Origin of the sequence: Comamonas terrigena NBRC 13299, from assembly GCF_006740045.1 — a bacterium.
In the GTDB taxonomy this organism is placed as follows: Bacteria; Pseudomonadota; Gammaproteobacteria; order Burkholderiales; family Burkholderiaceae_C; genus Comamonas; species Comamonas terrigena.
Map to the genome: position 1 here is coordinate 913,146 of NZ_AP019749.1, position 223,755 is coordinate 1,136,900.

The following is a 223,755-nucleotide window of genomic DNA, read 5'->3' on the forward strand; positions in this document are numbered from 1 at the left end:
CGTTGAAGGCCGACAGCGTCAGGAACGCCCCGGCCACGGCCATCAGCGCCGAGCCGGCCACGATGGCCGCAGTGCGCACGGCGATCACCGGGATGCCCTGGCCCTCGGCCGCCAGCGGGTTCTCTCCCACCATGCGTACGGCCAGGCCCGAGGGGGTGCGGAACAGCCACCAGGCCAGCACCGGCACCAGCAGCAGGGCCAGCAGGGTCAGCACCGTCTGCTCGCCCAGGATGGGAATCGGCAGCCAGTCCATGGCCTGGAAGGGCTCGATGGTGGGCGGGGTGTTCACCTTGGGAAAGCTCACGCGGTAGCCGTAGTACGACAGCGCCGTGGCCAGCATGGTGATGCCCAGGCCCGACACGTGCTGCGAAAGCGCCAGGCCCACGGTCAGCCAGGCATGCAGCAGACCGCACAGGGCGCCGGTCAGCGCTGCCACCAGCACCCCGGTCCACAGCCCATGGCCGGCATACACGGTGAGCCAGCCGGTGAAGGCGCCGGCCACCATGATGCCTTCGATGCCCAGGTTCAGCACGCCGGCGCGTTCGCACAGCAAAACGCCCAGGGTGCCCAGCAGCAGCGGCGTGGCGGTGCGCAGCACGGCCACCCAGAAGGCGGAGTTCGACAGGATGTCCAGAAATTCGGTCATGCTGCGCACTCCCCGGTGAAATGATCGGAAACGGCGCTGCCTGCGTGCTGGCAGAGCGCCTGGGGGGCCGCAGGGGCCGTCAAGATGAAGTCATGCATGGGCCGGCTCCTCACTTCCAGCGCAAGCGGTACTGCGTCAGCAGACTGGCCACCAGCACAGAGAGCAGCGATGCGGCCACGATCACATCGGCAATCGCATTGGGCACGCCCACCACGCGGCTCATGCTGTCGGCACCCACCTGCATGCCGGCCACAAAAATGGCGGCCGCCACCACACCCAGCGGGTGCAGGCCCGCCAGCATGGCGATCACGATGCCGGCGTAGCCGTAGCCGGGCGACATGTCCAGCGTCAGGTAGCTGGTGCGTCCGGCCACTTCGATGGCGCCGGCCAGCCCGGCCAGCCCGCCGGACAGCAGGGCCACCAGCACCACGGTGCGGGTGACCGGGACACCGGCAAAACTGGCGGCCTTGGCGTTGGCGCCGGCGGCACGGATGTCAAAGCCCGCCGTCGTGCGCTGCAGCAGCAGCCAGGTGAGCACGGCCAGCACCAGGGCCATCAGCAGGCCGGTGTGCAGACGGGTCTGCTCGATCAGGCGCGAGAGTTCCAGGTCCGACTGCAGGGCCACGCTCTGTGGCCAGCCCAGTGCCATTGGGTCTTTCATCGGGCCGTCCAGCAGGTAGGCCACCAGCAGCAGCATCACAAAGTTCAGCAGCAGCGTGGTCACCACCTCGTCCACGCCCAGGCGGGTCTTCATCAGCGCCGGGCCCAGCAGCATGGCGGCGCCGGCCAGGGCGGCGGCCACCAGCATCAGCGGGAACAGCACATAGATGGGCAGCTCCAAGCCGGTGCCGCCATGCATGCCGCCCACGGCAACAGCCGCCACGGCGCCGGCGTACAGCTGGCCTTCGGCGCCGATGTTGAACAGGCGTGCGCGAAAGGCCACGGCCGCCGCCAGACCGGTCAGGATCAGGGGCACGGCACGGGTCATGGTTTCGCTCAATGCAAACAGCGAGCCGAAGGCGCCTTTGAACAGTTCGACATAGGTGGCCCCCACGGGGGCCTTGGCCCACAGCACCAGCAAACCGCTGATGAGCAGGGTGAATACCACGGCACACAGCGGGGCGGCCACCATGGCGGTTTTGGAAGGGGAAGGTCGTTTTTCTAATCGCATGGGAATGTGCTTTCGCCCGGGTTCAATGGGCACCGGCCATGGCCAGGCCAATGGATGCGCGGCTCCAGTCGGCGTGGGGCCGGGCTTCGGTGAGCGTGCCTTCGTGCATCACGGCAATGCGGTCGCCCAGGGCCAGGACTTCGTCCAGGTCGTCCGAGATCAGCAGCACGGCCGCGCCGGCATCGCGGGCGGCCATCAGCTGCTGCTGCACAAAGTGCACGGCACCGATATCCAGCCCCCAGGTGGGCTGGTGGGCCACGATCAGGCGGGGGGCTGCGCCGGGCTGGCCGTCCACGCCGGGGGGCAGCAGGGCGCGGCCCAGAATCAGCTTTTGCATATTGCCGCCGGACAGCGCACGGGCGGGCGCATGCAGGCCGCCGCCGCGCACGTCAAACGTGGTGCTGACATGCTGGGCGTAGTCCTGTGCGGCTTTGCGCCGGACCCAGCCCAGGCGCGAGAACCAGCTGGTGCGCAGGCGCTCGGACACGGCGTTTTCCCACACCGGCAGATCGCCCACCACGCCGGTGCCGTGGCGGTCTTCGGGGATGCGGGCCACGCCCTGGGCCACCAGGGTGACGGGCGACCTGGGCAGGGGCTGGCCCAGGTAGGTCAGCTGTCCGCCGGTGACGGCGCGCACGCCGCACAGCACATCGGCCAGTGCGACCTGGCCGTTGCCGGACACCCCAGCGATGGCGACGATTTCACCGGCCTTCAGCTCCAGCGACACGTTCTTCAGCCGGTCGCGGCTGTCCTTGCCTTTGGCCGGTGCGGAATCCAGCTGGTGCAGGCTGCAGACGCTGTCGCCCACATGCTGGGCCGGGCGGCGTTCGGGCAGCGTGATGGCGTGGCCGACCATCCATTCAGCCAGCTGGGCCTGGGTGCAGCCGGCGGTGGCCGATTCGGCCACCAGCTTGCCATGGCGCAGCACGGCCACGCGGTGCGAGACGCGCAGCACCTCGCCGAGCTTGTGGCTGATGAAGATGATGGACAGGCCTTGCGCCACCATCTGGCCCAGGGTGTCGAACAGGGCCTCGCTCTCGGCGGGAGTGAGCACGGCCGTGGGTTCGTCCAGGATCAGGATGCGGGCGCCGCGGTACAGCGCTTTCAGAATCTCGACGCGCTGGCGCTCGCCCACGGACAAGGTGCCCACGCGGGCGTCCGGGTCCACCTGCAGGCCGAATTGCTGCGCCACGTCCAGCAGCCTGCGGCGGGCTCCGGCGGTGTCCAGGCTCAGCCGGGCCAGCGACGTGCCGCCAGCCATGATGTTGTCGAGCACGGAAAGGTTGTCGGCCAGCGCAAAGTGCTGGTGCACCATGCCGATGCCTGCGGCCAGCGCGGCGCGCGGCTGGCCCGGCGGCAGGGGCTGGCCGAACACCTCGATGTGGCCGGCATCGGCCACATAGTGGCCGAACAGAATCGACATCAGCGTGGATTTGCCAGCGCCGTTCTCGCCCAGCAGCGCGACGATTTCGCCCCGCTGCAAGGTGAGCGAGATGGCGTCGTTGGCCACCAGCGTGCCAAAGCGTTTGGTGATGCCCTGCAACTGCAGGACGGTGGGGGGCGCGGAGCCCGGTGGTGTGGATGCGGTCTCAGTGAGCATGTGTGCGGGTGCCATTGCCTGTGCAGGGGGCGCGGTGGGGGAGGACGCGCGGGGTGGCATCAAGGTACAGGCCCGGGGCAGGCTTGTACAGGGCCGAAGTCCCGGACTCGCGCCCGGAGCCATCAAAACAGCAGCGCCGACGTGCAGCGAGCCGGTGGTACCGGCTCGCTGCAGGGGCGGTGCGCAGGCTTGCGCGGGCCGGGGCTTACTTGGCCGTGGTCTTGGGCTGGCTGTCGTTCACCTTGACGGTGAACTTGCCGGCCAGGATGTCGGCCTCGCGGGCCTTGACCTTGGCCGCCAGGTCCGCCGGCACCTTCTTCTCGAACGTGCCCAGCGGTGCCAGCGACGAACCCTTGTGCTTCATCATCGAATACGGGCCGTAGTCTTCGGCCTTGTACGTGCCGGCCTTCACGGCCTGGATGGCGCGATCCACGCTGGGCTCCATGTGCCACAGGGCCGAGGCCACCACGGTGTCGGGGTACTGGGCCTGGGTGTTGATCACGTTGCCGATGGCCAGCTTGCCTTTTTCCTTGGCCGCATCGCTCACGCCAAAGCGCTCGGCGTACAGCACGTCGGCGCCCTTGTCGATCATGGCGAAGGTGGCTTCCTTGGCCTTGGGTGGGTCAAACCAGCTGTTGATGAAGGAGACCGTGAATTCCACCTTTGGGTTCACTTCCTTGGCGCCTTCCATGAAGGCGTGCATCAGGCGGTTCACTTCGGGGATGGGGAAGCCGCCGACCAGACCGATCTTGTTGGACTTGGTCATGCCGCCGGCGATCATGCCGCTCAGGTAGGCCGGTTCCTGGATGTAGTTGTCGAACACGCTGAAGTTGGGGGCCACAGGCTTGCCCGAGGAGCCCATCACGAAGGCGGTCTTGGGGAAGTCCTTGGCCACCTTGCGGGCGGCGGCTTCCACGCCGAACACTTCACCGAACATCAGCTGTGCGCCGCCGGTGGCGTACTCGCGCATCACGCGCTCGTAGTCGGCGTTGGCCACGTTCTCGCTGGACTTGTATTCGATCTCGCCACGGGATTCGGCGGCCTTGAGCGCCTGGTGGATGCGGCTGACCCATTGCTGCTCATAGGGGACGGTGTAGACCGCAGCCACCTTGATCTTGGCCTGCGCCATGGCAGAAGCAGGCAGCATGCCGGCCAGTACCAGGGGCAGCGCGGCCAGGCCGCCCTTGATGAGGTTGCGCCGTGTGTTCATAGGAAAGACTCCTTGTGTGTATAGCAGGTCTGCCCCACACCGGAGCAGTCCTGATGTCTAGCAAGTTCCGCACCCAACGGGCGGCTATCTTGTGTCGGAACAGGGCAGTCAGGGAGTCCGTGGAATCCCTGGCCGTGCAGCGGGCAAGAAAAAGCCGCGGGGGTGTGCATCCACGCGGCGGGGTCATATGGTAGCGCGATTGGCGGGGTGTGCAGGGCTGGCCTGCGATGGTCACGTGCTGCACTCGGGATGGCGGTGCGCGCCAGGGGCGATGGCACAGCCGCAGTAGGCGGGTGGGGGCTGTGCCGGGCCGGACCAATGGCGCTGGGGCCCGGCACCGGCCGGGCGGTCAGCTGCGCACCAGCACTTCGCCGCGCAGGGTGTAAGTCTTGGCTTCGGTGACGCGCACATCCACCATCTGGCCAATCAGGCGTTCGTTGCCGGGGAAGTTGACCACGCGGTTGCATTCCGTGCGGCCCATCAGTTCGCTACCGTCGCGCTTGCTCAGCCCTTCGACCAGCAGGCGCTGCACCGTGCCCACGCGCTCGTCGCTGATCTCCTTGATGTTCTGGTTGATCACGGCCTGCAGCTCCTGCAGACGGCGCAGCTTCACCTCGTGGGGGGTGTCGTCGTGCAGGTTGGCGGCCGGCGTGCCGGGGCGGGGGCTGAAGATGAAGCTGAAGCTGTTGTCAAAACGGACGTCGTGGATCAGCTTCATCATCTTCTGGAAGTCGTCTTCGGTCTCGCCGGGGAAGCCGACGATGAAGTCGCTGCTCATCGCCAGATCCGGACGGATGGCGCGCAGCTTGCGGATGGTGCTCTTGTACTCCATGGCCGTGTAGCCGCGCTTCATGGCCATCAGGATCTTGTCGCTGCCGTGCTGGACGGGCAGGTGCAGGTGGCTGACCAACTGGGGCAGCTTGGCGTAGGCCTCGATCAGGCGGGGCGTGAATTCGTTCGGGTGGCTGGTGGTGAAGCGGATGCGTTCGATGCCGGGGATCTCGGCCACATACTCCAGCAGCAGCGCAAAGTCGGCAATTTCGGTGGTGTCGCCCATCTTGCCCAGGTAGGCGTTCACGTTCTGGCCCAGCAGCGTGACTTCCTTCACGCCCTGGTCGGCCAGACCGGCGACTTCCACCAGCACGTCTTCGAACGGGCGGCTGACTTCTTCACCGCGCGTGTAGGGCACGACGCAGTAGCTGCAGTATTTGGAGCAGCCTTCCATGATCGACACGAAGGCCGAGGCACCTTCCACGCGGGCAGGCGGCAGGTGGTCGAACTTCTCGATTTCGGGGAAGGAAATGTCCACCTGGGGCTTGGCCTTGGCGGCGCGCGCGTTCAGCAGATCGGGCAGGCGGTGCAGGGTCTGGGGGCCGAACACCACGTCCACATAGGGGGCGCGCTTGATGATTTCTTCGCCTTCCTGGCTGGCCACACAACCGCCCACACCAATCAGCACGCCTTTTTCCTTCAGGTGCTTGAAGCGGCCCAGGTCGGAGAACACCTTTTCCTGTGCCTTTTCCCGCACCGAGCAGGTGTTGAACAGGATCAGGTCGGCCTGCTCCGGGTCGTCCGTGGATTCATAGCCCTGGGCAGCACCCAGCACGTCCGCCATCTTGTCCGAGTCGTACTCGTTCATCTGGCAGCCAAAGGTTTTGATAAAGACTTTTTTCGTGGTCATGGCAGTGGGGCGGCCGCAGAGGTCATGGCCTGTGCGCCTTGAAGAAAACCATCCACCGGCACCATTGCAGGGCGCAGGCGGCAGTCAGAAAGAAAAAAGAAGCGGGTGGGGCTCAGCGCTGGCTGGGCAGCTTGGCCTGGACTTCTTCCGGGGTCAGGATCCAGGCCTGGGACAGCCACTGGGTGCTGGGCTCGATCACATAGTTCACAGCGAACTTCTGGCCTTGCAGCGTGTGGGCAAGGACCAGCTGGTTCCTGGCATTGAACAGGCGAAAGTCCGGCGTGGTGCGGATCTTCTTGCCGTTGAGCGCGACCTCGGGCATGGCCGAGATCAGCAGTTCGCCGCGCTGGGCGGTATCGGGGAAGCTGCGCGCAGCGTCGGGGTAGGTGCGTGCATGGGCCGCAGGCACGGCCATGCCGCCCAGCAGGGCACAGGCCAGGGCGGCAGCAGAAAAAGCAGTGGAACAGCGGGTCATGGTGTACATCCAGGGGCTGAAGCCGCCATTGTACGAAGCCGCCGCTTTCACAGTGCGCTGCCGGGTCAAGTCGCCGGGGAGGCCACTGCCAGCGGTGGCAGGCCGGCGCCTGCGGCATACAGCACGGCCTGGGGCGGGCGGCACAGCCCCCAGAAGCGCAATCCGGTCAGCTCGGCCATGCGCACGCCCATGGCGGTGGGGGCCGAGATGGTGGCCAGTGCGGCGACTCCCAGCTTGGCGCATTTGCGCACCAGTTCGTGGCTGCCCCGGCTGGACAGCACCACGAAACCCGGTTCGCCCAGGTGGCCGCTGCGGGCCAGCCGGCCCAGCAGCTTGTCGAGTGCGTTGTGGCGGCCCACATCCTCCAGCACATCGTGCAACTGCCCGTCCGGCGTGGCCCATCCGGCCGCGTGGATGGCGCCGGCCTGGGTGTTGAGCACCTGCTTGGCCGACAGCGCGTCGATGGCTCGGCATACCGTGGGCAGATCCACCCGGGCCAGCCAGTCGTGTGCCGGCAGCGGGGCAAAGTCCAGGTCCAGGGCGGCAAAGCTTTCCACGCCGCAGACCCCGCAGCCGGTGCGCCCGGTCATGCTGCGGCGGTGGTCTTTGAGGCGGGCAAAGCAGCGGGAGGAGATGTCCAGTTGCACTTCCACCCCGTCCATGCCGGGGGGCAGGCCTGCGGCGGAGGCGGCCACCGGTGTGACGTCGATGCCATAGCAATCGGCGGTGCTGTCCAGAATGCCTTCGCTCAGGGCAAAACCCAGGGCAAAGTCTTCCAGGTCCAGGGGCGTGGCCATCATCACTGCGTGCGAGATACCGTTGAACACCAGGGCAATCGGCACCTCGCTGGCCAGCACGCGCTCTTGCGCGCGCAGGCCGTCCTGCAGATGGTGGCGCTCCACGGGGACGTGGCGGATGGCAGGGAGGACGAGGGGGGCACCGTCTGGTGGAACCAGGGGGCAGGTGCCGGCGGCAGTGTCGGTCATGGCTGCCATTATCGATTCAGCCCTGCAAACTGTCCCGGGCAAGGACGGTCTGCAGGGCTGTGGGGGCGCAGAAGGCACGCAGAAAGCGGACAGCAGGTGGGCCGAGGGTGGAAGGGTGAATCAGGCCAGCGGCGGCAGCATCAGCGGGTTGATGCCGCTGCGCACCAGGTCCTGCGCTTCCATCTCGGCGTCCAGGGCCAGGCTGGCCAGGTCATCGGCCACCAGTTCCAGCTGGTGGTCGGCCTGCAGGTAGAAGGCCTTGAGGTAGCTGTGGCAGTCGCCGCAGCTCTCGGCCTTGATGGCGGCTTTTTCGTCTTCCAGGCACCAGTAGTCCAGCTTGCCGGAGGCATCGCAGCTGGTGCAGGTGGTGCGCACCACATGCCACTGCGTCTCGCACAGGCTGCATTGCAGGTAGCGCAGGCCGGCCTGGGCACCGCCCAGCACCAGGCTGCCGGCGGGGGCGTGGCCGCAGACGGGGCAGTCGTGGCGGTGGGCGCCCAGCTCGGCCATGCCGCTGCCGGGCAGCTGGCTGGCGAGCTGGCGCCAGTACAGCGACAGGGCGCTGTGCAGCAGCTGGGCGACGCCCGCGTCGGGCAATTCGGCGCCATCGGCCGGTTCGTCGCCGCGCAGCATGGCCAGCAAGGCACTGGCCCAGCGGTTGCGCTGGCCGCTGTCGGCCGCGCGCAGCGCTGCCAGGGCCTGCTGGATGGGCGCGCCCTGCATGCTGGCGGGCGACGCCAGCTGGGCCAGCAAGCCGTCCAGCAGCTGCAGCCAATGGGCAGAACGCTGCAGGCTGTGACTGTGCAGCGGGGCATGGGACTGGCGCAGGGCCTCGGCCAGACCGTGCACTTCGGCGGCGCTCAGGGGCGTGGCCTCGGCCGCAGCCTGCTGGGCGCCGACCAGGTCGGCGGCCCACAGCAGGTAGTCGGCCATGGCGTGGCCATCCGCCAGCTGGCGCAGGCGCGCGGCCCGCCGGGCGTAGGGCCGTGTGGCATCGGGCAGGCGCACCGGGGCGATGTATTCCACGCCCGGCGAGCGTTCCGATTCAGGGACGATGCGGATGCTCATCGTGCCGGCCTCGCAGTCTTCTTCTTGCCGGGAGCCTTGGCGCTGATCTGTGCATGCCAGCGGTCATGGTGGGCCTTGGCCCAGGCATGGCTGACATAGCCGGTCACCATGCCGCGGATCGAGCCCTTCACCCAGAAGGCCAGGTAGATGTGGCCAATGATCAGCAGCATCAGGCCCACGCCGGCGACCGCGTGCAGCAGCAGGGCCACGCGCAGCACCGGGATAGGGAACAGGTGGGCGAAATAGGCGCGCCAGATCACCAGCCCGGTGAGCAGCAGCGCGCAGATCAGGCCCATGATCCCCCAGAACATGAGCTTCTGGCCAGCGTTGTACTTGCCGACGCGCAGCGGCTTGCTGTGATCGCCGGCCACCACGGACTTGACGTTTTCCAGCCAGAGGCGGTCTTCCTTTTCAGGCAGGTTGTATTTCACAAACCGGATGAACAGGTAGACCAGGGCCACGAACACCACGATGCCGAAGAAAGGGTGCAGCAGGCGGGCCATCTGCGGCGTGCCGAACACGCCGTTGAGCCAGTTCAGGCTGGGAAACAGCCAGGACAGGCCCGACATGGCCACCAGGAAGAAGCAGGTCACCATGGCCCAGTGGCACAGGCGATCGGGCAGCGGGGTGCGCAAAATCATGCGGTCTTTTTTCATGCCTTCTCTCCCTTCTTGGCGTGGTCATGCTCCTCGTCTTCATCCTCATCGACCTCGTTGGGGCCGGTACTGATGTAGTGGGCGGCAGCGCCGGCCAGTGCCGTGACAAAGCCGATGGCCGCCAGCGGCTTGAACCAGCCCTTCCAGCCTTCCACCACGCCGCTGATGTGGGGGTCCTTGGGCAGCTTGTGGTAGAGCTCCGGCTGGTCGGCATGGTGCAGCACGTACATCACGTGGGTGCCGCCCACGCCGGGCGGGTTGTAGACGCCAGCGTTCTCCACGCCGCGGCTCTTCATTTCCTGCACGCGGCCTTCGGCCTTGTGCAGCATGTCGTCCTTGGCGCCGAAGCTGATCGCCCCGGTGGGGCAGGTCTTGACGCAGGCAGGCTCCTGGCCCACGGCAACGCGATCGGAACACAAGGTGCACTTGTAGGCCTTGTTGTCTTCCTTGCTGATGCGGGGCACGTTGAACGGGCAGCCGGCCACGCAGTAGCCGCAGCCAATGCAGTGCTCGGACTGGAAGTCCACGATGCCGTTGGCGTACTGCACGATGGCGCCGGGCTGGGGGCAGGCCTTGAGGCAGCCGGGGTCTTCACAGTGCATGCAGCCGTCCTTGCGAATCAGCCACTCCAGCTTGCCCTTTTCGTTGACATGCTCGTCAAAGCGCATCAGCGTCCAGCTCTTGGGCGAGAGGTCGCGCGGGTTGTCGTAGACGCCGAAGTTCTCGCCCACGTCGTCACGCAGATCATTCCATTCGCTGCAGGCAACCTGGCAAGCCTTGCAGCCGATGCAGATGCTCACGTCGATCAGCTTGGCGACCTCGTCCTTGTGGTCGCGTGCATGGGCGGCCGGCGTGAGGTCGTTGGTGGCCGAGCGCCGCACGATATCTTGGGATTGCATACTCATGGGCGCGCCTTATGCTTTTTCGATGTTGACCAGAAAGGCCTTGAACTCGGGGGTCTGGGCATTGGCGTCCCCGATGCCGGGGCTCAGCGTGTTGGCCAGATAGCCCTTGCGCGTGGTGCCTTCGTAGCCCCAGTGGCAGGGAATGCCGATCTGCTCGATCTCCTGGCCATCGACCTGCAGCGTCATCACGCGCTTGGTCACCACGGCCTTGCCCTTGATGTGGCCGCGCTTGCTGGAGACGCGGATCATGTCGCCGGCCTTGATGCCTTTCTTGTCGGCCAGCTTTTCCGAGAGTTCGATGAACTGTTCGGGCTGGACGATGGCGTTCAGGCGCGAGTGCTTGGTCCAGTGGCGGAACATCTCGGTGATCGAGTAGGTCGTGGCCACATAGGGGAACTGCTCGCGCGAGCCCATGCGGGCGGCATCGTCGGCAAAGACGCGCGCCACGGGGCTCTTGCTGACCTGGGGGTGCAGCGGGTTGGCGGCCAGCGGGCTTTCGGTGGGTTCGTAGTGCTCAGGGAAGGGACCGTCGTTCATGTCCTTGAGCGAGAACAGGCGGCCCAGACCGTCGGGCTGCATGATGAAGGGGCTGACGCCGCTGTTCGGCGCTGCCGTCAGCGGGTAGTCGGGCACGTCCGCGCCGCCCCATTTCTTGCCGTCCCAGTGCAGGATCTGGCGCTTGGGATCCCAGGGCTTGCCCGAGGGATCGGCCGAGGCGCGGTTGTACAGCACGCGGCGGTTGGCCGGCCAGGCCCAGGCCCAGCCGGGGGTGTTGCCATGTCCGGTGTCGGTGTTGTCGCGGCGCGCCATCTGGTTGCCGGCTTCGGTCCACGAACCGGCAAAGATCCAGCAGTAGCTCGCGGTGGTGCCGTCATCGCGCAGCATGCCGAAATCGGACAGCAGCGATCCCTTCTTGGCGATCAGCTTGCCGCTGTCGTCGTACAGGTCCGCCAGCGCATAGCCGTTGGTTTCCTTGGCCACTTCCTCGGGGTGCGGATCGTAGGGGTTGTGGTATTGCCAGCGCGTGTTCATCAGCGGCGCCGGGTTGGCACCGCCTTCCTTGGCGTACAGCTCGCGCAGCTTCATGAAGATGCCGCCCAGAATGCGGCCGTCATGGCGCGCCTCGAACGGCGGCTCCTGTGCGGCCCAGTGCCACTGCAGCCAGCGGCCGGAGTTGACGATGGTGCCGTTTTCCTCGGCAAAGCACGACGAGGGCAGGCGGAACACCGTGGTCTGGATTTGGGAGGGGTCCACGTCGTTGAATTCGCCGTGGTTCTTCCAGAAGGTGGAGGTCTCGGTCTGCAGCGGGTCGATGATGACCAGGAACTTGAGCTTGGACAGCGCGTCGCGGATCTTGCCGGAGTCGGGCATGGCCGCCACCGGGTTGAAGCCCTGGGCGATGTAGCCGTTGACCTTGCCGCGGTACATCAGATCGAAGTAGGCCAGCATGTCGTAGCTGCGATCCCACTTGGGCAGCCAGTCGTAGCCCCAGCTGTTCTCGCGCGTGGCATGGTCGCCGTACAGGTCCTTCATCAGGCTGACGAAGAACTTGGGCGTGTTCTTCCAGAAGTTGACCTGGCCGGGCAGATCGGCCTGCGGCGTGGACTCCTTCAGGTAGTCGTCGATGGTCTGCTGTTGGTCGGTCGGCAGGTTCAGGTAACCGGGCAGACGCGTGGAGAGCAGGCCCAGGTCGGTATAGCCCTGGATGTTGGAGTGACCGCGCAGCGCATTCACGCCGCCTCCGGCCATGCCGATGTTGCCCAGCAGCAGCTGGATCATGGCCGAGCCGCGGATGATCTGGGCGCCCGCCGTGTGGTGGGTCCAGCCCAGTGCGTACAGGAAGGTCGCGGTGCGGTCGGGCACGCAGGTGCTGGCCAGTTGCTCGCACACATGCAGAAAGTCTTCGACCTGGGTGCCGGTGATGGTGTTCACCATCTCGGGCGTGTAGCGCTCCACATGCTTCTTCAGCAGGTTCAGCACGCAGCGCGGGTGCTGCAGCGTCAGGTCCTGCAGCGCATGACCCTGGGCATCGCGCTCGTAGGTCCAGCTGCTCTTGTCGTAGCTCTTCTTGTCGGCGTTGTAGCCGCTGAACAGGCCTTCTTCGAAGCTGTAGTCCTCGCGCACGATCAGGCTGGCGTTGGTGTAGGCCTTGACGTATTCGTGCTGGATCTTGTCGTGCTGCAGCAGGTAGTTGACGATGCCCATCAAGAAGGCCGCGTCGGAGCCGGCGCGGATCGGGGCGTAGAAATCCGCCACCGACGCGGTGCGGTTGAAGCGCGGATCCACCACCATCAGATGGGCTTTGTTGTGGATCTTGGCTTCGATGGCCCACTTGAAGCCCACGGGGTGGGCTTCCGCCGGGTTGCCGCCCATGACCAGAATCACGTTGGCGTTCTTGATGTCCACCCAGTGGTTGGTCATCGCCCCGCGGCCGAACGAGGGCGCCAGGGCCGACACCGTGGGGCCGTGGCACAGGCGCGCCTGGCAGTCGAAGCCGACCATGCCCAGTGCGCGCGCAAAGCGGAAGTCCAGCACGCCGGTTTCGTTGGATGCGGCCGACGAGGCCAGCATGCCGGTGCTGAGCCAGCGGTTGACCACCTGGCCCTTCTCGTTCTTCTCGATGAAGTTGGCGTCGCGGTCGTCCTTGAGCAGGCGGGCGATGCGCTCGTTGGCTTCGTCCCAGCTGATGCGCTTCCACTCGTTGGTGCCGGCTTCGCGCACCTCGGGGTACTTCAGGCGCTGGTCGGAGTGGATGTAGTCGAGTGCCCCCGCGCCCTTGGGGCACAGCGAGCCGCGGCTGACCGGGTGGTCCGGGTCACCTTCGATGTGGAAGATCTTGGCCTTGGCGTTTTTGGCGCCGTCGCCCAGGCTGTACATCAGCATGCCGCAGCCGACCGAGCAATAGGTGCAGTTGTTGCGGGTTTCCTTGGCGCGCAGCAGCTTGTACTGGCGGGGCAGGGTGGCCATGGCCACCGAGGGGGCAAAGCCCAGGGCTGCAGCCGTCGCACCGGCCGCACCGGCGCCACAGAGCTTGAAGAATCTTCTTCTGCCGTGATTCATCGTGATTCGTTTTTCTTCAACCGCGCTCCCATGACCATGGAGGGCGTTAGGTTTGCAGGCGCGGCATGCATGCGCCTGGTGAGCCGGGGGGATAGCCCGGACTCGAAGCCTCGACCTTGACGATTGCCCACGCATTGCCGGACCTCACGGGCCACGTCGAATGTTGAGGGGTGCCAATGGCAAGCAATTGAACCGGTGCGGCAGGCGCCGGTTCGCAAAGCGAGGAATTGCGTGAAGACCCTCAAGTCTTCATGTCATCCAGTTCCTACAAGGAGACGGGAAGGCACGCGAATCTATTCACCTCACACCTTGATGTCCAGCAAACATGAGCGCAAGCCTCGGGTATGCATTCCCCGCGCGCACGGTCACCGCAATGCATGCACTCAATCCAGCAGGGCCACACCCTTGACCTGGGCCCAGGCGGATTGGCCGGCGCACAGGCCCATCTGCTGCACCGAATGCTGGCTCAGCCGGGCCAGCAGCATGGTGGCGCCAGCCTGCACCTGCAGCATGGCGTAGCCCGGGGCTTCGGGCTGGATGGCGGCTATCTGCACCGGCAGCACATTGAGAATGCTGGAATACGCGGGTGGCACCAGCGCCACACTCACGTCCCGCGCCTGGATGCGCAGGCGCACCGCCGTGCCGGGGGCGCGAGCCTGGGTGCCGACCAGGCGCAGCTGGCCACCGTCGAACTGCGCCGTGGTCAGGTGGTCGCTGGCGTCGTGTTGCGTGACCGTGGCGGGCACCACGGCCGCTGCCGTGTCCCCGTGGGCCAGGGGCAGGTCCAGGCGTGCCAGCAGTTGGGCCGTGTGGCCTTCGGCCACCACCCGGCCGGCGCGCAGCAGCACCAGGTGGCTGGCCAGGCGTGCCACCTCGTCCAGCGAATGGCTGATGTAGAGCACCGGAATGTCCTGGTGGGCCTGCAGACGGTCCAGATAGGGCAGCACCTCGGCCTTGCGTTCGGCATCCAGCGCCGAGAGCGGCTCGTCCATCAGCAGCACGCGCGGGCTGGTGGCCAGGGCCCGGGCGATGGCCACGCGCTGGCGTTCGCCGCCGGACAAGGTGGATGGCTTGCGCGGCAGCAGCGGTGCAATGCCCAGCAGCTCGATCACCTGCTCCAGCGCCACACGCTGGCGGGCAGCCGGGGTGCGGCGCAGGCCGTAGCGGATGTTGTCCTCGGCCGTGAGGTGGGGGAACAGGCTGGCTTCCTGGAACACATAGCCCAGGGCGCGCTGGTGCGTGGGCAGCCAATGCCGGGCCGCGTCGTCCTGCCAGACATCGCCGTTCACGGTGACGCGGCCATGCGCGCGCTCCAGCCCGGCGATGCTGCGCAGCAAGGTGGTCTTGCCGCAGCCGGATGGGCCGAACAGGGCCGTGACGCCCTGACCGGGCAGGTTGAGCTGTACATCCAGTGCAAAGTCGGCGCGCTGCAGTTGCAGGTGGGCCGCAATGCTGCGGTCGTTGGAGTGGGGCGCGGTCATAGTGGAGAGGCGTGGCGGTGTTCGCGCGGCTGCAGCCAGCTCAACAGCACCAGTACCACAAAGGCAAAGGCGACCATGCCGCCGGCCAGCCAGTGGGCCTGGGCGTATTCCATGGCTTCCACATGGTCGTAGATCTGCACCGACACCACGCGGGTCACGCCGGGGATGTTGCCGCCCAGCATCAGCACGATGCCGAATTCACCCACGGTGTGGGCAAAGCTCAGCACGGCGGCGGTGATGAAGCCGGGCCGTGCCAGCGGCAGGGCCACGGTGAAGAAGCGGTCCAGCCGGCTGGCGCCCAGTGTGGCCGCCACTTCCAGAGGGCGGTTGCCGATGGACTCGAAGGCGCGCTGCAGCGGCTGCACGGCAAACGGCAGCGAGTACACGACCGAGCCCACCACAAGCCCGGGGAAGGTGAAAGGCAGGCGCCCCAGGCCCAGGGCCTCGGTCAGCTGGCCGATGGGGCCGTGGGGCCCCATGGTGACCAGCAGATAGAAACCGATCACCGTGGGCGGCAGCACCAGCGGCAGTGCCACCACGGCACCGATGGGCCCACGCCAGCGCGAGCGCGTGTGTGCCAGCCACCAGGCCAGCGGCGTGGTCAGCACCAGCAGCAGCACGGTGGTGACGCTGGCGAGCTCCAGCGTCAGGCGGATGGCGGCCCAGTCTTCCGGGCTGAGGTGGGGTGTGTTCACGGCATGGCGGCAGAAAGCCGCACTATATAAAAACCAGAGGGGCGCTGTTCCGGCGCAGGTGGCCAGGACAGCGGGATCCCCTTATGCGGAAACCCGCGCGGTGCGCGCAGGTGCACTGTGGTGCTTAGAAGGCGTAGCCATAGGACTTGATGATGGCGCGGGCCTTGTCGCCCTTGAGGTAGTCCATCAGCGCCTTGGCGGCGGCATTGTCCTTGGCGCTGTTCAGCACGATGGCGTCCTGGTGGATGGGCTCGTGCATGGAGGCGGGAACGATCCAGGCCGAGCCTTCACGGATCTTGCCGTCTTCCATCACCTGGGACAGCGCCACAAAGCCCAGTTGCGCATTGCCGCTGGCTGCGAACTGGTAGGTCTGGCCGATGTTCTCGCCCAGCACGGTCTTGGGCTGCACCTGGGCGGTGAGGCCCAGCTTGCCCAGGGTTTCCATGGCAGCCAGGCCGTAAGGGGCCAGCTTGGGATTGGCGATGGCAATGTGCTGCCAGTCATTGCGCTGGAGCACGGCACCCTTGTCGTCCACATAGCCTGCCTGCTTGCTCCACAGCACCAGCTGGCCGATGGCATAGGTGAAGCGGCTGGCGTCCACGCCCTTGCCTTCCTTGGCGATCTTTTCGGGCGTGGTGTCATCCGCAGCCAGCAGAATGCCAAACGGTGCACCGTTGCTGATCTGGGCGTAGAACTTGCCGGTGGCCCCAAACGACAGCACGGCCTTGTGGCCCGTGTCCTTCTCGAACTGGGCAGCAATCTTCTGCATCGGGGCGGTGAAGTTGGCGGCCACTGCCACGGACACTTCGTCGGCGTGGGCCGCACCGGCCAGCAGCACCGCACAAGCGAGGGTCAGGTGGCGCAGAGGGAAAGACTGGGACATGGTTCGCTATTCCTTATTTGAATAGCGCGAAGTATAGCCATCCCGTCCGCCTGCAACTTTTTGTGCAGGCATGATGCGGGGCTATGGCTGACCGCACCGCTTCTTCTTCCCCCATGCCCGCGACGGCTTTGCTCGATGCGCTGGGCCACAGCATGTCGGACAAGCGCATCGAGGTGCTGCGACACCTGGTGCACAACGGCTCCATCTCCCAGTCCGCGCGCGACTGCGGCATCAGCTACAAGGCGGCCTGGCAGGCGCTGGACACCTTGACCAATCTGGCGGGGGTGACCCTGGTGGAGCGCAGCGTGGGCGGCGCCGGCGGGGGCGGTGCCACGCTGACCGAGGCCGGTCATGCCCTGCTGCAGGCGGCCGATGCCATGGAGCGTGCCCGCTCCGAGGTGCTGGCCCGCTTGCAGGGCGCCGGCCTGCACCAGCCGGTGCTGGCACGCCTGGCCGTACGCACCAGCATGCGCAACCAGTGGCCTTGCACGGTGCAGTCGCTGCACACCGAAGGCGGCCGTGTGACCGTGCTGCTGCACACCGACAGCCGCCATGCGGCCCCGTTGCGAGCCCAGGTGACGCGCGAAAGTGCCGAACTGATGGGGCTGTTTCCCGGCCAGGCGGTGCTGGCCATGGCCAAGGCCACAGCGGTGCAGGTGCTGTCCGGGGCGGCGGCGGCCGATGGGTTGCAGGCCACGGTCTGGGACGGCGAAGTGACGCGGGCCGATACCGGCGAGGGCGCGGAAGTGGCTGTGCGCCTGCCGGGCGGCGTGCATGTGGTGGGGTTTGCCGTGGGCGCGCCGCTGCAGCCCGGCGCGCAGGTACAGGTGCGCATTCCTGCGGCGGCCGTGGTGCTGGCGCTGGTGGATGGGGCAGGTCTGGCCGGTGCTTGATGCATGTCAATCCCGCCGATGGCCGGTGGTGGGATAGTGGGCCTAATGTGACCCCTGGTACGGCGGATACACGCCAGCCATGGCGGACAGGTATCGGGGATACCTCATTTTTGACACAATACGGACCATACCGCATGACTCTGCCCGGGGAGGCAGCGCACCACATTGAGAGCTATCTGTGAGTATCTTTGATCGCCTGAAATCCAATCTGTCCGGCAGTGATGCCGCTCCTGCCGCTGCGACATCCGCTGACGATGAGGGGAAGGTGGGCGGTGGCCGCTTCATGGGCAAGGACGAATCCCAGGCCATGCGCCGTGCGGAGCGTGCCGCCCCGGAAAAACCGGTGGAAAAAGGGCTGAGCGGACCAGGTGAGGTGTGGGTGTTTGTCTGCCCCAATACCCAGCGCCTGATTCTGGTGCCCCGGCTGGGAGCCGCCCAGGGCGAGGTGCTGACCCAGCACATGCTGTCCGATCTGCAGCGCATCGGCCTGTGCGAAGAGGTGTCCTACCACGCAGGCTACGACCAGTACTGGAAAATGCCGACGCAGGAAGCCATTTTGCGCATGCCCACGCTGCACAGCGTGGAAGTGCTGCCCATGAAGCAGATGAAGCTGACCACCCAGTTGGTCAAGCCGGGCGAGGCGCGCGGCTTCTGGATGCGGGTGCGCCTGCGCGAAGAATCGGAGCTGCCGCAGCCCGATTCGGCACAAGACAGCCGCGTGGGCTGATTCCTCCCAGGCCACCCAGCAGATACCGCCTTCGGGCGGTTTTTTCATGGGCAGGCCGGTGCATTCACTGCACCCCGCCCGTCACCGGCAAGCCCGACAGCAGGTGCCACTGGGTCTGCACCACGAAGTCGGCGTAATCCATGGGGCGCTGGATCTGGGCGTCGGCGCTGTTGGGCAGCACATAGGCCCAGGCACGCTGGCTGCTGGCGTCGTAGACCAGCTTGAACAAGTGGTCGGGAACCCAGACCTGGCTGCTTCCCAGCAAGTGCGGCACACCCTGGTAGAGCGGGCCGCTGAAGACAAACACATCGCCCGCCGCGCGCTGTGCGTATTTGCGCACATCGGCCTCCAGCTTGGCCCAGACCTTGCGGTTGTTGGTCGGGTCCTGGGGCACCATGTTCGTCAGGGCGAACGACTGGGCCATGCCGCTGGCGCTGTACTGGTTGGCGGCAGCGGCCATGTGTCCGCGGTCATAGCCGCTGCCCTGGTAGTCCGCCAGCGTGGCGCGCTGTGCACTGGGTACGCGCGCGTCGGCATAGAAGCGGTCGGTGCGTTCCTGGCCGGCCGCCTGCTGCAGGCGGCCCCGGTTCAGCCGCTCCACCACCACCATCGGCGTCTTGGTGCGGCCGGAATACAGCACGGCAAACCCTTCCGAGCACAGCGCGCGCGCAGCCCATTCGGTGCCGATGCTGCCTGGTTGCAGGACACGGCCGGCCGGAAACTGCTCACGGCAGGCCGCAAAGCCGCTGCTGTCGATGGCGGAGGAGGCTGTGGCGGTTGTTGGCGTGCTGGCCGTGGTCGCCGGCGATGCCGTGGGGCGTGTGGCCTGGGAGGGGGCGGGGGACTGGGCCCAGTTCCCGATGCGTTGCTTGACCAAGCGTGTGGCTTCATCGGCCAGTCCTTCGCCCCAGCCGCGCAGCTGCTGGCGCGCACCGTCCAGGTGGCTGCGCCAGGATTGGCTGAGCAGGCTTTCCGGACTGCGGGTCAGCAGGTCCCAGGGGCTCAAGGCCTGTACCAGCACGGCGTTGCCGAACAGGGCGCCCCAGATGAAGAACGCCAGGCGGCCGGTGAGCCGGTGCCTGAGTCGCTGGAACCAGTGGAGGGGAGCGGGAGAAGACTTGCGCTTGCGGGTGGCCATGGACACACAAAGCCGCTGCCAGCACCGTGGGCGCAGGCGACGCACGGCAGACAGGGCGGGCACGGGGAAAGGAGCGGCCGGGCGGGAACCGGAGGTGGTTGCTATTTTTCACATAGCAACTTATCTATGGAGTGTAAGCCTTACAAGCTTATCTTGTTGCAAATAACTGTAAAAATACCCAGGTGTCTTACGGGTGCCTGTGCCGCGGTTTTTGGCGCTTTGCTGCGAAAAATTCAGCATTTTCCCTGAAGCCCTGTTTTTTCTGCATATAATCATGGCTTCGGCGGCTGTAGCTCAGCTGGATAGAGTACTTGGCTACGAACCAAGGGGTCGTGGGTTCGATTCCTGCCAGCCGCACCAAAACGACAAGCCTCAGAGTGGAAACGCTCTGAGGCTTTTTCGTTTTCGGGGCCGTCTGCGGTCAATGTGCCGCCCGCTTTGGATGTCTGTGCACATCCGCATGTGCAACGCTCAGCTATCTATTGCACCCCCTACCCCATCCGCAGACCCGTGCGCAGTGCTGACGTCTTGGCGAAGCCTGCATGCCCCGCTCCGGGCGTAACGTCGGTGCGGGATCAGCGCTTGGCAAACACCAGGCGGAAGGTGCTGCCCTGGCCGGGCGTGCTGTCCAGCTCCATCACGGCGCCGTGGCGCTGCATCACGGTGTGCACAAAGGCCAGACCCAGGCCCACTCCCTGTATGTGGCTGGCTTCATGCTGGGCCAGGCGGGTAAAGGGCTGGAACAGTGTGGCCTGCTGCTCGGGGCTGATGCCATCGCCCTCATCGCGCAGCACCACCACCCAGTGCGCAGGGCGTTCTGTGATGCTGCAGTGCACGGTGCTGCCGGCGGGGCTGTATTTGACGGCATTGCCCAGCAGATTGCCCAGCACGCGGCGCAACTGACCGGGGTCGCCTGTGACCAGGGCTTCCGCCTCCTGGGGCATCCAGTCGATGTCGATCAGCTTGGCATGGGCGGCGGCCCAGCTGTCGTCCACGGCCTGCTCCAGCAGCAGGCCCAGCTCCACGGCTTCCTGGCGCGGGGGCTGCTGCTGGGCGCGGGCCAGGTGCACAAAGTCATCCGCCAGCGCCAGGGCGCTGCGGGCATAGCGTTCGATGCGCACTTCGGTGTCGCTGGACACCAAGGGGCCGGCACTGTCTGCCGCCCTGTGGCCGAAGGTGCGGTCCATCTCCAGCAGGGTGACGATGGCGCCGATCGGGGCGCGGATGTCGTGCGAGATGAAATGCATGGCCTGGTCGCGCTGGGCCATGGCCTGGCGCATGCGGGTGATGTCCACCAGGGTCAGCAGCCAGCCAGTGGTGGGCGGCGCGGCAAACGGGCGGCCCACCAGCAGCAGGTGGTTGCCCAGGCGGTCGGTTCCCTCATGCTGGAAGGACGCCTGTCCGCCCGCCAGGGTCTGCGGGTCGAACAGCGGTCCCTGGCTCTCGTTTTCCCGGGCCCCGGCCAGTAGCAGTTGCACGTCCTGGCGTTCCTGCAGCGTCTGGCCCAGCGACTGGGCATAGCGGTGGGCCGCGCTGTTGGCCAGCAGGATGCGGCCTTGCGGATCGCACACCAGTGTGGGGGAGGGCAGCTGCAGCAGGCTTTCGCTGACAAAGTGGTGCAGGGCACGCAGCTGGCGCGAGGCCTGCTCCACCGCCTGGATGCGCTGGGCCAGCATGTCCTGGCCCATCAGGCCGGACTGCAGCGGTGCCAGTGCGCCGCTGCGGCCCAGGTCGCGCATTTCATGCTCCAGAAAGCGGGCCGCGGCATTCAGGCGCCGCCAGCTCCACAGCGGGTAGGCCAGAGCCACCAGCAGCAGTGCCGCCGCAGGAGTCAGCACCAGTTGCCACCACAGCGGTGCCAGGGTGGCCGTCAGCAAGGTGGCGGACCACAGCAGCACGCAGGCGGCCAGCGCGGCCGAGGGGCCCAGCAGGGCCAGGGCCAGCAGAGTCAGCAGCACAGGCAGGACATTGAACAGCCGGTTGGCTGTGGCCGATGCCGGCGTCGCATGCGTGTGCTGGAGCGCACCATTGAGGATCTGGGCCACCATCACCACATTGGGGGTGTGCTGCGCCGTCTGGGTGGGGGTGGCGATGGATGCGGACAAGCCGGTGGCCAGGCTGCCGACCACCACATACTTGCCGCGGAAGGCGCTGGCGGGAATGGCGCCGCGCACCACGTCGATATAGGAATAGGTGGTGAATGCCGGGTTGCCGCCGGCAAAGCCGATGTATTGCAGGGCGGGCGGGGCACCGGCAGGCTGCGGCGCACACAGCGCATCCTGCGGCTGGGCCACGCAGCGCATGGCCAGGCCCAGGTGCAAATGGCTCTGACCGGCCAGGCCGGCGCGCGGTGCAAAGCTGCGTACGCCGCCATCGGCATCCACACGCAACTGCACATGGCCCAGGGCGGCGGCGGCCTGGACCAGGGCGGGCAACTGGCCCACGGGGCGGCCTGCCAGGTCTTGCGCCACCGGCAGCACCACGCGACCGCTGTCGGCAATAGCGCTGGCCAGCAGGGCGTCGTCGGCGGGGTAGTCCAGATCTTCTTCACTGAACAGCACATCCAGCCCGATGGCCTTGGGGTTCTGCGCCGAGAGGTGGCGCACCAGCTGGGCGTGGATGGCCCGGCGCCAGGGCCAGCGCCCAATGGCTTCGATGCTGCGCTCGTCGATGGCAATCACCACCACCTCGGGCGATGCCGGGCGCTGCTGCAGCCGGGTCGCCAGATCCTGCACCAGCAGATTGCTGCGCTCCAGCTGCTGCGGGCCGGCCAGCCACCAGCAGGCGGCCAGCAGCAGGGCGCTGAAGATCCACCATTCCCGCCGCAGTCCCAGGTGGCCCTGTGACACGTCAGAGGCGCGCAGCCGATTCAGCCAGCGCCACATGTGCGGGGCATGGCGGCTTGCCATGGTGCGCTAGGGGTGCGGAGGCCCAGCCGCTTTCTTGGCAAGGTCGACGAGGGTCTGGCGTGGCAACCGCGCAGCCGGCCCGCCGGAGGGAAGTGATCCGCCAGGGGCGCAGTGGGGCTCATGGCGAGAGCACATCCAGGCCGCTACCGCTGCGCAGCGGCATGCCGGAGCCATCGCGCACCCAGGGCAGCACGGTGAACTGGCGTGCGGTCGACAGCGGACTGTCCAGGCCGGACGGATCGCGCACCTGCAGGCGCAGGAAGTACTGGCCGGGGCCGAGGTTGGCGGCCTGCCATGCGGGCTGGTTCACACGGGTGTCCAGCACCGGGTGCTCGGCCTCGGGTGTACGGGCCACGACAATGCGCCAGCTCTGGCCGGGCTCGCCCTGCCAGTGCATGGTGGGCACGCCAGCGGCGGTGTTCCACTGCAGCGCGGCCGCATCGGGCACGGCGGGGCGCGGGATGGCACGAAAATCCTGGGGCGCGGAAAACGGACCTTGGTCCGTCTGGCCGTTGTCCAGCGTGCGGATGCTGGCGGTGCGCCAGTGGTAGTTGCCTGCGGCGAGGTCGGTGGTCTGCAGCGCGCAGCCTTCACGCACCACCCGGTCTTGCAGCGGGACGCTGAAATCCTGGCCGGCGGCCGCAATCTGGATGCGGTAGGCGGACACGCCATGCACCGGCGTGCAGCGCAGGTCCACACCATCGGTGGGCAGTTGGGCGGCGGGCTCTGTCTGGTAGAGCGGTGGCACCGGGTGGGCCTTGACCTTCAGCGGCCCCTGGGCGGGCAGACCGGGAATGCCATGGCCGTCCATGGCCTGCACGCGCAGGAAATAGCTGCCATCCGGCACGGCGGCAAAGCGGGCCTTGTCGCCGGTAAAGCGGCCATTGCGCAGCACCTGCTGGCCGGCCGCATCCTGTGTGACTTGCACCACATAGCCTGCACCCTGGGTGGGGGCCGGCAAGGGGAGGTCCAGCCATTGGGCATCTTCGGCCAGGCGGGGCAACTGGCCCTGGGGCAGTGCCGGCAGCAGTGCCGCCTGGTGCAGTTGGCCGTCGGCTGTCACGGCAGCGCCGCGGCCCTTGGGTACCAGGGCACTGGCGTTGGGGGACTGGTGGGATGCCACCTGCACCGCACCCTGCTGCACGGCGGTGGCGGTGCTGCCGTCGGCCGCAAGGTAGACACCGAACTGCGTGCCGCGCACGCTGCTGGTGGCCGTGCCGGTGCGCACGTCCAGCGCCGCAGGCTGGGCCTTGTTGGGCGGAACAGTCGCTTCCACGGCGCCGTTTTGCAGCTCCACCACCGATTGCAGGCTGCCCGTGCGCCCTTTGCGGCGCAGCTGTTGCAGCAGCAGCGTGCTGTCGGCCTGCACCTTCAGCAGCGAGCCGTCGGCCAGGCGCACGCTGACAAAGGCATCGGGCGCCACATGCAGGCGGCTGCCTTCGGGCAGCTGCTGGCCCGGGGTGAGTGCGGATTCGCCGGCCGATCCGGTGTGCGACGGCGGCGGCAGCACGGTCACCCGGCCCTGCAAATAGTCTACCGAGGCCGTGGCCATGCGCAGCAGGTGGTTGGGAATCTCCAGCACCGAGCCCGGCTGCAGGCGGTAGGGACTGCCGACCTGGTTGTGCCGTTGCAACAGCTGCCATTGGCTGGCGTCACCCAGGTAGTGGCGGGCCAGCTGTTCCAGCGTATCGCCGGTGTGGATGCGGTGGCGCGTCACCCCGGTGGCCGAGGAGGCGGCAGTCTGTGCCTGGGCGCTGCAGGCCAGGGTGAGAAGAATGCAGGCGGCGGCGCTGGGCCACAAAGGTGCAGGACGGAGAAAGTGCATAGGCATACAGCATGCAAGCCTGCAGGAAAAAGCCGATAGCCGCAAGTTGCTGGAGGTGGGGCTAGGAGGCCAGGTCCAGATCGGTGGGCGTGGTGCAGCCCAGTGCATCCAGCCGGTAGCCCAGGCCGTAGACGGCCGAGATGGCGTACTCCTGGCCGGGGCGCAGGCGCAGCACCTGGCGCAGGCGCGAGACATGGGTGTCCAGCGTGCGCGACAGCACTTCGGAGTTCTGCCCCCAGACGGCTTCGCGCAGATGGTCGCGCGACATCAGCCGGCCCTGGTTCTGGAACAGCAGCACGGCCAGCGCGAATTCCCGGTGCGTGAGCACCACGGACTGGTCGTGGAACTCGGCCGTGAAGGTGGACTGGGTGAAGCGGTAGGGACCGAACTCCAGCACATCCTCTTGGGCCTGCGGGTAGGCGCGGCGCAGCAGCGCGGCAATGCGTGCCTGCAGCTCGGCCACGCGGATGGGCTTGACGATGAAATCATCGGCCCCGCAGTTCAGGCCTTCGACCAGATCGCGCTCTTCGCTGCGGTGGGTGATGAACACGATGGGCAGGGTGGCCGGCAGGTGCTCGCGCGCCCAGCGCACGACTTCGGGGCCGGAGAGGTCGGGCACTTCCCAGTCCACCAGCAGCAGATCGAAGCTCTCGCGGCGCAGATCCTGCACAAAGCTAGCTCCGCTGTGGTGCAGACGGCACAGGTGGCCCGCCTGGCGCACCACCTGGTCGATCAGCTCCAGTTGCAGTGGGTCGTCGTCAAGAACTGCGATACGCATAGTGGTGGGGCCTCCCTGGTGTTTGCGTGGATTGTCTCAAACCTGGCGTGGCGGGCAGTGCACCCGGGTCATTCCGCCTGGGCGGCAGCGTGGAGCTGCTGCAGGGCGGCGGTGATGTCGGCCTCCTGCACGCCGTCCAGCGGCTGCAGATGGCTGCGCACGGCCTCCAGTGCGGCGGCACCTTCCTGCTGCAGGCGGGCGATGTGCTGGCCGGCCTCGCGGGGCTGGGCAAAGCCGGTGCTCTGCAGCAGCACCTGGCCGCTGGCGGTGGTGAGCTTGAAATAGAACTGGCCGTCTTTCTCGCGGTATTGCTTGAACACCGGCAGTGCGGCCTTGTCGGCCTTGGCCGCCTTCTGGCTGGTCTGTGTCATGCCAGTCAGCGTGCGCAGGCCCACGGCGGCGCGCAGGCGCTGCAGCAGCGGGCGGCTGAGGGCGCGGGCACGTTCGGCACCGGCCTGCAGCACGGCTTCCACCTTTTCGGGGTGGGCCATCAGGTCTTCGTACCGGGCGCGCATGGGGGTGATTTCGCGCTCGATGCACTCGTACAGCTTCTGCTTGGCATCGCCCCAGCTGATGCCGTCGGCGTAGGCCTGGCGCATGGCGGCGGTCTCTTCGGCCGTAGCAAAGGCCTGGTACATCTGGAACAGGGCCGAGCCTTCGACTTCCTTGGGTTCACCCGGTGCACGCGAGTCGGTCACGATGGAGCCGATCAGCTTCTTCAGCTGGGCAGGGGGCGTGAACAGGGGGATGGTGTTGTCGTAGCTCTTGCTCATCTTGCGGCCGTCCAGACCGGCCAGCAGGGCCACGCTGTCTTCCACGGCCGCTTCGGGCAGGGTGAAGTGCTCGCCATACAGGTGGTTGAAGCTGGACGCCATGTCGCGCGCCATTTCGATGTGCTGCACTTGGTCGCGGCCCACGGGGACCTTGTGGGCGTTGAAGGCCAGGATGTCGGCCGCCATCAGCACTGGGTACATGAACAGGCCGGCCGTCACGCCGTCATCTGGCTCGGTGCCGGCGGCGGTGTTCTTGTCCACGGCCGCCTTGTAGGCGTGGGCGCGGTTGAGCAGCCCCTTGCCGGTCACGCAGGTGAGGAACCAGGTCAGCTCGGGGATCTCGGGCACATCGGACTGGCGGTAGAAGGTCACATGGGACGGGTCCAGGCCGGCAGCCAGCCAGCTGGCGGCGATTTCCAGCGTGGAGCGCTGCACGCGGTCCGGATCCTGGCATTTGATCAGTGCGTGGTAGTCGGCCAGGAAGTAGAAGTTCTCCACATTCGGGGCGCGGCTGGCGGCAATGGCGGGGCGCATCATGCCGGCGTAGTTGCCCAGGTGGGGGGTGCCGGACGGGGTGATGCCGGTGAGGAAACGGGTAATGGCTTGTGTCATGGTGCAGACAGTCTCAGGCCGTGGAGCGCCGGTGGGCGCTCCACGCAAAGGAAAAAATGGATCAGGCGAGCCAGCGGGTCAAAGGGGTGAGTATCCAGTCCAGGGCTTCGTAGCCCCAGGCCATCAGCGGACGCAGCCACCAGGTGCCGACAAAGCCGAAGAGGACCAGACCCAGAACAATGAAGAAGCCGAACGGCTCGATGCGCGAAAACTGGTAGGCCAGCCTGGAAGGCAGCAGGCCCGCCAGAATGCGGCCACCGTCCAGCGGCGGCAGCGGGAACAGGTTGAAGGCCCACATCACCAGATTGGTCAGGATGCCGGCGCGGGCCATTTCCAGGAAGAAGCGTTCCTGGATGCCCGACACCACCAGCACGATCAGCAGCACCGCCCACAGGATGGCCTGCAGGAAGTTGGCCGCCGGGCCGGCCAGCGCCACCCAAATCATGTCGCGCTTGGGGTGGCGCAGGCGGCTGAAGTCCACCGGCACCGGTTTGGCATATCCGAACAGAAACGCGCCCGAGGTGGAAAAGTACAGCAGCAGCGGCATCAGGATGGTGCCGATGGGGTCGATGTGCTTGAGGGGGTTGAGCGTCACCCGGCCCAGGATGGTGGCCGTGGGATCACCGAAATGGCGGGCCACGTAGCCATGGGCGGCCTCGTGCACCGTGATGGCGAACAGCACGGGCAGGGCATAGATCAGAACGGTTTGCAGGAGTTCGGTGGCGTCCACAGTGTCAGCGCAGTCGAGGTATGAAAGAAGGCAAGGTGAGGTTATAGCCCCAAAGCCTGGAGGCTGCCCTGTCCCTGGCGCACCAGCTCTGCATCGCCGCCGCTGTACATGGGGGTGAGGTCCAGCACCGTGGTGGGTTCCATGGGGCAGGCGCCGGCATCCACGATGCCGTCCAGCAGCTTGTCAAAGCGCGCACGGATCTCGTCCGGGTCATTCAATGGTTCGGTCTCGCCGGGTGCAATCAGCGTGGTGCCCAGCAGTGGCTCGCCGTGCAGCTCCAGCAGCATCTGCAGGCCTTTGCGGTCGGGCACGCGCAGGCCGATGGTCTTGCGTGACGGGTGGCTCACGCGGCGCGGCACTTCCTTGGTGGCATCCAGGATGAAGGTGTAGGGGCCTGGCGTGGCCAGCTTCATCAGCCGGTACTGGCGGTTGTCCACGCGGGCGTAGTTGGCCAGCTCCGACAGGTCACGACACAGCAGTGTCAGGTGGTGCTTGTCATTGATCTGGCGGATGCGGCGCAGACGGTCCACGGCGTTCTTGTCGTCCAGGTGGCAGACCAGGGCATAGCTGGAATCGGTGGGGACGGCCAGGATGCCGCCGCCGCGCAACAGGTTGGTCGCCTGCTGCAGCAAGCGGGGCTGGGGGTCCACCGGGTGGATTTCGAAGTACTGGGCCATGGGGCTGGTTTCCTGGTAGCGGTGCCGGGCGTCAGTGCGCGCGGTGGGGGGCGGGCTGGATGCGGTCTGCCAGCAGCTCCCAGACGGGATTCAGCCTGCGGGGCAGTGCGGGCAGGGTCCCCAGGGCAATGCGGGATTCTGCCGGGCTGTGGAAGTCGCTGCCGCGCGAGGCGTGCAAGCCCCATTCGCGGGCGCATTCGGCGTAGCGCAGGGCTTCTGCGGCGGAGTGGCCGCCGCAGGTGACTTCGATGCCCTGGCCGCCGCAGGTCTTGAATTCGTCCAGCAGCGCATGCTCCAGCGTGCCGCCCAGAGCGTAGCGGGCCGGGTGGGCCATCACCGCCACGCCGCGGGCGGCGGTGATCCACTGCACGGCTTCGGCCACGCCGGCCCAGCGCTGGGGCACAAAGCCGGGCTTGCCCTCGGTCAGAAAGCGCTGGAACACCTCGGTCACATCGGCGCAGATGCCTGCATCCACCAGAAAGCGGGCGAAATGGGTGCGCGAAATCAGATCGGGGTTGCCCACATAGCGCAACGCGCCTGCGTAGGCATCGGGGATGCCGGCCAGTGCCAGCTGGTGTCCCATTTCCTGAGCCCGTGGGCCCCGGCTGTGGCGCAAGGCGTGCAAACCTTGCTGCAATGGCCCATCTGCGCAGTCAAAGCCCAGGCCCACGATATGGATGGTGTGGCCGGCATAGCTGGCCGAAATCTCCACCCCCGTGAGGTAGTCCAGGCCCTGGGCATGTGCGGCCTGGCAGGCTGCGGTCTGCCCGGCCAGCTCGTCGTGGTCGGTCAGTGACCACAGGTCCACGCCGCCCTGGCGCGCACGGGCCGCCAGTTCGGCAGGCGCCAGCGTGCCATCCGAGAAGGTGGAGTGGCAATGGAGATCGGCATTCAGATAGGGGGTGGGCACGCGGACATTGTAAAAGTCTGGCCGCTCCAGCGCAGTGGCCTGAGAAAAGCAGGGGAGAACCGCGCTGGCTGGCCGGGAGCACCTGCCCTGTGCAATGCGGTTTGGAGTGCATCAAACCCTGTGTTTATTGGCCGCTTAGGGGGGGGGGAGCGGATGGATACTTTGCTGGCGGTTGCTGGGGCGTGGCCCATGCCTGCGCCGTTGCTGGAGGGGCTCAAGCCTGTTTGCACCATGAAAATCCAAAATCTTTCCGTGGCCCAGAAGATCTGGGTGATGCTGACGGTGGTGATTGCCGCGTTGCTGTGCCTGGGCGGCGTGCTGATCTATGCACTGGGCAAGAATGACGAGAACATTCGCCAGCAGGTGATCGACTATGACCAGCGTATCCGCCTGGCGGAAAAATGGAGCGGCATCACCGAGCTGGCCGTCAGCAGCGTGACGGCGGCCGCCCAGTCTTCCGAGCCGGACATGATCAAGATGCTGGTCGAGCGCACGCAGACGGAAGCCAACCGCGCCAGCGAAGTGCAGCGGGAGCTGGAGGCACGGCTGTCGTCGGAAGAAGGCCGCGCACAGCTGGCTCGCATCCAGGACACCCGGACCAAGGTGCTGTCCCTGAACAAACAGCTGGCGGACCTGCGGGGGGCGGGCGACACCGAGCAGGCCAACCGGGTCATGAAGCAGGAATTTCTTCCGGCGGTCGACGTGTACAGACAGACGCAGCAGGACATGGTCAAGCTGCAGGAAACGCTGCGCGACCGCATCGTGACCGACGGAAATACCTTGCGCCAGCAAGCACTGTGGATTGCCGCGGGGGTGACGGCGCTGGTGCTGTTGCTGGCACTGGGCCTGTCGCGCGGCATGATCCGCCAGGTGACGCTGCCGCTGGATCGGGCGGTGGCGCTGACCCGCCGCATTGCCGACGGCGACCTGACGGTGGAAGCGCATGACGAGCGCAAGGACGAACTGGGCCTGCTGCTGCGCAGCCTGTCCGAGATGAGCCACAAGCTGCGCGCGGTGGTGGGCGAGGTGCGCAGCGGGGTGGAGTCGGTGTCGGCAGCGTCCAGCCAGATTGCCACCGGCAACCAGGACCTGTCGGCCCGTACCGAACAGACTGCGGCCAACCTGGAAGAAACTGCTGCCAGCATGGAAGAGCTGACGTCCACCGTGACGCAATCGTCCGAGACCGCCCGCCAGGCCAACCAGCTGGCCGGCATGGCCGCCCAGGCGGCCGAGCGGGGCGGCTCGGTGGTGCAGCAGGTGGTGCATTCCATGCAGCAGATCACCGACAGCAGCCGCCGCATCAGCGACATCATCGGCGTGATCGACGGCATCGCCTTCCAGACCAATATCCTGGCGCTGAACGCGGCGGTGGAAGCGGCCCGTGCCGGTGAGCAGGGCCGGGGCTTTGCCGTGGTGGCCGGGGAAGTGCGTTCCCTGGCCGGCCGCAGCGCCGAAGCCGCCAAGGAAATCAAGGCCCTGATCACCACCAGCGTGAGCAATGTGGAATCGGGCTCGCAGCAGGTGGAACAGGCCGGCCAGAGCATGCAGGAGATCGTGCAGAGCGTGCGCCGTGTCAGTGATCTGATTGGCGAAATCACCGCCGCCTCGCTGGAACAGCGTGACGGTATCGGCCAGGTCAACAGCGCCATTGGCAACCTGGACCAGATGACACAGCAGAACGCGGCGCTGGTGGAAGAGTCCACGGCCGCGGCTACGGCGATGCGCGAACAGGCCCAGCGCCTGGAGCAGGTGGTGGCGGTGTTCAACGTGGGCCAGGAAAGCCTGGGGCGCAGCGCTGCCGCGCCGCGCCTGGCGCCCGCCCCCACGGCGGCACCGCGCAAGGCCCCTGCGCCTGTGGCCAAACCCGTATCCGGCGGTGTGGCGGCGCCGCGCAAAACCCTGGCGCCGGCGTCTTCCCCTGCGGCAGCGGCAGCCAAGCCCGCCGCCGCCTTGCCGTCCAAGCCACAGACGGTGGCCGCCACCACGGCGGATGACGACTGGGAAACCTTTTAATTCGCTCCACGGAACAGGCACGAGCACGGGCATATACCGTGCTGTGCCGGGTCTTCAAACAAAAAGCCCTGTGCAGATGCCTGCACAGGGCTTTTTTCATAGACCGGCGATCAGCAGCATAAGGGCGATGCAGCAGGCCGCCTGAAGGGCAGGGTGCAGACCGTGTTCAGCACTCCGCGCCTTCAATCAGAAACTGCACCTTGCGCTCGCCGCGCCATTCGTTGATGTCCAGGCGGAAGGCCATGTACACCCGCTCGGGCACCGGCTCGGTGCGGCCAAACCAGATGCCATCCACCACATCGCCCTGGTGGCGCAGCTGCAGCTTCAGGTGCTTCTCACCCACCAGGCGCTGGGAGACCACTTCCACTTCCTCGCTGAACGTGGGGTGGGCAAAGCCCTGGCCCCAGACATCGAGGTTCAGGCGTTCCACCATCTCGGCCTGGCGGAATTCGGGGCGCAGCGGGCCATCGGTTTCCACGCAGCGCGTCAGCGTGGCGGCGTCCAGCCATTCCTGGGCCACCCGGGAAAAGGCCTGCTCGAAGGTTTCAAAGCCTTCTTCGGGAATGGTGCAGCCGGCCGCCATGGCATGGCCGCCAAAGCGCAGCAGCAGGCCGGGGTGGCGCTTGCCCACCAGATCCAGCGCATCGCGCAGGTGAAAACCGGGGATGGAGCGGCCGGAGCCCTTGAGTTCGTGCTCCTTGCCGGGCGCCTGGCTGGCGGCAAACACAAACGTGGGTCGGTGCAGGCGGTCCTTGACGCGCGAGGCCACGATGCCGACCACGCCTTCGTGAAAGTCCGGATCGAACACGCTCACGGCCGGTGGCGGAAGGATGCCGTCCTCGAACAGTTCATCGGCCAGGGCAAAGGCCTGCTGGCGCATGCCGCCTTCGATCTCCTGGCGCTCGCGGTTGATGCTGTTGAGCTGGCGTGCCAGTGTCAGCGCGTGCTCGTAGTTGTCGGTGGTCAGGCATTCGATGCCGATGGTCATGTCCGCCAGACGGCCTGCGGCGTTGATGCGCGGGCCCAGTGCAAAGCCGAAGTCGGATGTGGCGGCCTGCTGGAACTCCCGGCCGGCCGCTTCGTACAGTGCGCGGATGCCGGCCTGCATATGGCCTTTGCGGATGCGCTGCAGCCCCTGGGCGACCAGGCGGCGGTTGTTGGCGTCCAGCTTGACCACATCGGCCACCGTGCCCAGGGCCACCAGGGGCAGCAAGGTGTCCAGCTTGGGCTGGTTGCCGGCATCGAAGACGCCGCGCGCGCGCAGCTCGCTGCGCAGGGCCAGCAGCACGTAGAACATCACGCCCACGCCGGCCAAAGCCTTGCTGGCAAAACCGCAGCCGGGCTGGTTGGGGTTGACCATGGCGTGGGGCTGGGGCAGCTGTTCGCCTGGCAGGTGGTGGTCGGTCACCACCACCGTCAGGCCCAGGGCGGTGGCGGCGGCCACGCCGTCGATGCTGCCGATGCCGTTGTCCACGGTCACCAGCACGTCGGCACCTTTGTCCTTGACGCGGCGGGCAATGGGTGCGGACAGGCCATAGCCGTCCACCACACGGTCCGGCACCTCATAGCTGACCTGGCGCGCGCCCAGCATGCGCAGGCCGCGCACGGCCACGGCGCAGGCGGTGGCGCCGTCGCAGTCATAGTCGGCCACGATGCACAGGTGCTGCTGCTGCGCAATGGCATCGGCCAGCACGCGGGCGGCCTGTTCCACGCCCAGCAGGGTGGATGGCGGCAGCAGCTTGCCCAGGGCGGGGTCCAGCTCGTCGGCCGAGCACACGCCGCGTGCGACATACAGGCGCGCCCACAGCGGGTGCACGCCGGCGGCTACCAGCTGTTGCACGCTGGCTTCGGGAATCTCTTTGGCAATGATTTTCATAGCGCTTCACGCACGCTGCTAAAGCGCTGGGGCTTCAAGATGCTCTGGATGCGCTGGCCCAGGCTGCGGGGCCCCGTGGTGAAGCTGCGTGCGCTGCGTTCACCGCACAGGGCCAGGGTGGCGGTGCCTCCGCTGTGCAGATGGTGCAGCAGATCGGCCATGGGGCCGGCGTCGAGGTCCGCCCAGGCTTGCAACCAGCTGTCGTGGCTGCCGGTCAGCGCGGGCACGCGCAACTGCTCCCAGACCTCCGGGTTGGGGCTGGTGACCGGTGCACGCGAAGCGGGCAGGGCGCCGGCGCCATACAGCCAGAAGGCGTTGACGGGCAACTGGCCGCGTTCGGCACGCCGGTCGTTGAAGGCATGGGTGTAGAGCAGCATCTGCACTTCGCTGTGCAGGCGCTGCAGCGTGCGGTTCTGTCCGGCATCGGGCTGCCAGTGGCGTACGTCGCGCAGCAGCACGCGGTCCAGTGCGGCCGATTGCAGCGCCTGCAAGGCCGGGCCATGCACCAGCCAGCGGTCCGGGCGCTCGTAGTGCAGGTGAAAGCCGTCCTCGGCAAGCCAGGGCGACAACAGGGCCAGCAGGGCGCGGGAATCGGCTTCGTCCAGCTGCAGATCGGCCGGGTTGTCCATGCGGATCTGGTCGGCGCCGGCGGTCCAGTGGCAGGGGCTCATGAAGGCCCAGGCCCCGCCGGCCGTGCCGCCTTGGGCGCAGTCGGGCCTGCTGGCGGCGGCCAGTGCGGCCCAGGGCAGGCTGATGTTGCGTGTGGCCGCCAGGTCGGCCCAGCCGCGCCACAGGGCGGCCATGCGCTCGTGCGGGGGGCTGAGGTCGTCCTCGTCGCCCGACAGGGTGTCGGCGGCGGCCAGCCGGGCCAGCACTGCGTCCAGCTGCGGCAGTTTCAGCGGCTGGCCCTGGTATTGCCAGTCCACGCCGGTCATGGCAGCGTAGGGGATCAGCACCTGGCGGTGGCCGGCGGTGGCAGCGGCGACGCCGGTGTGGGGAAACGGGAGCGAGGGGACGGACATGGCCGCTATTGTCGGCCAAGGGCCGGGGACGTGCCGCGCCGGCACCGGCATCTCCCTGGTTCCGGGCGGCCGTGCCCACCGCGGCACGGTGCGGTGCTTCTGGTAGTCAGTGGCCTGGCAAGGGGATGGGTCCCAGGATTTGTGCAGGTCCAGCATCGCCCATTGCGTGCCCTGTCTGTCTCAGGGGTGGCGGCAGCGCAGGGCCGCTGGCAGTAGCATCCAGCTCTCCCTCCATTGCCTTGCGCCGCGCTGCCTGCCATGACCTCTCCCGTGCCCGATACCCCCAGTGCCACGGCGGCGCCGTGCGCACCCGCGTCGCCCGCCGCCATGTTCTGGGCGTTTTCCTTGCTGGCGCTGCAGGGCTTTGGCGGCGTGATGGCGGTGATCCAGCGCGAGATGGTGGAACGCCGCCGCTGGATGACGCAGGAAGAGTTCCTGCAGGACTGGGCCGCAGCCCAGGTGTTTCCGGGGCCGAATGTGGTCAACCTCTGCATCATGTTCGGTGAACGCCACTTTGGCTTGCGCGGCGCACTGGCGGCCATTGCGGGCATGTTGCTGGCGCCCACTGTGCTGGTGTTGGCGCTGGGCAGCCTCTACATCCAATGGGCCGACCACCCGGCGGTGGCGGGGGCGCTGCGTGGCATGGGGGCGGTGGCGGCCGGGCTGGTGCTGGGCACGGGCATCAAGCTGTCGGCCGGGTTGGTGGGCCATCCGCTGGCGCTGTGGTTCGGCTGGCTGCTGGCGGCAGCCGCGTTCGCCATGATGGTGTGGCTGCAATGGCCGTTGTGGTGGGTGCTGCCGGTGGTCGGCGGTGCCGGTTGCTGGCTGACCTGGAGAAAGCTCGCAGCATGACGACAGGACTGACCCCTCTGGTGCTGGATGCGGCCGGCTGGCTGCAGCTGCTGGCCTATTTCCTGTCCTTGTCGCTGCTGTCGGTGGGCGGTGCCATGGCTACGGCGCCCGATATGTACCGCCATGTGGTGGATGGCAAAGGCTGGCTGTCCGGCGACCAGTTCTCCACCTCGATCTCGATCGCCCAGGCGGCGCCGGGCCCCAACATCATGTACGTGGCCCTGCTGGGCTGGAACATCGGCCTGAATGCGGTGGGCGCGGACCGGGGCGCCATCACCTGGCTGGCGGCGCTGGGCGGCTGCCTGGCCTGCATGCTGGGCATGCTGCTGCCCAGTTCCATCCTGGTGTGGACCAGCACGCGCTGGATGCGGCAGAACCGCCATCGCCGCTCGGTGCGGGCCTTCCGCCTGGGCATGGTGCCGCTGGTGGTGGGGCTGGTGCTGGCCACGGGGTGGATCCTGGCGGCACGCGACACCGGCGCCCTGCACCGCTGGGTGCCCTGGCTGATTGCCGCCACCACCACGCTGCTGGTGTGGAAGACGCGTGTGCACCTGTTGTGGATGCTGGGCGCGGGCGCCTTGCTGGGCGCGCTGGGCTGGATCTAGCCGCCGGACGCTGACCGGCCCCGGTGCGCGCGGGCCGTCACAGGTCGTCACAAGCCTGCCAAGACCGGCACGGTTCTGGGCTTGTGCCGGCAATGCCACAATGCGGCCACCATGCAATTTCCCTATGAACTGGCTTTGGGCTGGCGCTACACGCGCGCCGGCCGCGCCACGCGGCGTAACGGTTTTATCTCGTTCATCTCTGGCGTGTCCATGCTGGGCATCGCGCTTGGCGTTGCGGCGCTGATCATTGTGCTGAGCGTGATGAACGGTTTTCAGAAAGAAGTGCGCGACCGCATGCTCAGCGTGGTCTCGCACATCGAGATTTTCGCCCCCGATGGCTCGGCGCTGCCCGATGTGAATCGCACCATGGCCGAGGCCAAGTCCAACCCGGCAGTGGTCGGGGCTGCGCCCTTTGTCGCCGCCCAGGCGCTGCTGGCGCGTGGCGAGGACATGAAGGGCGCCCTGGTGCGCGGCATTGACCCGGCCCACGAAGGCGAGGTCACGGATGTGGCCACGCACAATGCGCCTGCCCTGGCCACGCTGACCTCCGGCAGCTTCCACGTAGTGCTGGGGGTGGAACTGGCCCGGTCGCTGGGCGTGCGCGTGGGCGATGTGGTCACGCTGATCGCGCCGGGCGGCCAGGTCACGCCGGCCGGCGTGGTGCCTCGCCTCAAGCAGATGACGGTGTCGGGCACCTTCGACTCCGGCCACTACGAATACGACTCTTCCATGGCCATGCTGCACTACGAGGATGCGCAGCGCCTGTTCCGCCTGGAAGGGCCCACCGGCATTCGCCTGAAGCTGCAGGATCTGCACGCCGCGCCCGCAGTGGCGCGCGAGCTGGTCAACACGCTGAGCGACCACCTGTTCATCCGGGACTGGACGCAGCAGAACAAGACCTGGTTTGCTGCCGTGCAGGTGGAAAAACGCATGATGTTCATCATCCTGACCCTGATCGTGGCCGTGGCCGCATTCAATCTGGTGTCGACGCTGGTGATGACGGTGACCGATAAGCGCGCTGACATCGCCATCCTGCGCACCTTGGGCGCCTCTCCCTCGTCCATCATGGGCATCTTCATGGTGCAAGGCGCCATGGTGGGGGTGATCGGAACCTTTGGCGGCCTGGCACTGGGCCTGCTGGTGGCGCTGAACATCGACGTCATCGTGCCGGCCATCGAACATTTGCTGGGCGCCAGTTTCCTGCCCAAGGACATCTACCTGATCAGCAAGATGCCCAGCGATCCGCAAAGCAGCGACATCGTGCCCATCGGCATCATCTCCCTGATCCTGGCCTTCGTGGCCACCATCTACCCCAGCTGGCGGGCCAGCCGCGTGAACCCGGCGGAGGCCCTGCGTTATGAATAAGCAAGTCGTGTTGGAAGCCCGCGGACTGGGCAAGCGTTTTACCGAAGGCAAGCTGGATGTGCATGTGCTGCGCGGTGTGGACCTGACGGTGCATGCCGGCGAGACGCTGGCCATCGTCGGCGCCTCAGGCTCGGGCAAGAGCACGCTGCTGCATCTGCTGGGCGGGCTGGATGCCCCCAGCACCGGCAGCGTGCAGCTGATGGGCCAGCCGCTGCACCAGCTCAGCCCGCAAAAGCAGGGCGCACTGCGCAACCGCCATCTGGGCTTCATCTACCAGTTCCACCACCTGCTGCCGGAATTCACCGCACAGGAGAATGTGGGCATGCCGCTGCGCATCCGCCGCATGGACAAGGGCCAGACCATGGAGCAGGCTGCGCAGATGCTGGCGGCCGTGGGGCTGTCGCCCCGGCTGGAGCACCGCCCGGCCGAACTGTCCGGCGGCGAGCGCCAGCGCGTGGCCATTGCCCGGGCCCTGGTCACCCAGCCCGCGTGCGTGCTGGCGGACGAACCCACCGGCAACCTGGACCGTTCCACCGCCGACAGCGTGTTCGCCCTGATGCTGGAGCTGGCGCGCAGCCATGGCACGGCATTTGTGCTGGTCACCCACGATGAAACCCTCGCAGCACGCTGCGACCGCGTGGTGCGCCTGGTGCAAGGCCAGCTGCAGTAAGCGCCGCCCGCACCACCCGCGGTACACCGTTGTTCCGCCGTGCCGTACGCGGTGTACGGCCTGCGGCTTGCGGCCTCGTGCCGCGTCTTGGTCCTCAAGCTGCGGTCAACTGGGGCGTGTCCACGGCTCTGAGCGTGCTGCCTGCCGGCCGGGCCATGGGCCGCGCGGACAGTTGTGCCACAGGGCCTGGGGCGACCTGCCGGTCCTGATGCTCCTGGTTGCTGAGGGCGTCGCTCAGGCTGCGCAACTGGGCAGACTGGGCGATGGCATGGCTGGCCACATTGCCCAGGATGCTGCTGACCTCGCGCGAGGCCTGGACAATGCCTTCCATGGTGTCGCCGGCGCGCTGCACCAGCTCCGCCCCACGTGCCACCTGCGCATTGGAGGTCTGGATCAGCTGCTTGATTTCCTTGGCGGCCGTGGCGCTGCGCCCGGCCAGGGAGCGCACCTCGCTGGCCACCACGGCAAAACCCCGGCCCTGCTCGCCGGCGCGGGCGGCTTCCACGGCGGCGTTCAGCGCCAGGATATTGGTCTGGAAAGTGATGGCATCCATCAGGCCGATGATGTCGGCGATGCGCAGCGCTCCGCTGCGGATCTGCTCCATGGTCTGCACCACGTCGCGCATGGTGCTGCCGCCGGTCTCCGCGATGGCGCTGGCGTTCTGTGCCAGCTGGTTGGCCTGGTGGGTGTGCTCGGCGCTGTGGCCCAGCTCCTGCACCGCGGTGCGCAGTGTCAGGGCAGCGGTGTGGCTGCGGGTGATGTCGGTGGCGTACTTCACCACCTTGAACGGTCGGCCGTTGGCGTCCAGGATGGGGTTGTAGCTGGCCTCGATCCAGATGGGCTTGCCGTTCTTGCCCATGCGCTGGTACTGGCCGGCATCATGCCTGCCCTGCGCCAGGCGCTCCCAGAACGTGCGGTAGGCCGGGCTTTGGGCCTCGCCAGGGGGCATGAAGATGCGGTGGTGCTTGCCGACAATCTCTGACAGCGCGTAGCCCGTGGTGCGCAAGAACAGCTCGTTGGCGTGCAGGATGGTGCCGTCCAGCGCAAACTCGATGATGGCCTGCACCTTGGAGATGGCCGCCAGTTGGCCCTGCGCATCGGCCTCGCGTTCCTGCTGCTGGGTGATGTCGGTGGCGTATTTCACCACCTTGTAGGGTTTGCCGTGGGCGTCGTAGATGGGGCTGTAGCAGGCCTGCAGCCAGACTTCACGCCCGCCCTTGGCCAGCCGGCAGTAGCGGCCGGTTTCGGCTTCGCCCTGGGCCAGGCGGCGCCAGAAGTCGGCATAGGCCGGGCTGGCCGCATAGGCAGGCTCCACAAACATGCGGTGGTGCTGGTGCAGCACTTCGGCCAGGGTGTAACCGGTGCAGCGCAGAAAGTTGTCGTTGGCCTGGAGGATCTGGCCTTGCAGGTTGAATTCGATCACGGCCTGCGACTTGTGGATGGCTTGCAACTGCCCGTCCAGTTCCCGCTGCTGCCGGCGTTTCCAATCAAAAAATGGCATGGCTGCTTCCGGTGGTGCTTGGGCTGTCAATGCTCCAGGCGTACGGATCGGTATGCAAGGGCCTGGGCATGCCCAGTAGCTTTTATGCGGCAAAAAACCGGCCATGCAGGGAATAAAGTGCCCCGGCGGCAACCGTTGGCGGCGGTGCGCCGGATGGGCGGTGGCATCATCCCGGCCATGTCTTGCTGGATCGACACCCATTGCCACCTGGATGCACCGGAGTTCGACGCCGACCGCGATGCCGTGCGCGCTGCCGCCCGCGCGCGGGGCGTGGAGCACATCGTCATGCCCGCTGTGGAGCGCGCCCACTGGAGCGGCGCGATTGCCCTGGCCCAGCGCCATGGCGACAGCTACGCCCTGGGCATCCACCCGCTGTACACGCCACGTGCACAGGAGGCGGACATCGCCGCGCTGCGCGCCGTGCTGGCCGAGCGCCAGGGCGATCCGCAGCTGGTGGCAGTGGGCGAGATCGGGCTGGACTTCTTTGTCCCCGGCCTGGACCACGAGCGCCAGATCTGGTTCTACGAACAGCAAATCCAGCTGGCCCGCACTTTCGGTCTGCCGGTGATCCTGCATGTGCGCAAAAGCAGTGACCGCCTGCTCAAGACCCTGCGTGCCACGCCTGTGGTGGGCGGCATTGCCCATGCCTTCAATGGCAGCGCCCAGCAGGCGCAGGCCTTCATCGATCTGGGCTTCAAACTGGGATTTGGTGGCGCCATCACCTATGACCGTGCGCTCAGGCTGCGCGAGCTGGCGGTCACACTGCCCCTGGAGAGCATCGTGCTGGAAACCGATGCGCCCGATATTCCGCCGCACTGGCTCTACACCACGGCCGAGCAGCGTGCTGCCGGCCAGCCGCAGGGGCGTAACACCAGCGCTGAGTTGCCGCGCATCGCCCAGGAGATCGCCCTGCTGCGGGGGATGCCGCTGCCAGCGCTGCAGACAGCCACCACCGCCAATGCGCGCGCAGCCCTGCGCGGCTTGCCTGCCTGCCCTGCAGACTGAAGCCACTGGCACCGCAGGCGCCATGTCTGGTGGGGGCGCAGGCCGCAGTCCACAGGCGCCCGTGGTCAGGCACCGGCCCATGCCTGTACCTGTGCAATAACCGCGCCCCGGCGTGCGACATGCATTGCCCGCACAATCGCGGCCATGCCGTCTGCCACCGTGCCCGCTTCTTCCACCGCCCAGCGCCTGCAGGGCCTGCCCCCGGTGGCCGATGCACGTACACGGCTGGTGGTGCTGGGCAGTTTTCCGGGCGTGGCCTCGCTGCAGGCCCGGCAGTATTACGGCCACCCGCGCAACCAGTTTTGGCCCATCTTGCAGCGGTTGTGGCCGCAGTATCCGCAGCCGGACCGCGCTGATTACGCCGGCCGCTGCGAATGGCTGCTGGCGCGCGGACTGGGCCTGTGGGATGTGTATGCCAGCTGCGAACGCCAGGGCAGCCTGGACAGCGCCATCCGCCACCCGCAGGTGAATGATTTTGCGGCGCTAAGGCAGCGCTGCCCGCAACTGGTGGCTGTTGCGCACAACGGGGGCGAAAGCGCCAAGCATGCCCGCGCCCTGCATGGCCTGGGCTTGCAGGTGCACCAGCTGCCTTCCACCAGCCCGGCCAATGCCAGCTGGAGCATGGAGCGCAAGCTGCAGGCCTGGCAGCAGGTGATGGCCGCCCATGGATTGTTGGACAAGGATTGAAGAACGTGGCTTCCCGCAAGAAACCGGCCGCAAGTGCCACTGTGAACGAGCTGCCCGAAGTCAGCGTCTCGGACGATGGCGTCTCGCGCTATCTGCACCTGGGAACGCCCTGGGTGCAAGGATCGATGAAGCTCAAGGAGCCGTTCGAGATCGATCTGGAATACGTGCAGCGCATGATGGCCTGGCTGCTGTTTGTGCCGCCCGAAAGCGTGGCCAGCCGCCAGGCGCTGCAGCTGGGCCTGGGTGCGGCGGCGCTGACCAAGTTCCACCACAAGAAACTGCGCATGCCGACCACCGCTATCGAGCTGAACCCCCAGGTGGTGAACATCTGCCGCAGCTGGTTCAAGCTGCCGCCGGACAGCGACAGCCTGCGTGTGGTGCTGGGCGATGCCGCAGTGGAAATCCGCCGTCCCGAATGGCAGGGCAAGGTCGATGCGCTGCAGGTGGATCTGTACGACCACAACGCCGCCGCACCGGTGCTGGACAGTGAGGACTTCTATGCCGATTGCCGCAACAGCCTGACGCCGGAAGGTTGCATGACGGTGAACCTGTTCGGCCGCATGAGCAGCTACCAGGCCAGCCTGGACAAGATCAGTGCCGTGTTCGGGGCGGAGAACGTGTGGGCCTTTCGCCCCACACGCGAAGGCAACACCGTGGTGCTGGCGCAGCGCGTGGCCAGCCGTCCTTCGCGCGAGCAGCTCCAATCCCGGGCCGAGTCGGTGCAGGCGCGCTGGGATCTCCCGGCCACCAAATGGCTCAAGGTGCTCAAGCCGGTACAGGAATCGGTGACCAGCGGCTGAGGCGCAAGCTGGGCAGGCCCTCAAGTTTTCCGGCGACCTGCCGATGACCAGAGCATGAACCTGTCCATCTCTTCCTCCAGCTCCTCGGTGAGCACCTCATCGTCCGCCAACGTGGGGGCCCAGATCCAGCGTTTGCAGCAGCAGATCAAGGATACGCAGCAAAAGCTCAAAGAGTTGGCCACCAGCGACATGGATGCGGAAACCAAGCAGCGCATGTCCGACCTGCTGCAAGTCCAACTCCAGGCGCTGCAAGCTCAGATCGAGGCACTGCAGCGTCAGCAGGCGCAGCAGGCCCAGGACGCGGCGGCACGCAAGCAGGCTGCTGCGCAGGGTGCAGATGCCGCGACAGCACAGAAGCCCGCCAGCCCGGGACGCATCGACGTCTACGTCTGACGGCGCTGGCAGGCCAGGCTTTCTGTAGGGCGTGTGCCGGTGTCTGCGACGCCGCCTTTGAGGGCCCTGTAGCCCGCAATGCTCGACCACACGTGCCCGCATGGCCCGCCTGCGGGCACTTCCGCATGTCGGGTTGGCAGGCGGGGCGCAGGTGTGGACTGGGGGCTGGCGCCCCAGAAACATGGCGCGCCGCCAGGCCTACACAGCGGCAGGAGCCTGTTGCGCGTGGCACGGGAGGAGAGGGGGCAGAGGATGCAGACAGTTCCCCTCCTTGCCGGAAATGGTCACCCCACGCCCCCACGAGACCTAAGCAGTGTGCAGTGTTTGCGGGTTAACCCGTGATTCACACGAAGTACCCAAGGGTTAACGCTGAGATATGGGGTGGTTGCCAGGGAAATCAAGGCCGTTGGTAGGTGGAATCCACATCAAATCACCTACGCTTTGCTTACAGAATCCACCGGTCGTTAATCCCTCGCAGGAGACGTTTTCGTGAAAATCAAGAGTCAAAAAGACTTTTTTGCAGGTCTGATGTATTTGGCAGTCGGTGGCGCTTTTGCCATCGGTGCCACCGAATACAACATCGGCACCGGTGCGCGCATGGGCCCGGGCTACTTTCCGTTGATCCTGGGTGTGATCCTGGCCTTCATTGGCCTGGTCATCGCCTTCAAGGCCACCGTCAAAGGCCCCGATGATGGGGACCCGATTGGCAAGTGGGCCTGGAAACAGGTGTTCTTCATTTTGGCAGCCAACTTTGCCTTCGGCATTCTGCTGGTGGGCGTGCCTGCACTGGGGATCCCCGGTCTGGGTCTGATGGTCGCCATCATTGCCTTGGTGCTGATTGCCAGTATCGCTGGTTACTCCTTCAATCTGAAGGAAGTGATCGGCCTGGCGCTGGTGCTGGCTGTGGGCAGCTATGTGGTGTTCGTGTGGGCGTTGAACCTGCAGTTCCCGGTGTGGCCGACCTTTATTACCGGCTGATCGCGGGAGAGATAGAACATGGAACTCTTTGACAACTTAGCTCTTGGTTTTGGCGTTGCATTTACCGCCCAGAACCTGTTGTACGCGCTGATCGGTTGCGTGCTGGGTACCCTGATCGGTATCTTGCCGGGCCTGGGCCCTGTGGCGACCATCGCCATGCTGCTGCCCGCGACCTACTCGCTGCCTCCCGTGGCTGCGCTGATCATGCTGGCCGGCATCTACTACGGTGCCCAGTACGGTGGTTCGACCACGGCCATTTTGGTGAACTTGCCGGGTGAGTCTTCGTCCGTGGTGACGATGATCGACGGCTACCAGATGGCGCGCAAGGGGCGTGCGGGTCCTGCACTGGCCGCTGCCGGTATCGGTTCGTTCTTCGCAGGCTGCGTGGGCACCATCATCTTGGCTGCCTTTGCGCCTCCGCTGACGGAAATCGCCTTCAAGTTCGGCCCTGCTGAATACTTCTCGCTGATGATCCTGGGCCTGATCGGCGCCGTGGTGCTGGCTTCCGGCTCCCTGTTGAAGGCTGTGGGCATGATCGTGCTGGGTCTGCTGTTCGGCATGATCGGTACCGACGTGAACTCCGGCGTGGCACGTTATAGCTTTGACATCCCCGAGCTGACCGACGGCATCGACTTCGTGGTGATCGCCATGGGCGTGTTCGGTTACGGTGAAATCATCGCCAACCTGTCCAAGCCCGACGACGAGCGCGAAGTGTTCACTGCCAAGGTCAAGGGCCTGATGCCCACCAAGGAAGACTTCAAGCTGATGCTGCCCGCCATGATCCGTGGCACGGTGCTGGGTTCGGCCCTGGGTATCCTGCCTGGCGGCGGCGCCATGCTGTCGGCCTTCGCTTCGTACACCATCGAAAAGAAGACCAAGCTGCGTCCGGGCGAAGTGCCCTTCGGCCAAGGCAATATCCGTGGCGTGACGGCGCCTGAGTCGGCCAACAACGCCGGTTCGCAGACCTCGTTCATTCCGCTGCTGACCCTGGGTATCCCCCCCAACGCCGTGATGGCGCTGATGGCGGGTGCCATGACCATCCACAACATCCAGCCTGGCCCCCAGGTGATGACCAGCAACCCCGAACTGTTCTGGGGCCTGATCGCCTCGATGTGGATCGGTAACGCCATGCTGATCATCTTGAACCTGCCGATGATCGGCATGTGGATCAAGCTGCTGTCCGTGCCTTACCGCTGGCTGTTCCCCGCCATCGTGCTGTTCTGCGCAGTGGGCGTGTACGGCACGAAGAACTCCGAGTTCGACGTCTGGATGGTGGGTATCTTCGGTTTCATCGGCTATGTGTTCTACAAGCTGGGTACCGAACCTGCTCCGCTGCTGCTGGGCTTCATCCTGGGCCCGATGATGGAAGAAAACCTGCGCCGCGCCCTGCTGCTGTCGCGTGGTGACTGGTCGGTCTTCGTGACCCGCCCCATCTCTGCCGTGATGCTGGCTCTGGCTGTGCTGCTGTTGATCATCGTGACGCTGCCCGCAGTGAAGAACAAGCGCGAAGAAGCCTTCGTGGAAGAGTGACGCCCCGGCGACGCGTTTTCTACGTATCTGCAAAAAAAGCACCTTCGGGTGCTTTTTTTGTGTTCATTTGCCGACAAACAGACGGTTTTATACGGGTTTCTTTGGATTGCGAACAAGTGCAACTGAATGTTTTTAGAATCGGATTCCATCGGCACACCCGAGCGAAAGACGGGGTCGCAAAGCCATGGGCCTACGGCAGTTTGTCAGGGTTGCCAGGTTGCTTCTCTTGCATGGGCTGCGGTCCTCCGCTGCGTGGGGGTGTCATCTATCGCACTGTCGCTGGGATGGTGCTTCATATGAGGCAAGAGGGTCTGGATGAGCGTTTTGAATATGCGGGTCTCCCACAAACTGTGGGCCACCATCGTCGCGTTGCTGGTGCTGGTGTTGGGCGTGGGGGGGCTGCTGCAGTACAAGGCCAATGCGCTGATGGGCAGCACCGTCGGCACGGTGCAGCGCTATGAAGCCAACATCTCTGCCGCTCTGCGCTGGCAGGGCGCCATCCTCAAGAGCCTGGAGACGGCCACAGCCGCCATCGCGACCAGCGAACCCCATGTGGAGGACCTGTTCAACCTGCGCCTGAATGACGGCCGCGCCATGATTGCCGATGCGCGCAAGGCGGTGGAGCAGGGCTTGCAGACCGAGGCCGACCGTGAGGGGCTGGCCGCCGTGGTGCGGGAGGCCGACAAGGTGGCTGCGATCATGCAGCAGCTGGACAGCGTGCGGCAGTCGGAGTCCTTCTCGGCCCGCACCGACTTTGCCCGCCAGGATTACCTGCCGGCCGCCGAAAAATACGCGGCCAGCCTGAACGATTTCGTGGTGCTGCAGGAGCGCCAGCGCGATGCAGGTATCGCCCAGGCCCAGGCTGAACAGCAGACCCTGGCCGTCGCCGGTGCGGTTACGGTGGTGGTACTGGCTTTGGTGCTGGTGCTGGTCATGCGCAAGATCATCCACACTATCACCCAACCGCTGGAGCATGCGGTGCAGGTGGCGGAATCCATCGGCAACGGCGACCTGACGGTCCAGGCCAAGGTGGAGCGCAAGGATGAATTCGGCCATCTGCTGAATGCACTGGACCGCATGGCCGTGCGTCTGCGCGCGGTGGTGGGCGAGGTGCGCAGCGGGGTGGAGTCGGTGTCGGCAGCGTCCAGCCAGATTGCCACCGGCAACCAGGACCTGTCGGCCCGTACCGAACAGACTGCGGCCAACCTGGAAGAAACTGCTGCCAGCATGGAAGAGCTGACGTCCACCGTGACGCAATCGTCCGAGACCGCCCGCCAGGCCAACCAGCTGGCCGGCATGGCCGCCCAGGCGGCCGAGCGGGGCGGCTCGGTGGTGCAGCAGGTGGTGCATTCCATGCAGCAGATCACCGACAGCAGCCGCCGCATCAGCGACATCATCGGCGTGATCGACGGCATCGCCTTCCAGACCAATATCCTGGCGCTGAACGCGGCGGTGGAAGCGGCCCGTGCCGGTGAGCAGGGTCGGGGCTTTGCCGTGGTGGCCGGGGAAGTGCGTTCCCTGGCCGGCCGCAGCGCCGAAGCCGCCAAGGAAATCAAGGCCCTGATCACCACCAGCGTGAGCAATGTGGAATCGGGCTCGCAACAGGTGGAGCAGGCCGGCCAGAGCATGCAGGAGATCGTGCAGAGCGTGCGCCGGGTGACGGACCTGATCGGTGAGATCACCGCGGCCTCGACCGAGCAGCGCGACGGCATTGGCCAGGTGAACCAGGCGGTGAGCAACCTGGACCAGATGACACAGCAGAACGCGGCGTTGGTGGAGGAATCCACTGCAGCGGCCACGGCGATGCGCGAACAGGCCCAGCGCCTGGAGCAGGTGGTGGCGGTGTTCAATGTGGGCCAGGACAGCCAGGTGCGCAGCGTTGCGGCATCGCGCCCGGCCGCTGCGGCACCCGTGGCGGTGGCTGCGCCCCGCGCGCAGGCACCTGCGGCGCGCCCTGCCGCCGTGGCAGCCCCTAAGGCCAAGCCCGCCGCTGCGGCGGCAGCGGTACCTGCGTTGGCGCAGTCGCCTGCAGCCAAGTCCGATGGCGGTGCGCTGCGTCGCCCTGGTGTGGCCCACTCCGCGACGGCGGACGATGGGGACTGGGAAAGCTTCTAAGCCAGAGCTCCTCAGCCTGCGCGGCGGGATGGCCGCGCAGCAGCCTCGTCATGCCCAGCCTGGGTGCATGGCGGGGGCCGGCAGCCGCTGGGTGTGGGCTGCCGGGTACAAACCCGCAGAAACTGGGCTGCTGCCTGCACAATAGCGGCAGTTTCTTGAGGTTTGCATGCCTGTTCCGCTCCAGCCCGTACCCCATCCGCAGCGCACGCTGCTGCACAACGAGATCCATGCCCGTCCGGCCGAGCCTATTCATGCGCCGGCGGCCATCACCCATGTGGTCATGCTCACCGACCCCGCCCAGCGCGAGGCCAGCCGTGCGCACCTGGCGGCGCTGATGCGCGACCACCACCAGACCGGACCCGACCGGGAGACCACCCATCTGCGGGTGGACCTGGGGACCTTTCGTCTGCGCTGGGAGCTGCACACCGAATTCGTCACCTGGACTTTCATGGTGCCGCTGGAGCCCGGCGTGCCGCTGGATACGCGCACACCGCCGACGGCCATCGAACAGGTGCCCCAGGCCTGGTTTGCCAAGCTGCCCGGCCTGTGCCTGAGCAGTGTCCACCTGTGGATCGTCAAGGACGCGCAGTGTGCGGGCCAGGGCATTAAGGGCCTGGTGCTGCAGATGCTGAATGAAGACACGCTGGCCGGGTCCGTGGTGCATGTGGGTCACACGGAAGTGTGTACCGACTTTGCCATCCATGCCGACGGGTATTCACGCATGCTGGTCAAGCCGTCCGATCACATCAGCGCACGCCGTCTGGGGCGCCTGGTGCAGCGGCTGCTGGAGATCGAAACCTACCGCATGTCGGCTTTGCTGGGCCTGCCTGTGGCACGCCATGCCGCAGCGGTGCTGGCCACGGCCGAAAAGGAGCTGGCCGATCTGGCCCAGGCCATCCGCGAGGCGGACCGCGAGTCCGAGCCGGTGCTGCTGGACCGGCTGACCCGGCTGGCAGGCCAGGTGGAGAGCGAGTACGCCGCGACCCATTCGCGCTTTTCGGCCAGCCGTGCCTACTTTGAACTGGTGGACAAGCGCATCCATGACCTGAACGAGCAGCGCCTGTCGGGCTTGCTGACCATCCACGAGTTCATGGACCGCCGGCTGTCACCTGCACGCAGCACCTGCGAATGGGCCACGCACCGCCAGAACGCGCTGTCGCAGCGGGTGTCGCGCGTCAGCAACCTGCTGCGCACGCGGGTGGAGATCGAGCAGCAGCAAAGCAACCAGGCCATCCTGGGCACCATGAACGACCGCCAGGGCATGCAGCTCAAGCTGCAGTCCACGGTGGAAGGCCTGTCCGTGGCCGCCATCACCTACTACATCACCGGCCTGATTGCGTACCTGGCCAAGGGGGCGCAGAAGCTGGGCTGGCCGCTGTCGCCTGAAATTTCGGCGGCCGTGGCCATTCCTGTGGTGGCCTTCAGCGTCTGGTGGTCGCTGCGCCGTCTGCACCACAAGCTGTTCAACGGCAAGCACTGACGCACGGTCTGCAGGGCTGCCGCTGTTGCACGGCGGCGCGCCTGTGGTGGCCATAGACGCTGGCGTGCATGGCGTGGGCGGTCTTGTTCACCCACGTCGGCGCGCCTGTGCCGGCAGTGGAAGAATGCACTCGGCAAGGCGCTGCAACCGGCAGCGTCTGTGGCTGAGGAATGTGAGTGAAAAGTGTCTTCTGAGCAGGCTTTATCTGCACCCGCAGTTTCCAAAGGGATAGCGGGCGGGCTGCTGCTGGCCACGCTGGGGGCGGTTGCCTTCAGCGGCAAGGCCATCATTGTCAAACTGGGTTACCGCTACGGGGCCGATGCCGTGCTGCTGCTGATGCTGCGAATGCTGTTCGCGCTGCCGTTGTTTCTGGCCATGGCTTGGTGGGCCGGCCGGGGCAAGCCGCCCCTGTCGCGCCGCGACTGGTGGGGTGTGGTGGGCCTGGGGTTCTGCGGCTATTACCTGTCCAGCTACCTGGATTTTGCCGGGCTGCAGTACATCACCGCCTCGCTGGAGCGGCTGATCCTGTACCTCAACCCCACGCTGGTGGTGGTGTTCGGCTGGGTGGTCTACAAGCGCGCCATCACCTGGGTCCAGCTGGCCGGCATGGGCCTGAGCTACTGTGGCGTGCTGCTGGTCTTCGGCCATGAACTGGGCGCCCAGGGCAGCCACGCGGCCTGGGGGGCCTTCCTGGTGCTGGCCAGTGCCGTCAGCTATGCCGTCTATCTGATCTACAGCGGCGAGATGGTGCGCCGCCTGGGCTCGCTGCGCCTGGTGGGTCTGGCCACCAGCGTGGCCTGCCTGTTCTGCATTGCCCAGTACTTCGTGGTGCGCGATGTGGCCAGCCTGCAGGCCGTGCCGCACGAAGTGCTGTGGCTGTCGCTGCTCAATGCGCTGCTGTGCACGGCCGCCCCGGTGCTGATGGTGATGATGGCCATCGAACGCATCGGCCCGGGCCTGACGGCGCAGACCGGCATGATCGGTCCGCTGTCCACCATCTTGATGGGGGTGTGGCTGCTGGACGAAGACTTCAACCGCTGGATGCTGGCGGGAACGGTGTTGGTGGTGGGCGGCATCTTGCTGTTCACCCGCATGGCCCGCAAGCCGCAAGGCTGAGCATCCGGCCCAACAATGAACTTTTGTAACTGACAACAAGGAGATTTCCCATGGATCTGGGTATTGCAGGCAAATGGGCGCTGGTGTGCGGCGCGAGCAAGGGCTTGGGTTTTGGCAGCGCCAAGGCACTGGTGGAAGATGGTGTGAATGTGGTCATTAACGCCCGCACCGATGCCGCGCTGCAGGAGGCGGCTGCGCAGTTGCGGGCTGTGGCCACGCAATGGTCCGGCACGACAGGCCGCAAGGCGCCTGAGGTGCTGGCGGTGGCCTGCGACATCACCACCGAAGCCGGTCGTGCGGCCGTATTCAGTGTGCCGGGCGGCCCGGGCAAGGACTACGACATCGTGGTGACCAACGCCGGCGGCCCCCCTCCGGGCGATTTCCGCAACTGGGACCGCGACGCCTGGCTCAAGGCCGTGGACGCCAATATGCTGACCCCCATCGAGCTGATCAAGGCCACGGTGGATGGCATGGCCGCGCGCGGCTTTGGCCGCATCGTCAACATCACCTCCAGCGCCGTGAAGGCGCCCATCGACATCCTGGGCCTGTCCAACGGCGCGCGCAGCGGCCTGACCGGCTTTGTGGCGGGCGTGGCGCGTTCCGGCATTGCCGCCAAAGGGGTGACCATCAACAACCTGCTGCCCGGCAAGTTCGACACCGACCGCCTCAAGACCACTTTTGCGGCCAATGCCGGCAAGAGCGGCAAAACCGTGGATGAAGTGCGCAAGGCGCAAGAAGCCATGGTGCCAGCCAAGCGCTTCGGCACGCCCGCTGAATTCGGTGCGATCTGCGCCTTTTTGTGCAGCCAGCATGCCGGCTATATGACCGGTCAGAACATTCTGGCTGACGGTGGCGCCTATCCGGGCACTTTCTGAGATAGTGGCTGCAAGTCGGGCCTGGGAGCCCGGCCTGCAGCTGCCTATCACGGCGACCGGCTCCGCCGGTCGCCAGACATCTCCTGACGGGCAGGGGCATTGACCCAATTGCACTGCGCTTGTCACATGATGTAACCCAAGGCGTGGCGATAGCTTGGGTGGTATGTCTCCAGGGTGCTGCGAAGAAGTGAAGCGGGCTTGTCCCGCAGGTTTCTCCCCTCGAACGGATTGGATGCATGCTGTCCCCTGATCGCCACGGTTTCCCGGTTGCACCTTGCTCCGCCGCATTGCGCGCTGCGGGCGGACGCTGAGCCATGGAAAGAATCCCTCGGCTTCCACGTCATGCCGCGCGGGTGGTGTGGTCCAGTGTGCTGGCCCTGGTGGCCGTGTTGCTGGTGGGGGCGCTCTGGCTGCTGCAAGACATGCACACCAGCACCCGCGAGGAAAGCGAGCAGCGCCTGACGCGCTTTGTGCAAGGCGCGCAGAACGCCCTGAACCGGTCAATGAGTGCCATCGATATGCTGCTGACCGGTGTGGACGACATGCTGCGCCTGAATGAGGCCCCGCTGTCCGAGCAGGATCCCGCCTACCTGCAGCAGGTGCTGCAGCTGGCGGCCAAGCAAAATGCGCTGATCAGTTCCATCGTGGTGGTCAAGTCCGATGGCAAAGTGCTGGCAGCGGCCGACAACCTGGGCAATTACCGTGTGGTGCGCATTCCGCAGAACTGGCTGCAGACGGTGGCGCAAACTCCCGAGCGTGAACGCATGCTGCACATCAGCATGCCGGATGAAAGCTGGGCGCAGGTCCGCACCTTGCACATTGCCCGTTACCTGAACAGCAGCCAGGGAGGCGAGCATTACCTGGTGGTGGCCCAGGTGCCGGTTTCCAGCTGGGTGGGTCTGCTGATGCAGGGCACCGCGCTCAAGAACCTGGAAGTGACGCTGGAGCGTGCCGATGGCACCCTGGTGCTGCGCGTGCCGCTGGAAAGCAGCGCCCGCCTGCAGGCCGATGCCCCGCCCCTGGACCGCTATCTGCACCAGGGCGTGCAGCAGGCCGCCTCGCGCCTGGACGGCGCTCCGAGCCTGCTGGAAGCCGTGCAGCTCAATTACGACCAGCTGCGGCTGACGGCGGCCTTGCCGATGTCGACCGTGCTCGGCCAGTGGTATGGCACGCGCGATGCGGTGCTGGCCGGGGTGGTGGTGTTTTCCCTGCTGCTGCTGGCGGGCGCGGGCATGATGCAGGTGTACATGCGGCATATGCAGCGTGCCCAGCAGCGGGTGATGGAGTCGGAAGCCACGCTGCACCGCGCCATGGATTGCATTGCCGCGGGCTTTTTGCAGCTGGACGATGCGATGCAGGTCGTGCACTGGAACCAGCGGTATGCGGAAATGTTTCCCTGGCAGCTGACCGCACTGGTGCGTGGCTGTCTGTGGCGCGATGTGCTGATCTCGGCGGAAGGCAGTGGCGCAGACGCAGCGCTGCACAGCGAGGTGATCCAGCTGCGCCGCATGCTGGCGGCATGGGAAGACGGGGATGAGAGTGGCAGCGAACTGGCCACCGCCTCGGGACTGACGTTGCAACTGAGCCAGCGGCGCACGCCCGATGGTGGGCGGGTCATTACCTGCGAGGACATCACGGCCATCCGCCTTGCCTCGGCCGAGATCGAGACCCTGGCTTTCTACGATCCGCTGACGGGGTTGCCCAATCGCCGCCTGCTGCTGGACCGTCTGGGCCAGGCCACGCACCTGGCCCAGCGTGCGGGCTGGCTGGGGGCGCTGATTTTTGTGGACCTGAACAAGTTCAAGGTACTCAACGATACCCAGGGCCATGAAATGGGCGACCTGCTGCTGCAGGAGGTGGGGCAGCGTCTGCATGCGTCCATCCGTGCCTCCGATACCGTGGCGCGCCTGGGTGGGGATGAATTCGTGATCATGCTCTGCGACCTGCCGGGCAATATGGACGAAGCCGGCAAGCTGACCAAGAAGATTGCAGAGAAAATGCTGCGCCGTCTGGCCGAACCCTACGTGCTGGGGTCCTATGTGCACCGCTGCTCCGCCAGCCTGGGAGTGACCTTGTTTGGCAATGCGCAGGTGGAGGTGGGCGAGCTGCTGAAGCAGGCCGACATTGCCATGTACCAGATCAAGACCCAGCAGGGTGCGGGGGTCTGCTTCTTCGAACCCCATATGCAGGAGGTCCTCAGCGCGAGGGCACAGCTGGAGGCGGATCTGCGCTACGGCATCGCGCACGACCAGTTTGTGCTGCATTACCAGCCGCAGTTCATGGCCGACGGCAGCATCGACGGCATCGAAGCCTTGGTGCGCTGGGAGCATCCCGAACAGGGCATGGTGCCGCCAGGGCAGTTCATTGCCGTGGCCGAAGACAGCGAGCTGATCGTGCAGATCGGCCAATGGGTGCTGCACACGGCCTGCCAGCAACTGGCGCGGTGGCAGAACCACCCGCGGCTGGTGGCATCCACCTGGCAGTGAATGTGAGTGCGCGCCAGTTCCGTCAGCAGGATTTTGTCTCCCAGGTGCTGCGCGCCATCGCCGAGAGTGCGATCCCCTCCAGCCTGTTGAAGCTGGAGCTGACGGAAACGCTGGTGATTGACGACATGGAAGACTCCATCGCCAAGATGAGCGAGTTGCGCTCGGCCGGTGTCCGGTTCTCGATGGACGATTTCGGCACAGGACAGTCTTCGCTGTCCTATCTGACACGGCTGCCGCTGAGCCAGCTGAAGATCGACCAGTCCTTTGTGCGCCACCTGGGTGAGCGCCATACCGACGATGTGGTGGCCCAGACCATCATCGGCATGGCCCACAACCTGGGCCTGACGGTGATTGCCGAAGGCGTGGAGCTGCAGTCGCAATTCGATAGCCTGGTGCGCTTTGGCTGCCAGCGTTTCCAGGGCTATTTCTTCAGCCGGCCCCTGCCGGTGGCCGACCTGGAGCGCTTTGTGGATGAGATGCCGGCCAGGCAGCCCTCCATGCTGGGCAACGGCGCAGCGCTGGGGCTGGGCCGGCACATGGAAGCTTCAGCGCCGGGAGGAGACGACGATGCCGCCCACGATCAGGTGGAAAGCCACGCCGTGGTAGACATGGGGCAGCTCGGCCAGCACCAGGGTGGAGAGAATGGCGGTGAAGACCGGGATCAGGTTGGCAAAAAAGCCGGCCACGGCCGGACCGGCACGTGAGACTCCCACGCCCCAGAAACGGTACGCCAGAATGGCCGGGCCCAGGGCGATGAAGAGCAAGGCGCCGGCCAGTGGCAGGCTCAGCTGCAGATTCATGTGGCCCAGCGCCAGTTCGCCGCTGGCGAACAGGGCCGACCAGCCCAGGCCGAAGACCAGCTGGGCCATCAGAAAGCCGGCCCAGTCGCCCCGGATGCTGGTGGGCTCCCGGGTATCGGCCAGCATCCAGCTGTAGAGCGACCACAGAATGGTGGCCAGCAGCACGAACAGATCGCCCGGCACCAACTGCAGGCTCAGCAGCTGGCGCAGGTCTCCGCGGCTCAGCACCACCGCCACACCCAGCACCGACAGTGCCGCGCCCAGCATCTGGCGCAGCGAAATGCGCGCACCAAAGCAGAGTCGGCCAATCACCAGCATCCACACCGGCATGCTGGAGCCCACCAGGGTCACATTGATGGGCGAGGAAGTCTGCAATGCCAGGTACAGCAGCGCGTTGTAGCAACCAATCCCCACCAGCCCCAGCAGGGCATAGCGACGCCAGTGCGGCCACAGTGCACTGCCACGCCGCAGCACGGACCAGCTCCAGGGCAGCAACAGGGCAAAGGCCAGCACCCAGCGCAGAAAGTTCAGTGTGAACGGAGAGATCAGGTCGTGGACCATGCGGCCCACAATGGCATTGCCAGCCCAGAGCAACGGCGCTGCCGTCAGCATGGCGGCCGTGCCCAGTGTCAACGGTGAAGTCATAGGGGCCCCATGGTAGCGCCGTTGCGACAGGCCACAGGGCCGGTCGTGGCAGCATGTGGGGCGTGGGGGCATCGCGTTTTGCTGGCAGCGGGCATGCCCGTGGCGGCGGCGAGTGCCCTGCCGAAGCGTTTAGAGTGTGTGCCAATTCCAAGGAGATGCCATGAAATCCCGTGTCGTGCAGATCACCCACAACGGTGGTCCGGAGGTGCTGCAACTGGTGGAGCAGGAGGTGCCGGCACCGGGCGCCGGGGAGGTGCTGCTGCGCCACCATGCGGTGGGCCTGAACTTCATCGATGTCTACCAACGCTCCGGCCTGTATCAGCTGCCGCTGCCGCTGAACCTGGGCATGGAGGCTGCCGGCGTGGTGGAAGCCGTGGGACAGGATGTGAAGCACCTGAAGGTGGGGGACCGCGTGGCCTATGCCAGCCACCCCCCCGGCAGCTACAGCGAGCGCCGTGTGATGCCGGCCACCCATGTATGCCATCTGCCCGATGCCATCAGTTTCGAGACCGGTGCCGCCATGATGCTCAAGGGCATGACGGCCCAATACCTGCTCAAGAAATGCAGGCCGGTGGAAGGCATCCAGCCCGGGGATTTCGTGCTGTTCCATGCGGCGGCCGGTGGCGTGGGACTGATTGCCTGTCAGTGGGCCCGGGCGCTGGGCCTGCAGCTGATTGCCACCGCAGGATCTGATGAGAAATGTGCGCTGGCGCTGGCCAATGGGGCCGTGCACGCTATCAATTACAGAAGCGAGAACTTTGCCGAGCGGGTGATGGAGATCACCGAAGGGCAAGGGGTGAAAGTGGTCTACGACAGCGTGGGCAAGGACACCTGGGAAGGCTCGCTGGCCTGCCTGCGGCGCTTTGGTCTGATGGTCAGCTTCGGCAATGCCTCCGGGCCGGTGGCGCCTTTTGCGCCGGCTGTGTTGGCCGCCAAGTCGCTGTATGTGACGCGCCAGACCCTGTTTGCCCATATGCACAGCCGGGAAGCCACGCAGGCCATAGCGGACGATCTGTTCCATGTGGTGTCCAGCGGGCTGGTGAACATCCACATCGACCAGCGCTACCCCCTGGCCGATGTGCAGCAGGCCCACCGGGACCTGGAAGCGCGCAAGACCACCGGCTCCAGCATCTTGACGCTGTGAGCGGCCTGCACATGCCGGCCGGAGCCGGAACGCAATGGGTGCAGCCGCTGCGCCAGGCCAGTCAGCAGCCGCCGCAGGCTCCGCGATGGCCGCTGTGGTGCAATGGCCAGCGCATCGGCAGTGTGGCCGAAGCGGTGTTCGATGCGGCCCAGGCCACGGTCTGGGCCCGGCAGCAGGGCTTTGTGCTGGAGGCCGCCACGGTGCAGGGCGCACAGGCCTGGCAGTTGCAGGCCGACGATCCCACGGCGGCACTCAATGCGATGGCGCAACTGCTGCGCACACAGGGGCGCTGTGGCCCCTGGCGCAATGAGCAACTGGATGTGCATGGCCAGGACGGTGCGCTGGTGGCCACGGTGGAACGCGGCGCCGTGCGCGTGCTGGGCGTGGCCACGCAGGCGGTGCACCTGCTGGGCTCTGCCCCGGACGGGCGCATGTGGGTGCAGCAGCGCGCACTGAACAAACCCACGCACCCGGGCAAGTGGGACACGCTGATGGGGGGGATGGTCTCTGCCGGTGACAGCCTGCAGACCGCGCTGGCACGCGAAACGCAGGAGGAAGCCGGCCTGGACCTGGCTCCGCTGCAGCAGCTGCGCCGGGGCGGCCAGGTGGACTTTGCCTGTCCCAGTGAAGAAGGTGGCGATGGCACAGGCTATATGCTGGAAAGTATCCAATGGTTCCATGCCGTGGTGCCGCAGGGCGTGCAACCGCAGAACATGGACGGGGAAGTGGCGCAGTTCCAGTGCATCACGCCGCAGCAACTGCAGGCCTGGCTGCTGCAGGACTGCTTCACGCCTGAAGCCAGTCTGATTCTGGCCGACCACCTGGGCTGGTAGCCGCCGGAACGCGGTGCAAAAAAAGGCGCCCGGGGGGCGCCTTTTTTATGTCTGCGGAAGCTCCCGTCGGGGGCTTACTTCGCCACCGGCTCGCGCAGCCGGCTGGGCGCCAGTGCACCGGTGGACTCCAGGATCGGGTAGGCCACGGAGCACAGCAGCGAGTTGATGCGCTTCAGGTCGCTGATCAGGTCGATGTGCAGCGAGCTGGTCTCGATGCTGGGCACGGTGTTGTCGGCCAGGCGGTTCAGGTGGGTGGCCGAGTAGGCCAGCTCCAGGTCGCGGAAGCGTGCTTTCTCTTCCAGCAGCTTCTGTGCCTCGCGCGGGTTGCCGTTCAGGAACACGCTCATGGCCAGGCGCAGATTGCTCAGCAGGTGCTCGTGCAGCTGGCTGATCTCCTGCTTGCCGGCTTCCGAGAAGTGGCGACCCTTCTTGATCTTCTTGTCCTCGATTTCCTGCAGCACGCGCTCGATGATGTCGCCGATCTGCTCCATGTTGATGGTGAAGCTGATGATTTCCGTCCAGCGCTGGCCTTCGCGTTCGTCCAGTTCGGCGCGCGAAATCTTGGTCATGTAGTACTTGATGGCGGAATACAGGTCATCCACCGTGTCTTCCAGCTTGCGCACCTCGTGCGAGAGCTTGGCGTCATCGCTCTCCACCACCTTCTGCAGGCCGATCAGCATGGACTCCACCACATCGGCCTGGTGCAAGGCCTCCCGTGCGGCGCAACTGATGGCCAGCGAGGGGGTGGACAGGGCCGAAGGATCCAGGTGGCGCGGGCGCAGCAGGCTGCCGGCGCTGTGGTCGGCCGGCTTGGGCAGCAGGTTGGACACCCAGCGTGCCACGGTCTGGGTCAGGCCGATGAAGCACAGGCTGTTGAAGATGTTGAACGCCAGGTGAAACAGCACCACATTCTGGCCCGCGCCGGGAATGTGGGGTTGGGCATAAGTGACCCACAGGCCCATGAACGGCGCCACGATGGCCACGCCCATGATCTTGAACAGCATATTGCCCACGGTGACCTGGCGCACCTCGATGGCGGCCTTGGCGGTGGTCAGCACCGCTACCATGCCGCTGCCCAGATTGGCGCCCAATGTCAGGCCCAGGGCCACGTCCAGCGGAATGGCACCGGAGCTGGCCATGGCCGCAATCAGCAGCACGATGGCCAGGCTGGAATAGGCCAGCACCGCCAGCACGGCGCCCAGCATCAGTTCCAGAAAAATGTCGCTGCTGACCGAGGCCAGCAAGGTGCGCACGGTGGCGGATTCCAGCAGCGGTTCGGTGGCTTCCACCACCAGGCGCAGTGCCAGCAGCATCACGCCCAGCCCGATCAGCACCCGGCCAATGCGTCCCGGCGTGGTGTCCTGCCGGGTGATGAACAGCACCACCCCGACAAAGATGAACAGCGGTGACAGCCAGGACAGATCGAAGGAGAACAGCACCGCCATGGCGGCCGTGCCCACATCGGCGCCACGCATGACCGCCAGGGCGGCAGGCAGCGGAATCAGGCCCTGGCCGACAAAGGCCGAAGTCATCAGCGACGTGGCCGTGCTGGACTGCACCAGGGCCGTCACGCCCAGGCCCGACAGGGCCGCCGTGAAGCGGTTGCGCATGCTGTGGGCCAACAGATTGCGCAGGTTGGCGCCGAACACGCGCAGCACACCGGTGCGCACCATATGGGTGCCCCAGACCAGCAGGGCCACAGCAGCCAAAAGATTGAGTAAGTGCTTCATGAACGGTTCGCTAGGAAGCGAACTAATATAACCCTGAGACCCGGTGTCGGACACCGGGTGGCCATCGATAGCGCACCAGGCAGTGCGGTATAGGAATATTTTAGAAAAAAAACGAAACAAAAAGAATGGGTACTAACGGCATCCCATCCACCCGGTGCGCTGCGTCTGCCTGACAAGCATTTCCTGTACCTGAAACGCTAGCACGATCGCCTGTATCTGTGAGCGTTGGCGACCCTCCGATCTGTTGCATGGCGGACACCCGGCGGCCCGGACAAGGCCCTCAAAAAGCCAACCCCTCGCAGCGTGGGGCCGGGAGGGGGTACGAGGTAGGGGGAGGCCGGCGGCGGCGTGTGGCTTACACGCCGCGTTTGGCCCGGCGGCTGCGCAGGATTTCGTCTAGGATCAGGCAGGCGGCCCCCACGCTGATGCCGACGTCGGCCACGTTGAAGGCGGGAAAGTGGCTGCTGCCCCAGTAGAAGTCCAGAAAGTCCACGACATAGCCGTGCTGCAGGCGGTCCACCACATTGCCGATGGCGCCGCCCAGGATGCTGGACAGCGCAAAGCAGAACAGCTTGTCGCCGGGGTGTTTGCGCAGTTGCCAGACGATCAGCAGCGTGGCCACCACGCCGATGCCGACGAACAGCCAGCGCTGCCAGCCGCTGCCGTCGGCCAGGAAGGAAAACGCCGCGCCGGTGTTGTGAGCGCGCACGATGTTGAAGAAGCCGGTGATGGGCGTCCAGTCGCCCAGCTGGTAGACATCCAGAATCCACTGCTTGGTGATCTGGTCCAGCGCAATGATGGCCAGTGCCCAGGCCAGCCAGGGCCAGATGCGGGCGGTGCGCAAAGCAAGGGGTGCGGTCATGGCAATCGGGGATCCTGTGAAACTCAAAAAATCATAGCTGCCGGCACTATCCCCACATGAATTTCAGGTGGATTCGTGCCTGGATCCATTGGTGCAGGGGCCTGAGCAGCTTCTGTCTTTGTACCAAAGCACACCGCCCACGCGGGCGTGGGCGGTGAGGGGGGGCGTGTGTGGCAGTTTAGGCCTTGCTGCGCACTTCGCCGCTGCCGTGCAGATTGCTGTCGCAGCGGCCGCACAGTGTGGGGTGGGCGGGGTTCACGCCCACGTCATCGCGGTAATGCCAGCAGCGCTCGCACTTGGCGGCTTCCGACGGGGTGACGGCCACGGCCAGCGCATCGCCTGCCACTGCCTGGGCGGCCGAGGTGATGAGCACGAACTTCAGGTCGTCGGCCAATGACTGCAGCAGGGCCAGGTCTTCGTGCTGGGCCGAGATGGTGACTTCGGCCTGGAGCGATGCGCCGACCTTGCCTTCCACGCGCACGGCTTCGATGTCCTTGTTGACCACGTCGCGGATCTCGCGGATGCGGGTCCACTTGGCCAGCAGGGCGGCATCGCCTTCGGGCAGTTCGGTGAACTTCTCCAGGTAGATGGTTTCGCTGTGGCCCACGATCTTCCAGGCTTCTTCGGCCGTGAAGGACAGGAACGGTGCCATCCAGCGCAGCAGTGCCTGGGTGATCTGGTGCAGTGCGGTCTGGGCCGAGCGGCGGGCCAGGCTCTTGGGCGCCGTGGTGTAGAGGCGGTCCTTGAGCACGTCCAGGTAGAAGCCGCCCAGGTCTTCCGAGCAGAACAGCTGGATCTTGGCGACCACGGGGTGGAATTCATAGACCTGGTAGTGGCCGATGATTTCCTTTTGCAGCTGCGCCGCGCGGGCCAGGGCGTACTGGTCGATCTCCAGCAGGTCCTGGTAGGGGACGCTGTCGGTGGCTGCGTCGAAGTCACTGGTGTTGGCCAGCAGGAAGCGCAGCGTGTTGCGGATGCGACGGTAGGCATCTACCACGCGGGCCAGGATCTTGTCGTCGATGCCCAGGTCACCCGAGTAATCGGTCGAAGCCACCCACAGGCGGATGATTTCGGCCCCCATCTTGCCGCTCACGTCCTGTGGAGCGACGGTGTTGCCCAGCGACTTGGACATCTTCTTGCCCTGGCCGTCCACGGTGAAGCCGTGGGTCAGCAGCCCCTTGTACGGGGCGCGGCCGAAGATGGCGGAGGCCAGCAGCAGCGAGGAGTGGAACCAGCCGCGGTGCTGGTCATGGCCTTCCAGGTACAGGTCGGCTTCCGGGCCCTGGTCATGGTGCATGTCGGCGTGGGTGCCGCGCATCACATGCCAGAAGGTGGAGCCGGAGTCGAACCAGACTTCCAGGATGTCGGTGCTCTTGGTGTAGTGCTTGGCTTCTTCCGCGCCCAGGATGTCTTCTGCGCTCACGCGGCTCCAGGCCTCGATGCCGCCTTGCTCGACCATGTCGGCCGCCTGGTCGAGGATCTCCATGGTGCGGGGGTGCAGCGCACCCGTGTCCACATGCAGAAAGAAGGGGATGGGCACGCCCCAGGAACGCTGGCGCGAGATGCACCAGTCGGGACGGCCGGCGATCATGGCGCGCAGGCGGTCCTGGCCGTTTTCCGGGTAGAAGCTGGTGCTGTCGATGGCTTCCAACGCGATCTGGCGCAGGGTCTTCTCGGGCTTCTGCGCGGGGTCGGTGAACACGCCTTCGCCTTCATCCATGCGGATGAACCACTGTGCGGCCGCACGGTAGATCACCGGCGTCTTGTGGCGCCAGCAGTGCGGGTAGCTGTGGGTCAGGTGGGTGGTGTCCATCAGACGGCCTGCGACCTTCAGGGCGTCTAGGATGACAGGCACGGCCTTCCAGATGTACTGGCCGCCGAACAGCGGCAGGTCCGCCGCGTACACGCCATTGCCCTGCACGGGGTTGAGGATGTCCTTGTAATCCATGCCGTTGTGCATGCAGGAGTTGAAGTCATCCACGCCGTAGGCCGGCGCCGAGTGCACGATGCCGGTACCGTCGTCGGCCGTGGCGTACTCGGCCAGGTAGACGGGGGAGATGCGGTCAAATCCCTTGTCCACATGGGCCAGCGGGTGCTTGAAGGGCATGTGGTCCAGCGCCTTGCCTTGCGCGGTGGCCACCACCTGGCCGGTGATGTTCCAGCGTGCCAGGCACTTTTCCACCAGGGCCGAGGCCACGATCAGCAGGCCGCGTTCGGTATCGACCAGGCTGTATTCCAGATCGGGGTTGACGTTGAGCGCCTGGTTGGCAGGGATGGTCCAGGCCGTCGTCGTCCAGATGACGATGAAGGCGTCCTTGTCCAGTGCGGGCAGGCCGAAGGCTGCGGCCAGCTTTGCAGTATCTGCAGCGGGGAACATCACGTCCAGGGTCTGCGACTGCTTGTCCTGGTATTCGATCTCGAACTCGGCCAGCGAGGAGGCGCAGTCAAAGCACCAGTACACCGGCTTCAGGCCACGGTAGACAAAACCACGCTCCATCACCTTCTTCAAGGCGCGCAGTTCCAGCGCCTCGTTGGCGTAGTTCATGGTCTTGTAGGGGTGGTCCCAGTCGCCCAGCACGCCCAGACGCTTGAAGTCGACCATTTGCTGCGCGATCTGCTCGGTGGCGAAGGCGCGGCTCTTGGCCTGCATCTCGTCACGGGGCAGGTTGCGGCCGTGCAGCTTCTCGATGGCGTTCTCGATGGGCAGGCCGTGGCAGTCCCAGCCGGGCACATAGCGGGCGTCATAGCCTTCCAGCTGGCGGCTCTTGACGATCATGTCCTTCAGGATCTTGTTGACGGCGTGGCCGATGTGGATCTTGCCGTTGGCGTAGGGCGGGCCGTCGTGCAGGATGAACATGGGCGCGCCGCGGCGGGCCGCGCGCAGCTTCTGGTAGGTGCCCTGGTCTTCCCATTCCTTGGCCCAGCCCGGCTCGCGCTTGGGCAGGTCGCCGCGCATGGGGAAGGGGGTGTCGGGCATGTTCAGCGTTGCGCGGTAGGCGGACGCTTCGGGCTTATTGGACTTCGAATCAGACATGGAAAACCTTGAAAGCAGGGCAAGGCCATGGCCGGCGCGTTGGCGTCGCGGCCAGGACGTGAATGGGATGCAGGTGCCCGAAGCGCTGCCGCGCCCAGGCTGGGACGGCGAGCGTCAAATTCGGTCGCGCGTGGTCTGGCGACGGGTTTCGGTGTAGGAAGACGCGGGAATGGACGCAAAAAACGCGCATGCGTCATCGCAGTCCTTGGCGATACCTGCTGTCAGGGCATCGAGACTGTCGTACTTCAGCTCGTCGTGCAGTTTGTGCAGAAGTTCCACGCGGATGATTTTACCGTAGGCGCCTTCGCCACCCAGATGGGTAGGCCAATCCAGGCAATGTGTCTCCAGCAGCACACGGCCGCCGTTGACGTCGTTCGGGTCCAGCGAGGGACGCACCCCCAGGTTCGCCACGCCGCGCAGCGGCTGTGCATCCAGGCCGTGCACCAGCACCGCAAAGATGCCGCTGGCCGCCGGTTTCCAGTGGTCAAAGCGCAGATTCAGGGTGCGAAAGCCATCGGCCGCCCCGGCCTTGGACTCCGCCAGCTGCCTGCCCAGCTTGCGGCCATGGACCACATGGCCGGAGATGGTGTAGGGGTGGCCCAGCAGCTTGGCCGCCTGCGGCATGTCGCCGGCCGCCAGCGCCGCCCGCACCGTGGTGCTGGAGACACGCTCGCCATGCACCTCGTAGCTGTTCATGCGGGCCACGTCGAAGCCCTGGGCCTGGCCGGCGGCGTCCAGCATGGCGTAGTCGCCGGCCCGTTGGCTGCCAAAGCGGAAATCATCGCCCACCAGGATGTACTGGGCGCCCAGGCCCTGTACCAGCACGTTCTGGATGAAGGCTTGCGGGGATTGGCCGGCCAGCGCATCGTTGAAAGGCAGCACCACCGTCTGGTCCACGCCGCAGATGGCCAGCTGGCTGAGCTTGTCGCGCAGCGTGCCCACGCGGGCGGGGGCCAGATCGGGCTTGTTCAGCTTCTGCGCAAAGTAGTCCCGCGGGTGGGGCTCGAAGGTCAGCACACAGGTGGGCAGGTCGCGTTGCGCGGCTTCGGCACGCAGCAATCCCAGCATGGCCTGGTGGCCACGGTGCACCCCATCAAAGTTACCAATGGTGACCGCGCATGCGGGGGCACGATCGGGGTGCTGAAGGCCTCTGAAAATCTTCATGGGAATGCTTTGTTTTTCATAGCGCGCGGCGCTTTCCAATTCAGCACGGGATGGCTGTCTGACAGTGAAAGCGAGTATATTGCCATCCATAGGGTATGCCTGTCGCATGCCTTATCGGCTTGCCGCGAAACCCGTCCTGGACGTTGACGTTCATTCGAGGAGGTGCATCGTGAAGGTTCTGAAGCTGTCCGCCCACGGACTTCCCCAGTCATGGATCAGCCTGGAGGAGGCCGTGCTGCACTACGCCGCCGATGAGGTCCGCTGGGAATCGGGCGCGCAGATCGCGGTGTTCCGTGGGGGCCATAACGCGCACACCGGCGAGCAGTCGGTGATCCACATCAACAGCATCATCGGCACCAAAGGCATTCCGCGCATCAACCCGCATGCGCTCAAGCCCGGCCTCACCAACAGCAAACTGTTTTCCCGCGACCGCCACCTGTGTGCCTACTGCGGCCGGGTCCACGACGAGCGCGACCTGACGCGCGAACACATCGTGCCGTTTGCCCAGAAAGGCCAGGACCACTGGATGAATGTGGTCACGGCCTGCCGTGCCTGCAACCACCGCAAAGGGCCGCGCACGCCGGAGCAGGCGCGCATGCCGCTGCTGTATGCGCCCTACACCCCCAGCCTGTGGGAGGACTTCATCCTGCGCAATCGCCGCATCCTGGCCGATCAGATGGAGTTTCTGCTGGCCCATGTGCCCAAAAGCTCGCGCTGGGCGTTGTAGCCGCCGTGCCGGGGCCCGCATGCGCGGCGCTATCTCCACGAGGAGGGCAGGGTCTCCAGTCCAAGCGCCCAATGCAGACCTTGCTTCTGCGAGGGAAGCGCCTGCCACGGGCACAGAATTTTCAGCATTTGCAGAAACGCCCGTCTGTCCTGTGGTGCAATAGGTGTTTACCCTCGATCGCCTGCTGCGCATGATCGTCCGCGACCGCCCCACCGGCTTCAACCTTTTCCTCATCCTGCGCGGTTCCGTGCTGCAGCGCATCCGATGGGTGCTGTGCCTGAACATCGTGCTGGCCGTGCTGGTCACCTACGCACATGGCAATCTGTTCGATCTCAAGATCACCGTCACGCCCATCCCGTTCACGCTGATCGGCCTGCCCTTGGCCATTTTTCTGGGCTTCCGCAACACCACGGCCTACAACCGTTTCTGGGAAGGGCGCAAGCTCTGGGGCGAGCTGGTGATCTGCGCCCGCACGCTGTCGCGCCAATGCCAGAACTTCATCCGCGTGCCTGTGGTACTGGACCCCCGCAACCGCGTGGGAGATGTGCGGGTGCGCATGGTGCACCGTGCGATTGCCCATGCGCATGCGCTGCGTTCCCAGCTGCGCGGTCACCAGGACGACGGGGCACTGGAACGCTGGCTGACGGCCGAGGAGTGGTTTGCCATGCGCAACCACCCGCTGAATTTCCGCTCCGATGCGCTGATGCTGGCCAACGGCCATGACCTGAGCGACTGCCTGCGCAAAGGCTGGATAGACCCGGTGCTGGCCGCCCAGATCGACAACACCTTCACCGCGATGACGGCTGCGGCCGCATCCTGTGAACGCATACGCCACACGCCGATTCCGTTTTCGTACATGCTGCTGCTGCACCGCACGGCCTATATGTACTGCTTTCTGCTGCCGTTCGGCCTGGTGGACACCACGGGCTTCATGACGCCGTTTGTGGTGGGCATCGTGGCCTATACCTTCTTTGGTCTGGACGCGCTGGGTGACGAGCTGGAAGAGCCCTTCGGTGTGGAAAGCAACGACCTGCCGCTGGATGCCTTCTGCCGCGGCATCGAGATCAGCCTGTGCCAGTCGCTGGGTGACCCCGAGCCACCGCAGCCGCTGCAGCCGCTGGAGTACCGGCTGACCTGAGGGGCGGCTTCCTTCTTCCCTGCATAAAAAAACGGACCCCAGGGGAGGGGCCCGTGCCAAAAGCGGCCGGTGGGCTGCAGTGCGCAGTGCCGGCCGCGAGGGATGCGGGGTGCGCTGGGCTTATTCCATCACGCCTGCGGTCTCGCGCATGCGGGCCGACACTTCGCCCAGATGGTGCAGGCTGTCGCCGTAGGTCATCTCCAGCTGGGTCAGTTTCTTGAAGTGGTGGCTGATGATGTACTCGTCCGTCACACCGATGCCGCCATGCAGTTGCACGGCCTGCTGGCCGACGTAGCGCATGGACTGGCCCAGTTGCACGCGGGCGCGGGCGATGGAGCGGCGGCGGGTTTCGGCCGGCTGGCCCAGTTGCAGGCTGGCGTAGTAGCTCATGGAACGGCCCAGTTCCAGCTGCATCTTCATATCGGCGGAGCGGTGGCGCAGGGCCTGGAAGCTGGCGATCGCCACACCGAACTGCTTGCGCTGGTTCAGGTAGTCGGCCGTGGTCAGCAGGGCCTGCTCCATCACCCCCACGGCTTCGGCGCAGACGCTGGCGCTGCCAACGTCCACCGCCAGTTCCAGCGCTGACAGGCCGTCGGTGGTGACCAGGGTGGCAGGGCTGCCGTTGCACTGCAGCTCGGCAGCACGGCTGCCGTCCTGGGTGCCGTAGCCCTGGGTGCTCACGCCCTCGGCCGAAGCTTCCACCAGGAACAGCGCCTGCTGGCCGTCCAGCAGAGCGGGCACCAGAAAGGCATCGGCCTTGTCGCCAATGGGCACGATGCTCTTGCGGGCGGTCACTGCATAGCCCGCACCGTTCCTGGTGGCCTGGGCCTCGCAGCGGTCAAGGCGGTAGCGTGCCCTGCGTTCCTGCTGGGCCAGCACCACGATGGACTCGCCGGCCGCAACGCGCGGCAGCCACTGGGCCTGCACGGCTTCGGGGGCAAACTGGCCGAGCACGGCGCCGGTGATGAAGGCCTGGGCCAGTGGCTCCAGCACCATGCCGCGGCCGAGTTCCTCCATCACCACCATGGCGTCAACGGCGCCCAGGCCCAGGCCGCCATGGGCTTCAGGCACGGTCAGGGCCGTCAGGCCCAGGTCGGCCAGTTCGGCCCAGGTATCGCGTGAAAAGCCACCGGCCTTCACCGCCGCACGGCGGTGCTCGAAGGTGTAGGCCTTGTCCACCCAGCGGCGCACGGCATCGCGCAGTTGCTGCTGGTCTTCGGAAAAATTGAAATCCATAAATCTCTCCTGGTGCTGTCATCCCGGGCGGCGCCGCCGCATGGGGTGTCCAGCAAAGCTCTGTCTGGCGCCCTCCCCGAGGGGGGCGTGGGGGAGCCGTCCCGCTGTGCGCAGCGCGGACGGCGGTGGGGCATCAGCCGAGCACCGTCTGCGCGACGATGTTGCGCTGCACTTCGTTGGAGCCCCCGTAGATCGTGGTCTTGCGCATATTGAAGTAGCTGGAAGCCAGCGGGGCCAGGCCCACCGTGCCGCCGGGGAAGTCGCCCTGCCAGCCGGCTTCCATGGCCTCGTAGACCAAGGGCAGGCTGTAGGGGCCGCCGGCCAGCATCAGCAGCTCGGTGTAGCGTTGCTGGATCTCGCTGCCCTTGATCTTCAGCAGACCGGCAATGTCCAGCGGGTTCTTGCCGCTCTTTTCGGCCGACAGCACGCGCAGCACCAGCATCTCCAGTGCCACCACGTCCACTTCCAGCAGGGCGATCTGGTCGCGGAAACGCGGGTCTTCCCACACGCCTTCGGCCCGGGCCACGCGCTTGAGGCGCTCCAGTTCACGCTTGGCGCGGTTCACGTCGGCAATATTGGTGCGTTCGTGTGCCAGCAGGTGCTTGGCGTAGGTCCAGCCCTTGTTCTCTTCACCGATCAGTTGGTCGGCAGGCACCTTCACGTTGTCAAAGAAGACTTCGTTGACTTCGCATTCGCCATCCAGCAGCTTGATGGGGCGCACCGTCACACCGGGCGACTTCATGTCGATCAGCAGGAAGCTGATGCCGGTCTGCGGCTTGCCTTCGTTGCTGGTGCGCACCAGGTTGAACATCCAGTCGCCATGCTGGCCCAGCGTGGTCCAGGTCTTCTGGCCGTTGACGATGTAGAAGTCACCCTGGCGCTCGGCGCGCGTCTTCACACTGGCCAGGTCCGAACCTGAACCCGGCTCGCTGTAGCCCTGGCTCCACCAGACTTCGCCGCTGGCAATGCCGGGCAGAAAGCGCTGCTGCTGCGCCGGCGTGCCAAAGGCCTGGATCACCGGGGCCACCATCACCGGCCCGAAGGGCACGATGCTGGGGGCGCCGGCCTTGGCCAGTTCTTCGGCGAACAGGTGCTTTTGCACCGCAGTCCAGCCGGGGCCGCCAAATTCCTTGGGCCAGCCATAGGCCAGCCAACCCTTTTTGCCCAGGGTCTTGGCCCAGCCCTGGATGTCGTCGCGCGTCAGGCGCAGGCCTTCGCGGACCTTGCGGGCGGCGGCGGGGTCCAGGTGCTCGTGTATCCAGGCGCGGACTTCCTCGCGGAAGGCCTGCTCTTCGGGCGTGAATGCCAAATCCATGCTGCGGTCTCCTTGTAATGCAAGGTTTTTAGCATGGTCGTTCGCTGCCGCCATGTCGGGGCGGCGACAGCCTAGGGTGAGTCCGGAGTCAGATTTCGGCTGGCGGGTTCTGCTCTGCAGAATCCATGCCACTGTGGGGCACCGGCGCTTCCACTCCCAGGGCGCTGCACAGCTGCTGCACGGTGGCGCGCAGCAGTGCCACTTCGGCTTCCAGTGCGGCCAGGCGCTGGGCGGTGGCGCCGTCGGACGGGGCGGCACTACCGGCTTCACTGGCCGCGGCCAGGGCGCTGACATCCACCTCTCCGCACAGCAGGTGCGCCCAGCGTGCTTCCCGGGCGCCGGGGGCGCGCGGCAGCAGCACCACCAGCGGACCGCCTTTTTCCTCGCTGCGGTCGCGCAGCTCTTCCAGGAAGGCCTCGACCGAGCCGATATCGGCAAAGCGGTGCCAGCGCTCGGTGTTGATGCGCAGCTCGCCAGCCGTCTGCGGGCCGCGCAGCATCAGCAGGCCCAGGATGGCGCTGGCCTGGCTGGGCACGCCCACTACCCGCTCGAAATTGTGTTCCCAGCGGGTGGCGCGCTGGCCGCTGGCTTCCATCACCAGGTGGCGCTGGCGCAGCTCGTCCAGGGCGGCCTGGATGTCGCCTTCGCTCAGCTGCATCACCGGCGCGCGGCTGGTCTTCTGGTTGCAGCCCGATTGCAGGCTGTTCACCGTGAGCGGATAGCTGTCCGGTACGGTGCGGGCTTTCTCCATCAGCGTGGCAAGCACACGGGCGGCGTGGGGCGACAAAGGCTGAGCGCGGTGGTCGAATGGCATGGCTGGGATAATTCGCAGGAAATGAAAAACATCGTGATTTTGATCTCTGGCGGCGGCTCCAACATGGCAGCCATCGTACGGGCTGCCCAGCAACAGGAGTGGGCGCGCCGTCTGGACGCCCGCGTGGCCGCCGTCATCAGCAACAAGGCCGATGCCCAAGGCCTGGTTTTTGCCCGTGAGCATGGCATTGCCACGGCAGTGCTGAACCACAAGGATTTCGACAGCCGCGAAGCGTTTGATGCGGCGCTGGCCCAGCAGATCGACAGCCATGAACCGGCGCTGGTGGTGCTGGCCGGCTTCATGCGCATTCTCACGCCCGGATTCGTGAACCATTTTGCCGGGCGGCTGCTGAATATCCACCCTTCGCTGCTGCCGGCATTTCCGGGCTTGCATACGCACCAGCGTGCCATTGAGGCGGGCTGCAAGTTTGCCGGTGCGACCGTGCACCAGGTGACGGCCGAGCTGGATGTGGGGCCCATTCTGGACCAGGCCGTGGTGCCGGTACTGCCGGAGGACACCCCCCAGACCCTGGCCGCACGGGTGCTGACGCAGGAACACATCATCTACCCGCGTGCCGTGGCGCACTTTCTGCGCCATCTGTAACGGCGGTGGTCGGGAGGCTCTCCGGCTGGAGCCCGCTGCCATCGACCACGTTGTGCCCCTAGTCCACCCCCGGAAACGGGGTGACGTTCCTCCACGCCGCTCACCTGCGGCGCAGAGGGAAGCCAGAACTCAGACCGTATAGCTGTAGGTGCTGCGGGCTGCGGCGGGTTCGCCGCTGGCGGCTTGGTAGGCACGGTGGGCGGTGGCCAACAGGGCGTTGCGGGCATTCTGGGTCCAGCTCTCGGCGGATTGCTTGAGCTGATCGACCACGTTGAGGGCCGCATCGGCGGCGTCTTCGGCGGCGCCGGCCAGGCGTTCGGCCAGGGACACGGTGCCGTCTTCATTGGTGTCCAGTTCGTCGTAGACGGTGGTGGTCGAGCCCCCTGCGCCGCCGGCTCCCCCGACACCGCTGGCTGCAGCCGTGCCCGTGCTGTCGCTGTCGGATTCCATGCTGGCACTGGCCTGGGCGGGCGGTGGTGGCGGCATGCCGCCGGCGTTCTGGGGTCGGGCGGCATCGAATTCGGCCTGGCTCAGGCTGCCGTCGTCGTCGCTGTCGAGCTGGCTGAACAGGGCCGCTGCGTCTTCCTCGCTCACGCTCTCCTGGCCGTTCATCTTCTGCAGCAGCGCCGTCAGCTCGTCGCTGCTCACATCGCCGCTGCCGTCGCTGTCCACCTTGCTGAACAGGTCATCGCTCTGGCCCGCGCCGTGCGATTGCGCGAAATCCATGGTGGAGCGGGGTGGCGGCAGCATGCTGGGCAGTGCGGCTTCGAGCTCGTCGGTGCTCAGACTGCCGTCTCCGTTGCTGTCGCTGCTGGACAACAGGTCCTTGGCGCTGCTGCCGCCGGATTGGCCGGTGCGGCTGCCGATGTCATCCATCAGCGACTGCAGCTCGGTCTCATTCAGGCTGCCATCGCCGTCGGCATCAAAGTTGGCCGAGAGTTTTTCTGCGAGCTTGGCGCTTTGCTGGCTGCGCTGGCTCTGTATCGCCGAACTCCACGCATTGCTGCTGCCCAGACTGGAAATGCTGGTCATGGGAGGTCCTTTCAAGAAGATCCAGCCCGCCAGCGGCCTGCATGCCCTCTGCCGCAGACATGGCTGCGAGGTGAACCGCTGCACATGCTGAGGCCGCCGCGTAAACCGTTGTTGTCCTGTTTGTACGGCAGTCGCTACAAAGCGCGTTGTAAGCCCCTGAACTGTCTATGGGGCATCCTTTCTTTCCTCCCATACCAAGCGAAGCACGTCCTTACACTGGCCTCCTGTTGACGCGGAAATGCAAGGAGTGAGCACGCGATGTACCGAATCTTGGTGGTGGATGACGATGAAGAGATTACGACGCTGCTCAGCCAATACATGGAGCGTTTTGGCTTTGAAGTGCATGTGGCCAGCGATGGCGCCAGCATGCACAGCCAGCTCAAGGCCCATGCCATCGATCTGGTGGTGATGGACGTGATGCTGCCCGGTGTCGATGGCCTGACCTTGGCCCGCTTGCTGCGCCAGCAGTCGCAGATGCCCATCATCATGCTGACCGCGCGTGCCGAATCCTATGACTGCGTGGTGGGGCTGGAGCTGGGCGCCGACGATTACATGGGCAAGCCCTTCGAGCCGCGCGAACTGGTGGCCCGCATCCACAGTGTGATGCGCCGCCAGGCCACGGCCCAGGCCGATACCAGCCAGGCCGCGAATGTGCGTTTCGATGCCTGGACCTTGCAGCGCCTGGAGCGCCAGGTGGTGGATCCGCAGGGCACGGTGGTGCCACTGTCGTATGCGGAATACCGTCTGCTGTGCACCTTGCTGGAAGCGCCACGCCGTGTCTTCAGCCGCGAGCAACTGCTGGAGCAGGCCCGGGGGCGCAGCATGGACAGCCTGGACCGCAGCGTGGACCTGCTGATCTCGCGCCTGCGCCACAAGCTGGGTGAGGACGGGCCTTCGCTGATCAAGACCGTGCGGGGGGCTGGCTACATGCTGGACGCCCGCCAGATCCAGGCCTGCGTGGCATGAGTCCGGTGTCTGCACCTGCCGCTGACGGGCAGGGGCCTGCCGCCGCGCCCAGCGTGGCGCCACCGGCACTGGGCTGGGCTGACCGGCTGCGCAGGCTGCTGCAGCGGCTGCGGCGCGGGCCGGATACGCTGTTCGGCCGGCTGGCCTGCCTGCTGGCCGTGGTGGTGGTGGCCAGCCATCTGCTGGCGCTGTCGCTGATGTTCGAGCTGCGCGGGCCTCCGCCGCCCCCGCCTCAGCCGCCGATGCCGCCGCAGCAGGTCCAGGGCGAGACCCTGAGCAACCCCATCACCGTGACCAACGAGAAATCCTATGTGGTGCGCCGTGGACTGCCGCTGCAGTTGCAGCCGGAAGGGCGACCGTTGCCGCCGCAAAAAGAACCCCAGCGTTCGCTGTGGGCCTTTGTGCTGGACGTGGGCTTTCGCCTGTCGGCGCTGCTGATCGCAACCTGGTTCGGCGCGCGTTGGCTGGCCACTCCCATGCTGCGCCTGGCGGCGGCGGCGCGGGAGCTGGGGGGCAATATCAACCGCCCTCCACTGCCCGAGACGGGCACCGTGGAATGCCGCGAGGCCAGCCGTGTGTTCAATCAGATGCAGGACCGCATCCGCCAGCAGCTGCAGGACCGTGACCGACTGGTGGCGGCTGTCTCGCACGATCTGCGCACGCCGCTGACCCGGCTGCGCCTGCGTGCCGAGCTGCTGGACGACCATCACACCAACCTCGAATTCCAGCGCGACATTGCCGAGATGGACGCCATGATCCAGGACACGCTGGACTATCTGCGCGGCCAGGCCCAGGCCACGCCCATGGTGCGCGTGCAGGTGCAGGCCTTGCTGGAAAGCGTGGTGGACGACCATGAATTGACGGGGGTGCACATCCCGCTGCGGGGAACGGCCGGGATCATCCAGGCCCAGATCGGGCCACTGCGCCGCTGTGTGGACAATCTGATTGCCAATGCGCTGCGCTACGGCGGCGGGGCCGAGGTGTTGCTGGAAGAAAGCCCGCTGGGCGTGCGCATCACCGTGCGCGACCATGGCCCCGGCCTGCCCGATGCGGCGCTGCGGCAGGTGATGCAGCCTTTTGTGCGCATGGAAGCATCGCGCCACCGCCACCACGGCGGGGTGGGGCTGGGCCTGTCGATTGCGCGCGATATTGCGCTGCGCCACCATGGCGAACTGCGCCTGCACAACGCCCACGACGGCGGCCTGTGCGCCGTGCTGGAGCTGCCCTACAGCCAGCCGTAGCCGTGATGCGCCCGCTTCTGCAGCTGCTTCTGTCGTAGCTGCGTGCAGGCGGGAATATCCACGGTTGGCGCGCTGTGTATGCCACCGCTTGTGTTTTTCAGGCCGGCAGGCATATTCAGGGGGCATGTGGAAAATAAGCCTTGCTGCATTATCTGGTGGCTAAAAGATGGGTGCCGAAAATCGGCGCCAGTTTTCGTCCGGCTGCCACCGCGTAAATAGCAGAAGTGACATATTGTTTCAGTCTGCCTACAAAAAACGGGCTTTGTAGGTGTCTTGCGGTGCTTGTGTACGTGGTTGCGTACGTAAAGAGTGAAAAAAGTATAAAAAAACTGCTTAAGTTTTCACCGCAAGTGCCGAGGGGTGCCTACACTCGCAGTCAAAACGACCACAATTATTTTGACTCAGCACGGTTTGCCTATGCACCATATTCTGGTGGTGGATGACGACGAGGAAATCACCGCATTACTCACGCAATATCTCACCCGTTTCGGTTATGCCACTTATGCGGCCTGCGACGGAGATTCCATGCGTGCCCAGCTGGCTGCCCAGCCCATCGACCTGGTGGTGCTGGATGTCATGCTGCCGGGCGTGGACGGAATCCGGCTGGCCAAGGAGCTGCGCTCGCACTCCCAGTTGCCCATCATCATGCTGACCGCCCGCTCCAACCCCTTTGACTGTGTGCTGGGGCTGGAGCTGGGGGCCAACGATTACATGGGCAAGCCCTTCGAGCCCCGTGAACTGGTGGCACGCATCCAGAACGTGCTGCGGAACTCGGCCGCCGCGGTGGCTGCGGCGATCAAGCCGGTGACCTTGCCTCCGGATCTGCTCGAGGTGGTGCAGTTCGATGGCTGGCAGCTCTTCACCATGGAGCGCCACCTGGTGTCGCCCGACGGGGTGGTGGTGCCGCTGTCGGGGGCCGAGCTGCGCTTGCTGTGCACTTTTTTGCGCACCCCCCGGCGGGTCTGCAGCCGGGACAAGCTGATGGAGCAAGCCCATGGGCGCACGATGGCGGCGTTCGAGCGCAGCATCGACCTGCTGGTATCGCGCCTGCGCAGCAAGCTCGGCGACGATCCCCGTTCGCCCACGCTGCTCAAGACCGTGCGCGGCGTGGGCTATGTGCTGGAGGTGCAGCACGTCCAGGGCCATCCGGTCTGGCAGCGCTGACCAGGTTGGCGGAGCGTCTTCTTGGTCTCAGCTCAGGCCTAGCAGGGCGGTCTTGAGCTGCGGATCGTCCGCCTGCTCGCCCAGCCAGAAGTTGAGCAAGGTGTTGTAGAAGGCAATGTCCTGCATCGGTTGCACCACGCGGCGGCGGTTGTGCTCCACCACCGTGCCGGTTCCCGGAATCCAGTCCAGGGTCAGCAGGTCGCCGCTGCGCAGCCCGGACGGCAGGTGCGCCAGGGCCTGGCTCAGGCCGTTCATCTGCTCGGCCACGCGGGCATCCATCTGGGCGATGTCCTTGGCCAGCTTGTCCAGCACGGCTTCCTCGAACTCCTTGGCCGAGATGTCGCGCATCAGCCGGATCACCAGGCGGCGCGGACCATCGCTGGAGAGCACGGCTTCGGTGGTGCGCCGCTGGTCACGCAGGTACAGACCCACCGTGTAGACCTTGAAGAGCAGGCGCTTGCTGATGCCTGCGCCGTTGAGCTGCAGCTGCTGTCCCGCCACCTGGGCGGACGCGCCGATCAGGGCAGGCTCCGCTTCGGCGGCGCGCACCAGGCTGGGCAGGCAACTGGCCACACAGGAGGCGATGGCCAGTGCAGTCTTGAATGGAGTGGGCATGGTGATCTCCTTGCAAAGACAGGTGCAGCATCCGGCACTGCTGCGGGTCAAAAAAAGGGGACGCCGGCAGGGAAAAACCGCGTGGCGATTACCAGATGGCCAGGGTGTTGGTGAGTACCCGCTGCAGCCAGGTGCGTTGACCGGCTTCCGAGACATCGCCCCGACCGACCACTTCCATCTTGGCGTTGATGACGTCGGACGAGGCCACGATGTTCTGGGGACGGAAGTCGCGTGGGTCGACGACACCGGAGAAGCGCAGGGTCTTGGCGTCGCCGTTCATGGCGATGCTGCGCTCGCCCGCCACCACCAGGTGGCCATTGGGCAGCACGTTGATGACCGAGGCCGCAATCTGTCCGGTGAAGTTGCTGGAATTGCTGGAGCTGCCGTCACCGCTGAAGGAATCGCTGCCGGAGGCCTGGGCGTCCAGATTCAGGATGGAGCCCAGAAAGCCGGTACCCGAATTGCTGCCTGGGCCCTTGTTGGCCATGGCGTTCTGGCGGCTGGCGTCGGTCTTGGCCTTGCTGGTGGCGCTCATGGACTCGGCGATCTCGATCTTCAGCGAATCCCCGACATTGCGCGGCCGGGCACGGCCGTTGAATGGGCTGGTGAAGGTGTTGTTGTTGAAAAGGCTGCCGGTGTTGACGCGCTCGATATTGGCCATGCGCGGCATGGCGGCCACGGCAACCGGGCTGTTGACGATGGAGGGGTCGCGCGTCACGCAGCCGGTCAGCATGCCTGCGCACAAGGCGGCAGAGGCCAGAAACAATGGGCGGAAAGGCATGGGCATCGGAATCTCCTGCGAAATCGGAAGAAAGGGGAATCAGTCTTGGTAGCCGGTGACCAGGGCGGTCACGACCGGGCTGACCTTGGTGCGGGTGCTGGTCCACTGGCCGCGTGACAGATAGGGGTCCAGCTGGAACTGGCTGCTGGAGATCAGCTCGCCTTCCTTGGAGCGCAGGGCCAGTTGCACCGAGGTCACATAGGGGCGGAAGTCCCCCGTGAAGGGCGGGCGGCCCCAGTCGAAGTAGGCGGTGTACTCCAGCCAGACATTGCACAGGCGTGCCGCGGGGGCGGTGTCATACACCTTGCTGTCGATGCCGTGCTTCTGCAGTTCGGCCTGCAGGGCCGGCACCAGGTCGGGCACCTGCGTCTGGGGGTTGTACTCAATGCACACGCTGTTCAGCGGGGTGCGCAGGTTGTAGAGCGTGTTGGATGCCGAGGGGGGCGACAGCGCCACGGCGCTGTTGGCGACGACGGCGGCGGCCTTGGTCAGTTCCCACAAGGGTTCGACGGTGATGATGGCGCAGCCGGTTTGCAGTGCGCAGGCTGCAATGCCCAGGGTGGTGAGCAGAGGGGTAGGGATTCGCATGATGGGGCGTCCTGCAGTCTGTATTCAGACCAGTTCGTTGAGAAGGGCGCGTACCGCCGAATTGCCCAGGGCCACATAGGAGGCCACGTTGCGCGAGCCGGAGCCCACTACATCCAGCACCGTTTCGGCGCCGTCGGTCACCGCGCCTGCCACGGTGGAAGCCATCTCCACGGTGTCATCCCAGAGATCGGCCACGCCGGACGCCGTCGATTCCACCGACTGGGCCACGCTGGTGGCCGCCGAGCCCAGGGAGTTGGCGACGCTGGACGCGGTGGACTCCACGGTCTGGGCCAGGCTCACGATGGCGTCCAGGCCGTCTTCTGCCAGCCCGGCAATGCCGTCTCCCAGATCGCTCACCCCTTCCACGGTGCTGTCGATGCCCGCTTCCAGCCATTCCAGACCGGTGTGGCCTGCTTCGCTGAGCAGGGCCAGGCTTTCGTTGCTGAAAGAGCAGATGGCGCTGGCAAAGTCGGACTCGCCCGCTTCCTGGGTGTCTGCCGCCACGCGGGGGCGCTTGGTGTTGGTCAGCGCAGCGAGAGAACTGGAGCCGCTGCCTGAAACAGATGTGATGTCGCTCATCGCAATCTCCTTGAAAAGATGAGCGAATATTAGGAGTGTGCTGATTGATTAAATAAGGCGATGAATGGGAGAAAATCAGGTCAAACTACAAATTGCATACAAATAATCAACAGTTTGGATACCAAATGCCAGAGGTAAGTATTATTTCGGCATGCGTTATGTACGTTATTTGAAATTATCAGGTGACGCTGTGCATACAAATTGCGATTGATGCCGTGGTATTGATTGTGGAGTTTTGTATATTTTATGTAGCCAGTTTGTGTGGATTTTGTATGGCGCCATTTATTCTGGAATGTTTGTGATACAAATGCGGTGTAGAAATGAAAAAGAAATGAAGACGACATGAATGCACTTCAGGCCATCCAGACGGTGCGTGGTGCCCTGCAGCTGGGCACTGCCGTGCACCAGAAGCGTTCACTGGGCGATGTGGTGGGGGCCGTGGCGGGAACGGCCTTTGCCGCCCAGACGGGGGGCGTGGGCAGCATTGCCAGCGGGCTGGTCGAAGACGTGACCGCCGCCGTGGTGGATGGCGTGGTGGCGGGGGGGACCGGCGTGGTGGATACCACGACCACCGCCGGCAAGGCCATTGCCGCCTACACCAGTGGCGGGATGAAGACCTTGGGCAAGGTCGTGGACTTTTTCGTCTGAAGCGCGCGCTGCCCAGGCGCAGGGCAGTACATGGTGAATGCCGGAAGGCTGTGACGAGATACCTGGGGTGCCGCGGTCATCGCCGAGTGTCCGCTTCCGTCCGGCGAGCGTATCTCCAACGGGCTGCAGGCATGCAAAGACCTGCGGGGCGCAGGCGGGCTGCCGCCCTGGCTCAGTCCCCGTCGCCCACGTGCGCAAAGCGTGGTTGCTCCACGCCATCGACCACCACGGTCTCGGTGAACATGGCAGCAGGCCGCACCCACAGCGCGCCTTCGCCGTACAGGGGCCGGTACACCACCAGGGCCTCCAGCGTCTCGCTGTGCCGGGCGACGTCCAGCACCTGGTAGAAGTTGCCTTTGTAGTGGCGGTAGCGGCCGGCGGGAATCTGCGGCAGAGGGGGAAGGGGTTCGGGGTGTGCCATGGCCGCCATGCTAGTGCCTGGGCAGCACGTTCACGGAAAGCACGGCGCAAAAAAGCGATGTGGGTGGATCCCGGTAGGCTGATGGGCGTGCTACCACCCACAGGCCGCCAAGCCGCGGCCATACCTGGGAATAGCCCGCAATGGGACAATGCAGGCTATGCACCCCAAAGCCCTTCTGGACGCTTGCGCCGAACTGGTCAAGCTGACCCTGCAATTTCAACACCCGGCCGATGCCGTGGTGTCCCGCTATTTCCGTGACCACCGCAACCTGGGCCCGCGCGAGCGCGGCACGCTGGCCGAAACGGCCTACACCGTGTTGCGCAAGAAAACCCTGTTCGAAGCCCTGGCCCGCAACGGCAGCGGCCCCAAGGAGCGGCGTCTGGCCATCCTGGGCTTTCACGGCCCGCGCGACTTTCTGAAAGCCGCGCTCAGCCCGCAGGAGATCAAGTGGGTCGATGAATGCGATGCGGTGAAGCCCGCAGAGCTGATGCCCCAGCACCGCCACAACCTGCCCCAGTGGATGGCCGACGCGCTGCAAGCCCAGGTGGGCGACCAGTTCGAGGCACTGGCCGCCAGCATGCTGGAGCCTGCTCCGCTGGACTTGCGGGTCAACGCCCTGAACGCCAAGCGCGCCGAGGTGCAAAAGGAGCTGAAGGAAGCCGGCATCAAGGCCGAAGCCACGCCGTACTCCCCCTGGGGGCTGCGCGTGGACAGCAAGCCTGCACTGACCCGGCTGGAAGCCTTTGTGAAGGGCCGCATCGAGGTGCAGGACGAAGGCTCGCAGCTGCTGGCCCTGCTGCTGGACGCCAAGCGCGGCGAAATGGTGGTGGATTTCTGCGCCGGAGCCGGCGGCAAGACCCTGGCCATTGGCGCGCAGATGCGCAACACCGGTCGCCTGTACGCGTTCGATGTGTCCGCCCACCGCTTGGAAGCGCTCAAGCCCCGTCTGGCGCGCAGCGGCCTGTCGAATGTGCACCCTGCCGCCCTGGCCCATGAGCGCGACGAACGCGTCAAGCGCCTGGCCGGCAAGATCGATCGCGTGCTGGTGGATGCGCCTTGCTCCGGCCTGGGCACCCTGCGCCGCAACCCCGATCTGAAGTGGCGCCAGGACCAGAATGCGGTGGCCGAGCTGACCGAAAAGCAGCTGTCCATCCTGACCAGCGCTGCGCGCATGGTGAAGTCCGGCGGCCGCCTGGTCTACGCCACCTGCTCCGTGCTGCCCGAAGAAAACGAGCGCATTGCCGAAGCCTTCCAGCAAGCGCATCCCGACTTCGTGCCGCTGGATGCCGGTCAGACGCTGGAGAAGCTGAAAGTGGAGCACGCTGCGACCCTGTGCGCTGGCGGCGACAGCGGCACGCAGTATGTGCGCCTGTGGCCCCACGCCCACCAGACCGACGGCTTTTTTGCCGCCGTGTGGGAACGCAAGTAAGCGCGGCTTCCGCCCTGTACTCCGGCGGTGTTCACCGCTGGCAAAAAAATCCCCGCAGCTGAAAGGCTGGCGGGGATTTTTTATCGGCGGGTCGGGCGCGCCGGGCGCGCTGACGTTCAGTCTGCTGACGTGGACAGGGCAAAGCCTTCATCCTGCCAGCCGGTGATGCCTCCGGTCATGATTTTGACGGGCCGGCCCAGTCTGGCCAGACGCAGTGCGCCCCGGGCAGCGCCATTGCAATGGGGTCCTGCGCAGTAGGTCACAAACACGGTGTCGGCAGGCCACTGCACGAGTTGGCTGGCGACCAGTTTCCCGTGCGGAAGGTGGATGGCGCCCGGAATGTGGCCCCGGGCAAAAAGGGCGGCTGAGCGCACATCGAGCAAGACGAAATCGGCGCCCTCGGACAGTGCGGCATGCACGTCCCAGCAGTCGGTTTCAAACGCAAACGCGGCCGCAAAATGGGCTTCGGCAAGTGCAGCGGGCGCGGCGGGAGTGGCAGTCACGGCGGTGGGCATATCAGGCTTTCTGGGTGGTGAAGCCGAGATGGTGCTCTGCCACCAAAGCTGCAACAATTGGCAGAAAAGACATTGATCGACAATTTTTCGCCAAACTGTGTGACTCATACCGCACCCGCACCCACCTCTGCATCGCTCCCGCAGCTTCACGGCCCTCTGGTGGTGACCTTGGTGCACGACCAGCTGTGCACGTTCGAGTTTTCCATTGCCGCAGAGATCTTCGGGCTGAGCCGGCCTGAAATGGGACCCGGGTGGTACCGCTTCGCCAGCGCGGGCGTCGAGCCCGGGCTGTTGCGCGCGCAGGGGGGCCTGCTGGTCACCCCGACGGCGGGGATGGAGTTGCTGGAGCAGGCAGATCTGATTGTGGCGGCCGGCTGGAAAGGGGCCGATGTCCCGGTGCCGGGCGAATTGACGGCGGCGCTGCGCCGGGCATGGCAGCGCGGAGCGCGCCTGGCTTCCATCTGCTCGGGGGCATTTGTGCTGGCGGCCACCGGCTTGCTGTCAGGCAGGAAGGCGACCACCCATTGGCGCTACAGCGAAAAGCTGCGCGCGCTGTACCCCGACATTGCCGTGGATGCCGATGTGCTGTACGTGGCGGAGGAGCGCATCTACACCTCGGCAGGCAGTGCCGCCGGCATGGATTTGATGCTGCACATCGTGCGCGAGGATTTCGGCGCGGAAGCCGCCAACCGGGTGGCCCGGCGCCTGGTGATGCCGCCGCACCGCAGCGGCGGCCAGGCACAGTTCATTGAAAGGCCGGTGCCGGCAGACCGCCACCACCGCATGGTGGACGTGCTGGAGCGGGTGCGTGCAGAACTGGACGCCCCATGGACGGTGGAGCGCATGGCGGACGCGGCAGCGATGAGTGTGCGCACTTTTCTGCGGCGCTTCACGGAATCCACCGGGCAGTCCCCCGGCCAGTGGCTGATTGCCGAGCGCATTGCCGAAGCGCAGCGCCTGCTGGAGTCCAGCCATCTGTCCGTCGAACGCATCGCCGCCCTGGTGGGCTTTGGCAGCGTGCAGGCCCTGCGGCACCACTTCCAGGGCAAGCTGGCGGTGCCACCGTCGGAGTACCGCCGCATTTTCAAGCTCCATCCCTGACACGGGGTGGTGACCCTTGCGGCGGCCGTCCACCAAAGCGCCCCACCTGCGTGTGATGGATGCAGGTGGGAGCATGGTGTCCCCACTGGCTGCAGAGCGTGCCAGCGCCGGGTCTATTTCGCCGTTCCGACCTGGGGCCGGCTGACCGTGCTGAACACGTATTTCAGGCTGTCGCCCAGCGTGGTTTCCCAGACCATCCATTCGTGCTTGCCGTTGACGATGCGCAGCTCGGCCGGTTGCTTGGCTTTGCGCAGCTGGCTGTAGAGCTGAGTGGCTTCGGCCTCGATGGCAAATTCATCGTCATCGCCCGAGTTGATGTACATGGGCACCTTGATGCCCTTGGCCAGGAAGGCGTCCATCAGCACCGGATAGTTGTACTGCTGCCAGACCGTCTTGCTGTAGGCGCCGCTGGTGTTGGGCTCGGCAAATACCTTGACGTGGCGGGCGGAGGAGTCGGCTGGCGGCTCGGGGTTGTAGATGGCGGGAGAGAGCAGGGCCGCAGCCTGAAATTTTTCGGGGTACTGCAGCACCATGCGCAGTGCACCGTAGCCGCCCATGGACAGGCCGCCGATCACCCGGCCATTGCGGGCGTTGATGGTGCGGTAGGTCTTCTCCACATGGGGCATCAGGTCCTGGAGAAAGGCGGTTTCCATCTTCTCCTTCAGGTCCACGTACCAGTTGGTGTTGGCGTCGGGCATCACATAGATCGCCGGCGGAATGTCGCCATTGGCCACCAGCGTATCGACGGTTTTTTGCATCTTGCCTTTGACGGCCCAGTCGTTGCGCGCACCGTCATTGCCGTGCAGCAGGTACATCACGGGGTAGCGCACATTGGGGCTTTCGGCATAGCCAGTGGGTAGGTAGACGTTGTAGGTCAGGGCGCGACCCAGGGCGGAGCTTTGCACTTCGGCCGAACGCACTTCGCTGGCGTGTGCAGCCGGGGCGATGGCTGCAATGGCGGCGCAGGCCAGCAAGGCTGCGGAACAGGGGGAGGGGATGCGCATGGTTGTTGTCTCCGGTGGTTGTAATGCGATCCCCATTATTGGGAGCAAGCTCTGCTGCCAGCTGTCGCGCGGGTGGAACGGGACTGCGGCTTTGGGCAAGGCGGTGGGCGCGGGTGGCGAATACGGAGAGGGATGGGGATGCCACGGCGGCCAGGAGGCAGCATGTGGCCATTGGCTTCTGTGCGGGCTGCGATCCGGGATTCTGGGAGTGCCCGTCAAGCTATCATTCCCTCGGTTCTCGTGATGGCGAGGGATGGATGCATAGGGATCTGCATGTCCGCCGCCATGGGCGGATGTCTCCATACGGTACAGGTTGTACAGGCAATGGGCCAGAAACTCCCGCAGGAACACATCGATTTTTACCGGGCAATTGACGATCTGCTCTGGAACGAATGGGACCCCATCGGTATATCGACCATGGACTGGCCCAGGGATGAATACCACGCATACCTGCCTCGCGTCTTCAGCCTTGTCATGGGCACGAATGAGCCCCAGGTGATTGCGGACTACCTTGAATGGGCCGCAGTGGAAAGAATGGCGCTGGACCCGAATAGGGGGCACTCCTTGGAGATTGCCCGCAGGGTGCTGGCGAGGAAGCAGAAATATGGGCTTTGAGCGCCATGCATCACCCCCTATGGCTTGCCGGGCCTGCAGCTGCCCGTGAAGACGAAGACAGACATGTGATGGAAAAACGGGCATGGCACTGCTGATCCAGGAGATTTCTTGCACCGATGCGCCCATGGCGCTGCTGCTGCTGGCAGACCCATCGGAAGACAAGGTGCGGTCCTCTCTGGCTGGGTCCAGATGCTTTGCGGCTTTCCGTGACGGCGTGGTGGTGGGGGCTTGCGTCGTCCAGCCGCGCGGCGCCGGCGTGCACGAGCTGATGAGCATTGCCGTGCTGCCTGAGCATCAGCAATCCGGTTACGGCACGGTACTGCTGCAATCGGTCATCGATTGCTTTCGCGCATCTGGCGCCAGCCAGTTGGAGGTGGGTGCCGGTACGTTCGGCTACCAACTGGCCTTCTACCAGCGCCATGGTTTTCGGGTGGCCAGCATTGACCATGACTTCTTCGTCCGACACTACCCCGAGCCTGTTTTCGAGGACGGCATACAGCACCTGGACATGCTGCGCCTCAGGCTGCGGTATTGACGGTGCTGCTGGGGGGGGGGGCAGCCGATCCGGCGCCGCGTTGCATCACCGCCTGATTCCGGCATGGGATGGCAGGCCGTGGGCATCCCTGCCAATGGACCGAAGCAGTCTGCCGGCGGCTGAGGCAGGGTGCACTGGCAAGGCGCTTGCCGCAAGGTCCGCTGCCATCACCGCTGCCGTTGGCGCCAGCGGATGGATCCGGCAGGTGCTGCCGTGGGGGGCAGCCGGCTGTGCGGCATCAAAAATCCCTGCACCGGCCGGAAGCCGGGCAGGGATGGGTGATGGCTGCAGCGCCTGCACACGGCGTTGCAGCGGTTCAGGGCGGCAGGCTTACGCCGCCACCGCCTGGGTCAGCAGGGCGTCGATGTCGGCGTGGGCGGCAAGGGTCTGGGCGCAGGCATCGGCGGCTTCTTCGCCCTTGTGGACAAAGTGGCAGCGGAAAAAGCCCAGCAGGTCTTCCGTGGGCTGGAAGTTGTGCGGGGTGAGTGCCACCGAAAACACGGGCACGCCGGTGTCCAGTTGCACGCGCATCAGGCCGTCCACCACGGCGGCAGAGACAAATTCATGGTGGTAGATGCCGCCGTTGACGATGACGGCACAGCCGATCACGGCATCAAACTGGCCGGAAGCGGCCAGCTTCTGCGCCATCAGCGGGATTTCAAAGGCACCGGGCACTTCCACCTGGTGCAGGCGTGCCGGGGCGGCGCCCAGCGCCGTCAGGCGGCGCACGGCGGCGTCGCGGGCCTGGTGCACCACATCGCTGTGCCAATTGGCGCTGACGATGGCGATGCGGGCCTGCTGCAGTGCTGCACGGGTGGCCTGGGAGGAAGAAACGTTAGCGATAGTGGTCTGATTCATGGTGTTGGTCTTGCAAAGACATGGAACAAATGAATCAGGGCGCGCGAAGGCAAGGCAGCCCGCAGCAGCCGGCACACCGACGGGCAAAGGATTGCCGCGCCCATGCGCTGCCGCCCCAGGCTGGGGGACAGGTCTTCACGTTGCTCTTTCATCCGGACTGTGACCGTCGGCTCTGGCATCGCACCAGATCTGCTGACCCTGAAAGGCGTGGCCTTCCAGGCGCTCGCGGGCTCACAGCCGAGGCTGCATACCGCCGGTGGGGAGTTTCACCCCGCCCTGAGAACGTCGCCGCTCCAAGGAAGCGGCAGTGCCATTGTAGGGCGGCGCCGATGGCACCAGCGGTCACATAGGCAACCGGGCGACTCGGCCATGGCCTTGTTTCAGCCCGCCGCCGTGCGCCGCCCGCCCACAGAGCGCAGCAATGCCCGCAGGCGCTGCCATGGCGTGGCAGGAGGCGCTGCCGACGCGGGCAAGGGCGCCATGCTGCACTGCAAACGGGCCGTGCCACCCTGGCTGCTGACCTGCAGCCACAGCAGGCAGGGGGCGCGCCAGCGTTGGCCGGTGGACAGCTGCCACTGCAGGCTGGGCGCACCGTCGACCAGGCCCTGCGGGCCGCTGTGCAGCAGCAGGCTGCCATGGCTGCAGAACAGTTCACTGCCTGCGGGAACGACCAAGGCATGGGCCTGGCCGGGGTGGATGCAGAACAGTTGCGGTGTGGGCTGTGCTGCGGTGGAAGATGTGGAGGAGGGGGCGCAAGAGGGCGAGAAGGGGTGCATGCCAGGGCCTGTAGAGCGTGTGAAACAGTGCCTCCAGCGTAAGCAGACGGGCCCTTGTGCAACAGGCACAGCCCCGACCTTTGTGCACCGCAGCAGTGCAGATGGCGGCATGGCTGTTCTGGTGTTGTGTAAACCAATCTGTATCTGTTGCAGAACAGATGCCTGGGGCATGATGGCGCCCTTGCTTGTTCCACCGGCGTTCCTGCGGGAACGAGGCCCATGACCCTGGCCCCTGCTGCTGCCCTCCTTCCCCTGTACCGCCGCCTGGCCGGCGACTATGCCCAGGCCATGGGCCTGGGCACCTTGCGTGTGGGCGAGCGCATGCCATCGGTGCGGGAGCTGATGCGCCGCCACCAGGTCAGCCTGTCCACGGCCCTGCAGCTGCTGCGCCATCTGGAGACCCAGGGCCATCTGGAAGCCCGGCCGCGCGTGGGCTACTTTGTGCGCGATGCCCGGACACCGGCCAGTGGCGCGCTGGACCTGACCAGCGAGCCTGACCTGAGCCAGCCGGTGCAGCCCGGCGCGCAGGCGCACTTTGTGGGCATCAATGAACATATTTCGCTGCTGCTGGAGCGTGGCCGCCAGGCCGAGGTGTTTCTGGATGTGGGCGGGTGCACGCCACCGCCGGCACTGTTTGACCACAAGCACCTGAACCAGCTGGTGGCACGCCTGCTGCGCGAGCACCCGCAGTTGCTGGTGCAGGGGCGCTCGCTGCTGGCCAACCAGGGTAACCACCCGCTCTTCCAGCAAGCCATGGCGCGGCGCGCGCTGGCATCGGGCATCCGCGTGGCGCCGACCGATGTGCTGGCCACCACCGGCAATTCCGAGGCGGTGAGCCTGGCGCTGGCGGCCGTGGCCCGGCCCGGAGACATGGTGGCCGTGGAGTCGCCCACCTACTACGGCCTGCTGCAGGTGGTGGAGTCGCTGCAGCTGCAGACGCTGGAAATCCCCTGCAGTCCGCGCACCGGCCTGTCCATCGAGGCGCTGGAGCTGGCGTTCCAGACCCAGCCACGGCTGAAGGCCGTGGTGGTGGTGCCCGAGTTGCAGATGCCGCTGGGCACGCGCATGCCCGATGCGCACAAGGCGCGGCTGGTGGCGCTGTGCGCCCAGTACGGTGCGGCGCTGATCGAAGACGATTCCTATGGGCTGTTTGTCGAAGGCAGCCAGCCGGTCAAGCCGCTGAAGGCCTGGGACAGCGTGTCCGGCCATGTGGTCTATTGCCAGGCTTTCAACAAAAGCCTGGCGCCCGGACTGCGCCAGGGCTGGATGAATGGCGGCCAATGGCATGGCCGGATACAGATGCTGAAATTTGCCCAGAGCCGCAACACCCAGACCCTGGGTCAGATGGTGGTGGCCGAAGTGCTGGGATCACCCGCACACCAGCGCAGCCTGGAGCGCCTCAAGGCCCAGCTCAAAGCCCAGCGCGAAGCCATGGCCCGGCTGGTGGCACGCCACTTTCCCGTGGGCACGCGCATGAGCTTGCCGGCCGGAGGCCTGTGCCTGTGGCTGGAGCTGCCCGAGGGATTTTCCAGCGCCCAGCTGTTTGGCGATGCGCTGGCGCAGGGCATACGCATTGCGCCGGGCAGCATGTTTTCCAATTCCGGCCGTTATGAGCACTGCATGCGGCTGGCCTGCACCCACCCGGTGGATGCCACGGTGGACAAGGCGATGCAGTTGCTCGGGAGCATGGCCTGTCGCCAGCTGGGCCAGGCGCCGCGTGGTGCATAGGCGCGCAGCGGGACAGGCAATAAAAAAACCGCCAGGGCAGATGCCGGTGGCGGTTTTGGCAGAAAACAGGCTGAATTACTTCAGCTTGGTTTCCTTGTACTCGACGTGCTTGCGAGCTTTGGGGTCGAACTTCATGATCGACATCTTTTCAGGCATCGTCTTCTTGTTCTTGGTGGTGGTGTAGAAGTGACCGGTGCCAGCCGTAGATGCCAGCTTGATCTTGTCGCGTCCGCCTTTAGCAGCCATGGTGTTTCTCCTTCAGGAAATTAAGCTTGGCCACGGGCGCGCATGTCTGCGAGCACGGAGTCGATACCGTTCTTGTCGATCAGGCGCAGAGCAGCGCTGGAAACGCGCAGACGCACCCAACGGTTCTCGGTTTCCACCCAGAAACGACGGTACTGCAGGTTGGGCAGGAAACGACGCTTGGTCTTGTTGTTGGCGTGGGAAACGTTGTTGCCCACCATGGGCTTCTTGCCCGTAACTTCACATACGCGTGCCATTGGGACACTCCGATAGTTGAATCGGCTGCCGGCTCTGAGGTCCTGCAACTGCAGGTTGTGCCGACAACCTCACCTCGCCAGTTTGTAATGGGTGGCGGTAACCCGTTTGCTATCCATGTCCCAGTCTGTAGTTACAGAAGTCCCATATCCAGCAAAGCCAAGGATTATAGCCAGGAAGTGGAAAAGCCCTGGAGTGCGGCCTGGAATCCCCCGGGGAGACGCTGTGCCTGCGCACCGCTGGCCGCGCCGTCGAAGGAGGACTCCAGCGCGGCGGGGGGCGTGCAGAGCCCAAGCCTGGGCGGTGCGGCTTTCGCGCAGGCTGGCGCGGGCTGGATGCGGGGCTGTGAAGGCGACCTGGAACGGGAGGCGCGGACACTGCGCCTCCCAGGGAGGGCTTATTCCTGTTCCAGGAAACGCTGGGCGTCCAGGGCCGCCATGCAGCCGGTGCCGGCGCTGGTGATGGCCTGGCGGTACACATGGTCCTGGCAGTCGCCGGCGGCAAACACGCCGGGCACGCTGGTCTGGGTGGCAAAGCCTTTGAGGCCGCCCTGGGTGACGATGTAGCCGTTTTCCATTTCCAGCTGGCCCTGGAAGATGTCGGTGTTGGGGTGGTGACCGATGGCAATGAAGGCACCTTGCAGGGCGATGTCTTCGGTGTGGCCGTCCGTCGTGCTCTTGATGCGGATGCCGTTCACGCCCGACTGGTCGCCCAGCACTTCATCCAGGGTGAAGTGGGTCTTGAGCTCGATCTTGCCTTCCTTGACCTTGTCCATCAGCTTGTCCACCAGAATGGGCTCGGCCTTGAACTTGTCGCGGCGGTGCACCAGGGTGACCTTGCTGGCAATGTTGGACAGGTACAGCGCTTCTTCCACGGCGGTGTTGCCGCCGCCGATCACGCACACGGGCTGCTCACGGTAGAAGAAACCGTCGCAGGTGGCGCAGGCCGACACGCCGCGGCCCATGAAAGCTTCTTCCGAGGGCAGGCCCAGGTACTTGGCGGAGGCGCCTGTGGCGATGATCAGGCTGTCGCAGGTGTAGGTGCCGCTGTCGCCGGTCAGGGTGAAGGGGCGCTTGCTGAAATCGACCTTGCTGATGTGGTCGAACACGATCTGGGTCTTGAAGCGCTCGGCATGCTCCAGAAAACGCTGCATCAGCTCGGGACCTTGCACACCCATCACGTCGGCAGGCCAGTTGTCCACTTCGGTGGTGGTCATCAGCTGGCCGCCCTGGGCCATGCCGGTCACCAGCAGCGGCTTGAGGTTGGCGCGGGCGGCATAGACGGCGGCCGTGTAGCCGGCGGGGCCGGAACCGAGAATCAGGACTTGGGCGTGTGTCGGAGTGGTCATGTGCGCAATCAATCAGCGGGCCGCGCGCAGGCGCTGCCCCTTGGAACCCGGGTCCACCACTACCAAGGTGCTGGACCGGAACAAGCAAGCATTGTAGAAAGCGCAAGAGCCCTGTGCCGAATCGGGCTGTTGCTGCATGCATTGCCTGATGCAGTGCAAGTTTTGTTGCAACTGTTTGCATTTGCCCGGCGACCGGAACCCTGGGGGAGCCCGGAGCGCTGCGGTAAGCTACCCGCCTTGCGTATGACTTATTCACTGAATGCCTTGAACACCGCGTCTGCAAAAGTCCCGCCGAAAGCGGGCATTGTTCGTTTCGGACACGAGGTGTGCCTGGTGGTGGCGTTGCTGGCGCTGATCTTCTGGCTGCTGGCACTGTGCACCTACTCTCCCCAAGATGCGGCCTGGTCCACCAGCGGCCTGGCCAACGGCGTGGTCGTGCGCAACTGGGCGGGGCGTTTCGGGGCCTGGCTGGCCGATACCTCGTACTTCGGTTTTGGCTATTCGGTCTGGTGGGCGGTGCTGGCGGCGGTGTTCGCCTGGGGCCGTTCGCTGCGCCGCTGGATGCGTGGCGAAACGCTGGAAGGCCATGCCTGGCGCGACAACCTGACGTTCTGGGGCGGGCTGCTGCTGTTGCTGGCGGCCAGCACGGCGCTGGAATGGTCGCGCCTGTACCGGCTGGAAACCCATCTGCCCGGCCATGCCGGTGGCGTGATGGGTTATCTGCTGGGCAAGGCCGGTGTGGGCTGGTTCGGCTTCACCGGCTCCGGGCTGCTGGGCATCATGCTGATGATTCTGGGTCTGGGTCTGGTGTTCCATTTTTCCTGGGGCACGGTGGCAGAGACCCTGGGCGCGCGCATCGACACCCTGGTGCGCATCGGCCAGCAGCACCGCGAAAAGGTCAAGGACGTGGCGGTCGGCCGCAAGGCCGCACAGGAGCGCCGGGACGTGCTGGACGACGTGCACCTCGGCGCCGAAGAGGCCTACCAGCCCAAGCCGGTGCAGATCAATACCCCGGCACCACCGCCGGTGGTGCCCAGCGAGCGGGTCATCAAGGAGCGCCAGAAGCCCTTGTTCGAGGACAAGGAGATGGCCGACAGCGTCTTGCCGCAGGTGGACCTGCTGGACGCCGCGCCGGCCAAGCAGGAAACCGTGTCCGCCGACACGCTGGAGATGACCAGCCGCCTGATCGAGAAGAAGCTCAAGGACTTCGGCGTGGAAGTGCATGTGGTGCAGGCAACGCCCGGCCCGGTGGTCACGCGCTACGAGATCGAACCCGCCACCGGGGTGAAGGGTTCGCAGGTGGTGAATCTGGCTAAGGATCTGGCGCGCTCGCTGTCGCTGGTGTCGGTGCGGGTGATCGAGACCATTCCAGGCAAGAACTACATGGCGCTGGAGCTGCCCAATGCGCGGCGCCAGTCGATCCGGCTGTCGGAAGTGCTGGGCTCGCAGGTCTACCACGACGCCAAGAGCCTGCTGACCATGGGCCTGGGCAAGGATATCGAAGGCAAGCCTGTGGTGGCCGACCTGGCCAAGATGCCCCATGTGCTGGTGGCCGGTACCACCGGCTCGGGCAAATCGGTGGGTATCAACGCCATGATCCTGTCTCTGGTCTACAAGGCCGAGGCCAAGGACGTGCGCCTGTTGATGATCGACCCCAAGATGCTGGAAATGTCGGTCTACGAAGGCATTCCCCACCTGCTGTGCCCGGTGGTGACCGACATGAAGATGGCGGCCAACGGCCTGAACTGGTGCGTGGCCGAGATGGAGCGCCGCTACAAGCTGATGTCCAAGCTGGGGGTGCGCAATCTGGCGGGCTACAACACCAAGATCGATGATGCCAAGAGCAAGGGCGAGATCATTGGCAACCCGTTCAGCCTGACGCCGGAGTCGCCCGAGCCCTTGCAGCGCCTGCCGCACATCGTCATCGTGATCGACGAGCTGGCCGACCTGATGATGGTGGTGGGCAAGAAGATCGAAGAGCTGATCGCCCGCCTGGCGCAAAAGGCGCGTGCCGCTGGTATTCACCTGATTTTGGCCACCCAGCGCCCCAGCGTGGACGTGATCACCGGCCTGATCAAGGCCAATATTCCGACGCGTATCGCTTTCCAGGTCTCCAGCAAGATCGACAGCCGTACCGTGCTGGACCAGATGGGCGCCGAGTCGCTGCTGGGCATGGGCGACATGCTCTACATGGCCAGCGGTACCGGTCTGCCCATCCGCGTGCACGGTGCGTTCGTGTCGGACGATGAAGTGCACCGCGTGGTCTCCTACCTGAAGGAGCAGGGCGAGCCCGACTACATCGACGGTGTGCTGGAGTCTGCGCTGTCCGATGAAGGCGGCGGGGGCGACGGAGAAGGAGGCGGCGATGGCGAGCAGGATCCCATGTACGACCAGGCCGTCGAAATTGTGCTGAAAGACCGCAAGGCCAGCATTTCCTATGTGCAGCGCAAGCTGCGCATCGGCTACAACCGGTCGGCCAACCTGCTGGAGCAGATGGAGCGGGCCGGTCTGGTCAGCTCCCTCACATCCAGCGGCCAGCGTGAAGTGCTGGTGCCGGCTGGCCGTGGGGACGAATGAGGGCGGCTGCCGTTGGCCGCCCCTGAGATTGCGACAAGGAGTTCGCGCATGCGAAAGATGATTTCCGCCCTGGCACTGTCGGTGCTGCCACTGTGGGCCCTGGCCGATGGCATGGGCAGCCTGGAATCCTTCATGAAGGAATCCCAGGCGGGCAAGGCCCAGTTCACCCAGACGGTCACCTCCCCGGGACGGGACGGCCAGCCCGGCCGTACCAAGACCAGCAGTGGCGAGTTCCAGTTCCAGCGCCCGGGCAGGTTCAGCTTCCACTACACCAAGCCGTTCGAGCAGGTCATCGTGGCCGATGGCAAGACGCTGTGGATGCTGGACAAGGACCTGAACCAGGTCACGCAGCGCCCGCAAAGCCAGGCGCTGGCCAGCACGCCGGCGGCCATCCTGGCCTCGGCCACCGACCTGAATGGTCTGCGCAAGGACTTCAACCTGGGCAACGCCCCCGATGCCGACGGCATGGAATGGGTGCAGGCCGAGCCGCGCTCCAGCGACAACCAGCTGCGCCAGGTGCGCGTGGGCTTTGCCGGCGGCAAGCTGGCGGCACTGGACATTGTGGACAGCTTTGGCCAGCGTTCGCTGATCCGCTTCAGCCAGTTGCAGCTGCTGCCTTCGCTGCCGGCATCTACATTCCACTTCACCCCGCCGGCCGGGGCGGACGTGCTCAAGCAGTGACGGTGTTCCAACGCCGGCGTGTGCCGGGGTGGTTCGTGCCGCGCGAACGCCGCGTCTGAAATTTCGGTGTGAGCGCACGCTTTTGATTTGTGGTGCTGCGGACGACGATCATGTCGGATGGCGTGCTGCATGCAAGGTTGCCATGCCGTCCACCGCAGCCATGCAGGCATGGCTGAAAGAGACTCCCAACAAAAAGGGCGCACCCCGCAAGAGGTGCGCCCTTTGGCGTGGTGCGGCGGAAAAGCCGCTCAGGCCTGTGCTGGGTGGCTGCGGGCGGGCAGCAGATGGTCGGCGGTGGCGGCCAGCAGCAGCATGGCCAGCACCGGGGTCAGCCAGGCCATGCCCATGGCGGCGCCGGGCAGGGTGGTGATCCACGCAGGCAGCTCCATCAGGCCCACGGCCTTGGCACCGTCCAGCAGGCCCAGCAGCAGGGCCACGGCCATCACCGGGGCGTAGACGCGGCGGGCATGCTTCCAGCAGCCCGACAGCAGGCTCAGCGCCACCAGGGCGATCGCCACCGGGTAGACGGTCACCAGCACCGGCACGGCCACGGCGATCAGTTGCTCCAGGCCCTGGTTGGCCACCACGGCGCTGAACACGCACAGCGCAATCACCACCGTGCGGTAGGAAAACGGCAGCAACTGGCTGAAATAACTGCCGCAGGCGCTGACCAGGCCCACGCCGGTGGTCAGGCAGGCCAGCAGAATCACCACGGCCAGCAGCACCATGCCCGCGGCGCCAAAGGTGTGCTGCACGTAGGTGGTGAGGATCTGCACGCCGGTGGAGGCGCTTTGCACCAGGCCGCCGCTGGTGGCGCCCAGGTAGATCAGCGACACATAGACCAGGCCCAGGCCGGTGGCGGCGATGACGGCGGCAATGATGGTGTAGCGGGTGTGCAGGCGGGTGTCGGCGATGCCGCTGTCCTTGATGGCGTTGACGATGACGATGCCGAACACCAGTGCGGCCAGTGCGTCCATGGTCTGGTAGCCCTGCACAAAGCCCTGGCCCAGGGCCAGGCTGCTGCTCTGGTAATCGGGCAGGCTGGCCGACAGCGTGCCGGCGGGCAGCAAGAAGGCCGCGCCCCCCAGCACCACCAGGGCGAGGATCAGCACCGGGGTGATCAGCTTGCCGATGGTGTCCACCAGCTTGCCGGGGAACAGGGCCAGCAGCAGGGTCAGGCCAAAGTACAGCACGGTGTAGGCCCCCAGCGCCAGCGGGCTGTTGCCCACGAAGGGCGCCACGCCCAGCTCGAACGACACGGTGGCCGTGCGCGGCGTGGCAAACAGCGGGCCGATGGTCAGGTACACGGCGGCGCCCAGCAGCACGCCGGCCACCTTGCCGATGGGGGCGGTGATGGTCTGCAGGCCGCCGCCCACGCGGGCCAGCGCCACCACGGTGACCAGCGGCAAGCCCACGCCGGTGAGTAGAAAGCCCACGGCGGCGCTCCACAGGTGTTCACCTGCGGCCAGACCGACGATGGGGGGGAAGATGATGTTGCCTGCGCCCAGAAACAGCGCAAACGTCATGAAGCCGAGGGCCATCAGGTCCCGCGTCTTGAGTGTTGTCATACCAAAAGCCCTGCACCCCGCAGCGCAAGCGCGCCCGGGGATGCGTTGAAAACATTACAAACCAAACGAAAGCGGGGATTCGGTAGAGTGCATTGACACTGGCCGGCGGTAGGCCGGTCGCAGGCTGCACGTTGCCAGACACTGGGTGGCAGCAGGCGGCAACCGAATCGGGTAGGGCAGGGGCCGTTAAGCTTGTGGCTGACGGGCCAGAAGGCGCTGCTGTTCCATTCACGTGAGGGGTGGCCTCGCAAATGGAGAGCATGTGTCCGCTGAAACCCTATTTTGCCTGATGTGAACTTCTGATATATGGCTATGCCCCGTAACCCTGCCACAACCACTGATTTGTTTGGCGCCCCTGCGGTCGGTGCCGCCGGTGGCGCAGCGGCCCTGCCCGCCCACCAGCCGCTGGCCGAGCGCCTGCGCCCGCATACGCTGGGCGAGGTGGTGGGGCAGCAGCAGGTGCTGGGCGAAGGCATGCCGCTGCGGCTGGCGTTTGAATCCGGCCGGCCGCACAGCTGCATCCTGTGGGGTCCCCCGGGGGTGGGCAAGACCACCATCGCCCGGCTGATGGCCGATGCGTTCGATGCCCAGTTCATCTTCATCAGCGCGGTGCTGGGCGGGGTCGAGGACATCCGCGAGGCCGTGGAAAAAGCCCAGATGGCGTGGGACAGCCTGCTGCAGCAGCGCACCATCGTGTTCGTGGACGAGGTGCATCGCTTCAATAAAGCTGTCAAGTTATATATAAATCAACGACTTAAAAGAGCTATTGTGCAGATTTTTGGGCTTCCCTTTTTTCAGAGGTGGTGAAGCATGGCTGATCTGTTCGCACAAGAGCCTGTTGCACCACTGGCTGAGGCACTTCGTCCCAAGACCTTGGATGAGGTGATTGGGCAGTCTCACCTGCTGGTTGAAGGTAAGCCGTTGAGACTGGCTTTCCAGTCTGGGAAACCTCACTCCATGATCTTCTGGGGGCCGCCGGGTGTTGGTAAAACCACCTTGGCACGGCTCACAGCTACAGCCTTCAAGTGTGAGTTCATCGCCTTGTCTGCGGTGTTCTCTGGTGTGAAAGACATTCGTGCTGCTATGGAGCAAGCACAACAGAATCTTTCAATGGGCAAACACACAATATTGTTCGTTGATGAGATTCACAGGTTCAATAAGTCCCAACAAGATGCCCTTCTTCCCTATGCAGAAAGTGGCTTGGTGACGTTCATTGGAGCGACTACAGAGAACCCTTCTTTTGAGGTCAACTCGGCGCTGCTATCACGGGCGCAGGTCTATGTTCTCAAGTCGCTCACTGACGAAGAACTGCGGCTGCTCTTGAAGCGTGCTCAAGACATTGCCCTTGGTCATCTGGTGTTTGACGACTTGGCGACGGACACCATCATTGGGTATGCAGACGGCGACGCAAGAAGGTTCTTGAACCTGCTGGAACAGGCCAGCACGGCAGCGAAAGCTTCAGGTATCACGCAGATCACGGCTGACTTCTTGCAGAACGCTTTGACCTTGAACAGTCGGCGTTTTGACAAGGGCGGGGACAACTTCTACGACCAGATTTCTGCCTTGCATAAGTCGGTGCGCGGATCTCATCCAGACGCAGCACTCTACTGGCTCACACGCATGTTGGACGGTGGTGCAGACGCGAGGTATCTGGCACGGCGCATTGTTCGCATGGCGTGGGAAGACATTGGCTTGGCTGATCCAAGGGCCATGCAGATAGCCAACGACGCTGCCTTGACCTATGAGCGTCTGGGAAGCCCTGAAGGGGAGTTGGCCTTGGGCCAGGCTGTGATCTATCTGGCGGTAGCTGCCAAAAGCAATGCTGGGTACAACGCCTATAACCAGGCCAAGGCGTTCGTGAAGCAGGACAAGAGCCGTGAGGTGCCTGTTCACTTGAGAAATGCCCCAACAAAGCTCATGAAGGAACTCGGTTACGGTCATGAATACCGATATGCTCATGACGAACCTAACGCCTATGCTGCTGGTGAGACTTACCTTCCTGAAGGCATAGAAGAACCTGGCTGGTATCAGCCGGTTCCCAGAGGGTTGGAAATCAAGATTGGTGAGAAATTGGCTTTCCTGAAGAAGCTCGATGATGAAGCAGGAAAGAATTGAGAATTAGACAGAAAAGATAAATGCAAAATCTACTTCAAGAACTTACAGGTTTACTCTCTTTGGATGATCGTTTGGTTTCCGAAGGTCGGCTAATGAAAAATAAAGTGGTTGAGCTTGCCTTGAATCTTGACCCCTTGTTAATTCGCCATCTTCTGAAGAGCGAGTCTATGAAGAGCCATTTCTTCTCCGATGTGGATGGAATTTTTGTTTTCGACAAAATAAAGTTTCAAAAATTCGTTAGTAACAAGAAATTTCTACCTGATAGCTTCACCTCCTACAAAAACAAGATTGGCTTGACTAGTGAAAGTGAATATCTGACGGACTCACAAGAGGTTGTTCTATCTTGGCCGTATAAGGACTGCGTTCTTGAAGGTGGCCAGGACAGGGAAGACTCTGTCAGAACGGAAATTTTTTGGAATGAAACACTAGCACCAGATCAAATTGATCGACTTTTATCTCCTAAGGCATTGGCGAATTTTAGGTATCTTGGGAAAAAATATGGTGAATATGTTGAGGAAGTAAGTGCCGAGAGTCACCTTCTCATCAAAGGAAATAATTTACTTTCTTTGCATACTCTTGTTAAAAATTATGAAGGCAAAGTGAGGCTTATTTACATTGATCCTCCTTACAACACCAATAACGATAGTTTTCAATACAACGATAGCTTCTCTCACTCAACTTGGCTGACTTTCATGAGGTCAAGGCTTGAGGTTGCAAAAAAGCTGCTTGCACCTAATGGTGTAATTGCTATGTCTATTGACCAAAATGAAGCCTTCTATTTGAAGGTTCTGGGAGATGAGGTATTCGGTCGAGCAAACTTCATCTCGGCAGTAACGGTTCAGAACAATCCAAAGGGGCGTGTTATGGATCGTCACTTTGCGACTTCACACGAGTATATTTTGTTCTACTCCAAGGCAAGGCTCGCTGAGGAGCTATCGGTTCGTAAAACTGCTGAACAGTTGAAGAAGGACTATACCGAACAGGATGAGGATGGTTCTTTTCGGACACTTGAACTTCGGAATACTCATCGTGAGTTCGGTAAACACAATCGTGAAAATCTTTTCTACCCAATCTATGTAAATCCAGCCGATAGCACGGTATCTTTGGAGAAATCTAAGGAATACCATATTAAGGTTGAACCAATATGGGATGATGGTTTTGAGGGATGTTGGACTTGGGGAACAACTAAAGTTGAGCTAGAAGGTGACTTACTCCTTGGTCGGCAAGTAAAAGGGCAATGGAAAATTTATCGTAAGAGTTATGCAACCAGTGATGATGGGGAGGCTGTTTCAAGGAAGCTTAAAACCATCTGGCTTGCTAAAGAATTTCATACCGAAAAGGGACAAAAGGCTGTAGATCAACTGGTAGGTAAAGGTAGATTTAGAAGCCCTAAACCTGTTGAAATGATTAAAACGATTGTTGACCTTGCGACAAAGCAGGACAGCAATGACATTGTCATGGATTTTTTTGCAGGAAGTGGAACTACCGGGCAGGCCGTTCTTGAGCTAAATGCTGCCGATTCTGGAAACCGAGTCTGCATTTTGTGTGAACAGTTAGATTACATTGAAACTACGACTAGCACGAGACTTCAGAAAGTGGCAGAGCCTTTGGGGCAGAGCATTATTTATTGTGAGCTTGCAGTAGCCAACCAAGCCTTCGTTGATGCCATTGAAGCGGCAGCAACAATTGAAGACCTTGCCAAAATCTGGGCAGATATGCAGGAGAAGGCTTTCTTGTCCTATCGTGTAAATCCCAGGGCTATTGATGAATCCAGGGATGAATTTGCCAACCTGAGCCTAGCTGATCAGAAGAGATTTCTTGTGGAAGTCTTGGACAAGAACATGCTCTATGTTCCTGCCTCTGAGATTGATGATCAGGCATATGCCATCCCGGAAGCGGACAAGGCAGTAAACAAAAAATTCTTCGGTTGAGGACGATATGGCAGAGGTAAAAACTCTCTTCCAAGTTCTCATAGAAGAACTTGGAAAACGAACAATTGAAGGAACGAAGTTGCCAGAGTCCATTACTGGCAACCTGAATCCTCAATTCCCAATGCGTCCTTATCAAGAGCGAGCCTTTAAGTTCTTTTTGAACTACTGGCAAGAAGCTTTTGATGGCAAACCTCGTCAAAATCACCAGCTATTGTTCCACATGGCAACCGGTAGCGGTAAGACTCTGATGATGGCTGGCCTCATCTCGTATCTCTATGAGAGGGGCTATCGTAACTTCCTGTTCTTCGTCAATAACAGCAACATCATTGAGAAGACCAGGGACAACTTCCTTAATGCCACCTCAAAGAAATACTTGTTCTCCGACACTATCAGCTTCGGAGATAAGCGAGTGGCCATCAAAGAAGTGGAAAACTTCCAAGGTGCGAACGGTGACGATATAAACATCGTCTTCTCAACCATTCAGGGCTTGCATATGGCTTTGAATGCGCCACGAGAAAATAGTCTCACCTATGACGATTTTGAGGATCAGAAGATTGTTCTGATTTCAGATGAAGCCCACCATATCAATGCTGATACGAAGAAGGGCAAGGAAGTAGATCAGGAAGAGCTATTTGAGATAGTTTCGTGGGAAGGAACGGTTGAACGGATCTTCCGTGCCAATCCTTCCAATGTGCTGCTTGAATTTACTGCCACAGTGGATTTCAGCGATGAGAACCTGAATGCTAAGTATCAGCCTAAGCTCATCTTTGACTATCCATTGAAGGACTTCCGCAAGGATGGCTACTCCAAGGAGGTCAAGGTTCTTCAAGCGGACTTGTCACCCATTGACAGAGCCCTTCAAGCTATTTTGCTAAGTCAGTATCGTCGTAAGATTTTTGAGAAGAATAGGCAGCACATCAAGCCTGTGATCCTCTTCAAATCAAAGACCATCAAAGATAGCCAAGCCTTCCTGGAAGAGTTCAAGGAAGCGGTGAAGAGGCTCAAAGCTGAATCCCTTGAGGCGATCAAGAATCGTAGCAGTGAGCCGGTGGTTCTCAAAATTTTCGACTATCTTGCAGCTAACAGGATCAGCCTTGAGAATTTGATTGCAGAACTGAAGGAAGACTTCTCAGAGGAAAAGCTTATCTCGGTCAATAGCAAAGAAGACTCTGAGGTAAAGCAGCTTGCGGTGAACTCGTTGGAAACCAACGAGTATCGGGCCGTCTTTGCAGTGGATAAATTGAATGAAGGTTGGGATGTTCTCAACCTCTTTGACATTGTTCGCCTGTATGACACACGAGATAGCAAAGGAGGGAAGATCGGTAAGACCACCATGAGCGAAGCCCAATTGATTGGGCGTGGTGCTCGTTACTGCCCCTTCCAGCTAACCGGCGATCAACCATTGTTTGGTCGTAAGTATGATTCAGATTTGGACAACGAACTTCGCATCTGTGAAGAGTTGTTCTATCACAGTGCCTACAATCCAAAATACATTCAAGAGCTAAATACTGCTCTGCAAGAGATTGGTCTGAAGCCGAAAGAAACGAGAGAGCGGAAGGTTCATCTCAAGAAGTCCTTCAAGGATACCCCCTTGTATAAGGCAGGGCACATCTTCTTGAATGGACGAGATAAATACAACCGAGAAGACATTGATGGTCTGGATAGCAGCATCATCAATCAGACTCACAAGGTTTCTCTTCGCACTGGCTACACCAAGAGCTTCGTAGCCTTTGAGGCTCCAGATAGAGACAAGGGTGCTGACAAGTCCAGCATGGACTATTCCTTGAAGGACTTTGGTGCGGCTATCGTTCGCAAGGCGATTCAGCGGATAGAGTTCTATGAGTTTTCTAACCTGAAGGTGCATTTGCCCAAGCTGACTTCAGTTCAGGAGTTCATTACCTCTGAAAAATACCTTGGCAGGGTCAAGGTAGAAGTCTCTGGGTTGCCTGAGCAAATCAAGAATCTCACCCCTGATGAGAAGCTTGATGCGACAATTCAGGCGCTGACGGCTATTGCTGAAGTGATTGCTTCGGACAAGATTGAATACAAGGGCAGCAAGAAGTTTGTGCCTCGTATGGTGCGGGATGTGTTCAGTGACAAGACCCTGAACTTCATGGTGGATGACGGTGGTGACAAGGAGTTTGGCCGGTCAATGAATGACCCGGCAGAGACTGCTTACCATCTTGATCTCAGCACCAGAGCTTGGTTTGCCTTTGATGATTGCTTTGGGACTTCTGAAGAAAAGCTTCTTATCAAGTATATTGATAAGCGGTATGCGGAACTGTCCAAAGTGTATTCAGAGGCTTATCTGATTCGGAACGAAAAGCACTTCAAGCTCTATGCATTTGAAGATGGAAGACCTCTTGAGCCAGATTTTGTTCTCTATCTGATTGGCAAGGAGAAGACAGATACGATGCACTATCAGGTCTTCATTGAGCCTAAAGGTGGTCATCTGTTGAAGGCAGATGAATGGAAAGAGAAATTCCTTGTGGGTATCAAGGAAAATTTCCAGATCGAGCAACTCTTCTCGAACAAGAAGCACGTAGCATGGGGCCTGCCGTTCTACAACAGCACAGAGAGAATGCCAGAGTTTGAAGCAGCATTTGACAGTCTTGTGTCCTGAATTTTTATGAAAAGGCTCCCATGTGGAGCTTTTTTATTGAGTCACGAAAAATGAAAATATCTGACTACTCTGTTCAAAAGATTGGGGAGTTCATTGCTGGTGATCCAGAGGGCTGGCCCTATCGTCGGGGCGTTGATCTTGTTGATTTTTTCAACAAACAAGGTTTTAGAGATGTTTACGATGAAGGGTTTCCTACTAGGCGAGTTTTTGCCCAAGAGAAGGTTGCAGCTTTAAATGGCAAGCCGAAGCTGAAAGATGTATTCAGAGAAATGCTTGACCCACGTTTGTGGATTGAGATAAACGGGCACACCGTTGAAGCTTGTGCGACTCAAATCAATGAGATCCTGCGGTATGACGGCTATGAAATGGTCAGGGATGGAAACTTCTACAAATTAAGAGAACTTGCTGGTGCGGTCATTGAAGAGCAGATTCAGAAGTGCAAGGAAAAAATAGAAGGTGGTGATTACTCTGGAGCCATCACCAATGCCAGAAGTCTGGTTGAGGCAGTTTGCGTTAAGATTGAAGCTGACCTAGATACAAATGCTCAAGGTAATGATGGTGATTTAGTGAAGCTCTTCAATAGAGTCAGAAAACTGCTAAACCTAGATCCCAGTAGGCAAGACATTTCAGACTCGCTCAAGCAAGTCCTGGCAGGTTTGTCCAACATCATAAATGGGCTTGCAGCAATGAGAAACAAAATGTCTGATGCTCATGGGGTGGCCTACAAACCAAGTAGACATCATGCAAAGCTGGCCGTGAACTCAGCTAAGACTCTGGCTGACTTTTTGTTTGATACGATGAACTATCAGATAGAAAAGGGCGGCTTGAAGAAAAAATAGCACTTTCATGTGGTGCTGCTTAAGACAGTGAAATTCATATGAATTAAACTACTGACAAACCAATCAAACGGTTCGTGTTTGGACTGCACGAAAACGAAACAGGTCTAGAGGTCATTGCTGTAGTCTTCAATGATGAAGCAATGAGAAGATTCCTCTGACTGTTGAGAGTCTTACTTGGGCTGCTGGACTGGTGAGGACTCAAGGTGTGAAGGTCAATAGCCTGAATCGTTTAAACATGGCACATCAGATGATTTGGGATGTGCTTCTTCAATCCAAGGAAAGCCAGCAGTTTCTTGGTAAGTTGGTTTATCAGGCCAAACGAGAAGTTCAGCATAAGAACCAATAAGCACCTACGGGTGTTTTTTCATGGGCCTGCTACCATTGACTTCTACTATCAATTTTGTATGTTGTTCTTAGAAAGAAGAATGACATATGAAGTGGATGGGAAAGATTTTGAGCATATTTAACTGCTGGAGAAAAGTTGTGACCCTTCCAATTAAAGATGGCTGCTTGGACGAAGATAAAATATCTACAATCTATGTTGTGGTAGATGAAAATGACGAACCGCTGTATGTGGTAGCTTTGACATCTAGTGGACCTATCATTGAAGCAGCATCGCCTAAATTTCTTGAGTTGTTAAAGACGTATAGGAAAGAAATTATCTACTACTCGCTTCTTGATTTTGTTCTTTACTTCCACCATGCAACAGCTTTAGAGCATTTGAAGCGTAAAATAAGATACAGCATTTGAGATTCCAAGAAAGCACTTTCGGGTGCTTTTTTTATTGATCGTTGACTTCCTTTTTCGATTTCTTATGATTTGATGAAAAGGGAAGGCATCATGAAAACAAAAATTATTGCAGCACTATTGGCTTTAACTGCTGCTCAAGAAATTGCTGGCACAGCCATAGTGGGAAATAAAGCCTCCGCAACCTTGGCCTCTAGTTGCCAAATTACGGCCCAAAGTGTCAATTTTGGTCAAATCATTCTTACATCTGCTGGGAGTCCAAAAAGTGCCACTTCCAATATGACGATGTATTGCACAAAAGGGGCTCAATATACAGTCATGCTTAATTATGGGTATGTGACTAGCACCATGTTGAATAAGGCTGTAGTGGGTGATTATTATAATTTTGTAAATGGAGTCAATGTCGCTTGGGCCGGTTGGTTAAATCCATCCAATCCACCTTCTGGTTATGTCTATGACCCAACAGGAAAGACTACCAATTTTTACCTTGTTTCTGACTATGGAACTATGCAAGGAGCAACAAAGGGGGATGACATCAGCCACAAGATTACTGTTCCAAACAACGAAAGTTCTTATTGGAGTGGCAATGCTTCTGGCCATACTTATGTAGATTCTGGAACAGGAGCCATCCAGAAGGCGCTGTTGCATAACTCATCCTGAGACAGAGTCCCCCCTTACCCCAGGCGCAGTTATGCCACGCGCACAGTCTCAGGCGTTCCCAGGCGGGTAAACTTGTTGAGGATGGATGCACGAACCTGCAGCTCCGTGACCTGCCGATCGAAGTCTCGTGTCATCACCCGCTCGCCCAGCTGCTTGAAGCAACCCATCTTGGTCTCCACCAGGCTGCGGCGGTGGTAACCGCTCCATTTCTTCCAGATCGTGCGCCCGAGCTTGCGCGTCGTTCTCAGGATCTCGTTGCGTGCCTGTAATCCCGCTCTGGCATCGGTCCACGGCTTCGCATTGCGGCTAGTCGGGATGATCGCTGCGGCTTGCCGCCCGGCGATGGCCTCGTGGCAAGCTTTGGTGTCATAGGCGCCATCTGCACTCACCGAGCACATGGGCTCGTCAGGTGGTATCTGGGCGAGTAATTCCGGCAGCATGGGCGCATAGCCAATGGCGTTGTCCGTGATTTCGATGGCACGGATCTCCAAAGTCTGCGCGTCAATGCCCAGATCAACCTTGCGCCACTGGCGCCGGTAGTCGGCGCCGTGCTTCTTGGTCTTCCACTCACCTTCACCCAGCATCTTCACGCCGGTGCTGTCGATCAGTAGGTGCAGGCCGGCATTGTTTAGTTGTGCGGTGATGGTCACGCTCAAGGTCTTCTGGCGCCGCCACAGGGTGCTGTAGCCGGGCACAGCCCAATCGAGCTTGGCGAGCTGCAGGAGACTTTCTGCCAAACCTGTCGTCTGGCGCAGCCCCAGACCGAACATGCACTTGAGCGTTAGGCAGAACTGGATCGCCGCGTAGCTGAATACCGCCGGCCGCCCGGTCCTGCCACTCGTTGGAGCCTGCCATTGAAGGTCTGCGTCAAGCCACACCATCAGGGAGCCTCGGCGTTTGAGGGCTGCGTTGTACTCGGTCCAGTTTGTCGTGCGGTACTTCGCCCGCGGTGGCTTGCTCATGTATGATGCCTACCAAGTTGCAGGGCCTCGCCTGTATGCCTCGGCCGACTTATGCAACAACGCCCATCAAAAGCGGTGTTTTGTGCAAAAACTTCGCCTTCATCCACGCCAACCTGTTGATCAACGTACTGTACGGGTCTTCAACAAAAGCCAGCAGGATGCCTTCCTGCCGCACGTGGAAAGCGGGCTGTTCACCTTCATCGGCGCCACCACCGAGAACCCTTCGTTCGAGGTGAACTCTGCCCTGCTGTCGCGCGCGGCCGTCTATGTGCTGCAGAGTCTGACGGCCGAGGATTTGCAGCGCATCGTGGCCAAGGCGCAGGCACTGGGCGCCGTGCCGCCGATCGAGGAAGATGCGCTGGAGCGCCTGATTGCCTATGCCGACGGCGATGCGCGGCGCCTGCTGAACACGCTGGAGACGCTGTCCATCACGGCCGAGCAGGCGAAGGTGGAGGTGATCACCGATGTCTGGCTGCTGCAGGTGCTGGGCGAGCGCATGCGCCGCTACGACAAGGGGGGCGAGCAGTTCTACGACACCATCAGTGCGCTGCACAAGTCAGCGCGCGGCTCCGACCCGGATGCGGCCCTGTACTGGCTGGTGCGCATGCTCGACGGCGGCGCAGACCCGCGCTACATGGCGCGGCGGCTGATCCGCATGGCCTGGGAAGACATCGGCCTGGCCGATCCGCGCGCCATGCAGATCACCAACGAGGCGGCACAGACCTATGAGCGGCTGGGCAGCCCCGAAGGTGAGCTGGCGCTGGCCCAGGCTGTGCTCTATCTGGCCGTGGCCCCCAAGAGCAATGCCGGCTACAACGCCTACAACCAGATGCGCGCGTTGGTGAAGAGCGACAGCACCCGCCCGGTGCCCATGCACCTGCGCAATGCCCCGACCCGGATGATGAAGGACATGGACTGGGGCAAGGGCTACCGCTACGCCCATGACGAGGAGGGCGCGTTTGCCGCCGGCGAGCGCTACTTTCCCGATGGCATGGACGAGCAGCGCCTGTACCAGCCCGTGCCGCGCGGCCTGGAAATCAAGATCGGCGACAAGCTGGCCCAGCTGCGCGCGCTGAATGCGGCGGCCCGAGAGGCGGCAGAGCCCGGCGTGGACCCGCAACCGTCTGCGCCAGGCGACACAGGGTCCGTCCCAGGCTGACAGGCGGCTGAAGACTTGGTGCCTGCGGGTTGTCCCTGAGCCCGCGTGTGGTGCGCAGGTGTGCACGCTGCTGGTGCGTCGTTTATTGATGCGTGGCAGGCATTAATTGCTGCGAAGCAACAAACACTTTCATTGCATGCTGTGCATGGATGGGCGGCCTTGCACGCCTGCTGTCCCGGCACGGCGGTGCACCGCAATGGCAAGGGTAACCCCCATTTTGGGGAGCTGACCAAGTCCATAACGTGCTGCCATTGCTTTTTCCGGCAGCCCGCCCGAAATCTTTCTGGCGGGTTTTTTGCTACTGGAAAAAGGCGTGCGCGGGGCTGGGTGGACCAACGGGTGGTTTGTCTGGAAACCTGCCACCTTGAAGGGAAGCGACATATGGATATCTTGCTGCAGCAGATCATCAATGGTCTGGTCCTCGGCAGCATGTACGCCTTGATAGCCCTGGGCTACACCATGGTGTACGGCATCATTCAGCTCATCAACTTTGCCCACGGCGAAGTGCTGATGGTGGGCGCGTTGACGAGTTGGAGTTGTATCGGCCTGATGCAGGAGGCCATGCCCGGCGCACCGGGCTGGGTGATCCTGCTGCTGGCCACGGTCATCGCCTGCGTGGTGGCGGCCTGCCTGAACTTTTGTATCGAAAAGATCGCTTACCGCCCGCTGCGCAACAGCCCGCGTCTGGCGCCACTGATCACCGCCATCGGCGTGTCCATCCTGCTGCAGGCTCTGGCCATGATCATCTGGAAGCCCAATCCCAAGGCCTACCCGGTGTTGCTGTCGCCCGATCCCTATGAGATCGCCGGTGCCGTGATCACGCCCACGCAGATACTGATCCTTGCCGTGACGGCCGTGTCCCTGGCCACGCTGGTCTACCTGGTCAACTACACCCGCCTGGGCCGCGCCATGCGCGCCACGGCCGAGAATCCGCGCGTCGCGGCCCTGATGGGCGTGCGCCCGGACATGGTGATTTCCGCCACCTTCATCATCGGTGCCGTGCTGGCGGCCATCGCCGGCATCATGTGGGCCTCCAACTACGGCACGGTGCAGCACACCATGGGCTTCCTGCCCGGTCTGAAGGCCTTCACGGCGGCGGTGTTCGGCGGCATCGGCAACCTGGCCGGCGCCGTGATCGGCGGCATCCTGCTGGGCCTGATCGAATCCATCGGCTCGGGCTACATCGGCCAGCTCACCGGCGGTGTGCTGGGCAGCCACTACACCGACATTTTTGCGTTCATCGTGCTGATCATCATTCTGACCCTGCGCCCTTCGGGCCTGATGGGTGAGCGTGTGGCGGACCGCGCATAAGAGAGGGAACGCAACATGCAATCCAAGAAAACCGTGCAATGGGCGCTGTGGGGCATTGTGCTGCTGGTGCTGCCCCTGGTGCTGCAGTACTTCGGCAACGCCTGGGTGCGTATCGCCGACCTGGCGCTGCTGTATGTGATGCTGGCCCTGGGGCTGAACATCGTCGTGGGCTATGCCGGCCTGCTGGACCTGGGCTATGTGGCGTTCTACGCCGTGGGCGCCTATATGTTCGGCCTGATGGCGTCGCCCCATCTGTCCGAGACCTTCGGCTGGTTCCAGTCCATGTTCCCGGACGGGCTGCACTCCAGCATCTGGCTGGTGATTCCGCTGGCAGCGCTGCTGGCGGCCTGTACCGGGGTGCTGCTGGGGATTCCGGTGCTGAAGCTGCGCGGCGACTACCTGGCCATCGTGACGCTGGGTTTCGGTGAAATCATCCGCATCTTCATGAACAACCTGGACCATCCGGTGAACATCACCAACGGTCCCAAGGGCCTGAGCCAGATCGACTCGATCCAGGTGTTCGGTGTCGACCTGGCCAAGCGCCAGGAGATTTTCGGTTTCGACATCAGCTCGGTGACCATGTACTACTACCTGTTCCTGGTGCTGGTGCTGATCACGGTGGTGATCTGCTATCGCCTGCAGGATTCGCGCATCGGCCGCGCCTGGATGGCGATCCGCGAAGACGAGATCGCTGCCAAAGCCATGGGCATCAATGTGCGCAACATGAAGCTGCTGGCCTTTGGCATGGGCGCCACCTTCGGCGGCGTCTCGGGCGCCATGTTTGCCGGCTTCCAGGGCTTTGTGTCGCCGGAATCCTTCAGCCTGATGGAGTCCGTGATGATTGTGGCCATGGTGGTGCTGGGTGGTCTGGGCCATATCCCCGGCGTGATCCTGGGCGCCGTGCTGCTGGCTTCGCTGCCGGAGGTGCTGCGCTATGTGGCAGGCCCGCTGCAGGAGTTGACCGGCGGCCGCCTGGACGCCGCCATCCTGCGCCAGTTGCTGATCGCACTGGCCATGATCGTCGTGATGCTGTTGCGTCCGCGCGGCCTGTGGCCGACCCCGGAACACGGCAAGAGCCTGGCGCAAAAGGGATGAGCGCCATGCAAGGAGTTGAAGCAATGACAGCCACCACGGCCCCCGCCGCTGCCGACGCCGATGTGGTGTTGAAGGTCGCGGGCATTTCCAAGCGATTCGGCGGCCTGCAGGCCTTGAGCGATGTCGGCGTGACCATCCGCCGCGGTCAGGTCTACGGACTGATCGGCCCCAACGGGGCCGGCAAGACCACGTTCTTCAATGTGATCACCGGTCTGTACACGCCGGACAGCGGCAGCTTTTCGCTGGCGGGTGACCCGTACGAGCCCACGGCCGTGCACAAGGTGGCCAAGGCCGGCATCGCCCGCACCTTCCAGAACATCCGTCTGTTTGCCGAAATGACGGCCCTGGAGAACGTGATGGTGGGGCGGCATGTGCGCACCCATTCCGGTCTGATCGGCGCCGTGCTGCGCACCCCCGGCTTCAAGGCCGAGGAAGCCGCCATCCGCCAGCGTGCCCAGGAGCTGCTGGAGTACGTGGGCATTGCCAAGTACGCCGACTTCAAGGCGCGCACGCTGTCGTACGGCGACCAGCGGCGCCTGGAAATCGCCCGCGCACTGGCCACCGACCCACAGCTGATTGCACTGGACGAGCCGGCTGCCGGCATGAATGCCACCGAGAAGGTGCAGCTGCGCGAGCTGATCGACCGCATCCGCAAGGACAACCGCACCATCTTGCTGATTGAGCACGATGTGAAGCTGGTGATGGGCCTGTGCGACCGCGTGACGGTGCTGGACTACGGCAAGCAGATTGCCGAAGGCACGCCGGCCGAAGTGCAGAAGAACGACAAAGTGATCGAGGCCTATCTGGGCACCGGAGGGCATTGAGCATGGCAGAGCAAGCAACACAGCGCACCGGGGAGGTGCTGCTGCAGGTCAAGGGCCTGAAGGTGTCCTACGGGGGGATCCAGGCCGTCAAGGGTGTGGACTTCGAGGTGCGGCAGGGCGAGCTGGTCTCGCTGATCGGCTCCAACGGTGCCGGCAAGACCACCACCATGAAGGCCATCACCCGCACGCTGAATGCCAATGGCGGCGAGATCAGCTACCTGGGCAGGAGCGTGCAGGGGCGCGGTGCCTGGGATCTGGTCAAGGAAGGCCTGATCATGGTGCCCGAAGGGCGTGGCGTGTTCGCCCGCATGACCATCACGGAAAACCTGCTGATGGGGGCGTATACCAAGAACGACAAGGCGCAGATCGCGGCCGACATCGAGCGCATGTTCGTGCTGTTCCCGCGCCTGAAGGAACGCCGCGACCAGCTGGCCGGCACCATGTCCGGCGGCGAGCAGCAGATGCTGGCCATGGCGCGCGCGTTGATGGGCCACCCCAAGCTGCTGCTGCTGGACGAGCCATCCATGGGCCTGTCCCCCATCATGGTGGACAAGATCTTCGAGGTGGTGGCCGATGTGCACGCCCAGGGCATGACCATCGTGCTGGTGGAGCAGAACGCCAGCCGTGCGCTGGCACTGGCCAACCGTGGCTATGTGATGGAGTCCGGCAACATCACCATGGAAGGCGAGGGCAAGACCCTGCTGGACGACCCGCGCGTGCGCGCTGCCTACCTGGGCGAGTAAGCACCCAGCCCCTGCTGCCGGCCGGAGTGGCAGCAGCGGGGTGGGGTGGCCCTGGCAAGGGCATGAAACCGGTTGGTAACTGGCACCCTGCAGCCCTCTGTGCGGGGAAATGCACTGCAGTGCTGATGGTGCATAAGACAATTGCTATTAAAAACATAGCTATACATGCATATCCATATTTGTTTTTGATATAAAAACATCGTCATATCCATGTCATAAAAGAATAAATAGCTCCTTTATTAGGAGTGAATGTGGCGGATGGCCGCACGGCGAGGCCTTTGTCGCTGCGGCGCAACATTTTGCGCAGATTTATTTTCTGCCGCCCGCGCTGGCGCCCGCCCCTCTGAAAACACGGCCTGCCAACGGAAGTGAGTCGTCCCTACGCAGGAGGGGGTGATGCCCTACTGCCTGCGAACCCCAGGCGGTTTGGGTAAAAATTGCCGCCTATCGACAGTACCGACATGTGCACGTCACACGAAAAACGTACTGCGATGGCCTGCCGGCGCCCATGGAAAAGGGCACCGCAGGCTGACGGCACAGAAGGCCGGCAGCCAGGCCCGATTACCCGGCGGTTACACTTCGCCGAAATTTCGCGCCAGCTGCCATCCGGGTGACTGGCATCTGTCAGTCATGAGGAGCCATTGATGCTGTTTGGCAAGCTTTTGCCGCGCGAGGGCAATTTTTTCGAAATGTTCAACCAGCATGCGGAGCGCATTGTGGAGGCCGGACGTGCCTTTTCCCAGCTGGTCGCCAACTATGGCGATGAACACCTGCGCGACAAGTACAACCAGGACGTGGACAACGCCGAGCGCGCTGCCGATCGCGTGACGCACGAGGTCAACAAGACCCTGCACCAGACCTTCATCACCCCCATCGATCGCGAGCACATCCACACGCTGATCAACACGATGGACGATGTGGCCGACCTGCTGCAGGACTGTGCCGAATCGATGGCGCTGTACGACGTGCGCCACATGACGGCCGAAATCCACCGCCTGACGGACCTGAGCGTGAAGTGCTGCGAACGCGTGCGCGACGCCGTCAAGCTGCTGGACCGCATCGCCGACCAGAGCACGGCCGAAGCCGCACTCAAGACCTGCGAAGAGATCGACCGCCTGGAAGGCGATGCCGACCGCGTGCTGCGCGCCGCCATGAGCAAGCTGTTCCGTGAAGAGCCCGATGTGCGTGAAGTGATCAAGCTCAAGGCCATCTACGAGTTGCTGGAAACCGTCACCGACAAGTGCGAAGACGTGGCCAACATCATTGAGGGCATCGTCCTCGAGAACTCCTAAGCACGCAGGAGCTCTCCACCATGGAAACCGTACAAGCCGCCCTGTGGGTGGTGATTCTGCTGGTGGCGATGGCGCTGGTGTTCGACTTCATGAACGGGTTTCATGATGCGGCGAACTCGATTGCGACCGTTGTCTCCACCGGCGTGCTCAAACCCACGCAGGCCGTGGTGTTTGCCGCCTTCTTCAACTTTGTCGCCATCTTTGTCTTCCACCTGAGCGTGGCGGCCACGGTGGGCAAGGGTATTGTCCAGCCGGACATTGTCGACACCCATGTGGTGTTCGGTGCGCTGGCCGGGGCCATTGTCTGGAACGTCATCACCTGGTACTACGGCATTCCGTCCAGCTCGTCGCACGCGCTGATCGGCGGCATCGTGGGTGCCGCCATTGCCAAGGCCGGCTCCAGCGTGCTGATCGCCGGCGGCATCCTGAAGATCGTGGCCTTCATCTTCATCTCGCCGCTGCTGGGCTTTCTGTTCGGCTCGCTGATGATGGTGGCGGTCGCCTGGATCTGCCGCCGCACCCGTCCCAACAAGGTGGACAAGTGGTTCCGCCGTCTGCAGCTGGTGTCGGCCGGTGCCTATTCGCTGGGCCACGGCGGCAACGATGCGCAAAAGACCATCGGCATCATCTGGCTGCTGCTGATCGCCACCGGCTACTCCACGGCAGGCGAAGCTTCGCCGCCGCTGTGGACGATCATCAGCTGCTACCTGGCCATCGGCCTGGGCACGATGTTTGGTGGCTGGCGCATTGTGAAGACCATGGGCCAGAAGATCACCAAGCTCAAGCCCGTGGGCGGTTTCTGTGCCGAAACCGGCGGTGCGATGACGCTGTTCTTCGCCACCTTCCTGGGCGTTCCTGTGTCCACCACCCACACCATCACCGGCGCCATCGTCGGCGTGGGCTCCACCCAGCGCATGAGCGCGGTGCGCTGGGGCGTGGCCGGCAACATCGTCTGGGCCTGGATTCTGACCATCCCGGCCAGCGCCTTCGTGGCCGCCATCGCCTACTGGGTCAGCCTGCAGTTGTACTGATAAAGCCGCAGCGGATAGCTGCAGCTGCGTATGAAAAAAAAAGGACTTCCGGGCAGCAATGCCTGGAAGTCCTTTTTTTGTTTCTCTTTTTCTCTTTTCTCTTTTTCTATGCGCAAGGGCCGCTATTTGGGATCGGTGCGGCGTGGTGTCTGGCGGCGCAGCCAGCCGAACCACAAGCCGACCAGCACCGGGATGCCCAGGCACAGTGCGGCCAGGTGGTCACCCCAGCCATCATCGCTGAACAGGGCCGCGACGAGGCCTATCGCGGTCAGCAGCCCCAGAGCGATGGGCCAGGCCCAGAGAAAGACAAAGTGGCGGTACTTGAGAGGTTGCGTCATGCGGCACTTTCTGCGCTGTCCGGGGTCGCGGTGGATGCTGCGGGAGCCGTGTTCCTGGGCGCTGTCTTGCGCTTGCGCAGCCACAGGTACAGGCCACTGCCCAGCACGATGATGGAGGCGATGTCCAGCAGCGCCCACAGAATCTGCATAGGCCGCCCGCCGTAGTCGCCAAAGTGCAGAGGCTGGGACAGCAGCAGGGTCTTCACATACCAGGGCATGGACGGGGCGGCGGTCACCTCGGCGGTGCGGGCATCGACCAGCACCGGCCACAGCAGCTTGGAGGTCAGGGGCTCGTTGCCCTTGAGAAAGAAGGTGTAGTGGTGGGGGCTGGAGTGGCTGGTGCCGGGGAAGGCCACAAAGAACAGCCGGCTGTCCGGCACCTGGCGCTGGGCCGCTTCCAGCGCGGGTTGCAACTGGGCTCGCTGCGCGGCGGGCACCAGGGGCTGGCCCTGGTAGGGCTGCAGGATGCTGGTGAGCTGGTCGTGCTGCCAGTATTTGATGACCAGGTCCGCCCAGGTGTTGATGACGCCGGTGGCGCCCACCACCAGCAGCCACACCAGGGTGACGATGCCCAGCAGGTTGTGCAGGTCCAGCCATTTCACATGCGTCTGGCGCTCGCGGCGCACGCTGCCGAACTGCAGCTTGCGCATGAAGGGGGCGTACAGCACGGTGCCGCTGACGATGGCCACCAGCAGCAGCAAGCCCATGAAGCCCAGGAACAGCTTGCCGGCCAGGCCTGCGAACAGGTCCACATGCAGCTTGAACATGATCCACATGAAGCCCTGGTCAAAGCGGGGCTCGGCCAGCAGCGCGGCGGTGCGGGCATCGACCACCACGCTGCGAAAGTCCGTGGTGGGCTCGGGCGTGGGTGTCATGGTGACAAACCACAGGTTGTAGTCGTCCTCACCGGGGGAGGCGAACTGCACCACCCGGTCGGGGTACTGGGCGCGGGCCACGGCCAGCACGTCGTCCAGGTTGGCGCGTGGGGTATCGGCTGGCATGGCCGGGGCTTCGACCTCGGTACCCAGCAGGTGGCCGATCTCGTGGTGGAAGATCAGGGGCAGGCCGGTCAGGCACAGCAGCAGCATGAAGACGGTGCAGACCAGGCTGCTCCATTTGTGCACCCAGGCCCAGGTCTTGATGGTTGTGTTTTGCATGGCAGCTCAAGAAAAGAAGGAGCGCGAAGGCCCTGCGCGGCCGGTGGGGGCGGCAGCGCAGGGCCAGAGAGAGCCTCTGACGGGTGTCAGAAGTCGATGGCCGCAGACAGCGTGAAGGTGCGCGGCGCGCTGACCATGGCGTAGGAGTAGCTCGAGGACACGGTGGTGGTCAGCCAGTAGCGGCGGTTGGCCAGGTTCTCGATGTTGGCGCGCAGCACCACCGGCTTGCCGGCCACCTGCATGGCGTAGCGGGCGCCGAAGTCCAGGCGCGTCCAGCCGGGCACGCGCAAGGTGTTGGCGTTGTCCAGGTGGACGGACGAGACATACAGCGCGCGCCCGTTCAGGCTCAGGCCCTGCACGCCCGGCACATCCCAGTCTGCGGCCACGCTCACCGTGCGGCGCGCCACATTCGGGGCGTTGTTGCCTTGCACGCTGAGGTCTTCGATGCGGGTGAGCTTGGCCTGGGTGAAGGCCAAGCTGGCCATCAGGCGCATACCACGCTGCAGCTCGCCATAGGTGGACAGCTCCAGGCCGCGGTTGCGTTGCTCGCCCGCGTAGCTGTAGACATTGCTGACCGGGTCGGTATAGCCGCTGGGCTTTTTGATCTGGAACACGGCAGCCTGCGTGACCATATTGCCCCAGTCCACCTTGACGCCGGCCTCCAGCTGCTTGGATTTGAAAGGTGACATGGTCTGGAAGGCATTGCTCACGCCCACCGGTGCTGTGCCCCCATCGGTCAGACCGGCGGTGTAGTTGACGTACAGCGCCAGGTGCTCCACGGGTTTGATGACGATGCCCGCCAGCGGCGAGTTCGCCGAGGTCTGCGTCTGGCTGTAGGGGGTGTGGGTCTTGATGCGCTGGTGGCGCAGACCGAAGGTCAGCAGCAGGCGGTCGTCCAGCATGGCCAGCGAATCGGTCAGTGCCAGGCCCTGCTGGCGCAGGTTGCTGTCCTTGACGGGCTTGCCGTGGCTGCCATCGACGATGGGCAAGGGTTCGTAGATCGTGGAGCTGGTGGAAGGCAGAGTGCCGTCGTAGTAGTAACCGCTGTCACGGTCCAGCCAGTTGGCGACCAGGGCGACACGGTGGTCGACGGCGCCGGTGCGGAAACTGGTCTTCACCCCCAGGTCGGCGGTGGTGGTTTCCCGGGCATCGTCGTAGATGGAGTTGCCCACCAGCATGCGGCCGCTGGAATCCAGAAGGTTGCCCGACGGGAAATTCTGGTTCACGCGAAAGTGGTTGTAGCCCACGCCGGCCATCAGGGTCAGGCGGTCGGTCAGGTCATACTCCAGCCGGCTGGTCACCATCTTGTTGGTGGAGTCGACGGACGTGCCGGGGTAGAAGTTCAGGCGGCCGTCGGGAGGGGCGGGCAGCCGCGTGTCGCTGTAGCCGCCGGGGCCGAAGAGCACCATGGCCTGGGGGCGAAATTCCCGGGTGTCGTCGTGCAGGGCTAGGGCATCCAGCGACCAGCGCAGGCGGCTGGAGCGGTAGTCCAGCCCCAGCGAGCCCATGCCCATCTTCTGGCGGCCACCGTCGATATTGCCTTCGCCGCCGCGCAGCACGCCGTTCACGCGAATGCCCCAGGCCTTGTCCTCGCCATAGCGGCGACCCACGTCCAGGTGGGTGCTCAACTGGGCCTGGCTGGTGTAGGTGGTGGTCAGCCGGGTCAGGGGGGTATCGCCGGCGCGCTTGGTCACCAGGTTGATGCTGCCGCCAATGCTGCCGTCGGGCCCTACGCCGCGTGCCAATGCGCCCGGGCCCTTGAGCAGCTCGACCCGTTCCACCATTTCTACGGGGATGGTGGTGGTGGCGGCCAGGCCGCCGAAGTTGTTCACAAAGGTCTCTCCGTTCGCGACATTGAAGCCGCGGATCTGGAACGAATCCCCAAAGCCCCCCGAGGCCGTGAGCGAGCGCACCGAGGCGTCGTTGACCACCACATCGGCCAGCGTGCGGGCTTGCTGGTTCTCCAGCAGCTCGGATGTGAAGTTGACCACGCTGAAAGGTGTATCCATCACGTCATTCGTGCCCAGCACGCCCAGGCTGCCGCCGCGCGCGATCTGGCCGCCGGCATAGGCTTCGGGCAGTCCGTCCGCACGGCTGCGCACGGTCACATCCTGCAGCGCTGTCTCGCCGGTGGCGGCGGTGATCAGCAGCGTGTTGCCGCTGATGCGGGCGTTCAAGCCACTGCCTTGCAACAGCTGCTGCGCGGCAGCCTGGGGGCTGAGCGTGCCCTGCACACCCGCGGTCTTGCGGCCTTGCAGCAGCGCCGGAGAGGCCATCAGCTGCAATTGGGCGGTGCGGGCCAGCTGGGCCAGGGCACTGTCCAGCGCCTGTGCCGGGATCTGGAAGGCGATAGGTGCCGGGGCGGCGGTAGAGACGGGCGCCGGCTGGGCGTGGACAGGGGCGCTTGCCATGGCCACCAGGGCCGCGGCGGCCAGCAGGCGCAGCCTGGCGGGGGGATGGGGGGCGAAAGAGCGGTCGGGCATAACGGAAAGAGAAATGAGAGTGCTTCGTTTTCCGGTCTTCGTCGGAAATGGCGTGCCGGAATCCTCGATCTGCAACCCGCAGTCCACGGGACGTGCTGCGGCAGATCTCATGCGGTACAACGCACTCGCGCTGCAAATCCCTCAAAGAAAAGCAGCAGCCTCCTGGAAAAAGCCTCAAGACCGGGTGATGACGATCCACGCCTGCCCGCGGGCTTGCTCGGCCCGCAGCTGTACGGGCAGCATGGCGGGCAGCAGCTGCACCCAGTCGGCGGCGTGGCTGATCTGTACGCGCCCAAACACCCGCAACTGCGCCGCAGAAGGCTCCACCCGCACGGGCTGGGCGCAATAGCGGCTGATGCGCTGGATGGCGGCTTCCAGCGGAAGGTTGTCCAGTTCCAGCCAGCCGTTGCGCCAGGTGGCAACCTCGCCGCCGGGTTGGCTGCGCTGGGGGGCGTGGCCCGCCGTCCAGCGCAGGGTTTCGCCGTCGTGCAGCTCCACGGCCTGGCGTTCTGCCGCGCCGTCCCGCTGGGCCACTTGCACATGGCCTTGCTCCACGGTGACGCGCACGGTGTGCGCATCTTCCAGGGCCACCTCGAAGCGGGTGCCCAGCACGGTGATGCGGGCATTGCCCGCATCCACAATGAAGGCCCGCTGTGCATCGCGCTGTACGTTGAAAAAGGCGGTGCCGCGGTGCAGCTGCACGTGGCGCTGGTGGGCGTAGAAGGCCACGTCGGCCAGGCTCTGTGCATCCAGTGTCAGGCTGCTGCCGTCTGGCAGGGCTTGCAGCAGCGGCTGGTGCTGGGCGGCGCTGAGGGTCAGCTGCCAGGACGGTACCCACTGGCGCCATGCCAGCCAGGCGCTGGAGCCGCCCACGCCGATGCCCGCCAGCGACAGCAGGGCTCCCAGCGTCCGCCGCCGGCCCTTGCGTGCGGCCGGAGCGGGGTCGCCGCGCCAGCGGTGCAATGCCTGCTCGATGGCGTCCATGGCGCGCTGCACTTCGCGCTCCACTGTCTTGACGGAGGTGCCGTGCTGCGCGGCAATGTCGGTCTGGGGGGTGCCATCGAGCCGGTCGGCCAGAAAGATGGCACGGCAGCGAGGGGGCAGGTCGGCCAGCGCATGGTCCACGGCCGCAATGGCCTGGCGCAGGCTGTGGGTGTCTTTCACATCGTCGGTCTGCGCGGGCTGCCACAGTGCCACGCCCTGCAGCGCATCCTGCTGGCGCTTGCGGCGGCGGTAATGGTCAATCACCAGGTTTTCCGCCACGGCATACAGGTAGGCGCGCGAGGAGGGGGTGTGCAACTCCTGCGAGAGCGTGGGCTGGCTCTCGGCAGCGCGCACCCAGGCGTCATGCACCAGGTCATGGGCCTCTTGCCGGTCGCTCATCCTGCGGGCGACAAATCTCACCAGGGAGCGGTAGTTGTCGAGGGCACTGTGCAACAGGGGGGAGGAGGACATGGGCGGCAGCGGCGGCGGTCAGGAATTTTTCTATTCTAGAAAATAGTTCTTATTCTTATTTGGGTGTGTGCATCCAGGCCACAGACCCCTGGGGCTTCTGAAAACCGGTCCTGCGGGTGCGCAGTGTCCAAAGCGTTCTGGCTGTTTTCAGTCGTATCGGACGGCCCGGCAAGCCTGGGTTGCTTCGATTTTGGATAGCAACGGGCCGCCGCAGAGAGGCTGCCGGTGGGGCTTTGCGCTATTGGGAGATCTTGCGCGCTTCTTCGATCTGGTACTCGAAGTAGTGCTGGAAGCTGTAGGCCAGGCTGGCCATCAACACGGCGGCCCCCACCATCAGTGCTGCGGCAATGGCAAAAATCGTGGGCCAGCCGGTACGGCCGGGTGCGGCATCGGGTGCGGCCGAGGGGTTGTGGAGCGCATTCCAGCGCTCGGGCGTGGCCAGGCCGTACAGAATGGCCTTCAGCGCGCAGCCGGCGATGGTGAAGCCCAGCAGCGGAATCAGCACCCAGCTGAGCTGGTCGTCCTGGCCCAGCTGCTGCATGCGCTGGATGCCGTACAGGCCCAGCGCGGTGGGGATGGGCAGCAGCCAGCCGGGCAGATCGCCCAGGCCGTGCAGGTAGAAGCGGTGCAGGCCCAGCGGGCCACCCAGAAAGGCCAGCCAGGCGGCGACGGTCTTGTTCTTGCGCATGCAGGGATTATTCGGGTCCCTGGCCGCCGCGACCAGCTAGGGACTACGCCATGGACTGCCGCCGGGCACTGGCCGGGTGGCTGCATGCCGTGGCCTGCAGGGGCGGAATGCGGCCGGACGGCACTGGACCAGCGCCCGTGATTGCGAGGGGTGTAGGCAGCTTGCACAGAAGCCGCTATAATCGCGAACTTTGCTGCGTGTCGCTGGCCGGGTGGCTATGTCGCGTGTCTCAAACGGAGCAAAAAATGTGGCAGCGCAAGCTGCCTATACCACCCGAAGGATTAATCATGGTCGTTATTCGTCTGTCCCGCGGCGGCTCCAAGGCTCGCCCTTTCTACACCATCGTTGCCGCCGACAAGCGCGTGCGTCGCGACGGTTCGTTCATCGAGCGTCTGGGTTTCTACAACCCCAGCGCCCGTGGCGCTGAAGAAGGCCTGCGCGTGGCGCTGGACCGCGTGACTTACTGGAAGAGCGTTGGTGCTCAGGCTTCCGACACCGTGGAACGCCTGATCAAGCAAGCTGCCGCCAAGGCTGCTGCTTAATCAGCACTTTCCTTAAAACGGGTTCCGTCGGCCAGTCTGACGGAGCCCGTTTTTTTGTTTTCTCTGTGTGCAAACCTGTCAGTGACTGCCATGAGCCAGATGCCCGAACTTGAAGTGACCACCCTGCCTGCCGACGCCGTGGAAGTGGGCCGCATTGCCGATGCCTGGGGCATCAAGGGCTGGTTCAAGGTCATCTCCTACAGCAGTGACGCCGAAGTGCTGCTCACGGCCAAGAACTGGTATTTGCTGCCGGCCGAAAAAGGCGCCAAGCATTTCACCGGCACCGTGCTGTTGCCCGTGAAGCAGGCGCGCACGCACTCGGATTCCATCGTGGCCACCGCGGCAGCCGTGGGAGACCGCAATGCGGCCGAGACCCTGCGCGGCGCGCGCATCTTTGTCTCGCGCACGGCCTTTCCGGCGGCCGACGAAGGCGAGTTCTACTGGGTGGACCTGCTGGGACTGTCCGTGGTCAACCGCGAAGGTGTGGCCATGGGTGTGGTCAAGGATCTGCTGGCCACCGGTCCGCAGACCACGCTGGTGCTGGCCTATGACGAAGGCGGCAAGGAGCGTGAGCGCATGATTCCCTTTGTCGACGCCTATGTGGACAAGGTCGACCTGGCTGGCAAGAGCATTCTGGTGGACTGGCAGCTGGACTACTGATCGGCTGCGAACTGGGGCGCTGCTTGCGCCATGGCACCATGCGTTTTGACATCATTACCCTGTTTCCCGAAATGTTCGCCCCGTTCCTGGAGAGTGGGGTCACACGGCGCGCCTACGCTTCGGGGCAGGTGGCGGTGCATCTGTGGAATCCGCGGGACTACGCCCAGGGCAACTACCGCCGTGTGGACGACCGCCCCTTCGGTGGCGGGCCCGGCATGGTGATGCTGGCCGAGCCGCTGCAGCACTGCCTGGACGCCATCCGCGCCGCGCGTGTGGCGGAGCAGGCGCAGGAAGCCACGCAGCCCGCGCCGCTGGTGCTGTTTTCGCCCATCGGCGCCACGCTCAAGCACGCGGCGGTGGCCGACTGGGCCGGGAGCCAAGGTGCCGTGCTGCTGTGCGGCCGCTATGAAGGCATTGACCAGCGTTTTATCGACACCCATGTCACGCACCAGATCAGCCTGGGTGACTTTGTGCTGTCCGGTGGCGAGCTGGCGGCCATGGTGCTGCTCGACAGCATTGCCCGCCTGCAGCCCGGGGTGCTGAATGACGAAGGCAGTTTTCAGCAAGACAGTTTCAACCCGGCGCTGGATGGTCTGCTGGACTGCCCGCACTACACCCGGCCGGAGCAGTGGCATGGGCAGGAGGTGCCGGCCGCGCTGCTGAGCGGACACCATGCCCAGATCGAGCGCTGGCGCCGCGACCAGCGCCTGCGCATCACGGCCGCCCACCGGCCGGAGCTGATTGCCCAGGCACGCAGCAAGGGTCTGTTGAACGCCAAAGACGAAGCCTATTTGGCAAAAATCGCGTCCCCGCTATAATGGCTGGTTCTTCGATCCTCTATCCGGCCGCTGCATCGGTTTGAATGCAGCCTATAGCGCCAATCCCGGCGCTTGCCAATTCTGGCGCGGACACGATCGAGTGGATGCAACCATGAACCTGATCCAGACCCTCGAGCAAGAGGAAATCGCCCGTCTGAACAAGACCATCCCCGCTTTCGCCCCTGGTGACACCGTCATCGTGAGCGTGAACGTGGTCGAAGGCAGCCGCAAGCGCGTGCAGGCCTACGAAGGCGTGGTGATTGCCAAGCGCAATCGCGGCCTGAACAGCGGCTTCACCGTGCGCAAGATCTCCAGCGGCGAAGGCGTGGAACGTACGTTCCAAACCTACTCCCCTCTGATCGCCGGCATCGAAGTCAAGCGCCGCGGTGACGTGCGCCGTGCCAAGCTGTACTACCTGCGTGAACGCAGCGGCAAGTCGGCTCGCATCAAGGAAAAGCTGCCCCAGCGCGTCAACAAGGCTGCCGTCGCAGCCGCGTAAAGCGCGAACGTGTGGGGCTTGGCCGCTGCGGTGGCCAGGTCATCCACGCGACCGGAGCTTGACCGGAAAAGCCGCTACAGTTCGCTGTGGCGGCTTTTTTTATGCCTGCTGCGTACCCCTTGTCTGCGTACTCCGCTTGCCTGCACCGCTCTGCACCGCCCGCCATGTCCACTGCCTCTTCCGCACCCGCGCCGGCCCCCACGGGTGGCACTGCACCGACAGGGACCCCAGGTCGCCTGCCTCCTGCATTCGATCCGCGCCATGCCCCTCTGGTGGGGGTGGATGCCCATCTGCCGGCGGTGCCGCTGGCCTGGCAGACGGAAGCGGCGCTGCGCCAGCGCTTTGCGGCGGCTGTGCAGTGGGAGCCCGAGCTGCGGCGTGAGCCGCGTTTCTCCGACCGTCCTCCCACCCAGGCCGCCGTGCTGCTGCCGCTGGTGCTGCGCGAGGAACTGACGGTGCTGCTGACCGAGCGCACCACGCATCTGTCCACCCATTCGGGCCAGGTGGCTTTTCCTGGAGGCAAACGTGATCCGGAGGATGTGGATGCGGTGGCCACCGCGCTGCGCGAGGCCCATGAGGAAGTGGGGCTGAATGCGGCCTACGTCCAGGTGCTGGGCTGTCTGCCGGTGTATGCCACCGGCACCGGTTTTCAGGTTACGCCGGTGGTGGCGCTGGTGGACCCGGCGGCGCCGCTGCGGCCCAATCCCTATGAGGTGGCGGATATTTTTGAAGTGCCGCTGCGTTTTGTGCTGGACCCCGCCCACCACGAGCGCCACAGCTACGAGTGGAACGGCATGCAGCGTGAATGGTTTGCCATGCCCTACCAGAACGGCGCCCGCCAGCATTACATTTGGGGCGCCACGGCGGGCATGCTGCGCAATTTCTACCGCTTCATGCAGGTGCCGCTGGCATGAAAATCGTCGCCAGGCTGACGGCCTGAGCAGCGCTTTACCTGCAGCCGGTATTATGGGGGGATGAGTTTTTTCGCCATCCTGATTGCCCTGCTGCTGGAGCAGGCGCGCCCGCTCTCCCGCAGCAACCCGGTGCACGCCGGCCTGCGGGCCTGGACGGTGTCAGTGCGACGCAACTTCGATGCGGGCCAGGCACACCATGGCTGGGTCGCCTGGGCGCTGGCGGCCATCGTGCCGGCGGCGCTGGCGGCGGGCATCTACTGGTTGCTGGACTACTTCATCGGCTGGCCTGCAGCCATGGTGTGGAATGTGGCCATCCTCTACACCACGCTGGGCTTCCGCCAGTTCAGCCACCATTTCACCCGCATCCGCGATGCGCTGGAGGCCGGGGACGAACACGCCGCACGCGAAGCGCTGGCCGACTGGCAACAGGTGGACGCCAGCGAGCTGCCGCGCAGCGAAGTCGTGCGCCATGTGGTCGAGTATTCGGTGATCTGCGCCCACCGCCATGTGTTTGGCGTGCTGCTGTGGTTTGTGGTGCTGTCCATGCTGGGTCTGGGCCCGGCCGGTGCGGTGGTCTACCGCACGGCGGAATACCTGTCGCGCTACTGGTCGCGCCGGTCGATTGCCGGGGCGCCTCCGGTCAGCGAGCGCCTGCAGCAGGCTGCGCGCGCCGCCTGGCAGGCCATGGACTGGCTGCCGGCCCGCGTGACGGCCCTGGGCTTTGCCATTGTGGGCAGCTTTGAAGAGGCGATTGACGGCTGGCGCTACTACGCCCAGCGCTTTCCACATGATAACGATGGTGTGATCCTGGCCGCCACTGCCGGCGCCATCAATGTGCAGTTGGGGGGCGAGGCGCTGCGCCAGCGCGAAGAGCTGGCCACCGGCCCCTTGTATGACGATGAGGAGGGGTCCAGTTCCACCCCCGGCCGTGCGGCCGAGGTCAGCCATCTGCGCAGTGTGGTGGGGCTGGTGTGGCGTTCGGTCGTCGTCTGGATGCTGCTGCTCGCCCTGCTGACCCTGGCGCGCCTGCTGGGCTGAGTGGCGCGCATGCAGCCTTGCTGCCGGCGCCTATGCACCATGTATCTGGGGCGCTGAAGCCTGCGTCGCCGGCCTTCTGTGCCTGCATCTGCCCGGAGCCGGGCAGGCTCAACGCCAGGGTGACTGGCTCAGTTCCTCGAACAGCTCGCTGTAGATGCGGTAGCGGTTCGCGTCAATGTGGTGCGGGCTGCCCTCGTTGTCCACTTCGGCCATCACGGCGCAACCGGGTTCGTGCAGGTGGGTGCAGTTGTAGAACTTGCATTCCTGCGCCTTGGCGCCGATGTCGGGCATGCAGCGCGGCAGGTCGGTGGGGGCGATGTGGTACAGACCGAACTCCTGAAAACCGGGCGAGTCGATCAGCGCGGTGCTGCGCGCCTCGTCCATCCAGTACCAGGTGGTGGTGGTGGTGGTGTGCTTGCCGGAGTTCAGGGCCTGCGAGATCTCGTTGGTGGCCACATTGGCACCGGGCACCAGCAGGTTGATCAGCGTGCTCTTGCCGGAGCCGGACGGGCCCAGCACCAGGGTGCTCTTGCCGGCGAACAGGTCCATCAGCGCTTCGCGCTGATCGGGGTCGTCGCTGGTCAGGTTCAGCGGAATCACGGGGTAGTGGTCGCTGCCGTCTTCGTCCTGGATGGCACGGTAGGCGGACAGGCGCATCCAGGCGTCGAAGAAGGGCTCTTCCAGGTCGCTCTTGTTCAGCGCAATGATGGGCTGGATGTGTGCGTCCTCGGCCGCGATCAGCGCACGCGCCAGCTGGCTTTCGGAAAAAACGGGTTCGGCCGCGATCAGGATCAGCACCTGGTCGATGTTGGCGGCAAACATCTTGGTGCGGATTTCGTCGCGGCGGTACAGCAGGTTGCGGCGCTCCAGCACCTTCTCGATCGTGCCTTCTTCGCCCTGGCCGGGCGGCGGGGCCAGCCACAGCACACGGTCGCCCACGACGGCCTGGCTCTTCTTGCCGCGCGGGTGGCAGATGCGGCGGTGGCCGTCGGCCGTTTCGACCACGCAGTGGCGGCCATGGCTGCCAACCACCAGGCCTTCTTGGGGGGCATTGCCCGCGCTGGAGGCGGGAGGGGCGGATCGGCGTTTGCTCACAGGGTGCTTACCAGGGTGTCGGTGCGCTGGGCGCAGTCAAAGTCGGTGTCGGACAGGCCGCCGGCATCGTGCGTGTTCCAGCGCACGGTGCAGCGGCCGTAGTCCACCTGCAGGCTGGGGTGGTGGTCCTGCTGGTGGGCGATCCAGGCCAGGGCATTGACGAAGGCCAGGGTCTGAAAATAGTTCGCAAAGTGGTAGGTCTTGGCCAGGGCGGTGCCTGCACCTTCGCCCTCGATGGCCCAGCCCGGGTGGCGCACCAGGCGCTGGGCGGCATCGGCGGCGGAAATGGCGTGGCGGCGGGGCAGGCGGGACCAATCGACGGGCTGCAGCTGGGAAGGCGTGGTCATGCGGCGGCTCCTGCAGAGTGGGCCGGAGCCGGCATGCGTGCCAGCCGCTCCAGCGCCGGAGGGTGGGAGTAATAGAACTTCGCGTACACCGGGTCGGGCGTGAGCGTGGAGGCATTGTCCTCGTACAGCTTCAGCAGTGCACTGGCCAGGGCCGAGCCGTCGGCCTGGGTCATGGCATAGGCGTCGGCCTGGAATTCATCGCGGCGCGAGCCCATGGCCACCAGGGGCGAGACAAAAAAGGTGAACACCGGCAGGGCCAGCAGAAACAGCAGCAGCGCCACGGCGTTGTCGTTCCCCTGGGGCATGCCCATGGCCAGCTGCACGCTGGGCAGCACGCCCAGACCGCTGTAGAACCAGGCTTGCTGCGACAGCCAGCCCAGCAGCGCAAAACCGGCCAGGCTGAGTGCGAACATCAGCACCATGCGCTTGGCGATGTGCTTGTGCTTGAAGTGGCCCAGTTCGTGGGCCAGCACGGCTTCCACTTCGTCGCCGTCGAGCTGCTTGAGCAGGGTGTCGTAGAACACCACGCGCTTGGACGAGCCAAAGCCGGTGAAGTAGGCGTTGGCATGGGCAGAGCGGCGGCTGCCGTCCATCACGAACAGGCCCTTGGCCGCAAAGCCGCAGCGCTGCATCAGCGCCGTGACCCGGGCCTTGAGCGATTCATCGGCCAGCGGTTCGAATTTGTTGAACAGCGGGGCGATGAAGCTGGGGAAGATCCACATCAGCAGCACGTTGAACCCCGTCCACAGGCACCAGGCCCAGAGCCACCACAGGCTGCCGGTGGCCAGCATCAGCCACAGCACGGCCGCAGCCAGCGGCAGGCCGATCAGGGCGCCGACCAGCGTGGACTTGAGCAGATCCGCCAGCCACAGGCGCGGTGTCATCTGGTTGAAGCCAAAGCGCTGTTCCAGCACAAAGGTCTGGTAGTAGGACAGCGGCAACTCCAGCAGGCCGGAAATCAGGGCGAAACCGGCCAGCACCGCCAGCTGCTGTGCCAAACCGGTTCCCAGCTGGGTCAGCAGCAATTGGTGCAGCGCATCCAGGCCGCCCAGCAAGGTCCAGCCCAGCAGCATCACCGTGGAGAGCGCCAGGTGCAGCAAGCCCAGCCGGGCCTTGGCCAGGGTGTAGTCGGCGGCCTTCTGGTGCGCAGCCAGGGAGATGCGTTGCGCAAACGGCGCGGGCACGGCGCCCCGGTGCATCGCCACATGGCGTACCTGGCGGGTGCTGAGCCAGAGCTTGAGCAGCAGCTGCAGTGCCAGTGCGGCGGCAAAGGCCAGAGTCAGCAGCAGCGAAGAAGGAAAAGAGTCGGTAGACGGCATGTGCGGCGAGTGTAGGCGACAATTTAGAGATGTCTGATGCCGCCTCCCATGAAACCCCAGTGCTGCCCAAGTCCGACCTGAACCTGGTCTGGCTGGACTGCGAAATGACGGGCCTGCAGCCCGAAACCGACCGCCTGATCGAGATTGCCGTGGTCATCACCAGCGCCGATTTGTCGGTACGTGTGGAAGGGCCGGTGTTTGCCATCCACCAAAGCGATGAACTGCTCAACGGCATGGATGCGTGGAACAAGGGCACGCACGGCAAGAGCGGGCTGGTGGACCGGGTCAAGGCCTCGACCATCACCGAAGCCGATGCCGAGAAGCAACTGATCGCCTTCCTGTCCAAATACGTGCCCAAGGGCAAGGTGCCCCTGTGTGGCAACAGCATTGGCCAGGACCGCCGCTTTCTGGTGCGTTACATGCCCAAGCTGGAGGCCTACTTCCACTACCGCAATGTGGACGTCAGCACCCTCAAGGAGCTGGCCCGCCGCTGGAAACCTTCCGTGGTGGACGGTTTCAAGAAAGCCCAGCGCCACACGGCCCTGGCGGATGTGATCGAGTCCATCGACGAGCTGGCCCACTACCGGGCGCACTTTCTGGCGCTGTAAACGCTGGCGGGCCGCAGGGCGGCGGTGGCCGGCTGCCGCGGCTCTTGCCTGGCTTGGTCGGAGAGGGAGTTCCGATCTGCTATAAGGGGTTTACGTGAAAACCCGAACTGTGCGACAATTGCGGTCTTGCCCCATTACCCGCCACTTTTTTTGTATGGCAGGGCAATCGCGCATCTCCCATCACACACCGGGCCCCATTTTGGCGATACAGGACTGTGGTTCACCTCCACAGCCTCCGCCGCGAAGCACGCCCTCCAGGCTCTTGCAGAGCCGAAGCGTTTGACGGTTGATGTTTTTATGACCGTCAAGCAGCCACCGCAACACCGATGTTGTGGCGCTGCTCGCATGAGAAAACCATGAACGACACACTCCTTGAGCAGGGCATTGCTGCGCCTGCTGCATCTCTTTTGCAATCCGAAGAATCCCAACTGGACGCCATGCTGGCTGCCCAGGACACCGACACCGTGGAAACCGAAGTCGAAGCCGAACCCGAAGTGGAAAACGGTTTTGTGCAGCTGGGCCTGGCGCCCGAGCTGGTGCAGGCCGTGGCCGACCTGGGCTACACCCAGCCCACCGCCGTGCAACAAAAAGCCATTCCCCTGGCCATGGGCGAAGGCGCTGATGCCAACGGTTTCATCGACCTGATGGTGTCCAGCCAGACCGGTTCGGGCAAGACGGCCGCTTTCCTGCTGCCCGTGCTCAACACCCTGATCCAGCAACGCGCTGAGGCCGATGCCGAAGCCAAGGCCGAATTCGACCGCCTGTGCGCCGAAGCCACTGCCAAGGGCGAGCCCACTCCCAAGCGTGCCAAGCGCAAGGACCCGACCAACGCCCGCAACTTCAAGGCTGCCGTGCCCGGCGCCCTGGTGCTGTGCCCCACCCGTGAACTGGCCCAGCAGGTCGCACACGACGCCATCGAGCTGGTGAAGCACTGCCGCGGCATCCGCATCGCCAATGTGGTGGGCGGTATTCCTTACCAGCTGCAAATCGCCAAGCTGCAGAACGCCGACCTGGTGGTGGCCACCCCCGGCCGTCTGCTGGACCTGCAGCGCTCGCTGCAGATCAAGCTGGACAAGGTGCAGTTCCTGGTGGTCGACGAAGCCGACCGCATGCTGGACCTGGGCTTCTCGGACGACCTGGCCGAAGTCAACCAGATGACCGCCCAGCGCAAGCAGACCATGATGTTCAGCGCCACGTTCGCACCGCGCGTGCAGCAACTGGCCATGCGCGTGATGCACGACAACGGCGCCGGCGTGAAGAAGGTGACCGTGGACACCCCCCAGGAAAAGCACGCCAACATCAAGCAGGCGCTGTTCTGGGCCGACAACGCCCAGCACAAGCGCAAGCTGCTGGACCACTGGCTGCGTGACACCTCCATCAACCAGGCCATCGTGTTTGCTTCCACCCAGGTGGAATGCGACGGCCTGGCCACCGACCTGCAGCAGGAAGGCTTCTCGGCCGTGGCACTGCACGGCGCCCTGAGCCAGGGTCTGCGCAACCGCCGCCTGATGGCGCTGCGCAACGGCCAGGTGCAGGTGCTGGTGGCCACCGATGTGGCTGCACGCGGCATCGACGTGCCCACCATCACCCACGTGTTCAACTACGGCCTGCCGATGAAGGCGGAAGACTACACCCACCGCATTGGCCGTACCGGTCGCGCTGGTCGTGAAGGCATTGCCGTGACGTTTGCGGAATTCCGCGACCGCCGCCGTGTGTTCGACATCGAAGGCTATACCCGCCAGCAGTTCAAGGCCGAAGTGGTGCCTGGCCTGGAGCCGGTGCAACGCTTCCCTGCCGCTGGTGAGCGCGATGGCCGCCGTGGCGGTGGTGGTGCCGGTGGCCGTGGTGGCTTCGGTGGTCGCCGTGATGGCGACGGCTATGGCCGCAAGCAAGGCTTTGGTGACCGCGGCGGTGACCGTGGTGGCTTCGGCGGCGGACGTGAACGCAGCTTCGGTGGCGACCGTGGCGGTTTTGGTGGCGACCGCGCCCCCCGCTTTGGCGGTGACCGTGAACAACGCGGTTTCGGCGGCCAGGACCGTGGTGGCTTCGGCGACCGTGGCGAGCGCAACTTCGGTGGCGATCGCGGCGGCTTTGGTGGCCAGGACCGTGGTGGCTACGCTCCGCGTGACGAGCGCTCGTTCGGCGGCCGTCGTGACGGCGCTGGCGACGGCTATGCCCGCAAGAGCTTTGGTGACCGTGCTCCCGAGCGCAGCGACCGTGGTGGCTTTGGCCGCTCGGAAGCCCCGCGTGGCGAAGCCCGCAGCTTTGGTGGCGGCGACAGCCGTGGTTTTGGTGGTGGTGAACGCCGCAGCGGTGGTTTTGCCGGCAAGCAGCACACCGGTGCGCCCAAGCCGTACGCACCGCGTGGCGGTGACCGCGAACACGGCGCTGGCCGTGGTGGCAAGGGTTTCTCGCGCAACGATCGCTGATCTGCGCGCAGCGGTGCTGCAGGGGGCGGTTAAGATGCACTCCACGCTTTTGCAAGGAATGCATCCATGAAGTTCGCTTTGATCGCCGCCACCTTGGCTGCCGCTGCACTGGCCGGTTGTGTAAGCAACCCGCCGAAAGACCCGATGGCCAAGGACGCCGCGCCGTATCTGGAAAAGCCGGATTACGACTACGCGCTGGTGTGTGATCTGCGCCACGACGATTTGCGCAAATGCGAGGCCACGCTCAAGCAGCTGTGCGGCGAGCGTGGGTACATCGATCTGCGTGTGCGTCCCTTGCGGGAGCCCGGCGCTGCGGCGGAGAGCTCCACGCACCGCTTGCTGCAGGTCCAGTGCAAGGCGCGCTGAGTCTTCGGCTTCCAGGCTGTCTATCCACCGGGCACCACAGAAACGCTTTGGCGTTTCCTGTAGGTGCCCGTTGTCATTGCAGCCTCATTACAATGCGCCGGTCGTCGGAGGAGGCTTCCGGCATGCATTCACACCAGCAGGGCTGGGTGTACGCAGCAATTTTTCATAGCAGCCATCGTATGCCGCAGGGCATGTGGATGCAGGCATGGCGGACACCGCCACGCGCATTGACCATCAAAGGATTTTCATGAGCCTCAAATGTGGCATCGTGGGCCTGCCCAATGTGGGCAAGTCCACCCTGTTCAACGCCCTGACCAAGGCCGGCATCGCCGCAGAGAACTATCCCTTCTGCACCATCGAGCCCAACACCGGTGTGGTGGAAGTGCCCGATCCGCGTCTGGACCAGCTGTCTGACATCGTCAAGCCCGAGCGCATTGTTCCCGCGATCGTGGAGTTCGTGGACATCGCCGGCCTGGTGGCCGGTGCGTCCAAGGGCGAAGGCCTGGGCAACCAGTTCCTGGCCCACATCCGCGAAACCGACGCCATCGTCAATGTGGTGCGCTGCTTTGAAGATCCCAACGTGATCCACGTGGCCAACAAGGTGGATCCGATTGCCGACATCGAAGTGATCCAGACCGAACTGTGCCTGGCCGACCTGGCCACGGTCGAAAAGGCGATCAACCGCTACAGCAAGGCGGCCAAGTCCGGCAACGACAAGGAAGCCGCCAAGCTGGTGTCGCTGCTCACGCCCATCCAGGCCGTGCTCAACGAAGGCAAGCCTGCCCGCATCGTGCCGGTTTCCAAGGAAGACGCACCGCTGCTCAAGCAGTTCTGCCTGATCACTGCCAAGCCCGCCATGTTCGTGGGCAATGTGTCGGAAGACGGTTTCGAGAACAACCCGTTGCTCGACAGCCTGAAGGCCTATGCCGATGCGCAGGGCGCTCCGGTGGTGGCCATCTGCGCCAAGATCGAAGCCGAGATGTCGGAGATGGACGATGCCGACCGCGACATGTTCCTGGAAGAGCTGGGTCTGGAAGAGCCGGGTCTGAACCGCCTGATCCGGGCCGGCTTCAAGCTGCTGGGCCTGCAGACCTACTTCACCGCCGGTGTGAAGGAAGTGCGCGCCTGGACGGTGCCGATCGGTGCCACCGCTCCGCAGGCCGCAGGTGTCATTCACGGCGACTTCGAGCGCGGCTTCATCCGCGCCCAGACCATTGCCTTTGATGACTACATCCAGTTCAAGGGCGAACAAGGTGCCAAGGATGCCGGCAAGATGCGCGCCGAAGGCAAGGAATACATCGTGAAGGACGGTGACGTGCTGAACTTCCTGTTCAACGTCTGACTGCTCTTGCGGCGCCCATGCGCCGCAATGGAATCGCTACAAAGCCCCGCAGGTGAAAATCTGTGGGGTTTTTTTATTTCTGTCTATTCCATTGATCGGTAATGAGGTCATAAATCCGACGGACGGTTTATTTATGACAGATTGGTTATTGCTGATGGCCAAGTCAATTATTGAAAAAAACTATTTAACCCATGCGGGCGTAAAAATAGTTATTTCTGGGGATGGTGCCCGGGTGCCATCCCTCTTTCAATAGCGCATTCCGGGCAATAGATAGCAGTATCCCTGGGGTGGGTGTTGGTCCCTGTTGGACAGGGGCGCACCGCCACAGATGGACCACATGCCGCAAAGGCTGGCAGTGCTGCACCACGTGATGGCCCGATCAAGCGAGGCATCATGGATCTGGGAATACACCACAGGCATTGGGGCGATGGCGCCATTCGGAACGGCGATGGCAGTCTGGCCCATACGCCGCAGGCAGCAGACACGCATTTACATGGGGTGGTGCTGCTGCATGGCCCCAGGCTGTACCGTTTCATCTACCAAAAAATCGGCCATGTCGCTGATGCCCAGGATCTGGTGCAGCAGACCTTTCTGGAAGCACACCGTGCGCTGTCCAGTTTCAAAGGGGATTCCGAGCTGTCGACTTGGCTGTATGGCATTGCCAAGAATCTGGTGCGCAATTACCTCACCCGCTCGCCCCACAGGCGCTTCGATTTCTGCAGCGATGAGCTGCTGATGGAAGAGCAGGACGGCGGGCCTTCACCGATGGATGTGCTGGACCAGGGGCAGCAATTGCGGGCACTGACGCTGGCCATGTCCGAGATTCCCGAACATATGCGCCAGCTGGTGTGGATGGTGGTGGTCGATGAGCTGTCCTATGAAGAGGCCGCTGCCGCGTTGAATATTCCCAAGGGGACGGTGCGCAGTCGTCTGTCTCGTGCCCGCAGTGCCTTGCGGGCGCGCATGCCCGAGCCTGTGGCCGTGGCCTGAGCTCAGGGCTCTTCGGCGGCGGGGGGCAGCGGCGCGGCGCTCTCGGCGGGTCCGGAAGCTGCGCCCAGCACGGCCGGTCCATGCTGGCGGCGTAGCTCGTCCGAGGCCTGGAGCAGAGCGCGCAGACGCGCAATCATGACCTGGGCCTGGGCGATGATCTCATCGGTGCTGTCGGGATCATTCATCGGCTGTGGGGGAGGAGAATGTGGCAACTCTCTCTGTAACACGGCCGCGGGTGAAGTTCCACTGCTGAATGGGTGTCCATGTGCCGTTCGTCGGGAACGGCCCGCCGGCTGGATGCTCAGCCCGGGATGACGGCCAGGATGGCGCTGGTCATCACCAGGTAGCGCAGGAATTTGCCGATGGCCATGTAGAACAGGCAGGGCCAGAAGGGAAACCGCAGCCAGCCGGCCACGGCGCACAGCGGGTCGCCGACGGCGGGCAGCCAGCTGAGCAGGCAGGCCTTGGGGCCGAGCTTGCGCAGCCAGATGCGGGCACGGCGCTCATGGCGGGACAGTGTGCGGGGCGGCGGGTGGGCGGCGTCGGCCGGATGGCCGGCCTGGCGGCGTGCGCGTGCCAGGGCCCAGGCCTTCTGGGCACCCAGGCCCATCCACCAGCTGATGGCACCGCCCAGCGTGTTGCCCAGGGTGGCCACGCCAATGGCTTGCCAGAACAGCTCGGGGTTGAGCTGCAGCAAGCCGACCACGGCCGGCTCGGAGCCCAGCGGCAGCAAGGTGGCCGATACCAGGGCCACGATGAAGAGTGTGCTCAGACCGAATTGCGGCAGGGACAGCCACTGCAGCAGCTGGTGCATCCAGATTTCCATGGGGTGCAAGTGTAGGTGTTGGCTGGCGTGCGGCCATCCATTGACCCGCTATCCTGCCGCTATGACCCCAATGTGTAACCGAATCGTGCGCAGGTCGCGGCCCGCTTTTCACGCCAGAGCCCGGAGGATGCAGCCCCGCCTGCGCCGCTGGCGTGCGTGGAGTCTGGTCTGGATCTGGCTGGGAGCGGCGCAGCTGGCATGGGCCGGCAATGCGGCCCCGCCGCCGGGCGCTGGCGCGGCGAAACCTGCCGCGCGTGCCGCCGCAGCCCCAGCCCCGTCCTCGGCGCAGCCGGTGGCCGCGCCAATCCCCATCCAGGGGCCGGCCGAGATCGCGGCGCGCCTGGCCGCCGCCGATTGCAAGGGGCTGCGGCTGGAAGCCACATCTTTGACTGCACTGCAGCAAATCCTCCATCCGCTGGGGCTGGCGATTCGCATTCTGGGCTGTCCGCTGGCTCCGGCCCCGCTGAACCAGCGCGTGCTGGCCGTCACGGCCGTGGTGCTGGATGGCGACAAGGCCATGGACACGGTGCGTGGGGCGCTGGGCGATGGCGAGCTGGTGGACATGGGATCGGGCTACCGTCCGTCGCCCTGGCCCAGCCGCCAGCGGCCGGCCGATCTGGAGACGCTGGACGACAGCGAGGTATCGCCGGACGTGCAATTCAACCGCCGCTGGCTGCGCAGCGTGATGGCTTCGCAGGGCTATGCCTCGGTCACCGGCCCCTGGTGGGCCTTCATTCCGGTGCAGCAGCGCCGGCGTTGAGCGCTGCCCGGGGTGCGGGCTGGCGCATCCGACGGACGGGGGCTGGCACAGCCGGGGTACCTGACGTGGGGTTGGTGCTTTTGTGCAGTGCGGCTGTTGCTGAAAAAATGGGCAGGTACAATCTCGCCTCCTTTCGTCCCGCGCTCTCCGTCTCTTTTTCTCCAGCATGTCTGCCCTTCGCATTGGCCAACACACTTTGGCAAATCGCCTGTTTGTCGCTCCCATGGCGGGTGTGACGGACCGGCCGTTCCGCCAGCTGTGCAAGCGACTGGGTGCGGGCTATGCGGTCAGCGAGATGGTCACGTCGCGCAAAGACCTGTGGAACAGCCTCAAGACCAGCCGCCGCGCCAACCACGCCGGTGAGCCCGGTCCGATTGCCGTGCAGATTGCCGGCACCGATGCCCCCATGATGGCCGAAGCAGCCGTCTACAACATCGAACGCGGCGCCCAGATCATCGACATCAACATGGGCTGCCCGGCCAAGAAGGTCTGCAACAAATGGGCGGGTTCTGCCCTGATGCAGAACGAGCCGCTGGCCGTGGAGATTGCCCAGGCCGTGGTCGAGGCCGCACGCCTCTTCGATGTGCCGGTCACGCTGAAGATGCGTACCGGCTGGTGCGATACCCACCGGAATGCCGAGCAGCTGGCCCGGCGTTTCGAGGATGTCGGCATCCAGATGCTGACGGTGCATGGCCGCACCCGCGAACAGGGCTACAAGGGCTTTGCCGAATACGACACGATTGCGGCCGTCAAGCAGGCCGTGAAGCTGCCCGTGGTGGCCAATGGCGACATCACCAGCCCCGAAAAGGCGCGCGATGTGCTGGCCTATACCGGTGCCGATGCCGTGATGGTGGGACGCGCCGCCCAGGGCCGGCCGTGGATCTTCCGCGAGATCGCCCACTTTCTGGACACCGGCACCCACCTGGCGCCGCCCACCGTGGCCGAGGTACGGGAATTGCTTTTGGAGCATCTGCAGGACCACTATGGTCTGTACGGCGAACTGACCGGAGTGCGCAGTGCACGCAAGCACATTGCCTGGTATGTGCGCAGCCTGCCGGGCGGGGACGAACTGAGACGACACATCAACACCATCGACGACTGCCAGGCGCAGTGGCAGGCCGTGGCCAGCTACTTTGACGCACTGGGCAGCCAGATGGAGCGCCTGCCGGAGGGGGGCGTGGAAACCGACATTGAGGAAATGGCCGCATGAGCCAGCAGAACCAAAACATCGAGGAGTGCGTGCGCTCCAGCCTGGAAATCTACTTCCGCGACCTGGGCGGCGAGGCCCCCAACGACATGTACGACATGCTGGTGCGCCTGGTCGAAAAGCCGCTGCTGGAAGTGGTGATGCAGCAGGCCGACCAGAACCAGTCGCGCGCGGCGCAATGGCTGGGCCTGAACCGCAACACCTTGCGCAAGAAGCTGGTGGACCACCAGATGCTGCAAGGCGGCACGACCAATTGACAGCAGCTTGCTCTGATCCCGCAAGCGCCTGAATCTGATTTTTATCCACTTTTCCAAAGCTCCCATGAAAGCTCTGATTTCCGTCTCTGACAAGACCGGCATTGTCGAATTTGCACAAAGCCTGCATGCCCTGGGCGTGCAGCTGCTGTCCACCGGCGGTACCGCCAAGCTGCTGGCCGAAAAAGGCCTGCCCGTGACCGAAGTGGCGGAAGTCACCAAGTTCCCCGAAATGCTGGACGGCCGTGTCAAGACCCTGCACCCCATGGTGCACGGTGGCCTGCTGGCCCGCCGCGAGCTGCCCGAGCACATGGCCGCGCTGAAGGAACACGGCATCGAGACCATCGACCTGCTGGTCGTGAACCTCTACCCGTTTGAAGCCACCGTCGCCAAGGCCGGCTGCACGCTGGCCGACGCTATCGAGAACATCGACATCGGTGGTCCCGCCATGGTGCGTTCCGCTGCCAAGAACTGGAAGGATGTGGGTGTGATCACCGCCGCCGACCAGTACGAGGCCGTGATCGGCGAGCTGAAGGCCGCCGGCAAGCTGAGCGACAAGCTGCGTTTTGCCCTGTCCGTGGCTGCGTTCAACCGCATCGCCCAGTACGACGGCGCCATCAGCGACTACCTGTCGAGCGTGAAGTTCGAAGACGAAAAGCTGTCCGAGACCTATGTGCCCGAGCGCGGCCTGTTCCCCGGCCAGAGCAACGGCCAGTTCATCAAGGTGCAGGACCTGCGCTACGGTGAAAACAGCCACCAGCAGGCCGCGCTGTACCGCGACCTGTACCCCGCACCGGGTTCGCTGGTCACCGGCGAACAGCTGCAGGGCAAGGAACTGTCCTATAACAACATTGCCGATGCCGATGCGGCCTGGGAATGCGTCAAGAACTTTGAAGAATCCGCCTGCGTGATCGTCAAGCACGCCAACCCCTGTGGCGTGGCGATCGGCAAGGATGCGCACGAAGCCTACGCCAAGGCCTTCCAGACCGACCCCACCAGCGCCTTCGGCGGCATCATTGCCTTCAACCGCACCGTGGACAAGGCCGCAGCCGAAGCCGTGGTCAAGCAGTTCGTCGAAGTGCTGATGGCCCCCGACTTCACCGCCGAAGCCCTGGAAATCTTCAAGCCCAAGGTCAATGTGCGCCTGATGAAGATCGCCCTGCCTGCCGGCGGCGACACCGCCTGGAAGCAAGGCCGCAACGCCATGGACGCCAAGCGCGTGGGCTCCGGCCTGCTGCTGCAGACCGCCGACAACCACGAGCTGGCCCTGGCCGACCTGAAGGTGGTCACCGTCAAGCAACCCACACCGGCCGAGCTGCAGGACCTGTTGTTCGCCTGGAAGGTGGCCAAGTACGTCAAGTCCAACGCCATTGTCTTCTGCAAGGACGGCATGACCATGGGCGTGGGCGCTGGCCAGATGTCGCGCCTGGACTCGGCCCGCATCGCCTCGATCAAGGCCGAAGCTGCCAAGCTGAGCCTGAAGAACACCGTGGTGGCGTCGGATGCCTTCTTCCCGTTCCGTGACGGTCTGGATGTGGTGGTCGATGCCGGCGCGAGCTGCGTGGCCCAGCCCGGTGGCTCCATGCGCGACCAGGAAGTGATCGACGCCGCCAACGAACGTGGCGTGGCCATGGTCTTCACCGGCGTGCGCCACTTCCGCCATTGAGAGGCCGTGCGCCTTCCCCGCTGCGGTTGTGCTGCACGGGGAGGGCTTGCGAAATCCCGCAGGCACGCCAGTGCCTGCGACGCATGCGACAAGGCATTTTTGAGTGTCAATGACTGATCACGACGACGAAGACCACTACCCGCCCAAGCCGCGCTGGATCGGCTGGGCGATTGCCATCTTCATGGTAGCTGCCGCCCTGGGCGTGGCCAATATCGGCTGGCGCATCATGATGGTGAGCCCGGCGGAAAAAGCCGCCGAGGCCCTGGTGCAGCAGCACCCGGAACTGGCCGCCGGCAAGAAGCTGGTGGAGACTTCCGATTGCATGCGCTGCCATGGTTGGGACCGCGGCTATGTGGGCCCGGCATTCGTCGCCATTGCCGAGCGCTACCGCGGCCAGCCCGATGCCGAGGCCTACCTGGCCCGCAAGATCCGCGAGGGCAGTGTGGGCGCCTGGGGCAAGGTCATCATGCCGCGCCAGTCGCAGGTGGATGAGGCGCAGTCGCTGCAGATCGCCCGCTGGCTGCTGGCGGCGGAGCCTGTGGCCAAATAAGGGCAGCTTGCTCTGCACACCGGCATGCGGACAGCGTGCCGGTTCACCCAGCCTGCCTTAGGGGCAGGCTTTTTTGTGTCCGGGGTACACCGGAGCCGAAGTGGGCGGGGCAGCGAGGCATGTGCGCAGTGCCCAAGCCCTGCGGTATGCAGGATTGGCGGCGCGGTGGCGTATGGCTTTGCAGTCTGCCTGCGTGATAGGCACGAAAAGCACAGCCTTTGTGAGCGGTGTGGTGGCGCTTAACCGCTTGCGAAGGGACTTGCGGCAAGCAAGCACACAAAACATGCGTCTGATCAGGAAAAGCTGCAGGATTCTGCATAAGGTAAGTAAAAACCCTAGGATTCGCTTTTGAACAATTCAATGGAGTCGCTGTGCCTGGGGCCGGTCCGGCTCCTGGGGGTATGCATGCAGTGGCTGAAAACCAAAACCATTGAACAGGCGCTGGCCGACTCGGATGAGCCGGGCCGCCAGCTCCAGCGCAGTCTGGGTGCGTTCGACCTGATGATCCTCGGCGTGGCCGTGGCCGTCGGGGCGGGCATTTTCTCGGTGGGCGCACGTGCGGCAGGCAGCTTTGCCGGGCCGGCGGTGATCTTCTCCTTCATCCTGGCGGCCGCCACCTGCGCCGTGGCCACCATGTGCTACGCGGAGTTCGCTTCCAGCGTGCCGGTCACCGGCAGTGCCTACACCTACACCTATCTGACCATGGGCGAAGGCCTGGCCTGGATCATCGGCTGGAACCTGCTGCTGGAGATGGTGTCGGCCGGTGCGGTGATCGCCAAGTACTGGGGCATTTACCTCTCCACCATCTTTGCCACCGCGGGTTGGGATGTGCCCAGCACTGTTTACCTGGGCCCGGTGGCCATGGAGTGGGGACCGTTCGTCATCGTCGCCATCTTCACCGCGCTGCTGGTGCGCGGCACCAAGGCGTCGGCGCGGGTGAACAATGTGTTCACGCTGGTCAAGATCGCCATCACGCTGTTCGTGATCGCGGTGGGCTTTTCCTACATGGATGTGAAGAACTTCACCCCCTTTGTGCCGCCGGCACAGCCGCCGGTGATCGGCCATGGCGTGACCGGCGATGTCTGGGGCCAGCCCATGCTGGCCTGGCTGTTTGGCGCCCAGCCCAGCCAGTACGGGTGGCTGGGGGTGATTTCCGGTGCATCGCTGGTGTTTTTCGCCTTCATCGGCTTCGATGTGGTGGCCACCTCGGCCGAAGAGGTCAAAGACCCGCAGAAGACACTGCCGCGCGGCATTTTTGGCGGGCTGGCGCTGGTGACCTTGCTGTACGTGCTGGTGACCCTGGCGCTGACCGGCATGGTGCCTTATACCGAGCTGGCCAAGGCCGAGAACCCGTCGCTGGCCACGGCCTTCGTCAGCGTGGGGGCCAACTGGGCTGCCCAGGTGATTGCCGTGGGCGTGCTGATGGGCCTGACCACCGTGGTAATGGTGCTGCTGATGGGCTCGGCCCGCGTGCTGCTGGCCCTGTGCCGGGACGGCCTGCTGCCGCGCAGCTGGAGTGTGACGTCTTCCACGCACAAGACGCCGGTGCGCCTGCAGCTGCTGGTGGGTGTGGTCATTGCGGGCCTGGCCGGTTTCACCAAGGTGGAGCTGCTGGAGGAGATGATCAACATCGGCACCTTGTCGGCCTTTGTGCTGGTCAGCCTCGGTATTCTGGTGCTGCGCAAGAAGCGCCCCGATCTGAAGACCGGTTACCGCGTGCCGCTGGTGCCCGTGCTGCCCGTGGTGTCGGCGCTGCTGTGCAGCTATCTGATGCTGAACCTGACCACGCTGACCTGGCTGCGCTTCATCGGCTGGATGGCCATCGGTCTGCTGATTTACCTGGCCTACGGCATGCGCCATTCGCGCCTGGCGCGGCCGCAGTAAAGCCTAAAACCCCTTGCAGGGGGCGCAAGCCCCCGCAGGACATGGCGCTTTGCGTACAGTGCAGCCATGTCTCACACTCTTTCTTCTGCCGATGGGCAGGAACGCTGCTTCTGGTGCCAGGGTTCGCCGCTGTACGTGCACTACCACGACCACGAATGGGGTTTTCCGGTCACGGAGGACCGCCGGCTGTTCGAAAAGCTCAGCCTCGAAGGCTTTCAGGCCGGGCTGAGCTGGCTCACCATCCTGAACAAGCGCGAGAACTTCCGCGCCGGCTTTGCCAACTTCGATTTCCACCAGGTGGCGCGCTTCGGTGCGGCCGATGTGGAGCGCCTGCTGCAGGACGCCGGCATCGTGCGCCACCGCGGCAAGATCGAGGCCGTGATCCACAACGCCCAGCGTGCCCTCGAGATGGTGGCGCAAGAAGGCTCGCTGGCCGCCTTCTTCTGGCGCTACCAGCCGGCCACGCCGTCCACCGGGGAGGTGGTGCCGGCACAGACGGCCGAGTCGCTGGCCCTGTCCAAGGAGCTGAAAAAGCGCGGCTGGAAGTTTGTCGGACCCACCACGGTCTACGCCTTCATGCAGGCCATGGGCATGGTCAACGACCATGCGCCGGGCTGCGTCACCCGGGCCGCCGTGGCGCAGGCCCAGCAGCGCCTGCAGCGGCCGGTCTGATGCAGCGGCGCCTTGGTCCGGCCGGTGTCCCCCGCAGGTGGGGAGCCTGGCGCATTCCATCTTGCGGGCTTCAGTCCAGCTGGCGGTCCAGGTCCTGCAGCGTGGCGGCCAGCACCCGGGTGCCGGCCAGCACCTGGGCGGGCGAGGCCCATTCCACGGCGCTGTGGCTGCGGCCGTCCAGGCAGGGAATGAAGATCATGCCCGAGGGGCCGCAGTGGGCCACATACATGGCGTCATGGCCGGCGCCGCTGGGCATGCTCCGGCAGGGCAGCTCCAGGCGCTGGGCCGCCTGGGCCACGGCGGCCGTGACCAAGGTGGCGCAGGGCACGGGGTCCACATGGGTGCGTGGCTCCACCCGCCACTGCACACCCAGGCGGGCAATGGCCGGGTCACAGCGCCGCGCCAGCACCTCCCAGAATTCCTGCAGCACCGGGGCATGGTTGCTGCGCACTTCCAGCGTCAGATCGACCAGGCCGGGCACGGTGTTGCTGGCGTTGGGGGACACCGCCATGCGGCCCACCGTGGCCACCACATAGTGGGGGCGGGTGCGGCTCCACTGGCGTGCCAGGCGCTGGGCCTGGCGAATCACGGTGGCGGCGGCCACCAGGGCATCGCTGCGCTCCTCCATGGGCGTGGTGCCGGCATGGTCGGGCTGGCCTTCAAAGAACAGCTGGGCGCGGCGTATGCCGACGATGTCGGTCACCGCACCGATGGCCAGCCCGGCGCGCTCCAGCATCGGGCCCTGCTCGATGTGCAGCTCCACAAAGGCGGCAAAGCCGTCCGCGCGGCGGTCGGCCTCGGCCAGCGCGTCGGGGCGGGCGCCCAGGCGCTGCAGCGCCTGGCCCAGGGTGTCGCCCTGGCCGTCGCTGGCGGCCAGCATGTCCGCGCTGAGCTGGCCGGCCATGGCGCGGCTGCCCACGCAGGAAATGCCGTAGTCGCTGGGTTCCTCGCAGAGGAAATCGATGACCTCGAACGGGTGCTCCAGCATGGTGTCTGCATCCTGCAGGGCATGGGCCACTTCCAGGCCGGCCAGCACGCCCAGGATGCCGTCAAAGCGCCCGCCGGCATTCACCGTGTCGGTGTGCGAACCCGTGGCCAGGGGCTTCAGATCATTGCGCCGGCCGGGGCGGCGGCCGATCAGGTTGCCGGCAGCATCCAGGCGCACCTGCAGGCCGGCCGCTTCGAAAGCCTGGCGCAGCCAGGCGCGCGCGGCCGTGTATTCGGGGCTGAAGGCGCGGCGGGTCCAGGGCACATCGGGCCGGGTGAAGCCGGACAGTGTCTCGAGGCTGCGCCACAGGCGCTCGCCGTCGATGGGCGGTAAGGCAGAAGGCTGGGTGGCAGGGAGGGAGGAGGGGGCGGAAGCGTCGTGCATATGGCCTAATCTTCGCCTGCGTCAGCTATGAAAGGAATCTTGGGTTGCTTATGCAAGGTATCAGCGAAACTTTGGCCAATGCCCCCAGCCTGGTCCTGCTGCGCAGCTTCTGCCTGGTGGTGCAGGAAGGCAGCTTTTCCCAGGCCGCAGCGTTGCTGCAGCTGTCCCAGCCGGCGGTCAGCCTGCAGCTGCGGCAGCTGGAGCGCCAGCTGGGCACGCGCCTGATCGAGCGTGTGGGCCGGCGCGCCGTGCCCACGGCGGCAGGGCAGGCCCTGCTGGCGCAGCTGCCGGCCGTGGCCCTGGCGCTGGAGGGGCTGGAGCAGGCGCTGGGCTCCCATGCGCGCGGGGTCAGCGGCCAGGTGCGCATCGGCACCGGGCTGACCGTGTGCCTGTACCTGCTGCCTGCCGTGCTGCGCCAGGTGCGGGCACGTTACCCCGGCATCGACATCGTGGTGGTCACCGGCAATACCGAGGAATGTGTGCGCCGCGTGGAGGACAACAGCCTGGACCTGGCCCTGGTGACCTTGCCCGTGAACCGCCGGGCCCTGCTGGCCACGCCGGTGCTGCGCGACGAGCTGGTGGCCGTGGCCCGTGCCGGGCTGCTGGGGGCCGGCGCGAGCGCCACGGCGGCCCAGTTGCGGCCGCTGCCGCTGCTGGCGCTGCAGAAGTCGGCCAGCACCCGGGGCGTGGTGGATGCCTGGCTGCGCCGGGGAGGCGAGCTGCCGCGTCCCCAGATGGAGCTGGACAGCGTGGAGGCGCTCAAGGAAATGGCGGCCATCGGTCTGGGCTACGCCGTGCTGCCGCGGATGGCCATGCAGGGCCGGGGGGCGCGGGACGATCTGGAACTGCGCCCGCTGGCGCCACGGCTGGAGCGCAGTCTGGCCATGGTGCTGCGCAAGGACAAGCCGCTGGGCCGGGCCCTGTCCGTGGTCTGCCAGAGCATCCAGGCCCATGGACAGGCCTGGGAACAGGACCAGGACTTGGACCTGAAGCCCCGCCCGGCACCCTGATCCAGGCAGCAAAACGCCGGGCAAGCCCGGCGTGGTGTGCAGCGGTGTGCGGGACGCTCAGAGCGTCTTGAACACCTGGCGGGCCGCTTCGATGGTGCGGTCGATGTCCTCGTCCGTGTGGGCTGCGCTGACAAAGCCCGCTTCATACAGCGCCGGGGCAAAGTAGTGGCCCTGGTCCAGCATGGCGTGGTAGAACTTGTTGAAGACCTTGCCGTCGGTCTTCATCACTTCGGCGTAGGTCGTGGGCAGTTCGGGCAGGAAGTAGAAGCCGAACAGGCCGCCTTGCCAGTCCACGCTGAAGGGAACGCCTGCGGCGCTGGCTTCGGACTTCAGGCCTTGCATCAGGTGGCCGGTTTTCAGGTGCAGCTCGGCATGGAAACCAGGGCGGCTGATCAGCTCCAGGGTCTTGAGACCGCAGGCCGTGGCGATCGGGTTGCCCGACAGCGTGCCTGCCTGGTAGACCGGGCCCAGGGGCGAGAGCTTTTCCATGATCTCGCGGCGGGCGCCAAAGGCCGCCATGGGCATGCCGCCGCCGATGACCTTGCCCATCACGGTGATGTCGGGGGCAAAACCCGGGATCTGCTGGGCATACAGACTTTGCGCACCGCCCAGGGCCACGCGGAAGCCGGTCATGACCTCGTCGTAGATCAGCAGGGCGCCGTGCTCCTGCGTGAGTTCGCGGATGCGGCGCGTGAACGCCACGCTGGCGCGCACGAAGTTCATGTTGCCGGCGATGGGCTCCATGATCACGCAGGCGATCTCGCTGCCCATCTTGGCAAAAGCCTCTTCGAGCTGGGCCACATCGTTGTACTCGAGCACCACGGTGTCCTTGGCCACATCGGCGGGCACGCCGGCCGAGGAGGAGGCGCCGAAGGTCGCCAGGCCCGAGCCGGCCTTGACCAGCAGCGCATCGGCATGGCCGTGGTAGCAGCCGTTGAACTTGATGATCTTGTTGCGGCCGGTGTAGCCGCGGGCCAGACGCAGCGCGCTCATGCCGGCTTCGGTGCCAGAGCTGACCATGCGCACCATGTCCATGCTGGGCATGAGTGCACGGATCTGTTCAGCCAGCACCACTTCGCGCTCGGTGGGGGCGCCGTAGCTGAAGCCTTCGAGCACGGCGGCCTGCACGGCGGTCACCACTTCGGGGTGGCCGTGGCCCAGGATCATGGGGCCCCAGCTGCCGATGTAGTCGGTGAACTGCTGGTCGTTCTGGTCCCAGAAATAGGCGCCCTGGGCGCGTTGCACAAAGCGGGGGGTACCGCCCACAGCGGCAAAGGCACGCACGGGCGAGTTCACGCCGCCGGGGATCACGGCCTTGGCGCGTTCGAACAGGGCAATATTCAGGTCAGTGTTTGGTGTCATGGGGGGGCATCACAAAGCCCTCGAGGGGCGCAGTGGTTGCAGGGGTTGCCGTGCCACCCGGGGTGGTGGCATCGGTGTCTTCGTCGTCTTCGGGCTGCGCCCAGAACATGCGGTCCGGCAGGAAATGGCCCATGCCGGGGCGAAACCCGTGGTCCAGGCAGCGGTCCAGGTATTCCAGGGCTTCCTCGGACGCGGCGCCCAGGTCGTTGCCGGTGGCCAGCAGGGCGGCCAGTGCGGCCGACAGGGTGTCGCCAGCGCCGATGAAGCTGCCGTCGAACAGCTCGTATTTGCTGCTGCCCAGCACGGTCTCGGGCGAGGACAGCACGTTGTCCACGAACTGCCCCGGCAGGGGAATGCCGGTCACCAGCACGAACGGCACATCCTTTTCCTGGGCCGCCATGGCCAGGTCGCGGGCCGTGGGCGGGCGGCTGTGTTCCCAGTCGGGCAGCAGCCAGCGCCACAGCGTGCCGTGGTTGCCCACCAGCACCGAGGTCTGGGGCAGCAGCAGTTCCTGGAAGGCATCCAGGTACTGCTCCATCTGGTCGCTGTCCCACCAGGACAGGTCGGGCATGTAGCTGATGATGGGGATGTCGGGATAGTCGGTGGAAATCTCGGCGATCACCGTCAGGATTTCCGGCGAGCCGACAAAGCCCACCTTGATGGCGCGCACCGGAAGGTCTTCCAGCACGGCGCGTGCCTGCTCGGACACCCATTCGTCATCCAGGCGGTGGTGGTCAAAGATGCGGTTGGTGTCGCGCACATAGGTCCCCGTCACCACAGCCAGCGGGTGACCGCCCACGCTGGCGATGGTGGTGATGTCGGCGGTCAGGCCCGATGCACCGCAGGGATCGCAGGCGTTGAAGCTCAGCACACACACCGGATCCGTGAGCGCCAGCTCGGCGTCTGCCTCAGATTCGGTGGGTGGAGGGGAAGGAGGGGAAATGGCCATGCGCGAGTCCAGGCGTCGGCTCGATCAAGACGAGCGCCGCTAAGGGCTGGATAAAATGATTCATTCTATGTGAAGGCCTTTTTAGCTGTGGTGGACCCTAAAACTTGGATATGTGTGGTGTGTGGTTGGATGTATGACGAGGCGCAGGGCAGCCCCGAGCATGGCATTGCCGCAGGAACGCGATGGGAAGATGTGCCCGCCGACTGGACCTGCCCGGAGTGCGGTGTGGGCAAGTCCGACTTCGAGATGGTCGAGTTCTGAATTCTGAAGGCTGCGTGACCACCCGCTGCAGCCCCCGGGCGGTGGTGCAAGCCGCCCAGGCCCTGGCGGCAGGGCCTGGGCAGGGGGTGTTGGAGCAGAACAGTCAGTTATTCCGCCATCCGAATGGCGGGAATAACTGCCAAGCAAGCACAGGCAGCTCACATTTTTTCTGCCGCCCTATGACCCCATGCGCCACGGCGGTCCGCGGGCGGCCTGCGACCGGCGGGGGCGAACCCCGCTAAAATCAGGGCCATGCCCGCTGAATCTGCGCCTATCAATCTGACGCACCATTTCCTGATCGCCATGCCCGGTCTGGAAGATGAATCTTTTTCCCGCAGCGTGGTGTACTTGTGTGAACACAGCGAGCGCGGCGCGCTCGGCCTGATCATCAACAAGCCCATGGAGCTGAGCCTGGAAGGCCTGCTGCACAAGATCGACCTGCCCATGGGGCGGGATGATCTGAGTGCCGCCCCCGTCTTCAAGGGCGGCCCCGTGCAGACGGATCGCGGCTTTGTGCTGCATGACCCCATCGTGGTCGAGGGCGCAGCGCCCGATACGGCCATCTATGCCTCCACCCTGACCATTCCCGGCGGGCTGGAGATGACCACCTCCAAAGACGTGCTCGAAGCCCTGTCCACCGGTGCCGGCCCGCGCCGCGTGCTGGTGACGCTGGGCTATGCCTCCTGGGGCGAAGGCCAGCTCGAATCCGAGCTGGGCGAGAACGCCTGGCTGACGGTGGCCGCCGACGCCGACGTGGTGTTCGACACCCCGCCCGATCAGCGCTACGACAAGGCCCTGGGCCTGCTCGGCCTGCAGGCGTGGATGCTCTCGCCTGACGCGGGGCACGCATGACCCATCCCACCCCGGACCACCGGCCCGGCAGCGCTGCTGCCCCGGCCGTGCAATTGGACGCGACCCCATCGGCCGCATCTGCAGCACCTGTCGCCGCCGCACCCGTGCCGGCGGCGCCTGCCGTTCCGGCCCATTTCCAGCAGTTCCTGGCGTTCGACTTCGGCACCAAGCGCACCGGTTGCGCCTCGGGCAACCGGGTGCTGGGCGGTGCCAGCCCGCTGCGCACCATCCAGGCCGAAGGGGCCGATGCGCGCTTTGCCGCCGTGGAAAAGCTGATCCAGGAATGGCAGCCCCAGGCCCTGGTGATCGGCGTGCCCTACCACCCGGATGGCGCGGCGCACGAGAACACGGCCCGGGCCAGGAAGTTCGGCCGCCAGCTGCATGGGCGTTTTCGCCTGCCTGTTTATGAAGTGGATGAGCGCTACAGCACCACCGAGGCCCTGGCCGGTGGCGCCAAGGATGCGGATGCCGCATCCGCCTGCATCATCCTGGAGCAATTTTTGAGGAGTCTTCCATGAGCGTTTCCGTCGCCGGCACTGCCGGTTCCCTGGTGCTGGATGCCGAGGCCCTGTACCGCGAGCTGCTGCGCGGCGTGCGCAGCCTGATGGGCGCCAACACCCAGTTGGCCGGTGTGGCCTCCGGTGGCGCCTGGCTGGTGGAACGCCTGCACAAGGACCTGGGTCTGCCCGGCACCCCCGGCGTGCTGTCCTCGGCCCTGCACCGCGACGACTTCGCACAGCGCGGCATGGCCTCCAGCGCGCAGACGCAGCTGGGCTTCGACGTGAATGGCGCGGACATCCTGGTGCTGGACGATGTGCTCTACACCGGCCGCACCGTGCGCGCCGTGCTCAACGAGTTGTACGACTACGGCCGCCCGGGTTGCGTGCGCCTGGCCGTGCTGGTGGACCGGGGCGGTCGCGAGCTGCCCGTGGCCGCCGAATTTGCCGCCGCCCGCGTGGCCTTGCCTGCCAGCCAGTCGCTGGCGCTGGCGCGCACCGACGGCGGCACCTTCCAATTTGAAGTCAAAGAGGCATGAACGTGCTGTACAAGCGCAACCCCCAGCTGAACAAGAACGGCGAGCTGATCCACCTGCTCACCACCGAAGGGCTGTCCAAGGACATCCTGACCCATATCCTGGACACGGCCAGCAACTTCGTGAACGTCAACGACCGCGAAGTCAAGAAAGTGCCGCTGTTGCGCGGCAAGAGCGTGTTCAATCTGTTCTTCGAGAACAGCACCCGCACCCGCACCACGTTCGAGATCGCGGCCAAGCGCCTGAGCGCCGACGTGTTCAACCTGGACATTGCCCGCAGCTCCACCGCCAAGGGCGAGACGCTGCTGGACACCATCGACAACCTCTCGGCCATGGCGGCCGATATCTTTGTCGTGCGCCACAGCGAATCCGGCGCGCCCTACCTGATTGCCCAGCATGTGGCGCCCCATGTCCACGTGGTCAACGCCGGTGACGGCCGCCACGCCCACCCGACCCAGGGTCTGCTGGACATGTACACCATCCGCCACTACAAGAAGGATTTCTCCAACCTGCGCGTGGCCATCGTCGGGGATGTGCTGCACTCGCGCGTGGCGCGTTCGGACATCCACGCCCTGACCACCCTGGGCGCAGCCGAGGTGCGTGTGGTTGGCCCCCGCACCCTGGTGCCGTCGGACATGGCGCAGATGGGTGTGCGCGTCTTCCACAACCTGGAAGAAGGCATCAAGGACTGCGACGTCATCATCACGCTGCGTCTGCAGAACGAACGCATGAGCGGTGCGCTGCTGCCGTCGAGCCAGGAGTATTTCAAGAGCTTCGGCCTGACCGAAAAGCGCCTGGAGCTGGCCAAGCCCGATGCCATCGTCATGCACCCGGGTCCCATCAACCGCGGCGTGGAGATCGACTCCGCCGTGGTCGACGGCCCCCAGGCGGTGATCCTGTCGCAGGTGACCTTCGGCATCGCCGTGCGCATGGCGGTCATGTCGATCGTGGCCGGTAACGAGGCCTGATGCATCCGGCCCTCCCCCTGAGCGGTTGTGCCGCGTTCCCTTCGCCCGCTGCGTTGCAGCGGGCAGGGCGGCGACAGCAGGCGGTGTGCAGGGGCGGGTGGCGTGAGGCTTTGCTGGGTATGTTTTTGATTGCTGCTTGTGTGCCTGCAGAGCGCATGGGCGGCCCATTTGGTGTGAAACCATGAAAATCTTGATTCAAAACGGCCGCGTGATCGATCCGGCCCGCGGTTTTGACCAGGTCTGTGATGTGGCGCTGGCCGCCGGCCGTGTGGTGGCGGTGGGCCAGGCACCGGCCGGTTTTGAGGCCGACCGTGTGGTCGATGCCTCGGGCCAGTGGGTGCTGCCCGGTCTGGTGGACCTGGCCGTGCGCCTGCGCGAGCCCGGTTATGAACACGAAGGCATGCTGGCCTCCGAAATGGGCGCCAGCGTGGCCGGCGGCGTGACCAGCCTGGTCTGCCTGCCCGACACCGATCCGGTGCTGGACGAGCAGGGCCTGGTGGAAATGCTCAAGTTCCGTGCGGAAAAGCTGCACCAGTCGCGCCTGTTCCCCATGGGCGCACTGACGGTGGGCCTGAAGGGCGAGACACTGACCGAAATGGCCGAGCTGACCGAGTCCGGCTGCGTGGCCTTCGGCCAGGCCGACGTGCCGCTGGCCAGCATCACCACCCTCAGCCGCGCGCTGGCCTACGCCAACACCTTTGGCTACGCCGTGTGGCTGCGCCCGCAGGACAAGGACCTGGGCAAGGGCGTGGCCGCCAGCGGCCCGCTGGCCACCCGCATGGGCCTGTCCGGCGTGTCGGTGGCGGCAGAAACCATTGCGCTGCACACCATCTTCGAGCTGATCCGTGGCTCGCAGACCCGCGTGCACCTGTGCCGGCTGTCCAGCGCGGCCGGTGTGGAGCTGGTGCGCAAGGCCAAGGCCGAGGGCCTGAACGTGACGGCCGACGTGTCCATCAACTCGCTGCATCTGACCGAAAACGACATCGGCTACTTCGACAGCAGTGCCCGTCTGGTCCCGCCGCTGCGCCAGCAGCGCGACCGCGATGCGCTGAGCGCCGCACTGGCCGATGGCACCATCGACGCCCTGGTCTCCGACCACTGCCCGGTGGATGAAGATGCCAAGGTGCTGCCGTTTGCCGAGGCCGAGCCCGGTGCCACCGGGGTGGAACTGCTGCTGGCCCTGGCCGTGAAGTGGTCGCAGGACCAGAACGTGCCGCTGGTACGTGCCTTGGAAGTGGTCACCGCGGCTCCGGCCCGCGTGCTGGGCGGTGCCCTGGGGACGCTGCAGGCCAGCCTGGGCCAGCTGGTGGATGGCGGCGTGGCCGACCTGTGCGTGGTCAACCCGCAAGCGGCCTGGACCGTGGGTGCCAGCGAACTGGCCAGCCAGGGCAAGAGCACACCGTTCAACGGCTACGAGCTGCCCGCACGCGTGCAGCTGACCGTGGTGGGCGGCCATATCGCCTTCGAGCGCGCGTAAAGCACGGCCGAAAGCACAACCCATGGCCAGTCATCTGCGGGCCAGCGCCCGCGCGCTGCACATGCTGGGCCATGTCCTGCAGGGCATGGCCACGGTGGTGTGGCGCTTTCCGCGCCTCAACAGCCTGGAACGCCAGCAGCGTGTGCAGGCCTGGGCCAGCGCCTTGCTGGGCAAGGCCGGCATCCGGCTGGAAGTGATCGGCCATCCGGTGTCGGACGGGCCGGCCCTGCTGGTGGCCAACCACATCTCGTGGCTGGACATTCCTGTCATGCACGCGGCACGCTTTTGCCGCTTTGTCTCCAAGGACGATGTGCGCAGCTGGCCGTTGATCGGCCGGCTGGCCACGGCGGCGGGCACGCTGTACATCGCACGCAGCTCGCGCCGCGACGCGCAGCGCATGGTGCAGACCATGGCCGACAGCCTGGCCCAGGGCGATGTGCTGGCCGTGTTTCCCGAAGGCACCACGGGCGATGGCCTGCGCCTGCTGCCGTTTCACAGCAATCTGCTGCAGTCGGCCGTGGTGGCCGATGTGCCGGTGCAGCCCGTGGCGCTGCGCTTTGTGACGGCGGCGAGCGGCGAAGTCAGCACCGCACCCAGCTACGAAGGCGATACCACGCTGCTGACCTCCATCTGGCGCACCCTGCGCGCCGACGATCTGGTGGCCCAGGTGCACTATGGTGTGCCCGAGACGGCCCGTGGGCGCGACCGCCGCACATGGAGCGAAGACATGCGCCAGCGCGTGGCGGCCCTGGCAGGCCTGCCCTGCGGTCCGGCGGGCGACTGAATTTGCCCGCGCTTTTCCACGCCACACGGCCCGGTGACCCCGGGCCGTGTTGGTTTCCGGGCGCATCGGGCCATTTGCCTACTGCAGATTGCACGTTCTGCTATCAGAATGGTGAGCAAGTCATCAGTTCAGGAGGGCAGACATGGGAGCGAACGTGCAAGTGGATGTGGCCGTCATCGGCGCCGGAACAGCGGGCATGAATGCCTTCAGCACGCTGCGCAAGGCCGGCGTGCGGGCCGTGATCATTGACCAGGGCCCGCTGGGCACCACCTGTGCCCGTGTGGGTTGCATGCCGTCCAAGGCCGTGCTGCAGGCTGGCAAGCGCTGGGACATGCTGCGCAGCCTGTTGCCAGCGGCCCACCGCGACCGTGCGCTGGACCTGCTGCCCGCAGGCAGCACCACGCCCCAGCTGCTGTGGGAGCAGGCACTGACCACACGCGACCAGTTGGTGGAAGGCAATATCCGCCAGCTCAACGATCTGGCGGGCGATGCGCTGCTGAGCGGCCAGGCGCGTTTCACCGGGCCGCAGACCCTGCTGCTGGAAGGCGGCACCACGGTGGAAGCCAAGGCTTTTGTGCTGGCCACGGGCTCCGAAGCCACGCGGCCCCAGGCGCTGCACGATGCCCTCGGCGACAAGCTGATCACCACCGACGAATTGTTTTATCTGGACGCGCTGCCGCGCAGCCTGGCCGTGGTGGGCCTGGGCCCCATCGGCCTGGAGATGGGCCTGGCGCTGTCGCGCCTGGGCAGTCAGGTGGTGGGCAGCAACCGGTCGCGCCGTATCGGACTGATGGAAGACCCGGAAGTGAACAGCGCAGCGCTGGACTACTTTGGCAGGCAGTTTCCCATGGCGTTCGAGGCGCCGGTGACGGCGCAGCGCCGCAGCGACGGGCGGGTGGACTTTCAGGCCGGGGCCGTGCAGACCCAGGTGGACTGGGTGCTGGCTGCGACCGGCCGCGTGCCACGGACCCAGGCGCTGGCGCTGGAGCAGGCCGGCGCGCATTTCGACGACAAGGGCCGTTTGTGCTGGGACGCGGTCACGCAGCAGGTGCTGGGCGTGCCCATGTTCCTGGCCGGCGATGTGAGCAGCGACCGGCCGCTGATGCACGAGGCTGCCGTGGGCGGCGTGATTGCCGCCCAGCGCGCGCTGCAGCACCTGGGGCTGGAAAAAGGCCAGCCCGTGCGCCGGCGTAGCGCGCCGCTGTCGATCGTGTTCAGCGACCCGGATCTGGCCGTGGTGGGCAAGCGCTTTAACAGCCTGCCGCCCGATGCCGTGGTGGCCACCACGCGCGGCAGCGGCAATGGGCGCTCCAAGATCATGCAGGCGCCCCACCATGTGCTGCGGCTGTATGCCGATGCCAGCAGCCGCAAGCTGCTGGGTGCCAGCATCTTCTGCGCCGGTGGCGAGCACCTGGCCCACCAGCTGGCCTGGGCGGTGCAGCGCGGCGAAACCTCGGAGAGCCTGCGCGATCTGCCGTACTACCACCCCACGGTGGAGGAGATGATCGACAACGCGCTCAAGGAACTGCGTAAGGCTTTCAAGAAAATCGGCTGAAGGGCAGGGGGCTGCAGCGCAGCCCCTCAGCAGCCTTCAACGCAGTGCGCAGTGCGCAGCGCTCAGGGCACCGGGCTGAGCTGTTCCTCGCGTGGGAAGGTCACCACATGGTCCATGTCCAGACGGATGCCCACGCGCGAGCCCACCGCGTGGTCGTGGTGGCTGGGCACATGGGCCATCACGTTGTGACCGCTGTCCAGCCGCAGCGTGTAGAGAAATTCCGAGCCGCGGAACGCCTTGCGCAGAATCTGCGCCTGCACCGGCGCATGGTCGTCGTGCACGATGTCGTCGGCGCGCAGCAGCACATCGCACTGCCCGCCGGGGTAGGCCGAGGGCAGGGGGCATTCACCCCCATCCACCAGATCGCCCAGCGCGGTGTGCAGCACCACGCCGTGGTCGCCGTGCGGGCGCAGCTCGGCCGGCAGAAATACGCCGTGGCCAATGAAGTCCGCCACAAAGCGCGTGGCCGGACGGTGGTAGAGGCGGTAGGCGCTGTCCCACTGGTGCAGATGGCCATCGTGGATGACGCCGATTTTGTCGCCAATGGCAAAGGCTTCCAGCTGGTCGTGCGTCACAAACAAGGCCGTGGCCTTGGCTTCCTTCAGGATGCCGCGCACCTCGTGGGCCAGGCGTTCGCGCAGGTCCACATCCAGGTTGGAAAACGGCTCGTCCAGCAGCAGCAGCTGCGGGCGTGGAGCCAGCGCGCGAGCCAGGGCCACACGCTGTTGCTGGCCGCCGGAGAGTTCGTGCGGAAAGCGCGCGGCCGATCCGGCCAGGCCCACCAGTTCCAGCACCTCGGCCACACGGCGCTCCTGCTCGGCCTTGGGCAGATCGTGGATGCCGAAGGCCACGTTGCGGCCCACGCTCAGGTGGGGGAACAGCGCGTAGTCCTGAAACACCATGCCGATGCGGCGCTGCTCGGGAGGCAGGGCCACCGTGGGCGAGCTGACCACGCGGCCTTCCAGCGCAATCGTGCCCTCGCTCACTGGCTCCAGCCCGGCCACGGCGCGCAGCAGCGTGGTCTTGCCGCAGCCCGAAGGGCCGATGAGCACGCCGATATCGCCGGCCTGCAGATTCAGGGACACGCCGTCGACAGCCGGGCGGGGGCGACCGGCGTAACGCACGCCGAGTTGGGACACTTGGAGGAACATGGCTAAATTGTAGAAGACGGCAAATGCGTAGAATTTGCATTTGCATTCTTTCCATTCCCTGCGGAATGGACACTTGTGGTGGGTCGCTGACCCCGGGATGTGACCTCCATCTTCCGCCAGGACCTGCTCTTGCGTTTCCGTTCCTTCTCTCCCCGCGCCCTCCCGCTGTTGCTGCTGGCGCTGCTTCTGACTTTGCCGGTGCTGGCCGTGCTGGCCTCGTGGCTGCCCATCGACCAGGCCCTGGGCCAGGGTGAAGCCGCGCCCGCCAGCATCCTGCGCGAGATGGCATCCACCGTGCTGCCGAGCTATCTGGGCACCACCATCTGGCTGGGCCTGCTGGTGGCCCTGGGCGCCGCCATTGTCGGCACCGGCACGGCCGCGGCCGTGACGCTGTTCGACTTCCGGGGCCGCCGCGCCATGGAGTGGCTGCTGCTGCTGCCGCTGGCCATGCCGGCCTATGTGACCGCCTACGCCTACACCGATTTCCTGCAGTTCAGCGGCCCGCTGCAAGTCTGGCTGCGGGACACCTATGGCCTGGAAGGTCGCCTGCTGCCCGAGGTGCGCAGCCTGGGCGGCGCTGTCTGGGTGTTCATTTTCTCGCTCTACCCCTATGTCTATCTGCTGGCCCGCACCGCGCTGGGCGAACGCGCCGCCCACCTGATGGAAGCGGCGCGGCTGATGGGCGCTTCGCTGCGCCGCCGCATCTGGACGGTGGCCCTGCCGCTGGCCCGCCCGGCCGTGGCCGCAGGCGTGGCGCTGGTGCTGATGGAAACGCTGGCGGACTTCGGCGTGGTCAGCTACTTCGGCATACAGACCTTCACCACCGGCATCTACAAAGCCTGGCTGGCCATGGACAACCGCATTGCCGCGGCCCAGCTGTCGACCATGCTGCTGGTGCTGGTGGTCTTGCTGCTGCAGCTGGAGCTGCGTGCCCAGCGCCGCATGCGCTTTACCACCAGCGGCGTGGGTCGTGCCGGCTCGGCCGAAGCACAGCCCCAGCGTCTGCGCGGCTGGCGCTGCGCCCTGGCCTGGCTGGTGTGCCTGCTGCCCGTGGTGATGGGCTTTGTGGCGCCGGTGGCCTTCATGCTGCGCCCGCTGGCGGCCGACTGGACGGTGCTGCCGTGGAACCGCTTTCTGGAATGGGCCGCCAACAGCGTGCGCCTGGGCGCCATCACCGCTGTGCTGGCGGTGGCGATTGCGCTGGCGCTGGCCTATGCCGTGCGCCGCCGCCCCGATGGGCTGACGCGTGGCGTGGTGCAGCTGGCCAGCATCGGCTATGCCGTGCCGGGGGCCGTCATCGTGGTGGGGCTGCTGCTGCCGGTGGGCTGGTTGCAGCAGGCGGTGCCGGAATGGGGCTTGCCCGCGTTGATCACCGCCACGGCCGTGGGTATTGTCTGGGCCTATCTGGTGCGCTTTTGCGCGGTGGCGCTGCAGTCGGTGCAAAGCGGGTATTCGCGCATTCCCATGAGCCTGGATGAATCGGCCCGCATGCTGGGCACGGGCGGCTGGGGTCTGCTGCGCCGCGTGCACTGGCCGCTGCTGCGCCGTTCCACGGCCGCCGCCGGCCTGCTGGTGTTTGTCGATGTGATGAAGGAGCTGCCTGCCACCATGGTGCTGCGGCCTTTCAACAGCGATACGCTGGCCGTGGTGGCCTACCAGCTGGCCCGCGACGAGCGCCTGGGCGAGGCGGCACTGCCTTCGCTGGCGCTGGTGGCCGTGGGTCTGATTCCCGTCATCATGCTCAGCCGCACCCTGCGGTCCGGGCGAAAGTAAACCAAGCAACAAGGAAAGGGCCGAGAGCCATGGGTGGACGAATCTGGATTGCAGTGGCAGGGCTGCTGGGCGCCGTGGGCGTGGGCATGGCCGCCTATGCAACGCATGGGCTGGGCTTTATCGAAGACTCCACCCTGCGCGAAGCGGCACGGGCCACGCTGCAGACGGCCGTGCAGCAGCAGATGTTCCACGCGCTGGCGCTGCTGGGCGTGGGGGCACTGGCGCAGCGGGCGGAAAGCCGGCTGCTGGCGCTGGCCGGCCTGTTGTTCACCGTGGGGGTGCTGCTGTTCAGCGGGCTGGTCTATCTGCGCATTCTGGGCGGTGTGGAAAGCCTGCGCATGTTCGTGCCTTGGGGCGGCACCTGCCTGATCGCCGGCTGGCTGGTGCTGGCTGCCGCCGGACTGGGCTTGCGCAACCGGCCTTGAATCCGTGCCGGACCGGGTGTGCGGGGCTGCGCTGCCCCTACACTCGCGGCATGAGCGATATCACCATTTTTCACAACGCCCGCTGCAGCAATTCGCGCGGCGCGCTGGCCCTGATCCGCGAGCGCGGCATCGAGCCCAATATCGTCGACTACATTGCCACGCCGCTGACGGCGCCCGAGCTGGCCGAGCTGGTGGAACACCTGGGGGTGCCGGTGCGGGAGCTGCTGCGCACCAAGGAAGCGGCCTACCAGGAACTGGGCCTGGACCAGCCGGGTGTGAGCGATGTGCAGATCATCCAGGCTGTGGCGGCCCATCCGGCGCTGCTGAACCGCCCCATCGTGGTTACCCCCAAGGGCGCAGCGCTGTGCCGCCCGCCCGAGAAGGTGCTGGAGCTGCTGTAAGCACCACGCGCCGGCCCGGCGGCGCTGATACGGCCGCGTGGGGCAGGGGGCCAAGGCGCAGCGCACAGCTGCGGACCGTACGCCCAGCGTATCCATTGCTGTGAGCAGGTCGGGCCACGGCCTGTGAAGGACGCTGACCAAGGTGCCTGGCCCGCAGTCTCAGGCGGCAGCGGCGGCTTAAGTCGCTTCTTAAGTCACTTTTAAGTCTGGGCGGGAACACTGCAGTCCATCGCAATGCCGGCATGCCGGTAGGACTGAAAAGGAACCGCCATGGATACTCTGCTCTCTACCCCCCGTCGTCTGGTTCTGGCCCTGGTGGCCGCTGGCGCCATTGGCGCAGCGGGTGCCGGTCTGGTGACCGGTTTGCACCACGAAGCACGCGCTACCCCGGTCGCCACTGTGGCGGCTGCGGTGGCCCCGGCCACGGCCACACCGGCCTCCGTGCCCACCGTGGCCATGCCCGACTTTGCCGCCATCACCCGTGCCAACGCGCCGGCGGTGGTGAACATCAGCGTGGTGGGCGATGCCCGCGCCATGCAGATGCGTGGCGACGCCGCAGCCGACGACGATGACGATGACAGCGGCGCCGGCCCGCAGATCAGCCCGGACGACCCCTTCTTTGAATTCTTCCGCCGCTTTGGCATGCCGGGCCTGCCCGGTGCCCAGGCCCAGCCGCGCGATACACCGGCACGGGGCGAGGGTTCGGGCTTCATCGTGGGCAGCGATGGTTTGATTTTGACCAACGCCCATGTGGTCTACGGTGCCAAGGAAGTGACCGTCAAGCTCAGCGACCGGCGCGAATTCCGGGCCAAGGTGCTGGGCATGGACCCCAAGACCGATGTGGCCGTGATCCGTATCGATGCGCAGAACCTGCCCACCGTGCGCCTGGGCAACACCAAGGACCTGCAGGTGGGTGAATGGGTGCTGGCCATTGGCGCACCGTTTGGTTTTGAAAACAGTGTGACGGCCGGCGTGGTCAGCGCCAAGGGCCGCTCGCTGCCGGACGACAGCCTGGTGCCTTTCCTGCAGACCGACGTGGCCATCAACCCCGGCAATTCGGGCGGCCCGCTGTTCAATGCGCGCGGCGAGGTGGTGGGCATCAACAGCCAGATCTACACCCGCTCGGGCGGCTACCAGGGCGTGTCGTTTGCCATCCCGATCGAGCTGGCCACGCAGATCCAGCAACAGATCGTGGCCCACGGCAAGGTGGAACATGCGCGCCTGGGCGTGGCGGTGCAGGAAGTGAACCAGGGCTTTGCCGAATCCTTTGGCCTGCCCTCGCCCGAAGGTGCGCTGGTGTCCTCGGTCCAGGACGGCTCGCCCGCTGCCAAGGCCGGTCTGCAGCCGGGCGATGTGCTGCGCGAGGTAGACGGCCAGCGCATTGTCTCCTCCGGCGATCTGCCGGCCTATGTGGGCATGCGCCGTCCCGGCCAGCAGGTGCAGCTGACGGTCTGGCGCCAGGGCAAGCTGCAGCAGCTGAGCGCCACCCTGGCCAGCGCGGACGATGCCAAGGCCAAGAAGACCGCGCAGGCCAGCGTGGAAAAAGGCAAGCTGGGTCTGGGCCTGCGCCCGCTGACCCCGCAGGAACAGCAGCAGGTGGGCGTGCAGGGCGGTCTGCTGATCGGCCAGGTGGCCGGGCCTGCAGCCCAGGCTGGGGTGGTGGCCGGTGATGTGCTGCTGTCCATCAACAACCAGCCGGTCAGCAGCATGGACACCGTGCAGGCCGCCATGGCCAAGGCCGGTAAGACCGTGGCCTTGCTGGTGATGCGCGGGGGCGACAAGATCTTTGTCCCCGTGCACCTGGGCTGAGCGGGATCCATCGGGACGCCACACGGCTATGCTTGCACCATGCGATTGCTGCTGGTTGAAGATGATCCCATGATCGGCGAAGCCGTCCAGGACCTGCTGCGTGGCGCCAGCCACGCCGTGGACTGGGCGCGCGACGGTGCGCAGGCCGACACGGCCTTGCGCACCACCGCCTACGACCTGGTGCTGCTGGATCTGGGTCTGCCCAAGATGGATGGCCTGGACGTGCTGCGCGCACTGCGTGCCCGCAAGGACCGCACGCCGGTGCTGGTGGCCACGGCCCGTGACGCCGTGGCCCAGCGCGTGGCCGGGCTGGATGCCGGGGCGGATGACTACATCGTCAAACCCTATGACCTGGATGAATTGCTGGCCCGCATGCGCGCACTGCACCGGCGCAGCAGCGGGCGGGCCGAGCCGGCGTACTGCCACGGCGGCGTGGAGGTGGACCCCAGCACCCGCAGCGTGACCTTGCAGGGGACCAGCGTGGCGCTGTCGGCACGCGAATGGGCGGTGCTGGAAGCCCTGACCGCCCGCCCGGGCCAGGTGCTCAGCCGTGCCCAGCTGGAAGACAAGCTCTACGGCTGGGGAGAGGAAGTGGGCAGCAACGCGGTCGAGGTGTACATCCACGGCCTGCGCAAGAAGCTGGGCGCCGCGTTCATTCTCAATGTGCGCGGGCTGGGCTATATGGTGCCCAAGGCATGAAGACGACTTCGCTGCGCTTTCGCCTCATCGTGCTGATGGGGCTGGCCATTGTGCTGGCCGCGCTGCTGCAGGGCGCGCTGGCCTACCGCAATGCGCTGGCGGAAGCCGATGCCCTGTTCGACTACCAGATGCGCCAGACCGCGCTGGCACTGCGCGCCGGCCTGCCGGTGGATGCGCGTGCCGCCTCCCCCCTGCTGCCGCCGGAGGACGAAAACCACGAGTTCATTGTCCAGGTCTGGACCAATGAAGGCCTGCGCATTTTTGAATCCGCCTTCGGGGCCGCGCTGCCGCAGATGGCGGTGCTGGGCTTTGCCGATGTACCGGTGCGCGGCACGACCTACCGGGTGTTTTCGCTGCAGTCCCCGGCCCAGGTGATCCAGGTGGCGCAGAACCTGCAGGTGCGCCGCCAGATGGCCCGCACACTGGCCTGGCGCACGGTGTGGCCGATTGCGTTGCTGGCGCCCTTGCTGGCGTTGGCCGTGTGGTGGGTGGTCGGCCATGCGCTGCGCCCGGTGGAGCGGGTGCGGCGCGAACTGGCCGGGCGCAGCGCCGCGTCGCTGGCCCCGGTGGCCGAGGCCGGTCTGCCCCAGGAAGTGCAGCCGCTGGTGCAGGAGCTGAACCTGCTGTTCGCCCGCGTGCAGCAGGCGTTTTCCAGCCAGCAGCATTTTGTGGCCGACGCTGCCCACGCCCTGCGTTCGCCGTTGCAGGCACTGAAGCTGCAGCTGCAAGGCCTGCAGCGCGCGCCCGATGAGGCGGCGCGCCAGCGGGCCCAGCAGCGGCTGGCAGCCGGCATCGACCGTGCAGCCCAGCTGGTGGACCAGTTGTTGCTGCTGGCGCGCGAAGATGCGCAGCAAGGGGCGCGCAGCAGCCCGGCCCCGGTGGTGGATCTGGCGCCGCTGGTGGCACAGCAACTGGCCGATCTGGCCGCCAGCGCCCAGGCCCAGGGCGTGGACCTGGGGCTGGCCGAAGGCAGTGCCGCTGCCGCCCATGTGCGGGCAGAGTCCGCCAGTCTGCAGGTGCTGCTGGGCAATCTGCTGGACAACGCCATCAAGTACACGCCCACCGGTGGGCAGGTGGATGTGCGGCTGGCGTTGTTGCCTGCTGTGCCCGACAGCCCGGCCCAGGTGGAACTGCGCGTGGAAGACAGCGGCCCGGGCATCCCCGCCGCAGAGCGCACGCGGGCGCTGGAGCGCTTTGTGCGCGCCGACGGTGCCGCCGCATCGGGCGTGCCCGGCAGCGGCCTGGGGCTGGCCATTGTGCAGACCATTGCCCAGCGCCAGGGCGGGCAGGTGGAGCTGCTGGAATCAGCCGCACTGGGAGGGCTGTGCGTGCGGGTGTGCTGGCCGGCCGTGGAGTCGGCCTAGGCGGTTGCGGTGCGGCCGTGGAGGTCGCAGCGCTTCGGATGGAGCGAAGGGCGAGCGCATCTGGAGCGCGTTGTTTGCAGGCACTGTAGGCCAGTCCGCTGGCTCAAGGTTTCTTCTTCAAGGCCACGATGGCCGCGTGCAGCTTGTCGCGTGTCTGCTGCGTGGCCTGCTGGGTGCTGTGCTGTACCGCATCGGCGGCGCGTGCCGTGTGGTCGGCCACCTGCAGCGTGGCCTGGTGCAGCTTGCCGGTGGCCTGGTCCACCCAGGCGCCGGACGTGCTGGCTGCACTGCGGGCCGCATCGCGCGTGGCGTCCACCACGGTCTGGCCGCTCTGGCGCACGCTGTCCACTGTGGATTGGGCGGTCTGGCTGACGGCATCGCGCATGCGGCCATAGACCGCCTGGCTGACGCTGCTGCCTGCTTCGCGCACCAGCTGGCCCAACTGGCCGGCCGCGCGCACGGTGGCACTGCGGCGCACGGCAGCGTGTTCCGGGCGCTGCAGCGGCGCGCAGTAGGCCTGGGCCATCAGGCCCACGCGCAAAGTCAGAAAGGCATTGGCCGCGCCGCTGGCCAGGCTGTTGGTCAGCAGGCTTCCCATGGCGCCGAGGCCGGGTACGCTGGCCAGGGCTGCGGGCGTGGTGGCCTGCACCAGCGGGGCCGCCAGTTCGGCAAAGTCCATCTCGTCCAGGCTGTTGGCCAGCAGCATGCAGGCGCCCACATTGCCGTAGAGGTAGCCCATCTGGCGCAGCGAGGGGCGCAGGCCGTAGATGCGTGCCACACGCCACACCAGCCGCAGCTGGCTGGCCAGCACCACCAGGCCATCCAGCCGGCCGTTTTGCAGCAGTGCCGTGCTGGCCAGCACGCTGGCGGCGGTGCGGCGGGTCTCGGCGTCGGCCAGGGTCTGCAGTTGCGCCAGGGCCTGGGCCACATCGTTTTCTGCCTGCAGCGGCTGGCCTGTCAGGTGGGCGTTGCGCGCCAGGTGCTGGCGCAACCGTGTCTGGTAGGCCACCTGCGCTGCGGGGGCGTCGCTGGCGGGTGGTTGCAGTGCCGCAGGCAGGCGCAGCAGCAAGGCAGTGGGCACCACCACCGCCACGGCCAGCAGGGCCAGCAAACCCCAGAAGGTCCACTGCCCGGCGCCGGCATGGACGCGGTCGGCCGCGTCGGCCAGCTGGGAGACCATGGCCACCGTGAACACGGCCACATAGGCCAGAAAGGCGGCCAGCAAGGCCATCAGAATGCGGCGGGTGGTACGGTGCATGGCAGGGCTTTCTCCAAGGGGCAGGGCGTGTGCAGCGGAATCAGGTGTCCATGTCCTTGCGCTGCACTGGGGGCTGCTGGGCATGTTTGCGGCTGGCGCCGGCGCGGCCGGCCTTGCTCCAGTCGTAGAGCTCGCCATCCGGGGTGCGACCGCCTTCCACCGCCGCCACGCCGACGGGGCCGACCATGTCGCGCAGCTCGGACGAAATCGTGACATGCGCATGGCGGGCATCGCTGCGCAGCCGCTGGCATTGCTGCAGCGCTTCGCCCATCTGTGCATCGGAATACGGCAGGCACTGCGGCTGCCAGGCAGGCTCGGCGCCTTCGGGCGAGGTGTTCAGCAGGTAGTAGACAACAATGCTCATGGCGGACTTCTCAAAACTTGAGCCCCGGTTGTACTGCAGTTGAGGGTGGCGGCCGCGTTGTCAGGTTTTGCCGGACGCTGTTTTCGACCGTGTCCGACAAAACTGGATGATGGCCCAATGTGATCGAGTTCCAGCATGCTCGCGACCAAGGTGCGCAACGAAGTTTGACCGCTGCACCTAAATGCTAGAGCGAACCAACCGTTGCAGTGATGGGCCGATTATCAGGACGGCAGCAAAGCCAACAAGGTGGCGCTCATCCGTAAACGCGTCAGCTAAAAATTCGAGCTCGCCCGATTTGGTAAGCTCAAAATCTCGCACACAAGCTGCGCCAGCACATGCCGTTAGTCGCCCACTGAGGCGGATTTTTTGCGGCTGGCGTATGGATGGATTACGCGGTCAAGGCGCAAGCCTATCGAGCTAGGAAATAATTCTTCTTGGTAACTTGAGGACAGCTCTCTTGAAAAACTAAATCAGCCTTAAACGTTTTTGGATAGTTAGTTAGATGCTCCTAAATTTTTTGAGTAAATAGGGTTGCATATTCAGAGCGTAGTCAGCGAGAGTTTATTAACTACTTGCTGTGCAGGAGAGGGAATGAAGGAAATTCGTCGCAACAATCACTTTGTGCCCAAGCTATATCTAAAACAGTGGGCGCAAAACGGTCGGATTCCTACATATCGATTGCTGGTATCTAACGAGGCTGTTCCAGAGTGGCGAGATCTTTCTCTTTCAAAAATTGCTTTTCGCGAACACCTCTACACATACGCGACGGCCAAAGAGGAAACCGACGAATTTGAGCACTGGCTTGCTGAAGAATTTGAAAATCCTGCGGTTGATGCAATTGAAAGAGTTGTGCGAGAGCAGCGACTTACGCCTGAGCATTGGCGCCGCCTTGTGCGTTTTGCTGTGGCTCAGGAGGTTCGGACGCCAGCATAGTTCAAGCGTTTTGTGGCCAGACAGCACGCACAACTACCGAGCCTGATGCAGGAGACATTAGAGAGGTCGGTTGAAAAATTGGAGAAACATCACGCGACCAAACGGCCTTTACCTGCTTCGCCTGAGAAGGATGCTTTGTTTCCGACCAAGGTGGTCATCCAACACGGCGCAGACGGCCAGAGGCGCATTGGTGTGGAGACTGTGGTTGGCCGTCAGCTATGGCTTTGGACGATGCGACACCTTTTGACGACCACTATTGAGCAGATATCCACTCAAAAGTGGAATATTGTGCGCGCGCCTGACGGTGTCTCTTGGCCAACCTCGGACGACCCCTTGATACGGCTTAATTACAGAGGTCCTGCTGAATATGATTTTGGTGGTGGGTGGGGGGTGAAAAACACAGATATCTTCCTGCCTTTGAGTCCAAAGCATCTTTTGCATACCTGTATTTGTGGGCCTGGCTGGCCCCGCGGGGTTACTGTGAGCAGAGATATGGCCCTGTTTGTGAGGCGCATTATCTTGGAGCACTCGGATCAGTATGTTTTCTCAGTGGATAAAAAGGATGTAAGTCGTCTCCGTCCCCGCACGGTTTCGCTTTCGGCGTACAACGAAGAGTCAGCGTTTTGGGCCAAATGGAGGAATGATCAACTACAAGCGGAGCAAGATCTTCACGCCTAATTGAAGTCCCCTTCGAATTGACCTCTTTGAGAATGCCGGCTATCTGACTTGCGCTGAATCTGGACTTTTCAGATAGAGATTCCTGCCGAGAGGATTCTCTACTTTCAAGTGGTTCAGGTTTACGAGGTGACTTCACCTCCCCAAAAAACGCTAAACAGCGGGCTTTAGGTGCTTGGAAAAGCGGCCTAAAAGAACCATGGGCTTGATGGTCCCCCCAACAGGAATCGAACCTGTATCTAGCGCTTAGGAGGCGCTCGTTCTATCCATTGAACTATGGGGAGCGAAACCGCTGATTCTACCTGCCGGCAGCGGCCTTCAGTCCTTGCGCACGGTATAGATCAGGTCCACGGCGGTCTGCAGGCCGGTCTGGCCGCGCAGCGTGAGCCGGCGGGACATCTCGTAGAAGACGTAGAGCGTGCCCATGGCGCCGTTCAGGCTCTGTTCGTAGGTGACGTACAGGTCCTTGGACAGGCGTTTGCCCAGCGTGAGTGCAGCGCCGGCATTGGCGTCGGTGCTGTCGGTGCTGGCGCCCTTGAAGCCGATCTCGTCCAGCCCCACACGGCCGGCAAAGTTCTCACTGGTGCCGCCGCCGCTGAGCAGGGCCAGTGCCGCCTGTTGCAGCAGTGCGGCCTCGGCACCGCCACTGGCCGTGTCGCGGCCCATGACGATCCAGGAGAGCTTTTCCGCGTCGGACATTTCCGGGTCGGAGAACAGGGTCACGCGCGGGTCGGTGGCGCTGCCCAGCACGCGCACGCCGGCCCGCACCGTGATGTTGGGGCGGATGGCGGTGATGTCCAGCGAGGGGTTGTTGTAGGGACCGTTGAAGCGGACCAGACCGCTTTCCACGTCCAGCGACTGTCCCCAGGCACGGTAGCGGCCTTGTTCGGTGCGCACTTCGCCCGTGATTTGCGGAGGGGCGCTGAGCGTGCTGCCGCCGCGCACCTGCAACTGGCCGCGCAGGCGGGTGGTGATGCCAAAGCCCTGCAGCGCAAAGTCACGTCCCAGGTTCAGGTTCAGCAGAATGTCCGGTACCTTGGCGGTGTTGGGGCTGGCTCCGGCGCTGGCCTGCTGTGCAGCCTGGCGGGCTTCCCTTTGGCGGCGTTCCGCCTCGGCCTTGCGGGAGGCGGCCGAGTGCACGACCACATCCTTGTCCAGCGAGGGCGCAGAGGCATCGGGCAGCAGGATGGCGGCACGGTCGACCGTCAGGTCGCCGCGCAGCACGAACTGGCCGTTGTCCAGCCGGGCCTGCATCTGCCCCGAGGTGCTGAGCTGCCGGTCGGCCCGCACCAGCACCTGCAGGCGTTCGGCGCGCAGCTGGATGTCCATCTGCATGCCCGACTGTCCGGCGGCGGGCTGCGGGTTCCAGGCCACAAAGCCGGAGCCTGTCAGCTGGCCGCCTTCCTGCGGGGCGGGGGTGAGGTTGCCGCTGTAGCCCAGGATGCGGGCCGTGCTGCCTTTGCCGCCTTGCAGCGTCAGTTCGGTGATGTCCAGCCGCGTGCCTTGCAGGCGTGCGCGCAGGCGGCCGTCGTGCAGATCCAGGCCGTCGAGCAGCGAGACGATGGACAGTTTGTCGGCCCCCAGGGTGCCGTCCCAGCGCGGATCGCTGCGTGTACCGGCAATGCGCACATCGGCGTTCAGGCTGCCGGTGACGCGCCAGCCGGGTGGCGCGAACATGGCCCAGATGCCGATGTCGGGCAGGTTGGCCTTGGCACTGCCCGAGAGGGGGGCGTTCTCCGGCCAGGCCCAGCCTTCGGCCGTGCGTTGCAGGGTGCTGCGCACGTCGGCACTGAGGTGGCCGGCGCGTTCGGTGTCCCACAGCAGCTGGGTGCGGACTTCGCTGTCGCGCATTTGCAGCTGCAGGCGCAGGTTCTGGATGCGGGCGCGCATGCCGCGGCCCGGCACGCGCTGTTGCTGCACGGCGCCATCGGCACGGCGCGCCACAGCGCCTTCGGAGCGGATGACGGTGACATTGGCGGCGGTTTCCTCTTCCACCACGGCCAGGCGGATGTCGCCACTGGCGCGTTCCAGCACCACGTCGGCCACCGGGCTTCGGCCTGTGGTGTCGATGTTCCAGCGCCCGTTCAGGCTCAGGTCGCCGCTGATGCCGGCGGCGGTCAGCGGGCCTTTGCCGGGCTCGGCGCCGAACGCATCGGCCCAGGCCAGCGGAATGCCTTGCAGCTGGCCCTGGCTTTGCACCTGCCAGCTGCCGTCGCTGCCCTGGCGCAGATTGATGGGCTGCCATTGCAGCCCGGCGGGTGCGCTGCCTGTGGGCGCGCTGACGCGCAATTGGCCGGCACTGGTGTCGATGCGCTGGCTGCGTATCGTCTGGCCCACGGTGCGCTGGCTGACGGTCAGCGGGCTGGCCAGTTCGGCTTTCCAGCTGCCGGCGCTGTCGGTGCCGGGGCTCCACTGGGCTTGCAGGCGCTCCACGCGGCCTTGCCAGTCCAGGGCGGCGGCGCCGCGGTTGGTCAGCAGGCCGCCTTGCAGCAGGGTGTCTAGGGCGATGCGCTGCGCACCCTGGCGCAGCTGCGTGTTCAGCGTGGCCTGCAACTGCTCGGGCGTGCCCTGCAGGTTCAGGCTGAACTGGTCAATGCGGGTGGTGCTGGCCTCCGGGCCGGCCGGTGTCCATTGCAGGCCCGTGCTGCGCAGGCTGGCCTGCAGTTGCAGGCCCGAGGCAACGGGTGTGGCCGCGGTGTGCTGCAGGCGCTGCTGCAGCTTGCCCCAACCACCTTTCCATTGCACGCTGGCATCTGCCGCGCCTTCCAGCCTGGCGCCCTGCAGCGTGTCTGCCATGCCGGGAAGGCGTTGCAGCCAGGCCAGCATCTGCGGGGCGGACTGCAGGCGCAGGCTGGCCTGGCCGGCACCTTCGTCCGGGCTGATGTGGCCCTGCAGCTCCAGCTGGGTACCGGGGGCCTGCAGCTGTGCGGTGGTGCGCACCAGCAGGCTGTCGCTGTGGAATTCCAGCTGCTTGCTGTCCAGCTGTGCCTGCATGGCGTTCAGGTGCAGCTGGCGCAGTGTCAGGACCGGGGCACTCCACTGGCCCTGGGCGCGCACGGCGTCGATGCGCAGCGGGCTGCTGTTGCCTGCGGTGCGCACCACGCGCCCGGTGGCCGGGCCGCGGGTGGTGGCAATGTCGACTTGGAAATCCACCACCGGCGTGGCACCGGCTTCTGCGGCCGGGGTGCGTGCGGTGATCTGGCCTTTGAGCGGGGCGGGGTCCAGCGTGCTCCACAGCGCGGCGGGATCGACCTGATGCAGCACGGCATCGCCTTGCACGCTGCGGGTGGTGCCGTCGTAGCTGCCCTGGGCCGTCAGGTGGCCGGTGCCCAGGTTGATCTGGGCTTCTTCCAGCCGCCAGGTCGTGCCTTGCTGCTGCACATCGGCTTCCAGCTGGTGGATGGGCAGGGCGCGCAGGTCCCAGGGGCCGGGAATGGCGTTGCGCACGTTGGCGCGCAGGTCCCAGCCGGTGGCGGAAGGGCCGGCCTGCACTTCACCGCTGAGCAGGGTGTGGGGACCGTCGGGCCAGAACAGCGAGACATCCACCTGGTGCAGCTGGGCGTGGGCGGACACCACGGGCTGGGGCTGCCAGGGTTGGAGCTTGGCGCTGAGCTGGGCGCGCAGCGTCTGGCTGCTGGCAATGTCTTCGGCTTCGCGGGCCGTGGGTTGCGGCAGGTCTTGCGCGCTGTCTTCCTGCACCACATCCTTGGCGTAGGCGCTGGCCTGGGCTTCGATCTGTGCGTCGGCGCCCGCCAGGGTGCCGCTCAACTGGACGGTGGCCAGGGTCTGCAGCCGCATGTCCTGTTCGGGCAGGGCGGTCTGGATGCTGCCGCGCAGATGGGCTTCCAGCTCCATGGGGGCCGCGCCTTGCAGCTTGAGCTGGGCGGCGTAGCGGCCTTCTGCCCAGCGCAGCGAGTTCACGGCCAGCTGGTGGTGGCTGCCGGTGTAGCGGTAGTGGCCCTGCAGCTCGGTCGCCTGCACCTCGGGCGTACCTTGCCAGACCACGGTGTCCACCTGGAACGGCAGGTCGATGCGCAGCGGCAATGTCAGCGACTGCAGCGGTTCGGTCGGCGTCTGGTCCGTGGGGTCGGGGGTGCTGCGGATGCGCACCGTGCCGATGTGCACCTGGCCCAGGCGCAGCTCGCGTGACAGCAGCGGGGACAGCTGCCAGCCGATGTCGGCCTGCTCCACTTCCACCTGCAGGGTGGGACTGGTCCAGCGCAGCCAGCCGATCTTGCCGCCATGGCGCAGCGTGCCCTGCACCTCCTTGGCTTCCAGCGTCTGCCCGGAAGGCAGCCAGCCGGCCACGCGGGTGAGGGTGCTGGCCAGGGAGTCGGCCTGGCCCATCCACCACCAGCCGCCGCCCAGCAGCACTGCCAGCAGCAGCACCAGGGCGGCCAGGGCCAGCAGCAGTTTGTGCCACCAGCGGCGGGGGCTGCGTGCCGGCGCAGCGGGTGGCGGGCTGCCATCCCGTGCAGAAGCGGGGAGGTCAGAGGAAGAGGGGGATACGGTGGGATCTGCCATGGTCAGAAAGTGAAGCCCATGCGCAGGTGCAGGCGGAATTGTTGGGTTTTGATGCCGTAGGCGATATCGGCCTGGACCGGGCCCACCGGGCTGGCCCAGCGGATGCCGGTGCCCACGCCGGTGTAGACCGTCATCTGGCTGGGTTTGTCGGCCACGCTGCCGGCATCCACGAACACGGTCTGCTCCCAGTCGGAGCGGTTGCCGCGCACGGTGATGGGGCGCTGCCATTCCACGCTGCCGGTCACCATATAGCGGCCGCTGATGAGCTTGCCCAGCTCGTTCTCCACCCCGATGGACTGGTAGCGGTAGCCGCGCACCGTGGTGTCGCCACCGGTGAGGAACAGCTGGGTGGCGGGAATGTCCACGCCGTCCTTGGCAATCACGGCGCCGCCGGCGGCACGCAAGGCCAGGCGGCTTTGGCGCCGGCCTGCCTGGTCCGGGTCACCCAGACCGATCAAGGTAAGCCAGCGTGCCGACACGCGGCCGAACGGCTCGCGCTCCGGCGTGAGGGTGGTGCCGGCGCCGACTTCCCAGGCAAAGCCGAAGCCGCTGGTGGGCGAGATCGGGTTGTTGAAGTAACGCCCGGTCCAGCCGTAGTTGGCGGTGATCGACGAGCTGCTGGTGGGCGCGCCCGTGCCCTGCAGCTTGGTGAAGTCGTACTGCAGGTAGTAGTTGCGGTCGATGCGGTCGGCACTCTTGGTGCGGCCGAACTGCAGCTGCAGGCTGTTGGTGTTGTAGTCGCCCAGCTCCTCGCGTTCGGCCTTGGCGCCGGTGAACCAGGCCCAGCCGTCTTCGTTAGGCAGGTCGACCAGGCGGGTGGACAGTATGGGGTTCTTGGTGTCGAGCTGCAGCTTGCTGACCGCACGCCAGCCCAGGCCGGGCACCCGGTTGTGGATGTGGTCCACGGATAGGCGCGGGCCGGTGTCGGTGCTGGCGCCGACGCCGAACACCCATTTCTGCAGCTTGGCTTCGCGCACCTGGGCGATGACGGGGGCATGCACTTCGGACTGGCCGGGCTGGGCGGCATCGGTGTCCAGGGTCAAAAATACCGAATCAAAGTAACCGCTGTTCGACAGGCGCTGCTGTGCATCCAGCAGCGAGGTCTGCTTGTATTCCTCGCCCACCGGCAGGCGGGCGATGCGGCGCATGCCTTCCGGGTCGTAGCGCGGCGGGGCGTCGACATCCTGCTCGCCATCCTCGGTCCGGGTGCTGTAGTTCAGTTGCAGCGGGCCAAAGTAATACGCGGGGCCCGGTGCGTAGTCGATGGACAGATCGGCCTTCTGGATGTCGGCGTCGATGTCGGCCTTGCTGCTGGCAATGCTGGCCGTGGGAAAACGCTGGGCCTGGAGGCTGCGCAGCCCCTGGCTCTTGGCGCCGCCCCAGGCCGACTGGGTGAACTGTTCGCCCGGAGTCAGGCCCCAGTTCTTGCGGATGTCGTCGCGCTGCCAGTCGCTGTGGGTTTCCTCGGCATTCAGGCCGGAGAAGCGGATGTCGGCCGTGCGGATGGTGGTGGGCGGGCCGGGATCGACCTTGACGGTGACCTCCATCGGCGCCTCTTTGGAGTCGGGCGTGTCCTTGAGCTCCAGCTGGATCTGGGGCGAGAAATAGCCCAGCGTGCCGATCAGGTCGCGGATGTTGCTGTCGGAGGCGTTCAGCAGGCTGACCACTTCGCGGCGGCGCAGATCGGGGTGCTGGCTGAAGCGCACCAGTTCCAGGTGTTTTTCCAGCAGCTCGCGCACGCCGTCCGGGGCCTCGACCTCCACGCTGAAGCTGGGCGGCCCGGAAGGCACGGACGCGGCGGCCGCGTCAGCGGAGTGGTTCTTGGAGAGCAGACTGCAGCCGCTCAGCAATAGCGAGCCGGCCAACAAAAACGCCGACCCTGGGGCCGGCGCCGTTGTGGGGGAAAGCATGGGCATTTCCCTATTTTGACAGCAGCCTCATGGTTTCTTCCAAACCCTTCAGTGACAAAGGGTACATCCGTCCGCCCACCAGGCGGCGGATCAGGTCGATGCTCTGGCGGTACTCCCACACGCCCTGCGGCTCGGGATTGACCCAGGCATGGTGCGGGAAGGCATGCGTCAGACGCTGCAGCCATTCGGCACCGGCTTCCTCGTTGTTGTATTCCACGCTGCCGCCGGGCTGGGTGATTTCGTAGGGGCTCATGGTGGCATCGCCCACAAAGATCAGCTTGTAGTCCTTGTTGTACTTGCGGATGATGTCCCAGGTGTCGAACTTCTCGCCAAAGCGGCGTTTGTTGTTCTTCCACATGAAGTCGTAGACGCAGTTGTGGAAGTAATAAAACTCCAGGTGCTTGAACTCGCTCTTGACAGCGGAGAACAGCTCTTCGACGCGCTGGATGTGGTCGTCCATGGTGCCGCCCACGTCCATCAGCAGCAGCACTTTCACATTGTTGTGGCGCTCCGGCACCATCTTGATGTCCAGCCAGCCGGCGTTGGCTGCCGTGCTGCGGATGGTGTCGGGCAGGTCCAGCTCCAGCTCGCCGCCCTGGCGGGCGAACTTGCGCAGGCGGCGCAGCGCCACCTTGATGTTGCGCGTGCCCAGCTCCTGGGTGTCGTCGTAATCGCGGTAGGCGCGCTGCTCCCACACCTTGACGGCGCTGCGGTTCTTGCCCGGCCCGCCAATGCGGATGCCCTGCGGGTTGTAGCCACCGTGGCCGAAGGGGCTGGTGCCGCCGGTGCCTATCCATTTGTTGCCGCCTTCGTGCCGACCCTTCTGTTCCTCGAGGCGCTTCTGGAGGGTCTTCATCAGCTCGTCCCAGCCCATTTTCTGGATGGCGGCTTTCTGCTCGTCCGTCAGCTCCCGCTCCAGCATCTTGCGCAGCCATTCGGCAGGCAGTTCCTTGCTAAAGTCGGTGAGCATTTCCACGCCCTTGAAGTAGGCGGCGAAGGCGCGGTCGAACTTGTCGTAGTGCTTCTCGTCCTTGACCAGGGTGGTGCGGGCCAGGAAGTAGAAGTCATCCATGCTCCAGCCGTCTTCGCTCTGGGGGCCGACCACGCCTTTTTGCAGCGCTTCCAGCAGGGTGAGCAGTTCCTTGACGGACACCGGCAGCTTGGCCGCCCGCAGGGTGTAGAAGAAGTCGATCAGCATGGTGGGGCCTCCGGGCGCTCAGGGCTGGCGCAGGTGTTGCTTCATCTTGTCGAGCAACTGGGCGCGGCTTTCCGGCCATTCGCCGGCGCGCAGGCTGTACATCACCGTGTCGCGGATGGTGCCGTCGCGGCGCAGGGCGTGGCCGCGGATCACGCCGTCCTTGCGGGCACCCAGGCGTTCGATGGCGCGCTGGCTGGCAAAGTTGAAGTTGTCGGTGCGCCAGCCCACCACATGGCAGCCCAGGGTGTCGAAGGCGTGGCCCATCATCAGCAGCTTGGCGGTGGTGTTCACATGGGTGCGCTGGCAGCGCTGGGCGTACCAGGTGTAGCCGATCTCCACGCGCTGCACGGCGGGCAGGATGTCGTGGTAGCTGGTGCTGCCCAGCACTTCGCCGGAGGCATCGTCCAGCACGGCAAAGGCAAAGCGGTTGCCGGCCGCGCGCATCTGCAGCGCGGTCTCGATGTAGGCGCGGGTGTCCTGCGGCTCGGGCACCGAGGTGACGCGGATATTCCACAGCTGTCCATCGGCCGCCGCTGCACGCAGCCCTTCTTCATGCGCCAGTTCCAGCGGAACCAGGCGCACGCCATGCGCTTGCAGGGTGACGGGGGTGACGAAGGCTGTGGTGTTCATGGTGTGGGGTTCCAACAATCGGTTCCAGACATTCTCGCGCGGGGAAGCTGACAGAAGCTGGCTGGGTGAGGGCTGCTCAGGGACGTTCCGCCGCCTGCGCATGCTGGGCGCGGGCCGCACGCCAGCGCCGTGCCAGCTGCAGGCCCAGGCCGCCGCCCAGGCCGACGCAGACAATGCCCAGCAGGCTGGTTGCGCCGTAGCCGGCGTCGAAGATGTTCCAGCCCGCCGCCTGGCCCAGGCCGTAGCCGGCCAGTGCGCCCGCAATGAAACCCACGGCGTCGCTGACGCCTTCCAGCAGCAGTTTCTTGGCAGTGCTCATGGTCTGTCTCCCTGTGTGTATGGTGAACGTTTGACCATAGCAGGGCGGGTGGATGGGCGGCAGCGGGTATGCCCTTTGCGCGCGGGCTCAGCGGTTGCGCTGGTTCATGAAGACCAGCTTTTCGAACAGGCTCACATCCTGTTCGTTCTTCAGCAGCGCACCCACCAGCGGCGGTACGGCCACCTTGCTGTCGGCCGATTGCAGGGCTTCGGGCGGAATGTCTTCGGCCAGCAGCAGCTTGAGCCAGTCGATCAGCTCGGAGGTCGAAGGCTTTTTCTTCAGGCCCGGGATGCCGCGGATGTCGTAGAAGCTCTTCATCGCTGCCGTCAGCAGCTCGCTCTTGAGCGTGGGGAAATGCACGTCCACGATCTGGCGCATGGTGTCCGCTTCGGGGAACTTGATGTAGTGGAAGAAGCAGCGGCGCAGGAAGGCGTCGGGCAGCTCTTTTTCGTTGTTCGAGGTGATGAAGACCACCGGGCGGTGCTTGGCGCGGATCATCTCGCGCGTCTCGTAGCAGTAGAACTCCATGCGGTCGAGTTCGCGCAGCAGGTCGTTGGGGAATTCGATGTCCGCCTTGTCGATTTCGTCGATCAGCAGCGCCACGGGCTGATCGGCGGTGAAGGCCTGCCACAGCACGCCTTTGACAATGTAGTTCTGGATGTCCTTGACCTTCTCATCACCCAGCTGCGAATCGCGCAGGCGGCTGACGGCGTCGTATTCATACAGACCTTGCTGGGCCTTGGTGGTGGATTTGATGTGCCACTGCAACAGCGGCATGTCCAGCGCGTCGGCCACTTCCTCGGCCAGCATGGTCTTGCCGGTGCCGGGTTCGCCCTTGACCAGCAGCGGACGCTGCAGCGTGATGGCTGCGTTGACGGCCAGCATCAGATCCTGGGGTGCGACGTAGTTCTCGGTGCCTTGGAATTTCATGGTCTATATCAGCGTAAACATTGATTAGGGCGCTTGACGGTTCTCGCCATAATGAATCTGTGTGAGCCAAATCCCAGCTAAAACTTCCCAAGGATTGTGCGCGCAATGAACAAAAAGCTGTCCACGATAGGGCTCTTGGTTGTCGCTTCTGTGACCTTCACAGCATCGGCCCAGGAGATCAAGGGAGACGCCCAGGCGGGCGCAAACAAGGTGGCCATGTGCATAGGCTGCCACGGTATCGAAGGCTACCAGGCCAGTTTCCCAGAGGTGTACAAAGTGCCCAAGATTTCGGGCCAGAGTGCACGCTATATCGAATCCGCGCTGGCGGCCTATAAAAAGGCCGACCGCCGCCATCCCACCATGCGCGGCATTGCGGATTCGCTGACCGATCAGGACATGGCCGATGTGGCCGCTTTCTATGCCGGTCAGAACGCGCCTGCAGCCGGTTCTGCCAGCGCGGCCAAGGCGCACGATCCGGCGCCTGCCGTGGCAGCGCTGATCCAGAAGGGGGCCTGCTTCTCCTGCCATGGCGAAGGCTTTGCCAAGCCCATCGACCCGGCCTATCCCAAGGTGGCGGGCCAGCATGCAGACTATGTGTATGCCGCCCTCAAGTCCTACCAGCGCGATGCCAGCAAGGGCACGGTGGGGCGCAGCAATGGGGTGATGGCCGGCATTGCCAAGCAGTTCACGCTGCAGGAGCTCAAGCAGCTGGCGGGCTATATCGGCTCGCTGGAAGGCGATCTGCACACGGTGCCGGAATCGCGCTTTCGCTGATACAGGCTGCCGCACGGCGGCATGGGCTCACAGCCACGTAGCCCAGCAGCTCCACGGCCCGCCTTGTGCGGGCTTTGTCTTGGCGCGCTCGGCGCATGCACGGCATGAAAAAGGCTGCCACAGCGCCTGGTGTGCGCAGCGGCAGCCTTTGTCTTGGGGCGTTCAGCAGCTTGTTGCCTGGTGGGTGTGGTCTGGCGCTCAGTCCTGGGTGGCGCGGCGTTGCACCGCAGCCACGTAGGCATTGCCATCGGGCGGACGGCCGCTGCGCTGGCTTTCCCACAGCATGGTGCCCAGGCATTCCATCACTTCGTGGTGAGCGTCATGCAGGTCGCGCTTGCGGGCCAGCAGTTCCACGGCCTGGCGGATGCCGCGGGGGGAGTCCACGCTGCACTGCTCGCTGATGGACAGGTGCATGGACAGGTGCAGGAAGGGATTGGTGCGGCCGGGCTCGGCGTCGTAGTTGCGCGCCACGGCGGCGTCCACATCGTCCAGCTCGGCAAAGTATTCGGGGTGTTCGGCAATCCACAGGCTGGCCAGCATCTCGATGGCTTCCATGGGGGATTCGCTCTTCATCTTGGCGCGCACGCTGCAGAAGAAGCGTCGCACGTCCGCTTGCGAAGGGTTGAAGATCATGGCCGGCAGCGTAGCACGGGGGCAGTGGGCCGCGCTGGCCGCGGCATTCAGCCGCGCGCGGGCCTGTGTCGCACCGGGCGCCAGCACGCCATGCGGGGCAGGCGTAAGATGCGCCGCTTTGGTGCATTGCTGTGGCAATGCGGTGTGGCGACGGCAGGGCAGGTGTGGCATGGATGTGCAGACGTGGTGGGCTTTCTTTATGGCGTGTTGGCTGATTGCCTTGTCGCCAGGGTCGGGCGCGGTGCTGTCCATGAGCCACGGGCTGAACTACGGCCTGCGCAAGAGCAGCGCCACGGTGTGCGGCCTGCAACTGGGCCTGCTGCTGATTCTGCTGGTGGCCGGCGGCGGCGTGGGCACCTTGCTGATTGCCTCGGAATGGGCGTTTGCGGCGGTGAAGATCCTGGGGGCCTGCTACCTGATCTACCTGGGCTGGAGCCAGTGGCGCAGCGTGGGCAACGGTCTGGACATCGGCCATGCCCAGGGCGCTCCGGCCCTGACCTGGCGCCAGCGCGTGCTGGCCGGTTTTCTGACCAATGCCACCAACCCCAAGGGGATCATCTTCATGGTGGCGGTGCTGCCGCAGTTTCTGACCGAGCAGCGCCCGCTGTGGTTGCAGCTGGCCATCATGTCGGCGACTTGCATTGGCGTGGACATGGTGGTGATGCATGGCTATGCCGGCAGCGCCAGTGCACTGCGCCGCTGGATGCGCAGCCCCGAAGCCATGCGCTGGCAGAACCGTGTCTTTGGCGGCTTGCTGATGCTGGTGGGGATCGGCCTGTTCTTTGTGCAGCGCGGCGCCGGCCACTGAACGCACCGGTATCCAGGTCAACACTGCATGCGCTACTGCCGCGCTTGAGCAGTCGTTTGGCCTGTAGGGAGGGCCACATCCTGGGGCTTTCCCTCAACTGTCCCGTGACCGACAAAGCCTGCGCGGCCTGCTGGCTACAGTGGGTCGCATGACGAAACGACGCTTTGCCTCTTACGCCGATGTGCGTGCTTCCGTGGGCCAGGATGTGGCCGTGACGGACTGGATCACCATCACCCAGGAGCAGGTCAACCAGTTCGCCGAGGCGACGGGCGACCACCAGTGGATTCATGTGGATCCCGAGCGGGCCAAGAAGGGCCCGTTTGGTGCGCCGGTGGCCCATGGCTATCTGACGCTGTCGCTGCTGGCGCAGTTCATGCAGCAGACAGTGACGGTGGATGGCGCCACGATGGGCGTGAACTACGGTCTGAACAAGGTGCGCTTTCCCGCCCCCGTACCGGTGGGCAGCCGGCTGCGCGCCCACATCAAGCTGCTGGCGGCCGAGCCGGTGCAGCCCGACGGCATGCAGATGACCTGGGGGGTGACGGTGGAGCGCGAAGGCAGCGACAAGCCCGTGTGCGTGGCCGAGACGCTGAGCCGCAGCCACGGTGCGGCCCAGGGCTGAACGCCGCCGTCTTCTTTTTTCGGTCCCATGAAAAAGCCCCGTCTGCGCAGGCAGCGGGGCTTTGCATTGGGCGCTTTTGCCAGGAGCAAATGCGCGGGCTGGGGCTTACAGCTCGCCGTGCACGATGCTGCCGTCCTTGATGGCGGCCAGGGTTTCGGCACGCACGGCCTCGCGGCTCACGGCCGAGCGGGTGGTCAGCTCATCGGCACGCAGTTGCAGCTGGTCGCCTTCGGCCACGGCCATGCGGTGGTTTTGGCGGGCATCCTGCAATTCAGCCAGCACCTGCGCACGGGTCAGGGTGCTGTGGCTTTCCACCACGGGAGGCCAGCCTTGCTCGCCCAGGGGAGCCGACATACCGGCGGCCTGGCTGCCCAGTGCGGTCAGGGCCAGAGCTGCGGCGATGCTGAGGGTGTGAATGCTTTTCATGGAATGTCCTTTTCGTTCAACTTCCGGTGTGGCGCTGTGGCGTTACCGTATGGATGAACTGTAGATCGTTCCATATGTGAAGATAAGCATGTAAATTTACGACTCATTGTTTCGAATTCATTGTCAATGAGACGGAACTTTTGCACTATTTCAGGCATCGTGCACCGAAGCGGTGCCGCCGCAGTCTCAGCCTGCCGTCTGGCCTGCGGGGGCGGCAAAACCGTTCTGGCGCCAGGCCTCGAACACCGTGACCGCCACCGCATTGGACAGGTTCAGGCTGCGCTGGCCTGCCACCATGGGCAGGCGCAGGCGCTGGCTTTCGGGAAAGCTGTTGCGCAGATCCGCAGGCAGGCCTCGGGTTTCGCAACCGAAGACCAGCCAGTCGCCGGGCTGGAAGGCCAGATCAAACGCCGGGCGGCTGCCATGGGTGGTCATGGCAAACATGCGCTCGGGCGCGGGCTGCATGGCGGTCAGAAAGGCTTGCCAGTCGGCATGGCGGCGCACCGGGGCGTATTCGTGGTAGTCCAGCCCGGCGCGGCGCATGTGGCGGTCTTCCATGGAAAAGCCCAGGGGCTCGATCAGGTGCAGATCGCAGCCGGTGTTGGCGGCCAGGCGGATGACGTTGCCCGTGTTCGGTGGAATCTCGGGCTCAACAAGAACAATGTGGAACATAAGGGGCGTATTGTCCGCTGTGACCGCCGTCCCTGTGGTGCGCACCCCTATGGCGCAGGTGTGAGGTAGGGGGCTAGGGCGTGCGGGCCAGGGCCACGGCATGCACCTGGCCGGCGCCTGCGGCCAGCAGCGCCTGCGCGGCGGCCTGCAGGGTCGCGCCCGTGGTGATGACATCGTCCACCAGCAGCACGGTCTTTCCATCCAGCAGGCCCTGGTGTTGCGGTGGCACGCTGAAGGCGCCGCGCAGATTGCGCAGCCGTGCGGCGCGGCCCTGGCGCATCTGGGTGGGCGTGTCGTGCGTGCGTTGCAGCAGCTGCGGCTGGATGGCCGGGCAATCCAGCGCGCGGGCCAGCAGCAGTGCCTGGTTGTAGCCGCGGCTGCGCAGGCGCTGCGGGGACAGCGGAATCGGGATGGTGAGCGCACAGCCGTCGCGCAGCGCGGGCCAGGCGGCGTGCTGCTGCAGCCATTGCGCCAGATGGCGGCCGACGGCCGGCTGGGCATGGAGCTTCCACTGCGTCAGCGGCAAGGCCCAGGGGTAGCCGTAGTCCACGGCGACCAAGCAGTGCTGCAGCACCGGCGGGTGGCGCAGGCATTGCCCGCAGTGTGCGCCGGCATGTGCATCCGGCAGGCGCAGGGCGCAACTGCGGCAGCGCGGCACATGCTGTGCAAAACGCGCCTGGCACTGCGCGCACAGTGGCTGCGCGGGCCAGCTGCCGCAGGCCAGGCACTGGCTGGGAATGCGGGCGGATAGCCATGCCGGGATGTGCAGACGCATGGAATCAATATACTGCCGCCCGCAGCGCCACCGTCATGCCGGATGTGCGCCGACTGTCCGATTGCCTCCCCATCTGTTGTTCCATGTCTACTGCTCTGCCGCCCACCATCGACCCCGTTGCCGCCGCCCGCTGGCAGGCCCAGGCGCCTGCGGCATCGCCGTGGCTGCACGAAGAGGTGGCGCGCCGCATGCAGGACCGCCTGCAGTGGATGGCCAAGCCGCCGCAGTCGTGGCTGGACTGGGAGCCGGTACGCGGCGGACTGCAGGCGCACGCACTGGTGGCGCAGCGCTATCCGCAGGCGCAGTCCTGGGTGCATGAACCGCAGGCGCAGCGCGCCGAAGCGGCGCACAAGGCGCTGGGCAAGGCCTGGTGGAGCATGGAGCGCTGGGCGGGCAAGCAACCCCGCTTTGGTCTGCCGGCTGCCGGGCAGGAAGTGGACATGCTGTGGGCCAATATGCAGCTGCACATGGCGGCAGACCCGCTGGCCCTGCTGGCGCAGTGGCACAAGGCTCTGGCGGTGGATGGCTTTGTGATGTTTTCCTGCCTGGGGCCCGACACGGCCCAGGAGCTGCGGGACGCCTACCAGCAGGCGGGCTGGCCGGCGGCGGGCCACAGCTTCACGGACATGCACGACTGGGGAGACATGCTGGTGCAAAGCGGCTTTGCGGAGCCGGTGATGGACATGGAGCGCATCACGCTGACCTTTGCTTCGCCCGAGCGTCTGCTGCAGGAATTGCGCGAGCTGGGATGCAATCTGCATCCGCAGCGCTTTGCCGGTCTGCGTGGACGGCAATGGCGTCTTGACCTCCATCAATTGCTGGATGGCGCGCTGCGTTTACAGGAGCAGGATGGACAGCTGGCGTTGACCTTCGAAGTGGTCTACGGCCATGCTTACAAGCCAGCACCCCGGGTCCGTGCGGCCGGGGAAAGCAGTGTGCCGTTGGACGATATGCGGGCGATGTTGCGGCAAGGTCGCAACACGGGTTTGCGATAACACAAAAGGCGCTTATGCCCCTTTGATTCCACGCAAAGCGACCTACAATTTTTTCAACCACTGACACACGAGCTTTTCTCCAGACCGCATGACTCCAGGCTGGGGAGAGGGCCCCCACGGCCGCATGCCGTCAGGAGAAAAAAATTGGTGTTTCGCATTGCCTTGGAGTCGGGCCTGCGCCCTGCGCGCGCACAGGCCTGCATGCTGAAGTTTCACGCGACGCAGAGGGCGTCTTCTCGGGCTTTTCAGGCTGCTTCCTGGAAACGCGTCGGCACTGCTTCATCCACTATTTTCTTTGCGGCGGCACAGGCTGTGGTGCTGCAGCTTGCGGTTGGCCTGCGTGCAGGCATGGATCGATGTGGGCGTACCCGTGGGAGCGGGCTGCGCCGCGCTGGTTGGTTTTTCTGAGTTGAGTGCGCGCAGGTGTGCGGCTGTAGCCCCCTGCCTGCCAGGTTCCCTGTTTCTAGTGGCCCAAGACTTGAGCGAGAACTATGAAAAGCATCCCCTTTCGGCCCCTGCGTCTCACGATGATGTCCGCTGCAGCCTGGATGGCGCAGGCGGCCTATGCGGTCCAGGACCTGCCCGGCGGCCCTGCGGTGCGTCAGCTCAATCTGCACCCCCCGGTCACGCGCATTGCACAGGAGCAGCATTTTCTGCACTGGATGATGCTGGGCATCTGCACGGTGATCTTCGTGGCCGTGTTTGCGGTGATGTTCTATTCCATCTGGAAACACCGCCGCTCCCAAGGCGCCAAGGCCGCCAATTTCCATGAATCGGCCACGGTGGAAATCGCCTGGACCATCGTGCCCTTCATCATCGTGATCCTGATGGCCTTGCCGGCCACCAAGGTGCTGGTGGCGCAGAAGGACACCACCAATGCCGACCTGACCATCAAAGTGACAGGCTACCAGTGGAAATGGGGCTATGACTACCTGAAAGGGGAGGGCGAGGGGCTGAGCTTCATCTCCACGCTGGACACCAGCCACCGGGTGTTGTCCAACAGCGGCAATGTCAAGGATGCGCCGCCCGACTATCTGCTCAAGGTGGACCAGCCGCTGGTGGTGCCGGCCGGCAAGAAGGTGCGCATCATCACCACCGCCAACGATGTGATCCACTCCTTCATGGTGCCTGCCTTCGGCATCAAGCAGGATGCGATTCCCGGCTTTGTGCGCGACACCTGGTTCAAGGCGGAAAAGCCGGGCGACTACTACGGCCAGTGCGCCGAGCTGTGCGGCAAGGAACACGCCTACATGCCCATCCATGTGAAGGTGCTGCAGTCCGACCAGTACAAGACCTGGGTGGAGGAAGAAACCAAGAAGGCTGCCTCCAAGCGCGACGATCCCAACAAGGAATGGAAGCTGGACGAGCTGGTTGCGCGCGGCGAAAAAGTCTATGCCGCCAACTGCGCGGTCTGCCACCAGCCCAATGGCAAGGGGGCGGGCCCCATCAAGGCGCTGGATGGCAGCCCGGTGGTGCTGGGGCCGCTGGCGGAGGCCATGCATGTGGTGCTGGAAGGGCGCAACAACGGTGCCATGCCTTCGTGGAAGGCGCTCAGCGATGTGGAGCTGGCCGCGGTGCTGACCTTCGCCAAGAACCACTGGAGCAACAAGACCGGGCAGCTGATCCAGCCCGCGCAGTTCAAGGATGCGCGGGGCGGCAAGTTCCCCGAAGGCGGGGCGGCAGCCCCCGGCGCGGCACCGCCCGCTGCGGCAGAACCTGTGGCAGGGGCAGCTGCTGCCGCGCCACAGCCCTACCAGGTGTTTTTTGCCACGGGCGACAAGGCGCTGAATGCCGAGGCGCAGGCCGTGGTGGCCCAGGCTGCGGAGTATCTGAAAGCGCATGCCGACAGCAAGGTGGCCCTGTCGGGCTTTGTGGATGCCACCGGCAATGCCGACCAGAACACCGAACTGGCCAAGCAGCGCGCGCAGAACGTGGCCAAGGCCCTGACGGATGCAGGTGTGGCACAGGAGCGCATTGCCCTGCACAAGCCCACCACCATCACCGCAGGTGCCGGGTCCGATCAGCAGGCCCGTCGTGTGGACATCGTGGCCGCGCAGTGATGCGCAGCAGGCAGTGAATACCGGAGACATTCCTATGAGCGCCGTATACCCCCCATCCCACACCCCGGGCCCCGAGGTCGATGTCCATGGCGGCCACCATGACCATGGTGCGCACGATGACCATGGTGCGCACGATGACCACCATCACCACCAGCCCACGGGCTGGCAGCGCTGGCTGTATGCCACCAACCACAAGGACATCGGCACGCTGTACCTGCTGTTCGCCTTCACCATGCTGATGGTGGGCGGCGTGCTGGCGCTGCTGATCCGCGCAGAGCTGTTCCAGCCCGGGCTGCAGATCGTCAACCCCGAGCTGTTCAACCAGCTCACCACCATGCACGGTCTGATCATGGTGTTCGGGGCCATCATGCCGGCCTTCGTGGGCTTCGCGAACTGGATGATTCCGCTGCAGATCGGCGCCTCGGACATGGCGTTTGCGCGCATGAACAACTTCAGCTTCTGGCTGATGATTCCGGCGGCCATCATGCTGGTGACCTCGTTCTTCATGCCCGGTGGCGCACCGGCTGCAGGCTGGACGCTGTATGCGCCGCTGACGCTGCAGATGGGCCCATCGATGGACACCAGCATCTTTGCGATGCATATCCTGGGCGCCAGCTCCATCATGGGCTCGATCAACATCATCGTCACCATCCTGAACATGCGGGCTCCCGGCATGACGCTGATGAAGATGCCGATGTTCGTCTGGACCTGGCTGATCACCGCCTACCTGCTGATCGCAGTGATGCCGGTGCTGGCCGGCGCCATCACCATGACGCTGACCGACCGTCACTTCGGCACCAGCTTCTTCAACCCCGCGGGTGGTGGCGATCCGGTGATGTACCAGCACATCTTCTGGTTCTTCGGCCACCCCGAGGTCTACATCATGATCCTGCCGGCCTTCGGCATCATCAGCCAGATCGTGCCGGCCTTCAGCCGCAAGAAGCTGTTTGGCTACACCTCCATGGTGTACGCGGTGGCGGCCATTGCCATACTGTCCTTCATCGTGTGGGCGCACCACATGTTCACCACGGGCATGCCGGTCACCGGCCAGCTGTTCTTCATGTACGCCACCATGCTGATCTCGGTGCCCACGGCCGTGAAGATCTTCAACTGGGTGGCCACCATGTGGCGCGGCTCCATGACGTTCGAAACCCCCATGCTGTTTGCCGTGGGCTTCATCTTCGTGTTCACCATGGGCGGCTTCACGGGACTGATCCTGTCGATGGCGCCCATCGACACCCAGCTGCAGGACACCTATTACGTGGTGGCGCATTTCCACTATGTGCTGGTGGCGGGCTCCCTGTTCTCGATGTTTGCCGGCTACTACTACTGGGCACCCAAGTGGAACGGCGTGATGTATTCCGAGCTGCGCGGCAAGATCCATTTCTGGGGTTCGCTGGTCTTCTTCAACATCACGTTCTTCCCCATGCACTTCCTGGGCCTGGCCGGCATGCCGCGCCGCTATGCCGACTACCCGATGCAGTTTGCCGACTTCAACATGCTGGCCTCCATCGGTGCCTTCGGCTTTGGCCTGATGCAGGTGTACTTCTTTGTCTTTGTGGTCTGGCCCGGCATGCGCGGCCACGGTGCGCCGGCACCACAGAAGCCCTGGGACGGGGCAGAAGGCCTGGAGTGGGAAGTGCCATCGCCCGCCCCCTTCCATACTTTCGAAAACCCGCCCAAACTGGACGCCACCGCAACCCGCGTGATTGGATAAGCCATGCACACCGCTCCTTCCAAACCTTCGGCCGGTCTGCACGACCGCACCACGGCCTACCAGCTGCAGCGCCAGAAGAACCTGCGCATGGCGCTGATCCTGGCGTCGATCGCGGCCGTGTTCTTTGTCGGTTTTGTGGCCAAGATGGCCTTGCTGCACTGAGATGCACACTTCGCTGCACCGCTTCGCGTCCGTCCCTTGGGGGGATGCCACCCTGCGCTGCGGGAGCGCCCCGGGTGGCCGTCCTGTGGCGGGGGCGCGCCGGTGGCCGCAGCGGCGGGCGCCGTGTCAATGCGCAGTGGACTGCGCACAGGAGGGATGATGGCCGTGCACCGCGACAACCTCCGGATGGTGGGCAAGCTGGCCGTGGTGGCCGTGGGCATGTTTGCCTTCGGCTATGCGCTGATTCCGATCTACAAGCATGTGTGCGAGGCGCTGGGCATCAATGTGCTGGCCGTGTCGGAGCGGCAGGTGCCGGGCAATTCCTCGGCCGTGCCGGCCAACACCCAGGTGGACACCAGCCGCACCATCACCGTGGAGTTCGACGCCAATGCGCGGGGGCCGTGGGAGTTCAAGCCCGAGCGCCGTTCGCTGCAGGTGCATCCGGGCGAGCTGGCGACGGTGATGTATGAATTCCAGAACGTGCAGAACCACCGCATGGCGGCGCAGGCAATTCCCAGCTATGCACCGCGCAATGCCGCGCCGCACTTCAACAAGCTGGAGTGCTTCTGCTTCAACCAGTACGTGCTGGAGCCGGGGGAGCGAAAGGAATGGCCGGTGGCGTTTGTCATTGATCCCAAGCTGCCCAAGGATGTGACCACCATCACCCTGTCCTATACCTTCTTTGAGGTGGGGGGCAAGACGCCGCCCGCACCCGTGGCCAGCGTGGTCACCGGCAAGGAGCAGTCATGACCGTACCGCCCCCCGCCGGACAGCAGCACCGACTGTGGCATTCGATCAAAGCCGTGGCCTGGGCGTTGCTGGGCGTGCGCAAGGGCAGCGAGTACGAGCGGGATTTTGCACAGCTGCAGCCGCTGCAGGTGATCGCCGTGGGGCTGGTGGCGGTGTTTGTGCTGGTGCTGGGGCTGATCGCCCTGGTGAGATGGGTGAGCTGACAGAACAACAACTGCTGCAGCGTGCTGCGGCCTTCGCAAAAAACGACAGGAGCTGAGTCATGAGTGCATCGACCCCTGGAACAACGCCGTACTACTACGTGCCCGGCGTGTCGCACCATCCCATCTGGGCGGCAGCGGGCCTGTTTTTCGTGGTGCTGGGCGCCGGCAACTGGATCAACGGCCACGGCTGGGGCATGTGGTCGGTGCTGCTGGGGCTGGTCTGGTGGGGCGTGGTGCTCTACCAGTGGATACGCGATGCGGCGCGCGAGAGCGAGGCCGGGCTGTTCGGCCGCAAGATCGACCTGTCCTACCGCTGGAGCATGAGCTGGTTCATCTTCTCGGAAGTGATGTTCTTCGGCGCTTTCTTCACCGCCCTGTGGTGGGCGCGGGCGCATTCGGTGCCGGCACTGGGCGGTTTCGAGAATTCGCTGCTCTGGCCGGACTTCAAGGCCGCCTGGCCCTCGGTCTCGCCCGGCGCCACCACCTCGCCGGCAGGCACGGTGGAGCCGTTCCAGACCGTGGGACCGTTCTGGCTGCCCACCATCAACACTGCCCTGCTGCTGACCTCGGGGGTGACGCTGACGATTGCCCACCACGCACTGCGCGCCGGTCAGCGTGCCCGCACCATCGCCTTCATGTGGGCCACGGTGATCCTGGGCTTTGTCTTCCTGTGCGTGCAGGGCTATGAATACCACCACCTGTACTCGGACCTGAATCTCAAGCTCAACTCCGGCATCTACGGCTCCACCTTCTACCTGCTGACGGGCTTCCATGGTTTCCACGTGTTTGTGGGCATGTTGATGCTGCTGGTGATCACCTTGCGGCTGCACAACGGCCATTTCTCGGCGCAGCGCCACTTCGGCTTTGAAGGCGCGGCCTGGTACTGGCACTTTGTGGATGTGGTGTGGCTGTTCCTCTACGTGCTGGTGTACTGGATGTGAGTCGGAATCAGGCAGGGCGATCACCCTGCCTGTGGCGGTGCCCGCAAGCGCGGTCCGTGCCGGGGCTGTCAGTCGCTTGAAGGGACAGCGCATTCAGAATGGGGGGCGCAGGCCCCAGCCGCAAGCAGTGCTCAGGAGCGCAAGGGCAATCCGGTGGGCTGGATGTACCCCAGCTTCCAGGCCAGCAGCAGGCAGAGGAAGAGAGCAATCGACAGGCCCACGCGCACTGCCAGCGCACGGGCCATGCGGCGGCCGCGTTCGCTGTCCGACGGTGTGTCGTCGTCCTTGCGCAGCATGAAGAACAGGGCTGTTCCCAGGCTGGCGATGATGGCCAGAAAGGCCAGTGCAACAAGGTATCCCATGAAAGGCATTATCGGGTGAGTGTGAGGTGGCTTCCCAAGGGAATACGTGGATGGGTGGTGCTGCTCGCCGCGGTGCTGTGCATGGCCCTGACGGCGCGACTGGGCTGGTGGCAGCTGGACCGCGCGGCGCAGAAAGAGGCCATGCAGGCCGCCATCGCGCTGCAGTCCGCGCAGCCGGTGCTGCGCAATGCCGACTGGCCGGCACTGCGGGCTGCGGCAGACGATGCCGGCGAACCATCCACCTGGCTGCACCGCCCCGTGCAGCTGACCGGACGCTGGCAAGCCGCACACACCGTCTACCTGGACAACCGCCAGATGCAGGGCCGGCCGGGTTTTTATGTGCTGACCCCGCTGCTGCTGGAGGGAGGCGGTGCCGTGGTGGTGCAGCGCGGCTGGGTGCCGCGCAATTTCCAGGACCGCACGGCCTTGCCGCCGATGGCCACGCCAGAGGGGCTGGTGCAGGTGCAAGGCCGCATCGCCGCAGCGCCTTCGCAGCTGTATGCGCTGGGGGCCGAGCCGGCCGCTGCCAGGTTTGCGCGAATCCGCCAGAACCTGGACCTGCCGGCCTATGCGCAGCAGACAGGTCTGGCTTTGCCGCCGTGGAGCGTGGTGCAGACCGGCGCCGCCTCCGAAGGCCTGCTGCGCCAATGGCCGGAGCCGGATGCCGGGGTGTCCAAGCACTACGGCTATGCTTTCCAATGGTTCGGACTGTGCGCCCTGGTCGCACTGCTGTACCTGTGGTTCCAGATCCTGCGGCCGCTGCGCCGCGCCTCTTTTGATGCTGCCCATGCCCCCTGAATCGTCTGCTCCCCAGCCCTTGGGCCTGACCGTGCACAGCCTGCCGGAGGCCGGCGTGTCCGACCCGGCGCGCACCCGCAGCGGCCGCTGGAAGATGCTGGCCGTGCTGCTGGTCTGCGCGGCCCCGGTGATCGCGTCCTACTTCACCTACTACGTGGTCCGTCCCGAAGGACGCAGCAGCTTTGGTACGTTGATCGATCCGCAGCACCCCATGCCCGATGTGCAGGGGCAGCGCCTGGACGGCAGCACGGCGGCGCTGGCCAGCCTGCAAGGGCAGTGGCTGCTGGTCAGCGTGGCCGGCGGCGCCTGTGAAGGCCGCTGTGCCGAGCATCTGTACCTGCAACGCCAGCTGCGTGAAAGCCTGGGGCGCGAAAAGGAGCGCCTGGACTGGGTCTGGCTGGTGACCGATGCGGTGGACCCCGATGCGGCCCTGCGCCCGGCCCTGGAGCAGGGAAGCGCATTACGCCTGCCGCGTGCGCAGGTGGCGCAATGGCTGCAGCCCGAGGCGGGCCATGCGCTGGAGGATCATCTGTACATCGTGGACCCCCAAGGCCACTGGATGATGCGCCTGCCGGCAGGCATGGAGCGCAGCAGCGCTGGCCGTGCCAAGCGCGATCTGGAGCGCCTGCTGCGGGCGTCTTCCTCCTGGGACCAGCCGGGGCGCTGAACCGGGGCCGCCTGCGGCCGCCCAAACCCTTGCGCAGCTGCCAGTCTCTCCGGGAATGCGCACCATCACGGAGCATGGTGCGACCCTCGGGTTAGGATTTGCCATCCAGGCTGGGTGCGCCGCCTGCCGCAAGGGCGGTGGTGGCAGCACGCAGCACTTTGTATTTTCATGGTGGGTCAGCCAGCCATGCCCCGGTTGGCAGGCGGTGCGCTGACCCCGCCCATTGCGAGAGGGATCAGGATGGACAAACGACGGATGCTGCAAGGCCTGCTGGCCACAGGACTGGTGGCCGGCATGGGCCTGGGGCTGGCGGGCTGTTCGCGCCAGCAGGAAGTTAAGCTGCAGGGCGTGGATGTGACGGGTGCCGAATACGCCAAGGACTTCCCGCTGCCCGACGCCGACGGCAAGCTGCGCTCCATCAAGGATTTCGCCGGCAAGGTGACCGTGGTGTTCTTCGGCTACACCCAGTGCCCCGATGTGTGCCCCACCACCCTGCAGGAGCTGGTGGAGGTCAAGCAGATGCTGGGCGCCCAGGGCGACAAGCTGCAAGGGGTGTTTGTCTCCCTGGATCCGGAACGCGATACGCCGGAAGTGCTCAAGGCCTATGTGGGCAATTTCGACCCCAGCATGGTGGCGCTGACCGGCACCCCCGAACAGGTGGCGGCCGTGGCCAAGGACTTCAAGGTGTTCTTCCGCAAGGTGGAAGGCAAGGTGCCCGGCGCCTACACCCTGGACCACACGGCCGGTCTGTACATGTACGACCCCCAGGGCCGCCTGCGCGCCTACCACCGCTACGGTGCCGGCGCCCAGCCGCTGGTCGCCGATGCCCAGGTGTTGCTGGCCGAAAAATAAGGGCTGATGCCGCCGGCAGCGGCATCAGGTCAAGGGCATCTTGCCGCGGGTCAATATCTGCGGCGTGCATGCCACGATGGCGCATCCCCAGAGATTGGTATTCGCTATGCGTTGCGCGGTGGTGTTGATTTTTATCAACCGGGCCCATGGGACAGCTCCGCATATTGCACCTCTTCGGTGGAGTGCCGGGAGCGCCGCATCCACCCGCAAAGCACACAAGCGAAGGGGGTTTATGCGCATCAATCTGCCGGTCACCGCCGTAGAGCAGCAGTTGCAGGATGGCGATACGCTGCTGTCTGCCACCGATCTCAAAGGCAACATCATCTATGCCAATGACGCCTTTTTGAGCACCTGCGGATACAGCTTCGAGGAGCTGCAGCAGCAGCCCCACAACATCATCCGCCACCCGGATACCCCGGCCATTCTGTTCGCCGACATGTGGAACACCTTGAAGCATGGCGCCAGCTGGACGGCCGTGGTCAAGAACCGCTGCAAGAACGGCGATTTCTACTGGGTGCGGGCCAATGCCAGCCCCATCCAGGCGGGTGGCAAGACGATTGGCTATCTGTCGGTGCGCACCAAGCCCACGGCGCAGGAAACCCAGGCCCAGCAGGCGCTGTATGACCTGCTCAACAGCGGCAACCACCAGCTGCAGGTGCGCCGCGGCTATGTGTTCCCCCAGGGCTGGCGCGCCTGGTGGAGTCGCTTGCACTTTGTGTCGGCTACCACCAAGCTCTACACCGGTGCCGCGGCCATGCTGCTGTGGGGCGTGGTGCTGGGTCTGGGGGCCGCCCTGGGCGTCCACAGCACGATCCTGCTGGCCATGGCGCTGGGCTGGGCGTCATGCGCGCTGGGCGGCTTGCTGTGGATGGGGCGCCACCTGGTCTGGCCGCTGCACGCCGTGCTGCGCCAGGCGCGCCAGGTGGCAAGCGGGGAGAGTGCACAGTCGCTGTTCCTGAACCGGCGCGATGAAGTCGGCAGCCTGATGCGCAGTGTGGAGCAGGCGGGGCTGAACATGCGTTCCCTGGTCAGTGATATCGAAGGTAAGGCCGAGCAGGTCAGTGCCTGCGCCGGAGCCCTGCAGACCGGCAATGTGCAACTGGCGCAGCGCACCCAGCAGGCGTCGACCGATCTGGAGCAGGCAGCGCAAGCGCTGGCGCAGCTGGGGCAGACGATTGCCGGAACCCAGAGCCTGGCCGAGGCCGCCATGGTGCAGGCGCGAGAAGGCGTACAGGGCGTGAGCCAGGGCCAGACCTGCGTGGACCAGCTGGTCCAGGCCATGCAGGGCATTGATGTCTCCAGCAAGAAGGTGGCCGACATCGTGGGCATGATCGACGGCATTGCCTTCCAGACCAATCTGCTGGCACTGAATGCGGCAGTGGAAGCCGCGCGGGCGGGCGAGCACGGCAAAGGCTTTGCCGTGGTGGCGGCGGAGGTGCGCCAGCTGTCGCAGCAAAGCGCCCAGGCCGCGCGGGACATCAAGAACCTGATCCAGGGCTCGCGCCAGCAGGTGGAGCAGGGCCACGCCGCCGCCCAGACGGCACGCATCACCATGCATTCGGTGGTGGAAGGCATCGACAGCCTGGCCCAGTCCATGGGCCGCATCCTGGAGCAGACCCATGTGCAGGCGGCCGGCAGTGCGCAGATCAGCGATGCCGTGGCCCATTTGCGTGACTTGAGTGATCAGAACCGCGGCATGGCCGAGGAAAGCGCCCAGCTCAGCGATGTGCTGGCGCTGCAGGCCCAGCGCCTGCACGGCGCAGCGGCGGTGTTCATCCCACGCCAGCGCCAGGCGCTGCAGACCCTGGAAATCCGGGCGCTGGAAGCGGCCTGGCAAAGGGGGGTGTAGATGCAGCGGCCTTCAGGCCGCGGGCATGCGTTGCGGAACACACGGAGTGAAAAAAGGAGGCCCAGGCTTCCTTTTTTTGGGCGGGCTGCTAGGCTCTGCGGCCGTGCCGCGCTCACTGCCCGCGAATGCCTTGCTCGCGGATGATGGTGCCCAGGGCCTTCACATCCTGCTGGATGCGGTTGGACAGGCCTTCCGGGCTGCTGCCCACCACCTGCCAGCCCTGGACTGCCAGCTTGGCGCGCATGTCCGGGGTGCGCACGATGGCGCTGACGGCGGCCGCCAGCTTGTCCACATGGGCGCGGGGCATGGCCTTGGGGGCGGCCACGGCGTTCCAGATTTCCAGGTCAAAGTTCTGCACGCCCAGCTCCTTCAGGCTGGGCAGGCCGGGGGCCAGCGGGCTGCGGGCCGCCGAGGTCACGCCAATGCCGCGCAGCTTGCCGGCCTGGATCTGCTGCATGGCCAGTGCGGGCGGCAGCATGGACAGCTGCAGATCGCCGCCTTGCAGACCCTGGTACACCTGGGGGTAGCCGGCATAGGGTACATGTTCGGGACGCAGCGCGGAGCGGCTCTTGAGCAGTTCCATGCCCAGATGGCCCACGGTGCCCACGCCGGGCGAGCCATAGCTCCACTTGCTGCCAGCCGCGGCACCGGCCGCGAAGAAGGCCTTGCCTTCCGGGGCGTTGGCCGGTGCCGCCAGCACCAGCGGCGCCACGCCGATCAGGCTGACGGGCTGCAGGTCCTTCACCGGGTCGTAGCGCACAGCGGGGTTCAGCAGCTTGGCAATGGTCATATTGCCGTTGATCATCACGCTGAACGTGTGGCCGTCCGTGGCCTTGGCCACGGCTTCGGCGGCGATGTTGCCGCCCGCGCCCACCTTGTTTTCCACAATGATGGTCTGGCCCAGGGCTTTTTCCAGCGGTTCGGCCAGCGCCCGGGCCGTCAGATCAGGGGAGGAGCCCGCAGGGAAGCCCACGATCAGGTGCAGGGGCTTGCTGGGCCACTGCTCGGCCTGGACCGCGCCCACGCTGCAGCCCAGGGCGGCCGCGCAGGCCAGGCTCATCAGGCTGCGGCGGTACAGCGTGGAGCGGGTGGATTCGGTCATGGCTTCTCCCAATGCAAAAGTGATAGCTGCCTGCGCGGATGGCGGTGACGGCAGGCAATAAAAAACCCGGAAATTATCCGGGTTTCAGGAGGCTGCAGGACAGCCATGGGCACAGTGCCTGTGTGGCACTGTGCGGTTTGGGCCAGGTTTATGCAAACTCGGCCAGCGCCTTCTTCATTTTCTTCATGGCGGCCACTTCGATCTGGCGGATGCGTTCGGCGCTCACGCCGTACACGGCTGCCAGCTCATGCAGCGTCATGCCGCCGGAGCCGTCATCGTTCACCTTCAGCCAGCGCTCTTCCACAATGTGGCGGCTGCGGTCGTCCAGCGCTTCCAGCGCCTGGGCAATGCCGTCGGTGGCCATCACATCGCGCTGGCGCGATTCGATCATGGCCGTGGGCTCGTGGGCGCCGTCGGTCAGGTAGGAGATGGGGCCGAAAGCCTTGTCATCATCGTCGCTGGGCGAAGGGTCCAGCAGCACGTCACCCCCCGACAGGCGGGTTTCCATCTCCATCACTTCCTCGCGCTTCACATTCAGCTTAGCGGCGACGGAGTCGATCTCCTGTGCGGTCAGGGTGTCGCGGAAGGTGTTGTCGCCGGTTTCAATGGCGGCATCGGCCTTGAGCTCCTGCTTCATCGAGCGCAGGTTGAAGAACAGCTTGCGCTGGGCCTTGGTGGTGGCCACCTTCACCATGCGCCAGTTCTTCAGGATGTACTCGTGGATCTCGGCCTTGATCCAGTGCATGGCGTAGCTGACCAGACGCACGTTCTGGTCGGGGTCGAAACGCTTGACCGCCTTCATCAGGCCCACATTGCCTTCCTGGATCAGGTCGCTATGGGGCAGGCCATAGCCCATGTACTGGCGCGAGATGGAAACCACCAGGCGCAGATGGGACATGATCAGGCGCCCGGCGGCATCCAGGTCGTTGTGTTCTTTGAGCTTGCGCGCATAGTCCTGCTCTTCCTCCTGGGTGAGCATGGGCAGGCGGTTTACAGCGGAGATGTAAGCATCCAGATTGCCCAGCGGCGGCACCAGAGCCCAAGGATTCGCAGGTGCCAGAGCCGTCGCAGCCGTGAGGGTGCCCGTCCGTGTAGTCATTGCATTGATCCTTTCTTCCATAAATCCATATTAGCACTCTCTATGACTGAGTGCTAAGGCATAAGTTCCCGCGATGTAGGGCCAGGGTTCGTGACAAGTTGTCGCAGGCTCTGTACACCGTCACAGGATTTGTACTGGATTTGGAGGGCGCCAGTGCGTGGCGCGTATAAAGCCTTGTAAATCATTGTTTTATCAAGATTTCATGGCGGACACCTGGAATGCCGGGGCGGCGGCCCTGGCGGCTGAGTGTGCACTTCCTGCCGCAGGGCGTTGTGGTGAAACCCCTGGGGAAAATAGGCACGCATGGCGCGCGGCGGGGCGCCATCGGTCCCCGGTCCTGCTGCCAACCGCCATCGCATCTGGCCGTCTGTACCGGTGTTTCCTGCACTGGGGCCGCCGCCGGTCTCGCATACGCGAGCCTCCGCTGCCCCACAGATAGACCGGGGAGGGTCTATCTGTCAAAGGGTTTGGGGTGGATGCAAGCGCTTGCTATTGCTGTGTGCTTTGTGGGTGAAAGGCTTCTTATTGCGGTTATTCCAGCAGCAATCTGCCCTCGCGGGCCACGATCTGACCGTGGGCAATGACCAGCGAGCGGACGGGGCGGGCGGCTACGGCGTGGGTGGGCGTTTGCGCCGGCACCAGCACCAGATCGGCCCGGCTTCCGGGTGTCAGGCCATAGTCGGCAAAGCCACAGACCTCGGCCCCTGCGTGGGTGACGCAGTGCAGGGCTTGTTCCACTTCATCGTCGCGGCGCAAGTTGTAGCGCATGCCGATGAACATGGCGCGTTCCAGCATGTCAGGGCGGCCGTAGGGCGACCAGGTATCGCGGATACCGTCGTTCCCGCCCGCCATGGACACGCCCGCGCGCTGGCAGGCACCCAGCGGCGGCACGCTGCGCGAAGGCGGCGCACTGGTGACCAGCGAAACGCCCAATTTGGCCATGCGCGCCAGCAGCGCGCTGCGCTGGGCATCGCTCACATCGCCCAGGCAGAAGCCGTGGCTGATAACCACCTTGTTGTGCAGGCCGTGGGCTTCGGTGCGGTCCAAAATCAGCTGGAGCGAGAAGGCTCCCATGTCACCGGGCTCGTGCAGGTGGATGTCGAGCGGCTTGTTGTGGCGCTCGGCGATCTCGAACAGCACGTTCAGCGACTGTGCCGGGTCCAGGTCGATGGCACAGGGGTCCAGGCCGCCCAGCACGTCGGCCCCCATGGCCAGGGACTCATCCAGCAGCTGTGCCGTGCCTTTGCGCTGCAGCAGGCCCGATTGCGGGAACGCCACCACCTGAATATCCTGCCAGGGCGCCATGTCCGCGCGGGTCTGCAGCAGGCCCGCCACATGCCGGGTGCCAATGTCCGTATCCACGTCGGCGTGACTGCGGATGCGCGTGGTGCCCAACGCGAGAAACTCGCGTGCCATGCGCAGCGACTGGCGCGCGCTGTCGTGCCGGGCCTGGGCACGGTAGGCGCGCTCGTTGTTGATCTTGTCGACCAATTGGTTGCCCACCTCGTTGACGTACCAGTCCTGACCCCAGAGTGTCTTGTCCAGGTGGGTGTGGGATTCGACCAGGCCGGGCAGCAGCAGCTGACCCCCGCCATCGATGCGCTCAGCTCCTTCCGGGAGGGGCAGCGAGGTGCCCATGGCCGCGATACGGCCTTGCTCGATCAACAGGTCGCAGGCTGGCCCGCCCATGGGGCGAACGTTCTGCAGAAAAAGGCTGGAAGTGCTCACGTGGAATGTTTCCTGTGGTGATGGAGCCTATCGCACGGCGCCGATGTCGGGCGTCGCGATCTGGCGCATCTTTTGGGCGTCTGTCTGGATCAGCTTGGCGAAGTCAGCGGGCGTACCGCCCGATTGGCCAATGCATGCCTGGTCGAGCATTCTGAGGACCTGGGGTTCGCGCATCACCGCATTGATCTCGGTGTTCAGGCGTGTCACCACCGTGTCCGCTACCCCCTTGGGGGCGAAGATACCGGTCCACACGCCAAAGTCATAGTTGGGCAAGGCCTTGCTCGCCGACATGGCGGGGATGCCCTGCAGGACTTCGCAGTTGGTCTTCGAGGTGGTGCCCAGCGGCTTGACCTTGCCCTCTTTGAGGTAGGCCAGCACCGAAGGCACCATGAAGTAGCCGTAATCCACATTGCCGCCGATGATGTCGGTCAGCATGGGGACGCCGCCCTTGTAGGGCACGTGCTGTATCGACACCTTGGCCTGCTGGTTCAGCATTTCACCGGCAATGTGCAAGGCCGTGCCGATGCCGGAGGATGCAAAGGTGTCGGCACCTGCCTGGGTCTTGGCACGCGCGAGCATGGCCTCGACCGAGGTGACAGGCACCTTGGGACCGGCGACCAGCACCATGGGCATGACGCCCACCAGCGTGACCGGGCGCAGGTCCTGGATGCCATCGTAGGCAATGGCGTTGTTGAAGTGGCGGGCCAGCACGATTTCGCTGTTGGACGCCAGGATGATGGTGTTGCCGTCCGGTTTGGCGCGCACCACGCGCTGCGTGGCGATGGTGCCGCCAGCGCCGGCCACGTTGTCCACAATCACCGGCACGCCCAGGCGGCGGGCCAGCGGCTCGGCGATGGTGCGCGCCAGCGTGTCGGCCGATCCGCCAGCAGTGAAACCCACTACCAGGGAGATGGGGCGGTCGGGCCATGCGGCGTGGGCAAGGGCGGATGCACCGGCCAGCGACAGGGCCGCCAGGGCTTTGAGCGGAAAAGCGGCAAGTTGCGCCATGGGTGAAAACTTTCTAGAGAGCAGAGAAAAGACTCAGGCCGACAAGTGCCCGGCTGGCGACGCAGAACGTCCGCTGATATGGCATGTCACCCCCCATTTGCATGAGCGGGTTTAGTTAAATGGTTAATCAAATTCTATATTTTGGTTAACCAAAATTTCGGATGCGACCACTATTTGTGCAGATATTGCGCGTAAACCCTGATGCTTGACGACAGCGAGCTGCCTGACTTGAATGCGGGGTGCCCGTGCCGCTAAGATTTCAAGCCTGTTGTCTGTGTGTTGTCCATGTCCGCCCCTTCCCGCCGCCTTGCTCCCCATATCCCCAGCGAAGAGCCTGTAGCCGACGGCACAGTCAGTGTGGACGAACGTGTCTATGAGGCGGTTTCGCGGGCGCTGCTGAGTGGCAAGCTGCGTCCCGGCACGCCGTTGCGCGAGCGGGCGCTGGCCGAGGCGCTGGGTTGCACCCGTGGTGCCGTACGCAAGGTGTTCACCCGCTTGGGGGCTGAAAAGCGACTGGTGCTGGAGCACAACCGGGGTGCCTTTGTGCCCAACCCGACTGTCGAGGAGATGCGCAGCATCTACCGCGCACGGCGCATTGTCGAGGCGGGTCTGGTCGCCAGCCTGTGCGGCCAGTTGAACGCGGTGCAGACAGAGGCGCTGCAGCGCCATGTACAAGCGGAATACCAGGCGATGGAGGAGGGGCGCCGCGCCGACTCCATCCGGCTGGCCGGTGAGTTCCACTTGGTGCTGGCACACATGGCGGGCAGCGATGAGTTGCTGTCGTACATGCAACGCCTGGTGCGCACGACGGAGTTGTACAAGGCCTTGTTTGACAGCGTGGCCGCGACCGTATGTGCGCCCCGCGAGCACCAGGAGATCATCAACGCCTTGCTGGGCGGCGCACGCGATAAGGCGTTGGCCGTGGCCATGGCGCACCTGGACGAGCTGGAGCAGCGGGTGATCCATGGTGCGGTGGCCGAACGCGAGGTTGATCTGGTGAGCTTGCTGGCGGGCAGTTCCAGCACGCCTGGGTGCTAGCAGGGAAAAGTCCAGGCACATCGCCGGGGTCTGCCACCCAGCCATCACGGCGAGGGAAGTCGGTATGCGGCCAGATATGGTGGGGCCAGGAACCGGGGGAGATGGCCGCCGCCGTGGGGTTGGCCCACCCACCTGGGGTCTGTGGTGCACTGGGCAGGAAGGCACGCAACCATGACGCGCCAACGAAGGCCGGCTACGTTCTTCACGGGCCACCAGTGCCTGGCAGGTGCAAAGCCTTGTAAATCATTGTTTGATCAAGATGCCATGGCGGGCGCCTGGAATGCAAGGGCGGCGGCCCTGGCGGCTGAGTGTGCACTTCCTGCCGCAGGGCGGTGTGGTGCAAGCTTTGGAAAAAATACGCCCAAATGCCGCGCAGTGGGGCACCATCGGCCTCTGTTGCCAACCGTCGGAGCGTTGCATGAGCCAGATTCCCCCCACCCGCCCCTCCAAGGGCTTTGCCTTTCGGGGTGTCAGCGTGGTGACCACGACCGTACCCACGGCCGAGGATGCCCAGCGCCTGTCCCAGGGGGCGGTGCAGGCACAGCTGGCGGCCTGCGCGCAGGTGGACCAGATCACTTCCCACTATCTGTGGAACGGGGCATTGCAGGCGTCGCCCGAGTGGCGCCTGGTGTTCAAGACCGTGCCGGACGCGGTGCAGCCGCTGCTGGAATGGCTGCGCAGCCAGCACCCATATGAACTGCCGCAGCTGCTGCTGCGCGGTGAGCAGGCCCAGCACGATTACGGCCAGTGGGTGGCACAGAGTGTGAAAGCACCCTTGCCGGTCCGGGAGGCCAAGCACTAGAGCGGGCCTGCGCTGGAGGGGCCGACACAGGTGTGCAGGCCGTGCTCCAACAAGAAAGCCCTGCGGGGCAGGGCTTTCGGTCTCAGAGGGGATGGAGGGGCGTAGCCTGCGTCAGGCCAGCAGTGCCTGGGCAAATTCCCTGGCGTTGAAGGTTTCCAGGTCTTCCACCTTCTCGCCCACACCGATGAAGTAGACGGGAATCGGTTTTTCCTGGGCAATGGCCGCCAGCACGCCGCCCTTGGCCGTGCCGTCCAGCTTGGTCACGATCAGGCCGGTCAGGCCCAGGGCCTCGTCAAAGGCCTTGACCTGGTTGAGCGCGTTCTGGCCGGTGTTGCCGTCGATCACCAGCAGCACCTCGTGCGGGGCCGTGCCATCGGCCTTGCTGACCACGCGCTTGATCTTTTTCAGCTCTTCCATCAGGTGCAGCTGGGTGGGCAGACGGCCGGCGGTGTCGACCAGCACCACATCCTTTTTGCGGGCCTTGCCGGCGGAGACCGCGTCAAAGCTGACCGCCGCGGGATCGCCGCCTTCCTGGCTGACGATTTCCACCGTGTTGCGGGTGGCCCAGACGCCCAGCTGTTCGCGTGCCGCAGCGCGGAAGGTGTCGGCGGCTGCCAGCAGCACGGTCTGGCCGTTGTCGGCCAGGTGCTTGGTCAGCTTGCCGATCGACGTGGTCTTGCCTGCGCCATTGACGCCGGTCACCATCAGCACGGTGGGCTGGTGTTCGCCAATCGTCAGCGGTTTTTGCAGCGGGGCCAGCAGATCGGTCAGGGCCTCGGCCAGCAGGCCTTTGACGGCGGCTGGCTCGGTGGTCTTGCTTTCCTTGACGCGGCGCTTGAGGTCTTCCAGCAGATGCTGGGTGGCCTTGACGCCGGTGTCGGCCATAAGCAGCGCGTCTTCCAGCTCTTCATACAGGGCATCATCGATGCGCGTGCCGGTGAAGACGGTGGTGATGCTGGTGCCGGTCTTGCGCAGGCCCGCCTTGAGGCGGTCCATCCAGCCCTGGCGCTCGCCCGCAGCCTCGGGCTTGGCCTGGGGTTCGGCGACGACGGGGATGGAGAAATCCGACGGTGCGGCTTCAGCCGGGGTAGCATCCGCCTTGGCGCCGCCAAAGGTGTTGCGCAGCCAGCCCATGGTGCCGCCTTTGGCGGGCTCACCTGTGGCCGGCTGGGGCAAGGCAGGGGCGGGCACGTCAGACAGAGGTGCCTGCGCATCGGGCCGGACATCCGCCGCTTCGGGAGCGGCAGACTCGGTGTGTGGGGGCTTTTTCTTGAAAAAACTGAACATTGGTGGATTCTTAGAATCACTCCATTCTATGAAACGTACCCTTACCCTCCTAGGACTTGTGGCAAGTGCCGCACTGGCGCAGGCCGGTTCTGCGGATGCACCGGCCACACCATCGGTGTCGTCTTCGCTGGCCGAATGGGCCGTCGCAGCCCCCGGCGCGGCTTCCAGCGTGCGCCAGTACCAGCTCTCCAATGGCATGCAACTGATCGTGCAGCCGGACAAGCGTGCCCCCACGGCCGTGAACATGGTCTGGGTGCGGGTGGGCTCCATGGACGAGGTGGATGGCACTTCGGGCGTGGCCCATGTGGTGGAGCACATGATGTTCAAGGGCTCGGCCAAGGTGGCGCCGGGCGATTTCTCGCGCAAGGTGGCCGCGCTGGGCGGGCGTGAGAACGCTTTCACCAACCGTGACTACACCGGGTACTACCAGCAGATTCCGGCGAACAAGCTGCAGGAGGTGATGGCCCTGGAGGCCGACCGCTTTGCCAGCAACCAGTGGCCGGATGCCGAGTTCACCAAGGAAATCGAGGTGGTCAAGGAGGAGCGCCGCATGCGCACCGAAGACCAGCCCCGCTCGGTGCTGATGGAGCAGATGATGGCCACCGTGTTCCAGTCCTCGCCCTACCGCCGCCCGGTGGTGGGCTGGATGGACGATCTGGACGCCATGACGCCCGACGATGCGCGCCAGTTCCAGAAAGCCTGGTATGTGCCGGCCAATGCCGTCATCGTGATTGCCGGGGATGTCGATCCCGACCAGGTCAAGGTCTGGGCGGAAGCCACCTACGGCCAGATTCCCGCCCGCGCCATGCCCACGCGCAAGCCGCGCACCGAGCCTGCGCAGATCGGCGTGCGCCGCATCGAAGTGAAGCAGCCGGCCGAGCAGGCCTTTGTGGCCATGGCCTACCGCGCACCGGCCTACCGCAACCTGGCCCAGCCCACGGCCGAAGACCGCGATGCACTGGCACTGCTGGTGCTGTCCGCCGTGCTGGACGGCTACGAGGGAGCCCGCCTGGAGCGGGCCCTGGTGCAGGGCAAGGGCCGCGTGGCCGATGCTGCCGGCAGCTCGGCTTCGGTGTTCGGTCGGGGGCCGGCGCTGTTCATGCTGACCGGCGTGCCGGCCAAGGGCCATACGGCAGCGGAAGTGGAAAAGGCCCTGCGTGGCCAGATCCAGCGCATTGCCAAGGACGGTGTGCAGGCGGCCGAGCTGGAGCGGGTCAAGACCCAGTGGATGGCCTCGAATGTGTATGAGCGGGACTCGGTCTTCGCCCAGGCCCAAAGCCTGGGCAGTTACTGGACCATGGGCATGCCCGTGGACGCCGAGGACCAGGTGCTGCGCCAGCTGATGGCCGTGACGGCCGATCAGGTGCAGTCCGTGGCGCGGCGCTATTTTGGCGATGACCAGCTGACCGTGGGTGTGCTGGTGCCCCAGCCCCTGGCAGGCAAGAAGCCCCGCCCTGCCGCCCCTGTCAGCGGCGATCTGCATTGAGCGCCAGGAGAGATTCGGTCATGAAGAAGATGAAAACCATTGCGGCCTGCGCCTATGCGGCCTGCACCTTGGCGGGTCTGGGCGTGAGCAATGCCTGGGCCCTGCTGCCCATCCAGCACTGGACCCAGGCCAGCGGCGCCCAGGTCTGGCTGGTGGAAAGTCCCAGTATTCCCATGGTGGATGTGCAGGTGGCGTTTGATGCCGGCAGCCGCCGCGACCCGGTGGACAAGTCCGGTCTGGCCACCGCGGTGGCGTTGATGGCTTCCAAGGGCGTCAAGGCCGACGGCAAGGCGGCGGCGCTGGATGAAAACCGGCTGGGCGAAGCCTGGGCCGATCTGGGGGCTTCGTTCGGAGCGGGCGCCGGGCAGGACAGCTTCAGCTATTCGCTGCGCAGCCTGACGGTGCCGGATCTGCTGAACCGCTCGGTGGAGCTGGCCTCGCGCCAGATGGCCCAGCCCAGCTGGCCGCAGGAGGTGTGGCTGCGCGAGCGCGCCCGCTGGAGCGCGGCCATCCAGGAAAGCAGCACCCGCCCCGGCACGGTGGCCGGCCGTGCCTTCGGCAAGCTGGTGTACAGCGGCCACCCCTACGGCATGCGCACCACGGAGCAGACGCTGGCCCATATCCAGCTGGGCGACATGCAGGCCCTGCATGCGCGATCGTTCCAGGCCTGCCGTGCCAAGGTCAGCGTGGTGGGGGCGGTGACCCGTGCCCAGGCCGACACCCTGGTGCAGCAGTTGCTGGCCCGTCTGCCTGCCAACGACGGCAAGGGCTGCCAGCCCCTGCCCGCCGTGGCAGAGGTGCCGGCCTTGAGTAAGGCTGAGGAGGAAAAGATCCCCTTCCAGTCGGCCCAGGCCCAGGTGCTGATCGGTCAGCCCGGCATTGCACGCAAGGACCCTGACTTTCTGCCCCTGCTGGTGGGCAACCACATCCTGGGCGGTGGCGGCTTTGTTTCGCGTCTGATGGAAGAAGTGCGTGAAAAGCGCGGCCTGACCTATGGCGTGAGCAGCGACTTTGCGCCCGGCCTGCATGCCGGTGCCTTTGTCATCAGCCTGCAGACGCGGCCCGACCAGGCCGAAGAGGCGCTGAAGGTCTCGCGCGAGGTGCTGGCCCGGTTCGTCGCCGAAGGCCCCACGGAAGCCGAGTTGCAGGCAGCCAAGGACAATCTGATCGGTGGCTTCGCCCTGCGCATCGACAGCAATGCCAAGCTGCTGGGCAATGTGGCCAATATCGCCTGGAACGGCCTGCCGCTGGACTATCTGGACCACTGGACCGACCGCATTCAGGCTCTGACCGTGAACGACATCCGCGCTGCCGTGCAGCGCGTGCTGCACCCGGACCGCATGGTGACCGTGGTGCTCGGAGAAAAGAACAAGTGAGCCGCAACAGTTATCGCACCCTGGACGAAGCCCTGGCCGTGGAGGCCAAGCTCAAGCGCCGCCAGGAAAAAGCCCAGCAGGAGGCCGAGGCCGCAGGCGCTGCCGTCAAGAACGCCGCCAAGGCTTCTGCGGCCCGCGCCAAGCAGGGGGGCGGCAACAAGGCGCCGCGCCAGGGCAATACCGGCAGTGGTGAGATACGCATCATTGGCGGCGCATGGCGCCGCCGGCGCCTGCCCGTGGCCACCCGGCCCGGGCTGCGCCCCACGCCCGACCGCGTGCGCGAAACCCTGTTCAACTGGCTGGGCCAGGACCTGGGCGGCTGGCGCTGCATCGACGCGTTTGCCGGCACCGGTGCCCTCGGGCTGGAAGCTGCCTCGCGCGGCGCCGCCGAAGTCTGGATGGTGGAGCAGGATGCGGCGTTGACCGGCCAGATCCAGCAGCTGCAGCAGCAACTGGGGGCCACGGCGGTGCGTGTGCAGCGTGGTGATGCCCTGGCCGCGCTGAAGCAGGCGGCGCCCGGCCAATGGCATGCCATCTTTCTCGACCCGCCGTTCGCTGCCGACACCTTGTTCCAGCCCGCCTTGCAGGCGGCCGCCCAGGCGGTGGCTGCCGATGGCTATGTCTACCTGGAAGCGCCTGCGGCCTGGGACGACGCCGCGCTGGAGGCTTTTGGTCTGCAGGTACACCGCTACCTGAAAGCCGGCATGGTGCATGCGCATTTGCTGCGCAAGCGCCCGGAGGTGGCTGCAACGGCGTAATGCCGATGCCGGCCACTGCTGCGCGCAGGCAGATTGCACAAGAGGCCCTGCGGGGCCTCTCTTTGTTGGTGTGCAGGCATCTTCCCGGGGACAGGGTGGCCGGATGGGCAGCGGCATAATGGCGCTGCTTTTTTTGACAACCCTGCAGAACAAGGAGGCCTGTCCATGTCCCATCCCCCGGTGATTGCTGTCTACCCCGGCACTTTCGACCCCATCACCCTGGGCCACGAAGACGTGGTGCGCCGTGCCTGCCAGCTGTTTGACCGGGTGATCGTGGCGGTGGCGGCGGGGCACCACAAGAAAACGCTGTTCACGCTGGACGAGCGTCTGGAGATGGTGCGGGAGGCGGCGGCGCCGTACCCCAACGCCACGGTGGAGAGTTTCTCCGGCCTGGTGCGCGACTTTGTCGTGGCCAAGGGCGGCAAGGCCATGGTGCGCGGCCTGCGTGCGGTGACCGACTTCGACTATGAATTCCAGCTGGCCGGGATGAACCGCCACCTGATGCCCGAGGTGGAGACCGTGTTCCTGACGCCGGGTGACAAATACCAGTTCATCAGCAGCACTTTTGTGCGCGAGATTGCCTCGCTGGGCGGCGAGGTGGACAAGTTTGTTTCCGACAGCGTGCAGGCGCGCCTGATGGCCAAGGTGGGACGCGCCTGAACCCGGCCAGAGGGCGGAGGAATGCCCTCTGGTCTGGCCGTTGGTCGCTGGTCTTGGAAGCGCCGCTCAGCGGGCGGCGGGCTGGTAGGGCGTGAGCAGGTCGTGCACAAAGCGCAGCTTGGTGATGGCACCGCTGGACAGGGCAAACGGATAGGCATGGTCCTGGCCCAGGCTGCGGTTCAGGCTGTTGAGCAGCAGGGTCAGCGGCACCCAGGCGCGCAGCATGGCGTCGAAATTGCGGCCTTGCGGTGTGAACGGGTCCTGCATGGTGTGCGGCCCCAGCTCTCCCGGGATGGTCAGCTGCGTGCGGTAGCTGGCGGCGGTTTCCATCAGATCGACCATGTGCAGATAGTGGGCCCAGGTTTCGGCCCAGTCCTCCCAGGGGTGTGCGGTGGCATAGGCGCTGACATGCTGCTCCTCCCAGCCGTAGGGGCCGGCAGGACCCACGTGGTAGTGGGCCTGCAGTGCCTGGCCATAGTCCTGGCGCTCATCGCCAAACAGGGCGCGGAACTGTTCCAGGGCGTGTGGCTGGGCATGGACCAGCACATCCCAGTAGAAATGCCCGGATTCATGGCGCAGATGGCCGATCAGCGTGCGGTAGGGCTCATGCAGTGCCATGCGGCGGCGTGTGCGTTCGTCGTCATCGGCTTCGGTCACGTTCAGCACAATGGTGCCGCTGCGGTGGCCGGTCATCACCGGCTGGCCGGGTTGGTCGGCCAGGAACTCGAACTCGGGCGCCGCCACGCCGTCCAGGCGGGTCAGGTGCAAGCGGGCCAGGGTGTAGAACAGCCGGCGCTTGGCGTCTTCGATCACTTTCCAGCGGCGCAGATTGGCGGGGTCCGACAAATCCGGCAGCCAGCGGGTTTGCCGGCAGGAAATGCACAGCGTTTGGGGATCGTCCGCAGGCACGGCAAAGTTGCACGCTTGGTAGGTCGTGTGGTTGCTGCACAGCCGCCAGCGGCCGGAGCCCGTGTGGCCGGCATCCATGGCCTGCCAGAGTTCGGTCGCAGGGGCAGCCGTGGGCAGGGCCTGGACGGCGGGCACCGCGGCGGCGCCTGTGGGAAGAGCCGGCGTGAGTGCAGCCATGCGCAGCCATTCGGGCACAAAGGCCAGCGTGCTGCCACAGTGCACGCAGCAGGTGCTGTCGAAGAAAACCAGGTGACCGCAGTGATCGCAATTGAAGGCGCGCATGGCGTGTAGCTTACCGAATGGCAAAGCCCCAAAAAAATGCCGGCAAACGCAAGCATTTGCCGGCACCAGGGGGCTCGGGGCCCCGTCATGGAAGTGCTGCTGCGCTGCAGGCGCGGTGAGCGCCCGCAGCGCAGCGGGGGTCAGGGACGGACCACGATGCTGTTTTGCACGGCCCGGACGTTCTTGGTGTTGCGTGCAATGGATTCCGCACGGTCTTTTTCGGCCTGGCTCTTGGCAAAGCCCGACAGCTGCACCGTGCCCTTGAGGGTCTCCACACTGATGGCGGTGGCCGACACGGACTTGTCTTCGGCCATCTTGGCCTTCACCGCCGTGGTGATGGCGGAGTCATCGACATAGGAACCCACGCTCTGCTGGTCGCGGACCACGGCACAGCCGGTGGTGACCAGGACGGCGGCGCCCATCAGGACAGACAAGGTGATGGCACGGGTGGTTTTCTGCATAGAAGCTCCTTATGTGGTCTGTTGGGGGAGAGAACGAAAAAGAAGGTGAGGGGACCGTTGCCACCGTGGACGCCTCAGGGCGAGTACCCACGGTATGGGGGGCGGTGGTGTGCCACCGCCTCAGCGGCGGCGCGAGCCCATCAGCAGTGCGGCGACGGCGGCACCCGCAGCGGCGGCCAGCAGGATGGACTTTCCGGGCTGCTCCACCACATAGCGCGTGGTGGCTTCGGATGCCTGCTGGAACTGGCGGCGTGCGCGTTCGGAGCTGTCGGCGCAGAACTGGATGCTGCGCTCCGCCATGGCCTGTGCCTTGGCGGCGAAGTCATCGATGGAAGGACTGAGCTCGCGCTCCACCGCGCTGAAACCGTCCTGGGCCTTGTCAAAGGCATGGCTGGCCGCCGCACGGGTGTTGCGCATGGCGTCGCGGGCGCTGTCGGCCACGTTGCCGGCAAATTCCTGGGCGCTGTGGGCCGCTTCCTTGGCGGCATCCCGGGTGGCATCTGCGGCCTGGTCTACGCGCTTTTGGGTGTCTTCAGAAAATGGCATGTCATGGATCCTTTATAGGGTGAGGGCAGCATTCATCCTTTTTTGAGAAGACTGAGCACAAAAGTGATGACGGCCATGATCACGAACACATAGAACAGAATCTTGGCAATGCCCACTGCGCTGGCAGCAATGCCGCCAAAGCCGAATACGGCGGCAATCAGGGCGATGACCAAGCAGACGATGGCGTAGTGCAGCATATCGTTCTCCGCTAAGAGTGAACCCGCTTCCCAATGTTGGAAGGCAGATGGATCACTTTAGGGGCAGCTGTAACAGCGAGGTGACGGTCCCGGAGAAGGCTAGGTGTCAGTCGGCAGGGTGCAGGCACGTCAGCCCAGGACTACAAAAAAATGGCTTGCCGAAGCAAGCCATGGGGAGCCAGGGGGCGGGGTGTCAGGCGGCAATCGAGGACTGGGCCGTGGGAATCACCGCAGAGATGGTGGTGCCGTCGCCCAGTGCGGAGGTGACGGTCAGGCGGCCGCCTGCGGCTTCCACCCGGTGGCGCATGCCGGCCAGACCGTGCGAGTTGGGGCGCACGCTGTGCATGTCAAAACCGTTGCCATTGTCCTGAATCTGCACCGCCACATAGGTGGGGTAGTTGTGCACGCTGACCACCACACGGGATGCACTGGCGTATTTGCCGATATTCGTCAGCGACTCCTGCACGATGCGGTAGACCGTCAGCTGCGTGGCGTCGGGCAGTTCCACCTGTTCCAGGCTGCTTTCCACCTCGATATTGGAACGCTGGGCGAATTCGCGGGTCAGGATTTCCAGTGAGGTCGTCAGGCCCAGATTGGAGAGGGACGACGGACGCAGGTCTTCGATGATGCGGCGCTTGAGGGCAATGCCGCTGTTGAGGGTTTCCGTCAGGTGCATGATGCGGTCCGCCACTTCGGGTACCGTCATGTCGATGCGGGATTTGAGGCGGGCCACGTCCAGCTTGGCCGCTGTCAGCAAGGATCCCAGTTCGTCGTGCAATTCGCGTGCGAGATGGCCGCGTTCGTCTTCGCGCACCTGCTGCAGGTGGTTGGCCAGTTCGGTCAGGGTGGCGGTGCGCTCGCGCACCAGGTCTTCCAGGCGGCTGCGTTCCTCGCTCTGGATTTTCTGTTCCCGCTTGTGCACATCCTCCAGGGTGTGGGTCTGGCGCAGGTACATGTAGAACGCCAGCAGGCCGATCACCGTCACGGTGGCAATCCCCAGGCGGGACAGCCACAGCGCGTTCTCGACATCGCTGCGTTTGGCCTCTGCACGGGCGTCGCTGCGCTCCGTCAGCTGCCGGGTGTAGCTGCGGATGGCATCCATGTTCTGCTTGCCCATGTCGGTGAACATGACGAAGCGCCAGGCTTCTTCATTGCCTTCGCGGAACAGGCGCAGGCTCAACTCCATCTCGGCCGTCTTGCGGGAGACCTGGCGGGACAGGGGAGAGAAGATGGTCAGGTCATCGGGCTCATCGATGAACAGCTCGCGCAGCTGGTCCATGTCTCCGTTGATCGATGTGATGGCCTTGTTGTAGGGCTCCAGATAGCGTTCGTCACTGGTCAGCAGATAGCCCCTCAGCCCGGTCTCTGCGTCCAGCATGTTCTGCATCAAATGGTTGATGGCATTGCGCGTGCTTTGGGTGTGCGCCATGGCTTCAAGCGCCTGGTTGGAGCGCTGGTACCCAACCTCATTGATCGCCACCATGGCGATGGCTGCCAGCATGGCCAGCGGCAAGCTGATGGCCATTCGGCGTATTTGGGACCATTTCATCGAAATCCTCCTGCGGTCAGGAGTGTGGTGCAGTTATTCTGCATAATCAAGTTGCTTCAGACGCGATGTACGTTAGCAATGACCAGTTGGTTTCTGCATACAGAAACCTGACTGCGTGCCTTACTCAGAGGAGAAACGATTCGATGATCAAAGTAGGCATAGTCGATGACCACGCGATTGTTCGTCAGGGTTTACGCCAATACCTGTCCGAACATGTGGATTTACGGGTGGTGGGGGAGGCTTCGAATGGCCGTGAAGCCATTGATCTGGTGAGAGAGCAAGAAATTGATGTATTGCTGATGGATTTGTCCATGCCCGGACAAAGTGGCCTGGATGCCTTGGCCATGTTGCGCGCCAAGGCCCCGGATATGGGAATTCTGATTCTGAGCGGTTATCCCGAAGAGCATTACGCGATCAATCTGATCCGTCAGGGTGCCAGTGGTTATCTCAACAAGGAATGCGATCCCAAGGAAATTGCAGAGGCCATTCGCACGATTGCGCTGGGTCGCCGCTATCTGACGCCCACGGTGGCCGATCTGCTGGCGCAGCAACTCAATCGCAAGGACGATGCGCCGCCCCATGAGCAGCTGTCAGAGCGTGAATTTCAGGTTTTCCTGAAGTTGGCCAAGGGAGAAACAGCCGGCGATATTGCCAAGTCACTGTCTCTGAGTGTAAAAACTGTAAGTACGTACAGAACGCGTTTGATGGAGAAAATGTCACTCTCCTCCAACAGCGACCTGACTTACTACGCGTTGAAAAACAAGCTCATTGATTGAACGCTGTGCCCCATGAAAAAAGCTGCCGGAAGGCAGCTTTTTTCATGGGCGGTTGTAGGCAGGTTTTATGCCGCGGCACTTTGCTGCGTGCAGTAATCGACCAGCGCATCGATTTCATTGGATTTATCGAATACCGCATCCACGCCGAGCTGGGAGCAGCGCGCCCGGACATCGGCCGTGGCGTAGTTGCTGAGCACCACCATACGCTGCTGCGCGGAACGTTCCTGGCAGGCCGCCAACACGCCGAGGCCGCTGCCCTGGCGCAGGAACAGGTCCACGATGGCGATATCCCAGTGGTGGCCATTGGTGGACAGCCAGGCCGTGCCTTCGGCTTCGGTTTCCGCAATACCCACGGTCTCCACATCGGCCAGCTCAGAGAGCGTTTCGATCAGGTTCTCGCGAATCGTGGCGTTGTCTTCAACGATGTATGCGCGCAGTTTCACTGTAGATAACCATCAAGTGGGGGGGGGACGCAATGCGGACATGGTAGGGTGGCATGGCAAATGCCGGTGTGCACTTTGTACGGACCATTCTGCCAGCCTCTGAGTTGTAAAAGGGTAGGCAGAATCCTACATTTTTTAACCACATACCTTGCATTCTGTGTTGCGGTGCGCGCGCATCCGGCTCCATTCCATGCTGCGACCCTCCAGCATCAGCAACTGGCCCGTCATGGGCGTGCCGGCCCCGGAAAGCAGCTTGAGGGCTTCCGTGGCCTGCAGGCTGCCCATCACGCCGACCAGCGGGGCAAAAACGCCCATGGTGGAGCATTGCACCTCTTCAAACTCGGCATCGGGGGGGAACAGGCAGGCATAGCAGGGGCTGTCGGGCTGGCGCGGGTCAAAGACACTCAGCTGCCCGTCAAAGCGGATCACGGCTGCAGCCACCAGTGGAACCCGGTGGCGCATGCATGCGGCGTTGATGGCGTGGCGCGTGCGGTAGTTGTCGCTGCAGTCCAGTACCACACTGGCGCGCGGCACCGCGTGGTCCAGCAGCGCGTCATCGGCACGCTGCTGCAGGCAATGCACTTTCACGCCGGGATTCAGCGCATGCAGTGCGGCAGCCAGGGACTCCACCTTGGGCATGCCCACCCGTTCGGTGGTGTGGCCGATCTGGCGCTGCAGATTGGTCAGGTCAACGGTGTCGTGGTCCACCAGCGTGATCTCGCCGACACCGGCCGATGCCAGAAACAGCGCGGCCGGGCAGCCCAGGCCGCCAGCACCGATGACCAGGGCGTGGGCATCCAGAATGCGCTGCTGGCCTTCGATGCCGACCTCATCCAGCAGGATGTGGCGTGAGTAGCGCAGCAGTTGATCGTCATTCATGGCAGTGGGCCCATATCGTTGCGGGAAATGAAAAAGCCGGGAGCATGGCGTCCCGGCTTGGGTGAGCGGCGCAGGCGGGAAGCCTGCCGTGCTCATTCTTCCTTGGTTTCTGCGGGGCGCTCGGTCAGGGTCTTGCTGACCTTCACCGACTTGCCTTGCAGCTGGTTCAGCGCCTGGCGCAGCTGGAAGTCCTTGTCGGAGCCGAACTCCGGCAGGCGGCGCTCGGAAGCCGGCTTCTTGGCCTCTTCTTCCAGGCGCTTGCGGGCTTCTTCACGGGCTTTCTCGCGGGCTTCGTCCTTGACTTCCTCACCCTGGCCGCTGGACAGGTGCTTTTCCAGATCGGCTTCGCGCATGCGCAGCGCCGCATACATATCGCCCTCGGCGGTTTCGTCCACCATCACATCGGGCACGATACCCTTGGCCTGGATGGATTTGCCGCTGGGCGTGTAGTAGCGGGCCGTGGTCAGCTTCAGGCCTGTGTCCGGACCCAGGGGGCGCACGGTCTGCACCGAGCCCTTGCCGAAGGTCTGGCTGCCCATGATGGTGGCGCGGTGGTGGTCCTGCAGCGCACCGGCGACGATTTCGCTGGCGGACGCCGAGCCTTCGTTGACCAGCACCACCAGCGGTACCTTCTTCAGTGCGGCGGGCAGGCGCTGCAGCGGATCACCCTGGCCGCGGCGGGCGTAGAACTCGGGGTCGGCCTTGAAGGTGGCCTTGCTTTCCTGCAGCTGGCCGTTGGTGCTGACCACGGTCACGCCCTGGGGCAGGAAGGCAGACGAAATCGCCACGGCCGCATCCAGCAAACCGCCCGGGTCATTGCGCAGGTCCAGCACCAGGCCCTTGAGCTGGGGGTCCTGCTTGTAGATTTCTTCGACCTTGCGCACAAAGTCGTCCACCGTGCGTTCCTGGAACTGGCTCAGGCGGATCCAGCCGTAACCGGGCTCGATCAGCTTGCCCTTGACGGACTGGGTCTTGATCTCTTCGCGCGTGATGGTCACCGGAAAGCTGCGGCTCTCGTCCTTGCGCAGAATGGTCAAGGTCACCTTGGTGTTGGGCTCGCCGCGCATGCGCTTGACCGCATCGTTCAGCGACAGGCCCTTGACCGCGGTTTCGTCGATCTTGGTGATCAGGTCGTTGGTCTTCAGGCCGGCGCGGTCGGCCGGGGAGCCTTCGATCGGGGAGACGATCTTGATCAGACCGTCTTCCTGCGTGATCTCGATGCCCACGCCCACAAAGCGGCCCGACGTGCCTTCGCGGAATTCCTTGAAGGACTTCTTGTCGAAGTACTGCGAGTGCGGATCCAGACTGGCCACCATGCCGGAGATGGCATCGGTGATCAGTTTCTTGTCATCGACCTGCTCGACATAGTCGGTTTTGACGATGCCGAACACTGCGGACAGCTGCTGGATCTCTTCTAGCGGCAGCGGCGTCATGGCGCCGCGCGCCACGGTCTGCAGCGATACCGTGGTCAGTGCACCAGCCAGTGCGCCCACCGATACCCATCCAGCAATTTTCAGTTTTTGGCCCATAGATCCATACCTTTGACACAGCAATATACACCGGGGGCCTTGGCCCTTTGGGGGTCTGGGGTCCGAACCCGGTGCAGATACCTAGAGCGTGGTGCGGCCCCGCGTCAGGCCTTGCCCTGGGCGGCCACGGCAGCGGCGGCCTTGGCAGCGGCTTCGGCGTCACCCAGGTAGTAGCTGCGGATGGGCTTGAGGTTGGCGTCCAGCTCGTACACCAGGGGGATGCCGTTGGGCACGTTCACGCCCACGATGGCGTCATCGGCAATATTGTCCAGGTACTTGATCAGCGCACGGATGGAGTTGCCGTGGGCGGCCAGCACCACGCGCTTGCCGGCCAGGATGGCGGGGGCCAGGGCGTCGTTCCAGAACGGCACCACGCGGGCCACGGTGTCCTTCAGGCACTCGGTCAGCGGAATCTGCTCGGGCTGCAGCTCGGCGTAGCGGCGGTCGCCGCGTTCGCTGCGGGGGTCGGTGGCTTCCAGGGCGGGTGGCGGCACGTCGTAGCTGCGGCGCCATTGCAGCACCTGGGCCTCGCCGTACTGCTTGGCCATGTCGGCCTTGTTCAGACCCTGCAGGCCGCCGTAGTGGCGCTCGTTCAGGCGCCAGCTGTGTTCCACCGGCAGCCAGGTGCGGTCCATCTCGTCCAGGGTGTGCCACAGCGTGCGGGTGGCGCGCTTGAGCATGCTGGTGAAAGCCAGGTCGAAGTCATAGCCTTCGGCCTTGAGCAGACGGCCTGCGTTCTTGGCCTGTTCCACGCCAGTGTCGGTCAGGTCCACATCGGTCCAGCCGGTGAAACGGTTCTCGAGGTTCCAGGTGGATTCTCCGTGGCGGATCAAAACGAGCTTGTACATGGGGTCCCTTGGCGCTTCACGCGCGCTGCAAACAAAGAAGTGGGCGGATCGTCGAAAAGCCACGATTTTAGGCCGCCCGGACCGCCCTTGGCAGCAGTCAAGCCCGTGCGCGGGGGCAGGCCGGGGAACTCCCCCTAGAATTGCGCGGTTTGCTATCCCGAGGATTGACGTGCAATTTTTCATCGAGAACTGGTATTTGTTCCTGCTGGCCATTGGTTCCGGCGCACTGCTGATGGTGCCTGCCCTCAAGGGTGCGGGCGCTGGCAGCCTGACTCCGGCCGACGCCGTGCAGCGCATCAACCGCGAAAAAGCGGTGGTCGTCGATGTGCGCGAGGCCGAGGAATATGTGACCGGCCACATCACCAACGCCAAGAACATCCCCCTGGCCCAGCTGGACGAGCGCCTGCCCCAGGTGGCCAAGAACAAGTCTGTTCCCGTGGTGCTGGTCTGCGAGAAGGGCGCCCGCGCCGTGCGTGCCGAAGCCATGGCCAAGAAGCTGGGCTATGAAAAGGCCCAGGCCCTGGCCGGTGGCATGAAGGGCTGGCGCGATGCCGGCATGCCGGTTGTAAAGGCCTGATCCGCCCCCATATAGAGCGGATATGCAGCCGGGGCTCCCCCTGCGGACCGGTTGCAGCCCCTACCACCGAGGAGAGATTTCCATGCAAGCCGTCAAGATGTACACCACTGCCGTGTGCCCGTACTGCATCCGTGCCAAGCAGATCCTGAAGTCCAAGGGCGTGGAGCAGATCGAGGAAGTGCGCATCGACACCGACCCCGTTGCCCGCGACCACATGATGCAGTCCACCGGACGCCGCACGGTGCCGCAGATCTATATCGGCGACACCCATGTGGGCGGTTGCGACGATCTGATGGCGCTGGATGCCAAGGGCGGTCTGCTGCCCCTGCTCAACGCCTGATCCCTGTGGCGTGCCCATGCCCAGCCAGACCGCCACTGCATAATGCACGCCACGCCCGCTGCGCAGCCTCTGCGCCGGCGGGCTTTTTTGTATAGCTCCGGTTGCTGTAGACCTGAAAGACTGACTCCATGTCCGAACAAGAAAACCCCGTGTTCCAAATCCAGCGCGTGTACCTGAAGGACCTGTCGCTGGAACAACCGAACTCGCCCGCCATCCTGCTGGAACAGACCCAGCCCAGCGTCGACATCCAGCTGGGTGTGGAAGCCACCCCTGTGGCCGAAGGCATCTTTGAAGTGGCCGTGACTGCCACCGTGCAGACCAAGATCGAAGACAAGACCGTGTTCCTGGTGGAAGCCAAGCAGGCCGGCATCTTCGAAATCCGCGGCATCCCCGAAGAACAAATGGGTGGCGTGATCGGCGTGGCCTGCCCGCAGATCATCTATCCCTACCTGCGCGGCAACGTGGCAGACATCGTGACCCGCGCTGGCTTCCCGCCCGTGCACCTCGCGGAAATCAACTTCCAGGCCATGTACGAGCAGCAAGCCGCTGCCCAAGCCGCTCAGGCCGACGGCGCACTGCCCCAGTAAGCACCGCAGGCAGGCGGCCCTGGTGCCGCGCGCCGATGTGCTCTGGACAAAGAGGCCCTGCGGGGCCTCTTTGCATTGGGGCATGCCGTTACCCGGTTGCCTTGCTCCGGGTTCGGATAACTTTCGGATACCTGTGGCCTGCTGCGCCGCACCAAGGCGGGTGTGCCAGCGCGTACCATGCAGGCTGCATGTCCCGTGCTGCGCTGCAGCGCCGGGAAAGAAAAAACCTTCAAAGTGCCGCTCAAGCCTATGGAAACTGCACAAGCAGCTATGAAAATCACAGTGATTGGCGCCGGAGCCTGGGGCACGGCCATGGCGATGTCGGCCGCCGCCCACCCCGCCGGCCACCAGGTGTGCCTGTGGGCACGCGATGCCGTGCAGGCCCGGGAGATGCACGACAGCCGCCAGAACATGCGCTATCTGCCGGGCCTGGCGTTTGCGCCGGGCCTGCAGGTGGTGCAGGGCGATGCCCTGGATGCCGTGGCCGACGCCGAGCTGGTCATCATTGGCACGCCCATGGCCGCATTGCGCGAATGGCTGCAGCGGCTGCAGCATCTGCATGCGCCCGTGGCCTGGTTGTGCAAGGGCTTTGAAGCCGGTACCGGCCTGATGCCGCACGAGGTCTGCGCCGAGGTGGCGCCCCAGCTGCGCTGCGGTGCCCTGAGCGGTCCCAGCTTTGCGCAGGAGGTGGCGCGCAGCCAGCCTTCGGCCCTGGTGGCCGCCAGCCGCGATGCCGGCGTGCGCCATACGCTGGTGGAGGCACTGCACAGCCCTTCGCTGCGCGTGTACGGCAACGATGACATCGTCGGGGTGGAAGTGGGCGGCGCCGTGAAGAACGTGATGGCCATTGCCTCGGGTCTGTGCGACGGCCTGGAGCTGGGACTGAATGCCCGCGCCGCGCTGTTGACCCGCGGCCTGGCCGAGATGACACGCCTGGGCGTGGCCCTGGGCGCCCGGGCCGACACCTTCATGGGTCTGTCGGGTCTGGGGGACCTGATGCTGACGGCCACCGGCGACCTGTCACGCAACCGCAAGGTGGGCCTGCTGCTGGCCAGCGGCATGGGCCTGGCCCAGGCTGTGGAGTCACTGGGCCATGTGGCCGAAGGCGTGTACAGCGCCCGCACCGTGCTGGCCCGCGCCCAGGCCTTGGGTGTGGACATGCCGATTGCGGCGACCGTGGTCGACCTGCTGGACGGCAAGGTGGCACCGGCCCAGGCTGTGCACCGCCTGATGGAGCGCGACCCGAAGCAGGAGCGCTGAGCCGCTGGCCGACCCCGCGCAGGTGGACGGCGCTCCATAGACTGAACGGCCTGGCATCTGCGCAGGCCGTTCGCTTTTTTGCCAGGGCGGGGCGCTGCGGCGCATGCGCACCAGCGGCTCAGTCCTCCCGGCTGGCGTCATCCAGCGTGGCCAGTGCCGCAGCATCCAGCTGCAGCGTGGCGGCCGTGACCAGGGATTGCAGCTGCACCAGGCTGGTGGCGCTGGCAATCGGCGCGGCAATGCCGGCTTGCTGCAGCAGCCAGGCAATGGCCACCTCGCTGGGCTGGGCCTTGTACTGGGCGGCCACCTGCTCCAGTGCATCGACGATGCGCAGGCCGCGCGGGTTCAGGTACAGGCTGGTGGTCTTGGCGCCGCGCAGGCTTTTGCCGACATCGGCCTCGCTGCGGTATTTGCCGGTCAGAAAGCCGGCTGCCAGCGCGTAGAAGTTGATCACGCCCACGTTGCGCGCCACGCACAGCGGCTGCAGCTCTTTTTCAAATACGGCGCGGTCGTACAGGTTGTACAGCGGCTGCAGGCTGTCAAAGCGCGCCAGGCGGTGCCGGTCGCTGCAGTCCAGTGCCTCGGCCAGGCGCTGGGCGCTGTAATTGCTGGCGCCGATGGCGCGCACCTTGCCGGCCTGGATCAGCTCGCCCAGCGTGCCCAGCACATCTTCCAGCGGAATGTTCGGATCGTCGTCATGGGTCTGGTACAGGTCGATGTAATCGGTCTGCAGGCGCGTCAGCGAGGCATCCACCGCCTGCTTGATGTATTTGGGGTGCAGGCCGACCTTGCCGTCGCCCATGTCCTTGCCCAGCTTGGTAGCCAGCACCAGTTGCTTGCGCTTGCCGCTTTTTTGCAGCCACTGGCCGATGAGGGTTTCCGATTCACCGCCCACATGGCCCGGTACCCAGCGCGAGTACACATCGGCCGTGTCGACGAAGTTCATGCCCGAGCCCAGCCACGCGTCCAGCAAGGCAAAGCTGGTGGACGGATCCACCGTCCACCCGAAGACATTGCCGCCAAAACACAGCGGCGACACCATCAGCGGCGATTGGCCCAGCGGGCGGGTGGGAAAGGACATAGGGGTCTCCAGTCAGGGAAGGGCAGATATTGCGTACCCATGGTACACAGGGGCTTACCACCAAAAGCTATGAATAAATGAGCTGAACACACAGCTGCAAGAGCGTGTGGGCCATGTTCCTATCCAGGTGCTGCAGCCATTCTGGCGCTGTCGCCACCCCAGTACGTATCGCCTGCAGGACAGCCCGCAGCCGCTGGCGGCGAGGGCGGCAGGGGTATGCAAAAAAGCCACCCGAAGGTGGCTGAAGTGCATTCACAGCGCCGTGGCCTGTCGTCCCACCAGGTGGTGCAGCACGGCAGGCCGGGCGGTCAGGGTTTACAGGCCCAGTTCGAGCGCCAGCAACTGGTCCACGGTCTGGCGGCGGCGAATCAGGCGGGCCTGGCCTGCGTCGACCAGCACCTCGGCCGCCAGCGGCCGGGTGTTGTAGTTGCTGGACATGGAGCTGCCGTAGGCGCCCGTGTCGTGGATCACCAGCAGATCGCCTACGCTGGCACCGGCCAGGCTGCGGGGCAGCACCACGCCGCCGTCGCCCTGGGTGAAGACATCGCCCGATTCGCACAGCGGGCCGGCCACCACGCTGTCCTGTGCGGGCAGTTGCTGGCCGTCACGGCGCAGCACGTCCATGCCGTGGTAGCTGCCGTACATGCTGGGGCGCATCAGTTCGTTGAAGCCGGTGTCGACCAGCACGAAGTGGTTGCTGCCCGCGTTCTTGGTGGCACGCACGGTGCCCAGCAGCACGCCGGATTCTGCGACCAGGAAGCGGCCGGGCTCCAGCTCCAGACCCAGACGGTGGCCCACGATGGTTTCGGCCTGCTGGCGTGCCGCATTCCACAGGCCGTGGTAGTGCGCGGTGTCGATGGTGGCATCGCCCGCCTTGTAGGGGATGGACAGGCCGCCGCCTGCGGAAATCGCATGCAGGTCCACGCCGGCCGCCTTGGTGCGTTCCACCAGCTTGACCATGGCGCCGCAGACTTCCTGCAGGTGGCCGTAGTCCACGCCCGAGCCGATGTGCATGTGCAGGCCGGCAAGCACCAGGCCGCCGGTCTTGATGGCTTCCAGCGCCGCTTCCAGCTCGCTGTGCCAGATGCCGTGCTTGCTGTGCTCGCCGCCGGTATTGGTCTTGTTGCTGTGGCCGTGGCCGAAACCGGGGTTGATGCGCAACCACACATGGTGGCCCTTGGATGCTGCGGCCAGCTGGTGCAGCATGTCGATGGAGCCGGCGTTCACGGGCACCTGGTGTTCCACCACGGTGGCCAGCGTGGCTTCGTCCATCACATCGGCGGTGAAGACGATGTCGGCCGGTTCGCCAAAGCCCGGTGTGAAACCGGCGGCCAGAGCGCGCAGGATCTCGCCGCGCGAGACGGCGTCCACCTTCACGCCCTGCTCGCGCATCAGCTGGAGGATGTGGATGTTGGAGCAGGCCTTCTGGGCAAAGCGCACGGTGTCAAAGGCCTGGAGCTGGGTAATGCGCTCGCGGATGGTGGCGGCGTCATACACCCACAGCGGCGTGCCGAATTCGTCGGCCAGGGCCCACAGCTGGGCGGGGGAAAAAGGGTTGCTCATGGTCTGGATACTCTGCAATGGATAGCGGCTTTGGCGCACAGGAGGGTGTGCGTGCGGTGCGGGCAAGATGGGCCATCCGGCACGGTGGCCCACCCCTTGGACGCAGAGAATGCCGCAGTGGGTGTATTTGGTCTAATGCTTTGTTGTGGCAAAGTCATTCATATTTGATATGCATTGCCCGCCACCATGCCCCGTTCACCAGCCCCCTATGCGCCATTCGCTGCATCTGCGTCCGGCGCCGCCTCCGACCACGCCGGAATTGCGCCTCGCATTGCCCACCGCCACATCGAGGTGTTCCGGGCGGTGATGCTGGCCGGCGGCGTCACCGGTGCGGCGCGCCTGCTGTTCACCAGCCAGCCGACCGTCAGCCGGGAGCTGGCGCGGCTGGAGCAATTGCTGGGCTATGCGCTGTTCGAGCGTGCCCAGGGCCGGCTGCGCCCTACGGCGCGGGCACTGGCGCTGTGGGCCGAGGTGCAGCGCAGCTGGCAGGGGCTGGAGCGCGTGGTCGACCGGGCGCTGGAGCTGGGCCAGGCCCAGGGTGCCCATGTGCGCGTGCTGTGCCTGCCGGCGCTCAGCCATGCGCTACTGCCCGGCGCGCTGGCACGCTTGCAGGCCCTGCAAGGGGCGGTGCCGGTGAGCATCACCACCCAGGAAGGGCCGCTGCTGCAGGAGTGGATGGCTGCACAGCGCTTTGACCTGGGGCTGGCCGAGCTTGCCGATGCCCCACCCGGCACGCGCAGCCTGCCGCTGCCGGCGCTGGACGAGGTGGCGGTGCTGCCCGCCGCCCACCCGCTGGTGCAGCAGCCGGTGCTGGCGGCGCAGGATTTTGCCGGCCAGCCCTTCATCAGTCTGGCGCGGGACGACCCGTACCGCCAGCAGATCGATGCGGTATTTACCCAGGCGGGCGTGGAGCGCCAGCTGGGGCTGGAGACGGCCAGCGCGGTCTCGGTCTGCGCGCTGGTGCAGCAGGGGCTGGGCGTGGCCATCGTCAATCCCTACACCGCCCAGGCCTGTGCCGGGCCGCAACTGGTGGTGCGCCCGCTGGCCTTCGCCATTCCCTACCAGGTGCATGTGCTGCTGCCGCTGCACCGCCCGGCCGAGCCTGCGGTGGATGCGCTGGTGGCCGCCTTGCAGCACACGGCGCAGGCGCTGCAGCCATCCGCCGGTTGAACGCCTCAGGCGGCGGGGCGCTTGAAGGCCAGCATCTTGGGGCGAAAGCGCTGCAGCACCTCGCCGCGCTGGTTCTTGGTCTGGCACAGCACGCGGAGCATGGCGCGGTTGGGCTTGGACTGGGAGGGGATGATCTCCACGATCTCGGATTCCACATGCAGCCGGTCGCCGGGCCGTGTGGGCTGGGGCCAGGCCAGCTCTTCCATGCCGCCGCCGATCACGCCGTCCGCCAGCGGAATGCTCTCGGTCACCAGGCGCATGCTGATCGATGCCGTGTGCCAGCCGCTGGCCGCCAGACCCTGGAAGAAGGTGTGCTTGGCGGCTTCGGGGTCGAGGTGAAAGACCTGCGGATCGAACTGGCGGGCATAGGCAATGATCTGGGCTTCGTCCAGCAGGTGCTCACCGCTGACAAAGGTCTGGCCCACGTACAAATCGTCCAGGTACAGGTTCTTTTCCGGCATGTCGCTCTCCTTGTGGTGAATGCCGGCCAGTATGCAAGGCCGGGCGTGAAGGCCCTGTAGCGCAGGCAGCAGTGCGGGCGCGAATCAGGCGCGCTGCGCTGGCTGCTGCCGTCCGATGGCCCAGCTCAGCAGATGGAGCAGCGAGCACAGCAGCCAGTACACGCCGCCCACGAACACAAACACCTCGGCCGGGTTCACCATCAGCCGCGCGTTCACCTGGGTGGAGAGAAACGACAGTTCGCCCACGCCCACGATATAGGCCAGCGAGCTGTCCTTGATCAGCGTGACCCACTGGTTGACCAACGACGGCAGCATGGCCGTCAGTGCCTGCGGCAGCACCAGCCAGCGCAGGACCTGCCAGCGGTCCATGCCCAGCGCCCGGCCTGCGTCCCACTGGCCCTGGGGCACGGCATGGATGCCCGCCGCCACGGCGTGGGCCAGATAGGCTCCGCCGATCAGCGACAGGGCGCACACCACGGACACCGTGCCCGGCACATCCATGCCGAACAGCATGGGCAGCAGAAAGTAGATCCAGAAGATCAGCATCAGCACGGGAATGGCGCGCAGAAAGCCCAGCATGGTGTGCAAGAGCGTGGCCCACGGCCCGCTGCCCATGGCCAGTGCAATGCCCAGCACCAGCCCCAGCACGGCCGAGGCCAGACCAGAGGTGGCGCTCAGGATCAAGGTCAGCAGCGCACCGCCGGGCGGTCCTTCGGGGAAGGTGCCCACCAGCAGGTAGAGCCAGTCGTCGGCCAGTGCCGCCAGGTTCATGTGCGTCCCACGGGCAGCCGGCCCCATCGGCGCCGGCGCTGCACCTGCCGGCTCAGCAGTTCCAGGCCGATGATGAGCACGATGTAGAGCACGGTGCTGATGCCATAGACCTGGAAGGATTGAAAGGTCTCGGCCTCTGCCTGGCGTGCGCGGTAGGACAGCTCCACCAGGCCGATCGTCATGCCCAGCGAGGTGTTCTTGGTGATGTTCATGTACTGCCCGCACAGCGGCGAGACCACATGGGCCAGCGCCTGCGGCAGCACGATATGGCGCAGCGACTGCCAGCGCGTCATGCCCAGGCTCAGGGCCGCCTGAAGCTGGCTGCGCGGCACGTTGGCTATGCCCGCGCGGATTTCCTCGCCCACATAGGCCGTGGAATACAGCACCAGGCCCACGGCGGCGGACAGGAACTCCAGCGACGGCCAGGCCAGATGCCATCCGCCCAGGGCCAGCTCATGCGGCGTGTTCAGCCAGCCCATCCAGCCTGCAGGCAGCAGGCTGGGAACGCCGAAATACCAGAAAAACAGCTGTACCAGCAGCGGCGTGTTGCGAAACACCGAGAGGTAGACGCCGGCCGCAGTGCGCAGCGCCGGCGCTGCGGCATCACGGGCCATGGCAAACAGCACGCCCAGCAGGGTGGACAGGGCAATCACCAGCAGCGAGGTGCCCATGGTGACCGACCAGCCGCTGAGCAGCCACTGCCAGTACTTGAGGGCCAGCACCGCGTCCGGCCAGGGGAGAACAGGGGTCAGGCGCGCAGCCCTGGCGAAAAGCGGCAAGGATGCGGTGGCTCAGACCTTGTCGCCGATCTTGAAAGTGCGCACCAGCGGCGTGTTGCTCTTAGGGCCGAACCAGGCGTCGTAAATCTTGCCGGCCTGGCCCTTGCCTTCCAGTTCCTTGAGCGTGGTGTTGACCCAGTCGGTCAGCGCGGTCTCTCCCTTGGGAATGCCCACACCGATGAAGTCGTTCGAGATGGTGAATGCCGGCACTTCCCACTTGGCGCGTTCCTGGGCGTCCTTGATGGTGCCCAGCAGGCCCACCAGCTTGGGGCCATCCTGCGCCAGGGCCTGCACATTGCCGTTGCGCAAGGCGGTGAAGGCAAATGGCGTGTCGTCGAACGCGACCAGGGTGGCCTGCGGGTATTTTTCGCGCAGCACGATCTCGTTGGTCGTGCCCTTGTCCACGGCAATGCGCAGGCTGCCGAGCTGGTCGGCCGAGGCCAGTGTGCCCTTGGGGGCCAGGAACTGCGTGCCGGACGAAAAATATGGCACGCTGAAGTTCACCTGCTTGGCGCGCTCTTCGGTGATGGTGAAATTGGCCAGCACCAGATCCACCTTGCCGGACACCAGCAACGGCACGCGGTTGGCAGGATTGGTGGGCACCAACTGCAGCTTCACACCCAGGCGCTTGGCAAATTCTTCGGCGTAGTCCACGTCCAAGCCCACGATCTTGCGGGTCTTGGCGTCGACAAAGCCGAACGGGGGGTTGCCATCAAAGGCGGCCACGCGCAGCACGCCGGCCTTCTTGATGTCCTGCAGGCGGTCGGCCCAGACAGAGCCGGTTGTCAGCAGCGCGGCGCCTGCAGCGGCGGCGGTGATCCACTTCTTGAATTGCATAAAACGAACATCCTTCCATGGCGGAAAAAGCGGTGCGGGCCGCACCTGGTCCAGCCATTGTGGAAATGCCGCCTGCAGGGCAGAAGAAACAAATTTCGCCTTGCTTATCTGAAAAGCTTTCTTGCCCCCGCCACGGGCATGCCATGGGGTCGTGCAGCCTCTATGCTCACGGCCATGCAATGGGTATTTGAAGATTCAGAAGTCGCCGCGTGCAGCGTGAGCCCGGGCACGGCTGCGGTGCTGACCGTGCGTTTTTCCGCTGCGCGGGTGTACGCGGAGGAGGGGGGCAAGACCGGCAGCGGCGAAGGCCTGTGGCTCCCGGTGCGCTTGGTCTGCACGCTGTCCGGGCCCCTGCCGCCCGTGCAAGCGCTTTTCGGGAAGCTGGAGGGCGGGCGTGTGCTGCTGGAGGAGCAACGCCTGTCGGCCTTGCCCGTGCCCTGTGCATTGCAGCAGCCCCTGGTGCTGGAGCTGGAATTTGCCAGCGGTGCGCAGCTGCGCGTGGCCGCCCATGGGCTGGAAGTCCTGCCGGAGGCCCCGCACTGCGCCACCGGGGCGTTCCAGTGCTGAGAGCTGCCGCGGTTCAGAACTCGAGGTTGTCGATCAGCCGGGTGCTGCCCAGCTTGGCGGCGCCCAGTGTCACCAGCGGGGCCGTGGCCAGGTCGGCGGCACTGGGAATTTGCAGGTTGCTGCGCAGGCGCACCGTCAGGTAGTCGGGCTCCCAGCCCAGGGCCTGCAGCTGGCCGATGGCCTGGGTTTCCAGGTCGGCCAGTGGAATGCGGCCCGTGCGGGACGCCTGCGCCAGGGTCTTCAGTGCCTGGGACAGGGCCATGGCCTGCTGCAGCTGTTCGGCATTCAGGTAGCCGTTGCGGGAACTGAGTGCCAGGCCGCTGTCGGCTCGGGCGGTATCGCCTGCGATGATGGTGATGGGCAGGGCAAACTGCTGGACCATGCGCTGGATCACCATCAGCTGCTGGTAGTCCTTCTTGCCGAAGATGGCCGCGCCGCCGCCGGTGGTGGCGAATACGGCGGAAAACAGCTTCATCACCACGGTGCACACGCCGGTAAAGAAACCGGGGCGGAAATGCCCTTCCAGCATGTCGGCCAGCGTGGGGTCGGGCTGCACCTTGAAAGTCTGGGCTTCGGGGTAGAGATCGGCTTCGCGCGGCGCAAACAGCAGGTCGCAGTGGGCGGCCTGCAGCTTGCTGCAGTCCGAATCCCAGGTGCGCGGGTAGCTGTCGAAATCTTCATGCGGCAGAAACTGCAGGCGGTTGACGAAGATGCTGGCCACGGTCACATCGCCATGCTGGCGTGCGGTGCGCACCAGGGACAGATGGCCCTCGTGCAGATTGCCCATGGTGGGAACGAAAGCGGGGCGGCCGCGGCCCGCCAGGGCGGAGCGCAGGTCGGCGATGGTATGGACGATGTGCATGGTGTCGGAAAACGGGACGGAAACGGGAGAAGCCAGGGCTTACCAGGCGTGCAGCTGGTTGTCGGGAAAGCTGCCATCCTTGACTGCCTGGACATAGGCCGCCATGGCGCCCTTGACGTTGCCGGCCTCCTGCATGAAGTTGCGCACGAATTTGGGCATCTTGCCCAGGTTGACGCCCAGCATGTCGTGCAGCACCAGCACCTGTCCGGCCGTGCCATTGCCAGCGCCTATGCCGATGGTGTGGCAGTGGGTCAACGCCTGCGTCAGCTCTGCGGCCAGGGCAGCGGGCACCATCTCCAGCACCAGCATGGCGGCGCCGGCATCCTGCAGCTCGCGGGCCTGACGGCGCAGCGTGGCAGCGGCCACATCGTCCTTGCCCTGCACGCGGTAGCCACCCAGGGCGTGGACGGTCTGGGGCGTCAGCCCCAGGTGGGCACAGACGGGAATGCCGCGCTCCACCAGAAACTGCACCGTGGGTGCGGTCCAGCCACCACCTTCGAGCTTGACCATGTGGGCGCCGGCCTGCATGAGGGCGCTGGCGCTGCGCAGCGCCTGTTCACGCGATTCCTGGTAGCTGCCATAGGGCAGGTCGGCAACCAGCCAGGCCGTGGCCTGGGCGCGGTGCAGACCGCGCGCCACGCTGGCCGTGTGGTAGCACATATCGTCCAGGCTGACGCCCACGGTGCTGTGCAGGCCCTGGCAGACCATGCCCAGGGAGTCGCCCACCAGAATGCACTCCACACCGGCGGCATCGGCCACAGCGGCGAAGGTGGCGTCATAGGCGGTGAGCATGGTGATCTTTTCGCCGGCCGCACGCATCTGCGCCAGGCGCGGCAGGCTGACGGGGCGCCGCTGGGGCAGTGGGGATGCGGGCGGAATGGTGCCGTAGGGCGTGCCGTTGGTACTTGCGGACATGTTGTCTCCCAGAGGTGTTTTTTGCGTTGGGCCAGTGCTGCAATCTGGCGCGAGTCTAGGGGATGCTGCAATGCAACGGTAGCCAGTTCACCAGCGCGCCGGCGGGGTTTGTGCGGCAGCGGGCGCTGCAGGGCACCAAGGGCTGGGCGAGAGCCCGGAAAACGCCGAGGTTTCTGCCTGCAGCGGATCGGTGGCGGCCACGGCACAATGGCCGCCATGGCCTCCCTTTCCGTTTCTTCGCCACCGCTGCTGCGTTCTGACGATGCAGGGGCAGCGCCTGCGCCGGCACCGGTTCCGGCGTCCTGGCAGGCCTTGCAGACCATGCCTTTGCTGGCCCATTTGGGGGAGGCGGATCTGCAGTCCCTGGCCACACGCTTCCGCTGGCGTCTGCTGGAGCCGGGGCAGCCGCTGCCGGATGCGTTCGACGAAGGGCGGTTGAACCTGATCGTGCACGGCCGGCTGTGGGTGCGCTACTACGGCAGCCAGGGGCGCGAGATGATCGTGGGGGACCTGATGCCAGGCCAATGGTGCGGCAACCACTGGCTGGGGGAATGCTCCCAGCCGCCCAGCGTGCCGCTGGTGGTGGAGGCGGCCGATGCCAGCCTGATTGCCACGCTGGAAGGGCATGAGGTCAAGGCCCTGTTTGACCGCGACCCGGCGGTGATGGAAGGCATGCTGTCGGCCCTGCTGCAAGGCATGAACCGCCTGGTCTGGTCGCTGGTGGCCCGGCTGGTGGAAATGGGCACGCTCAGCGTGGGCGGGCGTCTGCATGCGCGCTTGCTGATGCTGGCGGAGCGCGCCGGGGTGCAGAACAACCAGGCCCTGCTGCAGCCGGCACCCACCCAGGTCAGCCTGGCGGCCTTGCTGGGCAGCAGCCGCGAAGAAGTGGCGCGCGAGATGTCGCGCCTGACCCGCCTGGGTCTGCTGCAGCGCGAAGGCCGCGGCCTGCGCCTGACCAATGTGGATGGTCTGCGCGTGCTGCTCGAAGACATGCGCTGAGCCGCCCGGGGTCTTTTTCGGCTTTTTGCTGCACTGCGTGAGAAAACGCACAGACGGTACCCCGCTCCCGCCCCGACACTGCTTTCCAGGCTGTGCTGCCACTGTCAGCAGCCCGGCAACTTCTGTGAATGTGTCTGGAAAGGACAATGCCATGCGCAAGCAATGGATGGCCGCTGCTGCGGCTGTGATGACCCTGGTGGGCGCTGCCCACGCCCAATCGACCGTGTCGGCCGATGCCGAAACCCTGCAAAAAGCCCATGTGCAGGCGGATCTGGAACTGTGGCACAAGGCTGGCATGAGCTTCATGCCGTCGCCGGCGCAGTTTCCGGAAGTGAAGTCCAGTCCCGAATACCGCCGGTACGAGCAGTTGCGCAACGGTCCTGCATTCCAGGAGACCGTCGCCAAGTACATGGGTGCCGTGCAGACCACGGCCCGCCAAGGCCAGGCCACAGCCCAGCCCTGAGAAAGTGACCAGGGTGTGAACCCACACCTTGGCCCTGGAGGCATGCAAGGCCACCAGCGGATCTGCGCAATGTGAACCGGGCTGTGTGCGCTGCTCTGGATCACGCGGATGACGCGGTGATTTGCATGGATTGCGCTGCCATCGGCAGCGCTTTTTTTTGGGGCGGCGCCAACGTGGATGTGCCTGGCCGGGTCGCCGTGGCGCATGCCGGTGCGGGGGAGGTGTCTCTCAGTCGTGCCAACGTCGGCAGCAGAAAGCCGCGCCCCCTGGGCCTTGGCCTGGTACCGGGTCTGGTCGGCAGACCCTGCAGGGGGGCGACAGAGCGCATGCCAGGGAGTGCTGCATGCATCTACCCAGGATTGCGGGCTGCCCAGCCTCAAGATGCCTCCTCCCCCTGCATGTTGTGCAGGAGCTGCTTAGGGTGTCAGCTGCGCGCGGTAGTGGTCTTGTATGGCGGCCATGGCCTGCAGCAGACCGTCCAGCGTGGGATTGGCGGGCTCGAGCTGGCGCAGTGCCGCCCAGCTGGCTTCCAGCGTGGACAGCTGACCTGGCTTGTGCGCCTTGCGGATGGCGTAGCGGCTGGCCGGCAGCTCCCGCAGCGGAAGGCGGGGCAGTTGTTGCAATGCCGGGTTGCGGTACAGCATCTTGCGGCTTTTGCGCCAGGTGCCGTCCAGCACCACCAGGCGCAGCACGGCGCCTGCAGGCAATGCGGCCAGATCGGCCATGTCCCAGGGCGGCGGCTCCAGCAGCGGCAGTGCCGGATCGGGCGGGGAGGGCGGGTAGAGCAACAGTGTCAGCGCCGGGGCGGGCTCTGCCTGTCTGTCGCCCGCCGCAGGCCATGCGTTCTGCAGCAGGGCCTGCAGACTGTCTGTAGGCCAGCATTCGCCTTGTGCCATGCGGCTGTGCGGCAGGCACAGGTGCAGCAGCCGCGCCGTGCCTTTGGGGTGCTGCACTTCCAGAGGGTGTTGCAGCAGCAGCACCTGGGTGGCGTGCGCCACCGTCTGCACGCATGCGCAGATGCAGGCGCTGGCAGGGCGCAGGCAGTCAGGGCACTGCGCACGGCGGGTGGAAGGGGGCGCGGTATTCACGGAACGTGGCGGGTACCAAGGGGAATGCGGCCGCAGCGGATGCCTGCGCAGCTGCCTGGCTGCAGGTGGGCGCAGTGACAGCGCGGCACGCAGCCTGCATGGTGCATGCTTCTGCGCGCCGTGCACCGGTCGGGTGGTCGGCCGACCCGCCCGGGTGCGCGGGCTGCCTGGGGGATTACAGGCGGTCCTTGTAGTAGCTGGCCTTGTCCATGTCGGCGATCTCGGCGCTCAGCTGGACCATCACGCCAGCAGGCTGGGGGACTTCGGCGCGCAGCACGGCAGCGATGGCGTCGGACAGTTCCTTCTTCACCTCGGGTGTGCGGCCCGCCAGCAGGCGCAGTTGCACGTGCACAAAGCCGCGTTGCGCAGGGTTGGTGCCGATGCGGAATTGCTGCAATGCGGCAATGCGAGCCTTGACGTCGGCTTCATCGGCGACGGTGGCGTGGCCGCAGACCACGGCATTGAGCTTTTCCAGCAGGCCTTGTTCGTTCAGGCCGGTCAGGTTGTTGCTGTATTCCACGTACAGGTGGGGCATGGTGTCTCCTCGGGCGGTGTGATGGGAAAAGGCGGCAGACCGGGCATGACCCGGTCTGCAACACTGCCGATTGTCAGGCCAAGAGCGGCCGCCACCGGGATGCCGGGGCTGAAAGCCGTTCACAGCCGGGTGCAAATCGGCTCACGCCAGGGCGGGTTCTGCGGTGGGCGCCAGCGCTGTCAGGGCGGTGAGCAGCAGCTGCACATCGGCTTCGGTGTGTGCGGCCGACAAGGCAATGCGCAGCCGTGCCGTGCCCGCGGGCACGGTGGGCGGGCGGATGGCCGGGACCCACAGACCGCGCTGGCGCAGGCCGTCCATCAGCGCCAGGGCGGCGGTATTGCTGCCCACCACCAGCGCCTGGATGGCGGTGTCCGACGGCAGCAGCCGCCAGCCGGTGTGTGCCAGCAGGGGCTGCAGCCCCTGGCGCAGCTGGGCAATGCGGGCCTGCAACTGGGTGCGCAGGCTGGTCTCGTGTTCCATCAACCGCAGGCTGGCCTGCAGCGCCCGCGCCAGCAAGGCGGGCGCGGCGGTGGCGAAGGTGTAGCTGCGTGTCTTCTGCAGCAGCCATTCCACCAGGACCTCACTGCCGGCCACAAAAGCCCCGGAGACCCCGGCCGCCTTGCTCAGCGTGGCCATGTACAGCACCCGGGGGGAGGCAGCGGCCCCCGTCAGCCCGGCGGCGGCCAGGCTGCCGCGCCCTTGCGGGCCCAGCACGCCCAGGCCATGGGCATCGTCCAGCATCAAGAGGGCATCGTGGCGTTCGCACAAGGCCAGCAGGCCGGGAATGTCGGCCACATTGCCGTCCATGCTGAACACGGCGTCGCTGACCACCAGCTTGCGCCGGCTGGTGCTGCCGGCCAGCAGCGCATCCAGCGCAGCGAGGTTGCCATGCGGATAGCGGTGGATGCTGGCGCGTGACAGCCGGCAGCCGTCGATCAAGCTGGCGTGGTTCAGGGCGTCCGAGAAGATGGCATCGCCCGCACCCACCAGCGCCGGGATCACGCTGGCATTGGTGGCAAAGCCGGCATAGAAGTACAGCGCACGCGGCAGCTGCACAAACTGCGCCAGATCGGCTTCCAGTGCGGCATTGGCCGTGCTGTGGCCGTTGACCATGGGCGAGCCGCCGGAGCCCACGCCAAAGTCCCAGGCGCCGGTGCAGGCTGCCTCGGCCAGGGCCGGGTGGCCGGCCAGGCCCAGGTAGTCGTTGCTGCAGAACTGCAGCAGGGGCTGGCCGTCCACGCGGATGTGCGCCCCCTGCAGCGGCGACACGGCACGGCGCGTGCGCAGCAGGTGCTGGGCGTCCAGCGCGGCCAGTTGCAGGGGGAGTTCGTCCAGCCAGGAACCGGTGGATGGTGCGGTGGTGGGGGTCATTGCCATTCCTGCGGGAGTTGTACGGATGCGGTGCGAGGATCGGGCCGGACCTGGTGGGGCAGGTCGGCCAGCAGCGGCGCACCCAGGCTGCCCAGTGCACGGCGCAGCGTGGCCAGGTTGTCTTCTGGGGCGAGCATGTGGGGGTCCATGCGGCTGCAGATCCAGCCGGCCAGCGGCAGGCCGCTGGCCCGGATGGCGTCGGCCGTCAGCAGCGCATGGTTCAGGCAGCCCAGGCGCAGGCCGACGACCAGCACCACGGGCAGCTGCAGCGCCACGGCCAGATCGGCAATCGACAGGCTGTCCGACAGTGGCACGCGCCAGCCGCCGGCTCCCTCCACCACCACGGCGTCGGACTGGGCGGCCAGCTGGTGGTAGGCGGACAGGATGGGGGGCAGCGTCACCTCCACCCCGGCGCGCTGGGCGGCGATATGGGGCGACAGCGGATCGGCCAACAGCACCGGGTTGTCCCAGGCAGCGGGCACTGCCAGCGTGGAGGCGGCGCGCAGGGCCAGCGTGTCTTCATTGGCCCAGCCGCCATGGCCGTCGGGCTCGGCCCCCGCGGCCACGGCCTTCATGCCGACCACGCGGGCGTGGTGGCGGCCCAGGGCGTGCAAGAGCGCGCAGCTGGCGAGGGTCTTGCCGACGCCGGTGTCGGTTCCGGTCACAAAGCAGCCGATCATGCGGCCTCCGTGCGCTGGCGCAGCGCGGCTTCCTGCTGCAAGCAGTCTTCCAGTGCCGCCAGGCTCGCGCGGCCCAGGTGGGCGATGGCGGGGGCGTCCAGCACATAGGGCGGCATGCAGTACAGCGTGCGACCGATGGGGCGCAGCAGCAGGCCGTGGCGCAAGGCCGCATGGTGGTAGCGCTGGGCAAAGTCGGGCAAGTCTGTGTCGATGTCCCAGGCCCAGACCATGCCCAGGTGGCGGGCGTGGCGCACGCGGGGGTGGGTGTTCAACGGTGCGAAGGCGGCGCTGATCTGCGCCGCCATGGCCTGGTTGGTGGTCAGCGCATCCCGCTGCGCAAACAGATCCAGTGTGGCGAGGGCAGCGCGGCAGGCCAGCGGGTTGCCAGTGTAGGAGTGGGAATGCAGGAACGCCCGTGCCGCATCGGTGCCGTAGAACGCCTGGTAGACGGTGTCGGTGGTGAGCACGACCGACAGCGGCAGCGTGCCGCCGGTCAGCCCTTTGGACAGGCAGATGAAGTCCGGCGTGATGCTCGCCTGCTGGTGGGCGAACAGGCGGCCGGTGCGGCCGAAGCCGGTGGCGATCTCGTCCACCACCAGATGCACTTGGTAGCGGTCGCACAGCTGGCGGGCCTGGCGCAGGTAGACGGCGTCGTACATCACCATGCCTGCGGCACACTGGATCAGCGGCTCCACGATCAGCGCGGCGGTTTCCTGGTGGTGGGCCTGCAGCCAGTCCTCCAGGGCGGCTGCCGCACGCAGGGCCACGTCGGCAGCGCTTTCCCCTGGCAAGGCGTGGCGTGCATCCGGGCTGGGCACGGTGGCTGACAGACGGGTCAGCGGGGCATAGGCACTGCGGAAAATCTCCACATCGGTGACGGACAGCGCGCCCACGGTCTCTCCGTGGTAGCCGCCCGCCAGGCCGACAAAGCGGTTCTTTTCGGGCCGACCCAGATTGCGCCAGTAATGGGCGCTCATCTTCAGTGCGATTTCGGTGGCCGAGGCGCCGTCGCTGGCATAGCTGGCGTGGCCCAGACCGGTGAGCGCGGCCAGGCGTTCGGACAGTTCCACCACCGGCGCGTGGGTGCAGCCGGCCAGCAGGATGTGGTCCAGGCGCTCCAGCTGGTCGGCCAGTGCGGCGCGGATATGCGGGTGGCCGTGGCCGAACAGATTGACCCACCAGGAGCTGATGCCATCCAGGTAGCGCCGTCCGTCGGTGTCGTACAGCCAGGGGCCGCTGGCGCGGTCAATGGCCAGCGGGGGCGCGGCTTCGTGCCGCTGCATGGGGGTGCAAGGGTGCCAGACGGCCGCCATGCTGCGGTGGGCAAGGGTAGAGGTCATGCGGAACTCCCTGGGCCAGGGCCGCAGCGCGGGGCTGCGGGAGTGGTCCGTGATGGTGGCAAAGAGCGCAGGGCGGCGGGGCCGTCCTACAGGGTGTGTGCCGCGGCGTTCACACGGGCCGGGCGCCGCGGCAGTCGATGGCGCGCAGGTCTTCAGGCGGCGGATGTCTGGGTTTGTAGGCCGTGCAGTCCCAGCTTGTGCAGCAGTTGGCGGTCGGCATCGGTATCGGGGTTGCCGGTGACCAGCAGCTTGTCGCCGTAGAAGATGGAATTGGCACCGGCCATGAAGCACAGGGTCTGCACCGCCTCGCCCAGTTGCTGGCGACCTGCCGACAGGCGCACGCGGGCCTGGGGCATGGTGATGCGGGCCACGGCAATCACGCGCACGAAATCCAGCGGATCGACGGGCTCGCTGTCGGCCAGCGGGGTGCCGGGCACGCGCACCAGGCTGTTGATGGGGACGGACTCGGGGTAGGGCTCCATGTTCGCCAGCTGGGCAATCAGCCCGGCGCGGTGAACCTCGGTTTCCCCCATGCCGATGATGCCGCCGCAGCACACGCTGATGCCGGCGTTGCGCACGGCGGCCAGGGTGTCCAGCCGGTCCTGGTATTGGCGGGTGCTGACAACGTCCCGGTAGTACTCGGGTGCGGTGTCCAGATTGTGGTTGTAGTAGTCCAGCCCGGCGTCGTGCAGTGCCTTGGCCTGGTGCGGCTGCAGCATGCCCAGCGTGGCGCAGGTTTGCAGGCCCAGCCCCTTCACGGCGCTGATCAGCAGGTTCATTTTTTCGATGTCGCGGTCCTTGGGCGCGCGCCAGGCGGCGCCCATGCAAAAGCGCGTGGCCCCGGCGTCCTGTGCGGCCTTGGCCGCGCGGGTGACCTCTTCCACGCTCATCAGCTTGTCGGCCTGCACGCCGGTGTCGAATTCGGCCGACTGCGGGCAGTAGCCGCAGTTTTCGGGACAGCCTCCAGTCTTGACCGACAGCAGCGTGGCCAGCTCGATCTCACCGGCCGGCCAGTGCTGGCGGTGCACGCTCTGGGCCTGGTGCAGCAGGTCCAGAAAAGGCAGGTCCAGCAGGGCCTGGATGGCGTCCACCGACCAGCGTTGGCCGGTCGTGCCGACCGCCTGTGCAGCGGGCCGGGTGACGGGCTGGTGCCAGTGCATGGCCTGTGTGGCAGGCGGGGAAACAGCGGCAGCAGGGGCGCGGGGGGCAGCGTGGCTGGCGCAGTCCGTGGAAGAGGTGGCGTGCGGCATGGCGAAAGCTCCGGGTCGAACAGGGAATGCCGGG

General features: G+C 65.0%; 213 protein-coding genes, 2 tRNA genes, 3 pseudogenes and 2 riboswitches (1 of these 220 cut by a window edge). Of the genes and pseudogenes, 113 read left to right on the forward strand and 105 right to left on the reverse strand.

From position 1 onward, the window contains the following. The 14 genes from CT3_RS04165 to modA all read right to left on the reverse strand — a co-directional run. On the reverse strand, window positions 1–646 hold the 5' portion of the coding sequence (locus tag CT3_RS04165; RefSeq protein WP_066540719.1) for an ABC transporter permease. Its footprint begins 278 nt before the window's first position; 646 of the gene's 924 nt are visible here — the first part of the coding sequence; it begins with the start codon at window positions 644–646; its stop codon lies beyond the left edge, outside the window. 109 nt (window positions 647–755) lie between these two features. Next, window positions 756–1,817: an ABC transporter permease gene (locus CT3_RS04170; RefSeq protein ID WP_066540721.1), complete on the reverse strand. Its 1,062-nt coding sequence runs from the start codon at window positions 1,815–1,817 to the stop codon at window positions 756–758. Window positions 1,818–1,839: 22 nt separating this feature from the next. Next, window positions 1,840–3,417, reverse strand: coding sequence for an ABC transporter ATP-binding protein (locus CT3_RS04175; protein ID WP_066540881.1), 1,578 nt, complete (start codon window positions 3,415–3,417; stop codon window positions 1,840–1,842). 205 nt (window positions 3,418–3,622) lie between these two features. Further along, window positions 3,623–4,627: a BMP family protein gene (locus CT3_RS04180; protein ID WP_066540723.1), complete on the reverse strand. Its 1,005-nt coding sequence runs from the start codon at window positions 4,625–4,627 to the stop codon at window positions 3,623–3,625. A gap of 349 nt (window positions 4,628–4,976) precedes the next feature. After that, window positions 4,977–6,308 (reverse strand): tRNA (N6-isopentenyl adenosine(37)-C2)-methylthiotransferase MiaB, encoded by a 1,332-nt coding sequence (gene miaB, locus CT3_RS04185; protein WP_066540725.1) that lies wholly within the window; start codon window positions 6,306–6,308, stop codon window positions 4,977–4,979. A 112-nt stretch (window positions 6,309–6,420) separates the two neighbouring features. Continuing rightward, complete coding sequence (locus tag CT3_RS04190) at window positions 6,421–6,783, reverse strand: hypothetical protein (protein ID WP_066540883.1); 363 nt, start codon at window positions 6,781–6,783, stop codon at window positions 6,421–6,423. Between the two features lie 65 nt (window positions 6,784–6,848). Further along, window positions 6,849–7,769, reverse strand: coding sequence for a formate dehydrogenase accessory sulfurtransferase FdhD (gene fdhD, locus CT3_RS04195; protein WP_098066327.1), 921 nt, complete (start codon window positions 7,767–7,769; stop codon window positions 6,849–6,851). A 120-nt stretch (window positions 7,770–7,889) separates the two neighbouring features. After that, entirely contained in the window at window positions 7,890–8,837 is a 948-nt protein-coding gene (fdhE, locus tag CT3_RS04200) for a formate dehydrogenase accessory protein FdhE (protein ID WP_066540728.1), read from the reverse strand. Then, complete coding sequence (locus tag CT3_RS04205) at window positions 8,834–9,493, reverse strand: formate dehydrogenase subunit gamma (RefSeq protein WP_066540730.1); 660 nt, start codon at window positions 9,491–9,493, stop codon at window positions 8,834–8,836. The genes fdhE and CT3_RS04205 overlap by 4 nt, the downstream gene beginning before the upstream one ends. After that, window positions 9,490–10,398 (reverse strand): formate dehydrogenase subunit beta, encoded by a 909-nt coding sequence (gene fdxH / locus CT3_RS04210; protein WP_066540732.1) that lies wholly within the window; start codon window positions 10,396–10,398, stop codon window positions 9,490–9,492. The genes CT3_RS04205 and fdxH overlap by 4 nt, the downstream gene beginning before the upstream one ends. Before the next feature lie 9 nt (window positions 10,399–10,407). Further along, window positions 10,408–13,458 carry a formate dehydrogenase-N subunit alpha gene (gene fdnG, locus CT3_RS04215; protein ID WP_083520590.1) on the reverse strand — a complete coding sequence of 1,017 codons (3,051 nt, stop codon included), beginning with the start codon at window positions 13,456–13,458 and terminating at the stop codon, window positions 10,408–10,410. A 383-nt stretch (window positions 13,459–13,841) separates the two neighbouring features. After that, window positions 13,842–14,939, reverse strand: coding sequence for a molybdenum ABC transporter ATP-binding protein (modC, locus tag CT3_RS04220; RefSeq protein WP_066540735.1), 1,098 nt, complete (start codon window positions 14,937–14,939; stop codon window positions 13,842–13,844). Next, window positions 14,936–15,634: a molybdate ABC transporter permease subunit gene (gene modB, locus CT3_RS04225; protein ID WP_066540738.1), complete on the reverse strand. Its 699-nt coding sequence runs from the start codon at window positions 15,632–15,634 to the stop codon at window positions 14,936–14,938. Before modB ends, modC begins: the two co-directional genes overlap by 4 nt. A 124-nt stretch (window positions 15,635–15,758) precedes the next feature. Then, window positions 15,759–16,517 (reverse strand): molybdate ABC transporter substrate-binding protein, encoded by a 759-nt coding sequence (modA, locus tag CT3_RS04230; RefSeq protein WP_066540740.1) that lies wholly within the window; start codon window positions 16,515–16,517, stop codon window positions 15,759–15,761. 83 nt (window positions 16,518–16,600) lie between these two features. On the opposite strand from modA, the gene CT3_RS04235 reads away from it, so the two are divergent. Next, window positions 16,601–17,410, forward strand: a complete 810-nt coding sequence (locus CT3_RS04235; RefSeq protein WP_066540743.1) for a TOBE domain-containing protein — start codon at window positions 16,601–16,603, stop codon at window positions 17,408–17,410. A 178-nt stretch (window positions 17,411–17,588) separates the two neighbouring features. After that, complete coding sequence (locus CT3_RS04240) at window positions 17,589–18,137, forward strand: hypothetical protein (RefSeq protein WP_066540746.1); 549 nt, start codon at window positions 17,589–17,591, stop codon at window positions 18,135–18,137. 64 nt (window positions 18,138–18,201) lie between these two features. Here CT3_RS04240 and CT3_RS04245 read toward each other — a convergent pair whose 3' ends face one another. Continuing rightward, window positions 18,202–19,275 (reverse strand): DNA/RNA non-specific endonuclease, encoded by a 1,074-nt coding sequence (locus tag CT3_RS04245; protein ID WP_066540749.1) that lies wholly within the window; start codon window positions 19,273–19,275, stop codon window positions 18,202–18,204. Between the two features lie 283 nt (window positions 19,276–19,558). Between CT3_RS04245 and CT3_RS04250 the strand changes: the two genes are divergently transcribed. Next, window positions 19,559–19,635, forward strand: a tRNA-Arg gene (locus CT3_RS04250). Between the two features lie 215 nt (window positions 19,636–19,850). Here CT3_RS04250 and CT3_RS04255 read toward each other — a convergent pair. The 7 genes from CT3_RS04255 to CT3_RS04285 all read right to left on the reverse strand — a co-directional run bounded on the left by CT3_RS04255 (window position 19,851) and on the right by CT3_RS04285 (window position 28,489). Further along, window positions 19,851–22,184, reverse strand: coding sequence for a CHASE2 domain-containing protein (locus tag CT3_RS04255; RefSeq protein ID WP_225608831.1), 2,334 nt, complete (start codon window positions 22,182–22,184; stop codon window positions 19,851–19,853). Window positions 22,185–22,302: 118 nt separating this feature from the next. Next, window positions 22,303–24,009 (reverse strand): FecR family protein, encoded by a 1,707-nt coding sequence (locus CT3_RS04260; protein ID WP_172591859.1) that lies wholly within the window; start codon window positions 24,007–24,009, stop codon window positions 22,303–22,305. Window positions 24,010–24,070: 61 nt separating this feature from the next. Then, window positions 24,071–24,787: a response regulator transcription factor gene (locus CT3_RS04265; protein WP_066540763.1), complete on the reverse strand. Its 717-nt coding sequence runs from the start codon at window positions 24,785–24,787 to the stop codon at window positions 24,071–24,073. Between the two features lie 68 nt (window positions 24,788–24,855). Beyond that, the gene (locus tag CT3_RS04270) at window positions 24,856–26,172 is read right to left on the reverse strand and encodes a tryptophan--tRNA ligase (protein ID WP_066540766.1); all 1,317 of its coding nucleotides are present in this window, start codon (window positions 26,170–26,172) and stop codon (window positions 24,856–24,858) included. A gap of 61 nt (window positions 26,173–26,233) precedes the next feature. Further along, the gene (locus tag CT3_RS04275; RefSeq protein WP_066540769.1) at window positions 26,234–26,902 is read right to left on the reverse strand and encodes a site-2 protease family protein; all 669 of its coding nucleotides are present in this window, start codon (window positions 26,900–26,902) and stop codon (window positions 26,234–26,236) included. Window positions 26,903–26,943: 41 nt separating this feature from the next. Continuing rightward, complete coding sequence (locus CT3_RS04280) at window positions 26,944–27,579, reverse strand: L-threonylcarbamoyladenylate synthase (RefSeq protein ID WP_066540774.1); 636 nt, start codon at window positions 27,577–27,579, stop codon at window positions 26,944–26,946. Window positions 27,580–27,610: 31 nt separating this feature from the next. Next, complete coding sequence (locus CT3_RS04285; protein WP_066540776.1) at window positions 27,611–28,489, reverse strand: PHP domain-containing protein; 879 nt, start codon at window positions 28,487–28,489, stop codon at window positions 27,611–27,613. Window positions 28,490–28,720: 231 nt separating this feature from the next. On the opposite strand from CT3_RS04285, the gene CT3_RS04290 reads away from it, so the two are divergent. After that, window positions 28,721–30,502, forward strand: a complete 1,782-nt coding sequence (locus tag CT3_RS04290) for a methyl-accepting chemotaxis protein (RefSeq protein ID WP_141891723.1) — start codon at window positions 28,721–28,723, stop codon at window positions 30,500–30,502. 166 nt (window positions 30,503–30,668) lie between these two features. Here the strand turns inward: CT3_RS04290 and recJ are convergent, their stop codons facing one another. Both recJ and CT3_RS04300 read right to left on the reverse strand, forming a co-directional pair. Next, entirely contained in the window at window positions 30,669–32,378 is a 1,710-nt protein-coding gene (gene recJ / locus CT3_RS04295) for a single-stranded-DNA-specific exonuclease RecJ (protein WP_066542048.1), read from the reverse strand. Then, the gene (locus CT3_RS04300) at window positions 32,375–33,400 is read right to left on the reverse strand and encodes a phosphoglycerate mutase (RefSeq protein ID WP_227657855.1); all 1,026 of its coding nucleotides are present in this window, start codon (window positions 33,398–33,400) and stop codon (window positions 32,375–32,377) included. The genes recJ and CT3_RS04300 overlap by 4 nt, the downstream gene beginning before the upstream one ends. Window positions 33,401–33,658: 258 nt before the next feature. Here CT3_RS04300 and CT3_RS04305 point away from each other — a divergent pair, with 258 nt between their 5' ends. The 4 genes from CT3_RS04305 to lolD all read left to right on the forward strand — a co-directional run bounded on the left by CT3_RS04305 (window position 33,659) and on the right by lolD (window position 36,892). After that, window positions 33,659–34,252: a chromate transporter gene (locus CT3_RS04305; protein WP_066542046.1), complete on the forward strand. Its 594-nt coding sequence runs from the start codon at window positions 33,659–33,661 to the stop codon at window positions 34,250–34,252. Continuing rightward, window positions 34,249–34,857: a chromate transporter gene (locus CT3_RS04310; protein ID WP_066542044.1), complete on the forward strand. Its 609-nt coding sequence runs from the start codon at window positions 34,249–34,251 to the stop codon at window positions 34,855–34,857. The genes CT3_RS04305 and CT3_RS04310 overlap by 4 nt, the downstream gene beginning before the upstream one ends. Before the next feature lie 111 nt (window positions 34,858–34,968). Beyond that, window positions 34,969–36,222, forward strand: coding sequence for a lipoprotein-releasing ABC transporter permease subunit (locus tag CT3_RS04315; RefSeq protein ID WP_066542042.1), 1,254 nt, complete (start codon window positions 34,969–34,971; stop codon window positions 36,220–36,222). Continuing rightward, window positions 36,215–36,892, forward strand: a complete 678-nt coding sequence (gene lolD / locus CT3_RS04320) for a lipoprotein-releasing ABC transporter ATP-binding protein LolD (protein ID WP_066542038.1) — start codon at window positions 36,215–36,217, stop codon at window positions 36,890–36,892. Before CT3_RS04315 ends, lolD begins: the two co-directional genes overlap by 8 nt. A 94-nt stretch (window positions 36,893–36,986) precedes the next feature. Here the strand turns inward: lolD and CT3_RS21560 are convergent, their stop codons facing one another. Beyond that, complete coding sequence (locus CT3_RS21560) at window positions 36,987–38,393, reverse strand: methyl-accepting chemotaxis protein (RefSeq protein WP_083520673.1); 1,407 nt, start codon at window positions 38,391–38,393, stop codon at window positions 36,987–36,989. 177 nt (window positions 38,394–38,570) lie between these two features. Here CT3_RS21560 and CT3_RS04330 point away from each other — a divergent pair, with 177 nt between their 5' ends. The 12 genes and pseudogenes from CT3_RS04330 to CT3_RS21155 all read left to right on the forward strand — a co-directional run. Next, on the forward strand, window positions 38,571–39,398 hold the full coding sequence (locus CT3_RS04330; RefSeq protein ID WP_066542052.1) for a TatD family hydrolase: 828 nt from the start codon (window positions 38,571–38,573) through the stop codon (window positions 39,396–39,398). 144 nt (window positions 39,399–39,542) lie between these two features. After that, window positions 39,543–40,085, forward strand: a complete 543-nt coding sequence (locus CT3_RS04335; protein ID WP_066542036.1) for a DNA-deoxyinosine glycosylase — start codon at window positions 39,543–39,545, stop codon at window positions 40,083–40,085. Between the two features lie 5 nt (window positions 40,086–40,090). Next, window positions 40,091–40,885, forward strand: coding sequence for a class I SAM-dependent methyltransferase (locus CT3_RS04340; protein ID WP_066542050.1), 795 nt, complete (start codon window positions 40,091–40,093; stop codon window positions 40,883–40,885). Between the two features lie 54 nt (window positions 40,886–40,939). Beyond that, window positions 40,940–41,278 (forward strand): FlxA-like family protein, encoded by a 339-nt coding sequence (locus CT3_RS04345; RefSeq protein ID WP_066542027.1) that lies wholly within the window; start codon window positions 40,940–40,942, stop codon window positions 41,276–41,278. Window positions 41,279–41,767: 489 nt separating this feature from the next. Then, entirely contained in the window at window positions 41,768–42,256 is a 489-nt protein-coding gene (locus CT3_RS04350) for a tripartite tricarboxylate transporter TctB family protein (RefSeq protein WP_066542026.1), read from the forward strand. Window positions 42,257–42,274: 18 nt separating this feature from the next. Then, entirely contained in the window at window positions 42,275–43,786 is a 1,512-nt protein-coding gene (locus CT3_RS04355) for a tripartite tricarboxylate transporter permease (protein ID WP_066542025.1), read from the forward strand. A 140-nt stretch (window positions 43,787–43,926) separates the two neighbouring features. Next, window positions 43,927–44,011: riboswitch (cyclic di-GMP riboswitch) on the forward strand. A gap of 90 nt (window positions 44,012–44,101) precedes the next feature. After that, window positions 44,102–45,901, forward strand: a complete 1,800-nt coding sequence (locus CT3_RS04360; protein ID WP_098066076.1) for a methyl-accepting chemotaxis protein — start codon at window positions 44,102–44,104, stop codon at window positions 45,899–45,901. Between the two features lie 166 nt (window positions 45,902–46,067). Beyond that, on the forward strand, window positions 46,068–47,381 hold the full coding sequence (locus CT3_RS04365; RefSeq protein ID WP_066539834.1) for a DUF3422 family protein: 1,314 nt from the start codon (window positions 46,068–46,070) through the stop codon (window positions 47,379–47,381). 183 nt (window positions 47,382–47,564) lie between these two features. Then, window positions 47,565–48,497 carry a DMT family transporter gene (locus CT3_RS04370; protein WP_066539831.1) on the forward strand — a complete coding sequence of 311 codons (933 nt, stop codon included), beginning with the start codon at window positions 47,565–47,567 and terminating at the stop codon, window positions 48,495–48,497. Between the two features lie 50 nt (window positions 48,498–48,547). Beyond that, a complete protein-coding gene (locus CT3_RS04375) occupies window positions 48,548–49,372 on the forward strand; it encodes an SDR family oxidoreductase (RefSeq protein ID WP_066539828.1) in 825 nt (274 codons plus the stop codon). Between the two features lie 314 nt (window positions 49,373–49,686). After that, window positions 49,687–51,858 (forward strand): putative bifunctional diguanylate cyclase/phosphodiesterase, encoded by a 2,172-nt coding sequence (locus CT3_RS21150; RefSeq protein ID WP_083520561.1) that lies wholly within the window; start codon window positions 49,687–49,689, stop codon window positions 51,856–51,858. Then, window positions 51,780–52,238: pseudogene (locus CT3_RS21155) on the forward strand (EAL domain-containing protein); the annotation flags it as partial. The gene CT3_RS21150 and the pseudogene CT3_RS21155, both read left to right, overlap by 79 nt. A 165-nt stretch (window positions 52,239–52,403) precedes the next feature. Here CT3_RS21155 and CT3_RS04385 read toward each other — a convergent pair. Continuing rightward, window positions 52,404–53,303 carry a DMT family transporter gene (locus CT3_RS04385; protein WP_066539822.1) on the reverse strand — a complete coding sequence of 300 codons (900 nt, stop codon included), beginning with the start codon at window positions 53,301–53,303 and terminating at the stop codon, window positions 52,404–52,406. A gap of 160 nt (window positions 53,304–53,463) precedes the next feature. Between CT3_RS04385 and CT3_RS04390 the strand changes: the two genes are divergently transcribed. Continuing rightward, complete coding sequence (locus CT3_RS04390) at window positions 53,464–54,447, forward strand: quinone oxidoreductase family protein (protein ID WP_066539820.1); 984 nt, start codon at window positions 53,464–53,466, stop codon at window positions 54,445–54,447. Window positions 54,448–54,458: 11 nt separating this feature from the next. Continuing rightward, window positions 54,459–55,280, forward strand: coding sequence for an NUDIX hydrolase (locus tag CT3_RS04395; RefSeq protein ID WP_066539878.1), 822 nt, complete (start codon window positions 54,459–54,461; stop codon window positions 55,278–55,280). A 74-nt stretch (window positions 55,281–55,354) separates the two neighbouring features. Here the strand turns inward: CT3_RS04395 and CT3_RS04400 are convergent, their stop codons facing one another. From CT3_RS04400 to CT3_RS04415, 4 genes are all read right to left on the reverse strand, one after another. After that, window positions 55,355–57,010 carry a Na/Pi cotransporter family protein gene (locus tag CT3_RS04400; RefSeq protein WP_066539817.1) on the reverse strand — a complete coding sequence of 552 codons (1,656 nt, stop codon included), beginning with the start codon at window positions 57,008–57,010 and terminating at the stop codon, window positions 55,355–55,357. 355 nt (window positions 57,011–57,365) lie between these two features. Further along, the gene (gene lspA, locus CT3_RS04405; RefSeq protein ID WP_066539810.1) at window positions 57,366–57,872 is read right to left on the reverse strand and encodes a signal peptidase II; all 507 of its coding nucleotides are present in this window, start codon (window positions 57,870–57,872) and stop codon (window positions 57,366–57,368) included. 178 nt (window positions 57,873–58,050) lie between these two features. Next, window positions 58,051–60,906, reverse strand: a complete 2,856-nt coding sequence (gene ileS / locus CT3_RS04410) for an isoleucine--tRNA ligase (RefSeq protein ID WP_066539807.1) — start codon at window positions 60,904–60,906, stop codon at window positions 58,051–58,053. Between the two features lie 114 nt (window positions 60,907–61,020). Beyond that, window positions 61,021–62,070: a bifunctional riboflavin kinase/FAD synthetase gene (locus CT3_RS04415; protein WP_066539876.1), complete on the reverse strand. Its 1,050-nt coding sequence runs from the start codon at window positions 62,068–62,070 to the stop codon at window positions 61,021–61,023. Between the two features lie 169 nt (window positions 62,071–62,239). On the opposite strand from CT3_RS04415, the gene CT3_RS04420 reads away from it, so the two are divergent. After that, window positions 62,240–62,797, forward strand: a complete 558-nt coding sequence (locus CT3_RS04420) for an HNH endonuclease (protein WP_066539804.1) — start codon at window positions 62,240–62,242, stop codon at window positions 62,795–62,797. A gap of 190 nt (window positions 62,798–62,987) precedes the next feature. After that, window positions 62,988–63,935, forward strand: a complete 948-nt coding sequence (locus tag CT3_RS04425; RefSeq protein ID WP_066539873.1) for a bestrophin family protein — start codon at window positions 62,988–62,990, stop codon at window positions 63,933–63,935. 120 nt (window positions 63,936–64,055) lie between these two features. On the opposite strand, the gene CT3_RS04430 is transcribed toward CT3_RS04425, so the two are convergent. The 3 genes from CT3_RS04430 to CT3_RS04440 all read right to left on the reverse strand — a co-directional run bounded on the left by CT3_RS04430 (window position 64,056) and on the right by CT3_RS04440 (window position 67,300). Further along, window positions 64,056–65,171, reverse strand: a complete 1,116-nt coding sequence (locus CT3_RS04430) for an acyl-CoA dehydrogenase family protein (RefSeq protein ID WP_066539802.1) — start codon at window positions 65,169–65,171, stop codon at window positions 64,056–64,058. 133 nt (window positions 65,172–65,304) lie between these two features. After that, on the reverse strand, window positions 65,305–66,486 hold the full coding sequence (locus tag CT3_RS04435; RefSeq protein WP_066539800.1) for an acyl-CoA dehydrogenase family protein: 1,182 nt from the start codon (window positions 66,484–66,486) through the stop codon (window positions 65,305–65,307). A gap of 88 nt (window positions 66,487–66,574) precedes the next feature. Next, entirely contained in the window at window positions 66,575–67,300 is a 726-nt protein-coding gene (locus CT3_RS04440; RefSeq protein ID WP_066539798.1) for a YceH family protein, read from the reverse strand. A gap of 21 nt (window positions 67,301–67,321) precedes the next feature. On the opposite strand from CT3_RS04440, the gene purN reads away from it, so the two are divergent. After that, complete coding sequence (gene purN / locus CT3_RS04445) at window positions 67,322–67,903, forward strand: phosphoribosylglycinamide formyltransferase (protein ID WP_066539795.1); 582 nt, start codon at window positions 67,322–67,324, stop codon at window positions 67,901–67,903. A 129-nt stretch (window positions 67,904–68,032) separates the two neighbouring features. Here the strand turns inward: purN and xopAW are convergent, their stop codons facing one another. Then, entirely contained in the window at window positions 68,033–68,935 is a 903-nt protein-coding gene (gene xopAW, locus CT3_RS04450) for a XopAW family type III secretion system calcium-binding effector (protein WP_066539784.1), read from the reverse strand. 258 nt (window positions 68,936–69,193) lie between these two features. Between xopAW and CT3_RS04455 the strand changes: the two genes are divergently transcribed. The 3 genes from CT3_RS04455 to CT3_RS04465 all read left to right on the forward strand — a co-directional run bounded on the left by CT3_RS04455 (window position 69,194) and on the right by CT3_RS04465 (window position 72,306). After that, complete coding sequence (locus CT3_RS04455) at window positions 69,194–69,901, forward strand: response regulator (protein WP_066539781.1); 708 nt, start codon at window positions 69,194–69,196, stop codon at window positions 69,899–69,901. Beyond that, window positions 69,898–71,142, forward strand: a complete 1,245-nt coding sequence (locus tag CT3_RS04460; protein ID WP_083520559.1) for an ATP-binding protein — start codon at window positions 69,898–69,900, stop codon at window positions 71,140–71,142. The genes CT3_RS04455 and CT3_RS04460 overlap by 4 nt, the downstream gene beginning before the upstream one ends. 417 nt (window positions 71,143–71,559) lie before the next feature. After that, a complete protein-coding gene (locus CT3_RS04465) occupies window positions 71,560–72,306 on the forward strand; it encodes a response regulator (protein ID WP_066539778.1) in 747 nt (248 codons plus the stop codon). A 27-nt stretch (window positions 72,307–72,333) separates the two neighbouring features. Here CT3_RS04465 and CT3_RS04470 read toward each other — a convergent pair whose 3' ends face one another. The 4 genes from CT3_RS04470 to CT3_RS04485 form a co-directional block, all read right to left on the reverse strand. Further along, a complete protein-coding gene (locus tag CT3_RS04470; RefSeq protein WP_066539775.1) occupies window positions 72,334–72,921 on the reverse strand; it encodes a chalcone isomerase family protein in 588 nt (195 codons plus the stop codon). Between the two features lie 88 nt (window positions 72,922–73,009). Next, on the reverse strand, window positions 73,010–73,708 hold the full coding sequence (locus CT3_RS04475) for a flagellar basal body L-ring protein FlgH (protein WP_066539772.1): 699 nt from the start codon (window positions 73,706–73,708) through the stop codon (window positions 73,010–73,012). 33 nt (window positions 73,709–73,741) lie between these two features. Beyond that, window positions 73,742–74,290, reverse strand: coding sequence for a hypothetical protein (locus CT3_RS04480; RefSeq protein WP_066539763.1), 549 nt, complete (start codon window positions 74,288–74,290; stop codon window positions 73,742–73,744). Window positions 74,291–74,314: 24 nt separating this feature from the next. After that, on the reverse strand, window positions 74,315–74,869 hold the full coding sequence (locus CT3_RS04485; protein ID WP_066539760.1) for a hypothetical protein: 555 nt from the start codon (window positions 74,867–74,869) through the stop codon (window positions 74,315–74,317). Between the two features lie 342 nt (window positions 74,870–75,211). Between CT3_RS04485 and CT3_RS04490 the strand changes: the two genes are divergently transcribed. Continuing rightward, window positions 75,212–75,517, forward strand: a complete 306-nt coding sequence (locus CT3_RS04490; RefSeq protein ID WP_066539757.1) for a hypothetical protein — start codon at window positions 75,212–75,214, stop codon at window positions 75,515–75,517. Between the two features lie 172 nt (window positions 75,518–75,689). Here the strand turns inward: CT3_RS04490 and CT3_RS04495 are convergent, their stop codons facing one another. Then, the gene (locus CT3_RS04495) at window positions 75,690–75,938 is read right to left on the reverse strand and encodes a DUF1653 domain-containing protein (protein ID WP_066539871.1); all 249 of its coding nucleotides are present in this window, start codon (window positions 75,936–75,938) and stop codon (window positions 75,690–75,692) included. 157 nt (window positions 75,939–76,095) lie between these two features. Here CT3_RS04495 and CT3_RS04500 point away from each other — a divergent pair, with 157 nt between their 5' ends. Continuing rightward, window positions 76,096–77,367, forward strand: coding sequence for an RsmB/NOP family class I SAM-dependent RNA methyltransferase (locus tag CT3_RS04500; RefSeq protein WP_066539750.1), 1,272 nt, complete (start codon window positions 76,096–76,098; stop codon window positions 77,365–77,367). A gap of 116 nt (window positions 77,368–77,483) precedes the next feature. On the opposite strand, the gene CT3_RS04505 is transcribed toward CT3_RS04500, so the two are convergent. Beyond that, window positions 77,484–77,882: a rhodanese-like domain-containing protein gene (locus CT3_RS04505; RefSeq protein ID WP_066539747.1), complete on the reverse strand. Its 399-nt coding sequence runs from the start codon at window positions 77,880–77,882 to the stop codon at window positions 77,484–77,486. Window positions 77,883–78,044: 162 nt separating this feature from the next. On the opposite strand from CT3_RS04505, the gene ftrA reads away from it, so the two are divergent. Beyond that, complete coding sequence (gene ftrA, locus CT3_RS04510) at window positions 78,045–78,983, forward strand: transcriptional regulator FtrA (protein ID WP_428042426.1); 939 nt, start codon at window positions 78,045–78,047, stop codon at window positions 78,981–78,983. A 113-nt stretch (window positions 78,984–79,096) separates the two neighbouring features. Here ftrA and CT3_RS04515 read toward each other — a convergent pair whose 3' ends face one another. Further along, entirely contained in the window at window positions 79,097–79,987 is an 891-nt protein-coding gene (locus tag CT3_RS04515; protein WP_066539738.1) for an alpha/beta hydrolase, read from the reverse strand. A 273-nt stretch (window positions 79,988–80,260) separates the two neighbouring features. On the opposite strand from CT3_RS04515, the gene CT3_RS04520 reads away from it, so the two are divergent. Next, complete coding sequence (locus CT3_RS04520; protein WP_098066079.1) at window positions 80,261–80,602, forward strand: hypothetical protein; 342 nt, start codon at window positions 80,261–80,263, stop codon at window positions 80,600–80,602. 82 nt (window positions 80,603–80,684) lie between these two features. Continuing rightward, window positions 80,685–81,137 (forward strand): GNAT family N-acetyltransferase, encoded by a 453-nt coding sequence (locus tag CT3_RS04525; RefSeq protein ID WP_218568134.1) that lies wholly within the window; start codon window positions 80,685–80,687, stop codon window positions 81,135–81,137. 330 nt (window positions 81,138–81,467) lie between these two features. On the opposite strand, the gene CT3_RS04530 is transcribed toward CT3_RS04525, so the two are convergent. Both CT3_RS04530 and CT3_RS04535 read right to left on the reverse strand, forming a co-directional pair. Then, window positions 81,468–81,995: a 6,7-dimethyl-8-ribityllumazine synthase gene (locus CT3_RS04530; protein ID WP_066539733.1), complete on the reverse strand. Its 528-nt coding sequence runs from the start codon at window positions 81,993–81,995 to the stop codon at window positions 81,468–81,470. Between the two features lie 135 nt (window positions 81,996–82,130). Continuing rightward, window positions 82,131–82,283: riboswitch (FMN riboswitch) on the reverse strand. 92 nt (window positions 82,284–82,375) lie between these two features. Further along, window positions 82,376–82,771 (reverse strand): hypothetical protein, encoded by a 396-nt coding sequence (locus CT3_RS04535; protein ID WP_066539731.1) that lies wholly within the window; start codon window positions 82,769–82,771, stop codon window positions 82,376–82,378. 219 nt (window positions 82,772–82,990) lie between these two features. Between CT3_RS04535 and CT3_RS04540 the strand changes: the two genes are divergently transcribed. Further along, complete coding sequence (locus tag CT3_RS04540) at window positions 82,991–84,499, forward strand: aminotransferase-like domain-containing protein (protein WP_066539720.1); 1,509 nt, start codon at window positions 82,991–82,993, stop codon at window positions 84,497–84,499. Window positions 84,500–84,574: 75 nt separating this feature from the next. On the opposite strand, the gene rpmG is transcribed toward CT3_RS04540, so the two are convergent. The 3 genes from rpmG to trxB all read right to left on the reverse strand — a co-directional run bounded on the left by rpmG (window position 84,575) and on the right by trxB (window position 86,345). After that, on the reverse strand, window positions 84,575–84,745 hold the full coding sequence (gene rpmG / locus CT3_RS04545; RefSeq protein ID WP_066539717.1) for a 50S ribosomal protein L33: 171 nt from the start codon (window positions 84,743–84,745) through the stop codon (window positions 84,575–84,577). A 20-nt stretch (window positions 84,746–84,765) separates the two neighbouring features. Next, window positions 84,766–84,999, reverse strand: a complete 234-nt coding sequence (rpmB, locus tag CT3_RS04550; RefSeq protein ID WP_066539714.1) for a 50S ribosomal protein L28 — start codon at window positions 84,997–84,999, stop codon at window positions 84,766–84,768. A 395-nt stretch (window positions 85,000–85,394) separates the two neighbouring features. Then, entirely contained in the window at window positions 85,395–86,345 is a 951-nt protein-coding gene (trxB, locus tag CT3_RS04555) for a thioredoxin-disulfide reductase (RefSeq protein ID WP_066539713.1), read from the reverse strand. A 243-nt stretch (window positions 86,346–86,588) separates the two neighbouring features. Between trxB and CT3_RS04560 the strand changes: the two genes are divergently transcribed. After that, the gene (locus CT3_RS04560) at window positions 86,589–88,922 is read left to right on the forward strand and encodes a DNA translocase FtsK (protein WP_066539712.1); all 2,334 of its coding nucleotides are present in this window, start codon (window positions 86,589–86,591) and stop codon (window positions 88,920–88,922) included. 48 nt (window positions 88,923–88,970) lie between these two features. Further along, on the forward strand, window positions 88,971–89,603 hold the full coding sequence (lolA, locus tag CT3_RS04565) for an outer membrane lipoprotein periplasmic chaperone LolA (protein WP_066539707.1): 633 nt from the start codon (window positions 88,971–88,973) through the stop codon (window positions 89,601–89,603). A gap of 248 nt (window positions 89,604–89,851) precedes the next feature. Here lolA and brnQ read toward each other — a convergent pair whose 3' ends face one another. Next, a complete protein-coding gene (gene brnQ / locus CT3_RS04570) occupies window positions 89,852–91,171 on the reverse strand; it encodes a branched-chain amino acid transport system II carrier protein (protein ID WP_066539705.1) in 1,320 nt (439 codons plus the stop codon). A gap of 312 nt (window positions 91,172–91,483) precedes the next feature. Between brnQ and CT3_RS04575 the strand changes: the two are divergent. The 7 genes and pseudogenes from CT3_RS04575 to CT3_RS04605 all read left to right on the forward strand — a co-directional run. Beyond that, window positions 91,484–91,900: pseudogene (locus tag CT3_RS04575) on the forward strand (AAA family ATPase); the annotation flags it as partial. 81 nt (window positions 91,901–91,981) lie between these two features. Then, window positions 91,982–93,286 (forward strand): replication-associated recombination protein A, encoded by a 1,305-nt coding sequence (locus CT3_RS04580; RefSeq protein ID WP_066539702.1) that lies wholly within the window; start codon window positions 91,982–91,984, stop codon window positions 93,284–93,286. A gap of 20 nt (window positions 93,287–93,306) precedes the next feature. Next, window positions 93,307–95,217, forward strand: coding sequence for a DNA methyltransferase (locus tag CT3_RS04585; protein WP_083520556.1), 1,911 nt, complete (start codon window positions 93,307–93,309; stop codon window positions 95,215–95,217). Between the two features lie 7 nt (window positions 95,218–95,224). Beyond that, window positions 95,225–97,840, forward strand: coding sequence for a DEAD/DEAH box helicase family protein (locus CT3_RS04590; RefSeq protein ID WP_083520555.1), 2,616 nt, complete (start codon window positions 95,225–95,227; stop codon window positions 97,838–97,840). A gap of 50 nt (window positions 97,841–97,890) precedes the next feature. Next, window positions 97,891–98,679, forward strand: a complete 789-nt coding sequence (locus CT3_RS04595; RefSeq protein WP_172591860.1) for an abortive infection family protein — start codon at window positions 97,891–97,893, stop codon at window positions 98,677–98,679. A 483-nt stretch (window positions 98,680–99,162) separates the two neighbouring features. After that, window positions 99,163–99,429 (forward strand): hypothetical protein, encoded by a 267-nt coding sequence (locus tag CT3_RS04600; RefSeq protein WP_127446181.1) that lies wholly within the window; start codon window positions 99,163–99,165, stop codon window positions 99,427–99,429. Window positions 99,430–99,519: 90 nt separating this feature from the next. Then, window positions 99,520–100,086, forward strand: a complete 567-nt coding sequence (locus CT3_RS04605) for a spore coat protein U domain-containing protein (protein ID WP_172591861.1) — start codon at window positions 99,520–99,522, stop codon at window positions 100,084–100,086. A 29-nt stretch (window positions 100,087–100,115) separates the two neighbouring features. On the opposite strand, the gene CT3_RS04610 is transcribed toward CT3_RS04605, so the two are convergent. Then, window positions 100,116–101,048 (reverse strand): IS5 family transposase, encoded by a 933-nt coding sequence (locus tag CT3_RS04610; protein WP_066539697.1) that lies wholly within the window; start codon window positions 101,046–101,048, stop codon window positions 100,116–100,118. A gap of 130 nt (window positions 101,049–101,178) precedes the next feature. Between CT3_RS04610 and CT3_RS04615 the strand changes: the two are divergent. After that, window positions 101,179–102,207: pseudogene (locus CT3_RS04615) on the forward strand (replication-associated recombination protein A); the annotation flags it as partial. 129 nt (window positions 102,208–102,336) lie between these two features. Here the strand turns inward: CT3_RS04615 and CT3_RS04620 are convergent. After that, entirely contained in the window at window positions 102,337–102,588 is a 252-nt protein-coding gene (locus CT3_RS04620; protein WP_127446182.1) for a hypothetical protein, read from the reverse strand. Here CT3_RS04620 and CT3_RS04625 point away from each other — a divergent pair, their 5' ends adjacent. The 6 genes from CT3_RS04625 (at window position 102,589) to CT3_RS04650 (ending at window position 108,503) form a co-directional block, all read left to right on the forward strand. Next, complete coding sequence (locus tag CT3_RS04625) at window positions 102,589–103,518, forward strand: branched-chain amino acid ABC transporter permease (RefSeq protein WP_066539696.1); 930 nt, start codon at window positions 102,589–102,591, stop codon at window positions 103,516–103,518. 15 nt (window positions 103,519–103,533) lie between these two features. Then, the gene (locus tag CT3_RS04630; RefSeq protein WP_066539694.1) at window positions 103,534–104,613 is read left to right on the forward strand and encodes an ABC transporter permease subunit; all 1,080 of its coding nucleotides are present in this window, start codon (window positions 103,534–103,536) and stop codon (window positions 104,611–104,613) included. Window positions 104,614–104,636: 23 nt separating this feature from the next. Next, window positions 104,637–105,437 carry an ABC transporter ATP-binding protein gene (locus CT3_RS04635; protein ID WP_066539692.1) on the forward strand — a complete coding sequence of 267 codons (801 nt, stop codon included), beginning with the start codon at window positions 104,637–104,639 and terminating at the stop codon, window positions 105,435–105,437. Between the two features lie 2 nt (window positions 105,438–105,439). After that, a complete protein-coding gene (locus CT3_RS04640; RefSeq protein WP_066539690.1) occupies window positions 105,440–106,180 on the forward strand; it encodes an ABC transporter ATP-binding protein in 741 nt (246 codons plus the stop codon). Window positions 106,181–106,824: 644 nt separating this feature from the next. Next, entirely contained in the window at window positions 106,825–107,472 is a 648-nt protein-coding gene (locus CT3_RS04645) for a DUF47 domain-containing protein (RefSeq protein ID WP_066539688.1), read from the forward strand. Window positions 107,473–107,492: 20 nt separating this feature from the next. Beyond that, window positions 107,493–108,503 carry an inorganic phosphate transporter gene (locus CT3_RS04650; protein ID WP_066539686.1) on the forward strand — a complete coding sequence of 337 codons (1,011 nt, stop codon included), beginning with the start codon at window positions 107,493–107,495 and terminating at the stop codon, window positions 108,501–108,503. A 122-nt stretch (window positions 108,504–108,625) separates the two neighbouring features. Here the strand turns inward: CT3_RS04650 and CT3_RS04655 are convergent, their stop codons facing one another. The 5 genes from CT3_RS04655 to CT3_RS04675 all read right to left on the reverse strand — a co-directional run bounded on the left by CT3_RS04655 (window position 108,626) and on the right by CT3_RS04675 (window position 114,624). Then, the gene (locus CT3_RS04655) at window positions 108,626–108,841 is read right to left on the reverse strand and encodes a hypothetical protein (protein ID WP_066539684.1); all 216 of its coding nucleotides are present in this window, start codon (window positions 108,839–108,841) and stop codon (window positions 108,626–108,628) included. Continuing rightward, the gene (locus CT3_RS04660; protein ID WP_066539682.1) at window positions 108,838–109,998 is read right to left on the reverse strand and encodes a PepSY-associated TM helix domain-containing protein; all 1,161 of its coding nucleotides are present in this window, start codon (window positions 109,996–109,998) and stop codon (window positions 108,838–108,840) included. The genes CT3_RS04655 and CT3_RS04660 overlap by 4 nt, the downstream gene beginning before the upstream one ends. Before the next feature lie 86 nt (window positions 109,999–110,084). Continuing rightward, on the reverse strand, window positions 110,085–112,481 hold the full coding sequence (locus tag CT3_RS04665; protein ID WP_066539681.1) for a TonB-dependent receptor: 2,397 nt from the start codon (window positions 112,479–112,481) through the stop codon (window positions 110,085–110,087). A gap of 174 nt (window positions 112,482–112,655) precedes the next feature. After that, window positions 112,656–113,936, reverse strand: a complete 1,281-nt coding sequence (locus tag CT3_RS04670) for a sigma-70 family RNA polymerase sigma factor (protein ID WP_066539680.1) — start codon at window positions 113,934–113,936, stop codon at window positions 112,656–112,658. Between the two features lie 238 nt (window positions 113,937–114,174). Next, complete coding sequence (locus tag CT3_RS04675) at window positions 114,175–114,624, reverse strand: TM2 domain-containing protein (protein ID WP_066539679.1); 450 nt, start codon at window positions 114,622–114,624, stop codon at window positions 114,175–114,177. Window positions 114,625–114,911: 287 nt separating this feature from the next. Here CT3_RS04675 and rpsP point away from each other — a divergent pair, with 287 nt between their 5' ends. The 6 genes from rpsP to CT3_RS04705 all read left to right on the forward strand — a co-directional run bounded on the left by rpsP (window position 114,912) and on the right by CT3_RS04705 (window position 119,095). After that, window positions 114,912–115,166 carry a 30S ribosomal protein S16 gene (gene rpsP, locus CT3_RS04680; RefSeq protein ID WP_066539673.1) on the forward strand — a complete coding sequence of 85 codons (255 nt, stop codon included), beginning with the start codon at window positions 114,912–114,914 and terminating at the stop codon, window positions 115,164–115,166. Window positions 115,167–115,256: 90 nt separating this feature from the next. Then, window positions 115,257–115,826, forward strand: coding sequence for a ribosome maturation factor RimM (gene rimM / locus CT3_RS04685; protein ID WP_066539672.1), 570 nt, complete (start codon window positions 115,257–115,259; stop codon window positions 115,824–115,826). 38 nt (window positions 115,827–115,864) lie between these two features. Next, window positions 115,865–116,644: a tRNA (guanosine(37)-N1)-methyltransferase TrmD gene (trmD, locus tag CT3_RS04690; RefSeq protein ID WP_066539863.1), complete on the forward strand. Its 780-nt coding sequence runs from the start codon at window positions 115,865–115,867 to the stop codon at window positions 116,642–116,644. A gap of 112 nt (window positions 116,645–116,756) precedes the next feature. Next, window positions 116,757–117,143, forward strand: a complete 387-nt coding sequence (gene rplS / locus CT3_RS04695) for a 50S ribosomal protein L19 (RefSeq protein WP_066539666.1) — start codon at window positions 116,757–116,759, stop codon at window positions 117,141–117,143. A 164-nt stretch (window positions 117,144–117,307) separates the two neighbouring features. Beyond that, the gene (locus CT3_RS04700; RefSeq protein WP_066539662.1) at window positions 117,308–118,057 is read left to right on the forward strand and encodes a CoA pyrophosphatase; all 750 of its coding nucleotides are present in this window, start codon (window positions 117,308–117,310) and stop codon (window positions 118,055–118,057) included. Between the two features lie 60 nt (window positions 118,058–118,117). Then, window positions 118,118–119,095, forward strand: coding sequence for a CobD/CbiB family protein (locus CT3_RS04705; protein WP_066539661.1), 978 nt, complete (start codon window positions 118,118–118,120; stop codon window positions 119,093–119,095). 108 nt (window positions 119,096–119,203) lie between these two features. Here CT3_RS04705 and rsgA read toward each other — a convergent pair whose 3' ends face one another. From rsgA to CT3_RS04720, 3 genes are read right to left on the reverse strand one after another with little or no spacing between them, the layout of a single operon-like run. After that, window positions 119,204–120,190: a ribosome small subunit-dependent GTPase A gene (rsgA, locus tag CT3_RS04710; protein ID WP_066539659.1), complete on the reverse strand. Its 987-nt coding sequence runs from the start codon at window positions 120,188–120,190 to the stop codon at window positions 119,204–119,206. Beyond that, window positions 120,187–120,537: a 4a-hydroxytetrahydrobiopterin dehydratase gene (locus CT3_RS04715; RefSeq protein WP_066539658.1), complete on the reverse strand. Its 351-nt coding sequence runs from the start codon at window positions 120,535–120,537 to the stop codon at window positions 120,187–120,189. The genes rsgA and CT3_RS04715 overlap by 4 nt, the downstream gene beginning before the upstream one ends. Continuing rightward, window positions 120,534–121,856: a M48 family metallopeptidase gene (locus CT3_RS04720; protein ID WP_066539656.1), complete on the reverse strand. Its 1,323-nt coding sequence runs from the start codon at window positions 121,854–121,856 to the stop codon at window positions 120,534–120,536. The genes CT3_RS04715 and CT3_RS04720 overlap by 4 nt, the downstream gene beginning before the upstream one ends. A gap of 29 nt (window positions 121,857–121,885) precedes the next feature. Here CT3_RS04720 and orn point away from each other — a divergent pair, with 29 nt between their 5' ends. From orn to CT3_RS04745, 5 genes are all read left to right on the forward strand, one after another. Then, window positions 121,886–122,464 (forward strand): oligoribonuclease, encoded by a 579-nt coding sequence (orn, locus tag CT3_RS04725; RefSeq protein ID WP_066539654.1) that lies wholly within the window; start codon window positions 121,886–121,888, stop codon window positions 122,462–122,464. Window positions 122,465–122,820: 356 nt separating this feature from the next. Further along, on the forward strand, window positions 122,821–124,893 hold the full coding sequence (locus CT3_RS04730) for a DEAD/DEAH box helicase (RefSeq protein ID WP_066539860.1): 2,073 nt from the start codon (window positions 122,821–122,823) through the stop codon (window positions 124,891–124,893). A gap of 66 nt (window positions 124,894–124,959) precedes the next feature. Continuing rightward, a complete protein-coding gene (locus tag CT3_RS04735) occupies window positions 124,960–125,259 on the forward strand; it encodes a hypothetical protein (protein ID WP_066539652.1) in 300 nt (99 codons plus the stop codon). Between the two features lie 247 nt (window positions 125,260–125,506). Next, window positions 125,507–126,601: a redox-regulated ATPase YchF gene (gene ychF / locus CT3_RS04740; RefSeq protein WP_066539858.1), complete on the forward strand. Its 1,095-nt coding sequence runs from the start codon at window positions 125,507–125,509 to the stop codon at window positions 126,599–126,601. A gap of 393 nt (window positions 126,602–126,994) precedes the next feature. After that, window positions 126,995–127,591, forward strand: coding sequence for an RNA polymerase sigma factor (locus CT3_RS04745; RefSeq protein WP_083520552.1), 597 nt, complete (start codon window positions 126,995–126,997; stop codon window positions 127,589–127,591). Between the two features lie 2 nt (window positions 127,592–127,593). Here CT3_RS04745 and CT3_RS04750 read toward each other — a convergent pair whose 3' ends face one another. After that, window positions 127,594–127,776, reverse strand: coding sequence for a hypothetical protein (locus CT3_RS04750; RefSeq protein WP_066539648.1), 183 nt, complete (start codon window positions 127,774–127,776; stop codon window positions 127,594–127,596). Between the two features lie 116 nt (window positions 127,777–127,892). Further along, entirely contained in the window at window positions 127,893–128,405 is a 513-nt protein-coding gene (locus CT3_RS04755) for a YqaA family protein (RefSeq protein WP_066539856.1), read from the reverse strand. 139 nt (window positions 128,406–128,544) lie between these two features. Here CT3_RS04755 and CT3_RS04760 point away from each other — a divergent pair, with 139 nt between their 5' ends. The 7 genes from CT3_RS04760 to CT3_RS04790 all read left to right on the forward strand — a co-directional run bounded on the left by CT3_RS04760 (window position 128,545) and on the right by CT3_RS04790 (window position 135,410). After that, window positions 128,545–129,177 (forward strand): M15 family metallopeptidase, encoded by a 633-nt coding sequence (locus CT3_RS04760; RefSeq protein WP_066539647.1) that lies wholly within the window; start codon window positions 128,545–128,547, stop codon window positions 129,175–129,177. Window positions 129,178–129,343: 166 nt separating this feature from the next. Continuing rightward, window positions 129,344–130,387, forward strand: coding sequence for a tRNA dihydrouridine synthase DusB (gene dusB, locus CT3_RS04765; protein ID WP_066539645.1), 1,044 nt, complete (start codon window positions 129,344–129,346; stop codon window positions 130,385–130,387). After that, window positions 130,384–130,641 carry a helix-turn-helix domain-containing protein gene (locus CT3_RS04770; protein ID WP_066539644.1) on the forward strand — a complete coding sequence of 86 codons (258 nt, stop codon included), beginning with the start codon at window positions 130,384–130,386 and terminating at the stop codon, window positions 130,639–130,641. The genes dusB and CT3_RS04770 overlap by 4 nt, the downstream gene beginning before the upstream one ends. A gap of 64 nt (window positions 130,642–130,705) precedes the next feature. Continuing rightward, window positions 130,706–132,304 carry a bifunctional phosphoribosylaminoimidazolecarboxamide formyltransferase/IMP cyclohydrolase gene (purH, locus tag CT3_RS04775; RefSeq protein ID WP_066539642.1) on the forward strand — a complete coding sequence of 533 codons (1,599 nt, stop codon included), beginning with the start codon at window positions 130,706–130,708 and terminating at the stop codon, window positions 132,302–132,304. Between the two features lie 109 nt (window positions 132,305–132,413). Then, on the forward strand, window positions 132,414–132,854 hold the full coding sequence (locus tag CT3_RS04780; protein WP_066539640.1) for a c-type cytochrome: 441 nt from the start codon (window positions 132,414–132,416) through the stop codon (window positions 132,852–132,854). 405 nt (window positions 132,855–133,259) lie between these two features. Continuing rightward, complete coding sequence (locus CT3_RS04785; RefSeq protein WP_066539854.1) at window positions 133,260–134,738, forward strand: amino acid permease; 1,479 nt, start codon at window positions 133,260–133,262, stop codon at window positions 134,736–134,738. A 66-nt stretch (window positions 134,739–134,804) separates the two neighbouring features. Continuing rightward, a complete protein-coding gene (locus CT3_RS04790) occupies window positions 134,805–135,410 on the forward strand; it encodes a DNA-3-methyladenine glycosylase I (RefSeq protein ID WP_066539638.1) in 606 nt (201 codons plus the stop codon). Between the two features lie 70 nt (window positions 135,411–135,480). On the opposite strand, the gene CT3_RS04795 is transcribed toward CT3_RS04790, so the two are convergent. Further along, window positions 135,481–136,782: an N-carbamyl-l-glutamate amidohydrolase ErtE gene (locus CT3_RS04795; protein ID WP_066539636.1), complete on the reverse strand. Its 1,302-nt coding sequence runs from the start codon at window positions 136,780–136,782 to the stop codon at window positions 135,481–135,483. Between the two features lie 50 nt (window positions 136,783–136,832). On the opposite strand from CT3_RS04795, the gene CT3_RS04800 reads away from it, so the two are divergent. Beyond that, window positions 136,833–137,792, forward strand: a complete 960-nt coding sequence (locus CT3_RS04800) for a LysR family transcriptional regulator (protein ID WP_066539634.1) — start codon at window positions 136,833–136,835, stop codon at window positions 137,790–137,792. Between the two features lie 57 nt (window positions 137,793–137,849). On the opposite strand, the gene hemL is transcribed toward CT3_RS04800, so the two are convergent. Both hemL and thiD read right to left on the reverse strand, forming a co-directional pair. Beyond that, complete coding sequence (gene hemL / locus CT3_RS04805) at window positions 137,850–139,154, reverse strand: glutamate-1-semialdehyde 2,1-aminomutase (protein ID WP_066539632.1); 1,305 nt, start codon at window positions 139,152–139,154, stop codon at window positions 137,850–137,852. After that, window positions 139,138–140,103, reverse strand: a complete 966-nt coding sequence (gene thiD / locus CT3_RS04810; RefSeq protein ID WP_066539630.1) for a bifunctional hydroxymethylpyrimidine kinase/phosphomethylpyrimidine kinase — start codon at window positions 140,101–140,103, stop codon at window positions 139,138–139,140. Before thiD ends, hemL begins: the two co-directional genes overlap by 17 nt. Window positions 140,104–140,190: 87 nt before the next feature. Between thiD and CT3_RS04815 the strand changes: the two genes are divergently transcribed. The 8 genes from CT3_RS04815 to CT3_RS04850 all read left to right on the forward strand — a co-directional run bounded on the left by CT3_RS04815 (window position 140,191) and on the right by CT3_RS04850 (window position 147,033). Beyond that, window positions 140,191–140,364, forward strand: a complete 174-nt coding sequence (locus CT3_RS04815; protein ID WP_172591871.1) for a rubredoxin — start codon at window positions 140,191–140,193, stop codon at window positions 140,362–140,364. A gap of 252 nt (window positions 140,365–140,616) precedes the next feature. Further along, window positions 140,617–141,216: a YqgE/AlgH family protein gene (locus CT3_RS04820; RefSeq protein WP_066539628.1), complete on the forward strand. Its 600-nt coding sequence runs from the start codon at window positions 140,617–140,619 to the stop codon at window positions 141,214–141,216. Then, window positions 141,213–141,734: a Holliday junction resolvase RuvX gene (gene ruvX / locus CT3_RS04825; protein WP_083520551.1), complete on the forward strand. Its 522-nt coding sequence runs from the start codon at window positions 141,213–141,215 to the stop codon at window positions 141,732–141,734. The genes CT3_RS04820 and ruvX overlap by 4 nt, the downstream gene beginning before the upstream one ends. Then, complete coding sequence (gene pyrR, locus CT3_RS04830) at window positions 141,731–142,252, forward strand: bifunctional pyr operon transcriptional regulator/uracil phosphoribosyltransferase PyrR (RefSeq protein WP_066539627.1); 522 nt, start codon at window positions 141,731–141,733, stop codon at window positions 142,250–142,252. The genes ruvX and pyrR overlap by 4 nt, the downstream gene beginning before the upstream one ends. Window positions 142,253–142,254: 2 nt before the next feature. Beyond that, a complete protein-coding gene (locus tag CT3_RS04835) occupies window positions 142,255–143,217 on the forward strand; it encodes an aspartate carbamoyltransferase catalytic subunit (RefSeq protein WP_066539845.1) in 963 nt (320 codons plus the stop codon). 181 nt (window positions 143,218–143,398) lie between these two features. Continuing rightward, window positions 143,399–144,694 (forward strand): dihydroorotase, encoded by a 1,296-nt coding sequence (locus CT3_RS04840; RefSeq protein ID WP_066539624.1) that lies wholly within the window; start codon window positions 143,399–143,401, stop codon window positions 144,692–144,694. Between the two features lie 22 nt (window positions 144,695–144,716). Then, window positions 144,717–145,478 (forward strand): lysophospholipid acyltransferase family protein, encoded by a 762-nt coding sequence (locus CT3_RS04845; RefSeq protein WP_066539623.1) that lies wholly within the window; start codon window positions 144,717–144,719, stop codon window positions 145,476–145,478. Window positions 145,479–145,620: 142 nt separating this feature from the next. Then, window positions 145,621–147,033, forward strand: coding sequence for a dihydrolipoyl dehydrogenase (locus tag CT3_RS04850; protein ID WP_066539622.1), 1,413 nt, complete (start codon window positions 145,621–145,623; stop codon window positions 147,031–147,033). Between the two features lie 62 nt (window positions 147,034–147,095). Here the strand turns inward: CT3_RS04850 and CT3_RS04855 are convergent, their stop codons facing one another. Continuing rightward, window positions 147,096–148,184 (reverse strand): ABC transporter ATP-binding protein, encoded by a 1,089-nt coding sequence (locus CT3_RS04855; RefSeq protein ID WP_066539620.1) that lies wholly within the window; start codon window positions 148,182–148,184, stop codon window positions 147,096–147,098. Window positions 148,185–148,313: 129 nt separating this feature from the next. Between CT3_RS04855 and CT3_RS04860 the strand changes: the two genes are divergently transcribed. From CT3_RS04860 to CT3_RS04885, 6 genes are all read left to right on the forward strand, one after another. After that, a complete protein-coding gene (locus CT3_RS04860; protein ID WP_066539843.1) occupies window positions 148,314–149,957 on the forward strand; it encodes an ABC transporter permease in 1,644 nt (547 codons plus the stop codon). A gap of 29 nt (window positions 149,958–149,986) precedes the next feature. Next, complete coding sequence (locus CT3_RS04865) at window positions 149,987–150,382, forward strand: DUF423 domain-containing protein (RefSeq protein ID WP_066539619.1); 396 nt, start codon at window positions 149,987–149,989, stop codon at window positions 150,380–150,382. Between the two features lie 50 nt (window positions 150,383–150,432). Beyond that, the gene (arsC, locus tag CT3_RS04870; protein WP_066539617.1) at window positions 150,433–150,783 is read left to right on the forward strand and encodes an arsenate reductase (glutaredoxin); all 351 of its coding nucleotides are present in this window, start codon (window positions 150,433–150,435) and stop codon (window positions 150,781–150,783) included. Window positions 150,784–151,053: 270 nt separating this feature from the next. Next, window positions 151,054–152,592 (forward strand): Do family serine endopeptidase, encoded by a 1,539-nt coding sequence (locus CT3_RS04875; RefSeq protein ID WP_066539615.1) that lies wholly within the window; start codon window positions 151,054–151,056, stop codon window positions 152,590–152,592. A gap of 39 nt (window positions 152,593–152,631) precedes the next feature. After that, complete coding sequence (locus tag CT3_RS04880) at window positions 152,632–153,291, forward strand: response regulator transcription factor (RefSeq protein WP_066539613.1); 660 nt, start codon at window positions 152,632–152,634, stop codon at window positions 153,289–153,291. Then, window positions 153,288–154,655, forward strand: a complete 1,368-nt coding sequence (locus tag CT3_RS04885; protein ID WP_066539610.1) for an ATP-binding protein — start codon at window positions 153,288–153,290, stop codon at window positions 154,653–154,655. Before CT3_RS04880 ends, CT3_RS04885 begins: the two co-directional genes overlap by 4 nt. A 103-nt stretch (window positions 154,656–154,758) precedes the next feature. Here the strand turns inward: CT3_RS04885 and CT3_RS04890 are convergent, their stop codons facing one another. Further along, entirely contained in the window at window positions 154,759–155,913 is a 1,155-nt protein-coding gene (locus tag CT3_RS04890; protein WP_066539609.1) for a DUF697 domain-containing protein, read from the reverse strand. A gap of 40 nt (window positions 155,914–155,953) precedes the next feature. Beyond that, window positions 155,954–156,277 (reverse strand): hypothetical protein, encoded by a 324-nt coding sequence (locus CT3_RS04895; RefSeq protein ID WP_066539608.1) that lies wholly within the window; start codon window positions 156,275–156,277, stop codon window positions 155,954–155,956. Between the two features lie 591 nt (window positions 156,278–156,868). Here CT3_RS04895 and CT3_RS04900 point away from each other — a divergent pair. Continuing rightward, on the forward strand, window positions 156,869–157,210 hold the full coding sequence (locus tag CT3_RS04900; RefSeq protein ID WP_083520549.1) for a DUF4238 domain-containing protein: 342 nt from the start codon (window positions 156,869–156,871) through the stop codon (window positions 157,208–157,210). A gap of 884 nt (window positions 157,211–158,094) precedes the next feature. Here the strand turns inward: CT3_RS04900 and CT3_RS04905 are convergent. The 7 genes from CT3_RS04905 to CT3_RS04935 all read right to left on the reverse strand — a co-directional run bounded on the left by CT3_RS04905 (window position 158,095) and on the right by CT3_RS04935 (window position 167,396). Next, window positions 158,095–158,169, reverse strand: a tRNA-Arg gene (locus CT3_RS04905). Window positions 158,170–158,203: 34 nt separating this feature from the next. Next, window positions 158,204–162,409, reverse strand: a complete 4,206-nt coding sequence (locus CT3_RS04910; protein WP_066539607.1) for a translocation/assembly module TamB domain-containing protein — start codon at window positions 162,407–162,409, stop codon at window positions 158,204–158,206. Between the two features lie 2 nt (window positions 162,410–162,411). Then, window positions 162,412–164,319, reverse strand: coding sequence for an autotransporter assembly complex protein TamA (locus CT3_RS04915; RefSeq protein ID WP_066539841.1), 1,908 nt, complete (start codon window positions 164,317–164,319; stop codon window positions 162,412–162,414). A gap of 10 nt (window positions 164,320–164,329) precedes the next feature. Then, entirely contained in the window at window positions 164,330–165,517 is a 1,188-nt protein-coding gene (locus CT3_RS04920; protein ID WP_066539605.1) for a vWA domain-containing protein, read from the reverse strand. An 18-nt stretch (window positions 165,518–165,535) separates the two neighbouring features. Further along, window positions 165,536–166,147: a GNAT family N-acetyltransferase gene (locus tag CT3_RS04925; RefSeq protein ID WP_066539601.1), complete on the reverse strand. Its 612-nt coding sequence runs from the start codon at window positions 166,145–166,147 to the stop codon at window positions 165,536–165,538. Window positions 166,148–166,223: 76 nt separating this feature from the next. After that, window positions 166,224–166,466, reverse strand: a complete 243-nt coding sequence (locus CT3_RS04930) for a hypothetical protein (RefSeq protein ID WP_066539599.1) — start codon at window positions 166,464–166,466, stop codon at window positions 166,224–166,226. A gap of 87 nt (window positions 166,467–166,553) precedes the next feature. Beyond that, window positions 166,554–167,396 carry an AAA family ATPase gene (locus tag CT3_RS04935; RefSeq protein WP_066539596.1) on the reverse strand — a complete coding sequence of 281 codons (843 nt, stop codon included), beginning with the start codon at window positions 167,394–167,396 and terminating at the stop codon, window positions 166,554–166,556. Window positions 167,397–167,501: 105 nt separating this feature from the next. Here CT3_RS04935 and CT3_RS04940 point away from each other — a divergent pair, with 105 nt between their 5' ends. Then, the gene (locus CT3_RS04940) at window positions 167,502–168,170 is read left to right on the forward strand and encodes a c-type cytochrome (protein ID WP_066539593.1); all 669 of its coding nucleotides are present in this window, start codon (window positions 167,502–167,504) and stop codon (window positions 168,168–168,170) included. Between the two features lie 198 nt (window positions 168,171–168,368). Here CT3_RS04940 and CT3_RS04945 read toward each other — a convergent pair whose 3' ends face one another. Next, complete coding sequence (locus tag CT3_RS04945; protein ID WP_066539839.1) at window positions 168,369–168,800, reverse strand: DUF1841 family protein; 432 nt, start codon at window positions 168,798–168,800, stop codon at window positions 168,369–168,371. Window positions 168,801–168,972: 172 nt separating this feature from the next. Between CT3_RS04945 and CT3_RS04950 the strand changes: the two genes are divergently transcribed. Continuing rightward, window positions 168,973–169,611, forward strand: a complete 639-nt coding sequence (locus tag CT3_RS04950; protein ID WP_066539591.1) for a LysE family translocator — start codon at window positions 168,973–168,975, stop codon at window positions 169,609–169,611. A 148-nt stretch (window positions 169,612–169,759) separates the two neighbouring features. Continuing rightward, window positions 169,760–170,233: a MaoC family dehydratase gene (locus CT3_RS04955; RefSeq protein ID WP_066539590.1), complete on the forward strand. Its 474-nt coding sequence runs from the start codon at window positions 169,760–169,762 to the stop codon at window positions 170,231–170,233. A 105-nt stretch (window positions 170,234–170,338) separates the two neighbouring features. Here the strand turns inward: CT3_RS04955 and CT3_RS04960 are convergent, their stop codons facing one another. From CT3_RS04960 to CT3_RS04970, 3 genes are all read right to left on the reverse strand, one after another. Beyond that, window positions 170,339–170,659: a DUF4148 domain-containing protein gene (locus CT3_RS04960; RefSeq protein WP_066539589.1), complete on the reverse strand. Its 321-nt coding sequence runs from the start codon at window positions 170,657–170,659 to the stop codon at window positions 170,339–170,341. Between the two features lie 186 nt (window positions 170,660–170,845). After that, window positions 170,846–171,331: a tRNA (uridine(34)/cytosine(34)/5-carboxymethylaminomethyluridine(34)-2'-O)-methyltransferase TrmL gene (trmL, locus tag CT3_RS04965; protein ID WP_066539587.1), complete on the reverse strand. Its 486-nt coding sequence runs from the start codon at window positions 171,329–171,331 to the stop codon at window positions 170,846–170,848. 73 nt (window positions 171,332–171,404) lie between these two features. Next, on the reverse strand, window positions 171,405–172,106 hold the full coding sequence (locus CT3_RS04970) for a phosphoribosyltransferase family protein (RefSeq protein WP_066539585.1): 702 nt from the start codon (window positions 172,104–172,106) through the stop codon (window positions 171,405–171,407). 83 nt (window positions 172,107–172,189) lie between these two features. Here CT3_RS04970 and CT3_RS04975 point away from each other — a divergent pair, with 83 nt between their 5' ends. The 7 genes from CT3_RS04975 to CT3_RS05000 all read left to right on the forward strand — a co-directional run bounded on the left by CT3_RS04975 (window position 172,190) and on the right by CT3_RS05000 (window position 178,934). After that, entirely contained in the window at window positions 172,190–173,101 is a 912-nt protein-coding gene (locus CT3_RS04975) for a class I SAM-dependent methyltransferase (protein WP_066539582.1), read from the forward strand. A 491-nt stretch (window positions 173,102–173,592) separates the two neighbouring features. Next, on the forward strand, window positions 173,593–175,161 hold the full coding sequence (gene coxB / locus CT3_RS04980) for a cytochrome c oxidase subunit II (protein WP_066539581.1): 1,569 nt from the start codon (window positions 173,593–173,595) through the stop codon (window positions 175,159–175,161). 34 nt (window positions 175,162–175,195) lie between these two features. Next, window positions 175,196–176,878 (forward strand): cytochrome c oxidase subunit I, encoded by a 1,683-nt coding sequence (ctaD, locus tag CT3_RS04985; RefSeq protein WP_066539579.1) that lies wholly within the window; start codon window positions 175,196–175,198, stop codon window positions 176,876–176,878. 63 nt (window positions 176,879–176,941) lie between these two features. After that, on the forward strand, window positions 176,942–177,040 hold the full coding sequence (locus CT3_RS21160) for a cytochrome oxidase small assembly protein (RefSeq protein WP_225608779.1): 99 nt from the start codon (window positions 176,942–176,944) through the stop codon (window positions 177,038–177,040). A gap of 159 nt (window positions 177,041–177,199) precedes the next feature. After that, a complete protein-coding gene (locus tag CT3_RS04990; protein ID WP_066539838.1) occupies window positions 177,200–177,790 on the forward strand; it encodes a cytochrome c oxidase assembly protein in 591 nt (196 codons plus the stop codon). Beyond that, complete coding sequence (locus CT3_RS04995) at window positions 177,787–177,993, forward strand: DUF2970 domain-containing protein (RefSeq protein WP_066539573.1); 207 nt, start codon at window positions 177,787–177,789, stop codon at window positions 177,991–177,993. The genes CT3_RS04990 and CT3_RS04995 overlap by 4 nt, the downstream gene beginning before the upstream one ends. A gap of 59 nt (window positions 177,994–178,052) precedes the next feature. Beyond that, complete coding sequence (locus tag CT3_RS05000; RefSeq protein WP_066539570.1) at window positions 178,053–178,934, forward strand: cytochrome c oxidase subunit 3; 882 nt, start codon at window positions 178,053–178,055, stop codon at window positions 178,932–178,934. Between the two features lie 131 nt (window positions 178,935–179,065). Here CT3_RS05000 and CT3_RS05005 read toward each other — a convergent pair whose 3' ends face one another. Beyond that, entirely contained in the window at window positions 179,066–179,296 is a 231-nt protein-coding gene (locus tag CT3_RS05005; protein WP_098066335.1) for a twin transmembrane helix small protein, read from the reverse strand. A gap of 81 nt (window positions 179,297–179,377) precedes the next feature. On the opposite strand from CT3_RS05005, the gene CT3_RS05010 reads away from it, so the two are divergent. The 4 genes from CT3_RS05010 to CT3_RS05025 all read left to right on the forward strand — a co-directional run bounded on the left by CT3_RS05010 (window position 179,378) and on the right by CT3_RS05025 (window position 183,462). Further along, a complete protein-coding gene (locus CT3_RS05010) occupies window positions 179,378–180,094 on the forward strand; it encodes an SURF1 family protein (protein WP_066539836.1) in 717 nt (238 codons plus the stop codon). Beyond that, window positions 180,075–180,761: an SCO family protein gene (locus tag CT3_RS05015; RefSeq protein WP_066539565.1), complete on the forward strand. Its 687-nt coding sequence runs from the start codon at window positions 180,075–180,077 to the stop codon at window positions 180,759–180,761. The genes CT3_RS05010 and CT3_RS05015 overlap by 20 nt, the downstream gene beginning before the upstream one ends. A gap of 240 nt (window positions 180,762–181,001) precedes the next feature. Further along, on the forward strand, window positions 181,002–181,613 hold the full coding sequence (locus CT3_RS05020) for an SCO family protein (protein ID WP_098066082.1): 612 nt from the start codon (window positions 181,002–181,004) through the stop codon (window positions 181,611–181,613). Between the two features lie 232 nt (window positions 181,614–181,845). Continuing rightward, window positions 181,846–183,462, forward strand: a complete 1,617-nt coding sequence (locus CT3_RS05025; RefSeq protein ID WP_066539467.1) for a methyl-accepting chemotaxis protein — start codon at window positions 181,846–181,848, stop codon at window positions 183,460–183,462. Between the two features lie 112 nt (window positions 183,463–183,574). Here the strand turns inward: CT3_RS05025 and CT3_RS05030 are convergent, their stop codons facing one another. The 4 genes from CT3_RS05030 to CT3_RS05045 all read right to left on the reverse strand — a co-directional run bounded on the left by CT3_RS05030 (window position 183,575) and on the right by CT3_RS05045 (window position 188,399). Beyond that, window positions 183,575–184,564 carry a Bug family tripartite tricarboxylate transporter substrate binding protein gene (locus tag CT3_RS05030; RefSeq protein ID WP_066539465.1) on the reverse strand — a complete coding sequence of 330 codons (990 nt, stop codon included), beginning with the start codon at window positions 184,562–184,564 and terminating at the stop codon, window positions 183,575–183,577. A gap of 148 nt (window positions 184,565–184,712) precedes the next feature. Beyond that, the gene (gene rpoH, locus CT3_RS05035; protein WP_066539463.1) at window positions 184,713–185,663 is read right to left on the reverse strand and encodes an RNA polymerase sigma factor RpoH; all 951 of its coding nucleotides are present in this window, start codon (window positions 185,661–185,663) and stop codon (window positions 184,713–184,715) included. 531 nt (window positions 185,664–186,194) lie between these two features. Beyond that, window positions 186,195–187,352, reverse strand: a complete 1,158-nt coding sequence (locus CT3_RS05040; protein WP_066539457.1) for an amidohydrolase family protein — start codon at window positions 187,350–187,352, stop codon at window positions 186,195–186,197. A 66-nt stretch (window positions 187,353–187,418) separates the two neighbouring features. Further along, on the reverse strand, window positions 187,419–188,399 hold the full coding sequence (locus tag CT3_RS05045; RefSeq protein ID WP_066539455.1) for a Bug family tripartite tricarboxylate transporter substrate binding protein: 981 nt from the start codon (window positions 188,397–188,399) through the stop codon (window positions 187,419–187,421). 285 nt (window positions 188,400–188,684) lie between these two features. Here CT3_RS05045 and CT3_RS05050 point away from each other — a divergent pair, with 285 nt between their 5' ends. Together CT3_RS05050 and cutA are read left to right on the forward strand one after the other, a co-directional pair. Then, window positions 188,685–189,437, forward strand: a complete 753-nt coding sequence (locus tag CT3_RS05050; RefSeq protein WP_066539452.1) for a GntR family transcriptional regulator — start codon at window positions 188,685–188,687, stop codon at window positions 189,435–189,437. Window positions 189,438–189,855: 418 nt separating this feature from the next. Further along, window positions 189,856–190,239, forward strand: a complete 384-nt coding sequence (cutA, locus tag CT3_RS05055) for a divalent-cation tolerance protein CutA (protein ID WP_066539450.1) — start codon at window positions 189,856–189,858, stop codon at window positions 190,237–190,239. Window positions 190,240–190,350: 111 nt separating this feature from the next. Here cutA and ftsY read toward each other — a convergent pair whose 3' ends face one another. Next, on the reverse strand, window positions 190,351–191,526 hold the full coding sequence (gene ftsY / locus CT3_RS05060) for a signal recognition particle-docking protein FtsY (RefSeq protein WP_066539448.1): 1,176 nt from the start codon (window positions 191,524–191,526) through the stop codon (window positions 190,351–190,353). Window positions 191,527–191,554: 28 nt separating this feature from the next. On the opposite strand from ftsY, the gene CT3_RS05065 reads away from it, so the two are divergent. The 4 genes from CT3_RS05065 to coaD all read left to right on the forward strand — a co-directional run bounded on the left by CT3_RS05065 (window position 191,555) and on the right by coaD (window position 195,806). Next, complete coding sequence (locus CT3_RS05065; RefSeq protein WP_066539446.1) at window positions 191,555–193,012, forward strand: M16 family metallopeptidase; 1,458 nt, start codon at window positions 191,555–191,557, stop codon at window positions 193,010–193,012. Between the two features lie 20 nt (window positions 193,013–193,032). Next, window positions 193,033–194,388, forward strand: a complete 1,356-nt coding sequence (locus tag CT3_RS05070) for a M16 family metallopeptidase (protein ID WP_066539444.1) — start codon at window positions 193,033–193,035, stop codon at window positions 194,386–194,388. Beyond that, on the forward strand, window positions 194,385–195,146 hold the full coding sequence (gene rsmD, locus CT3_RS05075) for a 16S rRNA (guanine(966)-N(2))-methyltransferase RsmD (protein WP_083520534.1): 762 nt from the start codon (window positions 194,385–194,387) through the stop codon (window positions 195,144–195,146). The genes CT3_RS05070 and rsmD overlap by 4 nt, the downstream gene beginning before the upstream one ends. A gap of 165 nt (window positions 195,147–195,311) precedes the next feature. After that, window positions 195,312–195,806 (forward strand): pantetheine-phosphate adenylyltransferase, encoded by a 495-nt coding sequence (gene coaD, locus CT3_RS05080; RefSeq protein ID WP_066539442.1) that lies wholly within the window; start codon window positions 195,312–195,314, stop codon window positions 195,804–195,806. Between the two features lie 66 nt (window positions 195,807–195,872). Here coaD and CT3_RS05085 read toward each other — a convergent pair whose 3' ends face one another. The 5 genes from CT3_RS05085 to CT3_RS05105 form a co-directional block, all read right to left on the reverse strand. Beyond that, window positions 195,873–196,997, reverse strand: a complete 1,125-nt coding sequence (locus CT3_RS05085) for a zinc-binding metallopeptidase family protein (RefSeq protein WP_066539441.1) — start codon at window positions 196,995–196,997, stop codon at window positions 195,873–195,875. Window positions 196,998–197,137: 140 nt separating this feature from the next. After that, window positions 197,138–197,458, reverse strand: coding sequence for a BON domain-containing protein (locus CT3_RS05090; protein WP_066539439.1), 321 nt, complete (start codon window positions 197,456–197,458; stop codon window positions 197,138–197,140). Window positions 197,459–197,578: 120 nt separating this feature from the next. Continuing rightward, window positions 197,579–198,004 (reverse strand): hypothetical protein, encoded by a 426-nt coding sequence (locus tag CT3_RS05095; RefSeq protein ID WP_225608758.1) that lies wholly within the window; start codon window positions 198,002–198,004, stop codon window positions 197,579–197,581. 32 nt (window positions 198,005–198,036) lie between these two features. Continuing rightward, entirely contained in the window at window positions 198,037–198,201 is a 165-nt protein-coding gene (locus tag CT3_RS05100) for a DUF1328 domain-containing protein (RefSeq protein ID WP_083520533.1), read from the reverse strand. 193 nt (window positions 198,202–198,394) lie between these two features. Beyond that, window positions 198,395–199,750: a CHASE3 domain-containing protein gene (locus CT3_RS05105; protein WP_066539437.1), complete on the reverse strand. Its 1,356-nt coding sequence runs from the start codon at window positions 199,748–199,750 to the stop codon at window positions 198,395–198,397. A gap of 143 nt (window positions 199,751–199,893) precedes the next feature. Here CT3_RS05105 and CT3_RS05110 point away from each other — a divergent pair, with 143 nt between their 5' ends. Beyond that, on the forward strand, window positions 199,894–200,526 hold the full coding sequence (locus tag CT3_RS05110) for a response regulator (protein ID WP_066539560.1): 633 nt from the start codon (window positions 199,894–199,896) through the stop codon (window positions 200,524–200,526). Between the two features lie 65 nt (window positions 200,527–200,591). Here the strand turns inward: CT3_RS05110 and CT3_RS05115 are convergent, their stop codons facing one another. The 4 genes from CT3_RS05115 to gpmA all read right to left on the reverse strand — a co-directional run bounded on the left by CT3_RS05115 (window position 200,592) and on the right by gpmA (window position 204,225). Beyond that, window positions 200,592–200,969 carry a response regulator gene (locus CT3_RS05115; RefSeq protein WP_066539435.1) on the reverse strand — a complete coding sequence of 126 codons (378 nt, stop codon included), beginning with the start codon at window positions 200,967–200,969 and terminating at the stop codon, window positions 200,592–200,594. A gap of 135 nt (window positions 200,970–201,104) precedes the next feature. After that, window positions 201,105–201,848, reverse strand: a complete 744-nt coding sequence (locus tag CT3_RS05120) for a HesA/MoeB/ThiF family protein (protein WP_066539433.1) — start codon at window positions 201,846–201,848, stop codon at window positions 201,105–201,107. Between the two features lie 92 nt (window positions 201,849–201,940). After that, complete coding sequence (locus CT3_RS05125; RefSeq protein WP_066539431.1) at window positions 201,941–203,377, reverse strand: S41 family peptidase; 1,437 nt, start codon at window positions 203,375–203,377, stop codon at window positions 201,941–201,943. 104 nt (window positions 203,378–203,481) lie between these two features. Further along, window positions 203,482–204,225 carry a 2,3-diphosphoglycerate-dependent phosphoglycerate mutase gene (gene gpmA / locus CT3_RS05130; RefSeq protein ID WP_066539430.1) on the reverse strand — a complete coding sequence of 248 codons (744 nt, stop codon included), beginning with the start codon at window positions 204,223–204,225 and terminating at the stop codon, window positions 203,482–203,484. 169 nt (window positions 204,226–204,394) lie between these two features. Here gpmA and CT3_RS05135 point away from each other — a divergent pair, with 169 nt between their 5' ends. The 4 genes from CT3_RS05135 (at window position 204,395) to CT3_RS05150 (ending at window position 206,989) form a co-directional block, all read left to right on the forward strand. After that, entirely contained in the window at window positions 204,395–204,802 is a 408-nt protein-coding gene (locus CT3_RS05135; RefSeq protein ID WP_066539429.1) for a rhodanese-like domain-containing protein, read from the forward strand. Between the two features lie 82 nt (window positions 204,803–204,884). Beyond that, a complete protein-coding gene (gene grxC / locus CT3_RS05140; RefSeq protein WP_066539428.1) occupies window positions 204,885–205,142 on the forward strand; it encodes a glutaredoxin 3 in 258 nt (85 codons plus the stop codon). 128 nt (window positions 205,143–205,270) lie between these two features. Beyond that, window positions 205,271–205,729, forward strand: a complete 459-nt coding sequence (secB, locus tag CT3_RS05145) for a protein-export chaperone SecB (protein WP_066539427.1) — start codon at window positions 205,271–205,273, stop codon at window positions 205,727–205,729. Window positions 205,730–205,999: 270 nt separating this feature from the next. Continuing rightward, window positions 206,000–206,989 carry an NAD(P)H-dependent glycerol-3-phosphate dehydrogenase gene (locus tag CT3_RS05150; RefSeq protein WP_066539425.1) on the forward strand — a complete coding sequence of 330 codons (990 nt, stop codon included), beginning with the start codon at window positions 206,000–206,002 and terminating at the stop codon, window positions 206,987–206,989. A gap of 118 nt (window positions 206,990–207,107) precedes the next feature. Here the strand turns inward: CT3_RS05150 and CT3_RS05155 are convergent, their stop codons facing one another. Together CT3_RS05155 and lysA are read right to left on the reverse strand one after the other, a co-directional pair. After that, a complete protein-coding gene (locus CT3_RS05155) occupies window positions 207,108–208,070 on the reverse strand; it encodes an aldo/keto reductase (protein ID WP_066539423.1) in 963 nt (320 codons plus the stop codon). Window positions 208,071–208,385: 315 nt separating this feature from the next. After that, on the reverse strand, window positions 208,386–209,633 hold the full coding sequence (gene lysA, locus CT3_RS05160) for a diaminopimelate decarboxylase (protein WP_066539421.1): 1,248 nt from the start codon (window positions 209,631–209,633) through the stop codon (window positions 208,386–208,388). A gap of 186 nt (window positions 209,634–209,819) precedes the next feature. On the opposite strand from lysA, the gene CT3_RS05165 reads away from it, so the two are divergent. Then, window positions 209,820–210,803 carry a LysR family transcriptional regulator gene (locus tag CT3_RS05165; RefSeq protein WP_083520548.1) on the forward strand — a complete coding sequence of 328 codons (984 nt, stop codon included), beginning with the start codon at window positions 209,820–209,822 and terminating at the stop codon, window positions 210,801–210,803. A gap of 5 nt (window positions 210,804–210,808) precedes the next feature. On the opposite strand, the gene CT3_RS05170 is transcribed toward CT3_RS05165, so the two are convergent. The 4 genes from CT3_RS05170 to CT3_RS05185 all read right to left on the reverse strand — a co-directional run bounded on the left by CT3_RS05170 (window position 210,809) and on the right by CT3_RS05185 (window position 213,651). Then, window positions 210,809–211,264: a MaoC family dehydratase gene (locus CT3_RS05170; RefSeq protein WP_066539419.1), complete on the reverse strand. Its 456-nt coding sequence runs from the start codon at window positions 211,262–211,264 to the stop codon at window positions 210,809–210,811. Between the two features lie 84 nt (window positions 211,265–211,348). Further along, window positions 211,349–212,035: an amino acid ABC transporter permease gene (locus CT3_RS05175; protein ID WP_066539415.1), complete on the reverse strand. Its 687-nt coding sequence runs from the start codon at window positions 212,033–212,035 to the stop codon at window positions 211,349–211,351. Next, complete coding sequence (locus tag CT3_RS05180; RefSeq protein WP_225608759.1) at window positions 212,032–212,814, reverse strand: amino acid ABC transporter permease; 783 nt, start codon at window positions 212,812–212,814, stop codon at window positions 212,032–212,034. The genes CT3_RS05175 and CT3_RS05180 overlap by 4 nt, the downstream gene beginning before the upstream one ends. 12 nt (window positions 212,815–212,826) lie before the next feature. After that, on the reverse strand, window positions 212,827–213,651 hold the full coding sequence (locus CT3_RS05185; RefSeq protein ID WP_066539413.1) for an ABC transporter substrate-binding protein: 825 nt from the start codon (window positions 213,649–213,651) through the stop codon (window positions 212,827–212,829). A gap of 174 nt (window positions 213,652–213,825) precedes the next feature. Between CT3_RS05185 and CT3_RS05190 the strand changes: the two genes are divergently transcribed. Continuing rightward, a complete protein-coding gene (locus tag CT3_RS05190) occupies window positions 213,826–214,218 on the forward strand; it encodes a hypothetical protein (protein WP_127446183.1) in 393 nt (130 codons plus the stop codon). Between the two features lie 13 nt (window positions 214,219–214,231). On the opposite strand, the gene panC is transcribed toward CT3_RS05190, so the two are convergent. Continuing rightward, window positions 214,232–215,080: a pantoate--beta-alanine ligase gene (panC, locus tag CT3_RS05195; protein ID WP_066539409.1), complete on the reverse strand. Its 849-nt coding sequence runs from the start codon at window positions 215,078–215,080 to the stop codon at window positions 214,232–214,234. A gap of 39 nt (window positions 215,081–215,119) precedes the next feature. After that, a complete protein-coding gene (panB, locus tag CT3_RS05200; protein WP_066539407.1) occupies window positions 215,120–215,995 on the reverse strand; it encodes a 3-methyl-2-oxobutanoate hydroxymethyltransferase in 876 nt (291 codons plus the stop codon). Window positions 215,996–216,211: 216 nt separating this feature from the next. Between panB and CT3_RS05205 the strand changes: the two genes are divergently transcribed. Together CT3_RS05205 and CT3_RS05210 are read left to right on the forward strand one after the other, a co-directional pair. Next, window positions 216,212–216,994 (forward strand): Crp/Fnr family transcriptional regulator, encoded by a 783-nt coding sequence (locus CT3_RS05205; RefSeq protein WP_083520546.1) that lies wholly within the window; start codon window positions 216,212–216,214, stop codon window positions 216,992–216,994. Window positions 216,995–217,145: 151 nt separating this feature from the next. Beyond that, window positions 217,146–217,457 carry a hypothetical protein gene (locus tag CT3_RS05210; protein ID WP_066539404.1) on the forward strand — a complete coding sequence of 104 codons (312 nt, stop codon included), beginning with the start codon at window positions 217,146–217,148 and terminating at the stop codon, window positions 217,455–217,457. A 416-nt stretch (window positions 217,458–217,873) separates the two neighbouring features. Here the strand turns inward: CT3_RS05210 and CT3_RS05215 are convergent, their stop codons facing one another. The 6 genes from CT3_RS05215 to bioB all read right to left on the reverse strand — a co-directional run bounded on the left by CT3_RS05215 (window position 217,874) and on the right by bioB (window position 223,631). Next, on the reverse strand, window positions 217,874–218,545 hold the full coding sequence (locus CT3_RS05215) for a tRNA-uridine aminocarboxypropyltransferase (protein ID WP_066539403.1): 672 nt from the start codon (window positions 218,543–218,545) through the stop codon (window positions 217,874–217,876). 175 nt (window positions 218,546–218,720) lie between these two features. Then, complete coding sequence (locus CT3_RS05220) at window positions 218,721–219,080, reverse strand: 5-carboxymethyl-2-hydroxymuconate Delta-isomerase (RefSeq protein WP_066539401.1); 360 nt, start codon at window positions 219,078–219,080, stop codon at window positions 218,721–218,723. Window positions 219,081–219,221: 141 nt separating this feature from the next. Beyond that, the gene (gene bioF / locus CT3_RS05225; RefSeq protein ID WP_066539397.1) at window positions 219,222–220,451 is read right to left on the reverse strand and encodes an 8-amino-7-oxononanoate synthase; all 1,230 of its coding nucleotides are present in this window, start codon (window positions 220,449–220,451) and stop codon (window positions 219,222–219,224) included. Continuing rightward, window positions 220,448–221,131 carry a dethiobiotin synthase gene (gene bioD, locus CT3_RS05230; protein WP_066539394.1) on the reverse strand — a complete coding sequence of 228 codons (684 nt, stop codon included), beginning with the start codon at window positions 221,129–221,131 and terminating at the stop codon, window positions 220,448–220,450. The genes bioF and bioD overlap by 4 nt, the downstream gene beginning before the upstream one ends. Beyond that, on the reverse strand, window positions 221,128–222,471 hold the full coding sequence (gene bioA / locus CT3_RS05235; protein ID WP_066539389.1) for an adenosylmethionine--8-amino-7-oxononanoate transaminase: 1,344 nt from the start codon (window positions 222,469–222,471) through the stop codon (window positions 221,128–221,130). Before bioA ends, bioD begins: the two co-directional genes overlap by 4 nt. 152 nt (window positions 222,472–222,623) lie before the next feature. Next, a complete protein-coding gene (gene bioB / locus CT3_RS05240; RefSeq protein WP_066539387.1) occupies window positions 222,624–223,631 on the reverse strand; it encodes a biotin synthase BioB in 1,008 nt (335 codons plus the stop codon). Between the last annotated feature and the right edge of the window lie 124 nt (window positions 223,632–223,755).

Coding starts and splice junctions, on each gene's coding strand:
- CT3_RS05190 (WP_127446183.1), top strand. CDS start 213,826: ATGCAATGGGTATTTGAAGATTCAGAAGTCGCCGCGTGCAGCGTGAGC.
- CT3_RS05150 (WP_066539425.1), top strand. CDS start 206,000: ATGAAAATCACAGTGATTGGCGCCGGAGCCTGGGGCACGGCCATGGCG.
- CT3_RS05045 (WP_066539455.1), bottom strand. CDS start 188,399: ATGGCGCAACTTGCCGCTTTTCCGCTCAAAGCCCTGGCGGCCCTGTCG.
- CT3_RS04595 (WP_172591860.1), top strand. CDS start 97,891: ATGAAAATATCTGACTACTCTGTTCAAAAGATTGGGGAGTTCATTGCT.
- rpmB (WP_066539714.1), bottom strand. CDS start 84,999: ATGGCACGCGTATGTGAAGTTACGGGCAAGAAGCCCATGGTGGGCAAC.
- CT3_RS04760 (WP_066539647.1), top strand. CDS start 128,545: ATGCAGCCCCGCCTGCGCCGCTGGCGTGCGTGGAGTCTGGTCTGGATC.
- CT3_RS04605 (WP_172591861.1), top strand. CDS start 99,520: ATGAAAACAAAAATTATTGCAGCACTATTGGCTTTAACTGCTGCTCAA.
- rpoH (WP_066539463.1), bottom strand. CDS start 185,663: ATGACTACACGGACGGGCACCCTCACGGCTGCGACGGCTCTGGCACCT.
- CT3_RS04700 (WP_066539662.1), top strand. CDS start 117,308: ATGTCCACTGCCTCTTCCGCACCCGCGCCGGCCCCCACGGGTGGCACT.
- CT3_RS05050 (WP_066539452.1), top strand. CDS start 188,685: ATGTCCGCCCCTTCCCGCCGCCTTGCTCCCCATATCCCCAGCGAAGAG.
- bioA (WP_066539389.1), bottom strand. CDS start 222,471: ATGACCTCTACCCTTGCCCACCGCAGCATGGCGGCCGTCTGGCACCCT.
- CT3_RS04330 (WP_066542052.1), top strand. CDS start 38,571: ATGTCTTGCTGGATCGACACCCATTGCCACCTGGATGCACCGGAGTTC.
- CT3_RS04780 (WP_066539640.1), top strand. CDS start 132,414: ATGACTGATCACGACGACGAAGACCACTACCCGCCCAAGCCGCGCTGG.
- CT3_RS04455 (WP_066539781.1), top strand. CDS start 69,194: ATGTACCGAATCTTGGTGGTGGATGACGATGAAGAGATTACGACGCTG.
- CT3_RS04715 (WP_066539658.1), bottom strand. CDS start 120,537: ATGACCACGCCTTCCCAGCTGCAGCCCGTCGATTGGTCCCGCCTGCCC.
- CT3_RS04385 (WP_066539822.1), bottom strand. CDS start 53,303: ATGACTTCACCGTTGACACTGGGCACGGCCGCCATGCTGACGGCAGCG.
- CT3_RS04645 (WP_066539688.1), top strand. CDS start 106,825: ATGCTGTTTGGCAAGCTTTTGCCGCGCGAGGGCAATTTTTTCGAAATG.
- lolA (WP_066539707.1), top strand. CDS start 88,971: ATGCGAAAGATGATTTCCGCCCTGGCACTGTCGGTGCTGCCACTGTGG.
- CT3_RS05220 (WP_066539401.1), bottom strand. CDS start 219,080: ATGCCCCACCTGTACGTGGAATACAGCAACAACCTGACCGGCCTGAAC.
- CT3_RS04915 (WP_066539841.1), bottom strand. CDS start 164,319: ATGCTTTCCCCCACAACGGCGCCGGCCCCAGGGTCGGCGTTTTTGTTG.
- CT3_RS04855 (WP_066539620.1), bottom strand. CDS start 148,184: ATGTTCCTCCAAGTGTCCCAACTCGGCGTGCGTTACGCCGGTCGCCCC.
- CT3_RS04995 (WP_066539573.1), top strand. CDS start 177,787: ATGACCGTACCGCCCCCCGCCGGACAGCAGCACCGACTGTGGCATTCG.
- fdxH (WP_066540732.1), bottom strand. CDS start 10,398: ATGAGTATGCAATCCCAAGATATCGTGCGGCGCTCGGCCACCAACGAC.
- CT3_RS04955 (WP_066539590.1), top strand. CDS start 169,760: ATGACGAAACGACGCTTTGCCTCTTACGCCGATGTGCGTGCTTCCGTG.
- brnQ (WP_066539705.1), bottom strand. CDS start 91,171: ATGACAACACTCAAGACGCGGGACCTGATGGCCCTCGGCTTCATGACG.
- CT3_RS05120 (WP_066539433.1), bottom strand. CDS start 201,848: ATGAATGACGATCAACTGCTGCGCTACTCACGCCACATCCTGCTGGAT.
- CT3_RS04705 (WP_066539661.1), top strand. CDS start 118,118: ATGAGTTTTTTCGCCATCCTGATTGCCCTGCTGCTGGAGCAGGCGCGC.
- CT3_RS04335 (WP_066542036.1), top strand. CDS start 39,543: ATGCCGTCTGCCACCGTGCCCGCTTCTTCCACCGCCCAGCGCCTGCAG.
- xopAW (WP_066539784.1), bottom strand. CDS start 68,935: ATGACCAGCATTTCCAGTCTGGGCAGCAGCAATGCGTGGAGTTCGGCG.
- lolD (WP_066542038.1), top strand. CDS start 36,215: ATGAATAAGCAAGTCGTGTTGGAAGCCCGCGGACTGGGCAAGCGTTTT.
- CT3_RS05165 (WP_083520548.1), top strand. CDS start 209,820: ATGCCCCGTTCACCAGCCCCCTATGCGCCATTCGCTGCATCTGCGTCC.
- CT3_RS04785 (WP_066539854.1), top strand. CDS start 133,260: ATGCAGTGGCTGAAAACCAAAACCATTGAACAGGCGCTGGCCGACTCG.
- CT3_RS21150 (WP_083520561.1), top strand. CDS start 49,687: ATGGAAAGAATCCCTCGGCTTCCACGTCATGCCGCGCGGGTGGTGTGG.
- CT3_RS04375 (WP_066539828.1), top strand. CDS start 48,548: ATGGATCTGGGTATTGCAGGCAAATGGGCGCTGGTGTGCGGCGCGAGC.
- CT3_RS04610 (WP_066539697.1), bottom strand. CDS start 101,048: ATGAGCAAGCCACCGCGGGCGAAGTACCGCACGACAAACTGGACCGAG.
- CT3_RS04430 (WP_066539802.1), bottom strand. CDS start 65,171: ATGGATTTCAATTTTTCCGAAGACCAGCAGCAACTGCGCGATGCCGTG.
- CT3_RS05170 (WP_066539419.1), bottom strand. CDS start 211,264: ATGCCGGAAAAGAACCTGTACCTGGACGATTTGTACGTGGGCCAGACC.
- CT3_RS04630 (WP_066539694.1), top strand. CDS start 103,534: ATGCAATCCAAGAAAACCGTGCAATGGGCGCTGTGGGGCATTGTGCTG.
- CT3_RS04675 (WP_066539679.1), bottom strand. CDS start 114,624: ATGCGCAAGAACAAGACCGTCGCCGCCTGGCTGGCCTTTCTGGGTGGC.
- CT3_RS21560 (WP_083520673.1), bottom strand. CDS start 38,393: ATGCCATTTTTTGATTGGAAACGCCGGCAGCAGCGGGAACTGGACGGG.
- CT3_RS04745 (WP_083520552.1), top strand. CDS start 126,995: ATGGATCTGGGAATACACCACAGGCATTGGGGCGATGGCGCCATTCGG.
- ctaD (WP_066539579.1), top strand. CDS start 175,196: ATGAGCGCCGTATACCCCCCATCCCACACCCCGGGCCCCGAGGTCGAT.
- thiD (WP_066539630.1), bottom strand. CDS start 140,103: ATGGCCATTTCCCCTCCTTCCCCTCCACCCACCGAATCTGAGGCAGAC.
- hemL (WP_066539632.1), bottom strand. CDS start 139,154: ATGACACCAAACACTGACCTGAATATTGCCCTGTTCGAACGCGCCAAG.
- CT3_RS04890 (WP_066539609.1), bottom strand. CDS start 155,913: ATGCACCGTACCACCCGCCGCATTCTGATGGCCTTGCTGGCCGCCTTT.
- rimM (WP_066539672.1), top strand. CDS start 115,257: ATGAGCCAGATGCCCGAACTTGAAGTGACCACCCTGCCTGCCGACGCC.
- CT3_RS04365 (WP_066539834.1), top strand. CDS start 46,068: ATGCCTGTTCCGCTCCAGCCCGTACCCCATCCGCAGCGCACGCTGCTG.
- CT3_RS05085 (WP_066539441.1), bottom strand. CDS start 196,997: ATGCGCGCCTTCAATTGCGATCACTGCGGTCACCTGGTTTTCTTCGAC.
- CT3_RS04355 (WP_066542025.1), top strand. CDS start 42,275: ATGGAACTCTTTGACAACTTAGCTCTTGGTTTTGGCGTTGCATTTACC.
- arsC (WP_066539617.1), top strand. CDS start 150,433: ATGAGCGATATCACCATTTTTCACAACGCCCGCTGCAGCAATTCGCGC.
- CT3_RS04850 (WP_066539622.1), top strand. CDS start 145,621: ATGGGAGCGAACGTGCAAGTGGATGTGGCCGTCATCGGCGCCGGAACA.
- CT3_RS04585 (WP_083520556.1), top strand. CDS start 93,307: ATGCAAAATCTACTTCAAGAACTTACAGGTTTACTCTCTTTGGATGAT.
- CT3_RS04265 (WP_066540763.1), bottom strand. CDS start 24,787: ATGCGTATCGCAGTTCTTGACGACGACCCACTGCAACTGGAGCTGATC.
- CT3_RS04990 (WP_066539838.1), top strand. CDS start 177,200: ATGGCCGTGCACCGCGACAACCTCCGGATGGTGGGCAAGCTGGCCGTG.
- pyrR (WP_066539627.1), top strand. CDS start 141,731: ATGAGCGTTTCCGTCGCCGGCACTGCCGGTTCCCTGGTGCTGGATGCC.
- CT3_RS04235 (WP_066540743.1), top strand. CDS start 16,601: ATGGCTGACCGCACCGCTTCTTCTTCCCCCATGCCCGCGACGGCTTTG.
- CT3_RS04515 (WP_066539738.1), bottom strand. CDS start 79,987: ATGCGCATCCCCTCCCCCTGTTCCGCAGCCTTGCTGGCCTGCGCCGCC.
- bioF (WP_066539397.1), bottom strand. CDS start 220,451: ATGACCCCCACCACCGCACCATCCACCGGTTCCTGGCTGGACGAACTC.
- panB (WP_066539407.1), bottom strand. CDS start 215,995: ATGTCCGCAAGTACCAACGGCACGCCCTACGGCACCATTCCGCCCGCA.
- CT3_RS04820 (WP_066539628.1), top strand. CDS start 140,617: ATGCCCGCTGAATCTGCGCCTATCAATCTGACGCACCATTTCCTGATC.
- CT3_RS04930 (WP_066539599.1), bottom strand. CDS start 166,466: ATGAGCACTGCCAAGAAACTGCTGCTGGAAGGCGTCAGCGACGCCGTG.
- CT3_RS04935 (WP_066539596.1), bottom strand. CDS start 167,396: ATGAAATTCCAAGGCACCGAGAACTACGTCGCACCCCAGGATCTGATG.
- CT3_RS05205 (WP_083520546.1), top strand. CDS start 216,212: ATGGCCTCCCTTTCCGTTTCTTCGCCACCGCTGCTGCGTTCTGACGAT.
- lspA (WP_066539810.1), bottom strand. CDS start 57,872: ATGACCGCACCCCTTGCTTTGCGCACCGCCCGCATCTGGCCCTGGCTG.
- CT3_RS05040 (WP_066539457.1), bottom strand. CDS start 187,352: ATGGGCGGGCCAGCCTGCGACCTGTTGATCGAGCAAGGCCGTATCGCG.
- CT3_RS04895 (WP_066539608.1), bottom strand. CDS start 156,277: ATGAGCATTGTTGTCTACTACCTGCTGAACACCTCGCCCGAAGGCGCC.
- CT3_RS04910 (WP_066539607.1), bottom strand. CDS start 162,409: ATGGCAGATCCCACCGTATCCCCCTCTTCCTCTGACCTCCCCGCTTCT.
- CT3_RS05095 (WP_225608758.1), bottom strand. CDS start 198,004: ATGCCATTTTCTGAAGACACCCAAAAGCGCGTAGACCAGGCCGCAGAT.
- CT3_RS04520 (WP_098066079.1), top strand. CDS start 80,261: ATGTCCGCCGCCATGGGCGGATGTCTCCATACGGTACAGGTTGTACAG.
- CT3_RS04315 (WP_066542042.1), top strand. CDS start 34,969: ATGCAATTTCCCTATGAACTGGCTTTGGGCTGGCGCTACACGCGCGCC.
- CT3_RS04495 (WP_066539871.1), bottom strand. CDS start 75,938: ATGGCACACCCCGAACCCCTTCCCCCTCTGCCGCAGATTCCCGCCGGC.
- CT3_RS04290 (WP_141891723.1), top strand. CDS start 28,721: ATGAAAATCCAAAATCTTTCCGTGGCCCAGAAGATCTGGGTGATGCTG.
- CT3_RS05155 (WP_066539423.1), bottom strand. CDS start 208,070: ATGTCCTTTCCCACCCGCCCGCTGGGCCAATCGCCGCTGATGGTGTCG.
- CT3_RS04170 (WP_066540721.1), bottom strand. CDS start 1,817: ATGCGATTAGAAAAACGACCTTCCCCTTCCAAAACCGCCATGGTGGCC.
- rpsP (WP_066539673.1), top strand. CDS start 114,912: ATGGTCGTTATTCGTCTGTCCCGCGGCGGCTCCAAGGCTCGCCCTTTC.
- CT3_RS04660 (WP_066539682.1), bottom strand. CDS start 109,998: ATGCAAAACACAACCATCAAGACCTGGGCCTGGGTGCACAAATGGAGC.
- modC (WP_066540735.1), bottom strand. CDS start 14,939: ATGACCGCGCCCCACTCCAACGACCGCAGCATTGCGGCCCACCTGCAA.
- CT3_RS04970 (WP_066539585.1), bottom strand. CDS start 172,106: ATGCGTCTGCACATCCCGGCATGGCTATCCGCCCGCATTCCCAGCCAG.
- CT3_RS04415 (WP_066539876.1), bottom strand. CDS start 62,070: ATGAAGATTTTCAGAGGCCTTCAGCACCCCGATCGTGCCCCCGCATGC.
- trmD (WP_066539863.1), top strand. CDS start 115,865: ATGCGTTTTGACATCATTACCCTGTTTCCCGAAATGTTCGCCCCGTTC.
- CT3_RS04755 (WP_066539856.1), bottom strand. CDS start 128,405: ATGCACCAGCTGCTGCAGTGGCTGTCCCTGCCGCAATTCGGTCTGAGC.
- CT3_RS04475 (WP_066539772.1), bottom strand. CDS start 73,708: ATGCCCATGCCTTTCCGCCCATTGTTTCTGGCCTCTGCCGCCTTGTGC.
- CT3_RS04580 (WP_066539702.1), top strand. CDS start 91,982: ATGGCTGATCTGTTCGCACAAGAGCCTGTTGCACCACTGGCTGAGGCA.
- CT3_RS04530 (WP_066539733.1), bottom strand. CDS start 81,995: ATGAATCAGACCACTATCGCTAACGTTTCTTCCTCCCAGGCCACCCGT.
- CT3_RS04175 (WP_066540881.1), bottom strand. CDS start 3,417: ATGCTCACTGAGACCGCATCCACACCACCGGGCTCCGCGCCCCCCACC.
- CT3_RS04590 (WP_083520555.1), top strand. CDS start 95,225: ATGGCAGAGGTAAAAACTCTCTTCCAAGTTCTCATAGAAGAACTTGGA.
- CT3_RS04800 (WP_066539634.1), top strand. CDS start 136,833: ATGCAAGGTATCAGCGAAACTTTGGCCAATGCCCCCAGCCTGGTCCTG.
- bioD (WP_066539394.1), bottom strand. CDS start 221,131: ATGATCGGCTGCTTTGTGACCGGAACCGACACCGGCGTCGGCAAGACC.
- CT3_RS04435 (WP_066539800.1), bottom strand. CDS start 66,486: ATGGATTTGGCATTCACGCCCGAAGAGCAGGCCTTCCGCGAGGAAGTC.
- bioB (WP_066539387.1), bottom strand. CDS start 223,631: ATGCACTGGCACCAGCCCGTCACCCGGCCCGCTGCACAGGCGGTCGGC.
- fdhD (WP_098066327.1), bottom strand. CDS start 7,769: ATGACCGACACTGCCGCCGGCACCTGCCCCCTGGTTCCACCAGACGGT.
- CT3_RS05015 (WP_066539565.1), top strand. CDS start 180,075: ATGCTGCCCATGCCCCCTGAATCGTCTGCTCCCCAGCCCTTGGGCCTG.
- purN (WP_066539795.1), top strand. CDS start 67,322: ATGAAAAACATCGTGATTTTGATCTCTGGCGGCGGCTCCAACATGGCA.
- CT3_RS04670 (WP_066539680.1), bottom strand. CDS start 113,936: ATGTCCTCCTCCCCCCTGTTGCACAGTGCCCTCGACAACTACCGCTCC.
- secB (WP_066539427.1), top strand. CDS start 205,271: ATGTCCGAACAAGAAAACCCCGTGTTCCAAATCCAGCGCGTGTACCTG.
- CT3_RS04635 (WP_066539692.1), top strand. CDS start 104,637: ATGACAGCCACCACGGCCCCCGCCGCTGCCGACGCCGATGTGGTGTTG.
- lysA (WP_066539421.1), bottom strand. CDS start 209,633: ATGAGCAACCCTTTTTCCCCCGCCCAGCTGTGGGCCCTGGCCGACGAA.
- CT3_RS04500 (WP_066539750.1), top strand. CDS start 76,096: ATGCACCCCAAAGCCCTTCTGGACGCTTGCGCCGAACTGGTCAAGCTG.
- CT3_RS04470 (WP_066539775.1), bottom strand. CDS start 72,921: ATGCCCACTCCATTCAAGACTGCACTGGCCATCGCCTCCTGTGTGGCC.
- trxB (WP_066539713.1), bottom strand. CDS start 86,345: ATGACCACTCCGACACACGCCCAAGTCCTGATTCTCGGTTCCGGCCCC.
- CT3_RS05210 (WP_066539404.1), top strand. CDS start 217,146: ATGCGCAAGCAATGGATGGCCGCTGCTGCGGCTGTGATGACCCTGGTG.
- CT3_RS04190 (WP_066540883.1), bottom strand. CDS start 6,783: ATGACCCGCTGTTCCACTGCTTTTTCTGCTGCCGCCCTGGCCTGTGCC.
- CT3_RS04395 (WP_066539878.1), top strand. CDS start 54,459: ATGCCGGCCGGAGCCGGAACGCAATGGGTGCAGCCGCTGCGCCAGGCC.
- CT3_RS04260 (WP_172591859.1), bottom strand. CDS start 24,009: ATGCACTTTCTCCGTCCTGCACCTTTGTGGCCCAGCGCCGCCGCCTGC.
- coxB (WP_066539581.1), top strand. CDS start 173,593: ATGAAAAGCATCCCCTTTCGGCCCCTGCGTCTCACGATGATGTCCGCT.
- ftsY (WP_066539448.1), bottom strand. CDS start 191,526: ATGTTCAGTTTTTTCAAGAAAAAGCCCCCACACACCGAGTCTGCCGCT.
- CT3_RS04480 (WP_066539763.1), bottom strand. CDS start 74,290: ATGCGAATCCCTACCCCTCTGCTCACCACCCTGGGCATTGCAGCCTGC.
- CT3_RS04640 (WP_066539690.1), top strand. CDS start 105,440: ATGGCAGAGCAAGCAACACAGCGCACCGGGGAGGTGCTGCTGCAGGTC.
- CT3_RS04665 (WP_066539681.1), bottom strand. CDS start 112,481: ATGCCCGACCGCTCTTTCGCCCCCCATCCCCCCGCCAGGCTGCGCCTG.
- fdnG (WP_083520590.1), bottom strand. CDS start 13,458: ATGAATCACGGCAGAAGAAGATTCTTCAAGCTCTGTGGCGCCGGTGCG.
- miaB (WP_066540725.1), bottom strand. CDS start 6,308: ATGACCACGAAAAAAGTCTTTATCAAAACCTTTGGCTGCCAGATGAAC.
- rpmG (WP_066539717.1), bottom strand. CDS start 84,745: ATGGCTGCTAAAGGCGGACGCGACAAGATCAAGCTGGCATCTACGGCT.
- CT3_RS04880 (WP_066539613.1), top strand. CDS start 152,632: ATGCGATTGCTGCTGGTTGAAGATGATCCCATGATCGGCGAAGCCGTC.
- CT3_RS04390 (WP_066539820.1), top strand. CDS start 53,464: ATGAAATCCCGTGTCGTGCAGATCACCCACAACGGTGGTCCGGAGGTG.
- coaD (WP_066539442.1), top strand. CDS start 195,312: ATGTCCCATCCCCCGGTGATTGCTGTCTACCCCGGCACTTTCGACCCC.
- CT3_RS04270 (WP_066540766.1), bottom strand. CDS start 26,172: ATGACACAAGCCATTACCCGTTTCCTCACCGGCATCACCCCGTCCGGC.
- cutA (WP_066539450.1), top strand. CDS start 189,856: ATGAGCCAGATTCCCCCCACCCGCCCCTCCAAGGGCTTTGCCTTTCGG.
- CT3_RS04540 (WP_066539720.1), top strand. CDS start 82,991: ATGACCCTGGCCCCTGCTGCTGCCCTCCTTCCCCTGTACCGCCGCCTG.
- CT3_RS04950 (WP_066539591.1), top strand. CDS start 168,973: ATGGATGTGCAGACGTGGTGGGCTTTCTTTATGGCGTGTTGGCTGATT.
- recJ (WP_066542048.1), bottom strand. CDS start 32,378: ATGAAAATCATTGCCAAAGAGATTCCCGAAGCCAGCGTGCAACAGCTG.
- CT3_RS05030 (WP_066539465.1), bottom strand. CDS start 184,564: ATGACCGAATCCACCCGCTCCACGCTGTACCGCCGCAGCCTGATGAGC.
- CT3_RS04205 (WP_066540730.1), bottom strand. CDS start 9,493: ATGAAAAAAGACCGCATGATTTTGCGCACCCCGCTGCCCGATCGCCTG.
- CT3_RS04865 (WP_066539619.1), top strand. CDS start 149,987: ATGGGTGGACGAATCTGGATTGCAGTGGCAGGGCTGCTGGGCGCCGTG.
- fdhE (WP_066540728.1), bottom strand. CDS start 8,837: ATGAGCATCCGCATCGTCCCTGAATCGGAACGCTCGCCGGGCGTGGAA.
- CT3_RS04560 (WP_066539712.1), top strand. CDS start 86,589: ATGACTTATTCACTGAATGCCTTGAACACCGCGTCTGCAAAAGTCCCG.
- CT3_RS04245 (WP_066540749.1), bottom strand. CDS start 19,275: ATGGCCACCCGCAAGCGCAAGTCTTCTCCCGCTCCCCTCCACTGGTTC.
- CT3_RS04300 (WP_227657855.1), bottom strand. CDS start 33,400: ATGTCCGTCCCCTCGCTCCCGTTTCCCCACACCGGCGTCGCCGCTGCC.
- CT3_RS05175 (WP_066539415.1), bottom strand. CDS start 212,035: ATGAACCTGGCGGCACTGGCCGACGACTGGCTCTACCTGCTGGTGGGC.
- ileS (WP_066539807.1), bottom strand. CDS start 60,906: ATGTCTGATTCGAAGTCCAATAAGCCCGAAGCGTCCGCCTACCGCGCA.
- CT3_RS05090 (WP_066539439.1), bottom strand. CDS start 197,458: ATGCAGAAAACCACCCGTGCCATCACCTTGTCTGTCCTGATGGGCGCC.
- CT3_RS04900 (WP_083520549.1), top strand. CDS start 156,869: ATGAAGGAAATTCGTCGCAACAATCACTTTGTGCCCAAGCTATATCTA.
- CT3_RS05000 (WP_066539570.1), top strand. CDS start 178,053: ATGAGTGCATCGACCCCTGGAACAACGCCGTACTACTACGTGCCCGGC.
- CT3_RS04255 (WP_225608831.1), bottom strand. CDS start 22,184: ATGGCAAGCCGCCATGCCCCGCACATGTGGCGCTGGCTGAATCGGCTG.
- CT3_RS05065 (WP_066539446.1), top strand. CDS start 191,555: ATGAAACGTACCCTTACCCTCCTAGGACTTGTGGCAAGTGCCGCACTG.
- CT3_RS04535 (WP_066539731.1), bottom strand. CDS start 82,771: ATGCACCCCTTCTCGCCCTCTTGCGCCCCCTCCTCCACATCTTCCACC.
- CT3_RS05005 (WP_098066335.1), bottom strand. CDS start 179,296: ATGGGATACCTTGTTGCACTGGCCTTTCTGGCCATCATCGCCAGCCTG.
- CT3_RS04490 (WP_066539757.1), top strand. CDS start 75,212: ATGAATGCACTTCAGGCCATCCAGACGGTGCGTGGTGCCCTGCAGCTG.
- gpmA (WP_066539430.1), bottom strand. CDS start 204,225: ATGTACAAGCTCGTTTTGATCCGCCACGGAGAATCCACCTGGAACCTC.
- CT3_RS04465 (WP_066539778.1), top strand. CDS start 71,560: ATGCACCATATTCTGGTGGTGGATGACGACGAGGAAATCACCGCATTA.
- CT3_RS04730 (WP_066539860.1), top strand. CDS start 122,821: ATGAACGACACACTCCTTGAGCAGGGCATTGCTGCGCCTGCTGCATCT.
- CT3_RS04975 (WP_066539582.1), top strand. CDS start 172,190: ATGTCTACTGCTCTGCCGCCCACCATCGACCCCGTTGCCGCCGCCCGC.
- CT3_RS04440 (WP_066539798.1), bottom strand. CDS start 67,300: ATGCCATTCGACCACCGCGCTCAGCCTTTGTCGCCCCACGCCGCCCGT.
- CT3_RS04625 (WP_066539696.1), top strand. CDS start 102,589: ATGGATATCTTGCTGCAGCAGATCATCAATGGTCTGGTCCTCGGCAGC.
- dusB (WP_066539645.1), top strand. CDS start 129,344: ATGTCTGCCCTTCGCATTGGCCAACACACTTTGGCAAATCGCCTGTTT.
- CT3_RS04920 (WP_066539605.1), bottom strand. CDS start 165,517: ATGCTGATCGACTTCTTCTACACCCTGCGGGCGGCCAAGCTGCCGGTG.
- CT3_RS05070 (WP_066539444.1), top strand. CDS start 193,033: ATGAAGAAGATGAAAACCATTGCGGCCTGCGCCTATGCGGCCTGCACC.
- CT3_RS04960 (WP_066539589.1), bottom strand. CDS start 170,659: ATGAAAAGCATTCACACCCTCAGCATCGCCGCAGCTCTGGCCCTGACC.
- CT3_RS04400 (WP_066539817.1), bottom strand. CDS start 57,010: ATGAAGCACTTACTCAATCTTTTGGCTGCTGTGGCCCTGCTGGTCTGG.
- CT3_RS04845 (WP_066539623.1), top strand. CDS start 144,717: ATGGCCAGTCATCTGCGGGCCAGCGCCCGCGCGCTGCACATGCTGGGC.
- CT3_RS04655 (WP_066539684.1), bottom strand. CDS start 108,841: ATGACGCAACCTCTCAAGTACCGCCACTTTGTCTTTCTCTGGGCCTGG.
- orn (WP_066539654.1), top strand. CDS start 121,886: ATGTCTGATGCCGCCTCCCATGAAACCCCAGTGCTGCCCAAGTCCGAC.
- CT3_RS04840 (WP_066539624.1), top strand. CDS start 143,399: ATGAAAATCTTGATTCAAAACGGCCGCGTGATCGATCCGGCCCGCGGT.
- CT3_RS04425 (WP_066539873.1), top strand. CDS start 62,988: ATGATCGTCCGCGACCGCCCCACCGGCTTCAACCTTTTCCTCATCCTG.
- CT3_RS05020 (WP_098066082.1), top strand. CDS start 181,002: ATGGACAAACGACGGATGCTGCAAGGCCTGCTGGCCACAGGACTGGTG.
- CT3_RS04525 (WP_218568134.1), top strand. CDS start 80,685: ATGGCACTGCTGATCCAGGAGATTTCTTGCACCGATGCGCCCATGGCG.
- modA (WP_066540740.1), bottom strand. CDS start 16,517: ATGTCCCAGTCTTTCCCTCTGCGCCACCTGACCCTCGCTTGTGCGGTG.
- CT3_RS04790 (WP_066539638.1), top strand. CDS start 134,805: ATGTCTCACACTCTTTCTTCTGCCGATGGGCAGGAACGCTGCTTCTGG.
- CT3_RS04620 (WP_127446182.1), bottom strand. CDS start 102,588: ATGTCGCTTCCCTTCAAGGTGGCAGGTTTCCAGACAAACCACCCGTTG.
- CT3_RS04750 (WP_066539648.1), bottom strand. CDS start 127,776: ATGAATGATCCCGACAGCACCGATGAGATCATCGCCCAGGCCCAGGTC.
- CT3_RS05125 (WP_066539431.1), bottom strand. CDS start 203,377: ATGGGCCAAAAACTGAAAATTGCTGGATGGGTATCGGTGGGCGCACTG.
- trmL (WP_066539587.1), bottom strand. CDS start 171,331: ATGTTCCACATTGTTCTTGTTGAGCCCGAGATTCCACCGAACACGGGC.
- CT3_RS05010 (WP_066539836.1), top strand. CDS start 179,378: ATGGCCCTGACGGCGCGACTGGGCTGGTGGCAGCTGGACCGCGCGGCG.
- CT3_RS05105 (WP_066539437.1), bottom strand. CDS start 199,750: ATGAAATGGTCCCAAATACGCCGAATGGCCATCAGCTTGCCGCTGGCC.
- CT3_RS04795 (WP_066539636.1), bottom strand. CDS start 136,782: ATGCACGACGCTTCCGCCCCCTCCTCCCTCCCTGCCACCCAGCCTTCT.
- CT3_RS04345 (WP_066542027.1), top strand. CDS start 40,940: ATGAACCTGTCCATCTCTTCCTCCAGCTCCTCGGTGAGCACCTCATCG.
- CT3_RS04505 (WP_066539747.1), bottom strand. CDS start 77,882: ATGCCCACCGCCGTGACTGCCACTCCCGCCGCGCCCGCTGCACTTGCC.
- grxC (WP_066539428.1), top strand. CDS start 204,885: ATGCAAGCCGTCAAGATGTACACCACTGCCGTGTGCCCGTACTGCATC.
- CT3_RS04460 (WP_083520559.1), top strand. CDS start 69,898: ATGAGTCCGGTGTCTGCACCTGCCGCTGACGGGCAGGGGCCTGCCGCC.
- CT3_RS04720 (WP_066539656.1), bottom strand. CDS start 121,856: ATGCCGTCTACCGACTCTTTTCCTTCTTCGCTGCTGCTGACTCTGGCC.
- CT3_RS04875 (WP_066539615.1), top strand. CDS start 151,054: ATGGATACTCTGCTCTCTACCCCCCGTCGTCTGGTTCTGGCCCTGGTG.
- CT3_RS04650 (WP_066539686.1), top strand. CDS start 107,493: ATGGAAACCGTACAAGCCGCCCTGTGGGTGGTGATTCTGCTGGTGGCG.
- ruvX (WP_083520551.1), top strand. CDS start 141,213: ATGACCCATCCCACCCCGGACCACCGGCCCGGCAGCGCTGCTGCCCCG.
- panC (WP_066539409.1), bottom strand. CDS start 215,080: ATGCACATCGTCCATACCATCGCCGACCTGCGCTCCGCCCTGGCGGGC.
- CT3_RS05100 (WP_083520533.1), bottom strand. CDS start 198,201: ATGCTGCACTACGCCATCGTCTGCTTGGTCATCGCCCTGATTGCCGCC.
- CT3_RS04310 (WP_066542044.1), top strand. CDS start 34,249: ATGACGACAGGACTGACCCCTCTGGTGCTGGATGCGGCCGGCTGGCTG.
- CT3_RS04485 (WP_066539760.1), bottom strand. CDS start 74,869: ATGAGCGACATCACATCTGTTTCAGGCAGCGGCTCCAGTTCTCTCGCT.
- CT3_RS04735 (WP_066539652.1), top strand. CDS start 124,960: ATGAAGTTCGCTTTGATCGCCGCCACCTTGGCTGCCGCTGCACTGGCC.
- CT3_RS04770 (WP_066539644.1), top strand. CDS start 130,384: ATGAGCCAGCAGAACCAAAACATCGAGGAGTGCGTGCGCTCCAGCCTG.
- CT3_RS05110 (WP_066539560.1), top strand. CDS start 199,894: ATGATCAAAGTAGGCATAGTCGATGACCACGCGATTGTTCGTCAGGGT.
- CT3_RS04885 (WP_066539610.1), top strand. CDS start 153,288: ATGAAGACGACTTCGCTGCGCTTTCGCCTCATCGTGCTGATGGGGCTG.
- purH (WP_066539642.1), top strand. CDS start 130,706: ATGAAAGCTCTGATTTCCGTCTCTGACAAGACCGGCATTGTCGAATTT.
- CT3_RS04280 (WP_066540774.1), bottom strand. CDS start 27,579: ATGGCCCAGTACTTCGAAATCCACCCGGTGGACCCCCAGCCCCGCTTG.
- CT3_RS04925 (WP_066539601.1), bottom strand. CDS start 166,147: ATGAACACCACAGCCTTCGTCACCCCCGTCACCCTGCAAGCGCATGGC.
- rplS (WP_066539666.1), top strand. CDS start 116,757: ATGAACCTGATCCAGACCCTCGAGCAAGAGGAAATCGCCCGTCTGAAC.
- CT3_RS05025 (WP_066539467.1), top strand. CDS start 181,846: ATGCGCATCAATCTGCCGGTCACCGCCGTAGAGCAGCAGTTGCAGGAT.
- CT3_RS04305 (WP_066542046.1), top strand. CDS start 33,659: ATGACCTCTCCCGTGCCCGATACCCCCAGTGCCACGGCGGCGCCGTGC.
- ychF (WP_066539858.1), top strand. CDS start 125,507: ATGAGCCTCAAATGTGGCATCGTGGGCCTGCCCAATGTGGGCAAGTCC.
- CT3_RS04180 (WP_066540723.1), bottom strand. CDS start 4,627: ATGAACACACGGCGCAACCTCATCAAGGGCGGCCTGGCCGCGCTGCCC.
- CT3_RS04360 (WP_098066076.1), top strand. CDS start 44,102: ATGAGCGTTTTGAATATGCGGGTCTCCCACAAACTGTGGGCCACCATC.
- CT3_RS04940 (WP_066539593.1), top strand. CDS start 167,502: ATGAACAAAAAGCTGTCCACGATAGGGCTCTTGGTTGTCGCTTCTGTG.
- CT3_RS05185 (WP_066539413.1), bottom strand. CDS start 213,651: ATGCAATTCAAGAAGTGGATCACCGCCGCCGCTGCAGGCGCCGCGCTG.